Source organism: Akkermansia muciniphila, from assembly GCF_002884975.1.
Lineage (GTDB): Bacteria > Verrucomicrobiota > Verrucomicrobiia > Verrucomicrobiales > Akkermansiaceae > Akkermansia > Akkermansia muciniphila_C.
In genome coordinates this window covers 978,699-1,209,384 of sequence record NZ_PJKB01000001.1, presented here as the reverse complement: position 1 = coordinate 1,209,384, position 230,686 = coordinate 978,699, and the positions used below count along the sequence as shown (strand labels likewise).

The window sequence follows — 230,686 nt, the reverse complement described above, 5'->3', positions numbered from 1 at the left end:
AAGTCGTGATTCCTTGAAAAATGCTTTTCTGAGCACCTTAAGCTTTTTTGCAGTGTTTCGAGACATTCCGGAAGGTGATGGTCATAGCCGTTTGCTACCCATGAGAAAAGTAAATCATCATATTTTTCTGTTTCTCCCTTCGGCATCTTCATCAAGATCTGTTCAACTGGGAAGGAGACATATTCGTCTTGATAAGGATGGCTTAAAATATTTTTTAGAAGGGGAAACGTTTCATTAATGTTGGCGATATCATGTTTTTCAAGAGAAGAAATAATATTTTCTTTCAGACTTTCCTGATTAGGCCAGGGGAATTCCAGTACGCTTAACCAAAAATCAGTAATCTCCTTTGGATGAAACTCATAAAATTCACCGGCTTGATGGACCATCCATCCGAGCCAGCTTTCATCATGTGACTGGCAAATCGCATCAAACCAGTTTCTTCTCAAAAACAGGAACCATTCGTATTGCTTGATGTTTCTGAAGAACAGCAAAAACAACTCATTTTTTGACTGGAACAGGTAACGAACCAGTGCTTGATCATTGGGTTCCGGAATGACCTCTGCAAGAGAAGAAACCATCAGCCTTTTCAGATGAAAGGCGATTTGGCTGGAGTCCAGAAGCCCCCTTAATTCTTGTCGGAATCGTTCGGAATTGTGGCTTCTGAGGTAAAAGAAGTACGTTCTGACAATGGGGCGTACAAAGGGAACAGGAGGCAGTTCTCCTGCGTATGCAGACAAGGTTTTTCCTTGTCGGATGGCGTTCCGTACCAAAATGAGATCCAGATAGGTTTGATGGCCGAATCTGAGATTGGAATGCCCTGATTTCTCAAGAATATGGAGGCTTTGCAGAATACGAATATCTTCCTCCTGCAATTCCGTTTCCTCTTCCATGATTTCCATTCTGTGCCGGGCCAGCATTCTCAGCGCAATCTCATGAAGAGATTTTTCGATTCGTTTGCGGGAAGGTTCTCCCATTTTTTCATTCAGGGAAAACTTCAAATATCCGGATAGAAGGTCGATGTCATTCGATTGAGTAGGGACCATTCCCTGCTGACGAAGTTCATGATAGATCCAAAGCATGTAGGGCGATGAGAGAAGACATTTCTGTCTGTCACCCACTTGAGAGGCATTCCAGCCCCATTTCTCAAAAAGCGGAACAATCTCCTCCTTCCAGTCCCAGGGTTTTACGGAGATACGTTTTTCCCAGGGAATAGCCCGTAACCGAGAGTCATAAGCAGCATCAAAGGTTCTACAGGAAGCGACGATGAAGATATTGGGAATATTTCTGAGTTGATCAATCAGGGCGAAAAAATATCTGAAAGCAGCGCCGCCTGTTGAGATGGCGATGACGTCAAGAGAATCCATGGCAACGATGACGGGATGACATTCTGCAAACCGGGCTATTTTGCGGGGAAAGTCGTAACCCAGTTCCTGAGATATCCTGTCTGTGCCGTTCCCAAGGTCGTCAAATTCCTTGGTTTGAAGGTAGATGACGTTGTATGGAGCGTCTGGATCTTGTTCCAGCTGATCGACAAGATTGAGGAGAACGCAACTTTTTCCGGCGCCCGGTCCTCCTTCAAGCAACATGGTTTTGCTTCCGTCATCAAGATGCTGAAGAATTTCTTTTACTTCCGGCCGTGGAATTCTTTCCCCTCCTATTTCCCTGAGAAAACTACTTCGGCCAATGGCAGAAATTCTCTGGATTTCTTCTCTCAGAATTTCTATGGGATACCAGGGAGCCAGGCATATACCGTTCTGTGAGAATTTTTTCAGAACATCCTGGCGGGTGATGAAGGAAGAGTCGGTACGTCTTGATTCCAATCCAGTTTTTTTCTCCCGGGCGTTGGCTTTTGCAACCAGCTCCAGCACTGCGTCCAGAGCTGCATTCGCGTTGGTCGCTATGGAAGAAAGGTGCAGGAGGGTACATTCCCTGATAGTTTCCTGTTCAATAGTTCTGAAGGAAAGCGTTTTTAAGAATTCCCAAAGCTCGGTGTCTTCGCCCTGAATATCCAGGACTTCTTTCAGTTTTTGATAAATGGAGTTTATTGTTGCATTGTTATTGATAGCGGTGTGGATGAATGATTGTACATCGGGATAGGAACGGGATTCTTCCGCCAGTTTTCCCAAGTCTCCGAATCCATTTTGACAATAAAAGTCAATGGACTCGATATCATCAGCGTTTTTGAAGAGGTTCCATGCCTTATTCAGCTCTTCTCCCAATCCGTGAATAGTCCAATCCCTGCGGGCTGTCTGGTTTTTTTTGCACTGACAGTAGGTTTTCCTGCCCGATTCATGATGAATAATAAAGTCTTCTACTTCTATCGGGTCGCCATCCAGGACGCGTGTTGATTCAATTTCCATCCGGACGATTTTTTGTCCGCTCTTTTCATCCATCATCTCGGCAATGTATTGGGCGGCCAGCAAATTCTGATATCTGTCACCCTTATGAGATTCAACTGCGCTTCTACTCATTGTTCTCCAATATTTTCTATACGCAATCTTCCTGATCAACAAAAAGGAATCAATATAATTCTGTTTTTGCCAAAAAAAAGCCGTGGCTTGTTCGCCACGGCTTGAAGAGCGGATTAGTTATTCCGCATTATAGCGGTTCAATTTTTTCAAGGGCTTACTGTTGTCTTTCTTCCGTGTGTTGTTGACGTGTCCGGTTTCACTTCTGGAATTATGACAATGATTGCAGGAATGTTGGGCGTCTCCACCGGGCACTGGCATGATAGGAGCATCCGCATATTGACAAGTGCAGTATTCCGCCAACGTGTTGTGTGAACTGTAATTTTGTGCGAGACGTTTACTGACCAAACAATGACAGCAACAGATACTTTCACATTTGTTATATCAGTATTTGATGATAGGCATTAAGGCCATATTGACGGGACGGTTTTCGTCTGCTGTTGGAACTATCTTGGAAGCATCAAATTTAATTCCATTCATTCTACCTCCGTTATAACTGCTCAGCCCTCCCCAGGTGGTTTGGTAAGATGTTGTTTGACTGAAAGCTCCGCTACCGGGGTTGGGCGTTTTATCCGCGGGGGGAGATGTAGCAAGGCCCCCTGTAATATTGCGGATGGCATCTCCCTGCACGCTTCCTACCGTTCTTTCCAGGGAGGTGGAGCGAATGAAGAGGCCGTTGTCGATGGCCAGGTTGGGAAGGGCAAAGGTGGTGACTCCGTCGCCGCCATAGGTAGTGCCGATCGCCGCGTATAATTCCGGATATTGGCTGATTTGCAGGGTTGCCCCATTGCATTCCAGCCAGCCGCTTGGAGCTGCGCTGCCGCAGAACCACATGAAACAGCCCGGCGCTACGCTGGAACCGCGCGGACCTTCGGGACCTGCATCCCCTTTATCTCCCTTGTCCCCTTTGGGTCCTTGTGGACCGGCAGGGCCCTGGATGCCGGGATCTCCTTTGGGGCCCTGGGGGCCTTGAGGGCCCGGATCTCCCTTGTCTCCTTTAGAGCCTTGACCGCCGGAATTCCATTTTTCCTTTTCCTGTGCGGTGACGTGCATGTTTGCGTTTCCCGCATGGGCAGAAAATTCATTCTGCGTGGCCATGAGGATTCCATTAATTGTGATCATCTCATTCATGATTGTTATTTACTGGTTCGGGATAATCCCGGCTGGTGACGTGCTGTTTTTACTCAGGGACGTATCTATTGATGACTTGGAACCTGTTTCAGGACGGGCACCTTGCGGAAGGAGTTTGCATGTATTTCAAAGAGAGGTCATCCCGCGCGCAACGTCAGGCGGGAGAGGTGCAGGGACAGGATACGAGGATTCCGTGTGCTTTTCTCCTTTTCCGGAACTCTTCTGCATTTACACAGGCGCATGAATATAAAGAGCCGTATCACCGTGATGTGGAAAGAGTCATGAACGGGTGGGCGGTTATATTCAATATGCCGGAAACAAAAACCGCTGTAAGCTTTTCAACTTACAGCGGTTAAAAGTGGTCGGGTTGACAGGATTCGAACCTGCGACCCCCTGCACCCCATGCAGGTGCGCTACCAGACTGCGCTACAACCCGATAAAATCGGACCGACCGGGGCCGTGTCTTGCGACGGCGAGGTGTATATAGGAAAACTTTAGTGTTGGCAAGAGTCTTTTTTCATAGCATACCTTTTTTGTCATGAAGCAAGTTCAAGTAGCAGTCGTCGGAGCCAGTGGCTACACCGGGCAGGAGTTGTTGCGCATCCTGTTGAATCACCGCGGGGTGAAGCTGGTGTGCGCTACCTCCCGCCAGTATGCCGGGCAGCCGCTGTGGGAGGTGTTTCCCCGTTTCCGGCAGGTTCCGGGTTCCGACTTGAAGTTTACGGATTCCGATGTGGACGCGATTGCCGCCACGGGCGCGGAGGTGGCTTTTCTGGCGCTGCCTCACGGCGTGGCCGCTTCCTATGCCCGCGGCCTGGTGGACCGGGGCGTGCGCGTGATTGACCTGAGCGCGGATTTCCGTTTGAACAGCCCGGAGGTTTACGAGGAGTATTATGGAAACGCCCATCCGGATACGGCCCTGATGCAGGAAGCCGTGTACGGCCTGCCAGAGTGGCGCCGGGCGGAGATTGCCGGAGCGCGCATCGTAGCTTCTCCCGGCTGTTATCCCACCAGCATTCTTCTTCCCCTGATCCCTCTGTTCAAGGCCGGCCTGCTGGAGCCGGAGGACGTGGTTGTCTGTTCCGGCAGCGGCGTGAGCGGCGCGGGGCGCAAGGCTTCCATTCCCCTCTTGTTTTGTGAGTGCAATGAAAGCTTCCATGCCTACGGTGTGCCGAAGCACCGCCATTTGAGCGAGATTGAGCAGGAGCTTTCCCATGCCGCCGGGGAGACGGTGGTGATGTCCTTCACTCCGCACCTGATTCCGGTGAATACGGGCATCTGCTCCACCATCACGGCCAGGGTGAAGAAGGGGGCGGACGCTGAGTCCGTCGGCCAGATTTTGGAAGAGGCTTATGCGGATGCCCCGTTCGTGCGCCTGCTGGGGCGCAACCAGCCTGCGGATACCAAGAATGTGACCCGCACGAATTGCGTGGACATCGGCTGGGCGTATGATCCCCGGACGAACCGCGTGATCCTGATGAGTGCGGAAGATAACGTGGTGAAGGGCGCCGGCGGCCAGGCCGTCCAGTCCTTCAATATCATGTGCGGGTTTGATGAAACGGAAGGCTTGTGGGTACTGTAGTTTTTTGATACGCTGAAAGGCACTTCAAAACGATGAATGATTCATCCTATATTCCGGTTGACGGGGGCGTCTGCACGCCCCAGGGCTTTTTGGGCAGCGCCGTGAGCTGCGGCATCAAGAAGCCTACGGCCACGCGCCTGGACCTGGCCCTGATTTATTCCACGGAACCCTGCGTTTCCGCAGGCACGTTCACAACCAACCGCGTGCAGGCCGCCTGCGTGAAGGTGAGCCGTGAGCACCTCCGGAAGGGGGATATCCGCGCCATTGTGGCGAATAGCGGGAATGCGAATGCCTGTACCGGAGCCCAGGGGGTGGAAGACGCCAGGGGCGAATGCAGGAGCGTAGCGGAGCTTCTGGGGCTGAAGCCTGCGGAAGTAGCCGTGTGTTCCACCGGAGTGATCGGCCTGCCGATGCCCATGATGCGCATTTATCCCAAGTTCCCGGAACTGGCGGAGGGCCTTTCACGTGACAAGGGCCATGAAGTAGCCCAGGCTGTGATGACCAGTGATACGAAGGAAAAGATCATCGCCATTGAGTTCATGGTGCAGGGCAGGCCCGTGCGCATTGGCGCGTGCTGCAAGGGCGCGGGCATGATCAATCCCTGCATGGCTACCATGCTGTGCTTCATTACGACGGATGCGGGCATTTCCCGCGACGTGCTGGAGCTGTGCGTGCAGTCCGGCGTGAAGAGTTCCTTTAATTGCATCACCATTGACGGTGACATGAGCACGAATGACACGGTGCTGGTGATGGCGAACGGCGCGTCCGGCGTGAAGCTGGAATCCCCGGAAGATATTTACGCGTTCCAGCAGGCTCTGGCCCATGTGATGCTGGAGCTTGCCAAGCACATTGTGCAGGACGGCGAGCGCGTGACCAAGTTTGTGACTGTGCGCGTGACCGGAGGCCGCACGGAGGAGGAAGCGAAGAAGGCGGCGGAAGCCGTCGCCAAATCCTCCCTGGTGAAGAGTTCCTGGAACGGCAACGACCCCAACTGGGGCCGTATCATCCATGCCGTGGGCTACTGTGGTGCTAAGGTGGATGAAGAGAAGATCAACATCGACATTGCCGGACTTCCCGCGTGCCGCGGCGGCATGCAGGCGGATACGCCGTCTGACGACCTGCGCCAGGCCGTGCAGGCGCCCGCCTTCCTGGTGGAGATTAATCTGAACCGCGGGGAGTTTTCTCACACGGTGTATACCACGGACCTGTCTCCGGAGTATGTTGATTTCAACCGCTCCGAGTACGCGTACTGGAACCAGGCGAAGGCTGACGGCCTGACGCTTTAGGGAGTCATCTGTCATGGCGTCCGGCAAGTGCCGTCATGGAAAGGCGGAGGGGTGCGCCCCCTCCGCTGAATTGTTAACGGAGGTGCGCCGTTTGCTGGCGGAAGGCTCCGTCCGGGCCTCCGGGGCTGCGCGTTCCTGTACGGGCACGGCGGATTGCTGCCGGTTCCGCCTGACCGGGGAGACCCCCCATGTGACGCTGGGGGAGGCGTGGGTTGCCTGGAAGGCATGGCGTGCCGCCGGACGTACGCGCGTGGAACTGCACCCGGACGGCAGCTGCCCGTTTCTGAACGGGCAGGGAAGGTGCATGATTTATGAAGGCAGGCCTCTGGCTTGCCGCACCCATTTTTGCGTGGCCGCCGGGGGAGCATTGTCCCGGCGGGGGGTGATTGACCTGATTCACGCGCTGGAGGATATAGATGTGGCGCTGGGCGGAGACGGTGCGGCCCGGTTGCCGGAGGCGGTGGAAAGGCTTTCCAGGAAAGGCCCCGCGGGAGGCGGACGGAAGGGAAGGCGGTAAGCTCTGTATTTGATGCAGTGCCGGGAAAGCCCGTTTGGACGGAAAGCGAAGCTTGAGGTGCCAAGAGTGGGTGAATTTGAAGAAGGCACGCACCGTGCCTTCATTCCCGGCCGGGCGTATCCGTTCAACTTGCTGGGGTACGCCCTTTTCTCTGTTTCTTAATGGCCGCGTAGCTGGGAACGAGAGCCTCCCGGTTTTTGTAAGAAACCATCATTCCGTGACAGGAGCATTCCTTGCAGCTTTTCAAGCCTGGGCATCCGGGCTCTTTTCTTTTTCCTGCCTAGAGGCAAGGTGGCGCAGGGCGCTGACGGCTTTTTTATTGCCGTGTTTGACGGCTTTCTGGTACCAGGCGGCCGCCTGTTCTTCATTTTGTTCAATACCGTAGCCGTGGGCGTAGCAGTTGCCCACATTGAACATGGCGGTGGCGTTGCCCTGTTCCGCCGCCTTGAGATACCATTTCAAGGCTTCTTCCCGGTTGACGGGCGTTCCCTTGCCGTTGAGGTGGCACCATCCCAGATTGAGCTGGGCCGTTGTGTGGCCTTGTTCGGCGGCTTTGGTGTACCAGTAGACGGCCTTGGCCATGTCCACTTCCATGCCCCGGCCGTTGCCGTAGCACCAGCCCAGCGTGTATTGGGCCGTGATCTGGCCCTGAAGGGCTGATTTGTGGTACCACACCAGGGCCTTGTCCAGATTGGGCTGCACGCCGAAGCCGTTTTCATAGCACCACCCCAGGTTGTACTGGGCTGTGGCATGGTTTTGTGTGGCCGCCTCTTCATACCAGTAGGCCGCTTTTTGCGGGTTTTTGGGTGTGCCGCTACCGTTGCCGTAGCACCAGGCCAGGTTATACTGGGCGCGGGGGTCTCCCTGTTCCGCGGCCTGCTGGTACCAGTACACGGCCTGTTCCCAGTTTTTCTGGCTGTTGCTGTTGGCGTAAATCCAGCCGAGGTTGAGCTGGGCCACCGCATGGCCCTGTTCCGCCGCTTTTTTGTACCAGCTGATGGCCTGGTGTTCATCTTTTTCCACACCGAGCCCGTTGATATAGCAGAACCCGAGGTCGAATTGCGCGGTGGGGTGTCCCTGTTCCGCGGCTTTCTGGTACCAGTAGAAGGCCTTGTCATTATCCTGCGGAGCGCCTATGCCGTTGGAATAGGCCCAGCCGAGGTTGAGCTGGGCCGTGACGTGGCCGAGCTCCGCGGCCTGCTGGTAGCAGTAGAAGGCTTCCTGCTGGTTTTCCACAACCCCGCGCCCCTGTTCATAACTGATCGCCAGCTGGAACAGCGCCTGGGGATCTCCCTTCAGGGCTGTTTGCTGAAGTGTTTCTATGTCGACGGAGTAAGTCGAGACGGTGTTTTCCAGCTCGCCGCGGTTGTTGGAAGCGTCATTCATTTCACAGGTACCGCACTGGGGGAACATTGGAACAATTCACGCTCTCCTGAACTGTGCGTTTGCCAATTCTGCACATTTTTCCTGCAAGAATCAAGGCTCGTTTTGAATGGGCCGGAGTTTAAGCCCGCTCTGTTCACGGGCGCCGGCGGCGCAGCCACAGCGGAAGGAACAACCCGCAGAGGGCCAGAACCCCGGTGGAGGGTTCCGGAATTCTGAGGTCTCCCAAAGGCGCCGTGAAGCCCTGGATTTCCCCCACCTGGCACCCGGTCAGGCCCAGCTCTTCATAGGAATAGCCGTACACATTCTTCTCTCCGTCCAGGCTGGTCAGATAGACGTACTTTTGATCGTCCACCACCACTTTCTGGCGGAACATGCCTACGGCGTAGTCATCAGAGTCCGTCAGGTAAACAATCAGATTGCCGTTCGCATCCGTATCGTATCCCCACATGGTGATGGCGTGGCCCGTTCCGTTCTGGCCGATGGTGAGCGTGGTTCCCCAGTTGTTATTGATGTTGTTTTTCAGGATTCCATAGACTCCGTTTCTGTCGTCATGGTTGTAGAAGGTGTAGGAATTGAAGAGGGGAGTGTCCGCCACGCCTCCGCCTCCCGGGGTATAGGTGACGTTCATATTCAGTTCCTTCCAGTATCCGCCTGAGGAAGCTGGTGAAAAGACGGGCTGGTCACTGATTTGGGAGTCGGTGGGGAAGAAGACGGAAGGAAGCGTGCTGCCGTTGAACCACCAGTTGTAGGCCTGTTCCACGGAACCTCCGGCGTCCGTCCAGTTGTTCGCGATGGTGTAGTAGATAGCCAGCTGGCCGACTTCCGGCATGGCCGCATAAGTGGCGGATTTTCCGTTGGGCGTGGCCGGGTCCCGGTCGCTCCGCGTATCCTGCCACCATTGCAGCACGTTGGACGCCGAGGCCGCCCAGCAAAGCTGGCTGTCCAGAGGCAGCTTATAGTATTCGGACGGACGGTTTGAAATACTGCCCCAGTCCCATTTGGTCTTTTTGTTGCAGTCATACCAGCCGGAGGTTTCAGAGACATTTTCAAGGAATACCGGAACGGCACGGGCCGTTTCAGAAGAAAGGCACACGGCAAGAAGCGCCACGGAGAGGGAACGGAGGTTCATAAACGGACAAAAAAGGGATTCCCCTACCGTTATAGAATAATTGGAACCAGGTCAAGATCATAGTAGATTTTCCCAATTTTAATGGGAAGAAAGCCAGCGGGAAGTGGGCGCTTCCGGCATGGCCGCCACGGCGGCGGGAGTGCCTTCCGCCACAATGTTCCCGCCATGCCTGCCGGCTCCGGGTCCCATGTCCACCAGGTAATCCGCCGCATCCAGCAGATCCTTGTGGTGTTCTACGCAGAGGACGGTATGCCCGGCGGCTCTCAGGCGGAAAAGGGCTGTCAGGAGAAGGGCCACTTCATTAAAGTGGAGGCCGCTGGTAGGTTCGTCCAGAATGAACAGGGCGCGCTTGCCGTCCTCCGCCAGCTTCCAGGCCGGAGCTTTTGCAAGTTCCGCCGCTATTTTGATGCGCTGGGATTCCCCGCCGGAGAGCGTGTCCGCCCGGCGGTTGAGGTTGAGGTACCCCAGCCCCACGTCCTGCATGCTTTTGAGAATGGCGGTGGCTTTGGGGAGGGAGGAGAAGAAGTCCGCCGCTTCATCCACGGTCAGCGCCAGCGCCTGGGCGATGGATTTTCCCTTCCAGGTGACTTCCAGGGTTTCCCGGTTGTAGCATTGGCCCTGGCAGGCGTCGCAGGGCATGGTGACGTTGCCCAGAAAGTTCATGTCCACTTCAATCATGCCTGTTCCCAGGCACCGCTCACAGCGCCCACCGCGGATGTTGGGGGAAAAGCGCGCCGCCGTGTACCCCCTCTGCTTGGAAAGGGGGAGCTGGGCGTAAAGGGGACGCAGCACCTGGAGCAGTCCCGTGGCCGTGGCCGGCGTGGAGCGCGGCGTTTTGCCGATGGGGGACTGGTCAATGACGACGAGGCGGTTGACGTGTTCCGATCCCTGCACGATGCGTGGGACACCCCTTTTCCCGGCCAGGTCCTGTCTGACCGCAGGAATGAGGCAGTCCCGGACAAGGGTGGATTTTCCAGACCCGGAGGGGCCGGAGATGCAGGTCAGCGCGCCCACCGGAATGTTCAGGGTGACATTGTTGAGGTTGTGTTTGGCCGCTCCCGTCAGAATCAGGCGGCTGGAAGGGAGCGCACGGTGCGCGGAGGCGGGCATGCTCCGTTTGCCGGAGAGCCATGCTCCGGTGGGGCTCTCCGCGTTTTCCAGAATTTCCGGGAGGGTTCCCTGGGCCAGGATGCGTCCTCCGTTGGCCCCGGAGCCGGGTCCCATGTCCACCAGGTGGTCTGCCGCGTTCAGGATTTGTTCATCGTGCTCCACCACCAGGACGGTATTGCCCTGGTCCCGGAGAGACCGGAGCGCATGCAGAAGGCGGTCCGTATCGGAAGGGTGCAGTCCCGCGGTAGGTTCGTCCAGGATGTAGAGGACCCCTGAAAGGGCTCCACCCAGCTGGGAGGCCAGGCGCGCCCGCTGCAGTTCCCCGCCGGAGAGGGTGTTCGCCTGACGGTCCAGGGAGAGGTAGGAAAGGCCCAGTTCATTCAGGAAGCGCACGCGCTTGTTGATCTCCTCCATGAGCGGGTTTAGGGCCGTTGCCAGGGAGGCCGGCGTTTCCAGCTTCTCCACTTCCCCGGCCATGTCTTCCAGCGGCAGGGCCGTCAGTTCCGCCAGATTGTAGGCCCGGCCCGGGGTATGCATGGTCACGGCCAGCGCCAGCGGGGAGAGCCGCAGGCCTCCGCAGGCCGGGCATGGGGCGTCCTCCCGGTCATTAAGTCCGGACCCCTGGCAGGCCGGACAGGCGCCCAGGGGGGAGTTAAAGGAAAAATGGCGCGGCGTAAGCTGGGGGAGCAGGAAGCCCGTTTCCGGGTTGCGGTACCGGGTGTGGAAGGCCTGGACGGCGGCTTCTTCCCCCGGGCGGGTAATGATGGCCCGCACCTCGTCCGGGTTGATACGGAGAGCCGTTTGCAGGGAGTCCGCCACGCGGGAGGCCGTACCTTCACCTCTGATGATGATGCGGTCAATGACCAGGGCGGCGTCCGGCGGGGGCGGGGAGGGGGGGCCTATTTCCTCAATGTCCCGCACTTCCCCGTTCCAGTAAACCCGCAGAAAACCCTGGCGCTGAAAGTCACCCAGCGTGGCCGCCGGGTCCTGGGCCAGCAGGGTTTCCGCCGGAGCCGCCAGCACTAGGCGCGTTTGTTCCGGCAGGGAGACGAGCTCCTCCGTAATCCGGTCCGGGCTCTTGCGCACCAGTTCCTGGCCCGTTTCCGGGTCATGAGGCGTGCCCGCAGCGGCGTACAGGATGCGGAGGTAATCCAGAATTTCCGTGATGCTCCCCAGCAGGGTGCGGGAACTCTGCTGCCGGACGGATTGTTCCAGGCACAGGGCCGGGGGCAGTCCGGTGATGCTGTCCACCTCCGGTTTTTCCGGCTGTTCCATGCCCTGCCGGGCGCGGGCTGAAAGACAGTCCAGGAAACGCCTGCGGGATTCGGAAAAGAGCGTGTCGAACGCCAGGGAGGATTTTCCGGAACCGGAAGGGCCGCTGAACACGATCAGCTTGTTGGACGGAAGGTCCAGATCCAGGTTCCGGAGGTTGTGCTGGCGTGCGCCGCGGATGGAGATGGGGAGGTTCATGTCACGTAAGCCGGGTAAAAGAGCCCTGGTGGGCGCCTCCTTCCTCAATGATGAGGCGGCGCGCCGTAATGTCCCCCAGGAATTTGGCATGCCGGTGGATGGTAACGGTTTCATCCGCCGTGAGCGTTCCTTCCAGGGCGCCCTGTATCCAGATGTTTTCCACGTGAATGGCTCCTGTGACCAGCACCGTCGTCTTCCTCTCCACTACCAGCCTGCGGGCGGAGATGGAGCCGGAGATGTGCTGGTCCGTTTTGATCTTGCAGACGCCCCGGCACAGAAAGTCGCCGGACGCCCTTCCGTATAAGACCAGGTCACGGCATTCCACGTTCAGTCCCTTCAGGTCTGCATTGGCCTGTACGGTGACGCTTCCGCAGGTCTGCACCCTGGTCCTGTGCGTTCTGCTGTGCAGAATAACGTCATCCAGCTTGATGTAGGCGGAGCAGTGCCCGCATCTGGCGGAAACGGCGGTGACGGGAACGGATGTGCTCCGGCGGCAGGAGAAGCATTCCACTTCCCGCGTGGGAGCGGGAGGGTTTTCCGCCACTGCCGGGAGAGTCCACGGAGGCGCCGGAGCGGGGCGCGTGATTTTTCCGGAGGGCGCGTTGCTGGTTCGCGGAATGGGCTGGAAGGGAGGGTTCATGGAACAAAGAGGGGCGGCAAAAGAACGGTCCGTTCCCTTGGCGCCCCTGAAGATGGCTGGTTAAAAGCTTTTTATTCCGCGTCAATGTCCAGCGTGCTCTGGCTGGCCGGAACGGCAGTTTCCGGTTCCGGGGCGAAGGCATGGACGGGAGCGGGCTTCTTGGCGGCGGAGGCTCCGGCGGTGCCCACCGTGGGGGCTCCTACCGTGGAGTGGCCGATGAAGATGGCGCCGCCTTCAATAGCGAGGGAGGCCGCCTGGATGTCACCCACCAGTTCCGCGGTGCTCTTCAGTTCCACACGGTCCGTAACTGTAACGTTGCCGATGACCTTGCCGTGGATGATGACGGACTTGGTGTTGATTTCCGCACGGATGACGGCATTCTGGCCTACGGAGAGCACGCCCTCTGAGGAGATGTCGCCTTCCACGGTGCCGTCAATCAGCAGGTCGTCGGAAAAACGCAGGGAGCCTACTACTTCCACATCGGAATTCAGCACGTTGCGGGTAAGCTGCTGAACGCGGGTGGTGGGGGCGTAGGAGGCGGGGGAGGGAACGGGTTCCGCAACGGGTTCGGGAGTGTCCTGGCTTTTGGCTACGTCCATCCAGCTGGGGGTGGATTCAGGATTCTTGTTGCCCTTGGGGGCCGGAACGGTGGTAAATGATCCAAACATGGCGTTAAAAAAGAGGGGGGGTGAAAGGTAAGGCGGGAGCTCTTGAAACTCGTCCGGTTTAATGTACATCACCCGCTTGTGGATGTGAAACAATTTTCTCCGGAACGGATAAAAAAATGTGTCTGTTTTTTATCGTTGCGTTGCCCTTGGCGTTCCGGTAGTGTTTGACCATCCTTCCGCAGTTGTTTTCTGTGGATACTTCCGTTTTAAAATGAGTGATTTATCTGAAAATAGGCCACCCCTTTCCCCTTCCGCGCGCGGGAACGGCGCCAAGGCGGGCGGCGCGCTGGGCCGCATTCTTTCCGTCATTTTCTTCCTGATGGCGCTGGGCCTGTTTTTCGGCGGTCTTTTCTTCTGGCTTCAGAAGCGCCAGGCGGCCCGTGATTCAGGCGCCGCCGCGCGGATATGCGCCACGCCGGAGATGTTGTCCGGAGGATTGCAGGCCGCTCTGAAGGACAAGGTGGACTACAGTTTCTGGACGCCGCATTACATTCCTCCCATGGAGCGCCAGGAGCTGTTGAAGAATTGCCTGGTGGAGGCGCAGAAGTATTTGAGCGCCAGTGATGTAGTTCAGAAATCCTCCTTCGTGTGGAATTCCCTGAAATCCCTCCCCCTGATGGTCAGGCATTACGCCGTCTCCCCCCCGGAAGTAATTGCCAGCAAGCCCACGGGGCCTAAGAGCTTTGCCGTGCTTGAGGTGGAAGGCATTCCCTGCGCCCAGCTCCTGATCGGGTTTGAGAGAACCCCGGACATGGAATTCTGCTTCTTCAAGGATGAACAGGATGGCTCTTGGAAGCTGGACTGGCAGCAGTTCGCCCGCTACCAGCCGGTGAACTGGGAGGATTTTGCGCGTGGGAAGGGTGAGGATATTGCGGAGTTCCGCGTGTGGATGATCCGTGACCGTGTTTCCGAAAACAAGAATGACTATGCGTTCAAGCTGATTGCTCCCGGAATGAACGGTTCGGAAGAGCGCAGCATTGCGCGCCCCATGGTGCATGTTCCCCGGAAATCGGAGATGGGCAAGCGCCTGTTCATGCTGTTCAGGATTAATGAGGAAATGGAGCATTCCCCCTACCGGGTGCTGAACGCCAATGACGGGCTGGACATGCTCCGCATGCGCGTCCTGCTTTCCCGCAGCAAGGAGCCCAACCGCAAGGGGGAGTATTCCTTCACGCTGGTGAAGCTGATCGGGGAAGGGTGGTACGGGCTTTCCTTCCCGGAGTAACGTAACTCCGCTTCCTTCCCGCAGATGGGGAGGCGGGCCGCCTCATGACTGCTCCGCCTTGGTTTCCGCGTCCGTCCGTTGTTTTACCGGCGGCGGTGGAAGTGGGGCGGGCGCCCGCCGTACGGGGGCCGTGGGCGGCAGGGCCGGTAGTGCGGCCGTGGTGGCGGGCATGGCGTTCCGCAATGGGGGTGCGCCGCATGGTGCCCCCGGCAGATTCCGGCGGGCCAGATGGGGCCGCGGTAGTGCGGCCTGGGATTCCACGTGGGAACGTAGCATCCCCGGTAAATGCCGTTGATGGCATAAATGGGCGCGCCTCCGGGGGAATAGGCGTAAACGGGGCGTCCGCACGGGGCATAGCCCCAGATGGGGAATCCGGCGGAATCATACAGGAAAGCGGCTTGTCCGCCCGCCGGGAGGCGGATTTCTCCGTGGATGTGGATTCCGGCCTCCGCCACGGAGGCGGAAAAGGCCAGGAGGGTAAACAGGGCGCTCCCGGCGCAGTAGGAAAGAATGTGGTTTTTTACAGGATTGTTTTTCATGGTCTTTTGGAACGGTGTTCAGGGGAGGTTACCCGGTAGAGCGGACGCCCGGGCCGGTTTTGTGTAAATTCCGCGCCCGTTTCTGCCGGAGCAAGGGAGGGGAATCCCTTCTTGACGCGGGAGGGCCGTCCGGGCAAAGTGACCGGGTGACGAGATTCAGACCATGCATTGATTTACATGACGGGCGGGTGAAGCAGATTGTGGGCGGCTCCCTGACGCAGGATGCGGCCTCCCTGCGCACCAATTTCGTTTCCGACCGCGGCGCTGCATGGTATGCGGAGCTGTACCGCCGGGACGGCCTGGGCGGCGGCCATGTGATCAAGCTGGGGCCAGGCAATGACTTGGCGGCGCGGGAGGCCTTGGCGGCCTGGCCTGGCGGCCTTCAGGTGGGCGGCGGCATTGTGCCGGAAAATGCGGAGGAATGGATTTCCGCCGGAGCCAGCCACGTGATTGTCACCTCCTGCCTGTTTGACGCGGAGGGAACGTTTTTGCAGGATAAGCTGAAGGACCTTGTCTCCGCCGTGGGTGCGGAGCATCTGGTGCTGGATTTGAGCTGCCGGAGGGTTCCGGGCGGCTGGGCCGTAGCCATGAACCGGTGGCAGACCCTGACGGAGCTCCGGGTGACGGAGCAGACGCTGGATATGCTGGCGGAGCACTGCGCGGAGTTCCTCATTCATGCGGCGGACGTGGAGGGCCTCTGCACCGGGATTGACCGGGAACTGGTGAAGCTGCTGGGCAGCTGGCGCCGCCGGCCCATGACCTATGCCGGAGGAATCAGCCATATCCGGGATTTTGACGAGATAGACGCCCTGAGCGGAGGCGCCATGGACGCCACGGTGGGGAGCGCCCTGGACCTGTTCGGCGGGGGGCTGGTCAGGTACGCGGACCTGGTAGCCAGGCAACGCACGGAATCCGGACCGGAAACGGCATGAAACTGGCCCTGAAAGTCATCCCCAACGCAAAAAAGAGCGGGGCCGCGGGCTGGGAGGACGATCCCCGCGCCGGGTGCGTGCTTAAACTCCGCATCGCCGCCCCACCCGTGGAGGGAAAGGCAAACAGGGCCGTCATCCTTTTCCTGTCCGCATGGCTGGACATTCCCCGGTCCTCCGTCTCCCTGCTGCGCGGGGAGTCCGCACGGCTGAAGGTGGTGGAGCTGCCGGACGGGTGCGCGGAAAAGCTTGCCCGGCTGCTGCCTGCGGCGGACGCTCCGGAAGACTGAAACGGCTGCCGGAAAGGCTGTCATTCCCTTTTCTGCATAGAGGAGTTGTATCAGGTTCCAGTCATCACGCGTCAAACGTCATCCATGTCTTACGGGGCCGTTGACGCATTCGGTAAAAGTATTTACATTGGCCGCATGAGCAAGGAAGAGCAAGAAAAGAAGAACGCGGATGCGGAAGAGAAGGAAGTCCGGGAACAGGTTCAGGACGCTCCCGCAGAACAGAAAGATGCAGAACCTTCCCTGGAAGATGAATTGATGAAGTGGCGGGATACCGCCATGCGCACCGCTGCGGAGTATGATAATTACCGCAAGCGCATGGTGAAGGAGAAGGAGGAATGCGCCAAGTTCGCCAACCAGCGCCTGCTGGAGGAGCTGCTTCCCGTGATTGACAATTTTGAAATGGGCATGGCCGCCGCCAGTGCGGACACCGGCTCCATGATTTACATCGGCATGAACATGGTGAAGAAGCAGCTGGACGAATTTCTCGCCAGCAACGGCGTGACTTCCGTGGAGCCCGTTGTAGGCAGCATGTTTGACCATGCCACGGAGGAGGCCCTCCAGCGCGAACCTTCCGACCAGCCTGAGGGCACCGTCCTGCGCGTCATCCGCAAGGGGTACAAGCTGAAAGACAGGCTCCTGCGCCCGGCGAACGTCGTGGTAGCGCAGACTCCGGAACCTGAACCGCAAGTTTGACCGTTTTTTAACATTCACGCCACATGGCTACTAAGAAAGATTATTACGAGATCCTGGGCGTTTCCAAGGACGCCACCGATGATGAGATCAAGAAGGCCTACCGCAAGCTGGCCTTGAAGTACCACCCGGACCGCAATCCGGACGATCCTTCCGCGGAAGAGAAGTTCAAGGAGCTGGGAGAGGCCTACGAGGTGCTTTCCGATGCGGACAAGAAGGCCGCGTATGACCGCTTCGGCCACGCTGCCTTTGAACAGGGCGGTCCCGCTGCGGGCGGCGGAGGTTATTCCGGAGGAGGGTTCCAGGACCCGATGGATATTTTCGCCCAGATGTTTTCCGGCATGGGCGGGTTTGCGGACATGTTCGGAGGTGCCGGCGGCCACGGGGGCCAGAAGAGGTCTTCCAAGAGGCCCGGCTCCGATCTGCGTTACGATCTGGACATTACTCTGGAAGAAGCGGCGAAGGGCTGCACCAAGAAACTGGAAATTGAACGCCTGGTGACCTGCAAGGCATGCCATGGCTCCGGGGCCCGGGACGGGAAGGAATCCTTCAAGACGTGCCCAACCTGCCAGGGGCGCGGCATCATCACCCAGCAGAGCGGCTTTTTCGTCCAGCAGTCCACATGTCCCACGTGCCACGGCACCGGGGAAATCATCTCGGACCCGTGCCCCGTCTGCCGCGGGGAAGGCCGCGTGAGGGAGGACTCCCACATCACCATCCGCATTCCCGCGGGCGTCGCTACGGGCAGCCAGCTCCGCATTGCCGGGGAAGGGGATGCCGGCGTGCACGGGGGACCCACCGGGGACCTGCATGTGTTTATTGACGTGAAACCGCATGATATTTTCCAGCGGGAGGGCAATGACCTGAGCTGTACGGTTCCGGTGCCGCTCTCCCTGGCCGTGTCCGGCGGCAAGCTGAAAGTTCCCACGCTGGAAGGCGCCGCCACCATCAAGCTGCCGGAAGGCACGCAGAACGGCATGATCTTCCGCCTGCGCGGCAAGGGGATGAAAGCCCTGCGCGGCTCGGACGTAGGGGACATGCTGGTGGAAGTGGAGGTGGAAGTTCCCACCAAGCTTACCAAGGACCAGATGGACAAGCTGAACGCCTTCTCCTCCACTCTGGATGAAAAGCGCAACCAGCCGGCCTGCGAGGCGTTTGCCGACAAGGCGGCGCGCTACCTGAAGAGCAAGTAAGGCCCGTTTTTCCGTTTCAGACATGGCCCGCTTCTATCTCCCCGCTTCTGAATGGACAGCTCCCTCCTGGGAGCTGCGGGGGGATGAGGCGCACCATGCCGCCAAGGTGCTGCGCCTGAAACAGGGAGATTCCTGCATCGTTTTTGACGGCTGCGGCCGCGCCGCCCATGCCGTGGTGGCGGAGACTCCGCGCAGCTCCGGCGTGTTGCTGGTTCCCGGGGAGGAATGCCCCCCCCCTCCGGCGGTGGCCCATCTGACCCTGTGCCAGGCTGTGCCGAAGGGGGCCAACATGGACCTTATCATCCAGAAGGCCGTGGAACTGGGCGTTTCCGCCATCGTTCCTCTTCTGACGGACCGCACGATCGTGCGCCTGAACGCCCGTGAAGCCGGGGCCAAAAGGCAGAAGTGGCAGCGCATCGCCCTGGAGGCCTGCAAGCAGTGCGGCCAGAATACGCTGCCTGAGGTGGCGGCACCCGTTCCCTTCGCGGAATGGCTGCGGCGCGGAGCTCCGGAAGGCCTGAACGTAATCGCTTCCCTGGTGCCCGGCGTGCGCCCGGTCAGGGACGTGCTGGAAGAAGCCCGTGCCCGGTCCGTGCGGCGCGCCTCCCTGCTGGTGGGGCCGGAGGGTGATTTTACGGACCAGGAAACGGCCCTGGCCCTGGAGGCCGGATTCGCCCCTGTCACGCTGGGGCCCATTGTCCTGCGGGTGGAGACGGCCGCCTTTTTTGGTCTCGCCGCCATGCGGTACGCTCTGGACTGATTTCCCCCAATACGCATTCCCATGTTCAAGAATTTGATTTTCGACTGGTCCGGCACCCTCGTGGATGACCTGGCCCTGACGCTGGACGCTTCCAACTACGTTTTTTCCCAGTACGGAAAACCCTGCATGAACAGGGATGAGTTCCGTGCGGAATTCCAGCTCCCCTACCCGGACTATTACGCCCGCGTTTTGCCCCAGGCGGACCTGGATGAACTGGAGGACCATTTCCGGTATGCCTTCCGCGTATCCAATGCTCCGGTGGAAGTGCTCCCCCATGCGCGGGAATTCCTGGAATTCTGCCGTGCGCGCGGCGTGCGCTGCTTCATCCTCACCAGCGTGGACGCCAAGGAATTTGACATCCAGTGCCGTGACCTGGGCATGATGGAATATTTTGAAGCCATTCATGCGGGCATCCGCCACAAGGACACCCATATCCATACCCTGCTGGCGCAGCATGGCCTGCATGCCCATGAAACGGCGTTTATCGGGGACATGCAGCATGACGTGGAGACTGCCCACCATGCGGGCATCACATCCATCGCCGTGCTGACGGGCTACAATGACGCGGCCCAGCTCTCCAAGGTCAGGCCGGACATCATCGTTCCGGACCTGCTTGTCCTGCGCACGCTGATGCGCCGTTATGCGCTGCCGTCCGACACGCAGGATTCCATCAACATCAACGGCCTGGAGCTGGACACCTTCATCGGCGTGCCGGAGGAGGAGCGGGCTTCCATGCAGACCCTGAAGGCGGACATCACCTTTTATCCGGATGAAGCCCTCTCCGGCTTGAATGACGATTTTTCAAAAACCGTCTGTTATGATTCCATCGCCCGTGCCCTGAGGGCGGAGGCCCTGGCGTATCCCCGCAAGCTGGTGGAAACGCTGGCGGAGGACATGGGGAAGGTTTGCCTGCATGAGTTTGGCGCACGCCACGTGATCGTCACCCTGCACAAATTCATCCTCCCGCGTACGGACAGCGTCTCCGTGACTGTGCATGTTTCCAGGCACCGTTGAAGGCGCCTGTGCCGGGAGAATTTTCTGATCCTTCCCGGCAGGAATGGCCTTTTTCTTCCCTCTTGCCGTCTCCGGCGCGGAGTCTGTTTAAATGGGGCGCATCGGCAAATTCGGCTTCTTGTAGCGGCAGGGAGGGAAAAGAGGCGTTCCGGCTCATGGCAGATTCATTGTACGGAGAAGTTCTTATTGTCATTTTCCATGGGAAAATGCTTCCGGCTCCCCGTGCCTTCTCCCCGGAATTCTGCGAGAATAATGCCGTTATGGACAAACAGTCAAGTAGTTGATTTTTTCAACGGATTAGGAATCCGAAGTCAACCCACAAATTTGATAAAAAGTCATTTAATGCAAATTTACTCAGTTATATCCTGAATCCGGGTACCTGGGAATAGGAGGCTTCCGGCTTTTTCTATGGAACACTTCCTGATAAGGGCTGGGCATATTTATTTCCGGCGGCGCGGCCATCAAAAGATGCAGTGAAGGGGCCGTATACCGTGGTTTGGCGGGAAATGGCTGGCAGGGAGGGGAGGACTCCCCTCCCTTGTATCCGGAATCTTTTCTGAAGCGAAGCGGAGGGGTATTTCCCTTCTTCCGTCCATGTAACGGATTCCTAATCCGGCAGTATGCAGTTATCCACTTATTCAGCAGGATATGAAGAAGCTACTATACATGATTTGCGCGGGGGCTGCCGCCCTGGCGGCCATGGCCGCCGCCGCAACCATTGAGCTGGTTCCTGAAATCGACACGATTACGGGCCAGGGCTACAATTCCGCAGGCCGGCTGGCCGGTGACGGAATCACGGGAAACGACGTCAAGAGCTGGCTCGGTTCCCGCAACGACGGCTGGTATACCACGACCGGGAACGGGGACATGCGCTGGGGCAGCGCTTCCGCCAATCCGGAAGACCAGACCATCAGCCTTCCCAGCATGCCCGGTACGGCGGGGGTGTGCTTCGGCTTGAAAATGACCATTGAAAACATCCAGGATTATTCCGGCCTGTCTTTCAGCATGAACCTTTCTCCTTCCGGAACGGGGGGTACGTATACGTACTCCGTCTGGTATGAGACCAATGACGGGGAAATGGTGGAATTATGCCGGGGTACGAAAAACAATGACGGCAATCCGTGGAATGTCCATTACGACCTTACGCCGGAACAGTTGGAGGACATGAAAAAGAACGGAAACGGAAAGCTTTATGCCGTGGTGGGCGCCGGGGGAGGGAACAATAATAATAATGCCAGGGTGGGCGTTTCCGTGGATGGGGAACTGATGGTTCCCGAACCGGCGGCGGCATCGCTGAGCCTGCTGGGCCTGGCCGGGCTCCTGTTGAGGCGCCGAAGGGCGGCATGATGAAGAGCGCTTCCCGCTGGGAGAAATGGGGCTGTTTCCTTGGGGGACAGCCCTTTTTCATTGCCTTTTTCCCGGGAACCGGAACACGGGGGATAAATGAACCGCGCGGGTTTTCCCGCTCCTTCTTCCTTTACGTCTGTTTTCTTCCCGCCGGGGAGGGCAGGGAATTTCTATTTCTCGTCCTTCCTGATAGGCCGGGAGAGGAAGCCCACGAGCTTGTCATAGTACGCCTTGGACTTGTCGTAATAGGACTGGGGGTCAATGTCCAGCTTGATGCGGAACAGAAGCCAGAGCTTGTGGAAGGTATTGACGTGGTAGCGGATGTCAAAAATGCGGAAGCCGCCCGCCTTCATCTTGTCCAGGATGGTGTGGTAGATCAGCGCCATGGCCTGGGCGGGAACGAGCGCCGCCCTATCCTCGGGGCTGAGGCGGTTGTATTCCTCCTCCGCTTCCGTGAAAAACTTTTCCGCCAGGTCCGCTTCATATTGCAGCAGTTCCCGGAGCTGGGGGGAGTACACCCGGGCGCGCAGATCTTCCAGGGAATAGCCGAAGCGGTCCATGTCCTCCCTGGGCAGGTAAATGCGGTTGGATTTGTTGCAGTCTTCCGCCACGTCCCGGATGATGTTCACCATCTGGAGGGCATGTCCCAGGGCGATGGCGTACGGATAGGAGGCTTCCCCCGCGCCCATGATGCGGGCTGAGGTGAGGCCCACGCAGCAGGCCACGCAATAGGTGTAGTCCAGCAATTCGTCACGGGTCAGGGGCTGCTGCTGGCAGATGTCGGAACGGCAGCCTTCAATCAGGTGCAGCATGGGGGTGGTATCCAGCTCCAGGTCCTGGATCAGGGCCACGATGTCCTCCTCCAGCTCCGTCAGCTCCAGGCCGTCTCCTCCGTTGATGACCTCTATCCAGCGGTTCAGGGCGTCATGGCGTTCACGGGGCGTCATGCCCGGTTCGTCCACGATGTCGTCCACCGTGCGGCAGAAGGCGTAAAATTCCGCCATGTGGCGGCGTTCTTCTTCGGGAAGGTCAATGAGAGCGAAGGCCAAGTTGGACTTGGCCTTGCTGGTGATAGTCTGGGCTTGAGTCATGTCGTGACGGGGAAAGGGAGCCTGCGGAAGGGCGGGAATCAGGGGATAAGCCCCCAATGGGAGGTAAAGGGCCACAGGCAGAAGCTGGCGGGGCCTACGATGTTGTATTGGTGAACGGGCCCCCAGTACCGGGAGTCAAAGGAATTTTCACGGGTGGAATTGTCGCCCAGGGCCACATATTCGCGCAGGTAGGGGCGTTTTTTGTCATTGGAAAGGTGCACGGTGCCACCTTCCGTGATGTAGGCCCTGCCATCCAGCAGGCTCAGCGGGGCGGGAAGGGCCACATAGCCGCAGGGCTGGTAGGGGGGCTTGCCGGAAGCCACCCTCTGGATGGTCCATTCCGTGGCCGGCTTTCCGTTCACGATCAATTGGGAATCCTGGATGGACAGGGAATCCCCCGGTACGCCGGCGAGGCGTTTGACGTAATGGGTGCCTCCCTCCTGTCCGGTGCTGCCGCCCTTGTTGGCAATGCCTTCAATGCCGCGCGTGTCAAAGACGAAGACTTCCCCGCGTTCCGGCTTGCGGAAGTGGTAGGCCATCTTGTTCACCACGATCAGGTCACCGGCGTCAAAGCGGGCGTTGACGATCGTATCCCCCGGCAGGTAGCTTCTGAACGGAGTGTTCCGCTCGGACTCGAAACGCGGTTCCTGGTTGAGGAAATAGCGGCGTGTTTCCGCCTCCGCCGCCGGAATTTCCAGCCTAGAGCCGTCGTCAAACACCACGTTGGTGACGGTCAGAAGAAGGTATTTGGTGGCGGGTTCAAAGCGGACGATTTTCTTTTCCTTGGAGGCCGTTTCATGCACGTAGGAGCCGCCGTACATCACCATGTCCCCGATTTTCTGCATCAGGGTGGGGTCTCCCTCCTGGGGAACGGCCCGGATGCCGTTCAGGGAGGGCTGCATGGAGCCGGTGGGGATGCGGAAGGGCTGCACCACGTAACAGCGCAGGCCCAGGAAAATGGCCAGGATCACGAACAGCACCTCCACGTTTTCCGCCAGGCCTGAGGGCAGGGCCCCGGGAATGGATTCCAGCGTGGATTCTAGTTTTGAGGTAATGGTTTCCACCTGCTGCCTGTCCCCCCTGCGGAGGGCCGTTTTCAGCAGGTTGCGGCTTTCTTCAAACTCCGCCAGGCGTTCGGGAGGCAGAAGGTCGCGGTTGTAATTGATATAACGGCGCACCGCTTTCAGGGCCATGCGGCCTTTCCTGCGCCATTTGGGCGTAAACCAGGCCAGGGGATGGTCCAGAATAAACACCAGGACGGCATCTGCGACCGGGAAATGGTCGTAAAGGGCAGCTAGGATGGACTTGTGCGGGCTGTTCATGAAGTGCGGTTGCCATGATGCCCCGTCCGGGGGCATCATGGAAGTCTATTTTACGTTACGGGAGTCCCATTTTGCCCGGATTCAGCAAATTCCGGGGGTCCAGGGCGGATTTGACCAGTTCGTGCAGGTGGAAGGCTCCTTCTCCCACGGCTTCCCGGAACCATTTGGCCTTCGCCAGGCCGATGCCGTGTTCCCCGGTGATAGTGCCCCCGTGTTCCAGCACCCAGCGGAACAGCCTGTCCACGCAGGCGTCCGCCAGGGCTTTCTTCTCCGGGTCCGTGTAATCGTCCACCATGATGTTGGTATGGATGTTGCCGTCCCCGGAATGGCCGAAGCAGGCGATGTCCAGCCCGGTTTCCCGGTTCATGGCTTCGCAGAACTCCACCAGATCCACCAGGCGGGACCGGGGAATGACGATGTCTTCATTAAGCTTGGTCATGCCGGTGGCTTTCAGGCTGTAGGAAAATTCACGCCGCAGCTGCCAGACAGCTTCCGCCTCCTCTTCCGTGTCCGCGCGCAGGATGTCCGTGGCCCCGCATTCCTCCAGCAGGGCGCAGAGGGAATCCAGTTCCTCACGCACGGCGGCCTGCCTGCCGTCCACTTCCACAATCAGGTGGCCGCGGCTGCCGGAAGGCAGGGCGCTGTCCCCCAGGTAGGCGCGTGCGGCGCGGAGGGTGAAGCTGTCCGTAATTTCCAGCGCGGAGGGAAGGTGCCCGCTGTTCAGGATACGCTGTACGGCCGCGGCCGCCATGGGAAACTGCGGGAAGCTGGCGCTGAGCGCGCCGAACGCTTCCGGATGGGGGATGATGCGCAGAATGGCGCGGGTGATGACGCCCAGCATCCCTTCCGAGCCGATGAAGAGGTCCCCCAGGTCGAACCCCGTTTTGTTCTTGTGGGTGCGCCCTCCGCATTCCACCACTTCCCCGCTGGCCAGCACCACGGTGAGGCCCAGCACATAGGCCTTGGTGACTCCGTATTTCAGGCACCGGGGGCCTCCGGCGTTCGTGGCGATGTTCCCGCCCAGGCTGCATTCCTTTTTGGAAGCCGGGTCCGGGGGGTAGAACCACCCCAGGGCGCGTACTTCACGCTGGAGGTCCGCCGTGATGACGCCGGGTTCCACCACGGCCACGCCGTCTTCCGGGGAGATTTCCAGAATGCGGTTCATCCGTTCCAGGGAAAGGCTGATGCCTCCGCGCACGGGAACGCAGCCCCCTACGTATCCCACGCCGCCGCCGCGGGCCGTGACTGGAATGTTCATGGAGGAGGCGTAGCGCAGAAGCAGGGAGACGTCCTCCGTGCTCTCCGGGAAAACGACCGCCTCCGGGAGCACGGAGGCGTACCACTTGTCCCCGGCGTGCGCGGCCAGTACCTCCGGATCTCCGGAAACCTTTTCAGGCCCCAGGATGCGGGAAATGTCTTCTTCCAAAGACATGGATTACTTGAGAATGGGGGTGCAGAAGCAGTCCGGGCGGTGGAAGTCCGGGTTGCCGGAAAGGTCGTCCGCCGTGGTCAGGAAAATCTGGTCCGGAGTCTCCAGGATAAATGTAGCGGCCAGCTTGCAGTCACGGATGTCCACGCCGCGCAATTCGTTCAGCGGAATGCGGGCCATGGCGCACCAGCCTTCATCCGTCAGGATGCACTCGGTATCCACGGCCAGCGGTGCCGGAATATCCTCATTGGCGCGGCGCGTGTCGGAAAAGGCGCAGGCCCACCAGGCGCCGTTGGGGGCAAGGTTGAACTCCCAGTAATTGGTGCCGTCCCCAGCGGCCATGAACCATTCAGCCAGGTCATACCGCCATAATTCCGGCTGGAACTGGCCGGGCCGCGCGTCCGGGTGCACGGTAGCCTCCTTGTTCCGGGAAGCCAGGAACCAGAGGTACTGGCCGTCCGTGGCAAAGGCGAACTCCGCGCTTGGCTCCACGTCATATCCAAACCAGTCGTTGACGAGTTCCTGGCGGGGCAGGGAGGCAAGCTGTTCAAAGCTTCCGTTGAAGGCCCATTGGTGAATGATTACTTGCATACCATCACATTTGGACAGTTTTCCGGTTTTATCAAGCCAGAACGTCCTATGGGCTTGGATATTGACGTGATTTCTCCATCATGGCGCCAGCCATGTATTTTCAAAGGACGTTAAACCTGCTTCCGCGCGGAAGCGTCCCCGGTTATCTGGCCGTATTTATCGGCGGTTTCGGGGACGTGGCGGCGGGGTGCCTGAGCCGTGTGGAACAGAGGTTTTCCGGCTTTCTGCCGGGGGTGGACCATGCCACGGCCTATTACCACTGGGACGGTGGAGGCTGGGGCGTGTTCCAGGACAGGTGCGGGAACATTGCGGAGGAGCTGGAAAAGCTGCGCCGGGAGCATCCCGGGCTGCCCGTGGTGCTGGTAGGGCACAGTTACGGCGGTTCCTGCGCGGTGGAGGTGGCCCGCAGGCAGGACGTGCAGGCCGCTCCCCTCTGCCTCCTGACGATAGACGCCGTAGCGCGGCGGCAGAAAAGCATGCGTCCGGCGTGTGTGGAATGGTGGGGAAACGCCTATCTGCGGGACGGCGGCGGCTTCATGGACGTGGTGCCCAGGATTGGCGGGCGCTGGGGCCATTGCGCCGGAGCGGACGTGAACCTTGCCTTTTCCGGATACCGGAGGGACCTGTCCGGGCATCCTTACTCCCACCGGCGCCCCGCCCCCATGCTGTATGAAGCCCCCGCGGAAGAAATGCCCAGCCTCTTTCAGGCGGCTTCCGCATGGCTGGAAGGAAAGCTTGCGGACTGACCGCCGCAGGCCGGGCATGCGCTACATGCCCAGTTCATTCCACTTGACCAGCTGGGAAAGAAGCTGGCTGATGAGGCGTTCCGTCTGTTTCCGGGCTTCCTCCTCCGGCACCTTGATCTTATCCCCGTATGCGGTGGATATCTGGAAGTAGCACCAGCGCTGGTCCTCGCCGTACAGGACCCTGTCCTTCATATCCATCAGGGTGCGGGCAAGGTGGTCTTCCGTCATGTGGCGGTGGCCGATGAAGACGTAATAATGCATGCTGTCCAGAATGACGGGCTGCGGCTCGTCCGGAGTGATATTCTGCTGGGATTTCAGCTTGGTCATCCTGATGGTTCCGTGGCCTTCCACGGGCACCTCCACCGTGGTGCCCGTCAGGTTGAAATGGCCCTGGGCCGGGAGGCAGCGTTCCGGACGGTGGATGGAGTTGTTCAGGTCATGGCCGGATTTAACGATGGAGACCCGGCACATCACGGGCGCGGTTTCCGGGGCGTCCAGGCTGATGGGGATTTCCTGCACGTAGTCCGCCTTGGAAAATTCCGTGTCCGGGGCCAGAATGTCCCGCTCCTGTTCAGACTCCTGCCGGCGCATGCCGTGCCAGCCGTCCGGACTCATGCCGGTGGGAAGGTTCATGCTGATGGATGAATCCTGCACCTCCCCCTTGCGCGGCATCAGGTAGATGCCGCCGAGCATGACGGCCAGGAGAAAGGGGGGGATAAGAATCTTGAGCGTTTTAATGTTCATGGCGGCGGAAACGCTTAGTGGGACTTGTTCATTTTAACAACCAGCTTTTTGCGCCGGGACGGCTTCCAGATCAGCTCCCCGGCCAGCAGGGAGTGGACGGCCGCCAGACCTGCCAGGCAGATGGGGAAGAAAAACAGCAGGCCGGACCAGTCGTGCCAGGTTTTAGCCGCAAACCCGGGGTCTCCGTATTCCGCCAGCACCACAATGCTGGTGATGCGGACGCCGTTGCCGATGACGGCCAGGGGAATGGCGCTGAGGAAAAGCACGCATTTCTTCCAGAACTTCAGGTCGGACAGGTAGGCCCACGCGGCGGACAGCATGAGCAGGGCCATCAGGGAGCGCATGCCGCTGCATCCCCCTGAAATATTAAAGGCGTCCCAGTGGCCTCCGGTGGAGCGGATGTTGGTGCCTTGCAGGTACGTATCCACTCCGAAGAGGGTCGCCCCCAGGTGCCCCAGCTCCGTGGCGACGATTTGCAGCTCCACCGTGGCCTGCTGGAAGGAGGGCAGGGGAATGCACAGCCAGAAAAAGAGCAGGGGGAAGGCGAGCAGCCTGGCTACCTGCGGCCCGGCAAGATACCAGGCGCCTCCCAGCAGGATCAGGGGCAGCGCGCCCGCGGCCACGCGGGGCTGCCCCACACGGTAGGAGAGGGCCAGCAGCAGGCACGCCGGGATGAAAAGAACCAGTCCGCGCCAGTCGATGCGCCTGGCAGCTTCCGCTACCTTATTCCTGGCGTGGTACAGCATGAAGGCGATGATGGGAACCACCAGCCAGCCGTGTTCATAATCCGTCTGCTTGTTCCAGGAGGAAATGAGCCACTGGATGCTGTTGGCATTCCCGGAGGAGCCGAATTCCGGAAACGCCAGGTAGGACCACGCCAGCAGAATGGCGCAGGCGGCCAGGACGGCGGCCATGGGAACGGTTAGAAATCTCTCTTTTGCATCTGGAGCGGATGAACCCATCATGGAGAAAAATCAAATTGTGAGAATTAAGTATTGCGATTATGTGGACCTGTGTTCAGAATGCGTCCGCTTTTCAGTTTCCGGTATGAAGATTATCAGCGGTACAGCACACAGAGAACTTGCGGAACGCATTTCGCAAAGCGTAGGCATTCAGTTGACGGACGTCACGGTGAACACTTTCCCCGATGGGGAAAGTTTTGTAAAGATAAATGAAAACATCCGCGGCAAGGATGTCTTTCTCATCCAGCCCACCTGCCCCCCCACCAACCATAATATTATGGAATTGTGCGTGATGGTGGACGCCGCCCGCCGCGCCAGCGCCGGACGCATCACCGCGGTGGTGCCCTTCTTCGGGTACGCCCGGCAGGACCGCAAGGACCAGCCCCGCGTTCCCATTACCGCCAAGCTGGTGGCCAACCTCCTCACCGCCGCCGGCGTGGACCGCGTGCTCACCATGGACCTGCACGCAGCCCAGATCCAGGGTTTCTTTGATATTCCGGTGGACCACCTTTACGCCGCTCCCGTCTTGATCCGCCACCTGCGCGAGAACTATGTCAAGGACCTCCAGAAGCTCGTTGTCGTCTCTCCGGACGTAGGCGGCGTGAAAATGGCCCGCGCCTATTCGGACGCCCTGGGCGCGGAACTGGCCATTGTAGCCAAGCACCGTGTCAACGCCACCCATGTGGAAGCCATGAACGTCATCGGTGACGTGGAAGGCCGTGACGCCGTCCTCATTGACGACATGACGGAAACCGCCGGCACCCTGTGCGCCGCGGCCAACATCCTGAAGGAACGCGGCGCACAGCGCGTGTTTGCCTGCGTTTCCCACGGCGTGCTGGGAGACATGGCTCGCGAGCGCATTGCCGGCTCCTGCATTGAACGCGTTCTCACGTCAGACACTGTTCCCATGGCCCATGGCCCCAAGGTGGACTGCATCAGCGTGGGAGACCTGCTGGGCCATGCCGTGCGGCGCATTCATGACGGAGAATCCGTATCATCATTGTTTGACATTTAGACAATTTTAGTGCAGAGTCCTGCGCCCTGACCTGAGTATCGGTTTACGCGGGTTCAGAAATCCCGGCGGGGCCTCTGCCTGAACCCGATTAGGAAACATTATCAATCAACACTCAATATTGCCTCTATAAGACATGGCTACATCCCATTCCCTCAAGGCCGAAACGAGAGCCTGCGGCTCCGGTAATCTGAAGCAACTCCGCAGCCAGGGCCTGGTCCCCGGCGTGGTTTACGGTCCCGGTTTTGACAACGTCAATGTACAGGTTGACGCCCGCGAATTCTCCCGCATGCTGGCTTCCGCCGTTTCCGAACACATTCTGGTGGCTCTGGACATCGACGGCAAGATCGTGAAGGCTCTTCTCAAGGAAGTGCAGCACAACCCCATCACCAACTCCTGCGTGCATGTGGACTTCCAGGCCGTTACCGATACCACGGTCATCCACTCCATCGTTCCCGTCATTCTGGAAGGTGAAGCTGCCGGCGTGGCCCTGGGCGGCGTGCTGGACCAGACCATTCATGAACTGGCCATCATCTGCCAGGTGAAAAACCTGCCTGAAGCCATCACGGCTGACATCTCCGGCCTGAAGCTGGGTGAAACCCTCCGCATTGCCGATCTCAAGCTGCCCTCCGGCGTGAACACGGAACTGGCCGGCGACGTGATCGTGGCCATCGTGGAAGCCCCCCGCGTTTCCACGGAGGAAGCCGCTCCGGCTGCTGAAGAAGCTCCCGCTGCCAAGTAAGCCTGACGGCCTGATTTTATCTCTCAGGGCCCGGAACCGTTTTTACGGCTCCGGGCTTTTTTTTGTCGCCAAGATGGCGTCTTCTGGTAAAGTGCAGGATAAGTACTCGTCAGATCAATTTGGAAAAAGCCTTAGATTTATGAACAAGTCCCTCATGTTGGCGCTGGCCGCACTCGTTCCGCTCGCTGCGGCGGATGAAGTAAAACTCAAGGATGGAACCATTTACAAGGATTGCTCCGTGGAGGTGGAAACCCCGGAAAGCGTGAGCCTCCTGGTTCCCGTAGCCGGAGGGATCAAGGATTCCCTGACCATCAAGAGGGAACTGATTGAATCCATCAGGAAGGCGACTCCGGATGAACTGGAGTCCGCCAAGATCACCAAGACGTACGCCAAGCCGGAAGCCATGAATGCCAAGGAGCTGGAAAACGCCGTGGCTGATCTGGACAAGGTCATTAAGAAGAACCCCCAGGGGCTTGCCCATGACGCCGCCGTGAAGGCCCGGGCCAGGGTGGTGGTTCTGCTGGAGGAAAAGAAGCTGGTGGAAGGCGCCCAGGCCGCGCAGGAAGCCAAGGAGGAGGCGGAAGTCACCGTACGCACCAAGTACGACCATGAGGCCAACAAACTGCTGAAGCGCTTCAAGGCGCTTGCCGTCCGCAATCCCTACCAGGCCATGGCCGTGTATGACCGCATGCGTGACGGCTACCCCGGCTCCGCCGCCCTGGCGGACGCCTATCCGGACGCTTCCAGAATCGCCAGCCAGCTCAACCGCAAGCTGGAGGTCATGATCGCCGCCAAGGAAAAGTCTCTGGAAAAGGAACGTGAAATCTTGAGAAAAGAAGAGGAAAAGCGCCGCGGGGACCCCAAGCTGACGAAGGAACAGCGCCAGCTCCTGATGGATGCTTTCCAAAAAAGGCAAACCGCCATCCGCGAGCGCGAAAACCAGCTCACGGAAGTGTACCGGGCCTACCGCAAGAAGGTCAAGGAACGCGGGGACCGCTGGTATGAACCTACTGCGGGTTCCCTGGAAGCCATGAGGGATGTCAAGCTGGTGGCCGCTACGGATGCGGAACGCCTGAAAAACCAGGAACCGGAAAAAGGAGCCGGTTCCGCCGCTCTGGAAAAGGCCTGGACCCTGTGTGACGAGAAAAAATTTGACGAGGCCATGGAGGCCCTGGCGGATGTCCGCACCGCGCAGGTTCCCCGGGAATACTATGAGGAACTGACGGAAACGGTGCGCGTGGGCCTGCAGGAGCAACGTGCCCGTGAACGCGCGGAACGCGCGGAAGCCGCGCGCAAAGCCCGTGAAGACCGGGACAAGAAGCGCCAGGAGGAGCGTGCCGCCGCTGCCAAGGCCAAGAAAAAATAACCCGGCTTTTTCCGCAGAAAAGGCCCTCCGGGAATCCTGGAGAAATAATCTTCACGGACAGGATGGAACAAGTAAAGACTGAATCCGTTCTGTCCGTCAGGCTGTACCAGTCCATTCACCCCGCGTTGGTTGATATAAAAGGCTCCCGGGATTTTTTCTGGCGGCGGGGTTCCGGCTGCATGGTCTTTTTACCGCGCCACGCAGTTTTTTGAAGGAAAAGGGGGCAAATCTTTCCCCATGGGGTATTTCCTGCTTTCTTCCGTAGCGGCTTCGGTATAGAAGAGTCGCATGAGGAACGCTTCTTGCAAACGGGTCACCGGTGAAACGGACATCAGCATGGAACTGAACCTGGACGGCACGGGATGTGCCGCTGTCGCCACGGGCCATGCGTTTTTTGACCACATGCTGGATTTGCTGGCCCGCCATTCCCTGGCGGACCTCACTCTCCAAGCCAGGGGAGACCTGGAGGTGGACGCCCACCACACGGTGGAGGACGTGGGAATTGTTCTGGGGGAATGCATCAAAAACGCGTTGGGGGACAAGAAGGGAATCGCCCGCTACGGCTGCTCCTACCTGCCCATGGATGAAACCCTGACGCGCGTGGTGATGGACCTGAGCAACCGTCCGTACGTGGTCTTCCGCATTCCGGAGGGCGGCCTGCCGGACGCACCCAACTTTCCGCTGACCCTCTGCGAGGAATTCTGCCGTGCCCTGGCCAACAACCTGCGCTGCAACCTGCACGTGGAAGTGCTTTACGGCAGGGACGGCCACCATATTTCGGAATCCATCTTCAAGGGTATTGCCCACGCGCTGCGCCAGGCTGCCGCCATTGACCCCAGGGCTGCCGGAACCCTTCCTTCAACCAAGGGAATGCTGTAAGCCCATGAAACTCGGCGTGATTGATTACGGCGCGGGCAACCTCCGCAGCGTTCTGAACACCTTTGAGGCCGCCGGCGTGAACGGGCATCTGGTCCGCACGCCGGAGGACGCCGCAGGCGTCACCCATCTGGTGCTGCCGGGCGTAGGAGCCTTTGGAGACTGCGCGGAAAAGCTGCGCCGCCAGGAGCTGGTGCCCCTGATCCGGACCTGGATAGAACGGGACAGGCCGTTCCTGGGCATCTGCGTGGGTTACCAGGTCCTCTTTGAAAACGGGGAGGAAGACGGGCAGGTGCCCGGCCTGGGCATCTTCAAGGGGAGCGTTGTCCGTTTCCCGGAATCGGAACTCAAGGTGCCCCACATGGGGTGGAACCGTCTCACCCTCTCCAATCCTGCGGATCCCGTCTGGAAGGGCATGGGGGAAGACCCATACTTCTACTTTGTGCACTCCTATTATCCCCGGCCGGAGGATGACTCCCTGGCGGCCGCCTTCTGCACGTACGGCGTGCGTTTTGCCGCCGCCATCAGGCGCGGCAATCTGGTGGCCACCCAGTTTCATCCGGAAAAAAGCCAGAAGCTGGGAGTAAAGCTGCTGGAAAACTTCGTATCCTTGTAATCCTTCCATTGCGGGAACCTGGCCTGGAGGAACTCTTCCCGGGGGCCAGGCAGGGAGGATTTTTCTGCGGCATTTTGGGAATGCTGATGACAAGTTAATGAACCATATTCAGGAAATAGGGTCTTATAAAACAGACGCCATGAATAATTCGTTCAGGTTAACAGGGGGAATGCTGGCATGCGTGTGCATGCTGGGCGGCCTCCCCGCACTTGCAAACAAAACCCCCACTAAAATGTCCACTCAAGATTCAGCAGCCATTCATCTTCCGTCCGAAGGGCGGGGAGATTCCAGGGTAGAATACCTCGGCCAATCCATGGATCAGTTGATTTATGATTTCATGCAGGAGGAAAAAATTCCCGGCATGACGCTTGCGATTGTCCAGGCTCCCTACATTCCCCGCGTAGTCGGGTACGGCGTGTCCAATGCGGAAACCGGCCTTCTGGCTTCCACCAATACCCTGTGGCCAGCGGCGGAAATCTCCCAGGGATATGCCGCCATAGCCGCCTTCCAGCTGGTGGAGAGAGGGAAAATGGACATCCATGACAAGGTTTCCCGTTACGTGGCGGGGCTGCCGGAAGCCTGGCAGAACGTCTCCGTGCTCCAGTTGCTGCAGCACTCTTCCGGCATTCCGGACTACAGGAAATCCCCCCAGTTTGATATGGGGAGGGATTATGATCCGGGTGAACTCCTTTCCCTGGTCAGGCTGAATGACCTGGAATTCCCCTCTGGAACGGACGTGCGGCAGAGCGCCACGAACTTCCTTCTCCTGTCCATGGTCATTGATGCGGTGGCGGGCATGCCTTATGAGGAATTTGTCCGGGAAAACCAGTTCCAGCCCCTGGGCCTTCAGCACACCATGTTCGGCAAGGACCTGGGTGCCGTACAGCAGGATAACGTGCGTGAGCATGACAACGAGCATACCCTCTTCAAATCCCGTGTGGGATATGTGAACCCGGCGGAAACGGCGGCGGGATATGCCGTCAAGGACGGTGTCGTGAAATCCGTTCCTCCGCCTGCGCGCTCCTCCCTGCGCGGTTTTTCAGACATCTGGTCCACTCCGCAGGAAATCAGCTTTTGGGACATTTGCCTTGCCGGCTCCATCCTGGTGAAGGATGAAAAGCACCGGGACATGATTTACAAGCCCATCCGCCTGGACAATGGGAAAATCGTCCCGGCCATGGCGGGCTGGCAGTTCCCGCACCACAAGGGCCTGATGGACATCAAGGGCGGCGTTCCCGGCTTTTCCTCCTACATCTGCCGATTCACGGCCCCTTCTGAACTGGTGTGCGTGACGCTGACGGCAAACAAGGAAGGCGTGGACCTCACCAACCTGGCGCGCCGCATTGCCGGGGCGCTGGACCCCAAGCTCGGCTCCGGCCAGCTGGATGACAATTCCCTGTATCTTTATGAAAGCGTGTTTGGCGTGGATGAAACCATGGAACGCATTGAAAAGATTCTGGCGGAAAAATCCATTCCCGTCTTTGCCCGGATTGACCACGGGAAAAACGCCCGTGAAGCGGGGCTGGAAATGCCCCCCTCCAAGGTGGTCATCTTTGGCTCCCCCAAGGTGGGCACCAACCTGATGCTCGGAAATCCGGGCATCGCCACGGAACTGCCCCTGCGCATTGCCGTCTGGGAGGATAAGGAAGGCAGCACGTGGATCAGCTTTCCCCACATGGAAAAAATTGCCAGGGAATACGGCGTGGAAAATCTGCCTCCTGTTGCCCCCATCCGCCAGTTGCTGCGGAACATCGCCTCAAAAGCGGCCAATGTCTATTAAAGAGTCGCAAGTGTGCGTCTTTGAAGGGGTAAATTACCCGTAAAAGAAAAGGACCGCCTCCGTAAAGAGGCGGTCCTTTTAATAAAAAAGCAAGGAGCGGATGCTTCGTCCGCATGTGCCGGATTTAGGCGATCACCTTGTAGTACTGAAGGTGAATCTGGGGATTCAGGCGAAGGCGTTCGCGGATGGTCCTGATGGCGGAAGGTTCCGCGGAGAACGTGTAGGTCACGTACTGGCCGGCGGAAAGGTGGTTGGATTCATAGGCGAATTCACGGCGTCCGGCGTTTTCGGTCTTGGTGATGTCGGCGCCTTCTTCCTTCATCGTAGCGGCTACGGTATTGATCAACTCCTCAACGGGGGTTTCCGTACCCTTCATGTTGAATACGATAAGAGCTTCGTAATTTCTCATGGTCTTGTGATAATTAGAAATGTGTCGTGCGAACGGTGCGCACCTTGCGGGCAAGTAAGGTGCAATGATTGCCGCCAGAAAGCAAGCCTATTTTTTACCTTGTTTTGGGGAACGGCCCGTTTCCTGCATTTTATTCCCGCCGGAGGAGGGGATAAGAGGGAGAACCCGCGGAAGAGGTTGACTTTCCGTGCATGGTTGACAATGATCCGTTCATGATGAAATTGTTCTGCATGGCGCTTCTGGCCGGGTGCCTTTGCTGCGGCAGCGCCCGTTCCGGCGTCCGGATGGTGGATGTGGTGGGAGACGATACGTTTACCAAAGCTGTGGAGATGGTCGGCAGCCAGGTGAATGATTCACCCTCCTGTAAAAAAGTGGTGGAGGAATTGAGCCGGGAGGCGGCCCGGGTGGAAAAGGCGTGGAGGGAGGCGTTCATGTCCGGTGAGCCTTCAACGCGGGAATGGTGCCGGATGGCTGATGCGGAGGTCTGGTTGTTCAAGAAGATGGCGGAGAGCAGGAAACAGGAAAAAAAGGAGGAGATCGTTTCTTTATCGGAACTGGAGGATGACGGCGTCATTACCCATGAGGAGGCGGAAGAAGGATTTTCCGCGTTGCGCAGGCTGATGTGGGCGTCCAAGACGGCGATAGACTCCCTGGATGATTTCATAGCTCAGGCGGAACTTCCCCTGCCGTCGTCTCCCAATGGGGATTCCTATGAAAAACTGCTGGCCTGGAAAATGAATCCTGAATCTTCCCTGTCTTATGGGATAGACCACGACCCGCTGGTCAACGGCAGTCTGGAAGAAACGCTGCAAGCATGCTGGAATGACGAGGTTCTTGGGCTTCTGGAGGGTACGGTTTCCCGGATTTCCCGTGAGAGGCTGTTTTTACTGATCCGCCGTTATGCGGACCGGAAGGTGGAGGAGACGGAGAGGTTTTCCAGGCTTCCTCCACTGACGCCGGAACAATGGTGCTGGCTGCAGAAGCAGGAACATGACAGGGATGCCTTGGAGCGTTCCGCCATAGACATATTGACCATTTCCCTGCTCCTGTGGGAGGATGAGAGCCCGCTTGCGGAGGAAACGTTCCAATACTGGGTGTCTGCTCCGGAACGGGCCGCCCGGGTGTGGCAGGAAAAGCTCCGGAAGGAAGAGGCCCGTTAACGCCCTTGTGTCATCCGAACGGCCAGCTGGAAGGCGTGAATGGTGCTGGAAGGGTTGGCCTTTCCGGTGCCCGCCAGGCTGAAAGCCGTTCCGTGGTCCGGACTCAGCCGGGGGCGCGGAAGGCCCAGAGTGACGTTGACGGCGGTGTGGAAGTCCACCAGCTTCAGGGGAATCAGCCCTTGGTCATGGTAGGGGGCCAGCACGGCGTCATAGCAGCCTTCCACGGCGTCACGGTACACGCAGTCCGGGACGGCAGGGCCGTCAAACACGGCGTCCGGGCATGAAATGGCCAGTTGCTCCACGGCCGGGGCGATGATGGCTTCGTCCTCGTCCCCGAAGGCTCCGTGTTCTCCCGCATGGGGGTTCAGGGCCGCCAGGGCGATGCGCGGGCGGTGAATGCCCTTGCGGAGGCAGAAATCCTTCAGCAGGGTTCCGATGCGGACCAGTTCCGCGGTATTCAGCAGGGACGGCACGCTTTGAAGGGACGTGTGGATGGTTGCCAGACCCACCGTCAGCCGTTTTCCGGTCAGGCACATGGCGTAATTATCCGTTTCCAGGCGTTCCGCAAAGAATTCCGTCTGCCCCGGCCAGCGGAACCCTGCTTCATGCAGGGTTTCCTTGCAGACGGGGGCGGTGACCACGGCGTCAATGGTCCCTTCCCGGAGGGCGCGTGCCGCCTGCTCCAGATGTTCAAAGGCGTATTTGGCTGATTCCGCATTCGGCCTGCCGAGGGGAACCTCCACCCTCTTGCCGATGAGGCGGTATTCCGCTTCCTCCGGGAGTTCTCCGGAGGCAAGCGCGGCGGAAATGACTTCCGGGCCTATGCCCGACTGGTCGCCCAGCGTGTATCCGATGACCGGCTTCATGGGATGGAACATGGAGGGGTTAGGATTCCGCGGCTTCTTCCGGACCGGGTGCGGGCGCTGGAATCTCTTCCGCGAAGGGGATGGATTCTTCCGCGGCCGGGGCGGGTTGCAGGGAGGCGGCGCGCTTTTCCATGTTGATGACCTGGGTGGTTTTTTCCGGTTCGTCAGGATTGCGGAGTTCGAATTCCAGATGGGAGTTGGTGGACCAGTGGTAATAAATGGTGGCGCCAAGGGCGGCCAGCACCAGGATCAGGAGAATGGAACCGAAGAAGGAGCGCATGCCGTTACTGTGTCCTGCTGAAGGGGGGAATTCAAGAAATTATCAAGCCTGCCCGCGTGCATGGAAAAAGAGTGCGCCCGCCGCTTGAAAAGCCGCCATGGGAAGCGGGGGAAGGGGCGTGGCCGTGCGCGGCGCTTTTTCTGCACGGGGAATGAGTCAGGAGAGGATTTTTGCCGCCGTAAACAGGATGATGAGCAGGATCACAAAGCCGATGATCCTGCCCGCCATGCCGGAGCTTTCCCCGTTCTTACCGCACCCGGAGCAGCCCTCCCCACAATTCATGCCGCCGCACCCCGTGCCGCACGCGCCGCAGGATTCTTCCTGCATCCGCTCGCGGTCTTCAAAGAGGAGTTCAAGCTCGCGCACGGAAGGCTCCACGCCGGAAACGGCGATTTCCCCGTCGATAGCGAGGGCTGGCAGCGTACAGCCGGCTTGTTCCGGAGCGGCTTCCGTCTCCTGTATTTCCACATCCATGCCCAGATGCTCCAGCGCCTGCCGGGCATTGGAGAGCAGGACGTTCCCCGGGAAATCCCGGCTGTAGAAGAATTGAATGCTGGTCATGGCGCTGGGCAGGTACGTAATGCTCCCGTTGGAGGGGGCGGCTTCCTCCAACAAATAGGATAGGAGACGAAAGGTCAATGCGTTTTTCCGTGTCATGACATATAAGTGGTGCATGGAAAGCATTTTAGACTTTTCAAACGCGGGGGGAACGGGCACTATCCCGCCGGTCCCGCCATGAAAAAGCTATCTCTATTCCTCCTGACCCTGGCCTGTGTATTCCAGTTCTCCGCCCGGGCGCAGGAAAAGCCCAGTTACATTGCCATTGAGGCCAATTCCGGCAAGCTCCTTTTCAGCTTCAATGCGGAAGCCAAAAGGCCCGTAGCCAGCCTTTCCCAGGTAGCCACCGCCATGGTGGCGCTGGACTGGGTGGCCCGCACGCGCCTGCCGCTGGATACCTTCATCGCCGTTCCCCAGGAGGCGTTCGGACTCCGCGCAGGCAATCCCATGGACCTGCAGCCGGGTGACCGCCTGACGCTCCGGGACGCGCTGTATTCCACCCTGCTGGGTTCGGACAACGTGTCCGCCCTGACGGTCGCCTCCTTTGTGGGCCGTGACCTGGTCTCCCGCCGTGGCGGCGGTTCCCCCATTGGCGCCTTCGTGACGGAAATGAACAATCTGGCCCGTTCCCTGAGGATGTCCAAGACGCGCTTCACCGCTCCCCACGGGCTGGACGCGGGCAACTCCGTCACTGAATCCTGCGCGCTGGACATGGCCCTGCTGGGCGCGTACAGCATGCAGAACCCGGCCTTCTGCTACATCGTCTCCCAGGCGAGCCGCCGCATAGGCGTGCAGTCCCAGACCAAGGGCATGACGATGTACGACATCTCCAACAACAACAAGCTCATGAGCTCTCCCGGCGTGGACGGCATCAAGGCGGGCACCTCCCGCGCCGCCGGCCCGTGCCTGCTGCTCAGCGTCACGCGCAACGCCATTTCCCGCCGCAGCCCCCAGACGGGCACGGAGGTGATTTACCCCCAGCGCATGATCATTGTGGTGCTGGGCTCCGCGCAACGTTATCCCCTTGCCAAGCAGATGATGACCAGCGGCTGGCGGGTGTGGGAAAACTGGCAGGCTTCCGGCATGGACATGAAGGACCCCAAGGAGTTCGTCCAGCTTCCCATGAAATCTGGCGCAGAGAAGCGATAGGAAGTAGACGGCCCCGGAATTTTCTGCTATAAGGGACACCGAATATGAACATCGGTGTTTTGAATAGCGGGGGTGACTCTCCCGGGTTGAATGCAGTCATTGAGGGTGTTGTGGGCGCGGCTTCCCGCCGCGGCTGGAACGTTGTAGGTTTTTACGATGGGTTTGAGGGACTTTTGTCTACGGAGGATGATGAACGGTTTGAATGGCTGACTCCAGCCGGCTGCCGCGGATTGCGCGCCAGGGGAGGCACTATTCTGGGAACCGTGAACAAGGGGAACTTTGCCATCAAGGTGGGTGTGGACCAGAAGGGGGCGATTGAACCCGCGGTGCTGGAAAAGACAAAAGCCACCATCCGGCGGCTGGGCCTGGACGCCCTGATCGTCGTGGGCGGGGACGGCTCCCAGTCCACGGCCCTTTTACTTTCTGAAATAGGCCTTCCCGTGGTGGGAGTGCCCAAGACCATTGATAATGACCTGGGCGCGACTGACGTGACCTTTGGCTTCTACAGTGCCGTTTCCATCGTTTCCGAGTCCCTGGACCGTCTGGAAACCACGGCGAACGCGCACCAGCGCATGATGGTGGTGGAAGTAATGGGGCGGCACGCGGGATGGATTGCCCTGGAAGGCGGCATCGCCGGAAGCGCGGATGTGATTCTGCTGCCGGAAATTCCGTTCTCCATTGAAAACGTGGTGGAGTGCATCAAGGCGCGCAAGGCGGCCGGGCAGCGGGAAATCCTGGTGGTGGTGTCCGAAGGGGCCCGCCTGGCGGATGAACTGGTTTTGCTGGATGAAAAGACCCAGGGGGAAGTGCGCCTGGGAGGCATCGGCAAGGTGATCTCCAAAAAACTTGAGGAAGCTACGGGAATTGAAACCCGCTCCTGCGTGCTGGGCCACATCCAGCGCGGCGGCTCTCCCTGCGCCTATGACCGCATTCTGGGCGTCCGGTTCGGCAGTTACGCTGTGGAGCTGGTGGAAAAGGGCAAGTTCAGCTGCATGGTGGCCCTGCGGGGGACTAAAATGACCGCCGTTCCCATTGAGGAGGCCGTGAAAACCCTGAAGCTGGTGGACCCTGACTGCCAGCTGGTGCGCACGGCGCGTGACCTGGGCGTGTGTTTCGGGGATTGACGCTCTACGCCTTCAGGCAAAAGCCGCTTTTGATTGGTTCCCGGCCGTATCCTGTTTTCAGGATACGGTTATTTTTTGCGGCAGCACGCCGTAATCATTGGCGGCGGAAGAGCTTTTAAGCAGCATCATGGACAGGAAGAGGATGGAAAACAGGTCCATCAGGTTGGAGGCCATGGCCAGATAGGTCACGTAGGGAGCCATGTCCCCCGGAATCAGGCGCAGCAGGAAAACCAGAACGAAGGTGACGATGAAAATGAGTATGGGAATAAGGATGAATTTTCCGCTCAGGTTGCTGTCATGCAGGCGGCGTACGGCCACCGGTATGTTAAACAGGATGTTGAGCCCTGCCACGGTGGCCAGAAGCTCCAGGGAAAGCATGCTGAGCTCTCCGGACTGGTAAAAAAAGTAAAAGGTGGGGTTGAAACAGGCGTGGGCCAGCAGGATGAGGGCGTCCTGCGGATGGGTGGTGTACACCAGGATCTGCTCGGACGGGGAAACGTAAAATCCCAGCGGATTGCTGTCTACGTCTATCATGCTGTAGCCCAGCGGCAGGAACAGAAGCACGGAAAGGAGGAAGAAGGACCAGAACTCCGCACGGGAGGCCCGTCCGGCCAGCGTGGTCAGCTTTCTGAGGCTGATGAGCCAGTAAAGGTAAAACGGCGTGAAGGGCTTTTCAGGCTTGTCCCCGGCGGTGGAGGGAGCGTCGGCAGGCACGGGCCCGGGACGGCGGCAGTACTTGTTGCCGTCCGTTTTGCTTTCACCCAGCGTCAGGTAGAAAAAGATCAGGTGCCCCAGGCCGAAGGGAAGGAGCAGGGAGAGAATCCAGAGGCCGCTCCTGCCCGTGTCATGCAGGCGTCTGAATGCCGCCGCGGCGCAGGGAACGATCATGGCCGCCCACAGGAGGATGGTCAGGGCGTCTCCGTAAATGCTCAATCTTGTATCCTGAATCCGGAGCCAGTCCGTCAGGATATACCCTGTCAGGGCCGGAATCAGGGCCAGAAGGGGAAGAGCCATGAACCACCAGAATTCCGCGCGGGAAGAGCAACCCCGGAAATCCGCATAATGCCGGAATCCTTTTTTCCAGCAGGCAAGGGGGGAAGGAGGTGTGGAGGAGGAAGTAGGGACAGAGGAAGTGGCAGGGGTAGCAGGGGTAGCAGGGGTAGCAGGGGTAGCAGGGGTAGCAGGGGTAGCAGGGGAGTCCGGCATGGAGGAGAAAGGGGGTTTCCGGTTAGACCCCCTGATGCCGGGAAATGCTCAATGCGGCGCGTTTTCAGGACACGGAAAATTTCCCCCGTCCGTAGCCGTTTCAGATCAGGACTACGGCCATCAGCAGCATGCCGGCAATGATGCCCATGATGGAGATGTGATGGTGGCCCCAGCGTTCCGCCATAGGCAGCAATTCATCAAAGGAAATGAACACCATGATGCCCGCCACGGAGGCAAAAAGGATAGCCAGCAGGGTGGGCGTGAGGAAGTGGAACAGGAAGAACATGGCGATGGCCGCTCCCACCGGTTCCGCCAGCCCGGACAGGAAGGAGTAGAAGAGGGCCTTTTTACGGTTGCCCGTGCCGTAGTAAAGGGGAACCGCCACGGCAATTCCTTCCGGAATGTTGTGAACGGCCACGGCCAGGGCTATGGACGTGCCCAGCGTCAGGGAATCCAGCCCGGCGGCAAAGGTGGCGATCCCTTCCGGAAAGTTGTGGATGCCAATGGCCAGGGCAAAGAGGATACCGGACCTTTTAATCTTGGCGGAGGAAAACTCCCCGCTGGCCTGGCCGTGGATATCCTCCGGGCCGCGCGCTTCGTGCGGGTTTTCGTCTTCCGGCACCAGGTAGTCGATCAGGGCCGCCACCGCTATTCCTCCGAAGAAGGAGGCAATGGCGATCCAGGCTCCTGCCGTGTGGCCTTCAAATTCCATCAGTCGGTGCTGGGCCTGCCCCAGCAGCTCCACCAGGGAAATATATACCATCACTCCCCCGGAAAATCCCAGGGCGAAGGTAAGCGTCTTCGTGTCCGTCCTCTTCATGAAGAAGGCGATGAAGCCTCCTATCCCGGTAGCAAGGCCTGCCAGCGTGGTGAGCAGGAAGACGGTGAGGATGTGGTTGGTGGAAAGATCCATGTGCGGACCCGCCGGGCAGGGAGAACCCGGTACCCGGCAGGAAAGGATGGGTTATTTCTTTGCGGGAGCCGGGGGAATGATCATTTTAGTAGCCCGTATGGCTCCGGGGGGAAGCGGGGGCTCTTCCCCCGGTTTCAGCCGGCCCCGTTCCTTCTTGATCTCAGGCAGCTTTTCCAGAAGCCTGCCGCACATCTTTCCTTCAAAGCTTTCCGGAAGAAGAGCGACGGCCTCTTTAAGGGGCTGTTCCAGCTCATTCACCCTGTTTTGCTGCATGAGCAGATTCACCTTTTGCATAAGAACGGCCTGTTTGACTTCCGGAAGGAGCCCGTCCTTCTTCAGGTAACCGTCCATGATGGAAAGGGCTTCTCCAGGATTTTGCTCCGCCAGGATGTGGATGTTTTTCTGCCGGAACGTATCGGCCAGTTCCTCTCTCTGGGTATTGAGCAATTCTTTCCTGTTCAGTGCGGCGCGGATGCCGGAAGCGTCCTTGGGGTCCAGTTTTGCCAGTTCTTCCAGGGACGGCTTGTAGAAGGTGGGGATGCTGGACTGGGGAACCGTTTTCAGCAATTGAACCAGGGCGTCCCGGCGCTGCTCGTCCGTGAGGCGGCCCGCCAGCTTCTCCGTCAGGGCCTGCTGGGTTTTTAGGGCTTCCGCCGCCGTAGCCGCGTCTTTCATAACCTGGTCCGGGTTGGCATAGCCTACGACGGTGTGGACGGGGCGTCCCTGGGCGTCTGTATAGACCAGGGTGGGGAATCCGGTGATGCCGTAGGATTTCTTGTAGGTTTCCAGCATGGCCTTTGTCTGTTCGTCCTGCTGCTTTTTACGCGGGAAATCCAGTTCCACGGGAATAAAGGCGGCGGTGATGCCTTCCTGCACCTTGGGGAGGGAAAGGGCCTGCTTCTTCTGCATGATGCAGGCGCCGCACCAGTCGGAACCGGTGAATTCCAGCATAACGCCCTTTTTCTGGGCCACGGCCTGCTGCATGGCTTCCGCAGGATTGGTGCTCCACGCTTCGGAAGCTCCGGCAATTCCGGCAACGAGCGCGGCCACGACGGGGATGATGATTGTTTTCATGATTTGGAGATAAATCAGTTACATGGGGGGTAGCGGAGAATGGGCCGGAGGCACCCACATGCCGCCGGAAGAGGATGAGTCCGAATCTCCCGTATGGGTGGGTGTTTCAATCTGAGGCTTGCCGGAGGGCGGATCCAGGTCTTCCACCACCACTTTCTTCTTGCCGGGCTGGGGAGCCGGTGCGGGAGCGGGAGCCGGAGCCGGGGAGGGACTCCGTCGGATGACGGGGGCCTGGAGGGAGGCGTCCGCCTGGTTCATGGCCGTGATGTTCAGCGGATCGCCGTAGGCCAGCATTTCCCGGATGTCGTCCGGGAGGTCTCCGGCGGGAATGGAGGTGCTGCCCTGTTCGTGCATGATGCGCACGAACTCGTTCTCCACGCGGGTGATTTCCACGTTCAGGTAGGTCTTTCCGGAATGGGTCGTTCTCAGGATGTCAAACTTGCGGCCGCGGGCCTTTGCGCGGGCCCCCTGGCGGTAGCGTTCAAAGTAGGAGCGGATTTCCCCCCGGATGCCGGCGACGCGCATCTTTTCCTTCTCAATGGACTTTTGCGTTTCATCCAGGTCGGACGCCGTGTTTTCAAAAATGTCCAGCAGGCTGAGAAGCTGTTCCTTGGGGGCGGTCTTGTTCCGTATCTCCCTGAGTTGTTCCTGTTTTTTCAGGAGCCCTGCATGGTTGGCTTCCAGCGCTTCCCGCGCGTCCCTCACCGGATCGGGAAGCTGGGAGAATTTTTCATAAACAATGTACCCGGCCCCGATGACGATGATGCCGAACAGTCCCAGGCACAGGTTCCAGAACAGGGCGTCCCCCCTGGCTTTCTTTTCCGCCTCCTCCTGCTGGGCTGATTCTTCTTCCGCAACGTGTTCGGAGACGACATCCATGGACGTTTTCAGGCGTTTTTTAGGAGCGGCGGCGTCTTTGTTTTCTCCGTCGCCGTTCCGGTCCTCTTTGGGGGCGAAGCGGGTTTCATCTTCGGAAGGAGGGAGCGTTTCGCCGGACGGCTGTTGCGGGGAAGGTGAATCAGTCATGGGATGCGTCAGGGGTTGGGATTAGTCTACCGGGTGGGACTGCTTGAATTCCGCCAGTTTGGCGGCGTACGCGTTGTACTGGTATTGCAGGGCGTGAAACTCCTGCTTGCGCTGCGCCAGCGTCTTACGCATGTCTTCAATGTCAAAGCACAGGTGCTCAAAGTCGCGCCGCTTGGACGGCAGGACGTCAATGTCCTTCACCGTGAAGGGGGTGGTGATTTTGCCCGGATTGGAAAGGCGCTTTTGAAGATTGTAATTCACGCGGGCGTCATGGGATTCCGCCTGGCTGATCTCCTGGTCAAGCTGGGCCAGGGCATCCTTCGTCTGCTGGAGCTGGGCCTGAAGCTGCTGGTGTTCCGAGGAGGAATTACCCGTAATGAAGGAGGTCAGGGCTTCATTCGTACCGCTGTCGCACGAGGTAAGGGCCAGCGCAAGGGCCAGCGCCGGACAGGTACGCCTGGTAAATCGCACGATGTTGAACATGCCGGGGATTATGAACATTAACGGGGGGGAAAGTCAAACTGTTCATGCGCCCTGCCAAACAATGATTTTTCTCGCATAAAACGCGCATGTGGTTACAATGCCCGCGGCATGATGCAATTATCGGAGATCGGAGGCCACCTGACGGCCAGAACGGGTATTGATGATTTGATGGAGGATTTATTCAAGGCCCTCCATTCGGGGGATGCCGGCCTGTGCCAGTTGAACGGCGGAAGCCCCGCCGTCATTCCGGAAGTAACGGAACTCTGGCGCCGCAGCATGGCGGAGCTGGTGCGGAATGGAAAATTTGACGTGCTCGTAGGGAATTACGCCCATCCGGGCGGGGATCCCGGTTTCATCCGCGCCCTGGTCAGCTTTCTTAATGAACGCTGCGGCTGGGACCTGAAGCCGGAAAACGTGGCGATCACCCAGGGCGGCCAGATGGCATGCTTCACGCTCTTCAACATGCTCGCGGGTCCCTGCAAGGACGGCTGCGTGCGTGAAATCCTCTTCCCCCTGTGTCCGGACTATGTGGGTTACCAGTCCCAGTCCCTGTGCGGCGGCGTGATGTTCCGGGGCATCCGGCCCGGCATCCGCATGCTGGACGGCCATACGTTCAAGTACGTGATTGACTTTGACTGCCTGGACATCCGCCCGGAAACGGCCGCCATCTGCATGTCCCGCCCCACCAACCCCACCGGCAACGTGGTGACGGATGAAGAGCTGGACCGCCTGCGGGAAATGGCCGCTCGCGCCGGGGTGCCCCTCATGATTGACAACGCGTACGGACCGCCGCTGCCCAACATCTGCTTTGTGCCCGTAAAACCTGCGTGGGACGAAAACATGATCCTGACCATGAGCCTCTCCAAGATCGGGCTGCCCGGCACGCGCACCGGAATTGTGATCGCGCGTCCGGACATCATCCAGGCGGTGGTCAGCATGGTCACCACCTCCTCCCTGTGCCCGAACAACCTGGGCCAGGCGCTGGTGACCCCCTATCTGGAAGACGGCACGCTGGAACGCGTGTGCCGTGAAACCCTCACGCCGTTCTACCGCCGCCAGGCGGAATTCGCCCTCTCCCTGCTGCCGGAACTCTTTGGAGAATCCATCCCGTGGCGCGTCCACAAGAGTGAGGGAGCCATGTTCCTGTGGCTCTGGTTTGAGGGGCTGCCCATCACGTGCCAGGAGCTCTATGAACGGTGCAAGGCGCGCGGCTGCTTTGTAAACCCGGGCCATCACTTCTTCTTCGCCCTCCCGGAGGAGGGGGAACCCTGGCCGCACCGGCATGAATGCATCCGCATCAGCTTCACCCAGGCGGAGGACCTTCTGCGCAAGGGCCTTTCCATCGTGGCTGACGAGGTGAAGAAAGCCTACTCCCATTCTTAATCCCAATCTGAACCGTATCCATGAACAGCATGACCGGCTTCGGCAGAGCCGTTGCCCAGACAGACCGTTACAACATTCTTGTTGAAATTTCCGGAGTAAACCGCAAGCAGACGGAAATTGCCGTCAACGTGCCCCGCAGCTATGCGGAATGGGACGCCTCCGTGCGCTCCATCGTCCAGGGGGCCGTATCCCGCGGCCGCGTGGGCGTTTCCGTCTCTGTGGAACGGCTGGAGGAGGCGGACGGCACCCTTCAGCTTGATGAAAAAAAGCTGGCCTCCCTGGCGGGGCTGCTGAAACGCGCGGCTGACCTGGCCGGGCAGCCCATGCCCCTCCAGGCGTCCGACCTGCTGAGGCTGGAAATCATCACCTCCGCTGCGGAAACCGCCCTTTCTCCGGAAGAAGCGTGGCCGGTGGTGGAAGAGGCTCTCAAGGGAGCCCTGAAAGATTTTATCGCCATGCGCGCGGCGGAAGGCGCCAACCTGAAAACGGACGTGCTGGGCAAGCTGGACACGCTGGAACAATTCCGTCTTAAAATTGCGGAACATGCCCCGTCCGTTCCCGCAAGACTGCGTGAAGCCATGCTCAAGCGCCTGGCGGATGCGGACCTGTCCGTCTCTGCGGACGATGAACGCATCATCCGGGAAGTGGCCCTGTTTGCGGACAAGTGTGACATTTCCGAGGAAATCACGCGCCTTTCCTCCCACTTTGACCAGTTCCGCACCCTGTGCGCTTCCTCCGCTCCCGCGGGCAGGCCCCTGGATTTCCTCTGCCAGGAAATTTTCCGGGAATTCAACACCATCGGTTCCAAGGCGAACGACTCCACGCTGGCCCATCTGGTGGTTTCCGCCAAGACGGAGCTGGAAAAAATCAGGGAACAGGTTCAGAACATCGAATGACAGCCATGAAACAGCCATTGGGATCTTTGCTGGTAGTGTCCGGACCTTCCGGTTCCGGGAAAACAACCCTGTGTCGCCGGGCGACGGAAGACGGGCTGTGCGTGTACAGCATCTCCTGCACCACGCGCCAGCCCCGGCAGGGTGAGGCGGACGGGGTGGACTACCACTTCCTGACCCATGAAGAATTTACGGACAGGGTGCAGAAAGGACACTTTCTGGAACATGCGGAGGTGCACGGCAACCATTACGGAACGTTGAAGGCGGACATCCTGAACCTCCTGGAACAGGGGAAAAGCGTGGTGATGGACATTGACGTGCAGGGGGCGGAGCAGATCCGCGCCTGCGTGGACGGCATTCTTCCCAAATGCTATACGGACGTCTACATCTACGTGCCTCAGGAAGAGCTGAGAAACCGCCTTTGCGGCCGCCAGACGGATGAAGACGAGGTGATCTCCCTGCGCCTGCGCAATGCCGCGCAGGAGGACGCCTGCCTGCCCCGGTACCAGTATTGCCTGGTTTCCTCAGACCGGGAAACGGACTACGCCGCCTTTGCCGCCCTGCTCAAGTGCCAGTCCATGCGCGTGGCGCTGATGAGGGAGTAAGGTCCAGAGCATGCGAGACGGAGAGCCCCAAGCCCTCTTTTTCCGCCATTTGGTTGCCTTGGAAAGATTGGCAGGGACGCTTTTCTTTGCCCATAATAATTGACGGGCTGGCATTGTGCATCCCTGGTGCCCTGTTCCGGAAAACAGGCGCCTCTATTTAAGGGGGTACAGCCAGCCGACGGTGCAGGTGAAGATGACCCACAGGAGGATGTTGAGGGGGAGGCCCACTTTGACGAAGTCCTTGAATTTGTAGCCGCCGGCGTTGTAGACGTAGGTATTGGTCTGGTAGCCGATGGGGGTGGAGAAGCTGGCGCTGGCGCCGAACATGACGGCCAGGATGAAGGGAATGGGGTTGGCGTCAAATTGCAGGGCCATTTCATAGGCCAGCGGCCCCATGACGGCGGCCACGGCGTTGTTGGAGATCATTTCCGTCATGATGGAGCAGATCAGGTACAGGCCGGAGATGGCCACCAGGCACCCCATGGGGCCTATGTTGTCCACCACGCCGAAGGCGATGGCCTTGGCGAGCCCGGTCTTGCTCATGGCGTCCCCCACGCAGAGCATGCCCAGAATCAGGAAGATGATGCCCCAGTCCACGGCCTGGTATGCTTCCTTGGGCTTGATGCAGCCGGAGATGACGACGATCAGGGCGCCGATGAACGCCAGGTAGAAGGGGTTGAAGCGGGCGAAGAATTTGAAGAATTCCCCGTACTGCTCAAAGGAGCCCAGCAGGCCGATGAGGATGAACAGCCCCATGGCGAAGATGGCCCAGCCCTGCTTGTTGCGGTTGTGCGCGTCCGCGGGGCGCTGGCTCAGGGGGATGATGCGCTGCTTGGTCAGGATGCGGTTCATGCCTTCCTGCGGTCCTTCCAGCAGCAGGGTGTCCCCGGCGGCCAGCTTGGTGTCCGGCCCCATGTCCGTGATGTTTTTCCCCTGCCTGTGGATGGCGAGCACGAAGATGTTGAACCGCTGGCGCAGTTTGAGCTCGGACAGGGAGAGTCCGGCGAATTCCGAGTTGTTGGCGATCATGCCTTCCACAATTTGCACGTCGCGCTGTTCCAGGGTCTCCAGGCCGCGGCTGTCGTCCCAGCCCAGGTCCACGCCCTTGGCCTCACGGACCTGGTTCACTTTCCTGGCATTGCACAGGAAGAGGATGCGGTCGCCTTCCTCCAGGTTGATGTGCTGGAGTTCCTCCTGCATGGAGAAGCCCTTGCGGCGCACTTCCACGATTTTGGTGCCCAGCAGTTCGGATTGCATGAGGCTGACGGGAGTGGCGCCGATGTGGGGGGAGCCCGCGGGGATTCTGACCTGGAGCAGGAAGTCCCGCTGGATGCCTCCCGGAAGCATGGTGGACAGGGTGGGGCGGGAGGGCAGCCATTTGCGGCCCACCGTCCAGAGGTAGAGCAGCCCGGCCGCCGCATAAATCAGCCCCATGGGCGTGACCGTGAACATCTGGATGCCTTCATAGCCCAGTTTCTGAACCTGGCCCAGCACCACGACGTTGGTGGAGGTGCCCACCACGGAGCAGGTGCCTCCCAGGATGGTGGCGTAGGAGAGGGGAATGAGCAGCTTGGAGGCCGCAATGTTGTGGTCCCGGCAGAAGGCCAGGACAATGGGCATCAGGATGACGACCACGGGCGTGTTATTGACGAAGGGGGAGACCATGAACGCTCCCAGCGTGATGACCAGCAGGGCGGTCAGCTCCCTGCCTTTGGCTACCTTGTTGAAAAGTTTGGAAAGGTCTCCGATCAGCCCCGTTCTTTCCAGGGAGGCGCTCAGGATGAACATGCACACCACGGTCAGCGGGCCGCTGTTGGCAAAGCTGGACAGAACGTCGCTGGTGCTCAGGATGCCCGTGAGCATGAGTACGGCGGTTCCGGCCAGGGCGGTGATTTCCACGGGCATCCATTCCTTGATGAAGCAGATGAAGAGGAGCAGCAGCAGAATACCCACAATCCATTGCTGGGTGGCTGCCGTCTCCATCCAGCCCATGACGGCGGCGGAGTTGAAGTTGAAGAGGGAAGGCATGTAGTGAAAGTGAATTTATCGGGAGAGGGCCCAACTCTCCTACTTTCCCGGCCCCTTTCTGTCAAGCCGCAATAATTTTCCGGAAAGGGTTTGAAAAGGCGCCCGCGCTTTTTTATGGTGGAGCGCGCCGCATGGAATCCCCCATAGTAACAAGGTTTGCCCCCAGCCCTACGGGGCGTCTTCATCTGGGGCATGCCCTGGCCGCGTGGGAGGCCCGTTCCCTGGCGGACCGTTTTTCCGGAAGGTGCGTGCTGAGGATGGAGGATATTGACCAGACGCGGTGCCGTCCCGGGTTTGTGGAGGGCATTCTGGAAGACCTGGATTGGCTGGGCATCCGTTTTGACGGGCCCATGATGGTCCAGTCCTCCCGCTTCAGCGCTTATGAGAACGCCCTCCAGGTGTTGAAGGACCGCGGGGTGCTTTACCCCTGTTTCTGCACACGCCGGGAGATTGCGGAGGAGGTGGCCGCCATGGGCGGCGCGCCGCAGGGCGGGCAGGTGGATATTTATCCGGGAACCTGCCGTCGGTTTGATAAGGGGCGCAGGAAGGAGCTTCTCAAGTCAGGCAGGCCCTTTTCATGGCGGCTGGACTGCCGCGCCGCCGCGCGCATTACAGGGCCGCTGTTGTGGAGGGACATGCGGTTTGGCGACCGGATATGCCGCCCGGAGGAACTGGGGGATGTGATTCTGGGGCGCAAGGATTGCCCGGCCAGCTACCATATTGCCGTGGTGGTGGATGATGCGGCGCAGGGGGTCACCCATGTGAGCCGGGGGGAGGATTTGCTCCCCGTTACCGGCATTCACCGTACGCTCCAGGCCCTGCTGGGGCTGCCCGTGCCGCAGTGGTACCATCACCGGCTGGTGAAGGATGCCGCCGGAAAGAGGCTTGCCAAGAGGGACCGGAGCCTGAGCCTTCAGGAGATGCGCGCCGCGGGCATGAAGCCGGAGGATGTTTTCCGCCTGATGCGGGAGAGCTGAGGATGCCGCAGCAGTGTTTCCTTTGCCGGGACGCCGTGTTCCGGAGGGGAGGTCAGGCGCGGGATTCCGGCCGTGTTTTCCCCGCAACAGGGCATATTCCGCCTTTTCCCGTGCAGAGAAGGCACGCGCAGGCCGTAGCCAGGGTCAGCAGGAGAAGCGCGCAGAGGGAGACCAGCAGGTTCAGGTGCCCCAGCGGGATGATCCAGGCGGGCGGCATCAGTCCCGTTCCGGCCAGGACCTCCGGCAGCCAGGTAAAGGCGCTCTGGGAAAGCAGGATGACAGCCGTGAAGGCCAGCCCCGCGACCAGCGTGAGACGCAATGCCGGAAGAATCGGGCGCAGCGTTTCACGGACGTTTTTTTTCATGGCCCATATGGTTCCGGCAAGCAGGGCTGTGAAAAACAGCGGGGCCAGCAGGGCTGCGGAGGGAATGCTGTTCCAGTATTTCCACGCGCAGAGCGGGGTGGCGGCCACCAGGATGCCGGCGCTTTTAACCAGAAGGAGGCCCCGTTGCGGCGGGGCGGATGCCGCGGCGTGGTTCATTTCCGTTTAATCAGGCCAGACGTTGCCGGGCGTGCTGCCCTGCGTGATGACTACTTCCTGGCCTATTTTCAGGGTGAAGGTGGGCGTTACTTCCTGCTGGACTTCCACCAGCTCGTTCGTGTCCTTGAGCTTGACGCGCACGCGGATCATTTTGGTGGCTTCCACCCTGCCGTCCACGATGGAGCCGGTGGCGGAAGCCAGCTTGGAGGTTCCCATGCCGATGATGCCGGGCGTCATGGCTTCCGCAGCCGTGCCCGCCATGTTGGCGAAGGTGCCGTCATCCGCGGAGGTCAGCACGTTGATTTCCTTGATGCGTACCACGTTGCCCAGCTTGATTGTCGTCACCTTGCCGGTGGCGATTTCCAGGGTGCTTTTTTGAGTGCAGGAGAAGAAGACGGGCAGAATGAGAAAAACGGGAATGAATTTTAGCAGATTCATGAATACGCAGGTTACTACGTTGGAAAAAGGGGGGCTTTTTCAGTGTGTGGGCAGAATTGTGTATGTAGCCAGGTACAGGAGCAGGTGCACGGAGGAGAGGGCCAGCACCTTGTTCATGCGTTTGTCCGCGGGCGTTTTACGGATCAGGAGCATCAGATAGCCGCCGAAGAGGATGGAGGGAATCCACATCCACCACGTGTGGGACAGGTTCAGGTGAAGGGCACGGCTGGACGTGGGCAGCGTGATGTACGCCGCCAGAATGAAGGCCTGGGCCATGGCGCGCGCCTTTCCTTCCCCCAGCCGCACGGCCAGCGTGCGCTTGCCCGTGGTGAGGTCCTCCTTTCTGTCGCGTATGTTGTTGACGGCGATCATGACGGCGCACAGGAGGCCGCATTGAATGCCTACCACGATGCCGGCGTTGTACACCGCCAGGGTGTCCACCAGCGTGCCGGGGACGACCGGGCCCGTGCCTGCTTGCACCAGGATGGTGCCCAGAACGGCCACCAGGCCGAAGAAGAGGATGACGAATATTTCCCCCAGCCCCTTGTATGCCAGCGGCCACGGGCCGCCCGTATACCCGTAGGTGAAGTAGATGGAGGGAATGCCGATGGCGATGATGGGCCACCCGCGCAGTTCAATGAGGGGGAGGGCCAGCAGGCAGGCCGCCAGCAGGAAGGCGCCGCCTGTGAGCATGACCGTTCCGTGGGAGAGCGCCCCGCTGGCCGTCATGCGCACGGGACCGGTGCGCTTGTCCGTGTCCGCGTGCTTGGCGTTGTCAATGGCGTCATTGAAAAAGTTGCAGGCAATCTGGAGGCACAGGCAGGCGGCAAAAGTCAGGAGGGCTAGGCGCAGGTCCCAGTTACCGGTCAGTTTCTGCACCACCATGCAGCCTGCCCACACCGGAATCAGGGAGGCGGTGAGCGTCTTGGGACGTGCCGCCAGGAAGGCGGAAGTAATGATGTTCATGAGAGAGCGGAAAAAGAGGAGCAGGGATCAGCGGAGAATGGGGCCAAGGTGGCGGAGGGTTTCCTTGATGAGGGAGACGTGCCACTGGCCCGGAGCCGTTTCCCGGTCCCCCAGGTAGCCGTATACCAGGCGGCTGCCAAGCTGGGAGTAGAGCAGGCGGGAGACGGGCCCCATGGGTCCCATGCCCATCACGGCAATCGGCCCCTTCGGCTTGGTGAACAGCTGCACGCCCGTCTGGATGTCCGAGGCAAGGCACGGGGTGAACGCAAATTTGACGATGTCCGCCTTATGCGCGCGCGCCCTTTTTTCCAGCTCGCGCAGGTAGTCCACGCCGGGCGTGATCTGGAAGTCATGGGTGGAGCCGATGACGAGCACTTCCCGTTCCCCTGCTTCCATAATCAGTTCCCTGGCGTGGCGCATGGCCTTGATTTCAATGTCAATGGCGGTGGCGTACGGCAGGTACGCACGGAGCAGGGAGAAGCGTTCTTCTTCCGGAATGCGGCGCAGCCCCCCTTCCTCATGGCAGCGTACGGTGACCAGCAGCGGCATCTGGGGCCTGAACTTCATGACCTCCTCAGGCGTGAGTTCCGGAGGGAGGCCGTCCACACGCAGTTCCACACAATCGCACTGGTCCGTTAAATCCTTTCCTTTCAGCGTTTTCCATAACTCCCAGGAAGTGACGGACGCAACGATTTTCGGCGGATAGGTCTGATGTTCACGTAGAATCTGCTGCATACATCCTACTATCCCAGCTAAGGAAGGAAGGTCAATCTTCTATTAATGACATTACCCCATTTTGGCGCCCGGAAAATGTCAGCTTTTCCGGGGAGCCGCCGCGTTCTGCGTCCGGCGCGGAAACATGGGCGGGTTCTGCGTTCAAATGCGTGCCCCGTTCAGGGGGAAGCCTGCTGGCGGAGGAGACGGGGGAGCGGGCGCAGGGACGGTTTTTCCCGGTCCGGAAAGTCTCCGGGAACGGCATAGTGGACCGGTTTTCCCGCCAGCCAGTCCAGGGCACGGAACAGCAGTGTCTGGAAGGCGGCGCATTGAATCCCCTTCAGGCTGGGGTCTCCTGGCCAGACGTGGCCCAGCGTGGAGGTGTATACGCGCCCTTTTCCGTACTGGACTGTCCATTCCACCGGGAAATTGAGGCCCGTCAGCGGGTCCCGGGCATAGGAAAGCACCTGGACGTGTTCCGCCGGACCGCGTACATAACGGTATACTTCAATGTCCGCCGTTCTCCAGCGGCGCGGCAGTTCGGCATGAATGGGGTGATCTCCCAGGCGCGTGACCAGTGCATCCAGCCGTTCTCCGTGGGACGTGCGGCCCCCCTCGCCGGGAGGGAGGCGCAGGATGGTTTCATCATCCGTAATGACCAGGGAGGTGCCGTAATCCTGGGGCCTCCACCCCAGCCCGATCATGCGGTTGTATTCCGGCCACCGGGGAAAGGCATTGTTGGCGGAGTGGAAGGCCAGCATGCCGCCCCCCTCCTTGAGGTATTGTTCCAGGGCCTTTTTCGCCCCGGTCCCCCATTCGGGACCGTTCGTTCCGCCATTGGTATTCTGGATGACCACGTCGTAGCCTTTGAAATCCGGATTCCACGCCTTCCGTTCCGCCTCCGGGGCGTGCGCCGGGAAAGTGCTTACGTCCACGGAATAGCTGCCCTCGTTCTCCAGCAGTATCCGGAGGCAGGCGGTGGTGCGCTGCCAGTCATGGTTGGAAAAGCCGTCCACAATCAGAACGCGTGTTTTCTCCCCGCGTGCCGTGGCGCATGCCGCCAGCAGGAGCATGCAGAGTACCAGGTGAAAGCGCTTCCAGTTCATCAGGGTAATGTATCCGGTATGCCGGGAAAGTCAAATTCCCGTTTTGGAGCGTGCAGGCGTACCGTAGGAAAAACAAAAGCCCCGGACCGCAGGCCGGTCCGGGGCGCCTCCCTTCATGGAAGAGGGGAGGGGTTCAGAGTTAAACGGGTGTCCGGGGATTAATTGGCCCCCTCGTCACACAGGATTTTGACAAAGCCTTCCTCCTGAAGGCGGGTGGCTCCGCAGGCGAATTTGGCGCGGATCTGGAGGGCTTCCTCCATGTCGTCACGCACGGAAAGCTTCACCTTGAAATCATTCCAGATGCCGAACTGCGCCTTGCTCTTCACCCAGGCCAGGCAGGAACGGGTGCCGTTGTCCGCCTTGGGAAGCCGCTGGGTGCGGATGAACTTGAAGCCCATGAAGGTGTCTATCTTCCCTTCCACCAGGGCTTTCACGTTATTGAAGTCATAACTGCTGACCTCCGTTTCCCGCAGCAGGCTCATGATCTGGGAACTGGTGACCGCAATGACGAGCTGGTCGCCGAACTGCGGGGCGTCCTGGTTCCAGGCTTCATTTTCCTCAAAAAGCTGGAGAGCCGCGCGCAGCTTGGCTACGGTGAGGTTGCTGGCTCCCTTGGTGCCGCTGTCCACGTGGTCCACGGGGATCTGCTGGCTTTCCTTGAACGGAACGGCGGTCATGCCGTCCTCGCCCACGTAATTCGTATCCAGGAAGCCGGAAATCATCACGTCGTCCATGCGGCGCCCGGCGGCGGCCTGGAGGCCTTCAATCGTCTTGCTGACGGGAAGGTCCATGTCTCCCAGGCGGGTTGCGTCAAATTCATCGTAGCCGATGGCCTTGGTGAAGGTGCGCGGACGCATGGAACGGCGCGTGGTGGGCGCCTCGTTCAGAACGGTCTGGCCCACGCGGGTTGTTTTTTCCGTGAAATCCAGAACGCCGAATTGGTCCAGAAAGACCACCTTGCCGCTCAAGTCGCGCATGACGCTGACGTACTTGTCCAGCCGGGAGGCGTGCTGCTGGAGCAGGGTGCCCCATTTTCTGGTGTATTTTACCTGATAGTTGTCGCTGATTGTTACTGCCATGATTGCAAATGTAATGATGTTTGAATGCGGGAACGGCAACTCGGATTGTCGGGTCCGGCGTAACCGGAACGGTCCTGCCGCGGCGGGATGCGGCCTTGTCCTCTGCGGGATTGCGCGGCCGGGCCCTCCAGCGCCAACGGGTATGGGGCACACGGAAAAAAAACGCACCACGGCGGAACCGTGATGCGCTGGATAAGAGGGGGAGGGGAAGGCCGGGCCTTCCCGCGGTTAAAGAATGATCGGGTGCGGACGCGTGGCGTGGTCCGGACCAAAGAGGGCCAGCATGCGGCCCGTCTGGCCCTTTTCCACGCGGTAGGAATAAAAGCGCTTGGTATCGGACGCCGTGTCCAGGCCTGAGTCATGAATCTGGTCTTCCGGCACCCCTTCCTCCAGAAGCTGGGCCTTGATGGCCGTGGGGATGTCTTCCTCATAATGGGGGGGACGGATGCAGGGGGAAATGACGGCGATCAGGTTGGCCGGGTCCACCCCCAGGCATTTCTTCATGGACTTGATGGTGTTGGCCACGATGTTGCCGGCGGTCCCCGCCTTGCCTGAATGGATCAGGGAGCGGTGGCAGTGTTCCTTGTCGTACAGCCAGACGGCGGCGCAGTCCGCCACGTAAATCGCAAGCACGCAGTCGGAAACCCCGGAGCAGATCAGGCTGTCCGCGCCCTCCACGGGGTAATTGGAGCCGATGTCCCCTACCAGGGCCGCCTTGGTGCCGTGCACCTGTTCGGCGCGGCGCAGGTCCTTCCACCGCCAGCCCAGGGCTTCCACTTCCGCCCGGTGGTACGGTTCCAGCCGTTCCAGCACGGTTTCCCGGTCTCCGGTTACGTCCACTCCCGGAATTCTTTCAATGAACTGGACGATTTCTCCAGGGTAGGACTGGATGGGCTTCAAGAATGCAGGCGTTTCCATAATTGATGGATCAATAGATGTCGTTGGGCACATCTTGTCGTTTTGTATAACCTAGTCGAGCAAAATCGGCGCAAAATGTCATGGACGCCGTCCGGTGACTGAGAAAAGGTTTTTTTCCGCGTTTCCGGAGTGATATGAGCAGTTCATGCTGAGCAGACATTCTTTATTTTCCGCTTTCCTCGTGGGGATGGCCGCCGTGGTCCTTTCCCTGGCTCCTTCATTCTCCCAGGAGGCTGCTCCGGACGCCGGGCAGCTGCTGAAAAGGGTGCGCCAGGGGGCGACCCTTCAGGAAAACAAGGACGTGAAGGGGCAGATACGCAGGCGCAGCGTGAAGGTTCCCTTTTCCATGAGCCTGCGCGGCAACCTGATTGCCTTCCAGTACCAGCTGGACAATGTCTGGAACAGGTTTGACCTGAAGTTCAAGGACCGCGGCCAGGAAATCCTTTCCTGGAAGGACGGGAAATCCGGCGTTCTGCCGGTCTCCCAGTACGCGGTTCCCATTGCCGGGACGGACGTGACGTATGAAGACCTCTCCATGCGCTACCTGTACTGGCCCAAGGCCAAGATTGTCCGGGACGACGCGGCAAGCACGGTGAAGGGCCGGGACTGCTGGATCGTCCAGATTCCCAACCCGAATCCCAAGGTGGGGCAGTATGCCTGGGTGCGCGTCTGGATTGACAAGGAAAACGGCGCCATGTGGCAGGTGGACGGCATTGACGGCCGCGGGGAACTGGCCAAGCGGTTCATGATTGATTCCGTGATGAAGCTGAAGGACGGCTCCTGGTTCTTCAAACGGATGAAGGTGGAAGTGAGGGACCCCTCCAACCCACGCAGGACGGTATCCGTCAGCTACATTGACATGGACAGCCCGGAGTAGGCCTTCCCCCCCATTCCGGAGGTGTTCCCGTGCGCATGGCGTCTCTCAAGCCGGGGGACGCCTTTTTTCATGCCGCACAGATGGATGATTTAGGACGTGACAAGCAGGCGGGATGGGCGTAAATCCTCCAAAAACCTGTTATGAAGAAACGTTTATTCCTTGCATGCGCCTTGGCGCTTGGGCTGTCCGCCTGTTCCCACCAGGACCGGACTGAGCAGCCGGTCCAGTCCGGCGCTCCGGTGAAGACCTCCTTTTCCCCGGTGACGGCCCCCGGAAAAAAGCCGGACCGCCCCGCCGTGAAACTGCCTGACAAGTCCGTGCCGGTGCCGTCCGTGAGCCCGTCCTACAATGACACCCCCCTTTCCCCCCGCATTCCCGGCGTTACGGTGAGCCGCGTGGCCGTGCCGGACAAGGTAGTGGCCCTCACCTTTGATGACGGCCCCCACGGGACGCTGACCCCCAGGGTGCTGGACATCCTCCGCGCCAACAACGTGAAAGGGACCTTCTTCATGCAGGGCTGCAACGTCAAGGCCCATCCGCAGGTAGTGCAGCGCATGGTCAATGAAGGCCATGAAGTGGGCAACCATACGTGGAACCACGTTTACCTGAGCAAGGTTTCCCGTGAAAAGGCGGAATCCCAGCTCCAGAGCACCAATGAAGCCATCCGCAACGCCTGCGGCGTGGTTCCCGTGGTCATGCGCCCCCCCGGCGGTTACACGAACGCCGGCGTGGCCTCCTGGGCGCGCCAGCGCTTCGGCTTCACCACCATCATGTGGGATGTGGATACGAATGACTGGCGCAAGCCCGGTTCCTCCGTGGTGGCCGCCCGCGCCGTGAACGGCGCCAAGCCCGGCTCCATCATCCTGGTGCATGACATTCACGCCTCCACGGTGGCGGCGGTTGACGCCATAGTAAAAGGGCTGAAAAACCGCGGGTATGAACTGGTGACCGTCTCCGAGCTCATGCGCCGTGGCCGTGCGGCCTCCGGTCACGCGCCTTCCATGTCTCCTTCCCCGGCTGTTCCGGATTCCGCCCCTCTTTCCGCGCCCGTGATCGTCACTCCCGTGACGCCCGCTCCGGTTCCCGTGGAAACGGTGGCCGGCATGTAATTTCAGCGTTTCCGGTTTTCCCTTTAACCCGGTTTCCCTGTGGAAACCGGGTTTTTCATATCCATGGAGCGGCGCCTTTTCCGGCGTTCCGCGGGGGCGTCCTTCCTCTTAACGGGTACACGCACAGAAGGCTTGACCTGCTGGTGAAATTCTCCACAATCCCTTGCCGTATTACTCACACCCAATCCGGATTGAAATGTCTATGAATCTCCTGGCATCTGCCGATACTCTACCCGCGGCCGGCGGAACGTCCGCTCCTCTCGCGTTTATTTACGATCTCTTCAGCAACCCTCTTTTCATTTTCATTGGCGGTCTGGTATTGCTGGGCGTGTTTTTCTGGTACCTGGGTTCCGACCAGGACAGGGTCAAGCGCAACGCCGGGACGATTTTCATCATCGGCATCGCGTCCTTCTCCCTCTTCTCCCTCTTCCAGCAGGGCCTGAAGTACGGCATTGACATTGCCGGGGGCGTCTCCTTCACGCTGAGCGTGGAACCGAACATCGGGGATGACGGCAAACCCATTCCGCTGACGGACCAGGCCATGGAGCAGGCGTGCGTGATCCTGACGGAACGCCTTAACAGCACCGGGGCCAATGACGTCATCATCCGCCCGAAGAAGAAGGACAACCTGAACCTCATTGAAGTGCAGATTCCCGCCGCGGACCCCGCCAAGCGCGAGGAAACCAAGGCCATTCTGACGAAGGTGGCCAAGCTGCAAATTCTCCCCGTCCATCCGCGCAACAATGAACTGGTGGCGGAGGGCCGCATCCGCGTTCCCGGCTACCGCCTGTATGAATACACCTTCAAGAACGGCAAGGGTGAGGACGTTAAGGAAAAAATCTTCCTGGAAAAACGTGAATCCCTGACGGGCAAGGACATTGTCCGCGCCGGGGTGGACCTGGCCCGTCCCGGCCATGTCAACGTCACCCTCAGCAACGAGGGGGCGGACAAGATGTACAACCTCACTTCCCGCATGCAGCTGGGCCATGACCGCATGGCCATTGTGCTGGATGACGTGGTCAAGAGCGCTCCGACGGTCCAGGCCATTCTATCCAAGAGCTTTGAAATCAGCGGGCTGGATGCCCCCGGTGAAGCGGAAGCGCTGACGAAGGTGCTTTCCAACCCCCTGACCAACAAGCTCAACTTTGAATCCGCCAGTGAAATCTCCGCCTCCCTGGGCCGTACGGCCCTGCTTCAGGGGGAATACGCGGGCATCACGGGCCTGATCCTGTGCTTCATCATGATGATCATCTACTACCGCTTTGCCGGGCTGGTGGCCATCATGGGCTTGACGATCAATGCCCTGCTTCTGCTGGGGGCCATGTCCATCTTCGGCTTTGAGCTCACGCTGCCGGGTATTGCGGGTATCGTGCTGACCCTGGGCGTGGCGGTGGACGCGAACGTGCTGATCTATGAACGCCTGCGGGAAGAAAAGGAAGCGGGGCGCCCCTTCCGCGTGGCTATCCGCAACTCCTTTGACAAGGCCTTCTCCGCCATTTTTGACTCCAACATCACCTCCCTGATCACCGCCGTCATCCTGTACTGGATGGCTACCGGCACCATCAAGGGCTTTGCCGTCACGCTGACGGTGGGTGTCATTACTTCCATGATCGGGGCCATCCTGGTCACCCGCGTCCTGTTCTACTGGGCGGATACGGTAGGCCTGATGAAGGACGTCAAATTCCTGAACCTCTTCAAGAAAAAGAGCAACATCAACTTCATGGGCCAGAAAATATGGTCCTGCTCCCTGTCCGCCATCCTGCTGTTAATCTGCCTGGTGGTGGGCGCCATGAAGGGCAAGGACTGCCTGGGCATGGACTTCACCGGCGGTTCCTCCATCTCCTATCTGGTGAACAAGGATGAAGTTCCCTTCCGGGAAGCTGAAAATGTGGTCAACAAGCTGGCCCTGACCCAGAAGGCCACGGTGCAGGAAGTGGCTGAATCCACGGACAGCAGCAAGGTGAACATCCTGGTCAACTTTTCCGACAACGCCCAGGACAAGACGGCCATCACCAACGCGCTGAACAAAGCCTTCCCCGTGCTGAAGGATGCTCCGTTCAGTGAAGAAACCATCGGCCAGTCCATGGGCTACGACACGCTCATCACTTCCGCATGGGCCCTCTTCTTCGGCATTCTGGGCATCATGATTTACCTGACGGTCCGGTTTGAATGGACCTTCGCCATTGGTGCGGTCATTGCCCTGACGCATGACGTGCTGCTGGTGCTGGGGCTGGTGATCATCAGCGGGACGGAACTGAACGTCATCCACATCGGCGCGCTGCTGACGGTGGCGGGCTACTCCATCAATGACAAAATCATCGTGTTTGACCGCATCCGTGAATTCCTCCGGTTCTCGGACCCGAATGAAAGTGCGGAAAACATCATGAATGAGGCCATCAACCAGACTCTCTCCCGTACCCTCCTGACCTCCCTCTCCACGTTGTCCGTGCTGGTGTGCCTGTACTTCTTCGGCGGTCCTTCCATGGAAGACTTCGCCTGGACGATTTCCGCGGGTATCCTGATCGGTACGTACTCCTCCATCTTCATTGCCTCCCCGGCGGCCCTCCTGTTCTCCAGGAAGCATGGGCTGCACGCGGAAGTCAAGGAAGCCATGAAGGCCGGCGCCTGACCCCTGGAGGGAAATTGATTTGTTGACCGGGGGAGGCGTCATGCCTCCCCCGGTCCGTTTCTTGGAAGAAGACGGCAGGAGGCACAGGGGAGAAATGCCCCTGTGAATACGGAGAAGGGCACGCCTTCTCCCGTGTTTCGTGCTGCCAGCCGTATCACGGCATCCGCAGGCTTGCCGTGAAAACCCTGTCTTTCCTTGTTCCGGAATAAGGAAAAACCCCGCCTGCCGTAAGGCAGACGGGGCCGTCTCTCTGTTTCTGCTATGCGTTGCTGCGGGTGAACTTATTCATCATCCCCGTCTTCCTGCACCGGGGCGGGAGGGGGAGGCATGTCGTTATTGCCGCGGGCTGCCTTCCTGGCTTCCCTGCGGGCGGCGCGGCGCGCTTCCAGAGCCTTGGAGGCGTCCGCATTAAGCTGTGCCATTTCTGCTTCATTCAGCTTGCCGTCCTTGTCGGCGTCATACTTCTCTTCAATCAGGATCCAGCCGGCGGCCATGATCGGGGCGCGGTTGGGGTCCAGCTGGGGACGGGGACCGTCCGGACGGTTGCCGCGGGGGCCGCGGTCTCCGTCTCCACGGCGTCCTTCACCACCTCTGCGGCCTTCCGGTCCTCTGGGGGCGCGGGGGCCTTCAGCCCTGGGGCCTCCGGGACGGCGCGGACCGTCCATACCGGGCGCTCCCGGTCCCTTGGGGCCACGGGGGGCCGCATGGTGCGGACCGGGTTGTCCGTGATGGGGCGGAATGGCCTGAAGCTCTTCCGGGGAAAGCTTGCCGTCGCCATCCTTGTCAAACTCCTTGACCATTCTGGCGGCGTGGGCTTCCTGGCGGGCCTTCATCTCCTCCATGCGCTTGGCGGCTTCCGGATGGTCCTTGGCCCAGTCGTCACGCATGGCTTTCTTTTCCTCGTCGGAAAGCTTGCCGTCTCCGTCCTTGTCATATTTCTTCAGCATTTCTGCCTTGCGGGCTTCCTGGCGGGCCTTCATTTCCTCCATGCGCTTGGCGGCTTCCGGATGGTCCTTGAGCCATTCGTCCTGCATGGCCTTCCGTTCCTCCTTGGAAAGTTTGCCGTCTCCGTCCTTGTCAAACTTCTTCAGGATGGCGGCTTTCTTCGCTTCCTGGGCTTTCTTGACGTCCTCCTGCAGAACGGCTATTTCCTCGTCGGAAAGCTTGCCGTCCTTGTCGGTATCGTACTTGGCCATCACCAGTTCTTCACCGATGATCATGATGCCGGGATCAATCCTCTTCAGCCGGAGCTCGGCCTGTTGCGGACGGGGGCCCTGGCGGTTCGGGCCTCCTGCCCGGTTGCGGGGGCCTCCCCTTCTTTCAGGGGGCGGCTGCATTTCCGGAGCGTCGGAAGGAGCATCCGGGGCCGGGGGGGGCGGTGCGTCCTGGGCGAACGCGGAGCATGCGGCAAAAGCCGCGGCGATAATCATTTGCTTGGTCATATCTTTGAGTGGTGAGGTTAATGCGTTTCGGAAAGGAGCGCTGCCCTGCGGCGGTTTGAACGGCGGAGGCGCCTCCCTTTGCTAGGATGAACACCCGGTTTCCGTCCTGGTTGCAAAATAAAAACGTGTGCGCCCCCGGCAGGGACGCCGGAACAGGCTGCGGCGTTGCCGCCATTCCGGCTTGGGCGCCGGCTGGGAAAAACGGCTGAAAGTGAAGGGGATTGATAAAAAAATACCGCAACCCCGGAAGGTTGCGGTTCCAGCCGTGTCATGCGGGAAAAATTATTCTCCGGAAATGAAGCGGATATAGGCCAGCCACCACCGGTCACCCCCAAGCAGCCAGATGAAGGCGGCGCTGAGCAGGGCGGGGCCGAAGGGGAGGTTCCGGCCAAAGCCCATGCGTGAAATGACCGCCTGCACAATCCCCAGCAGGGAGCCGATGAAAAGGCAGAATACGGCGCCCTGCCAGCCGCCTACGCATCCGGCCATCATCAGGATCCACGCGTCTCCGGACCCCATGGCTTCCCGTTGCGCATGGATATCCGTCAGGCTTCCCTCCACGCTTTCCAGGTCTTCCAACTGGAAAACGTCACCGTTCTCCAGCTCTATCCTGTCCTGGCGCAGGGTGACGGCGCCGGGCGGAAGAGCTTTCCCGTCAATGGTGACGGAGCCTCCGGAAATGACGGCCTTATCCGAGGCGCGGTGGAAAAGCATGGACCAGTCATGAGGCTGTCCGTCAATGATGAGCTGCAATTCCTCCTGCTCTGATTCCGGCTCCTTCAGGCTCCACGGGGCCGGAGCGTCAAAATGCTGCTTCCAGGTTCCGAACAGGAGCTTGCCCAGTTCAATCACCAGCCTGATGGCGGCATACCCGGCGGCGCCGCCCAGCACCGCCGCCGTGAAGGCGTCCGTCCAGGTCATGACATCATTATCCGGCAGGAGAAAAGGGTAAAGGGAGCAGGCCCCCACCCCGGCCGCGGCGCCGATGAGGGTCTGGGTACGGAAGACGATCAGGTGTTCCGCGTCAATGAAGATGATGACGATGGCCATGGCGCTCCATACGCAGAGCAGGACGGCGGCCCCCGCGGAGGCGTCCGCGTACTTCCACCCCATGGCGGCGAAGAGCAGGGCCGTGAGCAGCTCCACCAGGCAGTAGCGGAAGCTGATGGAGGTTCCGCAGCAGGCGGATTTTCCCCTGAGAACCAGCCAGCTCAACACCGGGATGTTCAGGTACCAGGGGATGGGCTCCCCGCATTCCGGGCAGAAGGAACGCGCCGGATCATTCACGGAGATGCCCAGGGGCGTCCGGTAAATGACCACGTTCAGGAAGGAGCCTATGCACGCCCCCATCAGGCCGAAGACCAAGGGAAGCAGCCACGCGGGAAGGGCGTCAGACATGGGACGGGTGGGAATAAGTCCTGCTGGGCGTCTGGTTGATACGGTCGATCAGCAGCCTCAGCCTGCCGTAATTGCCGCGCTTGATGGGGAAGACAAGGCGGGGCAGGCGGTTCAGATGGGGCTCGTCCGCTTCGTCGGGCAGCGCTCCGGTCTGCACCATCTTTCCTCCGGGCAGGATCAGGTCTGAGAAATCTCGTTCCAGATGCTCCACCCACTGGGCGGGCAGGTGCGTGTTCAGGCGGATGACGATGGTATCCTTGATAAAACGGTAGGAGTGGAAAATGCGGTAAAACCGGTCAATGTGCTCCATGGCCTCCGCCGGATTCTTGGTGACGTGGATCAGGTGCAGGTCATCCTCGGAAATCAGGCCGGAGTCCACCAGCTCCACGCGGATGAAGGCCAGCCAGTTCAGCCAGAAGGTCTTGCCGGGGGAGTCCAGCAGCACCACGGGGTAAATGGTGGCCTTCCCCGTCTGGATCAGGGTCAGGGTTTCAAACACCTCGTCCATGGTGCCGAAGCCGCCGGGGAGCGCCACCATGGCGTCGCTTTCCGCCACGAAATTCAGCTTTCTGACAAAGAAATAGTAAAAATTAATCAGCTTGTCGCTGTTGGCTACCACGTGGTTGGAGGTTTGCTCATACGGCAGGGTGATGTTCAGGCCGAAGGAGCGGTCCTCCCCGGCGCCTTCATTGGCCGCCTGCATGATGCCGGGGCCGCCCCCCGTAATGACCAGGTAGCCCTGGTCGCTGGCCTCCCTGGCAAAATCCCGCGCCGTCTCATAGGCGGGTTCGTCTTCTTTGATGCGCGCGGAGCCGAAAACGGAAATCTTGCGGATGTGGCGGTACGGCGCAAAAACGCAGTTGGCGCGGTACATCTCCCGTCCGGAGCGTATCAGGACGGTGAAATCATGATCGGAAGCGGCGGACTGCGCCATGTTGATGCCCGTCTTGATATACTCCTGGAGGTAGCGGGGATCGTGCCGGGTGGAGGCTATCTCGGAGAGCTTTTTGACGATTCCTTCCAGAGCCTGGTAGCTGGTGTCCATGGACATGGTGGACGGGCGCCGCTGGTCTTCCCCCGTGAAATCCCTATTGTCCAAAAAATCAGGATGCTTCATGCAATTGTTATATAGGTTTGCGCCCACTATGCCAGATGACGCACGTTAAGTCACAGAAAATTTGCGAGAGGACATGAAAAGAGTTGATTGTTGAAAACAGATCGTTAAATTGCTCCCCGCACGGGCGTTTCCAAAACATGCCGTAGGTCCTTCAGGCGGGTTGTCCGCCGTGCCCGTGCTGGGGGGAAACCCGGTACATTACATACGATTATGTCGGAAAACGAAACCACTACTGCAGAAGAAACGGCCGTGACCACGCTGGCCCGCTTTGAAGTCCCCAGCCGTCTGGAAAAAATTGAAGACCCGAATGATGCGAATCATCTGACCTTCGTCGCGGAACCGTTTGAAAACGGTTACGGCCACACGCTGGGCAACTCCCTGCGCCGCGTTCTTCTGGGCTCTCTTGAAGGCGCCGCCATCACCTCCGTCCGCATCGCCGGCGCACAGCATGAATTCTCCTCCCTGCCCGGTGTGGTGGAAGACGTGACGGAAATCGTGCTGAACCTGAAAAAAGTCAAGTTCAAGCACAACGGCAAGGAACCGCGCCTGCTCTCCCTGCGCGTGCACAAGCAGGGCGTCGTAACCGCCGCCGACATTGCCGACGACACCACCTACCAGGTGGTCAACCCCGATCAGATCATCTGCACCCTGGACCAGGACACCCTGTTTGAATGCGAATTCCAGGTGCGCGTCGGCCGCGGCTTCTCCACCGGCGACGAGAACAAGGTGCCGGACATGCCCATCGGCGTGATCCCGATCGACTCCATTTTCTCCCCGGTCACCCGTGTGAAGTATTCCGTGCAGAATACCCGTGTGGGCCAGATGACGGACTATGACAAGCTGACGCTTGAAGTCTGGACGGACGGCCGCATTGCCCCGGCAGACGCCATGCTCCAGGCCTCCGCCATTCTGCGCCACCACCTGGACGTGTTCGTCAACTATGACGACAAGCAGGTCAACTTTGAAGAAGCGCCTTCCGCCGTCCAGGACGAGGAAACGGCCCGCCTGCGCAAGCTGCTCAACATGAGCGTCAACGAAATCGAGCTTTCCGTGCGCGCCGCCAACTGCCTCAACAACGCCAACATCACCACCGTTGGCCAGCTTGCCATGAAGAGCGAGAGCGAAATGCTCAAGTACCGCAACTTCGGCAAAAAATCCCTCAACGAAATCAAGGACAAGCTGCTGGAACTGGGTCTTTCCCTGGGCGTCCAGGTGGATCCCTCCCTGCTTACCGGCCCCGTGCCGCAGGCCAAGCCGCGCCTGGGTCTGGAAGAGGAAAGCCCCGTGGGCCTGGCAGACCTGATTGCCGCCAACATCGAAGACGACGACGACTAAATCTCACAAAACCAACACACATAGAAAAATATCATCATGAGACACGGTGTAAAAACCTCCAAGCTTCAGCGTAACGCTTCTCACCGCAGGGCTCTGCTCGCCAACCAGGCATGCAGCCTTATCCTCAACGGACGCATCACCACCACCCTGGCGAAGGCCAAGGCTCTCCGTCCCTACGTGGAAAAGCTGATCACGCTTGCCAAGCGCGGTGACGTGCATTCCCGCCGCCTGGCTACCGCCACCATTCATAACACGACCGCCGTCAAGCGCCTGTTTGATGAAATCGCTCCCCTCTGTGCGGAACGCAAGGGCGGTTATACCCGCATCATCAAGCTGGGCCAGCGCCTTACGGACTCCGCTCTCGTGGCCATGATCGAAATCATTGATCTGCCCCGTGAAACGGCTGAAAAGGAAGAAGCTCCCGCTACCACGGAAGCTACGGCCTAAGGCCGTTCTCCTGACCCATCCGGTTTAACCCTCCGCCCCGGCCTCCTGCTGAGACCGGGGCGGATTTTTTTCGTATTGGTCGTAAGGCATTTAAGCCGGAATTAAGGTATCAAGATCGCTCTTGCTTCTTTCTCCCTGGAACGGTATAATTGAGTCCTTAACTATGGACGCAGTACTATTGTTTTCCGGACAAGGTGCCCAGAAAGTGGGCATGGGTAAAGATTTGTATGACCAGTATCCTGCCGCCAGGGCCCTGATTGAGCAGGCGGACAAGGCGCTGGGGGAATCCCTCTCCTCCATCATGTTTGAAGGCCCCGGTGAAGAACTGACGCGCACCTGCAATTGCCAGCCCGCTCTCTACGTGCATGGCCTGGCCTGCCTGGCCGTCCTGAAGGAACTGGTGCCTTCCCTGAACCCCGTGGCCGCCGCCGGTCTTTCCCTGGGTGAATTCACGGCCCACGCCGCCGCCGGAACCTATTCCTTTGAAGAGGGGCTGCGCCTGGTCCAGAAGCGCGGCGCTTTCATGGAGGAGGCCTGCAACGCCACGAAGGGCACCATGGCCGCCATGATCGGCGGGACGGATGAAAACGTCATCAAGCTTGCCCAGGAATGCGACGTGGACGTAGCCAACTTCAACTGCCCGGGCCAGACGGTCGTTTCTGGCACGGAGGAAGGCGTGGACAAGGCCATTGCCGGAGCCAAGGCCGCCGGGTGCAAGATCGCCAAGAAGCTCAACGTGGCGGGCGCCTACCACTCCCGCCTGATGCACAGCGCCATGGTGAAACTGGCGGAGGAGCTCAAAAATGTCTCCTTCGGCACGCCCGCCATGCCTGTTTACTGCAACTATGAAGCCCGCGTGGTGGAAGGTCCGGACGACATCCGCAACGTGCTGGAACACCAGGTGTGCGGTTCCGTGCGCTGGACGGCCTCCATGCAGAAGCTGGTGGACCAGGGGCACCGCCTGTTCATTGAACTGGGGCCGGGCAAAACGCTGGCCGGCATGATGGGCCGCATCTGCAAGGACGCTACCGTCATCTCCATTGAAGACGTGCCCAGCCTGGAAGCGGCCGTTGCGGAATTGAACAAATAATTCTCCAGGACAGTAATTTTCAAACCGCCGGGGCCGTTGGGGTTCCGGCGGTTTTTTATTACAAGTCATACAGTTATCCGTCGGCAACTGTAGGAAGCGGCGCCTCGGCTCCGGTGCAACGCGGTGACGGATGTTTCGGACGGCTCTTATTCCCTGTCGGGAGCAGCGGTGATGCTGCACTTTTCCACAAGCGTGTGGGCGTAGCATAAAAGCTTGCCCATGAAAACGAGGATGCAGGGAATCAGGATGATTACTTCCAGCTCAGCATGGTTCGTCAGGAAAAAGATCACGATGCCAAAGCAGAAAAAGAAGGCTGCCGCTACATAAAACAGGATGCGGATGGAAGGCTGCTTCTTCTTTGAAGGTTGGAGCGCCTTGAATTTGATCCGCCGCTGCAGAATGGCGGAAAGGGGAACCCAGTTCTGGGAACCTTCTTTTCTGACCATGGTGGTGGAAAACGGAAGCTTGCCGGCTGCCGCCAGCGTGTCGATCACTTCCTTGCTGACGGGGCCGACGGTTTCTTCATTGGTGCGGTAATGGTAGAGCGTTGCTCTGGCGGGTATCGGGTCCATAAGTTAGAGGGGAGAGAGTAGGGAAACGTTTGCGTCCGGTCAGTGTTCCGGCTCCTCCGCCGGCATCTTTCTCATGCCCCCGGTAAGAAGGTGCAGGTACATCAGAACTTTCCCCATAAAAAACGCCATGGCGGGGACGAACAGCACTTCCATGTAAAGAATGGAGTGGAGCATGATGGAATGCGCTACGCCGCACGCCAGAAGGAGAAAGGCAATAATGTAAAACAGAAGGCAGCATTTGGGAGGGCGGCAGGAAAGCATGAACGCAGATGCCCTGAGGCGCGCCAGGCGCTCATGCCGGCGCAGTTCCGCCGTGAGCGGCATCCAGCCCTGGGAATGCTCCTCCCGGATCATGGTATCAGGGAGAATCTTCTTGGAAGTAAGCAGGGCATGGAGGTCTGCCAGGGAGACGGGGCCCACAATCTTGTCTTTGACCCGGTAGTGATATAATGGGATGCGTTGGGAAGTCATCCTCCTTACATAAGGCATGGAGGGAATTCCGTCAAGAATCAAGAGTTGCGGAATGAAAGAACGGATTTTTAAAGGAGCTCTTCCAGTGAACGGATTTTGCTGGTTGCCAGGGAAAAATCCGCTTGCTCCGTCACCCGGTTCGGGATGGAGATGACGGGAATGCCTGCACGGGACGCAGCCGTGGTGCCGTTCTGGGAGTCTTCCAGCACCAGGCATTGCGCGGGCGGAACGCCCAGATTTTCCGCCGCTTTCAGGAACAGGGCCGGGTCCGGTTTGACGGGAAGGCCGTCGTCACGGCAGACGACGGTTTGGAAGCAGGGCATGATGCCCAGCTTGTTCAGCCAGCCGTCCACCCAGCGGTGGGATGAACTGGACGCCACCCCCATGGGCGTTCCGGCTGCCGCCAGGCGGCGGATGAGTTCACACGCGCCGGGCAGAAGGCCGGCATGCTCCAGGTCGCGGACGATTTCCTCCTGCCGGCGGCCGTTGATGCTGTCCCAGTCGTAGGTACGCCCCGTCAGTTGTTCCAGATGGTCTCCGGGGTTCCAGTGGGTGTAGCCGCTGCCCAGGCACTGGTTGAACAGGTCCAGGGGCAGGGAATGGCCGCAGGATGAGAACACGCGTTCCCAGGAGGAATAAATGGCGTATTCCGTATCCACCAGCAGCCCGTCGAAGTCAAAAATCACGGCTTGCGCCTGCCGGAGCAGTTCGCGGGCTTTCCGGACGGCGGCAGGATGGTCATTGGTGGTCATGGACGGGTGTCTTTTTCAAGCCTTTCAGCATCTCCATGAAGCTTCTGTGGGCCAGCTTGGTCTGGAACAGGCGGATGGCGATGATGGTGTAAATGATGTTGGGCATCCACGCTCCCAGCCAGGTGGGGAGGTAGCCTGCGGAGGCCAGGGTGGGGAAGAACTCATACAGGAACAGCATGGCCGCCGCCAGGAACAGGGCGATGCCGATGCCGGACATAGTGGACCGCCTCTGGAACGTGATGGCGGAGGGGATGGCGATGAACGTCAGGATGATGCAGGAGAACATGCGTGCTATCCTGACGTGCCATTCCGTCTGCAGGCTTCTGAGGTATTTGGCGTTCATGGTGCCGGCCTTGAGGATTTCCTGGAGAGCCGGAGTTCCCTGGGTGTCCACGCGGACGTTGGGGGAAATCAGCTGCCATGGGGTTTCAGGATATTGCTCTTTCAGCGTCCGGTACTCCAGGCCGTCAAAAACGGGCACGTCGTTCAGTTGCCGGGGCTCTTCCTGGGAATAATTTCTCTTGATGGCATGGCGGAACGTCCATGTCCTGGAAGCCGGGTCCCAGGAGGCCTCATCTGCAAACAGCTCGTATTCCATCTTGCCGGGCGCGCTGAACTGCTCCACGCGCACCTGCCTGAACGGTTCTCCGGGGGAATCGATGCCGGGAGGATTGCCCACGTACCAGATGCGGGACTCAGCATCATTCTTGTAAATGGAGCTGCGGGAGGAGTCGTTATTTTTATTCTGGCTCAGCGAGGAGAACATGAGTTTCCTGTACAGCGTGGAATTGGGCGCCCAGTGGAACCCGAAGATGCCGAAGTAGATGGCCGCGAATACGGCGCCGGTGATGACCGGGGCGTTGATCCGGAGCAGGGACCTTCCGGATTGCAGCATGCCCGTGATTTCCGAGGAGGAGGAGAGCTTGGTGAGCGCCCAGAGCGTTCCCAGGAGAAGGGTATAGGGAAGGATCAGGTTCAGGATCATGGGCAGCTGGCTCAGGTAAAAGCGGAAGGTGCCCGCGAGGGGGGAATCCAGGTTCATCAGGTCCCCCACGTTGTCCGCAAAATCCCCGATGATGTAAATCAGCGTCAGGATGGCCGTGCACATGATGAAGGCCGTGAACCAGGTGCGCGCCACATACCTGTCCATGATGCCCGCCCGATTGTACAGGAACATGCCCAGCGCGGGAAGGAAGCACCCCGCCAGGATGAGCCAGGGGCGCAGGAGCTGGGCCAGCGGATATTCGGACGGCGTGCCGGGAATTTCCCACTGCATCTGGGACCACTCCCGGGGCATCAGGAACCAGGCCGCCGTTCCTCCCAGCGCAAGCAGGAGGAGGAACGCGGACCATTGGCGGAAATGTCGGGCCTGGATTGCCATGAAAAAAGGAAGGTGGGGCAAGGATGCCAGATCGGGGGAGGGAAATAAAGCGTTATTTGGCCGCCGGGAGGGCGGTGTAGGACGGCGGAGGATATTAGCCTGATAGAAGTTGAGGGTTGTCAACGTAAGCAGGATGGGATAGAACCTTTCCGATAACTGCCTTGCAGGCACCGTCTTTCCATGTTCAAACGTCTTGTTCAACTGTTTCTTCTGCTCATTCTTGCGGCGGTGGGCGTCCTGGTGTGGTTTGCCTGGTATGTGTCCACCCCGCTGCTCGTTCCCGTGGGCGGGGATGAAGGCGCTGATTCCCCTGTGGCGGATTCCCTGGCGATGGAGCCTGTGGAGGCCGTCTCCGCGGACGGCACGGCCATTGAAGGCTACCTGGTGCGCCCGGGCCGTCCGGAGGCCCTGTCCCCGCGCCAGAGCCGCGTGCGTGATGCCTTGAAAATGCGCGGCAATATGCCGCATCTGGAGGCAAAGCCGGAGCTGGTCGTGATAGCCACTGCCTGGGATCAGGGGGTGAAAAGCTCCCTGCCGCTGGCGGAAGGCCTGACCGGAGCCGGGTACACGTGTCTGGTATGGAATCCGCGCGGGAAGGACAACGCCCGGAAATTCTGCACGTACGGATTGAAGGAATATGCGGACGTGACGGCGTTGCTGGACGCCGTTTCCCGGAAAGAGGGGGGGCTGCCGCCCGTGGCCGCCGTGGGGCAGGGCTTCGGCGCTGCCGTGCTGCTGAAAGCCGCGTCTGAAGACCCGCGCATCCGCTGCATGATCAGCATGGACTGCTTCCCGTCCCTTAAAACCGTGGCTGTCCGGGAGATGGAGCAGGACTGGGGCAAACCCCTCTGCTACGCCGCCTACTGGCTTCTGGACGCCGGCGTGGACTGGAGGGCCAATTTCAGCACGTTTGACGTGGCTCCGGTGGATGACGCCCTGAAACTGGACTATCCGGTCATGGTGGTCTGTACCAACCAGTATTTCTTCTCCACGCTGGAGGACTGCCTGAGCATTTACGATTCCCTGAAGAACGAGAAAAAGCAGCTTTATGAATCCATCCGGGAAGGGGAGCCCTACGGCACCCGGGAACGGACCTTCCTTCACTCCATTGAAGGAAAGAAGGGGGAAAAATTTGAGAAAACCTACAAGGTCAATGTCTACGCGGGGGATGACGAGCTCCAGGCTGGCATTGCGGAATGGATTCACGAGAATACGCGCATGCCCATGCCCAGGGTGTTGTCCCATGAATCCTACAGTGCACCCGCTACGGGCACGGCGCCTTCCGGTTCATGAACCGGGCCTCTCCCTTTGTTGACTATCCCGTGAGTGCGAATCAGGACAACAGCCGTGAATTCCGCGAGAACCGCCGCAGGCGCAGCCGTTTCATCCTGCCTGCGCCGCGCCATCTGGCCGCGGTGGCGGTGGGCGCCCTTCTTGCTGCCGTGCTGGTGCATTACCTGGGCTTCATCGTCCTGAGCTGGTTTGACCTGGGCATCCATGTGCATAAGGCGCCCGCACTTCCGGAGGACCGGATGCCGCTGCCTGAAAAAATTGTGCTGAGGGCGGATGACCGCCCGGCTCCGGATGTGGCGGAGGCCGTTGAACCGCCGGACATTGAGCAGCTGGAAGACACTCCCCCGGAATTGCCGGACCTGGAGGACATGGTGCCGGAAGAGGTGGTGATCGCTCCCGGGGAAACCAGCTTCTCCGCTGATCCGGTGGCCCCGTCCCCGCCGGAATCCCTCTCCCCCAAAATGCCGCAGGTGGATATGAAGGCCGTTGCGCAGGGACTGCCGGAACCTTCTCCCCCCGAAGCATTGAAAACCTCTCCCAGCCCGGCGACGATCAAGACGGCGGAGCCGGACATGGTCAATCCGGACGAATGGTATAACAACAAGCTCAAGGGTGCGGGCGGCCAGGATGATTCCCACCTGCCGGACGGCAGCAAGTCCCTCTCCCAGTTGATGGCCCAGTCTTCTTTGGGGAAAGACAGCGGTTACAGCAGGCTGGGCGCGGACCTGCTGTTTGAATACAACAAGGTGGTGATGAAGAACTCCGCCCGTCTCAGCATGCTCCAGCTCGCGGGGCTGATGATGAAAAACCCGGATACGATCTTCATTGTGGAAGGCCATACGGACAGCTTCGGTTCTGAAGAATACAACGCCGTGCTCTCCCTGATGCGGGCGAATGCCGTGCGCCAGTGGCTGAAGGATAACGGCATTGCCCTGACGCGGCCGAACGGGGAATGCAGGCTGTACATCCGCGCATGCGGGGCCTCCCGTCCGGTGGTTTCCACCAGGGGGGACCAGAATGCCCAGGCGGCCAACCGCAGGGTGGAAATCCACATGCGCAAGCCGGGAGAGGAAATCCCTGCCGGAAGCCTGCCCGTCACGTATGCCGTGGACATGAATACTCCCATTGCCCGCCAGGTGCGTGCCGGAGCGGGGGCCCGGGCTAAAGTCCCCGCTTCCTCCGCAGAAAAGAAGGCGCCCCCCGCCGCTCGGCCCCCGTCTCCCGCTCCGGCAGTGCGCCCCGCTCCTGCGCGTCCGGAAAAGCCTCAGCCGCGGCAGGAAAACATTCCCGAGGCGGAACCTGTTCCGGAAACCATTCCGTCCGCGGAGCCCGTGGATGAGCACATCCCTTCGGCGGAGCCGGTGGAGGATGATATTCCCCTGGCGGAACCCGTTGTGCGTGCGGAAAGCCGTGCCGGGGTGAAGGGAGGGCTGGCCTGACATGGAATTGATGCGTTTTCTGCCGGTCCGGGCGCTCCCCTTGCCGGAACGGCCCCGGTACCTTTTTTCCTTTGACTTTGACGATACCCTGTTCACGATGGGCGGTCCCGCAGGGGAAAGGCGCATGTTTTTCAGCATCATGCGCGGACTCCGGGCACGGTACGGAGTGCTGTGGGGCATCAATACGGGGAGGGATACCGTTTATCTGCGGGAAGGGCTGATGGACCTGTTCCATGATGACCCGGAAGCGTTTGCCCCGGACTTTACGGTGACGATGGAGCGCAACGTCCATCTGGCGGATGCGGAAGGAAGGCTGATGCCCGGCCTTCCGTGGAATGATGCCTGCGCGGTGGCGCATGATGACCTGTTCAGCCGTTACGGCGGCATGCTGGAAGAACTGATGGCGCATCTGGAATGCCGTTTTTCCGGCCTGGAGCTGCGGAGGCAGGCCAATGACGCCTTTTCCCTGGTGGTGAATGACGCCTGCGGGCTGGACGACGTCTCCTGCGTCATTCAGGACAGGGTGGGCCCGTATGAGGAAATCGTGACGCAGCGGGCCGGCCCCTACCTGCGTTTCAGCCACCGTGATTATAACAAGGGAACCGCGCTGGCCTTTGTGGCGTCCCGGTTCCGCGTGCCGCCCGTCCATGCCGCCATCTTCGGCGACGGGCACAATGACCTGGACGCCATGCGGCATTTGCCGGAAGCGTTCCGGTGCTGTCCCTCCAACGCGGCGGCGGAGGTGAAAGCAATGGTTGCCTGCGGCCACGGATACGTCAGCACGGAGCCGCGCACCCGCGGCGTGCTGGACGGCCTGGTGCATGGGGCGCTCCCCCATTTCCGCATGAACACGGATATTCCGAAGGCGGATTTCTGAGGATCGGGCGTGGGAGGCTGATCCTTGACAGTCCGCTTTGGCGCGTTCTTCCATGAAAATGCCTGTGGAAAAGGAAGAATCGGATTGACAAGGAATGTTTGGAATGAGGAAATGATGACGATTCATTCCAAATTCTGATCACATGAACAATCCTTTTTTCTCCCGTAATGTACTCAGGGGTTCCGCCGTGGGGTGGTTTTTAGTGTTGCTGCTGGTTTGCGGGGCCGGAGCCGGGTATTATCTGTACCGGGATAACGTGCAGAAAAGGGAAGCTGCCCGGGAACTGGCGGCGGAACGCAAAGTGAAGGAAAAGACGGTCCGGGAAGCTGCTGAAAAACAGAGGATAAAGAGGGAGCGGGAAATCCGGGAAAAGAAGGAAAAGGAGCGGCTGGCAGCGCAGAAGGCCAGGGATGCAGCACAGGAGAAAAAAGCCCGGGAGGCCGCGGAAGCGGCCCGGAAGCTCCGGGAGCAGGCGGCACAGGACGAAAGGGAAAAACAGAGGAGGGAGGAGCTGGAACGGCGTGAGCGTGAGGAAGAAGCCCGCAGGCAGGAGGAACCCGTTCCGGCGGAGGAAGAGGAGCCGGAACCGGAAGGCCGCTTCCCCCAGCCCGTGAAAAACGTGATGCCGGAGCTTTCCGTTTACGCCACCCCCAGCAAGGATGAAATCCCCATGGATGCGGACAAGCCCCTGGAAGCATGGTCGTGGGACAAGGCTGAAAAAATGGAGGGGATGGAGGAATTCCCCACGGGCGCCGCGCCGTGGAAAAGCGGAAATGACGCCCGGCGCATGCGTGAGCTTCTGGAAAAATGCCGTGAGTGGAAGGATGCCAAGCTCTCCGGACTGAAGGCGTGCCCGGCGGCAAAGGATTTTCCCGGTGTTCCGGAGGATGGCGCCCAGCTCGTCCGGCGCACGGTGGAGATAGACTCCAACATAGGCGGCTGGCACAGCACGGGGCTGTATGCGCCCCCCGGAGCGGAAATCTCCTGCTCCCTGTCCGGCGCGCCCAAGGACAGCTCAATCAGCGTCCGCATAGGATGCCATACGGACAGCCTGCATAAGCTGGAAGAGTGGAAGCGGGTTCCGGAAATAACCATGCAGGTTCCGGCGGACCGGGGCCGCGTGAAAATGGTGAATCCGATGGGGGGCCTGGTGTATGTGAATGTGGGCCAGCGCTCAAAGCGCGGGAAGGTCTTCAAGGTGCAGATATCCGGAGCCGTTCCGTCGCCCCTGTTCATCATGGGGAAAACCACTCCGGAACAATGGGCCGCGCAATTGGAGAACGCCAGGGCGCCGTGGGGTGAAATCTGCATGCCCCGCCTCATCGTCACGATGCCCGTGGAACAATTGAAACGGTGCCCGGATGTTCAGAAAACGGTTGAATTCCTGCAAAAAAACATGGGGCTTCAAGACTGGATCATGGGATGGGACACCAAGCCGGACCGCCTGCACCATCCCATGCGCTTTGTGGTGGACAGGCAGATTTCCGCCGGAGCCGGGCACTCCGGCTACCCCGCCATGGGTACGAAGGACTGGACGGACTCCATAGCCAGCGGCTCCATTATCCAGTCCGGAAGCTGGGGGCTGTGGCATGAACTGGGGCATAACCACCAGTCCCCCCCGTTTACGATGGAGGGGCAGACGGAGGTCTCCGTCAACATCTTCTCCATGGTCTGTGAAGTCATGGGAACCGGGAAAAACTTTGAATCCTGCTGGGGCGGCGGCATGGGGCCGTACGGAATGAGCGCGGAGATGAAAAAATACTTCTCCGGCGCCCAGACCTACAATGAAGCGCCCAACAAAGTCCAGCTCTTCTTCTGGGTGGAACTCATGTACTATCTGGGTTTTGACGCCTTTCGGCAGGTGGCCCTCCAGTTCCATGACAAGCCGTACGACAACGGCAAGCTGAGCGATGAAAAGAAATGGGAATGGGTCATGAACGCTTTCTCCAAAGTTACGGGCAAGAACATGGGGCCTTTCTTTAAAATATGGCGCATGCCTGTCTCCGAACGCGCCATGGACAGGATGAAAAACCTCCCCGTGTGGCTGCCCTCCAAGGACTACCCGGCTTGTTACACGGCTGAGGAATAAAATGGGACTGCAGGGGGAGGCTTCCGTTGCCGCACTCGCGTCTGGACGGTTCCGGCGGCGGGGGCTAGGATAAGTGGGCTGATGAAATGGCTGAATGACTGGCTGGGCTTCTTCAAGCCCCTTCAGGTAAGGAACCTGCAAATCTTCTGGTCCGGACAGGCAGCCGCCCTGATCGGGATGTGGCTGCAGGTCACGGCCATGGGCATTCTTGTCTATGAAATTTCCGGCGGCTCCGCTACGGCGGTGGGGTTGCTGGCGGCGCTCAATGCGCTCCCTTTCTTCCTGGGCGGCATGCTGCTGGCCGGGCTGGGAGACCGCTTTGACCGCAGAAAACTGTTGATCGCCGTGCAGTGCGTCCAATGGCTGGTGGCTGTCGGCCTGTTTCTGCTCACTATCCTTGGCATGCTCCAGCTATGGCACCTGTATGCCGCCGGGCTGGTGATGGGCGTCAACCAGACGGTGGGCTTCCCCACGCAGCAGGCTTTTGTGGGAGACCTGATTCCCCGCAGGCAATTGCAGGAGGCCGTGGGCATGTACTCCCTGGTATTCAATACGTGCCGCGCCATAGGCCCTGCGCTGGCCGGGTACATCATTGCGGAATGGGGGGCCGGAACCGCTTTTGGCGGCAACGTGCTGGCAAGCTTGCCGTTGATCGGCTGCCTGGTTTCCCTGAAAGGGCGCATTACGGATGCCTGCACTCCCAGAAAGCAGCGTGGAGCCGGAAGGAAAGCCTCCGGCCTTAAGGCGGTATTCTCTTCGCGCAGCCTGCTCTTCATCATGATCAGCGCGCTGATTCAGAACATCTGCGGGCAGTCCCTTTACCAGATTGTTCCGGCGCTGATGCACGGCAACCCGCGGAATACCGGCCTCATTCTGGGAGCGGTGGGGGCCGGGGCCATGGTCAGCATCCTCTTCGTCCTGCCGTTTGCGCGCAAAAGTGACAGGGTGGGGGCCAAACTCTCCTCAGGCACGCTGTGGATGGGAAGCGCGCTGTGCGTGGCGGGCATCATCCCCGTGGTGGAAATACAGGCCGTATGCTTCTTCTTTGCCGGTCTGGCGACGTCCTCCCTCTTCGTGACCTCCTCCTCCGCCGTGCAGCTTCTGGCTCCCCCGGAACGCAAATCCGCCATTCTGGGGCTGTTCAGCATCGTCACCATCGGAGTGCAGCCCCTGGCTGCCATGGGCTGGGGCGCGGTAGTGGATGCCTGGGGCGTCTCCACGACGATCATCATGGCGGGAGGGCTAGAAACCCTGTTCTCCGTCTGGATGCTGGGCATTCCGTTCTGGCGCAACTTCAGGTTTTCTCCGGAAGAAAGTCCCGGGACAACATGACCTCTCCCTGCCATTGGCGGGGATGGAAGAATGCCCGCGGGCTCCTTGCTGCGTGTGCGCGTCAGTGCCCGGGTTTTTTCTCGTGCTCGGAATAGCTGATGCCCAGCATGCAGATATCGTCCGCCTGATTGGTGCAGCCGGTGAATTTGGCCACGCAGGTAAGGGCCTGGTGCACGAAATCCTTGGTGCTCCTGGGAGAGGAACTGTTGAAATAATCAATCAGCCTGTCCACGCCCAACTCTTCCCCTTCCGGGTTGGCGGCTTCCGTCAGGCCGTCCGTGTACATCAGAACGCGGGAATCTGCCAGGAGCGGGAACTGGGCGTTCTGGTAAGTAGCGTCATCCAGCAGGCCCATGGCGATGCCTCTGGGCAGAGGCATCTTGCGGGCAACGCCGTCCGGCCCCAGGATGATGGGATGCGGATGCCCTGCCGTGGACGCGGTCATGACGCCTGTTTCCAGATCCAGGTAAACATAAACGGCGGAGGCGAACATGGTGGTGTTCGCCCGTTGCAGAATCTTGGCCAGTTGGTGGTTCAGGGACGTAAGGAACGCCGCCGGATTGTCCGCCAGATGGGACAACTGCTCCATCAGGCCGCGGAGCATGGAAGCAATGAGGGCGGCGCGGATGCCGTGGCCCATCACGTCGCAGACGATGGCGCCTACGCCGGAATTGCCCACGGGAAAGGCATCAAACCAGTCGCCCGCCACCCCCTCTGAAGGAGTGAAAATGTGGTGGAAATCCACATGGCGCGTCAGGCCGTGCTCCGTATGGGAGCGGGAAGGAATTTCATACGGGAGCAGGGCGAACTGGATTTCCCGCGCCAAGTCTATTTCCTTTTCCAGGGACTTGTTGCGTTCCTCCAGAATGCGGGCCGTTTCCGTGGCCTTGATCTCCGTCTTCACCAGCTTGGTGACGTCGCTGGAAATGCCCACGATGCCCTTGAGGTCTCCGTTGCGGCCGTACCACGGGAACTTGCTGATCTGGCTCCAGGAATCATCCTTGTGGAGCCATGTCTCATGATGCAGGCGCGCGCGGATAGGCCGTCCGGTCGCCATGATGTCCAGCTCCTCCTTGCGAGAAATATCGGACATCGTCTGATCGAAAAAGTAATCGTCCGTCCGTCCCGTCAGGTCCGCCGGAGTGGGGACGCCCAATTTATTGGCCGTGGCCGTGTTTGCCAGGACGAAGCGCGATTCCCGGTTCTTGAAATAAATGCTGTCCGGAATATGCTCAATCAGGGTGTGGAACAGGTCCCTGTCCTCCGCTGCGCGCAGCTCCGCCGTTTTCCGCCGGGTGATGTTCACCCATACGCCCACCAGCATGACGGGGCGGCGCTGCTTGTCCCTGCGTGCCAGGCCGTTGATGCGGACCCAGCTCCAGCTCTTGGAATTGAGCTTCTTCATCCGGATCTCAATGCGCATGGGCATGTGGGAATGGCCGTCCAGATAGCGGCGCACCTCCTGGGAAAAGAACGCCTGGTCCTCCTCATGGATGGTCAGCTCCGGCTGGGTAAAAATATTGGGAGCCTTCTCCTTGCGGCTGGCTCCCATCATCGTCAGGCAACGGTCCGTGTAATGAATGACGCCCGTCTTGATATTCCAGATATAAAAGCCCTCTTCCGCCGCCGCCAGGGCCATCTTGATCTTGTCCCAGGTAAAAACCTTCTGGGCGGAATGTCTGTTGCGTGAGGGCGGCATTGCAGTTGCCGTTATCTAACGACAAAACGCCTGCCTTGGCAAGAGGCAAAATAAAGGAATCATTCCTGAAAAGGCGGCCGACAGGGGAAAAGCGGGGAATGCTCCAATCCCGGCGGAGGCGCCCACGGCTATTTCTCCTTCTCTTCTTCCTGGGAGTGAAGGAATTGCAGCTCTTTCTTCAGCGCGCTCCCTACGCGGTGCTTCGCCAGATACACCTGGGCTATGGTGACGCCAAGCTGTCTGCGGACTTTGGCAGCATCCCACTCCCGCAGCACGTAATAGTCAAAAATCTGGAACTGCTTGGGGGACACCTTCGCCTTGACGCGCTCCAGAGCCGCCTGCAACAGGTTATTCTGCCACTCCCGTTCCCATACCTGGTCAAAATTATTCTTCCCTTCGTCCGGAATCTTGTCAATGGGGTGCTCCTGGGTCTCCGTGGCGTCCGGGCTCATCAGCATGGCCGTATCCTTCTTCCGTTTGCGGAACTGGTCATTGATGCGCCAGCGGGTCATATTCCAGAGCCAGAGCTTGAAGGAGCCCTGTTCCGGCTTGTAAATATTCTTCTTGCTCTGCTTGGCGATGGAAAGGATGGTCTCCTGCACCACGTCCCAGGCTTCGTCCTCCCTCAATCCGGCCTTCAGGGCCACGGAATAAATCAGCCGCCAGTAGGTGCGGTAAAATTCATCCCACGTGCGCTGGTCCTCCCAATTCTCCAGGCGCGCAATCAGGCTTTTCCTGGTATGTTCCGCATATTGGGAAAGCGCCTGTTCGTCAGGCTGGGACTCGTTCTGGGGTTGCAATGGAGGCACATTCATGGTTTATCATGAATTACGGATGAAAGTGAAGTGAAAGCCGAGTAATAAGCTGAAAATTTTACGAGGCCGGACCTGTGTACTCACTACGTCCTTCATGGAGAAAATCTTTCAAGGCAACGGGCATGATCAGGAAAACGTCAAAACGCAGGGGATCCTCCGTCATCGCCGCCCTGATTGTGCTGTGTGCGGTGCTGGGGTACGGGCTGACGGAATGGAAGCCGCTTCTGGACATGCCGGAGGCCGTCCCTGCCCAGCCGGGGGAGGCGCGGCAGTCATCTGTTCCGGAAAAAGTGGAAATCCCGGACAAGGGGGACCCTGTCCGGATGCTGGCCATGAACGCGGGCAACTACTTTGTCCCGGAGGACCCGCGGAGGAGCAACTTCCAGGTGAAATATAAGCCGATAGAAGCTCGCGAAGCCCTGGCGGAACTGATCCGGGAATCCGGGGCGGACATGGTGGGACTGTGTGAAATGGGAGGAGAGGCCGCCGTGCGTGACTTGCAGATGCGGCTGAAAAGGAAAGGCGTTCAACTGCCGCACAAGGTGCTGGTCATGCGGAACGGGGAAGACCGTGGGCTGGCCCTCCTCTCCAAATATCCCGTCGTGGGCAACCGCTCCGTCACGGACATGCCTGTATCGGGAGAATCCAAACGGAAGAAAACGATGCTACGCGGCATCCTGGACGCCACGGTGAAAACGCCGGATGGCCGTCTCTTTCGCCTGATGGGCATTCATTTGAAATCGCGCCTCAGCCGTGACGGGTCCGCGGAAGACACGCGGCGGAGGGAAGCCTACGCCCTGCGGGACTACCTGAACAAAGCCATCGCCTCCCAGGATGGAATGCCCCTGCTCCTGTACGGTGACTTCAATGACGGCCCGGCGGACAGCGCCGTGCAGGTTATCCAGGGCCCGGCGAAAACGGAATACCGTTTAAACCGCCTGAAACCCAGGGATTCCCGCGGGGAAACCTGGACCATCTACTACGAAGACGGAGACACCTACCACTCCTTTGACCATCTCTTCATCAACAATACCCTGAAAAAGCGCCTTGGCCGCAAGCCCCCCATGGGCATCCTTGACTCTCCCCCCTCCCGCCAGGCCAGCGACCACCGCGGCGTCTGGATGGAGTTGAGGTAGATGAAAAATAATTTATTATAAATACGATATATAAAAAATATTTGTTAGATGTTTAATTAAATGCGATAGGAATCTTTGGAATATAAAAATATCTTTGCAAAAATCGGGGAAAGTAATATTTTAACAAGAGTAAAATTTGTGGTATTGCTTTTTAGCATTACCATCTCGAATAACTGATAACTATTTATTATCATATTTCCCAAATAAAAAATAAAATGAAACGTAAAATTACTAATAATTCTCCTGAGGTGGAATTAGAATTAGATTGTAAAAAAATAGCTGAAGAATGGGCTAAAGAAAATATTCATGGTGGATATGATATATTTTATAAAAAATACAGACCTATCGACATAGTAATTAGGGAGAAGATTGAGAAAAAGAAAATTCTAGGAAATCTCATAACAAGTAGCAGAAGAAATGAATATGAGCATTTTTTTGAATGCAAGTTGCACAAAAGGAATTTAGGGTTAGAGGTATTGGGAAAGGCGTATCTTATAACTTTAAGATATAAGCCGAAAACACTAGTTATTGCCACAAAAGGTTCCTTAACAAAACAAGCTATAGATTTTGCTCATTGGCTTAAGGAAGAAATTAATGATTTTTCATGTTCTACATGGAGTCCTGACAAAATAAAAAATACGCCAGAATCCGAGCAGTGTATTGATGAATCATACATAGAAAAATATGCTGATAAATCAGAGATTATAGAGTGGAGATTAATAGAAAAAAGCACATTCTATAGAGCTACCATTTCTGATGAGAGAAGTGAAAATAAAAAAAGATATGTCATAGATTCAAATAAAATTTACCATTTCGAGAGTACTATTAAAATCTCAAATAAAAAATATGATTATCTTGAGTTGAAATTAGAAATATATTCAAACAAAGGTGAAAAAATTGATATCCCATTAAGACCCGTAATCGGCGTTAATAATTGTATTTTAATTTCAGAAATAATAAATTTATCTAATGACAATGAAGGAAAAATATTAACCAAAGCGTTTCTGCGAATTGAAAGTAATCTAGGCGAAGATATCCATAGTATTGAAAACTTTCCTGATTTGATGATACCCTATCATACTTTATATATAAAAGATTTTAGAGGGAACAAAGCTGAGAATATGTTTAAGAATATTTTAAATAGTTCGAATTCATCGATTTATATGATCAGCGGAGAAGGAGGAATTGGTAAGAGTTATTTATGTGAAAGAATATGCAATATAGCAAAAAAAGAGGGATTTCATGTTGCTCATACAACACTTAGTATAAATAGTGAGCCGACGTTTATTCGAGAATTAATGTTAGCATTGCTTCCGGAGAAGCTACAATATATATTTCAAACGGATGATTTTAATGAATTCACAGGAAATTTCATAGAGACATTTTTTGAATATTTTCAAAACAGAAGCAATAAAAATGAATGTATCATTTTAAGAAATTTTTTAACCTGCAATAAATGGGATGAATCAGATCCGGAACTATTACTAACAATAATAATCAGAATACTTGTCTATTCCAATAAACATATATTATTATTTTTAGATAACTGCCATAGATTGTCTAATGTATGTTCTCGAGTTTTACAAGCATTTTTTTATGTACTAGAAAATACTGATTGGGCCTCAGGTAAGATTAAAATTATTCTTGAGTATAGAAATTCAGAAGAGGATATTACACAACAATGGAGAAATATGCAGGAATGGTTATATCATAATTTTTCTCATAGAATTCAGCATGAAAAATTAACTGCATTAACAAATGAAGAATTATTTAATGCAATAAATCCTGTCATCATTTCATCAGATAATAAAATTGTCGCAGATTTAATATTTACAAAGACTTCTGGAAATCCATTGTATATAACAATGTTGTTTCAAGGATTGATTGAAAATAAAATATTAATTCCCACGTCATCTAATCATGTATACGCATTAACTCAATTATCTGAATTGAGGGATTTTGTTGTAACATTATCTGAAAGCATAGAGTCAATATTAATTGAAAGAATCCGTTATTGGGATAAAAAATTATTAGAAGACAATTATAAGTTAGGAGGATATATATTGGGCCTGATGGCATTGATCAACGTAAATATAAAATTAGAATTACTTTCTGAAATTTCTGATTCGACTTTGGAAGATACTGAATTATCATTATTAAAATTACAAAGTGCGGGTCTGGTGAATCGAATTAATGAAGAAGTTTTTTCGTTCTCACATGAATATATTGTTCCTGCTACTACTAAATGGCTGGAATTGCAGAATGAAGATAAAAAATTATCATGTGTATTTAATGCAATAAATAAATGTAAGACAAATAGTTTTGAAAGTTCTTTCTCAAAAGGGCGTTTGCAAGCATACATTAGGAGGAAACAAGGCGCTATCGATTCATATAACTCCGCTTTACAATATTCTGCAGGTAGCTTTAGTAAAAAATTAAGATGTCATAAAGAAATATTTGATTTATTTAATGAAAGAAGCGTTGACAAAAAATATATAAATTTATATCTAACTAATCTCGAAAAAATAGTTCATGTAGGAGAATATTTTTTATCAAATAAAGAACTGATATCTTACAATGAAAGAGGTATACGAGTATTAGAAAATATTGATATCGACGTTACTATGAAGAGATCTTTCTCTAGACAATATTATCATAATATTGCACATGCCTCATTGAAGAGTATTGATTTAGAAAATTATCTGAAATACACGAAATTATCATTGAAGTATTGTGAAACAAATATTGAATATGCTCAATTATTGAATCGACTTGTAAAATGTTCGGCCCTGCTGGGATATAGCAAAGTAGGATATGAGGCTGCAGTTTTAGCATTGCGGTTACAGCAAATAATTGATACTAGTGAAGATCCGAATTTGGAATCTGTCATTCTTGGAGATATTTATATGCTTTATAGTATTAATAGTTTTAGAATAACAAAAAATATTGTACATAAAATTTCAAAATGTCATGTAAGTAATAGACAATTGTGTCATAATATTTACATACAGATATGCTTTGAAATTTTGAATGGGAATATATCTCAAGCGAATAAACTGACGAATATTTTGAGAGAAACTATTCAAAAGGGAAATTTTTCTGCAATGAATATACATTTGTTTTATGTTGAAGGTTTGCTATATATAAAAAATAATAACAACTTTGAATATGCATTGGAAAAATTTAAAAAATCATACATTGAATGTTCTTGGTTGAATAGAATTAGAGAAGAAATTACGATTGGTAATAATTTATTAATAACTTATATTCACAATGAATATTATGATAAATCAATTTCTTTATGTAGAAGATTGATTTTTTTATGTTGTGGGATAAAACAAAGCTATCAAGATGAATGTGAAAAATTCTTGAAAGATATTAAATCTAAATTAGATTTATTAAATATTCATGATTTGTCTACTGATTATAAAAATATTTTATCGGTAAAAGTTTTATCCAATAAATTCAGCATTTGTGATACTCTCTTGAGAAATATAGTTGTTTTAAAAAGATGCCTACCAGAATATTTTTGTGATTTAGAAATCTCTATTTCTGATCTTAACGAACCGGCTCAAAATACTATTGAAATCCATATGGAAAAAATTAATCAAAAGATGTATTTAATTGTATAGATTATTCAGATATCTTTCTGTTTCGTTGATTACAACTTCTAATGAAGAATTTTTTAAATCATTTTCCATAATGGCTATGTTCTTATTAAATGGATAGGACCATCTTAACAATACAGATGGAACATGTAAAATAGAGTATTCTTTTTCTTTTTCAAATTTTTGTCTCATATCAAAGAGTGTTACAACTGGTTTTCTGAAACCCGTTGCAATATGCATGGGAGCACTATCGAACCCTATAAAAAAATCGGAAGCCCAGATTAACGCCATCATTTCTCTTATTTTTTTTCCCGGATTTAACAACCCAAGATCTGTATCTCCAAATTTGTAATTTCCAACTTGAAATACTCCTGCTATTTTTTTTATTCTTGAAATTATTTTTAACCAATTATCCTTGTACCATGGTGAGTATTGACTGCTCTTGCTGTTTCCTCCAGGATGAAGGCAAACTAAGGGCCTGGGTAATTTTTTTAATTCTTCTAATGCCCATTTCATTTCATCAGTTGATAGAAACAGAGAACTTCTTAATTCTCTAGCTTTTAAGCCATAAGACCAACATATATTTTCAATGATATGATTTAATTGAATTAATGTAGATCTCTCGTCATTTACGATGTATAATGATTCTTTATCTATTTGTTTTCCATTTTTTATTTCTTTAATGAACGGATTATGGCGCCAAATTGCAAATGGATCTTCGTCTATAGCTGTTCCTGTGGACGGTGTTAGCGGGCCAGTGAAAATTGAAATAGGTCTCCCCATTTTTAGAGAAAACTCTTCGACTAGCCTTGTATAAACAATGACATTCCCTAACCCACTCCCTTCGCAATTGGGTATGGCAAGATCAACAGAATGTTTTAATGCAATTTCTTTAGTTTTTTTTAGGATAGAATTTCTAGACTCCATAATAAATAGTTATCAGTGTTTAGAAAAAGGGACCATTATACTTTTCCTTGGATGGAAGTCCTTGAGAATGACTTTTTGTTTGGCGGCGCTGACGTGGGTGTAGATTTGGGTGGTGGCCAGGGAGCTGTGGCCCAGGATGGTTTGGATGTATTTGATGTCTACGCCTTCTTCCAGGAGGAGGGTGGCGAAGGTGTGGCGAAATGTGTGTGGGGTGACGGGTTTGAGGATGCCGGATCTCAAGGCCAGTTTTTTGATCATGATTCTCACGGATTGGGAAGAGAGGTTGTTTCCCTGCCGGTTGATGAAGAAGAATGTGTTTTGCCGGGAAGAGGGGAGGCAGAGGCGCTGGTATTCGTGAAGGGCGTCCAGAATGGCGTCCTGGCATATTTGGATGACGCGTTCCTTGCCCCCCTTGCCATAAACTTTGATGAAACCGTTATGGAGGTTTACGGCTGCAAGATGCAGGGAGCATAGTTCGGATACCCGGATGCCTGTTCCAAACAGGAGTTCCACTACGGCGATGTTGCGGACTATTTCCTGATAACGGTATCCTGTCGTTCCGGAACAGGCGTTTTTCTCCCGGTACAGGGTGGTCAGGATGGAGGTCACTTCCATGGAATCCATCACGGGAGGGAGCAGAAATGGAACCTTGATGCTGATTCTGAGCTTCCGCATGGGGTTGATGAAGTCGTCATCTTCCATTTCAATGAAGTTCAGCATGGCCTTGAGCGTAGCCATTTTCCTTTTCATGGTTTTAGGCTGGAACCGCGACAGAGATTTGACGTATTGCTTCAGGTCTTCTGCGAAAATGGCGGGCAGCGAGCAGATGTACCGTTGATTCTTCATGAAGTCCGCGAATTGTTCCAGGTCGGTCGCGTAGGCTTTCAGGGTCTTTTCACTGAGGTTTTTTTCATATTGGGAATGAAACAGGAACCGTTCGATGGTTTTTTCCAATAGGGATGAGTGTGATGTGTCAGGCATGGTGGAACGGAATAATGAGAGTGCCGTCTGGGTGCAAGGTCCTTTTTAAGCCTCAATCAAATTGAAACGTCCTGGTGCATGGAATACCTGCGGTACGGAGTGCCGTTAAAATGGATGCCGGGACCATTGTCCGGCACGGAGGAATGGCGTTCATGGATAAGTGGCGTGGGGTCTTTGTTCCGGTTCAAAAGCCCTTTTCCGGAGAAATGGTGAAGATGTTAATTCCATTCCATGTGCTTCCGGGGTTGTTCCCTTGTGCATCACCGGGAATTTCATTCTCGATCAAATGGAGAGGTAAGGACGCTTTTCTGGCCCGGAGAGAGGCTGAATAATTCCAACTGCTGTCGGCATCATGACGCCCGTCGTCTGCCATCCGGTTGCGGGGAAAGTGGAACGGGAACCCTGGAAAATGGTTCCTTCAGAGGCGTTTCAAGGGATTTTTTCTCCCTATGCTTCTTGGAATGTGTGGATAGAATCAGCCGAAAGTTCCGTTCTTCCGGATAGTGCATAGTCACGGGGATGACCGGGCGATGAAACCCCGCCGGATTTTTATTTGGACGGGAGCATATCTGGCCTTCCCGTTTCTCAAAAAATGATTGCCGTGCCCGTGTGAAACGGGTAGCATGCCAAAAATCGTTGTTCAATCCTACATAACCTGTATGAGAAATTTTTCCAAGCATTCCGGAGCGGCGTCACGCTGTTCTTCGTCGGGGAGCAAGGGGTTTACCCTGGTGGAACTGATTGTCGTCATTACCATTATGGTAGCCATGATGGCATTGGCCGCCAGCATGTTGAGAGGCGGGGGCAGGGGGCAGGGCCTTCAGTCCGCCGTGGAGATGGTTGACGGCATGGTGCAGGAAGCCCGGCTGGACGCCATGGGCAAGGGAACATGGAGCCGCCTGATTATTGTGAGCACTCCTGATGACGAGGCCCGCAATATGCGCACCCTGGGCGTGATGTCCAAGAATACGCGCACCGGAAAGTGGCATCTGGTCAACCGCTTGCAGACGCTCCCCGCCGGGTTTTACATCAGCCCCACGTACAGCACCCTTCTGGAAGGCTCCAAGAGGACCAAGGGCGGCAAGTCCGTGGCCCGCAGTTTTGCCAGCCGCGACGGGCAGGATACCGTCAATCTTCCCGGCAACAGGATGACCGATATTTATTTCATTGAGTTTGATGAAGAAGGCCGCATGTCCCAGCCGAATGCCCCCACCCGCCTGGTGGTGGTTTCCGGTTCCGCCGGTAACGGCAAGGAGGAGAAGCCGACCCCGATGGTGGACGGCAAGCCGGGCCTGGCAGGCGGCATCGTCATTTATCCCAAGGGGAATATCAGCCGGCTGAGAACGACGGAGCAGGTGATTCCCAATTAATTAGTATTCTAACGGATTTCCCATTTTATGTTGACCCATTCTATGAAACAGTCTCGTGCCAAGGGGTTCACCCTGACGGAAGTGGTGCTGGCGATCGGCGTGGTTGCCGTGCTGATCGTGGTGTTCATGGCCATGTTCATTCCTGCCAGAAGGACGGTGCAGGCCGCCCTGACCATCCGCGAGGCGGACCGCATTGTTCACGCCCTGACGGCGGAACTTGGTGAGCTCCGCAATTCGGAGCGCGCCGCGCCCAATGCCAGAAAGTCTTCCTCCACCAGGTACATTTCCGCTTTTGACAAGGCATTTTACTGGATGGAGTTTACGTCCAAGCCCGCTACGACCATCCTTGTCTACAATTACAGGGCAGACCTGACCAAAGGCGCCCGCAAGGACGGAACGCCCCAGCCTTGGCTGGAGGAAGGCGGCAGCATTCCCGGCAGGAATACGGCGGTAGTGACAGGCGTTTGCCTGGCGAACAACAAGGACCGCTGGGAGGATTTCAAGGCGCTTGTGGGGCCCGTCTTCGCCGTGCGCATGACCCAGCTTGTGGTGGAGCGCATGGATTCCAACGCTTACGGGTACAAGCTGGCTCCCAAGTACGGAACGATTTACAATCCCTACAACCGCGGCAAAGTGATTACGGAGCCTTCCCTGTACGTTTATACGCCGGAAAAAGGCGGCGGCCTGAATTTGCCCTGGGGGGCGGAAGTCCTGTACCAGGCAGAGTTTTTCCAGCTTCTGAATACGGACCCCGAGCGTTTGCAGAACGTGACCTGGGAGAATTTGAAGACTCCCGTTTTTACGCGCAATCTCGCCTTCCGCCGCTAACGGGCATTATCCGAAGACATTTGAAAAATCATGAAGACATTTGCCAAAATCAAATCCGGCGCGTTTACCCTGATTGAGCTTCTGGCGGCCATGACCATCACCACCGTACTGGTGCTGGTGATTGTGGCCCTGACCTCCCGAGGGGTGGATATCTGGAGATGGGTGCTCCAGGATGTGCGGACTACCACGCTTGCCCGCACGGCCATGGATACCATGACCAAGGATTTTGAGAGCATGCAGTTCCGTCCCGGCAACCCCTTTGAATGGATGCTGGTGCAGCGGGACAGTGATCTGGTTTCCCGTGCCGGAAAGACCACCACATCCAAGAAAAAAGGCCGTTCCTCCGGGTTGGATGAAGCCCGCGTGAACCTGATGACCATGGGGCCGGAAGGCGCCAAGATCACGAATGCCTCCCAGTTGATTTTCTTTACCACCCCCACGGACCGCAACCCTGCCAAGTCCAGCATGGACATGAGGAGTGACCGCATCATCGGGGACATCAACTGCGTGGGCTACAAGCTGCTGTACCGTGACCAGATTCTGGACCAGGACGCCACGGCGGAGTCTGACGGCTTTCCCGTTTATTCCCTGTACCGCAACTTGATCAACGCGGAGGATACCGTCCAGAATCTTCTGGGCCAGCAGGACCTTTGGTCCGCTTATACCCGTTATCAGCAGGATGAAACCATCCCTGCCAATTTCCTGGTGGAAAACGTGGTGGAAATGACGCTGATTTTTGAGGTGGATTACCAGAAGAAAATAGGCAATTCCGGCAGCAACAAGTCGGACAAGGATGCCACGCAGCGCGCGTCCGTACTGGTTCCCGTCATGACGACCGGGGCCAACCGGCTGGGCTCCTGCACCCAGATGGATGTGTACGGCAACCGGCTGAATATCATCGGAAGCAGCGTGAATATTGACGATTTGAAATCAGGCCGCGTCACCGCTGTGACCATTTCCATGACGGTGGTTACGGATGAGGGCATGGCCCTGGTGGACCAGATCCGGCAGAAGAAGCGTCCCGCTCCCTCTCCGGAGGAGTTCTTTGAACGTTACACCCGGTCGTTCACCCAGCGCGTCGCGCTGCCCGTGAGCCATTAGGTCCGTCCTTGAGGGCCGGAGGGCGCGGAGTTTACCGACTCCGCTCCAGCCCGGACCACTCCTGTCATTATTCACTTGTTCATTACAACATGTCGGGCTTCGCAAATGTCGTCGGTAATTTGTCTCCCCTCCCGGAGCTGGTGCTGTGGCGTGATCCGGTAGCCAGGTGCGGGGAGGAGGCCATGGCCGTAGATGAGGCCCTCCTGGAGTGGGGGGAGAAGCCCGTGTTGCGGGTGTACCGCTGGGCGGAGCCGACCGTGACCTATGGCTATTTTGACGCGGAAGCCACGGCGCGCGGCATTTTTCCGGCGCAGGAACTCCATTTTGTCCGCCGATGGACAGGCGGGGGCATTGTAGACCACCGGAACGACATTCCCTTCACTCTGGCCATGCACCGCAGCGACGGAACGGAACGGCCTTCCAGCGCCACGCTTTACCGCTGGATTCATGGGGCGCTGGCTCGTGTCCTGAAGGATTGCGGCGTGAAATGCGTGATGCTGGACGGAGACGCCCCTGACGGAGGCCGCGCCTGTTTTTCCAGCCCCGTGACGAGCGATCTTGTACTTCCCGGCGGCGAGAAGCTGGCCGGAGGCGGCCAGCGGAGAGTCCGCGGCGGCGTTCTCCACCAGGGCAGCATCCAGAATTGCGTCCTTCCCTCCGGTTGGGACGAGCTGCTGGCTTCCCGCCTGGCGGAGGAACATTCCCTGTCCGGGGAAGCGGAGCTTTTTCCCGGCATGAACGCCCGTGTGGCGGAACTGCTGGCATCCAAATACCGCACGGAGGCATGGCGTTCCGGCATACGGCATGAACGCCCGTCCCATGCGCGCCAATCTTCCACTCCTTCCTGATGATGAGTTATCTTCCCGATCCCGGCCGTTACAGCCATCTGGACTACCGCCGCTGCGGTCACAGCGGGCTGCTGCTTCCCCCCGTTTCCCTGGGGCTTTGGCACAATTTCGGCTCTGCCGATGACTTCGAGAATGCGCGGCGGCTTATCCATGGCGCCTTTGATGCCGGAATCACGTATTTTGACCTGGCTAATAATTACGGGCCGCCCCCCGGTTCCGCGGAAGAGTGCTTCGGTCGCATTTTCATGCAGGATTTGTCCCGTTTCCGTGATGAGCTTGTCATTGCCACCAAGGCGGGGCATCTGATGTGGCAGGGGCCGTACGGGGACTGGGGTTCCCGCAAGCACATGCTTGCCAGCCTGAACCAGTCCCTTTCCCGCATGAAGCTGGATTACGTGGATATTTTTTATGCGCACCGGCATGATCCGGAGACACCGCTGGAGGAAACGGCGGGTGCCCTTGTCACGGCGGTGCAGTCCGGCAAGGCCCTGTATGCCGGCATTTCCAAATTCCCGGCGGAACAGACCAGGCGGATTTGCGCCATGCTCCGGGAGGCCCGTGTGCCGTGCCTGGTGCACCAGCTCCGTTACAACATGTTCAACCGTGAGCCGGAGGAGTCCGTTTTCCAGGCTATCAGGGAGACGGGCACGGGTTGCGTGGCTTTTTCCCCGCTGGCCCAGGGCATGCTGACGGACCGTTATCTGGAGGGTATTCCCACGGATTCCCGCGCGGCAGGTTCTTCCGTTTTTTTAACGGAGGAACGCGTACGGCAGCATGAGGGTAAAATCCGCCGTCTGGCCGGACTGGCCCGGACCCGCGGGCAGAGCCTCGCGCAGATGGCGCTGGCCTGGGTGCTGAGAGACCCCGTGGTGACCACGGCCCTGATAGGCGCCAGCCGTCCTGCCCAAATTAGGGATTGCCTGAAAGCGCTGGAACATACCCGGTTCACGCCGGAGGAGCTTTCCATTATTGATGGAATGGCGGACAGATAACCGCAGTTCCTGCTGATGGAAGGCTTTTTCCTTCCATGCTTCCTTTTGCTGTTCCGTTTTCCGGCGGGGGCACGCTTCCTGTCTGTTGCCATCCGCAGTGCAGGCGTGTGTGTAGGAAGGTGGGGCTTCCGGACGTATTCACATCCGGGAAGGGGGAGTGGGAAAGAGCCGTAGAAAGCTTTTCCCGCCTGTCCGGAGCAGGCCGCACGGGGTTTCGGACAGGGAATTGGATTAATCGGGGCGTCCCTTGTTTCTTCCGGAAATACCCCCTGGTTTTCCCGTTGGTCTGGTCTTTCCGCAGGAAGGTGAATTTTCCATCCTGAACGGAGGTTTTTTCTTGGAGTAAAGTGGAGCAAGTGATATGATTCTTGCACTTTAATTTAAAGTGTACTGACAATGATAACCATCCAGGATTTATTTTGGCTCATTCCGTTGGCTTCGGTGCTGGCTCTCGTTTTTGCGGGCGTCTTTTTTTACCGCATGAAAGCCCAGGATGAGGGGAACGAGGTCATGAAAATGATCGCCAAACACGTTCGCAGCGGCGCCATGGCGTACCTGCGGCAGCAATACAAGATCGTCGCCATTTTCTTTGTGCTGATTACCGTTGTATTCGCTTTTCTGGCGTACTGCCTCCACATCCAGAATCCCTGGGTTCCGTTCGCTTTCATTTCCGGCGGCTTTTTCTCCGGCCTGGCCGGTTACATCGGCATGAAAACGGCCACGTACGCCTCCGGCCGCGTGGCGAACGCATGCCGCCATTCCCTGGATGCGGGCCTTCAGATTGCCTTCCGTTCCGGCGCCGTGCTCGGCCTGACCGTTGTGGGCCTTGCCATGCTTGACATCGGCGCGTGGTACTGGGTGCTGGACTGGTTTTACGGAGACATGGAGCTTTCCATGCGCCTGGTCGTCATCACCACCACCATGCTGACCTTCGGCATGGGGGCTTCCCTCCAGGCCCTGTTCGCCCGCGTGGGCGGCGGCATCTTCACGAAGGCCGCGGACGTAGGGGCTGACCTGGTCGGGAAGGTGGAAGCCGGCATTCCGGAGGATGACCCCCGCAATCCCGCCACCATCGCGGATAACGTGGGCGACAACGTGGGGGACGTGGCCGGCATGGGCGCGGACCTTTACGAGTCCTATTGTGGTTCCATCCTGGCTTCCGCCGCCCTTGGCGCGGCGGCTTACATGGCCGTGCCGGAAATGGCCATCAAGGCCGTTCTCACGCCCATGCTGATCGCGGCCCTGGGCACCATTCTTTCCCTGCTGGGCGTATATGCGGTGCGGGTGAAGCGCGGCGCCTCCCAGACGGAGCTGATGGCCGCCCTGAACCGCGGCATCAACCTGAGTTCCTTCCTGATCGCCATTGCTTCCGCCTTCCTGCTCCAGCTCATCGGCCTGGATAACTGGGCGGGCATCTGGGGCGCCATTGTCACCGGCCTGGCAGTGGGCATCGTCATCGGGAAGAGCACGGAGCATTACACCTCCCATGATTCCTATCCCTGCCGCAAGATTGCCCACAGTGCGAAGACCGGGCCTGCCACGGTCATTATTTCCGGCATCGGCATCGGCATGATTTCCACCTGCATCCCCGTCATCACCATCGTGGTGGGCACCGTTCTGGCTTACGGCATGGCCTCCGGGGACTGGCACTTCACCGGCGCTGAAATGAGCAAGGGCCTGTACGGCATAGGCATTGCCGCCGTCGGCATGCTTTCCACGCTGGGCCTGACCCTGGCTACGGACGCCTACGGCCCCATTTCCGACAACGCCGGGGGCAATGCGGAGATGAGCAAGCTGGACCCGGAAGTGCGCCGCCGCACGGACGCCTTGGACGCCCTGGGCAACACGACCGCCGCCACAGGCAAGGGCTTTGCCATCGGTTCCGCCGCGCTGACCGCGCTGGCGCTGCTGGCCTCCTACATTGAAGAATTGAAGATTTCCATCCTCCACTGGAGCGAAGCGACGGGCAATACCGTTTACAAGATTAATGACGCCGTGAGTGTGGAGGTCTCTAAAATCACCACCGCTTCCCTGGCGGATTTCATGGGCTATTTCCAGGTGACCCTGATGAACCCGAAGGTGCTCATGGGCCTCTTCGTGGGCGCCATGATGTCCTTCCTGTTCTGCGGCCTGACCATGAATGCCGTGGGCCGCGCCGCGGAGAAGATGGTGAAGGAAGTGCGCCGCCAGTTCAAGGAAATCAAGGGCATCCTGACCGGAGAAGCGGAACCGGATTATGTGCGCTGCGTGGAAATCTCCACGGCGGGCGCCCAGCATGAAATGATCTGGCCGTCCGTGCTGGCCGTCATTACCCCCATCTGCATGGGCCTGGTGTTCGGCGTTCCCGGCGTGTTCGGCCTGCTGGCCGGCGGCCTGGCCTCCGGCTTCGTGCTGGCCGTGTTCATGGCCAACTCCGGCGGCGCGTGGGATAATGCCAAGAAGTACATTGAGCAGGGCCACGTGGGCGGCAAGGGTTCGGAAAGCCACAAGGCCGCCGTCATCGGCGACACCGTGGGCGACCCCTTCAAGGATACGTCCGGCCCGTCCCTGAACATCCTGATCAAGCTCATGAGCATGGTGGCCATCGTCACCGCCGGCGTCAACATCGCCGTGACGCTGTTCTAAGGCCTGGCAGTTTTCATGTGCAAGGCCCGTGGATTCAGTGGAATCCGCGGGCCTTTTTTCCCGGAGGCGGGAAGTGCACCGTGGATTTTTTTCGCCATTGACGGAAAGTTTTTTTGACAAGCCCCGGCTGGAGGAGTAATAAACGCGCAGATGCAATTCAGCACTGGACAGCCCTTTTTTAGCACGACCCGTTATTATGGCAACGGCTATTGGTGGCGTGTACCCATGTCCGGACGGGGGAATCCCGATGTGCAGTAGTAGCATCCAGCTATGACCGTTTTTCAAGAACTGCTTTGATTCCTCCGAGAGTCAAAGCAGTTTTTTTATTTTCAACTTACATAATGAACCATTCATGCAACCACCATCCATCATCACCCTCCAACAGCGCAGCCGCCGCCTGAGCGCGGACCTGGAGACGCCCATCAGCCTGTTCCTGAGCCTCACCCAGGAACAAACCCCCGGCCTTCTGCTGGAAAGCGCGGAAGTGGACGGCAGGTGGGGCCGTTACAGCGTCATCGCCTGCGATTACCTGATGACCGTTTCCTGCGTGGACGCCAAACTTTCCCTTTCCATCAGCGACGACCGCCTGGCCTCCCTGAAGGAGCTGGAAGGCATGCCTTACCTGGACGGCCTGCGCTCCCTGATGCAGCGCCTGGAACTGGTGGGGGACGACATGAGGCAGGCTCCCATCACGCGGGCCCTGTACGGTTACTTCGGGTATGAAACCGCCGCCCTGTTCCAGCCCAGGCTGGCGCAGGCCATCAGCCCTTCTTCAGCGGAGTCCTGCCTGGTATTGGCCGGAACCGTGATCGTGTTTGACCATTTGTACAACCGCCTCACCCAGATCAGCCTGGGGGAACACAGGGACTTGTCCCATGCCGCCCTGCATGAGACGGAGGAGCCTTCCATCGGTGAGGTTTCCCGCACGCCGGACCAGGCGGGCTACATGAAGGGCGTGGAGCATATCAAGGAATTGCTGCATGACGGGGAGGCCATCCAGGTGGTGCTTTCCTCCCAGGCCTCCGCGGAGTTCCACGGGGACGCCTTCACGCTGTACCGCCGCATGCGCAGCATCAATCCCTCCCCGTACATGTTTTTCATGCGGCTGCCGGAGGTCACGCTGTTCGGTTCCTCTCCGGAATTGATGGTGCGCTGTACGGACGGCAAGCTCCAGCTTTCCCCCATCGCCGGGACGCGCAAGCGGGGCAGGGATGATGAGGAAGACGCCGCCCTGGCCGCCGACCTTTTAAAGGATCCCAAGGAGTGCTCGGAACACGTGATGCTGGTGGATCTGGGCCGCAATGACCTGGGCCGCGTCGCCAAGCCCGGTTCCGTGAAGCTGGAACGCCTGATGGAGATTGAACGTTTTTCCCATGTAATGCACATGACTTCCCGCGTGACCGCCCAGGTGAATGACGGGCTGGACGCCCTGGACATCCTCGGCGCGGCCTTCCCCGCCGGAACGGTCAGCGGCGCGCCCAAGGTGCGAGCCATGGAAATCCTGGCGGAGGAGGAACCCCTGCCGCGCGGCCCGTACGCCGGGTGCATCGGCTGGCTGGGCCTGGACAAGGGCGGCGTCCACATGGATTCCGGCATCACCATCCGCAGCATGTGGGTGAAGGACGGCCGCATCCACTGGCAGGCCGGCGCCGGCATCGTGTATGATTCGGACCCCGCCGCGGAATGGCAGGAGTGCATGAACAAGGGAAGGATTATTGACGTGATATTGAAAGGAGAAGACCATGTTTCTGTTCATTGATAATTACGATTCCTTCTCGTGGAATCTGGTGCAGGCGTTTTACGCCCTGGGACGCAAGCCCGTGGTGTACACGAATGATGATCCCCGCATTCTGGACCTGGCGGCCAGCCCGGACCTGGAGGCCGTGTGCATTTCCCCCGGTCCCAGCCATCCGCGCAACGCCGGGCTTTGCCTGGAATTCCTGGATCGCCTCCCTGCGAACATCCCCGTGCTGGGCGTTTGCCTGGGGCACCAGCTTCTGGGCTGCTTTGCCGGGGCGGAGGTTTCCCGCGCTCCCTATGTGATGCACGGGAAAAGCTCTGACATCATCCATGACGGCAAGGGGCTGTTTACCGGGCTCCCCAACCCCATGACCGTGGGCCGCTACCATTCCCTGGTAGTCCAGTCCAAGGAGGATGAACCCAATCCCCGCTTCACCGTCACCTCCCGCGGACCGGAAGGGGAAGTCATGGCCCTGCGCTACAATGACCGCCCGTGGGTGGGCATCCAGTTCCACCCGGAATCCATCCTGACGCCGGAGGGCCTCCAGCTCCTGGGGAATTTCCCGGACAACGTCGTTCCATCCGGACAGAAGGAAAAGAGGATCAACCTCATTCTGGATGCGCTGGCCGCCGGGCAGGACCTGACGGCTGACATGGCCGCTGCCGGATTTGCGGATATTATGGACGGCCGCATGTCTCCGGCCCAGGCCGGGTGTTTCCTGATGGGCCTCCGCATGAAGGGGGAAACCCCGCTGGAAATGGCCCACGCCGTAGGCATCGCCCTGGGCCGCGCCAACCGCGTGGAAGGGCTGGAAGGGGACTGCATAGACGTGGTGGGCACGGGCGGCGACGGCCGCAGCTCCTTTAACTGCTCCACCGCCACATCCCTGACATTGGCAGGAATGGGGTACAAGGTGGTGAAGCACGGCAACCGCGCCGTGTCCTCCTCCTGCGGTTCCGCGGACGCCCTGGAAGGCCTGGGCTTCCCGCTGGACGTGGCTCCGGAGGACGTCCAGCACCTGCTGGACGAGCGGAACTTCGCCTTCCTGTTCGCTCCCAATTTCCATCCGGCATTCCGCAATGTGGGCCCCATCCGCCGGGAGCTGGGCATCCGCACGCTGTTCAACCTGCTGGGGCCCCTGATCAACCCGGCGCGCCCCACGCACATTCTGCTGGGCGTGGCCCGTCCGGAACTGGTGGAATTGCTGGCGGAAACGCTCCGGCAGTCCCATGTCCGGAAGGCGGCCGTGGTGTACGGGGCCGGCGGGTATGACGAGGTGACGCCCCTGGGGCCCACCAAGATGATGATTGTCCATAACGGGAAACTCACCCCCATGGCGCTGGACCCCGCGGATTACGGCATCTCCCCCTGTGATCCGGAGGAACTGGCCGTCCATTCCAAGCCGGAAGCCGTAGCCGTGCTGAAGGACATCCTGTACGGCAAGGGCCCCCGGGCCATGATGGACATGGTGGTTCTGAACGTGGGTGTGGCCATGTTCCTGCTGGAGGACCACATGGACCTCTCCGTCTGCATGGCGAAGGCCCGTGAGGCCGTTTGCGCCGGAGTAGGAAGGAGAACGCTCCATGTTGCTTGACCGGTTCAGGGAAGCCAAGGCGGAGGAAATAGCCCTGCTCACGGACATGGCCTCCCGCCGGGAGCTGCCGCGCCCGTGGAAGGGGCGCAGGCCGGATTTCCTGAAAGCCATTGCGGAGCCTCCCGCCGGGCAGCCCGTGGCCGTGATTGCGGAGTTCAAGCAGTCCTCCCCGTCCCGCGGCCTCATCGCCACCGGGCTGAAGCCGGAGGAAGTGGCGGAACAATACGCCGCCGCGGGCGCATCCTGTATCTCCGTGCTGACGGAGGAACAATTTTTTGGCGGCCGCATCGGGTATCTGGAGCGCATGAGCCGCGCCGGGCTCCCGCTGCTCCGCAAGGACTTCATCTTCCACCAGCTCCAGGTGATGGAGACGGCTTCCACGCCCGCTTCCGCCCTGCTGCTCATCGTGCGGTTGACGCCGGATGCCCGGACTCTCCGCATCCTGCGGGAACAGGCGGAGGCCTACGGCATGCACGCCGTGGTGGAGATTTTTGACGAGGCGGACCTGGCCCTGGCCCGTGAATCCGGGGCGCGCATCATCCAGGTGAATGCCCGTGACCTGGATACCTTGAAGACGGACAGGCAGGCTTGTCTGGAGATGGGCAGACTCCGCCGGGAAGGGGAAGTGTGGATCGCCGCCAGCGCCATGAGCACGGGGGCGCATCTCAGGGAAGCCGCGGAAGCCGGCTTCCAGGCCGTACTGATGGGCACCGCCCTGATGGAAGGCGGAAAGCCGGGTGAAACCCTGGCTGCAATTTTAGAAGAAACAAGATGAAGAAACATTCATTCGCAATCAAGGTGTGCGGGATTACCCGCCAGAGTGACTTGTCAACCGCCATGGGGATGGGGGCCCACTTCTGCGGGTTCGTATTCCATCCCGGCAGTCCGCGCTACATTGCGCCGGAACGCGCCGCCGCGCTGGATTCCGCGCTGGTGCGCCGCGTGGGCGTCTTCGTGAACCAGGATGCGGAAGAAATCATGGAAACCATGAAAACGGCCCGTCTGGAATTCGCCCAGCTCCATGGTGCCCAGTCCCTGGACTGCGCCCGCCGCATAGGCCCGGAAAAGGTCATCCGCGTGCTGTGGCCGGACCGGTATGAATCCCTGGACGCTCTTCAGAAGGAAATGGAACTCTGGGCGGACAGCTGCGCCTGGTTCCTGCTGGATGCGGGCAGCCACGGCGGCGGCCATGGCGTCTCCCTGGACTGGAATGCCCTGGCGGCCCTCAAATCCCCCCGGCCCTGGTTCCTGGCGGGCGGCCTTTCCTCCGCCTCCCTGAACAAGGCGCTGGAACAGTGCACCCCGAACGGCATTGACCTGAACTCCGGCGTGGAAGCCATTCCCGGCCAGAAAAGCCCGCAGAAGCTGCTGGCAGCCCTTAAACCCCTCATCTCCTACACCCCTTACCACATCGCATGAACAAAGAAGGATATTTCGGCAACTTCGGCGGCCGCTTCGTACCGGAAGCGCTGCGCCCCCCGCTCATGGAACTGGAGGAAGCCATGGCCACCATCATGCCGTCCCGCGAGTACCGGGACGCGCTCCAGGACCTGCTGGTCAACTACGCGGGCCGTGAAACTCCCCTCACGTTCTGCCTCCACCTTTCGGAAAAGCTGGGCTTCCGCCTGTGGCTGAAGCGGGAGGACCTGCTGCACACTGGAGCCCACAAGATCAACAACGCCCTCGGGCAGGCCCTTCTTGCCAAAATGATGGGGAAAACGCACCTCATTGCGGAAACCGGGGCGGGGCAGCACGGCGTGGCTACGGCCACGGCGGCGGCCCGGCTCAAGATGGACTGCACCATCTTCATGGGGGCGGAGGACGTGGAGCGCCAGTCCATGAACGTGATGCGCATGAAGCTGCTGGGGGCGACTGTTTTCCCGATTGAGAGCGGTTCCCGCACCCTGAAGGATGCCATTAACGAGGCTTTGCGCTACTGGATTTCCCATCAGGAGGACACCCTGTATTGTTTTGGCACGGCAGCGGGGCCGCACCCGTTCCCCACGCTGGTCAGGCAGCTCCAGTCCGTCATCGGCACGGAAGCCCGCGCCCAGATGCTGGAGCGCGCCGGAAAGCTGCCGGACGTGGTGGTGGCGTGCGTGGGCGGCGGTTCCAACGCCATCGGCATGCTCCACCCCTTTGTGGAAGATGAAGGCGTGCGCCTGGTGGGCGTGGAGGCCGGAGGCACCGGGGAGCCCGGATGCTACAACTCCGCACCCATCAACCTGGGCAGCCCAGGCGTGCTGCACGGCCACGTGACCATGCTTTTACAGGATAAAGACGGGCAGATACAGCCGTCCCACTCCATCTCCGCCGGGCTGGACTACCCCGGCGTGGGGCCGGAGCACTCCCACCTGGCGGAAATCGGCCGGGTTCATTACGGCGTCATCTGTGACGCCTCCGCGCTGAACGCCTTCCAGACCCTGACGCAGGAGGAAGGCATCATCCCCGCCCTGGAATCCTCCCATGCCGTGGCATGGGTACTGGACCATGCGGACGAGCTGCCCGCGGGGGGTGACGTGCTGGTGAACCTCTCCGGCCGCGGAGACAAGGACCTGGGCATCGTTAAAAAATATCTGAACCTTTAAGCAGCATCTTTCCATGAACAACATGCAGAAATCACCGTTGCAGGAAGCCGTGGAGCGCGCCCATGCCCTCGGCAGGCGCGCCGTCATCCCCTTCATCACCGCCGGATTTCCGGACAGGGAATCCTTCTGGACCCATCTGGAACGGATTGACGGAGCCGGTGCGGACATCATTGAAATAGGCGTTCCCTTCTCGGACCCCGTGGCGGATGGCCCGTTTATTGAACAGGCCTCACGGGACGCCCTGGCCCGCGGCGTCAGCCTGAAATGGATTCTGGACGGGCTGAAAGCCCGCAAGGGCCGCTTTTCCGCCAAACTGGCGCTGATGGGGTACGTGAACCCCTTTTACCAGTACGGGCTGGAACGTCTTGCCCTGGATGCGGCGGAAGCCGGAGTCAGCGGCTTCATCATTCCGGACATGCCGCTGGAGGAATCCGGCATCTTCAGGGATGCCTTTGACCCCCACGGCCTGACGCTCGTCACGCTGGTGGCTCCCAACACCTCCGTGGAACGCATGCGGGAATACAAGCCCCACACCTCCGGCTTCGTTTACGTGGTTTCCGTGCTGGGGACCACGGGAGGAAAGGTGGACCTGACGCAAAGCGTCACGGAAACCATGCGCCGCGCCCGGTCCGTATTTGACGTGCCGCTGGCGCTGGGCTTCGGCCTCCAGACGCCGGACCAGCTGGACGCCCTGCCGGAAGACGCCCGTCCGGATGCCGCCGTTCTCGGCAGCGCCCTGCTCAGGCACATTGCGGAAGGGAAGGATGCGGCGGAATTCCTGGGCAAATGGACCGGAAAATAAAATAACATTTCTGTTAACGTTAAAAAGAGGCTGTGCAGAATAACTGCACAGCCTCTTTGCTGCTGGCCTTCGTCAAACAGTATAGTAATTTTGACGGTTTTCCGGCGCCTGCAATCAGGTTCTGTCAATAGGCATAACTGACCCCGGCGTTAAACCGGTGCGCCGTGGCCTTGCTCCTTCCCTCAAACTCGTACCCCGCGTATGTCCTCCAGCGCGCGTTCAGTTGAAGGGAGCTGTTCACATTCACCCTTACCGCATTACGGTCAGGCGCCGTTCCCTTTGCTTCCCAGCGGTACCCGTTGAGCAGTCTTTCCGCCTGCGCGGCCGGGTTTTCGCGGTACACGTCCGGCACATAGCTCACGGAAACTCCGGCAATCCATTCCCTGCCTTTCAGTTCGCTGCGGTGGGTGAAGCCAACTCCCACCGGTACGGACAGGTTTTTTAAATGCCCTTTCTCAAAGCGCCTCGCGTCCCAGCCCGTTTCCGTAAACGCTTCCTGCGTGACGTCCGTGTATTCCAGCCCCAGCATGAAGTCCACGGCGAGGGTTCCGTTCACGCGGCGGCTCCACTTCCCGTTGAATGTTCCGAACAGGGTTTCATTGGTCCACTTGCCGTGGGACCAGTTCCCCGTGTGGGAGGAATTCATCTTGTTGTCCGTCCAGCCGTAACCCGCGGTTCCCGTCACCAGTAACGCATTGTTTTTGTCAAGATTCTTGTACCAGCCGCCATAGAGCATGCCGATACGGGTCTGCTGGTCAATGTCCCCCGCAAAGCTGCGCCCGCGCATCCTGCCGTACAGGTCTCCGAAGCCCAGGCCCAGGATGGCGTGGGAGGTGATTCTCCTGTCCGCTCCCACGGAATAGCCGCCGCCGTGGTAGCCAAAGCCGTCCCGGGCTCCCTCGGAGGCGTGGTTGAGGAAATCCCCCATGCCCTTGACCCAGTAATTATTTTCCGGTCCGGTGATAAAGCGCGGGGCGTCCAGATTACCCAGGGCGGCTGTGGACATGCCCTGGGCATTGGAGGCGGAGGACCACAGGGAATTCATCGCCAGGGCTCCTGCCAGTTCCGGCAGAATGTCCCGGATGGCGGCGTCTTCATCAGGCGACCAGACAAGCTGCAGCTGTTCCGGAAATCCGTCACCATCCGCATCCACCCACTGGTGGCTCCAGGAGCCCGTGTAGGCATAGGGGCTGTCCACCTGGCCGGAGCCGGTAGCCAGTGAATGGGCGCCGGAAAAGTCATCCGTGTGAGTCTGCTCCGAGTCCGTCAGCACAATGAAGGTACGCTGCTGCGCCCAGGAATTGTCTGCATAGAAGTAGTCCGCGGTAGTGCCCGTGTCCATGACGCCTATGGCGCCGCCCAGAAGGAAGGAGCCGGAGGCGGAAATGGATAGTCCGTGCCCGGCGTCTGCCCGGGTGGCGGTTTCCTGCGCCTGCTTCTGCATGTCAAAGACGAAGCCGTGGGAGAGATCGACGTCTTTGGCATTGATGAAGGCGCTGGTTCCGGGCCGCAGGACGACGTCCCCATTCGTGATGGAGAAGGAGGCGGCATTGATGACGCTGCCCCCGGTGATTTCCAGAGTGCCGTGTTCCAGAGTCATGGAGGTATCGTTCCGCAGGCCGGCACTGCCGAAGACGACATTATGTTCCAGGATGAGGGCGCCGCCGTAGAGGGTGGTTTGTCCCTTGAAGTTGCTGTAGCGGCTGGCCACGAGGTGGGCGTCGTCTCCCTGGTAGAGTTCCCCGCTGAAGATGACGGAGCCGTCCGTAGCGTGGGAGTTGCCTTCGTCGTCCGTGTATTGGTTGAGGGAGAGGGTGACGGTGCTGTAGGCTGAACTGGTGATGGGGTCATTAAAGCGAACCTCCCTTCCTTGGGCGGCTGCCAGTTGAAGATGGTTGGTTCCGGATACATGAATGGAGTTGGCAATGCCGTTTTCCACGGAGAAGGAGCCGTCATCGTGTTGAGTGAACGTTCCCCCGGTCATGTTGCCGCTGAAGAGAACGTCATGGGTGAAGGCCAGGAACCGGCTGAACGTGTCGGTATTATTCCCATCCAGGAAAATAGCTCCGCCATTAACGAAAGCATAATTATTGGTGAATGAGGCTCCGTTCCTGATGGTTAGGGATATGTTGTTTCCTTTCATATAAATCGCTCCGCCGGCGCCATCGGAGGAGCCGTAGGCGTAATTGTCTGAAAAGGAAGCATGGTCTCCAAAAGTCATTATTGTTGAATTGTTTCCACTCATATAAATCGCTCCGCCGTAGCTGGTGTCGTAGTTGAAGCCGTAGCTGTAGGCATGATTGCCGTGGAAGATTGCGTGGTCTCCCAGGGCCATTATTGAATGGACTCCACTCATATAAATCGCCCCTCCAGCATTGAGGCCGGTGCCAGATAAAACGCTATTATTGAGGAATTGAACATGACCGGTGATTTCCAGGGATATATCGCCGCCTTGCGCCTGAATCACCCTTCTGTTGCCATTGGCCCAGATGACGGAGTCCATATCCAGCGTATACTCGCCCTCTGCAAGATTGTACATGGGGTTGTTCCGCAGTCCGGATAAGTCCACCGTGCACGGCATGTCCGGATCATCCGAACGGAAGTTGACAGGAACGGTCAAGCTGGTCGTCAAGGAAGCGTCGTCATTATTCAGAACCACCGTATCCCCGGCAGCCAGGGAGCCGGAGGAGGCCAGATCATTCAGAGTGGTGTAAATGTTATGGGCCGGGTCGGAAGTCTGGGCGGCGTCTACCATGAAATCCGCAGCGGAGGCGGAGAAGGACAAGGAAACGGGAATCAGCACGGAGGTCATCAGGATGCGGCGCAGCGGCAAAGGTATGGTCATTCTCATAATAATAATCAGTAGTGAATTTGTTGTAACAGAGACACGAACTCAGTAGCGGATTTGGAATCCGTATTTTTTCTTCAGTCGTAAAGAGAGACTGAAACAGGTATCAACCGGAGAAATAGGGGTAGTATGATTGATGCTTGGAAAATATTAATTTCTCTGTAAGTAATTATTTTTAAGTTCTTAAAAAGTTTGTCGCGGCAAAAAAGAAAAGATACGGCATAGGGCTCTGAAAGGGGAGAGGAGTGTCGTTCAGTGTTTTATTTTAAAAGAGGAATTTACCTTAAAATAATCCCTATCATAATAGTAGGATTGACATCGGATTCCAAATCCGTCCCATGGGGCAGCAGACGGAGAAAATGGTCCTTGGCCCCGGAGGGGGTGAACATATAAGTTACTTATGTTGAGATTTTTAAGAGATTCATTGATGGAGGCCGGAAAACGTGTTCATCCGGTTGAACGAAAGCGGATCTTGAAGCCCGCAGGGTGAGTGAATCTGAAAGTGGCACGAATCAAGCCTCCGTTCCTTGCTGGCTGTATTCCATTCAAGCCGTGGCATATTGACCCCGCCGCACCCTTTGACGGGTACGCTGCCGGGCACAAGGTCTCCCGGCCCTTGTAAGAATTCGTTCGGCTTCATCATCATTCACTTTTCGTGCGTTTCAGACGGATGCCGGTTCAGTGGTCCCTTCGTGCGGAGCCGTGCCCCGGAGTCCTGCGCAGACGCTTTACAAAGCTGCGGGAGTGGGAAATTTTGGAAAATGGACCAGAGGCATATCCAGCCATTCTTCCTCAATCCCCAAGCAGTGTCCTTCATAACCTGTTGCAGGGCATTTTTTTATTTTATCCTGCCATTAAAAGGGCAAATGCGAATTCGCAATCCGCCGGCTCTTTATTCACATATTATTCAAAATTCAATTATTAAATTTGATTAATAATCAATGTGTTATATATTTAAAAAATAATCCCTCCAGAGAAAACCGGGAAAATCTGGTTAACGGGGATAGTTCCTTTCTGTTAGAAAACCGTTGCAGGTGATTCTTTTCCTTTGACAGCGGATTGCGAATTCCTTATTAATATCCACAATCATATTTCCCTTGCCGTGTTGTGGGAAAGGTTCTTTTATGATTCAATAACCCATTAATTGTCAAACGTTACATGAAATTGCACCTCCCCTTGAATCTGCTGGCCGCCCTGATAACCTCCTTCTCCGGGGTAACGCTTGGAACTGCCACCTTTGCAGGAGTTTCTGGTCTTTTAATAACAGTATCACAGGCTTATGCCGCGGATGTCGCTTTTAACGGGACACAGGTGAATGTGGCGGCGGGAGGCACATCCACTTATGACGTGGGCACCGTTACGGCTTCTACCACCTTGAATTTTGCCGGGGCGGGCAACGCCACGATCACGAACCTGAACGGGGACGCCCCGGAAGCCGTGCTGACAGTGAGCCGTGCCGCCAATGGAGGAACGGCCCTCTCCACCCTCACCCTGAATGGGGCGGGTACCTTCAACGGCATTATTTCCGTTTATTCCAACACAACAGGGGGAACGCAGAACAATATTCTGAACCTTAACCACGCACTGGCGGCCCAGAACGCCACGATCAAGCTGGGGGGCTATGGGTATGCGACCGGGGCCTCCGTTCTGAAAGCGGGCGTGAACACCTCCATCAGCAAGCTGGAGCACAACAACACCGCGGCCCTGATTACCGGGGAGGGAACCACGCTGACCATCACCGGGGACTCTTCTTCCTACGGCGGCAGCTTCGGCGGCACTGTGACGGTTGATTATACGGGGGGCGGCACGTTCACCCTGGGCAATTCCGACAAGACCGTGGCCCTGACCCCCGCCGCCGCCGCGGATGCCACTCTTAAAATCAGCAGCGGAACGCTTTCTCTGTTTTCCGGCAATGTCAACTGGTCCCAGAAGCTGGTCATGGGGGACGGCACAACGCTCACCGTGCAGGACGGCCCCGCCGTTTCCGGATATTATAATTATGACGCCACTTCCATCAATGGGGACGGCTTTACCTTCTCCGGGGCAACCACGTTCGGCACCGGAGTGAACCTCACCACCCAGTACGGCAAGAACATTAAATTCACGGGCGTGCTTACGGCCGCCTCCGGTTTTTCCATCAGCGGGGCCGATAGCGAATACACTTATTACACCCTGACCGGCACGGAAAACCAGATCGGCGGGACCATCGCCATCACCCGTAATTCCACTTCCCTGGGCATCAACGCTTCCGGTTCCCTTGGCACTGCCGCCGTAACCACTTCCTCCGGCAGCCAGTACCTCACTTATTACGGTACGGCGGGAGAAGCGGCGGACGTCATTGACAACTCCATCACCGGGGCAGGCAACTTTGTCGCCCAGTCTGGCTGGGTGCATCTGTCCGAGAACGTAGCGCTTACGGGGACCTATACCGTCAATTCCGGCGCCGTACTCTCCAAGACCGGCGCCATCACCGCCGCGCTTGCCGGAGGCAGGCTGGATGCGGGCAATGGAACCATGAATGTGACGGGACTGACGGGGAATGGAACCATCTCCGCCTCCGCGGGGACCATGAATTTCCAGGACGCCTTCACGGTGGGGGAAACGATGGGCATCCTCGCCAACGGTTCCGGAACCATTACGGGCAATGTAACGGTGGACGGCGGCCGCCTGTACTACACCTCCATGGACAACGTGGGCAGCGTGCTTCAGAACGTGACGCTGACTTCCGGCCTGATTGATTTTTCCGGTTTCCAGGAATTCCAGGACCTGTTCGGTTCCGAAGCCCTGGTGAATACCTCCTACAACCTGGGCGTTGACCTGGGGACGGGGTTCACGCTGGCGGATATTGACGAGTCCCTGTACACCATCACCACCGTTGACGGGAAAACGGTTATTACCTTCACGGGGTCCGGCGCGTATGATACCGCTTGGGATTCCGCCTGGGGGCTGGGAAGCGCCCCCACCTCCGGCGCCGGAACGCTGGCGGACCAGCAGGCGCTGGCCCTGTACAACATCCGCGCCGCATCCATGCAGGAGGGCTTCGGCTCCGTGAACGTCGTGACCGGAACGGGTGACCTGACGGGAGTGACCCTGGCAGGCGGCTATTACGACACTGCGGCCAACGCAACGGCCACGGAGATTACTACCGGCATCTGGACGGATGTGCTGGGGGGCAATTACGGCCTGATCATCGGCGGCAGTTATGCCAACAACTGGAACGGCACCGGCAAATGGAACATCACGGGTGACGTCCATACCCAGATTCAGGGGGATACCTCCGTCAACTGGGTGGTAGGCGGCAACTACAAGGACGGCCAGGCGGCCGGCATCACGGGGAACATTTACGTGTCCGTGGACGGAAACGCCGTGGTCAAGGGGAGCGTGATAGGCGGCGGCACCGCGGCCCACAACTCTACCAACAACATTGACGGCAGCACCTTCGTCGTGGTGCGCAGCATGCAGAGCGTAACGGATGAAACCGTCTCACTCAATTCCGTAGCCAGGGGCTTCATCATCGGGGGGAGCGCCTATGAGGCCAACTCCACTTCCAGCGCCGCCATCACCGGAAGCACCAATGTGACGATTGACCTGGGCGCTGCCTCCGGCACCTTCGTCAAGAGCATCGTGGGCGGTTCCTACTCGGGCAGCTCCGGAACGTATACGATCAACGGCGACTCCAACGTCAGCATCACGGCCGCCAGTGACGCCATCTTTACCGGGGCCATTTACGGCGGCGGCTACGGCACTGCCGGAACCTCCACGGTCAAGGGCAATTCCAGCCTGACGCTGGACGGCGGCGCTTACACGGGAGCCCTTTATGCGGGCGGCGGCGGCGCAAGGTCCGCCGTGAACGGAAACGCCACCCTCACCGTTAAAAAAGCCGCGTTCCGCACGGGCAGCACGCTGAATGTGTCGGGAGGCACCGTGGGGGGCACCTCCTCCCTGCTTCTGGGCGGTTACGGCAATACGGTGGACCAGGCCATCTCCTTCTCCAATACGGTCATTACCGGATTCGACATCGTGACCATGTTCCAGAATTCCTTCTTTACGGGGAACCTGAACGTGGACGGCTCCAGCACGCTGGCCCTGGCGGGGGGCGCCGGAACGGGAATCAATGTGAATGGCACGTTCGCCCTTTCCGCGGAAGGGGAATTGAATCTGGACCTTACCGGGTTTGGCGCCTTGACGGACGGCATGTCCGTGCTTTCCACCACCGGACTGACCAACATCTCTTCCATCAAGGCCGTCTTTGCGGACGGCGTGGCGGGAACCATCACCCTTTCCGGCAATGGCAGGGACCTGGTTTACACGGCGGAAACCCTCCTGCTGTGGGCGGGCGGTGAAAACGGGGTCTGGAGCGCGGAAAACATCTGGACGGACGGCGGCACTCCCGCCACGTATGCGGATGGCCTGGCGGTTTCCTTTGCGGACCAGGCCGGAGTCGCCACTTCCGCGGTGCAGCTTGATTCCGAGGTTTCCCCCGGTTCCATGCTGGTCCGCAACACCACCACCCGCTATGAACTGGCGGGAACCGGCGGAATAGCCAATACCGCCGTTACCAAGGAAGGCACGGGAACCCTGGTGCTGGGCTCCGCTTCCATCCTCGGTACGGGAACCACCGTAGCCGTGAACCAGGGTGTTCTGGCGTTCGGGTATGATACGGACCTGCCTGCCACGGGCATCACCTGGGGCGCGGGTTCCTTCCTGGGAGCGGCCAACGGCGCGACGGTCACGGTGAATCTGGGAACCGTGACCAACCCGGCGTTCTCCCTTGCCGCGGATACCAACTCATTCATCAATCTGGTAACGCCTTCCGACCTTACCTTCGGCAATAACATCACGGGAGCCGGGTCCGTCCGGAAAACCGGTACGGGGCTGCTGAAATTGACAGGGGCCAACTCCGGCCACCTGATCGTGCAGGAAGGCAACGTCCAGATAGGAGGCGGCTCCACTGCCATCAATTGGGGCAGCGCCGGCTCTTCCGTCACCCTGCAGAACGGCACGTCCCTGATCATTGCGGGCAACAGCGCCCACCACACCATCGGTTCCGACCTGATTCTGGGCACAGCCGCATCTGATGCGGTCTCCCTGAAATGGGTGGACGCCTCCCAGGCAAACGCCACCAATTACCAGCATAACTTTACGGGGACCGTTACCGTCAACGGGGCGGCCACCCTGGTGGGCCGGGACAACTGGGCCAAGGAAATGGGCTTCACCGGAACGCTTACAGGCGCAGGCTCCCTGACATACAGCCGTGGAGGGGGCGACGGCAGGTACAACTCCAACGGCAAGCTCATCATCGGCGGTGACGCCTCCGGATTTACCGGCATGATCACCATGAACGCTTCCAACGGGTACAGTACGGGGCTTGACATGCGCACCTCCATGGCGCAGGGCGGGGTCACCCTCACGTCCGGCACGGATACCACGGGATTCGCCTTCATGCGCGTGCTGGGGGATATTGAAATCGCCTCCCTGGACGGCACGGTCAACTCCCAGGTGGGGGCCGTGGGGGGAGCGCGTACGCTTACGGTAGGTTCCGGCACGTACAACGGCACGATCACGGACAAGGGCGTTGCCGTTGCCTACGGAGCCACCACCATCTCCTATGACACTACCGGAGTCCTGTCCCTGACCAAGGTCAGCGATGAAACGCTGACGCTGGGGGGCACGGTCAGTTATACCGGGCTGACGGACATCCGCGGAGGAACGCTGGCCCTGAGTTCCACCGGAGCCACCGCGCTGGGGAATATCACGATGGCCTCCAACACCCGCATGACCACCGCCGGCGCGCTGAACCTGGCGAACAACTCCACCCTGACGATGGACATCAGTTCCTCCATGGGTGTGGGCGGAGCCTTTGGCGCCGGGACCTTCACCCTCACCCTGAACGGCATTGAAGGGATTACGGAAGCCGGGGAATACACTCTCATCTCCGCGGCAAGCGGGCTTGACGCGGCAAGCGCCATCTTCAACTGGGCCGGATACACCGGAGACGAAACGCTGATTTATGAACTGGTCCAGACGGGCACCACCCTCAAGCTGGTGGTGACCTCCGCCGGGGACGTGTGGATCTGGCAGGGAACGGCAGGCATGACCTGGAGCGACACGAACACGGGCGCCCAGTGGGGCATTGACGGCTCTGCGGATACGGCCGCCGGGCAGAACCTGGTCTTCAACAGCTCCGGAGCGGGCACCGTCACCCTGTCCGGAGCAGTGAATCCGGCCTCCATCACGGTGAATAACGCCGCGGGCAGCGACTATGTCTTCGCCTCGGACGGTACCGGAAAAATTGCGCAGGGCACGCTGACCAAGCGCGGCGAAGGCAAGCTTACGCTGAACCTGGACAATACGGGCTGGGCGGGTGCCATCTCCCTCCAGCAGGGCGAGCTGGTGGCCCAGGTGGCCAACTCCCTCGGTTCCGGAGCCATCACCATTACGGGCGGCACGCTCACGCTGGCTACGGCGGATGTCCAGCCGGGCATGGGCATGATCAACCTGCAGGGCGGGAGCCTTAATCTGGCGTCCGGCGCCTTCGCCACGGCGTTCACCGCAGACAACATGACGTGGACGGACGGTTCCCTGATCCTGGGTGAAAATGTGACGGCTACCGCCGCCAAGGCCCTGGCCAACGGAAAAACCGTGGAGCTGGCGGACGGCTCCGTGCTGACGGTCAGCGGCGCCAATGACAACACGGCGCTGAACCTGAACGCCTCCGGGACCGGCACCATTTCCGTGGGCCTGGGAACCAACTACGGAGCCAATGTCCTGAACATGAGCACGGAATTCCAGGGAACCCTGTCCGTGACAGCCGGGTATTTCCAATTAAACAACGTGACCATGGGAACGGACGGCACCGTGAATCTGGCGGACTCCAATGTCCGTACGGAATGGAACGGCACGGCCGGGGGCACCTTTGCCAATGACATTGTCTTTACAGGCAACCAGGTCTTCGCTACCAAGGACTTCACCCTCAGCGGCGATCTGAGCGGCACGGCGTTTTCCACCCAGGGCGCGGGCAACATCACCCTGACGGGCGGCGTCAACCTGGACGGACAACTCAAGGTGCACCGCGGCACGGTCACGGTGAACTCCGCCAATGTGACCAAGCTGGGGGACAGCATTGACATCCAGAACAACTCCACGCTGGCCTTTGCCCGCGACTTCTCCTATGGCGGCGTCATCAGCGGCACGGCCGGCGGCTCGGTATCCGTGAACGCCGGAACGCTGGAACTCACCGGAGCAAACACCTTCCTGGGCACCCTCTCCATTGCTGGCGGCGCTACGGCGCGGCTGGGTGACGGAAGCGCCTGGGCCGGAGCCCTCTCCGGAGCCGGTTCCCTGGTCATTGACACCACGGGAGACATCACGCTGGCGGGCGGGAACACCGCTTTTACCGGCGCTACCACGCTCTCCGGCACTGGAACCGTAACCCTGACGGATGCCAGCTCCCTGGGAACGGGCAAGGTAACCGTGAACAACGGAACATTGGACCTGGCCTCCCAGGACGCGGCGAATGTCATCCTGATCACGAAGGGCAGCCTGGCAAACGCGGGCGCCAAAACCACCGGAAACGTGGAAGTGGCAGCCTCCGCCGGAGCGCAGGGCGCCCTGAACACCATCAATCTGGGCGGTTTGTCCGGCAGTCTCGTCAGCTCCATCGTCATGGAGGACTTCTCCCGACTTACCGGAGTTTCCGGCCCTCTGGACATGACGGGCAAAACGGTGACGCTCAAACTGGACAGCGGCAGCCTTACCGCGGGCGGAACAACCGGGCAGGGCGTCATTGACGCGGACAGCCTGACGCTCTCCGCCGCCACCACGACTATCAACCTCAGCAACCAGGGCGTCCTGGACCTGCTCGCCGCCAACCGGGATTCCGCTGACGGCGTGGGACTGGTGCTGACGACGGGAACGCTGACGGTGGACAACTACAAGCAGATCGGCTTCTCCCCGCTGCTGGCCTCCCTGGGCTATGCGGTGACGGAAGTCCTGGGTGCGGACGGAACGCTGATGGTCAGCGGCAATACGGACCTTGTCTACCTGGTGGACACCTCCCCCAATTCCGACAATCCCAACATCACCGACTACGCCGCCCTGGACCCCTACAAGGCCGTGGGCATTAACGGAACCACGCTTAATATAAGCCTGAACGGAGCCCCGGACGCCTCCCGGAACGGGGACGGCCTGAAAGTCAGCAACCTGATCGGCAGCAACGGCGCCCTGGTGGTGACGAATACGGCGGCGGATGCGGCAGCCAACCATGCCGTGGTGGACCTGATCCAGAACGTGGACGCCGGCGGCAACAGCTACGGCGGCACCATCAGCGGGGACCATGTGGACTTCGTCAAGAAAGGCGCGGAAACCCTCACCGTGGAAGGCAACTTCACGGGGAATGACTCCAAGCTGAGCTCCACGGAAGGGAACATCGTCCTGAACGGCACAGGCAACAGCCTCACTACGCTGGAACTCGCCGGCGGAGACATCACGCTGGATGGCCGGAATGACGGCGCCTCCCGTGTGACGACGGTGGAAAACCTGGCTTCCGGCACGGGCGGCGGAACCCTGGACCTGGGTAAAGGCGCCCAGCTCGTGGTCACTGGCCAGCAGGCCGGCAGCCATGTGACGGACGTGACCATCTCCGGGGACGGCACGCTGACCCTGGGCGGGGAGGGAACGGACTCCTCCCTGACGCTGGGCAACGGCTCCTCCCTGGACGGCGTTCTGCTGGATATCCGCGAAGGTTCCGCGCTTTCCACCGCGGCTGGTTCCGTGAACACGGTCTCCGGCCTGGCGGGCGGTGGCGCCCTGAAGCTGAGCGGCGCGGAAATGACGGTGGACTCCTCCGCCTCCCATACCTTCACCGGTACGCTGGACGGGGCTTCCGGAACGCTCAACTTCAAATCCGGCAACAGCAGCGTGCAAACCCTCAAGGGCGCGGGCAACGCCGGCTACAACCTGAACGTGACCGACGGCGGCGCGCTGACCCTGGCCGGAGCGCCGGCGGAAGGCGGCAATCCGGCGCAGGCCGCCTACAAGGGCATCACGGTAAACGGCGGAACGCTTAACATCGGCAGCGCGGCTGATCCCAAAACCCAGCTCACGCTGGGAACGGACGGCCTGAGCGTAACGGGGAACAGCACAGTGACCATCACGACCTCTTCCACAACAATGGAGGGGCTGGGGAATCCGTTCGTCACGTCCAGCGGAAACATTACGCTGGGTGACGGAACGGGAGAAGTCACGCTGGTCATGAACAACCTGGATACCCTGGTCACCGGAAATACGGAAACGCTGAACATGGAACTGTTCAAGACGACGGACGGCGCTCTGGTCTCCCTGGGGGACAACGTCACCCTTCAGGACATGATCCTCAGCTCCCTGTATGAAAACCTGCACCTGGCCACCAATGACAGCATGACGGCCATCATCCTCACCGGGACGGCGCGCACGGAAAACATCTTCCGTGACTCCTCCCTCACGCGGAACGCATCCACCGGGGCGGACCTGCTCTGGAACTCCCGCTACCACATGGAGGAAGGCACTACCCTGCGTGACCTTTACACCTCCGTGCTGCTCTCACAGAACAGCGGGGATTACTCCGGAGCGGCCCGCAAGCTGGCCGCCGCTGCGGGCAGTACGGTCACCAGCCTGGGCATCGCCCAGCGGGACTCCCTGCGTGACCAGATGGGCTGGATCCGCAACCGCGTGGCGCAAATGGGCGTAAACCCCGCATACATCAATGAAGACATGCCTTACTTCCACATGTGGATGCAGGGCACCGGGTCCTACGCCAAGCTGGACGCCAAGGGAGACGAGAGCGGCTACAAACTCTCCACCTGGGGCGGAACGGTGGGAATGGACGTGGATATCAACGACCACCTCACCGCGGGCGCGGCGTTCACGGCCAACTACGGAAGCCTGACCGCGAATGCGGCGGATACGGCGGACGGAGACCTGGACAGCTACTACGTCAACCTGTTCGCCCGCTACCAGACCCGCAAGTGGTCCCACCTGCTGGTTCTGACGGGCGGCTGGAATGATGCCAAGCTCACGCGCACGGTGGACTACGGCACGGGCTCCTACCAGGCCCACGGCAGTACGACCGGTTCCGGCTTCGGCGCCATGTATGAACTGGCATATGACATCGCCCTCAATGAAGACAAGAGTGTGATTCTCCAGCCCCTGTTCAACGCCTCCATCGTGACGACGCGCATGGACGGGTACAGTGAAAGCGGTTCCGCCGGAAACGCCGGACTGAGGGTGGAAGAGCAGAAGCTGACCACGGCGGCCGTTGCCGTGGGCGCCAGGCTCTCCGGCCTCCTGGGCTCCAACCTCTTCGGGCGTGAAGCGCTGGGGGAAGTACGGGCGAACGTCTCCCAGGACATGGGCGACCGCCGCGGGCAGGCCAATGTGGGCTTCCTGGCTGACCCCTCCTACACGCGTCCGGTATACGGCGCCAAGGTGGGGGCTACGGCCTTCCAGGTTGGCGTGGGCCTGAGCATCCCGGTAGGCACGCAGAGCATCATCTTTGCGGACGGGAATGCGGACATCCGCAGCGGCTCCAGCTCCATCAACGGAAGCATCGGCTACCGCTACAACTTCTAAAGGAAGGAAACCCCGGCTAAAAAGAAGGCCGTTCCGGAACTCTCCGGGACGGCCTTCTTCGTCATTTTTAGGAAGGATGCTGAATATTAACTGTCAGAACTTCCCGTTACTTCCATTCCCATTCGATGGGCGTTTCCAGGTCCGGGCGGAGCGCCTGGTGCACCGGGCAGCTCAGGGCCGTCTTTTCCAGCATGGCGCGGAGGGGATGGGTGCCTTCCAGGGGCATGATGGCCTTCAGTTCAATCTTTTCAATCCCCTTGGAGGATTCCACCGGACGCGCGAGAATGCGCATGCCTTTCAGGTCCACTCCCTTTCTGGCCGCAACTACGGAAACCAGGCTGATCATGCAGGAGGCAAGCGTGGAACCGAGCATCACACCGGGGGAGGGGAACTCTGCGCGGCCTTCAAAGGAAGCGGGCAGGTCGGTGGCAAAGGTGATATTGGAGGGAATATAGGTGCTTTCACAGCGGAACTGTCCGACATTCTCCGTTTCGGAGGTGTAATGAGTATCAGTCATAGGAGTGGGACAGCCCAACCCCGGTTTGGGTTCACCGGAATTTGGCTATTTTTTTATTTAGGACCCTGTGGGAAAATATCCAGCATACCGGAGGGCAGGTGTGACGCGATCGTTCCGGCAAACAGGGGATTCCTTAAAAATCTTTCCATGCCCAGCTCCGTGCAGATTTGACTGGTCAGCGTGGCCCTGTCCGCCGCGGGCCGGCTGTTTATTACGGCATCCACTCCCCTCTGGATATCTTCAATGAGGTCCAGCGCCCGAGCGATGGCTTCCGTGCCTTCAAGGCCCGTGTAAGCCTTGTCCCATGCGGGGCAGTAAAACCGTACCGGGGAAAGATTCGCCAGGCGGTGCAGGGTGTGGATGCTCCAGTCCTTGTTGATGTAAATGGGAACGTCATTCTCCGCGGGAATGGCGTCTCCGGTAAACAGGGCCTCCCGGTCCCGCAGCCAATAGGAGACCCCGTCACAGGAATGTCCCCGGGACCCCACAACCTTGATTTCCATCCCCGGTTCCGGCGTGATGACGTCTCCGTCCCGGACTACGGTGTCCACTTGGGTGGATGCCCCTGCCAGCGCGTGGAAGTTGGGAATGGGGCGTTCCTTGAATTGCAGGTCAATATTCTCAATCCACCGTCGCTCCCCCTGGCTTGCATAAACGGTGCAGCCCGTGAGTTCCCTGATGACGGATGCACTGCCGATGTGGTCCGGGTGCGCGTGTGTCAGGAAAATCCCTTTAATCTCCTCCGGTTTCCGTCCTATTCCCTGCATGTAGGAAAAAATGGCCTTCTCGCTTCCGCCTACGCCGGAATCAACCAGGTAGCAGGCGGCCCCCTCAATAAGGTAGATATACACAAACCGCTTGATTTCAGGCGTCACCTGGAAATCCACCCGGATCTGGTGCAGCCCTTTACAGATCTTCATCACCATCCGTTCCCTTCACGATGATGGCATGGCTTTTCACGGAATCCTCACGCAGGGATTTGATCTGCCGGTACTCTTCTGAGGAAAAGCAGCGTTCCAGCTTTTCCCTGGAGGGAAACCGGATGATAATCACACGGTCCGGGTTCCAGCCGTCAGTCAACGGAATAACCTCGTTGGTCCTGGCCAGGTATTCGCCGCCGTGCTTTTCAACAATGGGCTTCACTTCCCTGACATAGGAATCATACGGGGAGTGGGCATCTCCGGTTAAAGAAACCGTGACAATAAAATAGTAACTCATATTCTTTTTTCCTGGTAAGCGGCGGACTTGGCAGGTCCTGCTGGTTCCCATGACGCCCGGAAGCATCTATGGCCGTAAGGGACAGGCTAAAGCCGGGAATGGCGCCTGTCAATCCGTCTTCCAGGCTTGTTTGGATGGGCACGGCGCTACAGAAAAGTATGGAGTTTCACTTTTTTTGAAGCTTTCACAAGGGCCGTTCAACCGCAAACGGATCGCCTGCTTTTGCGCCTGATCTGCAGCCCGGAACGTTGCGGAGGCTATTTTGAACCACCCGGCAAGGATGCGTTTTCTGGATGGAAACTCTTTCCTCACCCCAGAACCCTGCGGATAGGTTCAGCATAAAGCTCCGGTTCCAGCAGGAAGGAATCGTGCCCCTTGGTGGAAACAATGGCGTGGAACTCCACGGGAATGTCCGCGGCCTTGAACTGTTCCACAAAATCCTTCTGTTCCGCCGGGCGGAAACAGCAGTCCGTATCAATGGAAAAGACGAGCGCGGGAATTCCTGCGTGGCGGAAGCCTGCCAGAGCAGTTTTAAACATTCCGTCCGGAGCGTGGTCGCGGATGTCGAACTCCGCCCACATGTCCGCAATGCGGATGTAGGCGTTGGCGTCAAATCGCTCCGCAAATTTGGTCCCCTGGTGAAGCATGTAGCTCTGCGTGCTGCGGGTGGGCGTCATCCACGTAAGCAGGCCGGACTGGCCGCCCACTTCCTTTCTGGCGCGCTGTTCCAGCCCTTCCTGGTATACGAACGCCTTGTGGCCGATGATGCGCGCGAACGCCAGCCCCTTTTTGGGGGCCGGACCCTGGTAATAATCCCCGCCGCGGAAATCCGGATCAAGTTCAATGGCCAGGATTTGTTCAAACAGGGACAGGCGGTGTTCAATGGAAGCCCGGTATCCGGAACCGATGGAAATGAAGCTCCGGACCCGTTCCGGGAATTGGCACGCAAAGCTGAGGGCGATCAGTCCGCCCACGGAGGGCCCTACCAGATGAGCGCGGTCTATTCCCAGGCTGTCCAGCAGGAGTGCCTGAAGGCGGGCCTGGTCCGCCGCCTCCACGTGCGGAAAGCGGGAGCCGTAGGGCAGTCCGTCCGCAGGGCAGGGGCTGGCGGGGCCGGTGGTGCCGTAGCAGCCGCCCAGGTAATTGGCGCAGATGATGCAGAAGCGGTCCGTATCCAGCGGCCGGCCGGGGCCGATGATGCTGTTCCACCACCCTTCATGATTTTCCGGTTTCCAGAGGGAGCCGGTGCCCGGCACCTCCGGATTATAGCCATAGGCGTGCTGGCTGCCGGAAAGGGCGTGAAACAGGAGGATCACGTTATCCTTTTCCGGCGTCAGGGTTCCGTACTGCTCGTAGGCCACGCGCACCTTGTCCAGAACGGTTCCGTTCCGCAGGGAAAAGGAGCCGGGGAGGTCCAGAAATCTGGTTTGGACGGAGGGAAGCTGCATGGACGTGTGGGAAGGTGTTCTGTCAGCAAAAAAAGACCGGCACCCGGCGGGCGGCGGTCTTCTTGAAATCTGTGTTGGGCCAGGGGTTACTTGACGCCCTTTTTGGAAAGACGCGTACCTGCCGTGGCGCCCTGGCGGGCTTTGAACTTGGGATTGCTCTTGCAAATCACATACAACGTGCCCTTGCGCTTCACGATCTGGCAGTCTGCGTGGCGGCGCTTCATAGAGGCTAAGGAAGAAAGAACTTTCATGGTGTGTAACTCCGGTTTGGTGTTCGGTTCGGGAGACGGAATATACCGTTTAGTTAAGAATTGTAAAGTCATTTCTTTTCCGGAAGTGAAATTGCTGCGTTTTCCGGAGGGAGCCAAACGCAGGATGGCAGGCGGAAGGGGAGAAGGGCCGGACGGGGAAGGGTGGCTCAACAAAGACCGTACCCCGGATGACGGATGTTCAGATTTTTCTGGATGGAACGCAACTCGCGGGTATGCCCCAGTTATCCTCCGGCCTTAACGGCAATCAAAATGGCACGGTGACAGTAGGCGGAAACACCAGTGAGGGAAATTCTTTCCAGATAGCGGATTTCAAGGCGTACGGCTCCGTATTGACGGAAGACTTGGTCCGGGAAGCGTGGGGACTGGCTTCCGTTCCTGAACCCGCGGCGGCTTCGCTGGGCCTGGCGGTGATGATGATGCGCCGCCGGGTTTGAACACTCCCCGGATTAGGTTCCTTGCGGCTGGAAATAAAAATAAAGACCGCCCGCACGGCGCACAAAGGGTTTGTGGACCGGAAGGGATTCGTATAAAATCCGTTCCGGTTTTCTTATGACTAGTTCCCCTTCATCCGATTCCTCTCCGGCTCCCCGGAATACGTTTGCCCATCATCTGGGGATGAGAGGGTTTCTGCTGATGGAGGGGCTGCTGAAGCTCATCGGCATGAAAACGCTTTACCGTCTGGGGCGCGTGGCGGGTGGAGTGGCATGGCACCTGCTGCCGCAGAGGCGGAAAATCGTGGAGAGGAACCTGCGCATTGTGCTGGGGCCGTCCTTGCGCGGGAAGGAATTGCAGCAGTTGAGCCGGGAAAATTTCAAAAGGACGATCGCCAATTTCCTGTGCTCTGCGAAGACGTCCACCCTGACGGATGAGCAGTTGAAAAAATGCGTTACCCTTGTGGGTCATGAGGAATTTGCCGCTCCCGTGCTGGAAGGGAGGGGGCAGGTATGCGCCATCGCCCACTCCGGCAATTGGGAGGCGCTGGCGAGGATACGCGTGTTTTTCCCGGAAGTGGAGCGTTATGGGTCCATGTACCGCCAGTTTGACAACCCGCTGATGGAGGAATACGTGTACAGGCGCCGTACGGAGAGGGGAACGCAGATGTTTTCCAAGGAGGGGGGCATCAAGGCGCCCATGAAGCTGCTTAAGGAGGGCGCGGCCCTTGGCGTGCTGAGCGACCAGTTTGTCTGGGAGGGGGTGCACGTCCCGTTTTTCGGGAAGGTGACCGGCACCACTCCGTTGCCGGCCCTGCTGAAAAAAAGGACCGGAGCGGGCATGGTCGCGATAGCGGTACGCACGGATTCTCCGGGGCACTGGATATCCGACATGGGGAATGTGGTGGATTTTTCCCGTTCCGACGGTTCTCTGGCGGGAGACACCATGGAAGTGAACCGGGCCCTGGAAACTTTGATCGGCAAATCCGTGCTGGACGTGTTCTGGATGCACCACCGCTGGAAATCCATTGACCGCTTTCCTCCCCGGGATGAAAAAACGTCCCGGCTTCTGGAAAACATGAAGCTGCAGCCGTACCGCATCCTGGTGGCCATGCCGAAGGCTCTGGATGAAGCCCTGGTGACCGCTCCCCTGGTCCGGGTTTTGAAGGCCGCCCGGTGCGACGTGCAGGTGAACGTCATCTGCCCGTCCGCCCAGGCAGGGGTCTGGAAGGCCATGCCGGAAGTCAGCCATGTGCTGCCGCACGACTCCCTGGACCAGCTTCGGGAGGCGCTGGAAGCGGATGAATTTTACAATGATGGCCCGCTGGACATGGGCATCATGCTGGACCAGGACATGGAGACCCTGAAGGCTCTGGAGCCGTATGGGCCCATGATGTTCTCCGGGCTGGATACGCACCCCGGCGCCCGGAAATACAAATTCCGGGTAACGGCCCCCGTGCTGCGTGCCGCCCCCCCCATGCACCGGGTGCAGTCCTATCTGGAACTGGGAAGCCTGCATGGGCTGGATGCGTGGCAGCCTGCCGTGTTCCCGGTGAAGAAGGAACAGGTCCCGGACGAAGCTCCCATTCTGATTGCCCCGTTCTCCAGCCTGGGACCGGCCAATGAGTGGAGTGAAGAGCAGTGGGCGGAACTCGTCCCCCTCCTGCCGCGCAGGGCCGTACTGGCAGCCCTGGAGGAAGACCGTGAACGCGCCGCCGCCCTGGCGGAGCGCCTGAATGTGGAACTGGCGGCGGGAACGCCGGAAGCGCTGTTCCCCGTGATGGACGGCGCGGCTGCGGCCGTGGCGGTAGATGGAGACATTCCGGCTCTCTGCTCCTTCCGCGGCCTTCCGGTGGTGACCCTGTTTTCCACCCGCCTTCCGGACGTTTACCGGCCCATGGGCCTCTTCAACCGCTCCCTGTACAGCCACCAGTGCTGTACTCCGTGTTTCCTGAAGGAGTGCGACCGTGACGTTCCCTGCAACCGTAATATCTCCATACAGCAGGTGTTGGAGGCGGTAAGGGAAATTTCCGGGGAAAATTGACCTGTGGAATAAGGCGGGGTATTTGGAGTGGAAGAAACGTGGATGGGCTTGGTAATGGCCTGGGCTGATACACGTATCCGGGTTAATGCACGCAGGCCGGGAACCCTTCCCGGCGGAAAACATGGCGGACCTGCTCCGTCAGTTCCACGGACGGTTCCGGAACGTCCTTCAAGGTATACTCCAGATTCAATTCATCCCACTTGAAGCGTCCCATCTGGTGGAAGGGAAGCACGTCCACGCGCTCCACGTTGCCCAGGCGCGCCGCATAGCGGGAGAGCTCCGCGATGTCTTCCATGTTGTCCGTAAGGCCGGGAACCAGCACGTACCGGAGCCAGACGGGTTTGTGGAGGGCGGCCAGGCGTTCCGCGAATTGCAGGGTAGGGCGCAGTTCCCCGCCTGTCAGGGCCTGGTACTGTTCCGGGTTCCATGCCTTGATGTCCAGCAGGACCAGGTCCGTGTCCGCCAGCATGTCTTCATCCGCGTTCCGTCCCAGATGGCCGGAGGTGTCCAGGCAGGTGTGCAGCCCCAGGCCTTTGCATCCCTTCAGCACGGCTCTGGAAAAGTCCGGCTGAAAGAGGGGATCGCCTCCGGATAGGGTGACGCCTCCGCCCGCCGCCAGCAGGAAATCCCGGTAACGGGCTATTTCTTCCAGAACGTCCGCCGCGCTTCTGTTCCGGCCCCGGCGCACGCAGGAGGTGTCCGGATTGTGGCAATAGCGGCAGCGCAGGCTGCACCCGGACAGGAAGAGGACGAAGCGGATGCCGGGGCCGTCCACCGTGCCGCAGGATTCCACGGAATGGACCAGCCCTGTGACGGCGGATTCATCCCCCGGGACAGGGTTCTGGGGAAAAGCCTGCGGCATCCGCTTCCTGGCTTGGGTTAACGGGTATGGAAGGTTCGGTTGAGGACCTCCTGCTGCTGTTCGCGGGTGAGCTTGATGAAGTTCACGGCATAGCCGGAAACGCGGATGGTCAGCTGCGGGTATTTTTCCGGGTGGTCCATGGCGTCCAGCAGGGTTTCCCGTTCCAGCACGTTCACGTTGATGTGGTGCCCGGTAGCGGCAAAGTAGGCTTCCAGCAGGGAGACGAGTTTGGCGCGGCGTTCCCCTTCTTCCTTGCCCAGGGCCTGCGGCACGATGGAGAAGGTGTAGGAAATGCCGTCCAGGGAGTCGTCATAGGACAGTTTGGCTACGGAAAGCATGGAGGCCACGGCTCCGTTTTTATCCCTGCCGTGCATCGGGTTGGCCCCGGGCGCGAAGGGTTCCCCGGCGCGGCGTCCGTCCGGCGTATTGCCCGTCTTCTTGCCGTAAACCACGTTGGAGGTAATGGTCAGGATGGACTGGGTGGGGAGGGAGCCGCGGTAAGTGTGGAGCTTGCGCAGCTTTTCCATGAACCCGGTGACCAGGCCGCATGCGATCTCGTCCACGCGCGGATCATTATTCCCGTAGCACGGGAATTCTCCTTCCGTCCTGAAATCCACAATGAGGCCTTCTTCATTGCGGACGGCCTTCACCGTGGCGTACTTGATGGCGGACAGGGAGTCCGCAGCCACGGAGAGCCCGGCGATGCCCGTAGCCATGGTGCGCAGGATTTCCGGATCATGCAGCGCCATTTCAATGCGTTCATAGCAGTACTTGTCGTGCATGTAGTGGATGATGTTCAGGGCGTCAATGTAGGTCTTGGCAAGCCAGTCCTGCATCTTGCCGTACAGGGCCATCACTTCATCGTACTTCAGAATTTCCTCCGTATAGCGCGGGGAGGGCGGGGCCACCTGCTTGCCCTTGAGTTCATCCATGCCGCCGTTCAGGGCATAGAGCAGGCACTTGGCGAGGTTGGCGCGCGCGCCGAAGAACTGCATCTGCTTGCCGATGCGCATGGCGGACACGCAGCACGCGATGCCGTAGTCGTCACCCCAGTGCGTGCGCATCAGGTCGTCGTTCTCATACTGGACGGAGGACGTCTCAATGGAGACCCTGGCGCAGAAGCTCTTAAAGGCTTCCGGCAGGTTCCCGGCCCACAGTACGGTCAGGTTCGGCTCCGGAGCCGGACCCAGGTTGTACAGCGTCTGGAGCATGCGGAAGGAGCTGCGGGTGACCAGGGTGCGGCCGTCTTCCCCCATGCCGCCGATGGATTCCGTCACCCAGGTGGGGTCTCCGGAAAAAAGGTTGTTGTAGTCCGGTGTGCGGATGAAGCGGACGATGCGCAGCTTCATCACGAACTGGTCCATGATTTCCTGCGCTTCCTCCTCCGTAAGGAGGCCCTGCTCCATATCCCGGGTGAAGTAGATGTCAAAGAAGGTGGAGACGCGGCCCAGGGACATGGCCGCTCCGTTCTGTTCCTTCACGGCGGCCAGGTAGCCCAGGTAAGTCCACTGGACGGCTTCACGGGCATTCGCGGCGGGACGGGTAAGATCGCAGCCGTAGGAGGCGCCCATCCGGGCGAGTTCCTCCAGGGCGCGGATTTGTTCGCTCATTTCCTCGCGCAGGCGGATGACCTCGTCCGTGAGGGGGATATTCTCATGCCGTTTGAGGTCCTTGCGGCGTTCGGCAGCCAGTTTGTCCGTGCCGTACAGGGCCACGCGGCGGTAGTCCCCGATGATGCGCCCGCGGCCGTAGGCGTCCGGAAGCCCGGTGATGATACCGGCGGAACGGGCGGCGCGAATGTCTGACGTGTAAGCGTCAAAGACGCCCTCGTTATGCGTCTTGCGTATCTTGTTGAAAATATCCGCGGTCTTTTCGCACATCTTGAACCCGTAGGCTTCCAGGGCCTGCTGGGCCATGCGCAGGCCGCCGAAGGGCATCAGGGCGCGCTTCAGGGGGGCATCCGTCTGGAGGCCCACGACCACCTCCAGCTCCTTGTCAATGTAGCCGGGCTTGTGGGAGACGATGGAGGAAACCACTTCCTCGTCCGCGTCCAGGACGCCGCCGTTGTCCGTTTCCTGTTTCAGCAGGACTTTCAGTTCCTCCCAGAGCTGAAGCGTGCGCCGGGATGGGCCGGAAAGAAAATCTTCATTACCGGAATAAGGCGTGTAATTGTTCTGGATGAAATCCCGTACGTCGATGGACTCCGTCCATGCTCCGGGCTTGAATCCCTGCCATTCCTGCGGGAGGGCGGGGGATGCCTTCAAGTCTTTTGCCATGCTGATCATAAATAGGATATGGTGTGGAAAAACGGAGAGGACGGCCCCAGCCTCCGAAAGGCCGGAAACGGCGAAACTCCGCGCCGCTTAATTATACCCGGAATTTGCAGGGGCAACAAGGCCAATTCTTCCGGGCCCGGTCTGTTTCAGGCATCCGGCTGTTCCGGAATAGGAATGAGGAAAAAATCCGGCGGCGCGGAAGCGGGGGAAAATAGTTTTTTTACTTTCCGGGGCGCGGTCACAATATTTTCACAATGCCGGGCTCTCATTTATTAAGATGTTTATTGCTGGCGGGCGTTTCCTGGATTGCCTTGTTTTCCGGAGTCTGTGCGGGTGAGCTGTCTTCTACGCTGAAGCCTCAAGTGAACGAGCGCGCCGTTTACGGCTGGAATGCACGCCATCAGGCCGTGATGGAGCGGAATCGGACGGTTAAGCCGGAATATGTCATCTTTGGTGACAGCATTACCCACCGCTGGGGAGGGGAGCCTTCCGGTGATAAAAGGGCCCTGGGGACGGGAAAGGCGGCATGGGAGAATCTTTTTTCTCCGCATACGGTGACCAATATGGGTTTTGGCTCCGATTATGTGGACAATGCCTACTACCGTGTGCAGCTTGGTGAACTGGACGGAATCTCCCCGCGCGTGAGCATCGTGCTTTTGGGGATCAACAATCTTTGCGGCAGGACCCGCCGTCAACGCAGTGGTCTTTTTCATCCGGGAAAGGCCGCCGCCGCATGTGGCCTTGATGCGTGGAAGGATTTCCTTACACTGGTTCCAATTCCCCCGTTCCGTCATGAATTTCCTGTTGTATACGTACGCCGTGCTGCTGGGCGCCGTTCTGGCGTTCCCTGCATCTTCCGCGCCGGAGCGCGCTCTGCCTTCCTCCCTGAAGCCGGAACCCCACCAGCGGGATCCGTATGACTGGAATGCCCGTCATGAGGCCGTCAGGAAGCGGAACCAGTCCGTCAAGCCGGAGTACGTGATGATAGGGGACAGCATCACCCATCATTGGGGAGGGGAACCCTCCGGAGACAGCAGGAAGGCGGGGGAGGCATCCTGGGATCAACTGTTCGGACCACATGCGGTGACTAACATGGGCTTTGGTTTTGATTATGTGGATAATGCCTATTACCGCGTGCAGAACGGGGAACTGGACGGCATCTCCCCACGGGTCATCATCGTGCTGCTGGGAACCAACAATCTGGGCCACCGGAAGGATACGCCGCAGGCATGCGCGGATAACATCAAGGCGTTCGTGCGCCTGGTGCGCCAGAAGTGCCCCTCCTCCAAAATCCTGCTGCTGGGCGTTCTGCCCAGGAAAGAGAAAAACCTGGCCGGTCCGGTGAAGGAAACGAACAAACTGCTGGCAAAGCTCCAGAATGGGAAAAACATCTTCTTTGCCGATCCGGGGAAGGCGCTCCTTTCCGCAGACGGCTCTTCTCCAAAGAATGAATTCATGAAAGATGTGGTGCACCCCAATGCCAGGGGATACGAGGTGCTGGAAAAAGAATTGGCCGTACTGCTGAAAAAAATGGATGCGAAGTACCGCGGCGGAAAACCCGCGGGCAAGCACCCCTGACGGTGGTCTTTTTGTGGAAGGAGGGAATTGTGCTTGAAGGGGAAGTCCCGTTTGGGGAAAATGTACCGCCTTTAGTATTTGATTTATGAAAAGCCTGTTGTTTGCGTTGTTTGCCGGTTCCGTCTGCTGCTGTTATGCCCAGGAAAACGCCGCTCCCGCTCCGGAGCCTGAAATTGTCGCTACGCCGCCGTCTGATGCCGGGCGCGGCCTCATCCGCGTAAATTCCCGTGAAATCCGCCATTACTCCGGCACCCGCAAGGAACCGGACTACCTGGTCAGCAAGGATAACGGAAAGACATGGGAAATGAAGGCGGCTCCGAGCGGCTACCCGCCCAACTACGGAGGCATTCCCAAGGAATCCCCGGCGATTGCGCGCAACCCCGTGACCAAGGAATTCATCCGCGTGCAGCCCATCGGAGGGTTCATCTTCCTCTCCAAGGGAGGCCTGGACGGCAAGTGGTTTGCGGTCACGAACGACGGCAAGCTGGAGGAAGACTGGAAAAATCCGGAGAAGCAGAAGAATCTGAAAAAACTGGGCGGCATCATGCGCACGCCCACCTTTGTCAACAAGGGCAAGAGGGTGATCGTGCCGTTCCATAACATGGGCGGCGGCACCAAGTTTCACATTTCCGACGACGGCGGCCTGACTTGGCGCGTGTCCAAGAATGGAGTTACCTCCCCCAGGCATGAAGCCAAGCCGCCCCACCAGGGTGTCAGGTGGTTCAACAATGCCGTGGAAGCCACGGTGCTGGAAATGAAGGACGGCACCCTGTGGGCGCTGGCCCGCACTTCCCAGGACCAGGCGTGGCAGGCTTTCTCCAGGGATTTCGGTGAAACATGGAGCAAGCCGGAGCCGTCCCATTTCTTCGGCACCCTGACCATGAATACGCTGGGCCGCCTGGATGACGGAACCATCGTCTCCCTGTGGACCAACACGATGGCCCTGCCTGAAAATGCCACGGCAGGCAACGGCACGTGGGAGGACGTGTTCACCAACCGTGATTCCCACCACATTGCCCTTTCCAATGACGAGGGCAAGACCTGGTACGGATTCCGGGAAATCATTCTGGACGAGCACCGCAACCATCCCGGCTATGCCACCCTGGACGGCCCGGAGGACCGCGGCAAGCACCAGAGTGAAATGGTGCAGCTTGACAAGAACCGCATCCTGATTTCCCTGGGGCAGCACAAAAACCACCGCCGCCTGGTCATCGTGGACCGCCGCTGGGTAGCCGCCAAAACGCGCGCCACGCAGACAGGCAGGGATTTGGACGCCCAGTGGACCATCCATACCTATATTCCGCAGAAAAAAGGCCATTGCAGCTACAACCGGAAGCCCTCCGCGGAACTGGTTCCGGACCCCTCCGGCGGGGAAAAGAAAGTGCTGCAAATCAGGCGCCTGAATGATCCAGAACTGGTTAATGAGAAATCCAATGTGGATTACCAGAACGGGGGCGCCACCTGGAACTTCCCGAACGGGACCACGGGGCTGGTCAAATTCCGCTTCCGGGTAGCGGACGGAGACCAGGCGGACGATTCCGGCCTCCAGGTTTCCCTGACGGACCGCCTGTTCAATGCCTGTGACACCACCACAAAGGATTACGCCCTGTTTACCTTCCCCATCAAACTGAAACCGGCTCCCCATTTGTTGCTTGGCATGAAAAAAGTGCCTTTTGCTCCCGGAGCTTGGCATGAGGTCTCCATCCTCTGGCAGGGCTCCCAGGCTGTGGTTTCCCTGGACGGGAAAAAGGCGGGTACGCTGAAAATGGTGAACCAGTCTCCCAACGGGGCCAGCTACATCCATTTCATCAGCACCGGTTCCAAGCCGGACGCGGGTATCCTTCTGGATACGGTAAACGCCCGGGTGAAATGAAAGGCGCCCGCGCAGGAGGCTGGGCCTAGCGGCTTCCGTTCTGAGGGAGCGGGGAAGTGCTCAACTCCGGCAGGTGTTTCAGGACCTGGTGCAGGTGGTCGTTTGACCGGTTGCCGATCTGCTGGAGCGCCGTGCGGCCGTACTTGTCCCGCAGGGCAGGGTCTGCCTGGTGGTCCAGCAGAAGCCGTGCAATGCCCAGTTTCAGCCGGTCCAGGGTATCATCCCCCAGCAGCATGTCCCGGCAGCACAGCATCAGGGGCGTTTCCCCGGCTGCGTTTTGATGGTTGACGTCCGCCCCTTCACTGATAAAGAGATTGACCAGTTCCCTGATTTGAGGGAGGTGGGATACGTCAATGAAAGCCAGTTGGCGGCACAGGTTCAGCAGGGCCGTGTCTCCCCCGGAATCCGGCGGCGCTGTGGCTATGGGCATGGCGGCATTGACGTCCGCCCCGTATTCCAGCAGGGTATGGGCGATTTGCAGCGCAGTTTTCGGCGTGTTCAGGTTCAGGGAAAGAAGGGGAGGGGTCATCTCCCCGCGGAAATTGGGATCATACCCGGCCTCGCAAAGCTTGCGGACCAGAAGGGGGTATCCGGCGGCGGCGGCCCAGGTCAGCAGACTGGTTTTTTTACCCCTCAATTCCGGCTGGAGGGAAATATCCGCCCCGCATTTGAGAAGAAAAAGAGCCGCCTCCTCATACGGGGCCCCTCCTATGCCGGCCACGCAGGTCATGACCAGCGGAGGCCAGCCCATCGGGCCCGGTTTGTCCACATCCGCGCCGTACTGAATCAGCAGATTGAGGCAGGAAAGCCTGTTGTGCACCGGGAGGGGCCGGGAGTCATCCATTCCGGGGTGGCACGCGTAGGTGAGGGGAGTGTCCCCCTGCTCGGACCCCGGCATGGATGGAATGGCCTGGTGCGGCAGGATGATCTGGAGGTTCGGGTCCGCATTGCGCTGCAGGAGGCGGTTCAGCAGCTGTACCTGTCCCAGCCCGGCAGCCAGGTGCAGGAGGGTTTCATGGGAGGATGTGCGGCAGCGGCCGTCTGCTCCCTCCGCCGTATTCCGGATCATCTGGAGCCTTTCCTTGATCTCCTCCTGCATGTACTGGCGCATGGAAACCTCGGAAAACATATGCCAGTCAATATGGCGGGAATTGGGAGAAAGCCCGCGGAGGATAAAACGTTCCGGACTGCGGTGCTCCGTGAAGTCCGCTGCGGTAAGAATCTGTTCCTTTTCCGCTTTTGTCCACAAGGGGTTGAACTTCCACTCTGCGGGAGAGGGGTCATTCCTGAGGAACCAGAAAATAGTGGATCCCGCGACAAGGGCGGCAAAAACGCTCAAAGCTCCAAAAAACCAGAGAGTCTTTTTTCTTAATGTCATGTGTATCATAAGCAGGGTAACTGCGAAAAGCTATGATGCAGGAATCCGTAACTTCGGGCAATGAAAAAATGGTACGCGCAAGTAAGGCCCGGAGCGGGCCGTGCAGGAATTTGAATGGCGGATTGTGAATCCGGCGGAAGATTTTTTTCCACCCGGTAGGGAAAAGAAGCCCATGGATAAAGCCAACTACAGGGACGGGAGGAAATATGGTGTCATGTCTTAACCACCCTGGCCTGCATGGGTTATTATTATATGATTTATTTAAATCCAATTGGTTGAATTATGTCCGGATTCACAATCCGGTATGACGCGTTAGACATTGCGGGTGTGCGGCTGACTTTAAATTGCCCTCATTTGCCTGTTGCCGGCTCCGTCATGGAAAAATGCAGGAACCGCCAGTTTTCCATGGATGTATGGAAGAGGGAAATTTGCCGCCGCGCAGGTGTTTTCCCCCCCGGTTCTGCGCTGTCTGAAGCTGGTCTTGCCTTGGAAGAACCGGGGAACGATGATCCGTTCAACGTTATGGATTCCGTCAAACTCATTGCGTCCGATATGGACGGCACGCTGCTCAATGGAAAGGGGGAACTGGCCCCTGCATTTTTCAGCTTGTTTGAAAAGCTTGAACGCCGCGGCATCCGCTTTGCCGCGGCCAGCGGCCGCCAATATGACGGACTGCGCCGGATCTTCGCCCCCGTGGCGGACCGGATGCTGTTCATCGCTGAGAACGGCGCCTATGCGGCATCCGGGGAAGAGGAATGGCTGGTGCTGGACATGGACCCGGAAACGGTAGCGCGGGTGATAGGCATGGTCAGGAACATTGAGGGTGCGTGCATCGTCCTCGCAGGCCGGGATTCCGCATATATTGAAGACAAACAGCCGGAATTTGTCCGGGAAGCCCGCAGGTACTACACCCGGTGCAGGGAGGTGGAGGACCTGCTGGATGTGCGGGGAGACAGGCTGCTGAAAATTGCCGTGTATGATTTCCGGGGAGCAAAGAAAAACAGCTATCCGCGCCTGAAGCATCTGGAACATGGCTTCCAGGTGGCCGTCTCCGGAGAAAAATGGATGGACATCAGCCGGAAGGGGGCGGACAAGGGAAGCGCGCTGGAACTGATCCAGCGGAAACTGGGCGTTTCCCCGGAGGAGACCATGGTCTTTGGCGACCAGATGAATGATGCGGAAATGATGCGCCAGGCCCGGTTCAGTTATGCCGTGGCGAACGCCGTGCCGGAAATCCGTGCCATGGCCGCGTTTAAAGCTCCGTCCAATGAGGAAAACGGAGTCATGCAGGTGCTTGGAAAGGTATTGGACTCCCACGCTCCGCACGGCGGCTGAACCCTGGCTGGATAAAGGACCGCAGGGGCGTGGGGATGATCCACCGTCATACCGTTTCCGGTTCCGGGAAGAAACGGGAGCGCCTGCCAGCGGGAAGCGCCGCTGCCCTTTTTAGTTTTGCTTTTCCGGGGTTGATGTGGTATACCCGTGCCAGACGTCATGAATCAGGAATTCTTTTCAGTGCTTGTGCAGGTGGTGGCAGCCCTGGGGCTGGCCGGCATTATCTTGTTGCTCAGTATCTTGATGGGTAAGCGCTCTTCCGTGCGCAAACCCGCGGACATTCCTTATGAATGCGGGATGATTCCCATGGGGGAAGGCGCTCCGATGTTCTCCGTGAAGTTCTACATGGTGGCCATGCTCTTCGTCATCTTTGACCTGGAAGTGGTATTCCTCTATCCCTGGGCCGTCAACTTCCGGGACTATGTGATGATGAATCCGGAATCCTTCACGGCCATGTGCATCTTCATCGGCATTCTGCTGGTGGCCTACCTGTACGCGCTGGGCAAGGGAGCCCTGAACTGGCACCACGATCCCCGCTGATCCTGCCTTATTCCATTTTATTAAACGCCGTGCTCCGTAGGGAACGCGGCGTTTTTTTATGTGGAAGAAGGGGGACGACCCCGGGAAATTCCATGGCGATGGGGAAATCTCCTTGAGTCTTATTCCTTGCCTGTGTTCCCCTTTTGCGGATGAATTCTTATTGTATGAAAGATGATTTCTCTTGCCAGGGGAAGGGAATGGGGATAGCGTTTGCGTGACCAGGAAATCCAGCATGAATCTGCCTCTTCCCAAAACGACGCAGGGCGTCTACCGCCTGTCGGTCAGCACCTTTTATTTTCTCCAGGGCCTGGTATTCGCCAGTTGGGCGTGCCGCATTCCGGACATCAAGAATGCACTGGGATTGAATGACGCCGACCTAGGCTCCGTGCTCTTTGCCGTTCCGGTGGGGCAAATGTCCGCCATGGCGCTGTCCGGTTATCTGGTGGGCCGCTGCGGCAGCCGGAGGATACTGATGGCGGCTTCCGTCTTTTATCCCGCCGTGCTTGTGTATCTGGGCATGGCAGCCTCCTTCTGGGAACTGGCGGCGGGACTGTTCTTCTTCGGGGTGGCCGCGAACCTGACGAATATCTCCGTCAACACGCAGGGCGTGGGGGTGGAGCGGCTGTACCAGTGCAGCATCATGGCCCGGTTCCATGGCTTGTGGAGCCTGGCGGGGTTCTTCGGCGCTCTGCTGGGGGCGGTGATGGTGGATTGGCAGGTTTCCACGGAAACGCACTTCATCGCCATTTTCCTGATATGCATGGTCATTCTGGCCGTCTTTTCCCCCTCCCTCCTGCCGCGGGATGCACGCCGTTCCTCCACCCAGGGCGGCGGCATGTTCCGGAGCATGGATACCTATGTCCTGGTGATCGGACTGATCGCCTTCGGGAGCATGGTGAGCGAAGGAACCATGTTTGACTGGAGCGGCGTGTACTTTGAAAGCGTGGTGCAGCCCGGCCCCGGACTGGTGCAGGTGGGCTACGTGGCGTTCATGAGCACCATGGCTCTGGGGCGCTTTACGGCGGACCGCATGGTGATGCGCTTCGGCCCCGTGCGCGTGCTCCGCGCCAGTGGCATTCTCATTGCCTCCGGACTGCTGGTCTCCGTCCTGTTCCCCATGCTGTGGTCCGCCACGCTGGGCTTCCTGCTGGTGGGCTTCGGTACCTCCTCCATCGTTCCCCTCTGCTACAGCATGGCGGGAAAATCCAAAAAAATGATACCCAGCGTGGCCCTGGCCTCTGTCTCCACCATCGGCTTTCTGGGCTTCCTGCTGGGCCCTCCGGTCATCGGCCACATAGCCCATGCTTCCTCCCTCCGGTGGTCCTTCTCCCTGATTGCCCTGGTTGGACTGGGCACGGCCTTCATTGCACCCTTCCTGAAAAAGTTCAGGTAGCCTCCCGGAAAAGGGAATGAAAAATTCAGGGTTGCCTGTTTGCCAGGGAGAAGGAAATGAACATGCGGGTGCGTCAATCAACGCAGCCGATATAGCCATTATTATCTATTCCGAAGCTACCTGTAGGCAATTCTTCGATTTCCACGATGTTGTCCAAGAGAATGCCGCATTCCAGCAATTTTTTGATTTCATCTCCGTACAAAACGTTGCTGGTGGGGTGTGCATAGACTACATAGATTTTACTGGGGTCGGGTGGATAGGTTGAATTATCCGGGTAAAGGGACTGGATTGCTTGATAAATATCAGTTGGTTCCAGGGTGCCGCAATTGGCGTGATGAACATGGGCGCATGCTTGAGCGTGTATGTCTGTCGATGTGTAAATGACCGAAGCGCACGACAACAGGTTGGTGGAATACAGCATTGCCGGATTGGCGTCAAATGTTAACAGGCCTTTTTGATGTGTAGTCAAAATATTGCGTTTTTCTCCCTGTCTTTCCGGAATATATGGAGTCGGGCCCTGATAGCGGCGGGGGGACAGATGCTGACCGTATTGTTGGGTGCGTGGTATGAAATTTCCGATATTAACGGGTTCGATTTTCCCTTGGGTACATGTATAAATGGTATGCATGATTATTTTTTATGTTGATAATAAGGATTTTAAATTAATTTTTAAGGAGGATTTTAAAATATTCTCTTTGCCGGGAGTACGAATTGACTTCCAAATGTACGGACAGGGCAGGCGAGTGCGAAGGGCGGCCGCCGGCTTTTCTGTTGGGAGTCGTCAGCCGGGTACTTCTTGTCATTACTGCGGAGTAATTCATCCAATCGCCTTATCTGATGGTAACAAGCGTAAATAATGATGAATAAGGCACTGGATTGTTGTTTTACATGGCGGCCAAATATCCGTGCATGATGTAGTTTGCATGGCGCAAATACCTTGTCAAATAGGGGCGAAAGCGGCGTGAAAGGGTCCAATTTTTCACCATAAACAAAAACCCCTCTTCAAGTTGTTTACTTAAGGGGGGTATAAATGGTGCGCCTGGCAGGACTCGAACCTGTACGCCTTTCGGCACCAGATCCTAAGTCTGATTCTGTATGATAATTATCAATAAGTTATATGACTGTACACACTTTTGGTTTGTCAATATAAATGATCATGGGATACTTTCAACCGTGAGAAGATCCCGAAAAAATCAATATGGTTCACATGCCTCTCTTTCCCCGAGAAAGCACCGGGGAAAGAGAAAATAGCTGGTGCGCGATATGTCCGGTGACCGGGAAACTCACCGACTCTTTGATTCCTATGAAGAGGCGCTGAAAGCCTATCAACGACTTCAGCATCAATCATTGAACGATATGTTGCCGGAACACTTGCGAAAGCAGGAATGGAGGGAACATGTAGATGAACAGGACTACAATGCTATTCTTTTATGGAGAGAATTCAGGAGCATCTATGATGAAGTAACCCAACAATCTTCTCTCCCTTTGTATCTGGTAGTACGTGAAGCCTTGAAGAACCTGAAGAGAGAAATAGCCAGTGGCGCGATTTATGGTCGGAAAGACGCTAATGGCAACTGGATGGTAACGCGTACGGACGAGGAAAATTTGAACAGGCTGGAAGAACTGACCAATTTGTTTTCTCTGACCAGATTCCTTGCGAACAAGAAAGAACAGGTCAAAGTTGACTTCAAAAGAAAGTTCGGCACCCTCGCAGAGCAATATCAGGAAGTGATCGATAAGAAGCTCGAATCTAACCTCATCAAAAAAGCCCATCATGACAGCATGATCATGGAACTGCAAAAATGGCTACTGGGATGGGAAGACCTTCCGCTCAATCAGATAATGCCAGACATGATTGAAGAAAAGCTGGCCTCATTCCGATATCGGAAACAACCACTCAGTAATGCTACCAAACGGCGTTACCGTACAACCCTGCATGGATTCTTTGTCTGGGCGCAGAGCAGGGACCTCATTGCGTATAACCCGGTTGAAAGAACGCTTGCTCTGAGAGCGGAATCTGTCCAGATTGGTATCATCTCTCCGTCTGAACTGAAGAAACTCCTGCAAGCTGCCCTTGAGCACGACAGAGGAATGTTGTTCCGATTGGTCCTGGTCGCCTTTTGCGGGCTGCGCCGTTCCGAATGCGTTAGAATAACACGGGATGCCATCCTTGATGAAAAGGATGAAGTATTTGTCTCGGCCTCCATAGCCAAAACCGGGAAACAACGTTTTGTTCCACTCCCTGCCGCTGCCAAGGCCTGGCTCGTCTTGGCGGAATATGAACCGGCTCCTGACGAAATTGACAGATTATACGAGAATCGCCATGGACGCTGCCTCAAAAAAATGGCAGAAATTGCAGGCATCACGCTACCGCATAATGCCCTACGCCATTCGTTTGCCTCATATGCCGCAGCCAAAACACACGATATACCCCGGGTATCCATGTGGCTTGGACACTCGGGAACCAACATGACGGAAAAGCATTACCGGGAAGGCGTTCGTGCTGCCGAAGGCGAAGCATGGTTCCATGTATTTCCGGAGGAAACTGGTCATTAACCTGCTGTTTTTGTTGACCTCCATCTTCAGATGTAGTAACTGGTTTTCGTTGTCCGTCGTCACCATTGAGCGCAGGACATCTTGACGCTCTCAAGCGTTTCATTGGGTTTTCTATAAACCCGGAACGTACAAGGAATGGTGGTCTAGCTCCTCATACCTGTTCCTTGAGTTCCACCCCCAGCGAGTTCGCCGGAGTTTCACGACAGGGGCATTTCTCATATTACTTAATAAGGTTAATTGTCCTGCGTTCTTGATGAAGGCAGGCACTCCGGCATAGCCGGGAAGGAGACTCGCTGAGTCTCATAAAACTTGAACGGGAGATCCAAACGAGATCCCTCATTATTTTACCCCCTTCAGTATCAAGAGCGCCTGAAGGAACTATTTTCATTAGCAAAGTACGCTCTTGCTTCATGCTAATCATGAGTACCCGCAAAAAACAAAGGAAGCGTTCCGACGCATCAATCGAAGCACAATATACCGAAATAAGAGGAAACTACACGTCTTTCCCTCGGATTATGCTTTTACTCTTCGAAGATCACAACCAGGCAGTTGTCTGGTTCTATCTTTACGCACGCGATTGTTTTACCGTGCATACCATCAGCTCAATCAGTAAAGGGACAGGCATTTCCGTAAGAACCCTGCCTTCTGTGCTAAATGCCCTTGCGAAAAATCATTGGTGCTGTAAACAGCGTATACCCAAAAAGGAAGGAACTCCTCTGTATTATCATGACCTGCAAAACTGGAGGGCAAGGACCGCCTTCCCTGATAATTGGATCGAAGTAGCGAAAGGAGGTGTTCCTAGAGGTCTGAACCTTTGTGATCGTCAAAGGCATCAAGACATCTGTCTAAATATCAGAGAAGTTGACAAAAAAGGCATCAAACGCATAGAAATCCCCGTACCCAACGGGCCAATGCTGGACACTCGACTTACTGCCAAGGACCGGGCATTCTGGCTCTGGTTATACATCCATTGCCAGACGACACCTCCGAAAAATCATACACTCAAGGCCATTCATCAGAAACTGCCTCATTTTTTGAATAGGAAGATCAGTTTGCCTGCGCTGAAGTCACGCCTTAACAAGTTACGCAAAGCCGGGTATCTGGAAGAATCACCTCTCCGGAGCAAGAGGGATGTTCGAGGTACCCTTTGTCTATACAAAGCTGTTTCGAATCCTCCCCTGAAGATACCTGATGGACGCCGGGTACGAATTGAAGCCATGCAAAACCAAGATGAAAATTTGCGGATGACCGAGATGAAGAATTGCGTCGTAAATGACAAAAATCTTATAACGACAGGTCTCGGCACAGCCTCTGACCTGTCGTTACCGACGACTTCGACAGGAATGAATAGCTCGCCTGCGGCGGCAGGGCTGCGCCCTGACCGCCCCAGTCTCGACTCTTCCCCCGGGATACAGGGTGATGAGCCGCTGATCCCGGAATGGGTTCCTTATCGAAAGGAAGGAGAGGAAGTTTCCTTGCGGGAGCTGAACAGGCTGGTTCAACAGTGGCAGAGACATGCCATGGCCGATGTAAGAAAAGCTATTGCACTGTACAAAAATGAAGAGAACTTGCCTCCCGGTGCTATCATTTTGTGGCTGCTTGAACATACCCATTGGGCACGGCTTCTTTTTGATTCCACCATGACGGACTACAAAGACTATCTGGATGATCTCGGAGCGTTTGCTTTCAAGTGCTCGATTCCATTTGTTGACTGGATTGTCCAGAGATTCAGCACCCGCAAGCAACCGTTCAGTGTGATTCATGGAATTCATGATTCTCCCGAATTTTACCACCCTCAAGCGATAATCAGTTGGCAGTCAAAAATAACAGAACGTATATGCTGTATCGTATCTCTGTGCCCGGAGATGCTGTCGGAATTCAAGGAATGGCCAAAGCCGATTGACGGGTACCAGATCCCCTCCTGGACAGAAAACGGACTGCGGTCGTATTTGAAATATCAACGTGAAATCTGGCTCGATTCCAGTATTCGAGCGTGGAACAACGGCCCCTTTGACGAGACAGGAATTCCGCGCTATTACGGCTTTGATTCGGGTGGTATCGAAGCATATGTACTGGGGCACTACCTGGGCAGAATCAAAATTCCGAATAAACAGGTGCAGGAATTTCATCAGTCACAAAACTGGAAAGAACTTTTCGAACATCCTGATCTTTTCAGATATCTGGAGGAGAAAGCGACAGACACCGATTATCAAATTTTGTTCGGAATGAAAAAACGGCAGCTCAATGCGTTAAAAACCGAGTTTGTCAGGAACCTTGTGGACGAACTCATGCAGTTGCGAACCTATGGACTTGACCTCATGAAATATCAGGGTGATTCAAAACAATAAACTGTTTGCAACAAGGAATTCATACAGGAAGTCCGCTGCGTGGCAGAATGTCCTCGATATTGGGGTATAAATGGCTTCAGAACGCCCCGTAAGGGAGCTGGCCTCATATCTCGCTCCGGAGAATAAACGGCCTGCCTGGGGCATTCTGGGGCTAAAACAATTACATCCCCCGGAGAACCGTCTCCGGGGGATGCGGGAGAATGCTGCAAGATGGTCGCAATTATTCCGCAGAAGGGGATTTATTTCTTTTCGTTATCAGCAACGCCCTTCTTCTTTAGAAGAAGGGCGTGCAGAAAGTTTGCCTGTGCGGTTTTATTCCGGGAGGAATGATTCGCACGCGAGTTATCTCAAAAGTGGTGGCGCAGCGGCCTTACACCCCACAACTCAAACCCAGGCAACCTACTCCTAATCAATCATTCGCACCGAATATCCCTCATTAGACTGTTGCCATTCTGTGCCCTCAGTGTCACATTTACCCCTGTTTCAGTGCAGGATTTTGCAAAAAAATGAGACACGCAGTGTCACACTGGGCTCAACTACGATATTCTCGGAGGCTCATACAGCCCGGCTTCCCGGAACTGCTTGATCATCTCCTTATCCTGATACTCGTTGATCCATTTCGGAATAGCAGCTTTAACCGACTCTGGGGTATACAGTTTGTACTCGTACCTGTGCTTATCCAGACTGGGAGAGAACAAGTACTTGCAGACGTAGGCCCAGACATATCCGGGCTCTACATTACCCTCAATACGTATTCATAATCTGAGGCCAGAATCGGAACCTCCCTGCAACAGCTAAAAAACAGCTCGACTTCATGATGAAGAAGAGCTGCTGAATGGCGGCCTTATCCGTCCCTGGCTTCCAGCGTCCTGACGATCGCCTCGGCTCCACGCTTGTACACGGTCACGGCCAACAGCTCTCCATCGCGGAAAACGGCCCAGAAGCGGGTGCCCTTGTACTTTTCAATCGTCAGCATCAGGCAACACCTCCTTTCCGGGATGATGGCGGGACTTGAGCAGATGTCTCAGTACGGCCCCGATATTGGCTTCATACATGTCACGTGTGTGCCTGTTGCAGGCGACAGCATACAGGCACCGGGCATCAAGAATGTCGATGGCTTCACCGCAGAGCCGGATGCAGCTTTCAAGGGTAGCCAGCTCCGCCTCCGGAATCGGCGAATCCAGCAGGATGCTTTCGTCGTCGTCCAGAGACTTCTGCTGTTCTTCCGTCAGTTTCGGGAGATTCACCAGAGCCGTCATGGACGGGCCGTGAATCGTCAGCTTGCTCAGCCCCAGTGAGAGATCGTTCTGATGACTGCTGTAAAGCGACACCGCCTTCTCAATCCGGGCCAATAGCTCCATGTCCAATTCCAAATACACATACGGAGCGTCCGTATCGTATCCGCTCGTGGAACGCAGTTGCGCGATGATGGGTATCGTCTTCATGTCTCGTTCTCTTCCTTTCCTGTCGGAGTTACTTGCGGAAGAAGGCGATGGTGCCCAGGATCAACAGCACGGCTAGCAGGTACGGAGCTACGGTTACCAGAGCCGACAGGATACCGACGACGACAGGCCCCAACAGACACAGCAGTACGAGCACTACCAGGGCGATCATGATGCCTTTCATGTTCATGGCCGTGCCTCATGCGTTAACCCTTGTCCGTGATGATCGACGAACCGGAGCGGCAGCGGACACCCATTGCCTGAGCGCCTGCCGTCCGGCATAGGTAATCAGCCAGCAGTCGGGACGAAGCAGGAATTCCTCTTCCTTCGTGCGGATGATGAATTCACTGCCAGCCAAACCACGGATGGCATGCCTGACGCTTTCCTGTTCGATGTCACGGCATTCTGCCATGATTTCCTCATCGCTTCGTTCGAAGTTGCCGTGAAGGTACAGGAGGATAGACAGCTCCAGACCGGTCAGGGACGGAGTCCGTCCCAAACCTTTCACCTTCGGATGATGTTTTCTTCTCATGGTCGTCTCAGGTCAGTTGTTCAGGGCGTAGCTGTCGGCCAGATCCCAGAGCTCCCGGTTCAGGCGCGTATTGCCGTCAATACCGTTGAGCGCCCGCAGGGAGCGGCGACGATAAGCACCTTCCTTCTGAGGTTTCAAAGGGACTCCTCCCCTGATCAGGTTTTCCTGAACCCGGTTGAAGCACTGCCAGACGGTAGCCTGACCTCCCGCCGTAAAGCCGATGTCGTTCCAGCGCCGGGGCGACAGAAGTGCTTCGGGACGTATCCTGTCTTCATAGTCGTCTCCCATGCGCAACTGTGCCGCTTCATGAACGAAGTCCACCTGCCGCTTGTAGGGGAGTTCGACTCCCTGCATGCGATGGATGTCGTCCATGATCCGGGGCGTTTCTCCGGCCAGCCGGAGACTTGCGGCAATCACATCCTCCCCGGTATGGCCCATGTGGCGGATGTTGATGGCGGCAATGCGTGCCCCGACAATCAGACCGTTGGTGCAGACCAGCCGGAAGATCCCGGCCATGAGCTGATAGGAACAGCTACCGTTATGGCTGTTGATCATGACCACTTCGATGCGCTGATCACGGTTGTGTTCCAGCACATCCCGGTGAGCAAAACGAATCAGGTGCTTGCGGGTAGGTGTTCCGTCCGGTTTCCGGGTACGTTGTTCCTGAGCTCCGACAACGAGGAAGCCGGCTTCTTCCATCTGGTCGAGCAGGGAATCCGAGGAGACAAATCGGTATTTTTCCGAACGGCTGTCGTCCTCGCGGTCGGCGAAGACGGAGGGGGCGACACGCCGGATCTGGTTTCTGTCCAGCGGGCTATTGTCGCGGTTGCGATAGAGTTCGCGTGTAGATGTATGAGTATTCATGTTCATTGATGATTGGTTTGTTGCAACAAAAAGCACGCCTCCCGGAACAAGGCCGGGAGGCGGGCACTGGCAAGAAGCAGAGAATCTACTTCCTCAAGGATATATGACGCGGGGAGAGGGGGATTTTCAGATGAATGGCTCTATCGGAAAGGCAGACTTATTAAATATTATACGAAATCAATGAAGGGAAATGGCTCCCCCTCCTTATATAGAAGAAAATGAGCTATTCCGTCATTTCTTCCCAGACCTCTTCGCCTACTGGAGCTTGGTTCAAGACATTCTTCAAATGTTCCCTTTCGAGGTATCAAAATAGGCTCGCCACTATATGATAAACATCGACATCCTCCTAAACAATAACACTTAAAAGCTCCTCAGGATAAGTATTTGTGGTCTTTTAAGTTTTTTATTATCAACAAATCCTTGAATGATATGGAGAAGATCCCTTCAGGAAACTCCCACTTTAATTCCTCATTCCACAAGATTTTACTACCGTTGCTTCTGCAGGGCTTCCCATTCTCATCCGGGAAATCAAAAACTATGTAAGCCTGTAGTTATATATCAACTGCGCTCGCTCCTCAAATATCTTGATGAACTCCATGTTGTCCTCTATCTTAGCATCCATTGATAATAGTACGCGGCTAGCCCCTGTCCATTTTTTCAGGAAAGTTTTTGTATTTGCATGGGATTATGTGAACATGATAGTGTGAATGGTAGTATGAAACATCATGGCAAAATGAAAGGATGGGAAAAGTTTTGGTGGATTGTGGCAGTGATTACTATTGTTGGCGGCTCGATAGGATACGGATTTTATTTCAATGTATGGGCGTCGTTCTCAGATGACCCCTTAAATACTAGTGATAAATTCATGCCGTTAAGTTGTATTTTCGCTGGATTTGCCGCTTGGGCGGTTTTGCTGACGTTGAGATGTCAGATGATCGCGACAAAAGCCGAACGCGATATTAATAACAGGCAGATGTTCGAGACAGTTTTAACCCCGAAGATTCAAGTATTTCTTTCTCAAAAGAAATTTTGCCCTGTAGAGGCAAAGACAGCCTATTATGAGATTCTTGCATTTCTCAAAAAATTTCATGACTGTTATTGCAAAAACCCTAACCCACAAAAATGCTGTGATTATCATGCCTCTGTCGAAGAGGCATTCAAGAAACGGTTTTCTGGTGTCTATATGAATGATGAAAAAGAAGAAAATGGTAATGTAATGGGGGCAATTATTGAAGAAATCGCTTCAAGGGAGGTCTTGCTTGATCAGTATGAGAAAGCATGTCAAAATTGGGATAGTGAATACGGACAGAAATTGCTTAAGGAAGTATTAGGTTATGTACAAGGATTGCTGGCGAATATTTGCAATCCTTTTGCACCTCAAATGATATCCTATCTCTATCTGTTTCAGTTTATTAAGAAGTCATGTCTTGATGAGGACAAGGATGAATATCGCCGCTACATTGCTGAAATTATCAATTATCGGGAACGATTCATTTTCTGGTTTTATATGCAGATTGGACTGGAAGATGATTTTGACTACAAGCTTTATGAGGATGCCAAGCCGTATGTCTTTGCCAAGAGTAAAGATTATTTTTGCACACGATTGTTGTATGGCTTTAAGGATTTTGACTTTGATTTACCGCTATGGAAGAGGTTTCTTGGTACTCTCCGTGATTTTGCATGGAAGGACAAGTAACCGCTGTGCTTTGCGGTGATGCGGTTGACTTTGCCATGCAGTTGAGGTCGGCTGATATGTGGTGAAGCATGTCGAGGATCTTGAAACTGGAAAAGCCGCCATGCCTGGGATGGGAACATGGCGGCTTTGTGATAATGACAGGCAGGTAAGAACCTGTGTCTGGTATATATGACGGTGAGGGAGGTGTTATTTCAAAAGAGAAGAATTTTCACATCCCTCTGCCATGGGAACGTAGACATGAACTTGTCATACCCGGAACCGTGTATTGTAGAGGCAGACTTGGTAAGTTGTTGCCAGTAAGAAAATCTCATGTCGATATTTTACGAGCCAGGTAAAAGAAAATCAACCCTTTGCCGTTCCTGACACGAAACGGCAAAGGGTTGAGAATTACACTGTCCTAACTCAATAGATAGGAAGGCTATTTTGCAGGTCTATGATCTCCTGGCCTAATATGTGCTGTACTATATAAGTAAGCACAAGAGAGCCCAGCAGCAAGACACTCAGTACCCACACAGTGATCTTTGCACTGCGAGGCCACGGTTGTTTGATTGATTTGTCTTTCATAATAAGAATCTCCTTTCTTACATGATAATAGAGTAGAAATTATTCCAACGCTACTCTTTGGCCCCGGCTTCCCGTAGCAATTTCTCGCATTTCGTACAGTTATATCTGGTAGCCAGCATGAGAGCCGTGTTCCCTTCCTTATCTTTCATATTCACATTTGCCCCGGCCGCTAACAACTCTTTCATGCATTCTCCACGGTCATGGCCAGAATAAGGACCAATCGCATACATGAGAGCCGTACGCCCGTCATTATCCTTAACATTCACGTTTGCTCCCGCTCCCAGCAATGCTTTCACACTGTCTGTAAGCTCATTATAAGTAGCCCTCATTAAAGCCGTTTTCCCATCTTTATCCTTCACGTTTACGTCTGCACCAGCTCCCAGTAATGTTTTCACACAGTCCGGATACTTATCATCAGTAGCCCACATGAGAGCTGTTCTCCCATCCTTATCCTGGGCATTCACGTTTGCTCCTGCTTCCAGCAATGCTTTCACACTGTCTGTACGTCCATTATAAGCAGCTTCCGTGAGAGGCATTTCTCCTTTTTTTATTCTTTCCGTTTACATCTGCCCCGGCTTTCAGCAATACTTTTACACAATCTGTATATCCTCTATTAGCAGCCAATATGAGAGCCGTATCCCCATTCTTAGCCTCCATGTTGAGGTCTGCCCCAGCGTCTATCAATGCTTTCACGCATTCCGTATGCCTACTATCAACAGCCCATATTAGAGCTGTATCCCCATCTTCTCCCTTCGCATCTACACGCGCTCCGTCCTTGATCAATTCCGTCACCCAATCGATGTTCCCCTCTTTGACAGCTTTCATGAGAACCGTATTTCCTTTCGAATCTCTTTTATTGGCTTCGGGATTATCGGTTTTTCCACATGAGGAAAGGAGTACTGCGGAAATCAAAGAAAGTACTACAAATAGGATAATTCGATACATTTTTGTATTCATATTGTTCTACAAAGGGTTATAGTAACATAAACGATATGTTCAATGTGATCATTTAGTTTTATTATATTTGAAAATCAACTTATTGATGTAATAAATCATAAATATAGCGCAAGCAGTAGAACAGATGGAAATAATGTTACCAACGATCAACCAACGCTCAACAGCTCCTCGGCTGGATGCCCCTCCTGAAGCAACAAGAACAATAAACCCTAATATATTAAGAATACAATATGTTAAAAATGGCCATAATTGAATGCTTCCGGGGCGTTTTAACAGCTTATTTCCTAATGAGCTTATTTTGCAAAAGGCAACAAATCCCCAATAAAAATTAAAAAGTGGAATGAAAAGAAATCCTATAGCCTGGCCGGGAGAAGGAATCCGAATACGAGCGGAAATATTCTGTAATACCTCCCATGCCTTGAAAAGCCGGATCAATAGCAAGATAGATGCTGTCAACAAAGTCAATCGGCACATCAATCGGCAGATCATGAAAGCATCATAACTACGCTCACTGAATGCTATGGTTAACGCTATACTCAGGATTGATGATGCGCAGAAAAAACTACAGGCAACCCAGCTTTGGGGTTCCATGTAGTAAGTGACAGGGCGAGTATCCAGAATATCCTCTAAAGACACCCAATCTGTCATGCCCTGTTTCCACCCCAACTCGGAACCATACAGCTTTCCTGTTTTTACAGAGTTCTTTAGTTCATCTAAAGAATATGGCCCTTGCTTATTGCCATCATAATCCGCTACATAATACTCTTTCTTGAAATTATCGGGAATCGAAGGAGTTGGCGGTGTCGGAGGAATAGCAGCGGGGAGAGGAGGTGTATTCGGTTTACAATCGGCAGATTCCTTCTCATCAGTTGTTATTTTCTCTGCATTCGATATCATTGTTTCAATGAGTATCCAGCTATCCATTCCCTCCTGCCATACAAGCGTACCTTCCGGATATTTGCCCGCTTGAAACCGGGTAATGAGATCTTTTTCATCATACGGGCCTTCCTGAGCTTTGTCTGGCAAGGTGACGTAATACTGCTTGTTATCCATGAATTTCAATGATTTGTATGAGATAGGTAAGCAAGAAGAAAGATGTCGTTTCGAATTAGAAACAATATCCTTCTCACTAATGCCTCTTAAAGAGGCATGCCATTTGACTTAAGGATGCCTCGTCCCTGGCAACGCTGGCATTTCTGCCCTCCGATATTACCCTTGCCCTGGCACCCCGGACAAACGATGACCCCCTGATTCTGTTGATGGCAAATGGCGTCCTCTACAGATTGTTGATGAGAGGAGGCCTGTGACTGACCGGTCATCATGCAGATGGCCGCCAACGTAATAAGTGCAGCAATGCCGCCTGTAATGTATTTCTTCATAAGTGGTGAGTAGATGGTATCCACCGTTACTCTGTCCTCACTTCATTCTCAGGTCAAGACTAAATGTAACGTTTTCATTACATTTAGTCTTGTGTCCTTCCGTGAAAATCGTGCCATCCGGGGGTGATATATAGAAGGATGAGAAAGTTTCTTATCCGACAAACAATTCATTTATCACCACTATGTTACAACATTTCATATTCACTTGTCCTCAGTGCGGATCTCATGATCTGTGCCGAGTTGAACGAACGCTGGCCTACAGGAACGAACGCCACATTGTCCGAAAAGGACATGAGTACCTTCCCGGAGATTCGGAACTTATGGATCTGGAATATGCCAACTAGACATTCCGATGTCGTCGAGTGATCCATCCTTCATCCATTACTCTTCAAGAACAATGGATTTTTTAGCTGTCACTTTTGCTATGACGAGCTGACATCAAGGCTTCATCCACATTGTCGCCCAACAAGTCGGAGGGAGAACAACCCAAGGCTCGGGCCAGAAGAAGGACTTCAGAGTCGACGACTCGCCGCGTCCCCAGTTCTATCTTGATGAGGGTTTCTCGAATAAGCTGCCACCCCAACCGCTGACAAGCCCCGGCAAGATCATGCTGAGTCCATTTTTTAGCTCTGCGGTATTTTCGGACGGCATCGCCGATGATATTGAGTTGCCCCTTCATGTAATGAAGGTGTTACAATATCAGGATCGCTTTCAGCAGAGGGAACGATACTATTACATTAAATAAATCTTTTACATAACCAGCTTTCCCGTCTCATTTCAGATGATTAGGAACCCTGGAATTTAAGTAAACGGGTTAAACAACCTCTTTATACCGTGAATAGAAGTACTCGAAAATATGTTGGCGGTAGGTGTCAATACTCGTATCCGTGTATACTTCGGGAAGGTTTTTCCACAATGTATCCCGAATGAGGTTGGATATCTCCGCCGTGGTATTGGGCTTATCCGTCCAGTGGTCAAGAGCTGTTATCTTTTCCTTGACACTTACCAATAGATCTTTCGAAACCGTCTTGATGATTTTGATGTCTTTGACAGAGAGATTGTCGGAAAAGAGCATATCGAAAAGCGCCAATTCCTCTTCGTTGTCAAGGCCCTCTCTTACGTATCGCTGTTGTTCCGTGTTGAGGTCTGAAGCCAGTTTCATCAGCTCTTCGAAGGTACGTTCAATGTTGGCTTTATCCTGATCCTGATTGTATTCGTCAATGATTGCCTGGTACCTCTCGTAATAATTCACACGACCGGGATTGTTCACTATCATCTGTTCAAGATAGTATTCTACCAATTCTTCCAGATCCTTCATCGCCAAGTTCCGTTTCTTTGCTTTTGCAAATTCCCGAGAGAGGCGTTCAAAGTCGATTTGGCTGATATCGATTGTCTTGTCCGGTTTCGTATCATCAGGCCTGGATTGATGTACGATGATGTATTCGTTAACAATCTTGTTGATTTCCACCATCAACCCTGTAGTGTCCGCGTGTTTTCGCTTTTTCTGAAGCTCATCATAGATAGCCTTGATGGCATTCTTGTTGGCACGGGTTTCATCGTCTACGTCGTCTCTGTTGACATACTTCATCAGACGAAACAGTTCGTTGGCATACGTTTGAAAAGTCTTCTTGATTTCCAGTGTTCCGCACATAGCGTTAGCCGCCTGTTGAATGAGCTCCAATCGATCAAAACTGTCAGGGATGGATTTTACCAGAGTTTCGAGAATGAATCCATGCTCCTTCAGGAAATCACAGATCTTTTCAACAAGCTCTGCAATTCTCGACAACAGCTTCTCCTTATCCACTGTTGGATCATCTCCGCCACCTCCCCGGGTACCGGTATAGTCGGCAAGTGCCTTTTTCAGGGCGCTGACGATGCCGATATAGTCGATCACGAGGCCATTGCTTTTCCCCTCGTTCACACGATTGGCACGTGCAATGGCCTGCATCAGTGAGTGAGCTTTCAACGGCTTGTCCAGGTACAGGCAGGAAAGGCTCTTGACGTCAAAGCCGGTCAGCCACATAGCGCAGACAAACACTATGCGAAAAGGACTTTCGGTCTTCTTGAATTCCTTGTCCATTTCGCGTTTCTCCATCTTGGTACGGTGGGGGATGATATCTAGCCCCCACTTGTTGAAGGTCAGAATTTCGTTCTGTTCCTGGCTGATGACGACAGCCATTTCTGTTTCTTCCATCCAGCGAATCTTGCGTTCCATCTCGAGAGATTCCTGCTGACTGGCGTGCTTTTGCTGTTCCTTCAAGGAGACTATTTCCTGAGTCCAGTACTCCTGTACAAAGTTGAACATCCGCACACACGTTACCTTGTTGAGGCAAACGAACATGGCCTTGCCGCTTGTCCACAAGTCGGAATAATGGCGAACAAAGTCTTGCGCAATGGCTCGCAGCCGCGGCTCTGCCGTCAGTACGTGGATTTCTTTGGCAAACTCACGTTCCAGTTTTTCCTGCTGGTTGGGATCAAGATCTGCGGCTTCGATCGCTTCAATCATGCGTTCGTTCAGTGCCGGGGTGCCTGCAAGGCCAATTTTATCCCCTCTGTTCTCATAGTAGAGTGGAACAGTAGCCCCATCTTCCACGGCCCGTTGGAAGTCATACACGGAAACGTAGCCGCCGAAGGTTCGTTCGGTGATATTGTCACTGGTGAGAAGGGGTGTGCCTGTAAAACCTATTCGCGACGCCGTCGGCAACAATTGGCACATGTTGTCCGCAAAGATACCATATTGGCTGCGGTGCGCCTCGTCTGACATGATGAGCAAATCATGCTTCGGGGTGATGGGATGGACGACAGGTTGGTTGAATTTTTGAATGAGCGTGAAAATAAAGCTCTGGTTCCCTTGGAGTTTATTGACGAGGTCGGTTCCGCTGGTGGCAATAAAACGGGAGGCTTTTGCTTTGCCGAGCATGCCGCAATTTTCGAACGTGTCGCTAATCTGGGTGTTCAACTCTTCCCGGTCGGTCAGGATGACGATGGTCGGAGAACCGAAGCACTTTCGGCGTATCTTCTGCGCCAGAAAGAGCATGGAATAACTCTTGCCGCTGCCTTGAGTGTGCCAGAATACACCCAATTTGCCATTGTTTAGCTGGCGGGTCTCGTAAGCTTTGACGGCCTCATTCACACCCAGGTACTGGTGGTTGCGGGCCAGGATCTTGACGGTACGCCCTTCGCTGTGGTCATAGAGGATGAAGTTCTCCACGAGGTCGAGAAAATTGTTCTTTTTGCAGATCCCCCTCAACTGCGTAGCCAAGGCCACGCTGCCTTCGTCCGTTTCATGCAGACGTTTCCATTCATGAAAAAACTCATACTTGCTGCCGAGCGTTCCCACCTTGGCCTCTCCGCCGTTGCTCAGCATCACAATGGCATTGTAGTGGAACAGGTGGGGAATGGTATCCAGGTAATCCGTGTAGTTATCTGTATAGGCGTTTTGCACATCGACCGTATTCTTTTTCAGCTCAATAAAGAGCAAAGGTATACCATTGACGAACCCCACAACATCCGTTCTGCGCCTGTAGAGCTCACCCCAAACCTTGAGTTCCTTGATTGCCAGAAAGTGGTTGTTCTCCGGGTTCTGGAAGTCAATGACGGCAACACGCTTTTCTTCACTCTCCCCGTCCGGTTTCCGGAGCGTGACGGGAATGCCGTCACGGATCAGATTGTACTTCTCCTCGTTGATCTGGAGAAGCGATGAGGTGGAAAGGTGCGTATCCAGCGTTCGGATGGCCTCGTCCGCCAAGTCATCGGTGATCCATGGATTGAGCTTGCGGATAGCGGCCCGCAGGTAACGGGTCAGGAGTATCTCCCGGTAGCTTTTTCTGCCGAACGTGCCATTTTCTCCGAGTTTTTCGGTGTTATAGGCTGTCGCCACCTCCCAGCCCAGCTCCTCTCGAAGTAGCCGCCCTGCGCTTTCCTGCACCAGAATGTTTTCCGAATAGTCGTAGCTCATGGGTGATGTTCTTTTCTGTTTGATGCATATTACACTGCAATCTCTCCGTTCATCAATTTCGGGAGGAGACGGTCACGAGCCTGACTCAATTCTGTACATTGTTTACTGCGAATAAAGATTTGATCAAATATAGGTTGAACAAATCTACCAAATGATAAAATGATTTCTGTTTCTGGCAATAAATAAGAGAGCTTCTTTAGTTTATCCGATTTAACACGTTGACGCCCATCACTGCCACTCATGCTGTTTATCGCTGCTTGCCGGAAGTCATCAGTTCGAGCCAACAAATAAACCATGTATGGATTAAGTTTTTTGCTGCGCATGACAATGTATTCTGTTGATCCAACTGCTCCTTCATCACTTGCTATACCCCATACATAAGCCGTTTTCCCATTTTCCAAGCATGGCGTAATTCTTGCCAATAAAGTATCTCCATTTTGAAATTTACTTCCTGCGTTAGACTGAGCCAAGCCAAATTCTGCTTCATTGAGAACCATAGATGATGTGCTTAATGCAGACATGGGAACACTCTGCTTAATCCTATCTTTATCGAGTTTTATTTTGGGATCAAATTCGATAACATTATCCAGCTGACAGAGCTTCCAGCCCTCCGGCACTCCATCAACAATTTTTGTCTTCTCGTAACCAGGAAAACGCAAATCGACGAACCACTCTTTGTACAGGCGTTGAACTGCCTCTTCCAACAGCTTGATCTGCTTCCTGTTATTCTCGATCAGGTCGTCGTAGGCGGAGAGGATATCAGCGATTCGTTTTTGAATAGATAAAGAAGGAAGAGGTATCTTAAGTGATAATAAATTTTCATTCTTTAAACTCGCTCGAGTAGTCATTGAAGAAAATGCCAAAAATTGACATCTAAATTCTGCGCTTCTTAAATAATATCCGATAAATTTTGGGGAAATTCTAGTTAACTCTTTTGGGCGTAGCCTTTTTGTGAATCCATTGTACGTAGCGAAAGGATAATCTTTTAGAGCAACGGAACTCATTCCTAATTCGTCCATCGTTTCACTTGTTCGTGTAATAAATATATCTCCTCGTCTAATAGAATATGAATTTTGTTCAGATTCTGTCGATCGCACTAAATCAGAAAGAACTTCTGGCAAAAACCATTGATTAAATACTGTAGAAAAACTCAAAAATGGGTATCCAGATCCAAAAAAAGAACCCTGTTTTGATAGTCCATTATGAACGGAATATAATTCACCCAGTTGAACGTACTTCCACTTCATTCCACTATCTCCTCCCAATTTTTTGCAATGGTATCCATTAGTTGGTTGGATTCCTCCTGTAGTTTCAACAATTCCTGATGAATCTCCACCATGCGTGCCTTGAAATCCACCCCATCATCTTCAACAGGAGCAACGCCGACATAGGCACCGGGTGTTAGAGACCAGCCTTTTTCCTTAATGTCTTCGAGACTTGCCAGCTTGCATAGGCCGAGCACATCTCGGTATTCGCCTTCGCCGAATTTACTGAAGAGCCAGTCCGCCTCTTTTGCTACCGTGAGCATGGCGTTCACTTCGGATTGCTTGCCGTCCCAGTCAGACTGTATTTTCTTCTTCTCCTTGCGAAGCGCCGTTTCCACAGCGCTAACAGCGGCTGCGCGCATTTGCTTGAGCATATCTTCGAGGGCTTGCCGTGCCGGGGCGAAATCGGAGTTGCTTGTCAGGGCTTCCGTCAAGGCGGTGTTGTCCGTTTTCTCGGCGTATGTGCGCAAGGTTACTCGGTATTCCTCCATGAGGGCTTGGTATTTATCGACTTCCCCCCGGTAGAGCCAGACAATGGCGTTCAAGTTCTTGAGCTGCCATTCCGTCCATTCATTCAGCGTACGATCCACGACCGTGTAGTAGTTGCGGGCATCAATGAAAAGCACCTTGTCGAGCCTGTCGGCAGACTTTCCCTTGTCGAAGAACCACAGGGAGCAGGGAAGGCTCTTTGTATAGAAGAAATTGTTGCTGACACTGATCATGCAGTCTACATGGCCTGTGCGAACCAGTTGTTCGCGTATGTCCTTGTCCCGGCCCGAACTGTCGGTGGAGGAAGAGGCCATGACGAAGCCTGCCCGGCCATGGTCATTGAGATACGAGTAGAAATACGAGATCCATAGATAATTGCCGTTGCCGATTTCCTTGTTCTTGTTGACTGCCGGCAGGCCGAAGGGAAGGCGCCCCGCGCTTTCGGCTCCCTCCGCCTTGACCTTGTCTACATTGAAGGGAGGGTTGGCCATGACATAGTCGCATTTGCCGTTGAGGTTGTGGGCATCATGGTAGAAGGTGTTGGCTTCGTCCCCGGATTTGATGATGCCGGTCAGACCATGTACCGCCATATTCATGAGGCAGAGATTGGCGTTGTACTCCACTTTCTCCTGCCCGTAAAAGGTCATCGAATTGTTTGCTGTCATGCCCGAGGCATGGACGAAATCTCCCGTCTGAATGAACATGCCTCCGCTTCCGGCGGCTGGGTCGAGAAGCATTCCCCGGGAGGGCTCCAGAATGTTCACAATCATTTTGACCAGAGACTTGGGCGTAAAGAAGACGCCGTCGTCCTGAGCAATATTTTTTGCAAACTTGTTCAGGAAATACTCGTAGATGCGACCGATGACGTCGCCGCCAACTTTGTCCAGCGCATCGTTGTTGAAAATGCGGATGAGTTCTCCGAGTAACTCATCGGGAAAGTCAGTATAGCTCCTAGGTAAAACACCTTGCAGCTGGAGACTCTGTGATTCCACAAGAGCCATGGCATTGTTGACAACTTCTCCCAGACTTTTCATGGCATGTCCGTCCATACTGACCAGATTGGCAGACGCGATATCGGAAGGAAGGTTGACAAGCCAGGCATACTGGGCTTCCCGGGGAAGAAAAATGGCGCTTTTGGCGCTAAAATCGCTGGCCTCTACAGGGCGGACTCGTCCACCTCGAGAAGGAAGATTTCTGATGATTTCGTCTTCCACAAGCTTGTACCGGCTGAATGCATATCGCAGGAAGAGCAGCCCCAGAACAGGCATACAATATTGATTCGATGTCAATTTTGATCCTGCGCGGAGAAGATCTGCGGATTCCCAGAGGTCATTCTCCAGTTTTTTGATGTTCACAGCTGTTGCCATTATCGCTTTGTTGGGTACTGGTTGGATGCATGGCTTCCCAGGTAATTTGGAAACCGGAGCACAGGCGTAGGATTCCTATGCCATAAAACCGACAAAAACTCAAGCTAGAACACCTGTTATCTTCCAGATACCATTGCTTCCCTGAACATTTAAGAAGAAGGGATAGGTTTACTATATGAGAACGATTTCTCGCAATACTACCGTACTGTAGCTAAAAGAAAGCCCTCCATGAAGAAGACTTTCTGATGATTCCTGTCCTACACCTGCCACACATCCTCCGGGGGAGGAGTCAGAAATACCCCGTCACCCGGCACGGACATACTGACCATGCGGACGCTCCGGCTCAGCCATGCGAACAGTTCCGGGAACTTCTGATCGTTGACCTGCATAGGCGGCCGTCCCGGACTGATGCTGCAAAGCTCCGACAGATCAGCGCGGCCGATACCGAAGACGAACACGCTGAGCTTGCGGGCAGCCGTCAGTTCCTTCAATCGTCCCTCCAGTTCCCGGTGCCGGGCGCTGGTCGGAACCCCGTCCGTCATCACGACGAGCCAGGGCTGGTAGAATTCCACCCCGTGTGCCCGGTAGGTACGCTTGCGACTGTCGAGTTCAGTCAAGGCCAGCTCGACGGCTTCGCCAAGAAGCGTTTCATCCTCCTGTGACGTGGAAATCTTCAGCCCTGTGTCAGATTCCCGGATCGGACCGAACTCCTTTACTGTTGCTACCGTCCGGGCGAATGTCATCACCGCTACATCGGCGGCCAGCTTCACCAGAGGATCGGCGAGAATGTCGCTGACGAACCGCTGAAGCCCGACGTTGAGCTCATCCATCCGGGTGACGATATTGTCTCCCGTGACGATATTCCAGTTGATCCCGTCAGAATACTCCTGACGGAGGATGTGTTGGTTGTCGCCCCGGACAATACCGTTCATACTGCTGCTGGCATCCAGCAGGAAGAGAACGGGAAGCCGGGCGTTGGTGTTGTTGCCGAACTCGCGCATGGCGGCGAGCTGTTCCTGTCTGGTTGGGTGTGTTGATGATGATATAGACATGGTTTATTTGAGTTAATGGTTGATGGTTGAATTCCGGGTTGCCTGATCCAACGCGCTACGACGCCGTATGCAGAGCCTGCACAGGGGGCGGGTATGAGATTGCCGTAAACGCCGTGCGACATCGTCAGGAGCCTCCCGGAAGAGAATCCCGCAGTCCGTACAGATGTTGGGTGTCATCTGTACCAGCAGACTGTGGGGCGGACAGGGGCGGTCATGCAGAAGATCCCGGTACATGGGATGATCCCTTCCGCCTCCCGGCTCCATATCCCTGAGGTATTGCTGCAAACAACGCGCCAGATATCCCGGCATGACGCGTGGACGCAAATCGCGATGCTGGACACAGGTAAGATTGTGACCGAGTGCGTCGCGGAGCTTGCGGGGGAGATACGACCAGACATAGCGCCCGGGGGTATCGGGCGGGTAGATTCCCGCCGGCGGTCTGTACGAAGCAAACGCATAAGGTAGCGTTCCCTTCCTGACAGCTTCCCGCATGTCTCCTTCTCCCCCTTGACGGGCAAAGGGAGACAGGCCGAGCGTCAGCGTCATGAAGAGCAGGACGGACAGGGCGTAGGTATCGTGACTGCAGGTACGGAGAAAGTCTCCGAAGTTGCCGTGGAGCTCCGGAGCCCGGAACCGTTCCGTGCCTACAGAACAGGGATAGTCTTCGATCTGGAAACTGTCGGCATCAACCCAGCAGACGGAGCCATCAGAAGAAACCATCACATTACCGGGATGCAGATCCCCAAGGACGACGCCGTTGCGGTGCAAAGCATGGACAGCTTCCGATAAGTTCAGGCATAGTCTGGTCAGATCGTAACGGGTCCATGAGGGGAACTGTTTCTTCAGCAGTTCCGCATGAAACGCAAAAGCCCCGAGCGGAACACCGTCCGCCCGGGGCATCAGTACGCCGACAAAGCGTTTCAGCTCATCGTACAGGATCTCACGCGGCCATGCCACGCACGGGGTGCGTATAGGTCGGGAACACATCAGCCGAAGCTTCTGCTCACGCCAACGCATCCGTTGCGTTGGATGATAGAGCTTTGCTACGAGTGGCGATCCTAATGCCGAATGGGCAACAAAGACCGATCCTTCACCGCCTTCCGCAATGGTATCTCCCAGAACGATTCGTTTCCCCTCACCTGAAAACAGAACATCTCCGGTCGGATACTTCCCGCCATTGCCGCAGAGCGTTTCATCCAGCCGCCTCACCTGATGGTGGAGTGTGTAGATAGACATAAATTAACACAATGTATTGGTATTGTATCAATTATATATAACTCACGATATTTCCGTTTTACAAAGTGGACAAATGGGCCGTCCATTGTGTGATCCGTATGACATAAATGCCTTATGAAATAAGGCTAAAGACGTCCTGAAAGTGTACACACTTTGTACACAGATTGGGGCCGTTTTATGAAATTTACACCTATTCCGGCACAAAAAAGAAACTATCCTTAAGCTGTTTACTTAAAGAGGGTTATTGATGGTGCGCCTGGCAGGACTCGAACCTGTACGCCTTTCGGCACCAGATCCTAAGTCTGGCGCGTCTACCAATTTCGCCACAGGCGCGACGAATCGTGGGCGCACTCTGCCATACCGTGACCTGGCGTTCAAGATTAAACAGGAGGGGCTTTGTCTTTGACATGCCCCAGGGCTGCCCGTATGGTGACGGCCTATGAAACTGTTAATTACCCTGTTGAGTGTCTGTCTTCTGGCCGCGTCTCCCCATTCACGGGCGGATGTCAGGCTGCCCAAAAGCGCTTTCACCACGGACCGGATGGAAGAGGCGCTGAAAACGGCGCAGGAGCAAAAGAAGCCCGTGGCCTATCTTTATACAAACACGGCCACCACCTGCCCGCTGGCTGCCGGAGTGACGGAGGGGTTTCTTGAAGCCGTGGGAAAACGGTGCGTGCTGGTTTATCTTCCGGTGAAGGGAGGCAAGTCCCCGGTGGCGGCCCCCGTGAAGGAGGCCCTGAAGAAGGGCAAGTTTTATCCCAAGCTGGTGCTGACCGCCAGCGACGGTTCCGGGGCGCAGTGCTTTACGTATGAGGCCTACCAGGCGGATTCCAAAAAAGCGGCGCGCGAGATCAAGAGGCAGATTATTGCCTTGGCTAAAAAACAGTCCTGAACCGGAGGACGGAACATTCCGGGCGTTCCGCAGGGCAGTTCAGCCCATGATTTGCGCCGGAAAGGGGAATATTTTCACAAATAGGAAATCCAGCATTCCCACGCACAGGGCGATGCAGATGGCTTTTTTGGGCGACAGGCGGGGAGCCGTCTTCAACCAGATGACGATTCCCGCGTGGACCGCCAGGGAGATGCCCACGGACCACCAGAAGAACGGAATGCCCGTCATGGCAAAGAGCGCCGCCAGCGGGTAGGTGAACGCCAGGAAGATTTTCATGATGGCTTCCCATTCATGCCCGCGCACCATCATCAGTTGCTTGGACAGGAGGGAGACGTACAGGCAGGAGGGAACCACGACGCACAGGATGAGGGAGATGAACCCTTTTTTTGCATACCGTTCTTCCTGCGTGGGAATGTACATGCCGCATATACTGGGTCAGCAGGGGGGAATTGTCAAACATTGTCCTAGCCCGGCGGGGTGGGGGGATTATACTGGCGGTACAGCGTATGTCGTCTTTTGAATTAAATTCCTCCTTCAAGCCCTCCGGGGACCAGGAGCAGGCCATCGGCAAGCTGCTCAAGTCTTTGGAGGCGGGCAACAAGCACCAGGGACTGCTGGGGGTGACTGGGAGCGGCAAGACGTTCACGATGGCGAATCTGATCGCCCGGTTGAACAGGCCCACGCTGGTGATTTCCCACAACAAGACGCTCGCCGCGCAGCTTCATTCGGAGCTGAAGAGCTTTTTCCCGAATAACGCGGTGGATTACTACGTTTCCTATTTCGACTATTACCAGCCGGAGGCGTACATCGCCAGTTCCGACACTTACATCGAGAAGGATTCCGCTATTAATGACGAGCTGGACCGCCTGAGCCTGAACGCCATGAATTCCCTGATGACGCGCCGGGACGTGATTGTGGTGGCGTCCGTCTCCTGCATTTACGGCCTGTCCACGCCGGAGGATTACCGCAACCTGACGCTTCGCATCCGCGAAGGGGACATCATGGACCGGGACGTGTTCCTGCGGCAGCTGGTGGAGCGCTTGTTTGAACGGCAGGATTTTGATTTTACCCGCGGCACGTTCCGCGTGCGCGGGGAGGTGGTGGAGGTGTTCCCCGCCTATTCGGAAGGGGAGGCGATCCGCGTGGAGTTTTTCGGGGACGAGGTGGAGCGTGTTTCCCTGATTGATTCCAATTCCGGGCGTGTCCGGGAACGGCTGGGGAGCTATACCTTTTTCCCGGCCAAGCAGTATGTGGCCGCTCCGGAAAAGCGTGCCGCGGCGCTGAAAGCCATCCGGGAGGAGCTGGAAGACCGCGTGGGCTGGTTTGAAAGGCATGGAAATCTTATTGAGGCGCAGCGCCTGAAACTGCGTACGGATTATGATCTGGAGCTGATTGAGGAGCTGGGCTTCTGCAAGGGGATTGAGAATTATTCCCGCCATCTTTCCGGCCGCCTGCCGGGCAGCTCCCCGTCCACCCTGCTGGATTTCTTCCCCAAGGATTCCCTGACCCTGATTGATGAAAGCCATGTGGCCGTGCCCCAGCTGGGCGGCATGTACGAAGGGGACCGCAGCCGCAAGAATATCCTGGTGGAGCATGGCTTCCGCCTGCCCAGCGCCCTGGACAACAGGCCGCTGAAATTCCATGAGTTCATGGAGAGGCAGAACCAGATCGTGTACGCCTCCGCTACGCCGGGGCCGTTTGAGCTGGTGAACTGCCGTGCGGACAACAAGACTTACATCCCCGTGCGCCGCGCCGCCAGGTCCGGGGAAAAGGCGCCGGAAGGCTTCAAGGGGATTCTGTTCACTTCCCCCAAGGACATCCGCGTCACCCCCAGCCCGTCCACGGAACCGGTGGAGAAGTTTGACCCCACCAAGCGTTCCACGCCCCTGATTGTGGAGCAGATTATCCGTCCCACCGGCCTGCTGGAGCCAAAAATCACCATCCGCCCGCTGAAAGGGCAGATTGACGAGACGATCGCCCTGTGCAATGAGCGCGTTGCCAAAAATGAACGCGTGCTGGTTACGACGCTGACCAAGAAGACGGCGGAGGACCTGACGGAGTACCTGAAGGGGGTGGGGCTGAAGGTCTCCTACATTCATGCGGATGTGGACGCGATTGAGCGCGTGGAGATTCTGCGCGCCCTGCGTGCCCGGAGAATAGACGTCCTGGTGGGCATCAACCTGCTCAGGGAGGGGCTGGATTTGCCGGAAGTTTCCCTGGTGTGCATTCTGGATGCGGACAAGGAAGGGTTCCTGCGCAATGAAACGTCCCTGGTGCAGACGGCGGGCCGCGCCGCGCGCCATTTGAACGGGGAGTGCGTCCTGTTTGCGGATGTAATGACGGATTCCATCAAGCGGCTGATTGAGCTGACGGACTACCGCCGGAGCATTCAGGAGAAATACAACATGGAGCACGGCATTGTTCCGCAGACCGTGAGCCGGTCCGAACAGGGGCAGTTAAAGTTGTATGCGGAAGAAGATGAAGAGTCCTTCCGCGTAGCGGAGGATGAGGCCGGATACGGGCTGGAGGAACGCATAGCCAGGCTGGAGGCGGAAATGAAGGAGGCGGCCTCCCATCTGGAATTTGAACGCGCCGCCCTGATCCGGGATGAAATCAGGCAAATGCGTGAAGGCGGTAAAAAAGAGCAGGGCATTCCTTGAAGAATGCCTTGTCTTCCTTGCGGAAACGTAAATATCCCGGTGTTCCGGACCGGGAGGGGATGGGAGGTATCCTTTTCCTGAACGTCAGTGTGTCCTGACAGGACGCAACGGCTTGCGGGCTCCGAGTGGCGCCGCGCCATTATTATTCCCTCGGCTGTGCGAGAAGGCCGGATAAACGCAGGGAAGGAAAAGCGTGGTTCTTCCGGAACCGGGGTGTTCCGCGCGGAGCCGGAGTGAAATCTGCGCGCCGGAAAAAGAGAAGAAGGCCATGAATGAATTGCCGCCCGGCGGGCGTATATCTTCCATGCGGTTGATGATGATTTCCACGAATTGCTGTAACCTGTGTGCAGCCCTGGTGGCCGGGGCGGTCATGCTGGGTTCTTTTTCCATAGCGGCTCCTCATGCGGATACGGTCGCCACGGAATGGAGGGCGGAAATTCCACTGCCTGTTTATCCCAATGCCGAATTGGTGGACTTGTACGAGAAAACGTGGGAGATTGCCGCAGGCAGGGTAAGGAAAGGGCCGGAGGGGCTGCCCGCCTCCCCCTATCTGGATGAAAACTGTTATGAAACGGATATCTGGATTTGGGATACCTGCTTCATGGCCCTGTTTTCCAAATATGCTCCCAAGTCCTTTCCCGGCAAGGAGAGCCTGGACAATTTCTATTACCCCATGTACCGGGGGCAGCCTACGCCGCTGCGCATCCATCTGAGGGATAATCCGCCCCTTTTCGCGTGGCTGGAATGGGAAAACTACCAGTTTTCCGGAGACACGGACAGGGTGAACGCCATTCTTCTGCGGGAGCGGTTCCTCCAGAGCCACTTCCACTGGTTCAACACGGTTCCCAAAGGGGAGCGGGTACCCTACAGCAGCAACGCCATTCACCGGGGCGTGGTAGGACGGGAGGGCTTCACGTGGACAGGGGGAGCCAGCGGAATGGACAATACGCCGCGCGGGCGTGATTCCGGCGGCTATGATAAAATCCTGTGGGTGGATGCCATTTCCCAGCAGGCTCTGTCCGCCCGTTGCATAGGGAAACTGTATTCTTCCCTGGGGAAAAGGGAAGAGGCCCTGGCGTGGGAAAGGGAGTACCGGTCCCTGATCGGAAAGATCAATGAACTTTACTGGGATGAGGAAGACGGTTTTTATTATGATGTGGATATTGCCTCCAAAAAGCCATGCCGCGTGAAAACAATCGCCTCCTTCTGGCCGCTGCTGGCCGGGGCGGCCACCCCGGAGCAGGCCGCCCGCATGGTGGAGCATGTAAGAAAGGCCGGCGAATTCGGCGGGGATTTCCCCTGGCCGTCGCTGGCAAGGAGCGACAGGGATTTTGACGCGGAGACCGGCAATTACTGGCGTGGGGCCGTCTGGCTGCCTACCGCCTATATGGCGACCAAGGCGCTGGAACGCTATGGCTATACGGACCTGGCGGATGAATTGGCGGAAAAGGTCCTCATGCAACAGTTGAGAACTTATCATGAAGTCGTGCCGCATACCATCTGGGAGTGCTACAGCCCTTCCGCCAACCGTCCTTCCATTGAGCACGGGCGCCGCGTCAGGCCGGATTTCTGCGGGTGGTCCGCGTTGGGCCCCGTTTCCCTGTTTATTGAAAACGTGCTGGGCTTTCATGAAGTCAGCGCCGCGCGGCGGGAAGTCCGGTGGAGACTGCGCCCCGAGAAAGGAAGGCATGGAATCCGCCGCCTGGCGTTTGGCCCCGTCACCACGGATATTGTCTTTGACGGGAAAAGGAGCATCGCCGTGCGGAGCACGGTTCCCTATACCCTGTATGTCAACGGAAACGCCCATGCGGTCCCGGCAGGGGAAAGCGTCATCCCCCTTCCTTCTTCCCCGGAGCCGGGCAGGCAGGGAACAGGCGGTTTTTATCCGGAAAAATGATTCAGGCCCATTTTCCACTTGCCAAGAGCGGATTGGCGCCTATACTCCTTCCACCATGACCCGCAAAGGTGGTATCAATAAAACCCGCAAGGCAGTCGCCAAGCGTTTCAAGGTTACCGGCACGGGCAAGGTACTGCGCCGTAAACAGGGTAAGCGCCACATCCTCCAGAAGAAATCCAGCAAGCGCAAGCGTCAGCTTGGCAAGGTGGCTCTGGTGGACGAGACGCAAGTCTGGGCAGTCAAGCAGAACCTGCCTTTCGCCTAAACCGCGGAAACGCTCGACCAACGCCGAGCTTTCCCCCCGCTGAACGGGGGGCCTTCATGCAGCCTTCTTCCGATGAGAAGATAAGAACAGGCGAGACTGCAGGGAGGTGAGGAAGAACAGTCTGTTCAAGATAGAAATAGAAATAAGCTATGCCACGTGCCACTAATGGACCGGCCTCTCGCAAGCGCCGTAAGCGCATCCTCTTGCGTGCCAAGGGTTTCCGCGGTTTCCGCAGCAAACTCTTCCGCTACGCCAAGGATGCCGTTTACAAGGCTTGGCAGTATGAATACCGTGACCGCAAGCGCCGGAAGGGACAATTCCGCCGTCTTTGGATCGCCCGTATCTCCGCTGCCGTCCGCGACCGCGGTCTGACCTATTCCCGCTTTATGGAAGGCCTGAAAGCCGCCAACGTCGATCTGGACCGCAAGGTTCTTGCCGACCTGGCCGTCTCTGACGAAAAGGCTTTTGACGCCATCTTCGCGCAAGCGAAGAAAGCCATTGAAGCCAAGGATGGCGCCGCTCTCCGCGCCTAAAACGCGACAGAGTCCATCTGTTCAGTAAACATTAACAAACAGCCCCGGAAGGTTAACCTTCCGGGGCTGTTTACGTTTTCATGTCCGGAGGCGGGAAAAAGCCGTGGAAATTCCGGCGGGAAGGCTTCGTTATTCAGGTTCGGCTGCCGTCTGCTTTTCCTTCTCCGCGCTGGCCAGTTCTTCCACCTTCCGTACCAGTCCATCCATGCTGCCGGAAGCGATTTTGTTCCCGTTGGCGTCCACCAGCACCAGGGAGGGGATGGGGCCGGGATAGTTTTTGCGGATCAGGGGGCTTTCCTTGGAGAGGTTGTCCAGGTAGCCGAACAGGAAGACCGGCCACGGCATCTTGTTGGAAACGGCCCATTTCTGGGCTCCTTCCAGCGCGTGGTCCATGCTGCACAGGACTACTTCCAAATCGTTGCGGGATGCGATTTTATCCCGGTACACCTCCAGGTTGCGCGGGAGGGAGGCCCTGCACGGCCCGCACCAGCTCGCGGAATAATACAGGATAAAATACCTGGCGTTCCATTTGCCGTCCATTTTAATGAACCTGCCGTCTTTTTCCCGGTAGGTCAGCCCTTTCAGCTGTTTGCCCAGAATGCCTTTCGGGATGACCATTTTAGCCAGCTCCGCGTCCGTCTTGCCGACCAGCTCCTTGTGGAAGTCAATCCATTCCAGGTCCTCCTTGGAAAGCTTTTTCAGGGGGAAGGGGATTTTCTTTTTTGTAAAGATATTCTGCATGATCGCGTTGACGCTGTTCAGCCCGGCCAGCCTGGCCTGGAAGGTGGCGCCCGTCTCCTTGTTCGTCCAGGTCCGGGTCATGGAAGGGATATCCGGCTCTTCCTGATGCGCCGCGTGAAGAAAGGGGGTGAAGGCCAGGAACATGGCCGTCAGAACGCCCGGCATGAAAAATCTGGAGACAATCATATTCTGTTGTTATGGTGTTTTCTGCCGTTTGTCCAGAATTAACCCCGTCCTTTGTCATTAGGACATCCTTGAAGCTTGTTCGCCGGGAAGCGTCATGATACACTCACCAACAAAGCACTACCATGGATAACGTACTTTCCGTTCTTACCACCATCGGCATTATTTTTGGCGTGGTGATGTTGTTTAACTTCATGATTTTCATTCATGAACTGGGGCATTTTTTCGCCGCCCGCTGGCGCGGCCTGTATGTGGACAGGTTCCAAATCTGGTTCGGGCGTCCCATCTGGAAAAAAACCATTAACGGCGTTCAGTGGGGACTGGGCTGGATCCCCGCCGGGGGCTTTGTCTCCCTGCCGCAGATGGCGCCCATGGAAGCCATTGAAGGGAGTGTGGAGCTCCCCAAGGATTTGAAGCCCGTCACTCCTCTGGACAAGATCATTGTGGCCGCCGCCGGCCCCATCGCCTCTTTCCTGCTGGCCGTGTTTTTTGCCGTGGCCGTCTGGATGGTGGGCAAGCCGGATGTGGAGATGGGGGTGACGACGGTAGGCTTCGTTGCTCCGGACAGTCCTGCGGCGCAGTCCGGCATTCTGCCCGGTGACAAGATTGTGAAGGTGGACGGCCGCCCGGTGGACAAATGGGCGGGCAATATGGAAGGCGTGCGTGAACTGATCATGCTGGGCGAGCATGACCAGGTAGTCTTTACGGTGCAGAGGCCGGGCCATGAGGGGGAGATGGATATTTCCTGCGGGTTCCGGATTCCGGAAACGTCCTGGTGGCAGCGCTCCGGCATGCGCCAGGTGGGGCTGATGCAGGCCATGCCCTGCGTTGTGGGGGAAGTGCTTCCCAACTCTCCCGCGGCCCAGGCTGGATTGAAGCCGGGCGATACGGTGACGGCGGCCAACGGGGTGCGCATCTGGAGCCCCGCGGCGCTGGATGTCCTGCTGAAAAAGAATGAACCGCTCCTGCTGGACGTGACGGGCAAGGACGGCGCTGCAAGGCAGGTGAACATCCAGGGAAGGCTTCCGGAAAACTGGCACAACGGCGCGGACGGTTCCGTGCTCAAGGGCGCCCAGCCCATTCTGGGCGTGACCTGGGACCTGAGCTCCGTAGGGCGTGACGTAACCGTGCATCCCACTCCGTGGGCTCAGATCAAGCAGAGTTTGAAATGGATGGGGGATACCCTGGCTAAGGTGGTTGCCCCCGGCAGCAGCGTGGGCGTGGAGCACCTCTCCGGCCCCGTGGGAATTGCCAACCAGTTTTACAAGATGTTCTCCCTGGAGGAAGGCTGGAAGCTGGCCCTGTGGTTTGCCGTGGTGCTGAATGTAAACCTGGCTATCCTGAACATTCTGCCCCTTCCGGTGGTGGATGGCGGCCACGTGGTGATGAACACCATTGAGCTGGTCTTCAGGCGTCCCTTGAATGTGAAGGTGCTGGAGTTCGTCCAGTTCGGCTTTGTCTTCGTGCTGATGGGCTTCTTCCTGTTTGTGACATTCAAGGACGTGGGGGATTTCTTCGGCAAAAAGCCGGATAAGCTGCCCACCCCGGTGTTCAAGGCCGTGACGGATTAAATGCGCCCATCTCCGGCTTGATTCCATGAAGCAGTCACTGGCGGTGCGTTTCCTGTTCCGGGCGGTGGTGCTGGCGCTCCTTGCGTACGCCATGCTGCTTACCTGGTGGACTCCCTTCACCGGAGACAGCTTCATGCATGCCGTCTTCGGGGCGGACCACCGTCTGGTCCTCCAGCCCGTGCTGGAGCGGTGCTGGTGGTCGTACATGAACTGGAATCCCCGGCTGGGGGAATTCCTGGCTATCTTTACGGCCACGGCGGGAAAGTGGCTTTTCCTGGCCGTTAATCCCTTCGTGGTTCTTTCCCTGGCGCTGATGATGTTTTATCTGGCGCGGGGAAGGAGGGTGAATCCCGGGGACTGGCGGGATGTGCTGCTGTTTTCCGTGGGGGCCCTTCTTCTGCTCACCTCTTCCTCCAGGCCCGGCATTACGATGTTCTGGCTGTCCGGCGGAACTAATTATGGCTGGTCCGCCGCTGTCTGGCTGGGGTTCCTGTGCCTGTACCGCGGCCTGTTGGCCGGAACGTCCCGGATACCGGACAGGCCTCTTTCCTGGCTCTGGATAAGCCTTGTGGCTTTTGCCGCCGGAATGACTAATGAGAACCAGGTGCCCGCGTCCCTGGGCCTGCTGTTCCTGTACTGGGTGCATGCGCACTGGAAGAGGGTGGCGCTTCCCCGCTGGTTCTTCTTTGGCTGGGGTTTTCATGCCTTGGGCGGCGCCTGTCTTCTGCTGGCTCCCGGCAACGCGGCGCGTCTTCATTCGGAAACGGCGGGCGGCGCCGCCGTCCTTCATTCCTGGCCGGAACGTTTCAGCGCCATCCCGGAGCTGATGAACGCGTTTTATGAGTTCATGCTGCTGCCCAAATTTCTGCTGGCTGTGGCGGTGGCCGCCCTGGTTCTGCTGACGTGGAGGAGAGGGTGGAGCTGGTGGAATGGCGTTTCCGGACGGCGCATGTGCGTCTCCCTGCTGTTTATTCTGGTGGCGCATGCCATGGCGGTCAGCTTTTTTGTGCGCGTCATTCCCGCCTGGCATGCCATGTTCTCCGCCACGGTGCTGATGATGACGGGTATTCTGGGGCTGTACGGAGTGTGGCTGGATGCCGTGCGGTGGCGCTGGGTTCCGGCCTGCCTTCTGGCTGCGGCGGGGAGTCTGGCCCTGTGGGTATGCTCCGGGTATCTGGACGCCTTCCCGCGCATCCACCGCCAGTGCGAGGAACGGAAAATGTTCATCCGCCATGAATTGGAGAAAGGGAAGAAAAATATTGCGGTTCCCCCTTATGAGCCCGTGCCGCTGGCTCCCTATGTTTCCGTCATGTGGCGCATGGGCAGCAGTGACCCTGATGAATTCATCAACCGTTCCGTTGCCCGTTATCTGGGGATTGAATGCATCCGTGTAGCTGTGCCGGAGCATTGACCGTCCTTTTGAAGGATGGCGGTTTTTCTTGAAGCGGTTTTGGTCCGGAGGAGCCGGCGGCGCAGAAAAAATCCCCTGGCTTCCTGGACCGCCTGTCCTATTATTTTTACTTGTTTGAATACCGGTGAATGCGGCGCTCATGCGGATCAATAATCCGGTGTCTGGACTAGTTGTTTAAATAAACATTTATTTTGCTCATATTAAATAAATTATATATATTTATAATATTGATAGTGTTCTTCCATACATGGAAATTAAAAAAGATATATATTTAATTTTTAGCATTTTCCATTGACACCGGATTATTGATCCGGTTTACTTCGTGTTACCATGAAGAAATCCTTGTTTTCTTTGGCTCTGATCTCCAGTTCCCTGCTGGCGGTGCAGGCGGCGACTGTGCAAATTGATTTCGGGCGTGATGACGCCGCGACGGACGGAGCCCTCAATATGAATTACGACCATTCCTCCGCAGCCCTGGGCACGATGCCGGGCGACGTCACTCTGGGATGGAGCACTGCCGCATGGCCTGTAGGGGATGACGGCCATACCACGACCAAGACGCCCGGCGAAGAAAACGGGTGGAAGAACGCTTTTGGCGGTAGCATGCCTTTCTCCCTGGGGGACAGCTTCCGGGACGGCCTGTTAACGCAGACGTCAACCGGTTCCGGTTCCTTTACCGTGACTTTCAGCGGTCTTGCCGCCGGGGAATACACCTTGTCCCTTTTTGGCGGGTTCACGGGTAAAGACGTTTTTGCGGGGCAGACGTGGACGATCGGAGGCGCCGACGCTTCCAGCGCGACCTGGACAAATTTCGGAACAAACGCCGGCGGTGACTGGAACGAACTTTCTACGGTGACGGGAGACAGTTCCGGCACCCTGGCTCCCGGGAATGCCGCAGACGGCTCCAACGCCTCCGCCAACAAGGGCCTTTATTCCACAGTGGAACACATTGTGGTAGGGGAAGACGGCACGCTTACCCTCACCCTTCAGGGAGACGGTTCCAGTGATTTTGGCCGCACGGCGCTCAATTACCTTTCCCTGACCCAGGTTCCGGAACCCGCTACGGCTACGCTGAGCCTGCTGGGTCTGGCCGCTCTGTGCCTGCGCCGCCGCCGGGCCTGATCCGGAGGATTCTCAATTGTTTTCATTCACAGCTGCCCTGCATTCGTGCCGGGCGGCTTTTTTATTTAATGGGTTCACCCTTTCAGCTTCTCCGGGCCCGGTGTCCTTTTCCTCCCGGTTTTCCGGGCAGCGGCAGGGAGGTTCCGTATGGAAATGCACCGGGATTAACGCCAGAGGCGTGAGGGAACAGAAGGGGAAGACGGAAAAATGCGTCGGGCCCGGCCCTGCGGAAGCGGGGTTTTAAACGCGGATGGTTTCCTTCAAGTGTGTGGAAACGATGATGCACGTGATACGCTCCAGCGGTATTCCCGTAATTCTGGATACGATGCGGGCATAGGCGTTCAATTGCCCGGAGTGGCGTTCCTTCAGTTGTTCCGCGGAATCCGCGTGGTCCGTTTTGAAGTCCACGATGCGGGCGCTTCCTTCATGGAGGATCAGCCTGTCAATCACGCCGGAAATCCAGCTGTTCCCGTCAATGGCCTCAATGCGCTGTTCCTTCATGATGCACGCCGTTTCCGGGGGGGTGAAGAGCTCCCTGATGGAGGGCACCTCCATGCAGGCGGCTACGGCGCGTTCCGCTTCCGTAGCGGGATGAAGGGCCCATTCCGGCTTGCCCTCCTCATTCCAGCGGGTGATCCGTTCAAAGACGGCGTGGACGGCTGAACCGAATGCGGCGGATTCCACCTCCGCGGCATGCTTCCCTCCATGGACCGCATTTTCCGGCGCAGCCGGACCGGAGGGGGATATCCGTTCCCTGATGACCGGTTGCTGCATGGGCCATTCAGGCATTTCTTCTACTATTCTCTCCCGCACTGTTTCCGTGAACTCCCCGTACCATTCGGGATGCCCGCAGGAATACAGGCATTCCGCTCCGGATTCCGGAAGGGTTTCCTCCGCGTCTTTTCCACTGGCGCGGGCCGCGGAACGGACAATCTTCCACATGGAGTCCGCAACCGTTTCTCCCTTGTCTTCCTTGTAAGGAAGAATGACGTAAGTAGCCCGTTTGGCGCGGGTGAGAGCCACGTACAGCTTGCAGAATCCGTCAAACTGCTGCCGGGCGCGCCATTCCCGGTAAAGCGTCTCAAGCTGCGGAACATTAGTGTAAACGTGCCTGGAAGGGGCCAGCACAATGCCCTCTATTTCTCCTTCCCGGTTCTTTTTGACAAAGTGGGTCAGGTGCCTTCCGTCCGCAAAAGGAGCGTCCCTGCCGATCTGCGGCAGGATGACGATGTCAAACCCCAGGCCCTTGGATTTGTGAATGGTCATGATGCGGACGATGCCGCCGGCGGGGTCTTCCCGGCGGGTCAGGTCTTCCATGTGCCTGATCCATTCATCCAGGGAAATGCCCTTTTCATCCACCTGTTCCGCCTCGGTCTTCCAGACGGCAAGGCGGTCCCGGTGGAATTCCGTCAGGACCGTGCCTCCCAGGGCCAGCCTGCGTTCCACCTCTTCCATGACGGCGGCATAGCCGTCCCGTTCCAGCAGAAGGCGCCAGCCCTGCCAGTCCATGCCTTCCGGGCGTTCCGGCGCGGCCAGGGGCCGGAGGGGGGAATGAGTGAGCAGCCCTGTGGTAAAAGGGTCTCCCGGCATGAGCAGCCAGCGGAAAAAGTACAGCAGGTTTTTCCCCAGGGGGGAGTCCACGCCCACGGGAACGTCATCACATACCTCCGCCGGAATGCCGTGGTCCGCCAGCCAGGTTTTAATGGCCAGAGCCTGGTTTTTCGTGCTGACCAGAATAGCGGTCTCCAGGCCGCGGCGCAGGGCTCCCGTGCGGTCCAGAATGTCTGCCGCCGCCTGGCACACCAGGTCGTTGGCCGTGGAAGCTTCCGCCTTGGGCGTCTGCCAGATTTGGGCGGCGCCCGGCTTTCCCTCCAGGTGCGGGGCGCTCCGGTGCTCCGGATATTCCCCCCATTGTTCCAGGGCGGCGGGTTCGCAGTCCGGCGCCGTCCGGGCGTAGTCGCAAATGTCGTTTACCAGGTCCAGCACGGGCTGGACGGAGCGGTAGGAGGTGGACATGCCGCGTTCTTCCAGTTCAAGCTGGGTGGAGACGGAGCGGAAAAGCTCCGGGTCCCCGCCGCGCCACTGGTACACGCTCTGCTTGACGTCCCCCACCACGAAGATGCTGCCTTCATTCCCGGCCTTGGATTCCGTCAGGTCTTCCAGAAAGGGCTTGATGACGCGCCACTGGGACTGGGACGTATCCTGGAATTCATCCAGCATCCAATGGTCATACCGGCAGTACATGCGGTATTGCAGGTCTCGCTTCAGCTCCGGCGTAATGGCTCCGTCCCCCAGCATGCGCGTGACGTCGTGGAACAGGAATCTTCCCTTGCTGCGGACCAGTGAGGAATAGTTGCCTTCAAAAAGACGCAGCAGCCCGTGCGTGGCGCGGGTGCGGCGCAACGCCTGCAGCACCTCCATGCGCAGCCAGCTCTGGATGAGCTCTTCCAGTGGGGGAGACCAGAAATCCCGGAATTTCTCACGCGCCTCTTCCATGGTGATGTTCCAGGCGGATCCTCCGTCCGTGCGGAAGCGCACGCGGCCCAGCCTGGCGTACCGGGAGAAACCGTTCAGGAAGCGCAGGAACATCTCCTTGCTTTTGGCTCCGTTTTTTCCTTCTGGCGCGGGGGCTTCCTGCGCCCTGCAAGCCAGAGTATGCAGAAGGGTATCAAACTGTTCCAGAGGAACGGGAGGAACCAGTTCTTCCGGCGTAAAGCCCAGCGTGGCGGGGTTTCCCCAGGTTCCGGCGTCCGGTTCATCCAGAAAAAGTTCGTGGTAGGTGTTGAGACGCCGCATCATGGAATCCTCCGCATCCGCGGCTTCCGCATCGGAATCCGCTCCGGAGAGGAAGGCGTCTTCAAAGTTCTGCCTCCGTTCCCGGTCCGCAGAGCATTCGCGGTACAGGGAAAGCAGGGCTTCCCGGCGCGCCAGTTTTTCCGCCGTGGGGTCAATCATGCTGAACCCGCTGACGCCCAGTTCAAAGGTGCTGGCGGAGGCGATCTGGGCGAACAGGCTGTCAATGGTGCAGAGGTTGAGGCGCGCCAGGTTCTGCACCAGAATGTGCAGCAGATGGCGGAAGCGTTCTCGGTGCAGGTTTTCCGCCTTCCATGCCTCCGGCGCTCCGGGCCAGATGCCGGGTTCCCCGGGCGTTCCCTTGATGACCGTCCAGAGTTGGTCTTTCAGGCGTTCCGCTCCCGCCTCGTCCGTGGCGCCCGCCGCCAGGTCCGTCAGGATGCGGTCCTTGAATTCCCCCGCCGCCTTCCGGGTGAACGTGATGGCGATGAGCCGTTCCGGATGGTTCCCGTGGTTCAGGGCCAGCAGACCCAGGAAGCGCAGGGAAAGCTGGTAGGTTTTTCCCGTTCCGGCGGATGCGGAGATCAGCATGTTGGTCAGGGGGGGCATTTCAGAAGGGAAGGTGCGGGGTGAAATTAAGGCCCAGCAGGTCCTGAAGGTTTTCCCGCCGGGAGGCCATCAGGTCCTTGAACACGTCATAGGTGGGCGGGGTCCAGCCCAGTTCCTCCGCCGTGATAAGCCCGCGGCCTTCATGAAGAAGCTTCATCAGCTCCGCCGTCCAGGAGCGGGCGCTGTCCAGCGCGCATTCCTCATAGCCGGGCATGGGATCGTGAAGCGTGTCCCAGGCGGAAAGGCCTATGTCCAGAGGGTTGGCGGGAAGGGCGTAATACGCCGCGGAGGGCTGGCCGCCGTAAGTCTCCATGGCCCACAGGACGTAGACAGGCAGTTGAAGGTCCTTCCAGCGCGCGTGCACCATCCTGCCGTTTTTCTGACGCCTGGTATAAGGGCGCAGGGCGGGGGAAAGCAGGGACAGGGCGTCCGGGCGTCCGATGGTTTCCAGATGCTTCTTCTCACAGGAGGAGGCTGCTCCCGTCTTGTAGTCAATGACGCGTACGCGGCCGTCCGCATGGCGGTCAATGCGGTCAATGCGGAACTTCATGGGGAAGCCGCCCAGGGACCAGTTTTCCACCTGGTGCTCAAAGGCGGTGCAGGACCAGCCGTCCTGAAGGTCCTGCAGGTGCTGGACCGCGTAAACGGAAAGCCTCTGCTCCATGGAGCGCTTTTGCAGCAGCAGGGGCATGAGGGGATTGGAGCCGTATTGCTTCCGGAAGGTTTCTTCCAGCACCTCCGTGACGGCGTCCTGAAGGGCGGCGGCGCTCATGCCGTCTTTCAGGGAGGCATGCTCCCGGCAGAAGCATTCCAGCACGTCGTGAAGCATGGTGCCAAGTTCGTTGACGGCCATGTCCTCCTTGTCCGGCAGGAACTCTTCCTCATTCATGTGCAGGGCTTCCCTCATCCAGAAGCGCATGGGACAGGCCAGGAACCTTTTAAGGACGGAGGGGGAGAAGGGCAGGCCTTTCTCCTTCCAGGGATTTTTGTAGCCGGGCGCCATCGTGCCGATGTCCGTGGCGGCTTTCCATCCTTCCACGGGCTGAAGGTGCCAGTTGCCGCGCCGGTAGGGGAGCGGGGCGGGAGAGTCGCTTATTTCCCGGAAAAGCAGTTCCACGCGGCGCGGCAGTTCCGCCTCCGGGCAGCGCATGAGCAGGGAGGAGGGCGTCAGCGGATCGTTTTTGCTGCTGGTGCGGGAGAGGATGACGGTGAGGCTTCCCTCCCGTTTACGGGAATGGAGCAGGGCGGTCAGCAGGAAGCTGTCCCTGGCCTTTTTGCGGTTGAAGGAGTCAATGCCCAGGGCTTCCCGCAGTTCCTCCGGCATGAATTGGTCGGAAACGCCGCCTTCCGGAACGGTTCCCTCATTCAAGCCCGTCAGGATTAGGTGTTTTTCCGGGCGGAAGTGAACTTCCATCCACCCCAGGGAGTCCAGCACGGCGTGCGCCTTCCTCCTGTTTTTGACGCGCAGGGGCTGAAGGCACTTCATCAGCAGCTGGAGGGCCGTTTCCGGCCTGGAAAAGGCAGTGGAACGCTGCTGTAGCCGTACGAGGCCGGAAAGGCAGGAATGGAGCATTTCCATGGCTTCCGTTTCCGGACCGTAGGCGTTCGCCAGGTCCGGGAACCATTCCATCAGCCTTTCCCCCAGCGTGCCCGGTTCCGCCATCCGGTCCCGCCATGCCAGAATAGCCCGGATGGAGGGGAAGGCGGCGGGGTAAAATTCCTTCAGCCTGGAAAGCAGGTATTCTTCCGATTCAGGAAGAAACTTCTGCTGGATTTTATCCAGCGCGGCGCAGCAGTACTGCTGGTTGCTGATGCCCAGGGAGGCGCACAGCAGGGAGGAACGCGCCAGGCTGAAGACGGGGCGTGCCGCTCCCTTTTCTTCCAAGGCCTGCCGGAGATGGCGGAGCAGGTCCATGGCGCCGGTTCCGGCAAAGGGCTTTCCTTCCGGATTGTGGAGTCCCCACCCGTATTCCCGCAGGCTGGCGTCCAGCGCTACGTTCATGTCCGGATCACACACGCCCAGGGCCACCTCCGGCGTTCCTCCCGCCGCCGCGCTGGCGATGAGCCGGCACGTTTCCCCGGCCAGCCGGGAGGGATTGGCCGTGATCCTGATCTGGGCGTCAAGGATGGGAATGGGGCAGTGGGACCAGAATTCCGGAAGGGGGGAGCCCCATGAATCAAAGGAGGAGGCTTCCTCTTCCGGCGCGTGTACCCATATCTCTACGGGCACGCCGTTTTGTTCCGCGTGCTGAAGGGCCTGGCGCAGGGGGCGCGGAACGTCCGCCACGCATGCCAGGATGATGCGGCCCCCCGCTTCCCGCAGGGTGGCCAGCAGATGGGCCGGAGCTTGCGCTGCCACGGCGGTTCTGTCCGCAAGCTGCCAGTCTTTCAACTGTTCCGCGCAGAGTTCGGACAGGCGGTCCATGTCCGTCCAGCGTTCGTCGCGGCCCGCGCAGGATTCCTGCGCCATGCCGCAGGAAATGCCCTGGCTGGCCATGGCGTGTTTCAGGCATTGCAGGCTGCCGGCCATTTCCAGCATGCTGGAAAAATCCTCCGGCATGTGCCGGGGGAACAGGCGGGGATAAAGGCGGTGGGGAGAGTTTCCGAGCGCCTGAAGGCACGCCGCCAGTTCTTCCAGGCCGGAGGCCGCTTCTTCCTTTTCCTCCATCCGGGGAAACTGGTCCGCCGGAATCACCTGGGGGGAGAAAACAGCCTGGGCGGCGGAAATGGAGGCAAGGTATTCCCTCAACTGCCTGCCGGATTCCCGCGTAGGGACCAGCACCAGATGCCGGTGGAGATGTTCTCCCAGGGAAAGCAGGCGCTCCGCTACGCTCCGGCAGGCCGGTCTGTCCCAGGATAAGAAAAGTCGGTTCATGGTATAAAAGCTGGACTCCCCGGAGACCGGGGAAAGAGCGGAGAATACGGGGATATGCTACATCACCGGGACCGGTTTTCCCATACATTTTTTCATGACTGCCGGGGATGGGGCATGACGGTATCCGGATTCAGTACAGTGGAAGTGGCAACAGGCAGGGAATAACTCCTTCTCCCTGCCTGTAACTTATTCCCCGGAAAGAGCGGAATCCAGTAATCCGGACATCCAGTCCCTGACGTGGGAGAACCGGAATCCGGATTTTTCCGCCCGGTCCAGGCAGAGGCTGTACGCTCCTATCCCATTGTAGGGCGCCGCGTCTCCTTTTTCATGAAGAACGGGGGCCTTCCCCGTCCGCGTCTCCATATAAGCCAGCATTTCCCTCAGGGAAACGGTTCCTTCACTGGCGGCATTGAGGGTTCCCTTCACCCGGTTTTCCGCCGCAAAGGCCAGCAGGCGCGCCGCTTCCTCCACATGAATGAAGCTCATTTGGCTGTCCGGGTTGTCAATCGTCATGGGACGTTCCGCCAGCAGGTGCTCCGCATAAAATGGCAGTCTGCGGGTGTTGTCTTCCGGTCCCATGATGACCGGGAAGCGGACGGCGAGGGTTTTCCGGGAGGCATATTCCCGCGCCAGGACGCTTTCTGCGGCGCGTTTTCCCTCCGCGTAAGAGGTGTTTTTACGCCCGGGCCGGGAGGGTGAATACATTTCAGCACGGAAGTCCTCTTCCCGGAGACCGGGGCGGAGCGTATAAACGGCGGCGGAAGAAGCCATCACGTAAAGGCCGCAGGAGACAGCATCCAGAACCGTGGAAACGTCCCCGGCTCCATAGGCCAGGTTGTCGTAAACCACATCATAGCTTGTTCCCCGGAGTGCCGCAGCCATGGAACGCTGGTCCGTCCGGTCAGTCCGTATTCGGCGCACGCGGTTTCCAAAGGCGTCACGGGTGGTCCCCCGTGCGGCGATGGAAACCCAGTGCCCGTTTTCCAGCAGGGCATTCACCAAACGGGTTCCCAGGAATCCCGTGCCTCCCAAAACAAGGATGTTCATTTCTGCGTGGCTGATGGACGGTTGAGGAAGACTGTTTTCGTGCCTTCTCGGTCTTTACGGTTCCTGAACGGCGGCTTTTTTCCCGGTTCTGGTGACCAGAAGCACGCCCGTGAACACGAGCAGGACGGAGAGGGTCTTCATCCACCCGAAGTGGTCCATGCCCCACAGCACCGCCACGGAGGAGGCAATCACCGGCTGGCAGTAGTTGTACATGCTGACGGCGGTGGGCTTCAGACGCTGCTGGGCGAAGGAAAGGCAGATGTAACTGACGAAGGTAGCCAGCGCCACCACATAAGCGATGCCCAGCCACGTTTGCACGGGCAGGGCGGAATAATGGATGGACGCCACCTCCCGGAAGGTGAAGGGCAGGCAGACGGCCACGGCATACGTGAACATCCATTTCATCAGGGTGACGGGAGAGTATTTGCCAATCAGGTTTTTAAAGAAGACAAAGTACACGGCCACACTGCACTGGGAAGCCAGGCAAAGGATGTCCCCCAGCAGGTTGTTGTCTCCCGGCAGGGCCGCCGCCCGCGCTCCGCTGCCGGAAATCAGCAGAATGGCCCCGATGGCGCTGGCGCACACGCCGATGATTTTTTTTCCGGTGATCATTTCCCGGAGGACGAAGGCCGCCAGAATCATGGTCAGCACCGGGGTGATGGTGGTGATGATGGCCGCGTCCGCCGGGGAGGTGAAGCCCACGCCCACCGTGAAGGCCATCTGGTTGAAGATGATGCCGAACAGGGAGGCGTAAAACAAGGTGAGCCGGTCCTTCCGTTCAATGGTTTCCGCGGGCACGAAGGCGGAGGCCAGCCAGAACAGGATGGCCGCGCCCAACAGGCGGAATGTAGCCAGTGAGGCGGAGCTTACTTCCCCCGGCTGCATCACCAGTTTGCTGACGGGAGACATGAGGCGCCAGATGACGGCCGCCGTCCCCATGGCAATATGTCCCTTCAAGGTTCCGGATTCCATGGCATGGCCCGCTGCGCGGCGGGCAACGCATTCTCCGCTTCCGCAAACGGATTGCAAGCGTTTTTCATGTGCGGACGGAGGGGTGGATACGAGGAATCAGGGAATATTTTTCAGGAAGGCGCTCCTTGGAATGCCGTAGTCAGGAGTAATTAAAAAGCGCCCGGAACTTTTCGTTCCGGGCGCTGGGGTAAAAGGCGGGATGGCCGGGATTGCTATTCGGCAGGCATGGAGATGCCTATCTTGTGTTCCCGGCTGTTGCCGCGGAGTTCCGGAGCGTACATGGCTTCAATCACCGCGGGCAGCGCGCTGAAACGTCCCGGGCGTTCCGCGCGGAGGCGGTGGCTGATCTGGTAGCTGCCCATCGGCAGGGAGGAGAGGAAAATGCGTATTTCCTCATCCCCTATTTCCTTGTAGCCGGAGACGGTTCCCATCCAGGCGTATCCGCTGGCGGTTTCCTGTGATTCGCATCCCGCGGGCTTGGGGTCCAGGAGCATGAGGTATTCCACGTCGTTCTTCGTTTTCACGGTCATCACCACTTCAATGATATCGCCGCTGGCGATGACGTCTCCATTGTTCAGCAGGGTACGGCGGGTCACGTCCTTCCCCTGGGAGACGAGTTCTCCGCTGTCCGTCTGGGTATCCCTGACCGCGTCATCCTTCACGGTTTCCTTTTGGATGCGGTAGTAGGAGCGTTCCACGGTGACGGCATTCCCGGCGGCGGGTATGGGGTCTTCCAGGGAAAAGTAGCTGAGCGTGGAGTTGGCGTAAATGTTTCCCTTGCCCTTCTTCCTCCGGATGGTGATGACGTGCCTGCCGTCCGCCAGGTCTTTTCCGCTCATCCGGAAGGCATTGTCAAAGGTGAACAGGGTTTCCTTCGTGCTGGAGATCGTTTTGACCGGAACGCCGTCATAAAGGATTTCCGCTTCCATGTCCTCCATGCCTTCCCTGGTCTGGAAAAGATAGGCTGACAGGGCCTCCAGACAGTCCGCCGTGTCCTTGGTGGAGTTCCAGTAGGAGCCGTTGGCGCGGTTGTTGAGCAGCCATTTGGCCAGGCGAGCCGTGACAGGGTTGCCGGGGTCGCTCTTGGCCATCAGCTTCAGGTAGGCCGCCTGGGTGGCTACGTCGCTTCCGTACCAGCGCCACCAGTAACCTTCGTTCGGAAGGCGCAGCCAGGCGGTTTGCAGGGAATCGTCTTGTTGCAGGAACTGGGAGATGATGGGCATCACCTTCTTGAAATCGTCCATGCGGTGGGCGTCCAGCAGGATTTCCGCCAGCTGGATCTGGCTGATGACGGGGAGCTCCAGCCTGTCACGGAAAAGGTAGCGTTCCATGGGAAGGTTGATGACGCCCCCTTCCACCAGTACGGAATAGACCAGGGCGTCTGTTGCGGAAGCCGTCAGGCGGTAATCTCCCAGTTTGCGGATGGCTTCCTTCTTCCCGGGGCCGTCCGGCAGTTTTTCCAGCTTCCGGTACTCGTCTCCCTTCGCCAGAAGGCTTACCTGGCCTGACTGGTAGTTTTCCAGCCAGCGGACGGCGCCGGAAAGCATGCCCTCCGGAACCTTGACCGTGTTTGACGCCAGCTTGAGGCCATGGGCCACATGGGCCGTCATGACGGGATCCCCCTCATCCGCTCCTCCAAACCATCCCCAGGAACCGTTGGAGAGCTGTTTTTCCCGGAGGGAGGCAATGCCCTTGGCCGCCAGCTCCTTCAGCGTGGCTTCATCATACACGGGGTTGCGTTCCAGCCTCTTCATGACGCCGTCATAAAAAGCCTTGTCCCGGATAGTCTGGGGATTCAGGTTGCGGTGGTTTTCCAGCGCCGCGCCGGGATTCAGCCCCAGCTGCTTGAGCGTGTTCGTCACCACGAGGGCGGGAAGGAAGCGGTTGAGCGTCTGTTCCACGCAGCCATAGGGGTATTCCGCCAGGTAGGGCAGGGCCTCCACCATGCTCAGGGCGATGCTGGGGGAGACCTTGACGACCAGCTCGCTTTCCTCCCTGCGCCGCTGTTGCGGCAGGGTGATGGAGAGCTGCTGTTCCTGTTCTCCGGGAAGCACCACGGCGCTGCCCGCGTGGAGCTGCTTCATGCCGTGCACCAGCACGGGGAAGTTCATCTGCATGGCGTCTCCGGCGGAACCCGCTGCCGCTTCCATGGCGACGGTGGCGGTTCCCTCCCGGATGGCGGCAGTCCACCAGTTGACGACTGCCTGGCCCTGTGCGGGAACATCCACTTCCCGCACCGCGGAGTTGTCCGTTTCCGCGGCGAGTCCCTTCACCGCCGGAGCGCCAGCCGGGAGAAGTTCCAGGCAGCCGTCTTTCAGGGAAATGGAAACGCGGGCGCGGACGGCTTTGTCCGTCCGGTTGCGGACCAGGGCGCTGAGCATGACCACGTCTTTTTCCACAAAGAAGCGCGGGGCCTGCATGCTGACCATGAAATCCTTCGTCGTCAGGAATTCCGCGGAGGCCTGTCCTACCTGCAGGCTGGACGTGATGACCCAGGCGGCGGCTTTCCAGGTGGTCAGGTTGTCCGGCATTTCCACGGGTACGGTGACGTTGCCCTCCTCATCTGTCTTGAGCGTGCCGCACCACTTGATGCAGTCCGCAAAGTTGGTGCGCAGTTGAATGGCGGGAGAAGCGTTTTCCGGCGCATCCCCTTTTCCCTGTCCGGCTGCAAAGGAATCCTCCGCGCTTTCCTCGGCTGCGCCCATAGCCTGCACTACCGGCGCCGGCGCTGCTGCGGCAAAGTCTGCTCCCTCAGCCAATACGCGGCTCGCCGACTTGCTGAGAACGGCGGAATTTCCGGACCTGAGGCCTGCCGTAGCAAACCCGTTGACAGCCCCGATTTTATCCCGTGTCATATATCCGTATCTGCCGTAAAACAGCAGGGATTGGAAATAAGGCTGGTCCGGCCCCCTGTCCTGGGAGGTTCCCGAGGCCGTCATTTTTTTCAGGTTGAGGAAGGTGGTTCCATTCAATCTGCCCCAAACGGTTTTGGCTATATCCGTGATGTTGGGGCGGGCGATGTATTCCAGAGCCTTGTCATAAACGGCCAGGGTCACGATGCCGTTTTTAACGGGCTTGCCGTCCGGCCCCTTCACCTGGACCGTTACGCTTCCCTGTTCCGCGGGCTGGTATTGAGGCTTGCCCGGCGTGACGGAAGGAGAAAGTATCTGGCTGTCCGGAGGCAGCAGCAGTTCCGCGGAGGCCTGGTGAAGTTCCCCGCTTCTGACGGTGAAGGCGTTCACGCCCATGTTGGGCATGTCTTCGCGGGTGAGCGGGCACTCCACCAGGGCGGTCTGCCTGTCCAGGGAGACCAGGCGGCGGGATTCGTTTTTCCAGGAATTGCGCAGGAAGGTCCAGACGCGGGCGTCCGGATAGTCCGACGTGACGAGCAGTTTGGCCGTGTCGCCCGGAGCGTATTCCTTCTTATCCGGAGTGATGGTAAGAGGATTGATTTTAAAAGGGTTCTGTTTGCCTGTGCCGTAGGAGAGGAACTGGAAGGATTCCTCCACCTTGTTCCCGTGTCCGTCCTCCAGCGTGGTGGAGAGGGCGTACAGCCCTGATTCCCTGGTCTGGAAGGAGAGGGAGGCCTCCCCTTCCTTTCCGGTGGTGATATTCCAGGTTTCCAGGGCCTGGCGGCTGCCGTCCGCCTTGATATGCTGCAATACCGTCGTTCCCGTGGCGGCTCCTATCTTGACACCGTCCGCCGTGGCCGCGGTGATGGTGGCCTGCACCGGGGTTCCGGTGGGGGCGTAGCCGCGGTTCAGGGAGGTGAAGATGTTGAACGGGCGGAACGTGGCGATCACCTGTCCGGAAGCGGAAATTTCCCGCAGGGAAGCGTCCGTCACGCTGGCGGAGACGTGGTAGGTGATGTTCTGGGAGGCGAAATCCCGTGCGTCCTGTGCCGTGGAGAGTTCCACGGATGCTTTTCCATCCTTGTCCAGCGGCACCGTTTTTTCCAGGACGGTGAGGGGAGCGTCAGGGAAAAAGGGGATATAGTACGGGCTGAAGGAGCGGTCATACAGCCAGCTCCATTTCCAATAGGGAGTCCAGACGTCCGCTCCCAGCGTCCGGGTGATGGTGATGGTGGCCTTCCCCTCACTCACGGGACCGCCCGCATAATAATCCGCCTGAATGGAAACGGGGACAGGCTGTCCCAGGCGGATAGGCTTGGAGGGAGCGTCCATCTTGACGGAGAATTCCGGTTTCTTGTACTCTTCCATTCGGAAAAGCGGGGCATACAGCCTGAAATCAGGGTCGGCGGAATCTTGCAGCTGCAGGCTGGCGGAATACTGCCCCAGCTGGGCCCCTGCCGGAATGAGCAGCTCCAGTTCAAAGCAGCCCGTGGAATCCGTCGTGACGGTTTTTGGCGGAAAAACGCTCTCATCCCCGGTTGGGGAAGTAATGGTCAGCGTCAGCTTTTTTCCGGCGCAGTCCTGCGTTCCGGGGTTCGCGATGTCCGGGCGGAAGAGGACGCCCTTAAAGCGGGCCGTCTGTCCGGGGCGGTACACGGGCTGGCTTTCCAGGAAGAAGCAGGAGTAGGGATCGGAAGCTTTGTCGTCCGTGCTCATGAGCCGGTTGCCGGATTCCCAGCCGTAATCCTGGAGCCCTGCCAGCACGTAGCTGTTTCCCCTGGAGGCGATGCCCAGGAACATGGAATAAAAGGGGTTTTTCTTATCCGGGGCCGGAATGGTTTCTATCATGGCACCGTCCTTGTCCGTGGTACCCTTCACCTGATGCTTGTTAAGCGTTTTATCCTCCCGGTAACGCAGGAGGCGCAGGTCTGCCCCTTCCACGGGCGTTCCTGTTCTGGCGTCCGCCAGGAACCAGAGGTTGCCTTCCGGGACGGAACGGCGCACCAGCACCATGTCTGACAGGGTGAGGAAGCGGTGGAAGCGGTAGCCGTTGTCCAGCGTAACGGTAAGCAGGTACCAGCCGGGCTGCTCCGCGGGAACGGGAATCTGGGCAATCCGGTTCAGGTGCCGGTCTCCCGGCTCCAAAGCCACCTCCGGCCCCTTGATTTCTTCTCCCAGGTAACCGGCGTATGACTTGTCATGCAGTAAATTGAAAAGAAGTGTCCCCAGACTGGAATACTTCTTTCTATAGGCCTTGCCCAGCGTACTTGAGGCCTGCACCTTGTTCATCCGTTCCTGCTGCCACCGCCGCATATCCACGGAACGGGCCGTAACCCGGGCATGGGAGGCGTTACGGTAGGAGAAGGCGACCGTAACCGGCTCTCCGGATAACAGGGTTCTCTTGTCCGTGTCAAAGGTCCCGTTGGGTTCCGTGATGGCGGCGATGCGTTCCTTCAGGTGATCCGCGACGCGCAGGAACTCTTCCTTGTCCTGTTGGTCCCAGGACAGAGTGTTCCAGTTTTTCAGGGTGTTCACTAATATTTCCGCTGCTTCCGGCCTCTGGTTGCGGGACAGGAATTCATCGGCTTTCAGATTGCCGGCGGCAACGTAATACTCCGGGCAAGGGGTGGTTTGGACGGTGGAGGCAATCCTGATGAAATCGTAATCCGGGGGAAGGGTGACGAGCATGAATTTTCCCTTGCCTGTCCGGTCCGTTTTGACAACGGTCTGGTTTGTTTTCAATTCCGCCGGGTTGATGCCCGCCACGGCTCCCGCGTTGCCGGGGCCGTACACGAATTCCTGGGAGGGAGCCGTATTGGAGTAGGAAAACAGTTGCTGGCACCAGGACGCTGTATAACAGTTGATCTGGTTGGCCATTTCCGGGGCTGCCTGAATGGCCGCATCCAGCAGCCAGCGCATGCGCTCGCCGTCATTCCTTGCTGTCTCCCAGGAGGAAGAGGCATGGTAGAAAACCACCTCCGGCTTTCCCGTCTCCGGATTAACCGTGACGGGCACCGTTCCGACGTTCCGGAAGGGGGAGGCTTCCTCCCTGGAGACGTAATCCGGCAATTCCTTCAGGCTGGTCAGGTTGCCCAGGGCGGCGTAAGCCTGGAAGGGGGAAAGAGAGTTATAGCGTTCCCCTCCCTGCAGGAACGCCTGTGCCGTCAGGAAGCGCAGCTGCCCCAGAAGCTTCATGTTTTTGTCCTTCTCCGCCAGTTGCATGGCCTTGAAAAGGCACCGGAGGGCTTGTACGCGGTCCCGCGCTTCTCCGGAATATTCCCCGTCCCATGGCTCGCTGCCGCGGATGTAGGCGCCGTCCACCAGCTTGAACGTGTGGCAGGCATCCTGATACAGGCGGGCGGCATCCATCAGGAACCGGGGATTATCCCCATGGCGCTTCATCTGTTCTTGCAGGATGGTATCCAGATTCAGGGAATCATCCAGGGCGTTCAGGCGCGTCAATGCCCGGTAGTAAAGAAGAAGGTCCGCGCCGCTGTACTGGTCGTCGTACTCGTTGAGCTGTTTTAAGGACTGTTCGGCCGCCTGCTTGAACAGCCTCTTTTCCAAAAGCTTTTCAATGGCCTCCATGGACTGCTTCCTCTGCTGCCCGGAAAGGGATGGAGCCTTGTCCTCAACCTTGGCGGCTTGTCCCTCCTGTTCCTGCGGGGTGGAGCCGGAGGATGCGGCGGAAGCCATTCCGGAAGCCAGCATGCCCGCCGCCAGAAAAAGCGCGGAAAAGATTCTGTTCATTCAGCCAGAATACTTCCCCGGAAAATATTTGGCAAGTTACAAGTAGGTTACAAAATGCGTGAAATTGTCTTAATGCCGGCAAATGGCCGGGCGCCCGTCAATCAGACAGCGCATCTTTACACGCCAGGCGGTAAATGGCTTCCACATCCCGGGCGTCCAGCTTTTCCAGTCCGCCGATGGGGCCGCGCACGCTGATGGCCTGTTCAGCCATCAGGGGGAAATCCCCGGGACGGATGCCCAGCTCCTCCATGGTCGCCGGAAGCCCCATCTCCCGGTAAAAACGTTCCAGGCGGGAGATGCCTTCCCGGATGAGGGCTTCCGGCTCCCGGAAGGAGCCTTCCGCGCCCATCACATTCACGGCGAACTGCACGAACATCTCCTGGTGCTTGGGTGAGACGTACTTCATCCATGCCGGGGTGACCACGGCCAGGCCCGCGCCGTGGTCCACATGGTACAGGGCGCTCAGTTCGTGCTCCATGGCATGGCACCCCCAGTCCTGCTCACGGCCTACACCCAGCAGGTTGTTATGGGCGATATTGCCGGAAAAGGCGATCTCCGCCCAGGCGTCGTAATCATGCAGGTTCCCGTTCAGGATGCGGGCGTTTCTCATGATGGTGCGCAGGGTGGCTTCACACAGGCCGTCTGAAAGGTCCGTATGCAGGGTTCTGGTGAAATAGCGCTCAAAAATGTGGCTCATCATGTCGCTGACGCCGTTGGCCATCTGGTGGTGCGGGAGCGTGAAGAACAATTCCGGATTAATGATGCTGAACACGGGGCGCAGTTGGGGGGAACCGTACCCTAGTTTGCGCCTGGTCTCTTCATTGGTGATCACCGTATTCGGGCTGCTCTCGCTGCCCGCGGCGGGAATGGTCAGCACGGTGGCGACGGGAAGCGGGTCCGCCTGCGGCTGTTTTTTGGAAAGATAAAGGTCCCATATGTCCCCTTCATGGGGAACGCCCAGCGCGATCGCCTTGGCGGAATCAATGACGCTCCCTCCTCCCACGGCCAGTATCATGCCCAGGCCGTGTTCCCGGCAGAGGCGGATGCCCTCATATACCAGGGGCAGCGTGGGGTTCGGCTGGACGCCGCCCAGTTCCTCATACTCCACCCCGGCGGCTTTCAGGGAGGCCGTAACGGCGTCGTAAAGGCCGGAACGCCTGATGCTGCCGCTGCCGTAGTGGAGCAGGACTTTTTTTCCGAACGGCTTTAAAAGATTGCCCGCTTCATGCTGGGTGCCTTTTCCGAAAATAATGGTGGTCTTGTTGTCGTAAACGAAGTTAAGCATGGCCGGAAGGCGGGGGATGGCGCCTTTAACGCTACGGCTCTTCCTTTCCCGGCTCAAGGCTTTTGTGCGCCCCGTTCCGCTGCCGCATGGGCGGATTTACTGTTCCGGAGGATGTTTTTCCATATACCGTTCCAATTTTTCCCTGTTTTTCCGGAGCTGATTCAATTGGTCGGAGCCTTCCTGAAGATAGTTGACGTCTCCCGAAGTCCAGAACGAATAAACGTCGTCCAGCACAGATGATTGAACGGGAGGACAGGAATCCTCATCTTCCATGAATTCTTCTTTCAGAGCTTGCAGAATCCGGTCCTTGTGGCCCAGGTCAGTGCTGAATAGCATGCCGGAGAAGGCTTCCTGATGATTCGTGCCGCCCCGGAAGCGGGAAAGCAAATGGAGATATGCCTTCAATTCCCGTTCCGCGGCAGGTTCCAGTTTCAGAAAGGAGCGCCGGACTCTCATCTCTTCCCCGTCCCACCACAAATCATAGGGCGTCATGGCGGGCGGATGGTCCATCCGGCTGAAATCGTACAGGAGGCGGGAATGCCGCCCCAGATACGTGGTGGCCGTGTGGAGGAATCCCTGGTGGATATAGGCGCCCCCGCACTGGCCGTCCGAATAAATGTTCATCCAGGCCGTGGCGTGTTCCGGAGCATTGGGGAACAAATCCTTCCAGACCGGATTTTTTGAAAGGGGCAGCGTCATGCACTCTTTCAGAAGGCAGGCTTCAACAGACTTGCCCTGGCGCAAAGAGGGCTTTTTCTCTTCCCAAAATTTATTTGCCGAGTCGGGACAGGAAGAATAAAATTTTGTGCCCAACTCTCGCCAGTAAAAACCGCGCGGGGGAACTTTCTTCATTTCTCCGGCGATTTTGCGGGTGTCGGCGCATAACTCCATCAGCATTTGCTGGGTTCCGGGCGTAAAATCGTCCATGCTCGCCGCGTCAACAAGAAGATGGAAAATGTGGAACATCCGGCGTTTCAAGGGTAAAGGACCGCGGTAATAATGCAATTCCGTGGCAATTAAGCCGGGAGTCGCGGAGTAGAAGGAATATCCTTGGTCACAGCACGCAAATATCTCCGTAGGAATGTCCAGTACGGCGGTTTCCAGGCACTTCTTCCAGGTGGTTTTGAGTTCCTGCGCCAGTTCATGCGGCAGGATGGCAACGCCGCGGCGAACGTAATTCCTGCTGTACTCCTGCCAATGCAGATGGCGAATTTTTTGATCCTTCCATGCATTCAGCAGAGCGGCAGAGGGGTGCAGCCATGCAGGGAATGTTTCTTCCGGAAAATAATCCGGAAGATACTTTTCAAGAAAGGAGGCCCACCAGCTCTTCCACAGGGGAGCGCTGCTGATAAAATAATCCGTTTTGTTGCCTTCTGCCGCTACCGCCCAGTGGAGTTCGTTTCCTATGAGGGCGACTGCGCGTTCCGGCTCCCATGAGGGACAATCCACAGCGGCCATTTCATAATTCTGGGCAGCCTCCGGCAAAAGCAGGGACAGGACCCGGGGAGTATACCGTTCCCATTCCCAATAAAGGCGGAGTGGGTAATATTTCACTTTCTCCGGACCTAATTCTATTTGATCCGGGGTAGGAGCGGGCCGGTACATGGAGCGTATGGCCGGCCTTGCGTCCGGCAGGCTGTCATGACAATGGCCGTATCCGGTCAGGGAAATGCAGAGAACAGAGAGAAAACAAGCAGTTGGGAAAAAACTCACGAAAACGGTTCTAGGAAAAAAATACTTCAAAATCAAGGTTTATGGAGTAATTGCCCTGCTTTTTGCTTGAGCGGGGAAACCTTCCCGTTTATTGTCCTGCACGGACAATGTCCGGTCCCCGTAGTTCAATGGATAGAACGGGTCTCTCCTAAAGACTAGATGTAGGTTCGATTCCTACCGGGGACGCCACCTAAACCTTTCCAAGGCCTTGCATAAGTGTTGAAATGCAAGGCTTTTCTATTTCTTGCTGCCCGCGTGGCGTTATCTTGCGCTACTATGCCAAGGTACATCGGTAGGCACATTTTCCGCTTCTGCAAGGTAACATCTTGAGATCTTCATGATGATGGCCGGACAACAACGGTTCCATTCAGCCCTGACGCTTCACACAGGATGATATTCCCCAGGAACTAGCGGAAACTGTCAATGAAGTGGCATCACGCCTTGCCGTTTTATCCGGCAAATGGAAAGCGCTTCAAGCCTGGGCCCGGCCAGGTCGGAACATTAGTTCACCTTTGGTGGAAGGGAAAGCATCCCCGGAATCCAGAAATGCGGTCGTTTGACCGTGGAAGCGGTCAATGCCGGGAGGATGCAGGCTTTTCGCCCGTCAGGATTATTGAAGTTCCCCACTGTAGCCGGGGCGGCAACGGCGTTGTTCACCCACTTCACAACAAATAACAAAATAATCATGAATAAAATTACTTCTATCAATGGAACGTTCATGGCCTCCCTGAATGAATTGAATGAGCATACGGAAAATGAAAGTATACATGTTACGGAGGACGAGCGCACTGCCTGGAACGCTAAAGCCGATGTTTCCGCTCTTTCTACAAAAACCGACGCGTCTGTCTTTGACGCGCACAAGAATGATGCCGTAGCCCACATAACAGGGAAAGAACGTGAAATATGGAACGGAAAACAGGACAAGCTGACGGATGAAACCGGCAGCATGACGCTGGACGGAGGGCTATCAGTGGCTGGAACTATCACCGCTCCCGGCGGCGTGCGCGTGCCGCTGCCATCCACATATCAGGAGGCTATGTCTTATGAGGCATTGCTGGAGCAGCAGGCCGTGAAGGATTGGGGGTGCATGACCTATTATTTGGAGACCATGGTGCCGTCCTGGGTAACCGCCATGATCCGCCATCAGCAGCTGATGGCAAGTGGCAATCCGGCAACCCCTAACACATCCATCAAGGAGGGTGTCCTTAACAATGAGCTTTGTGACCACGTAGTCACCATCACTCCGGCATCTGGCATATCTCTGACAGGCAGGTCTACAGCGCCCTGGGTATTTGCCAATTACATGGGATGTTACCGCAACACGGGGTACGCGACTACAACTGCGTGGCGTTTTGCTGGCTCTGATCAAGTATCTATCATGTTGGGCAGCACATCCCATGGGTACGGGTCAACCACCGACCCGTCGGCATCTTGTTATACCCACCCGATCCATTGGGCGGATTACAATGTGTCCGGAGCTGATTACAGGTATCCGCTGGGTAATGCCGTCAATAATCCTGGTATCCGGGAGCAGGGGCCTGCATGGCAGGTGACGACTTACCCCAAGGGCTACCTGGGCAGCAGCACGTCATGCCTGATACGGGGCACCAATTACGGAATGGAGGTGGGTGCGTCTGACTACGTTTGGGCCCTGGTTCCAAGCATCCTCTATCTATCCGTGGCCATGACGCCGCGGCATGCGGATGATAACAATTATGTGGTTAATGGATGGCGTCTGTATGTTGATGGATCATACGTTATGCGCATGACCTCTGCGTGGCTTGGGACGGGCGTTACGGCGTCCGTAACGACCAAGGTCAAGGCACACGATGTGCGCAGCACCCGCCAGGTGGGTCTGAGGATGGGAGGAATGAGGATTGACGTCAACCCATCCATGGGCATTAACGACGCCGCACCAATCATGGAGCGCGTGGTGATGCGTGACGCTGTGGTCAAACCCGTGCCGGAGGTGACGGCCTCCACGCTGGAGGTGGCGGCGGCAGGCGGGGAGGTGGTGCTGACTGTATCGTCAACATTGGCGGAGGCTGTGTACATCGTCAACGACACCATGTGCGGCCACGACCCCGCCGCCGTGTGGTGCAGCCAATCCTCCGAGCAGATACCGTCCGAAGGAGGCCAGATAACCCTCACGCTGGCTCCGAACACGACCGGAGAACCCCGCCAGGTGTGGGCATTTGCTGGCCACCACTACGCCCAGGCGGCCGTCATCAAGATCAACCAGTTAGCTTAACGGTATGTACGAGATTGCGTCTATTAATTCCGCACCATCTACGGGCAGAGGAGGTATGGGCGCGTCTCGCCAAGTACCGGGATGGCAAAAAGGAGATCATGGTGCTGGAGATTGGGCATTGCTCAAGGCGGAATTTCCTACGAAAAACAGCAAGCTGTTCACGCCCAAACTGGCGCTTGAGGTTATCCCTCCCACCTTGAATTCCCCGGCGCCTGCCGGGGCATAACACGCGGACCGCCCCTCTGATTCTTTGCATGGGAGGGGCGGTCCGTACCCTTTACCGTTTTCGAGATGTGGAAGCGGCTGTTTATCTCTTTTCGTTCCGGTTCAGTACCTTGGCAATGCCGGTCATCAGCCTGTTTCCCTGTCTGCGCAGCTTCGGCGGGCTTTCCATGTCCCTTTCTATTTTCACTGTTCGGGAGTGTGCAACACACATGCACGCATGGAGAAACTTTTGCGAATGGCTTGATGAATGGAAGATGGCGGGGAAAGCCCATGGTTCGGCAGAGGGGGAAAATTCCTGATTTAGCGGAAATTGATGCCCTTTTGTCATTGTTTGGGTAAGTTATTATGTTAACATGTTTTTTCATGAGATTGTTACTTCTGTTTCTGCTGGGTATGGGTGCCGTGTATGCGGGAACCCTCCGGGGAGTTGTCATCAATGTCGTTGACGGTGACACGGTCATTCTTTTGGAGAAGGCTCCGGAAGGAAAGCGCACGCACCGGGTGCAGCTTAAAGGGATTGACGCTCCGGAATACGGGCAGGCCGGATGTAAAGAGGCAAAGGCTTATCTGGAAAAGCTTGTTTGGGGAGAAACGGTTACGGTCCAATATACCGGGGATGACCAGTATGGCCGCATCCTGGGGCTGGTCCTGTGCGGAGTATCGCGCGTGAATGATGAGATGGTGAAGGAAGGGTGGGCATGGCGTTACAAAAAATCAACCAGCAGAGAGCTGGCCGCTTATGAATCAGAGGCCAGAGCCGGAAAAAAAGGATTATGGGCTGAACCTAATCCCATTTCACCATGGGAGTGGAGAGGCGGGAAGAGACCCGGGGAAAAGGGTGGGGGTTTTTGAAAATGCCGTGAAGGGCACGGGCAGGCTGCAATATATTTTGAAATAATATGGATTTTTAAGCACATGTGATTGTAATAGAATAATTCATTGAAGAGATTCCATTGTATCCATGATTATTTTTCTTGCATGGACGGAATTGTTTGTTAGATTCCCTCCGTAACTAACTCCATGAATTGTTTTTCCGCCTGTTTCCTGCTTGCGTGCGCAGCCGTCCCGCCTGTTGCTGCGTCAACGGATGTTCCGCTGCTCCGGGAGGCGGTATTGAATTTGTCTTTCCTGAGAGTCCTGATTGAGGATTCTGTGGAGAGAGTTATTCCCCAGTTGCTGGTGGGGCTTTCGTGCTCGTATGAGGATCAGTTGGGAGGTCCCGTTTTTTATGAAGAGGTTCCGAAGGAGCTTTTCTGTACGGATTCAACGGGGAAGGTTCTGAACATATACAGGGTTTCTGCTGATGCAGACAGGGCATTTGGCGTTGGGCATGGCGATCCCGTCTGGATCACCATGGCCATCCAGCGTCCCGATCCCGGTGCGGAGTGGGTCCGCATCCGGGGATTTCTGCTGTGTGCTTTTGCGGATGACCTCGTGGAGCTTTCTCCCGTGGTTCTTCCTTTGAAGGAGAAAGAGACTACGGTGGAACTGCCTCTTGAAAAGCCGCGGAAGGACAAGGTGGCCCTTACCCTGAAAAAGTCTTATGAACTCTGGAAATTGCAGGTAGAGGGGAAGAGTGATTTTTATTTTAACTCATTCCATGTCAGGGATGAAAACGGCCAGGCCCTGAAGGGCCAGGGCACGTTGAGCAGCCGGGGCAGGAAGATGCGGTTGTGGGGAAGCAGCTACCGCGTATCCCCCCGCAGCCGTTCCGTGCGCGTGGTGGTCTCCTACTGGAATAAGCGCATGTTCCGCAAAGTGCCTGTGGATATGAAAATCGGCCTGGGAGGTTTTGCCTTTCCCGGCTGCTAATCCGGAATAAGTAGATGAAAAGGTTTATTATAACCGCCTGCTGTTGTGCAGGAGTGCTGATGGGTGCGGATATTCCCGTGAAGAACGTCCCTTATGCCGGAACCGGTTTGAAGGAGCCGTTCATCGGGCTGTCTTCCATGTCCCTGGTGATGGGGGAGCCTTTTAATTTTCTCAAGACGCATATTGACCTGTACTGCGTGTTTCCCGGCCCGGAGATGCTGGTTCCGGAGCAGCCTGAACAGGAGCTCACAGTGACTGATTCCAATGGCGTCCGCCTGAGAGTCCGTTCCGTCCGGCTGGAGGAGAAGCGGATCAGGGACAAACGCTTGAGGAAGGCGGCCATCCACATTAATTTAAAGGATGTTCCGTCCCGCGGCGCGCGCTGGATCCAGGTGAGCGGCACTCTTTTTCTCCCTTTGTGCCGTGGATTGGAGTCCCTGGATTTTGGAAAAGTGGAGTTGAAGAAGAGCGGCGTGTCCATTCCTGCGCCGGACCCCATTGCCGTACGGAGGGCTCTGGAAAATAACCGGGTGGAGATAGCGGACATGGCCCAGATGGAGACGGTGACGCTGAAAGTGACCAGGCTGGAAGGGAGCAAGCGCCATGCCCCGGCGAACGAACCGGGGGAGGAGTGGAAGTTCATGATTTATTCCGAGGTGTATGCGGAGAATATGTTCCGCGCGCAGGATTTTGTGTTTCACGATACGAAGGGCAACAGGCTGAAACCCCTTCTTACCTGCGACTATTCCCACAATGAAGACAGGGGCAAGTCTTTCCTGTTCAAGGGAGCGCCCAGGTTCATGGAGGTGGCTGTGCTGTACCAGGGGCCTTCCCGCATCAGGCCGGTTCCCGTGGATATTAAAATAGGGGTGGGCGGCGTGATGCCCGCGGCCCTTCCGGCTCCGCAGAGGGAACCCCGGCAGGATTCCCGTTCCCGCTGATTTGCCTCCGGCTGCGGCGGGGCCGCATTACCATTTCAGCAGGGTATTGCCTCCCTGGGCAAAACTTGAGAGCAGGGTGCCTGCCGCCGCGGTTTTCTGGGCTCTTGCGTTGGCCCGGCCCAGGTATTGTTCCATGTTTGCGCGGTTATGCAGGGACTGCGCGTTTCTCATGGCTTGCGCGGCTTCATCCTGAATCCGGGTTTGCAAGCGCGTGGCCAGGGCCTGTTCCGTGACAGGTACGGAACCTTCCCTCAGCAGGGAGGACTGGGCGGCGTCCAGACGGGCTTCACCCATCTGCCGGGCGGCATCCTGCTGCATGCGTTTGGCGTTTTCCATGCCCGTCTGTTTCTGGAGCTCCGCCTCGTTCCTGAGGGTGGCGGCATTGGCCTCCGCTGCTTTTCCGGTAGCGTCCGCGCTTTTTTTCTGGGCGGACGCGGAGGCCGCACCCGCTGCCGCCGACGTGGCGGCCAGCGCTATCATTCCCAAAGATGCTGGATCAAATCCCATGCGCGCATCCTGGTATGAAAAACGGTTCAGGCGCAAAACGCCTGAACCGTTTGACATGAATCAGGGTTTGGCACAGAAGAGGTATTATTCCACCACGATGCTTTCAATGTTCAGCACCGGATTTTCCGGGGTGGAATGGGGGTCAATGGTCCCGGTAATGATGACGGCGTCACGTTCCTTCAGCCCGTTCACGCCTTTGGCGGAGTGTTTGATGGGCTGGCCCTGGTCATCCACAAACTGGACGGTCATCGTATTGTTTTTCCGTATTTCCACCGGTACCGTACCGGTGGACCACACTCCCCGTTCCTTCATGTTGGTCAGAAGCTGGGCCGGGTCTCCAATGGTGAAGGAGGCAATGTTTTTTGAGAAGACCGGCTCGTCCCCAATCACCGCCCCCTTGACGGTGACCTTGTCCCCCGGGGCCGCTTTTCTGGCGTCTGAAACGACGAGAGCCCGCGGTAGCCCGACCATGTTTTCCGCGAATCTCACAGCCATTTGCTGGGTGACGTTTTGATCCGAGGTGAGGGCGTTGACGGTTTCCTTGGGGTTGCAGCCCATCACGGAAATTGCTGCTATGGTCAGGGTAATCAAATGTGCGGTGTGCATGGGAACTCCTTTTTGCTGAAAGGTTGGATTCCTTTCCACCTTCTGCCGTTCATCATTCCCGGTAAGGAAAAGAATATTTTTCACAGGAACAGCCCGGCAGCCAGCATGGCGAGGTCCCTGAGCGCATCCCAAAGCCTTTCCGCGTTCTGGACGCAGTCCGCCAGAAAGCGGTGAAGGCTTACGGCGTTGAACAGGCGCAGCAGCACCAGGAACAGAAGCAGGTTGGCAAAATAAACCAGGATAAGGGAGAAGAAAGTGCCGTTGTCCGCCAGGTCCGGCTGGTCCTTGGGGATGATCCATGCCGTCCAGAACAGGTGGAAGCACCACCAGAAGCCCAGGCCGGAGTAAAGCAGAGCCTGGCAGGTAACCGTGGGCCAGAAGATGTACGTCACCCCCCATACCAGCCCCCACAGCATGGCCCAGAGAGGCAGGAAATACGGGGAAAGGGAGATGAACAGGTTGTTTTTATCCGTCTGGATGTAGCCCCCGTCCAGGTCCGCCTTGAAGCGATGGACGGAGCCGCGGCTGCAAAGGACCGCCAGCACGTGCGTCAGTTCATGGCCCAGCACGTACAGGTACAGCAGGGAGGAGGTGAACAGCCTGCTGCTGCCCAGCACCACCCATACGGACGCTCCCAGCAGGGCATACCAAACGGGGATGGAGAAGAGGATGTTGAGGCTGCCGGAGGCATGGGCCAGCTGGTCGCACAGGGACATGGCCGTAATCAGGGCCAGAGGGAGGAGAAGGAAGGTGGCCACCGCATGCCTGATGAACCGGGTTTTGCGCGGAAGGTCCATGAAGGTGAATTCCTGGCATTCATCCTCCCAGCATTCGGAGGAGACCTGGGCGCGGTAGGTCTTGTCCCAGGCGTCACGGTTGCATTGCCTCATCATGTCGCCGAGGCTTGCCGTGGAGCGCGGCTTCCGGGCGGTTTCTGCATACCGGCGCCAATCCTGGCGGGGCGGTGTGTGTTTGGGTGCCTTGGGCATGCGGTGAGGAGGTGCGGAACCAGCATAAGGGGGCTTTTGGAGAAATGCGAACCAAATTTGCTCCTTCCGGGAACCGGAGGAAAAAATGTTTTATGCGCGACGGAACTTTCTGTATAATCCGCCGCATGCAAGATGCCCTGCTGGTTCTGGAAACTTCCTGTGCGCTGTCTTCCGCCGCGGTATGGAACGGAAAGGAACTGCTGTGTCGCGTGGACTGGAGAGCTGAGCGCAACCATTCCTCCGCCATTTTTGAGGCGGTCCGGCAGGCGCTGGATTCCCTGGAAGGCCAGCTTCTGAAGGAAATAGCGGTGGGTTCCGGTCCGGGCGCCTACGGCGGAATCCGCGTAGCGCTTGCCGTGGCGGACGGTCTTTCCCTGGTGCATGGTTCCCGCGTGGCGGCGTTCAGCTCCTGGAATGGTTTGGGCATTCATGATGATGAGGCTTTCGTGATGTCGGACGCCCGGCGCGGCGGGTGGACCTGGGGCAGGCTGGAGCATGGTTTTCTGATGGCTCCTCCGGAGGTGTTCCCCGCGGAACAGGCGCGTGCCCGTGTGGCGGAATGCCTGAAAAACGGCATCCCCGTTTATTCCACGGAAACGGCGGAAACCCTGAACGCCAGGGAGATGGCGGGCATCGTTCCGGCAGTTCCTGATGCGGAGGCGCTGGGGACCGCATGGCTGGCCCTGGCCCCGGACCGCCGGGAGGAATTTCTGAAGGGGCCGGCGGAACCTCTGTATGTAAGGGCTCCCCACATCACTTGCGCCAAACGCCCCGCCTGGGCTGTGAAGGCGTAATTAAGGTTTGACTTTCTGGAAGATTGTTAGACTTTTAATCGGTAATCCTCATCACTAGTAGCATTTTTAACCATGACCAATGACACTTCTCCGCAACAGCCCACATATCCCAAAGGTTTAAAAGGAATCATCGCCAATGAATCCGCCTTGAGTGATGTGCGCGGTGAGGAAGGACGGTTGCTGTATCTGGGCTACGATATTGATGATCTGGTGGAGATGTGCTGTTTTGAGGAAGTGGTTTACCTGCTTCTCAACAAGCGCCTGCCCAACCGGCAGGAGCTGGAAGCCATCAAGAAGCGTTTGCGTTCCGACCGTGACCTTCCCCAGCCCATTCTGGATTTCTTTAAAACGGCGACCAAATCCGCCCGGCCCATGTCCGCCCTCCGTACGGCGGTTTCCATGCTCGGCATGTATGATGACCGGACGAAGGACTCCGGCCAGTTGAAGGAAATAGGCCTCAGCCTGATTGCCAAGGTTCCTGTGATGGTGGCGTACTACTACCGTTTGTGCCAGGGGCTGGACCTTCCGCCCGTGCGGGAGGATTTGAGCGAGTCGGAACATTTCCTGTGGCTGCTGAAAGGGGAGGAGCCTAACCAGGATGAAGCCCATATTCTGGACGTGGCCTACATCCTGCATGCGGACCACGGCATGAACGCCTCCACCTTTGCGGCGCGTGTCTGCATCGCCACTCTTTCAGACATGTATTCCGCCATCACGGCGGCCATCGGCACGCTGAAGGGGCCGCTCCACGGGGGCGCCAATGAAGGCGTGATTGAAATGCTCAAGGAAATAGGCACGGAGGACAAGGTGGACTCCTACATCGAGGACAAGCTGGCGCGGAAGGAAAAGATCATGGGCATGGGGCACCGCGTTTACCGCGTGCTGGACCCCCGCGCCCCGCACCTGCGCCGCATGGCCATCCGCCTTTCTTCCAGAATAGGGGAACCCAAGTGGATCCGCATGTCGGAACGCATCGCCAAGCTGGTCCGCGAGCGCAAGGGTCTTAATGCGAACGTGGATTTTTATTCCGCCACGGTTTATTACAGCATCGGCATTCCCACCAGGCTGTTCACGGCCATTTTCTCCATTGCCCGCTGCTGCGGCTGGGTGGCCCAGGTGCTGGAACAGATGGAGGACAATACGCTGTACAGGCCGCTGACTCTCTACACGGGCCCCAAGGACCGCATTCCTGTTCCTACTATTGATATGCGGTAACAAGGTTTTTTAACGGAAAAGGCGCTGGATGTTTATCTCCGGCGCCTTTTTTGCATCATCCTCTCTCCCTTTCTCTCCCATGAAAAACTATCCGTTCTACCTGCTGTCCGTATTCTCCCTGTTGTTCATTGTTCTGGGTATTTCCCCCAGCTCCCGTTCCGTCTGGGTGGCGGAGGTGATTCCCGTGGTACTGGTGGTGGTTTTCCTGGCGGCGGGATTCCGGAAATTCCGTTTCAGCAACTGGTCCTATACGCTGATGTTTTTCTGGCTGGCGTGCCACACGGTGGGCGCGCATTACACTTTTGCGGAAGTGCCCTTTGAATGGTTCCGGGAACTTGTCGGAGCGCACCGGAACCCCTTTGACCGCGTGGCTCATTTTACAGTGGGGTTTTATGCCTTCCCCGTGGCGGAATACCTGGTGCGCAGGCAATATGCGGGGAAGGTGCTTGCTGGGATTTTCGGGCTCTTCTTCGTGATGGCTGTAGCTGCTTCCTATGAGATCATTGAATGGCAGTACGCGGTCATCGTGGGCGGGAATGACGCCAATGACTTTCTCGGCTCCCAGGGAGACATCTGGGACGCCCAGAAGGACATGTTCTGCGATACCTGCGGAGCCGTGGCCGCCTTGGTGCTCTTTTACCTGGTGCGCCCCTGGCGCCGGAAGGGCGCGGATTCCATTTCCTCCTGATCCGGGTATTCATGTCCCGTGACCGCCAGGGGGGCGCGGCAGTAGGAAGGCCCTTCCGTTTTACGTATTAAATGCCGGCCTGGCGCAGCCCTTCATAAAGGACGATGGCTACGGCGGTAGAAAGGTTCAGGCTGCGGGAGCCTTCCCCGGGCATGGGAATGGTCAGGGCCGTATCTGCATGTTCTTTCAGCAGGCTTTCCGGCAGGCCGCGGGATTCCGGGCCGAAGACAAGGTAATCCCCCTCCCGGAGTTCCGCATCCCAGTGGGAGCGGCGCGCCTTCGTGGTCAGGTACCAGAATCGCGCGCCGGGGTCCGCTGCCTGCTGGAGCTCCTCCAGGCTTTCCCATACGCGGAGGTCCACTTTGGCCCAGTAATCAAGGCCTGTGCGGCGCACGTGCTTTTCATCCAGGCTGAACCCCAGCGGCCTGACCAGGTGCAGCCTGGACCCCGTAGCCAGCGCCAGACGCCCGGCCGCCCCCGTGTTATGCGGAATTTCCGGATGGAACATGACGATGTGGAAACGGGGCTGCATGCGCCTATTCTCACCACAAACGCGCCTTCCGTTCAAGTGAGACTTGTCCAAAAGTGGCAAATCATGTACGTTTTCTTCCGATGAGAGACATCGTGTATTTTGACTTGGAAACCCGTCATTCCGCGGCGGAGGTGGGCGGCTGGCACAATACGGCGGACATGCGCGTTTCCGTGGGCGTGACTTACTCCACGGCCTCCGGCAAGTACACGATTTATTCCGAGGAGATGATTGATGACCTGATCCTTCAGCTCCGCCAGGCCGACCTGGTGGTTGGGTACAATCACGAGCATTTCGACTACGGCGTGCTTCAGCGCTATACGATGTGGAACATGGTGGACATCACCAACAATCTGGACCTTTGCAAGGACATCGAACAGCGGGGAGGCGTGCGCGTCAAGCTGGATTCCGTGGCGGCCGCTTCCATCGGTTCTTCAAAAACGGCCGTAGGGACCCAGGCCCTCAAGTGGTGGGCGGAGTACGTGCAGACGGGCAATACGGATATACTGATGGAGATTGCCCGCTACTGCTGCTTTGACGTGAAGGTGACGCGGGACGTGCACTGGTACGGGGCAGAGCACGGTTTCATCCGTTATGATGACAAGAAAGGCGGTACGGTGGAACTGCCTGTAGACTGGAAGCTGTAAGGAACGCCACCGGAAAGAGGGGGACCGTTCAGACGCCGTTTGAATTAGCGGCGGTTGATGCGCGCCACTTCCCGCTGGGCTTCCCGCATTTCCACGCGGGCTTTCAGGTCATAGCGCTGGTCGCGGTGGGTCTTGCCCTTGCCCAGGCCCAGAGCCAGCTTTACCTTGCCGTTTTTCCAGTACAGCTTCAGGGCTACCAGGGAGCACCCTTTCTGGGAGGTCTGTTGTTCCAGTTTGAAAATTTCCCGTTTGTGGAGCAGCAGGCGGCGCGGGCGGCGGGACTGGTGCTGGAAGAATTCTCCGGCGGTTTCCCACGGCTGGATGTCACAGCCGTACAGGAGCATCTGGCCGTTTTCCACCCTGGCGAAGGAATCCGCTATGTTCACCTTCCCGGAGCGGATGGATTTTACCTCCGTTCCCTTGAGCTCCATGCCGCATTCGTAGGTGTCCAGGATTTCATAATCCCGGCGGGCTTTTTTGTTGGTGGAGATGTCGGAACTCATGGTTGAGGGGGGGAGGGATGAAAAGGCCCCGGACTGGAAGAGCCGGGGCCTGGTTGAAATGGGATGTTCCGTGCGGAAATCCGGGCCGGAACGGCAATAGGGAGAGGAGGTTTTTTACTGGTTGCCTTCTTCGAGACTGTCTGACTCTGCATGGTAGACGAGCTTGCCTTCAACGATCTCCGTCAGGGCAATGTTCGCGTTACCCATGTGGGGGGTGGTGGGAACCAAGGGAGCGCGGCCATTATTGAGCTGGGCGACGCGGCGGGAAACCACGTTGATCAGCATCTGGGGCTCGGAAATGATTTTGGAGGCTTGTTCGACGAGTTCGGCTTTCATGTAAAAATGTTTGGATAGGATCTCCTGATGCGGAAAGACATATAAAGGCTCCCCCTGCCCATAAGCAAGCCTATATTACGGCATGAGCTCCCTTCGTTCACGGGGAGTCAGCTCCTTCCATGAGCCTGGTTCCAGTCCGTCCAGCGGGAACCCGCTTATCCCGGCGCGCAGAAGCCGGAGCGTGGGAAAGCCGATGGCGGCGGTCATGCGCCGCACCTGGCGGTTTTTACCCTCCACCAGAGTCAGTTCCAGCCAGGAGGTGGGAATGGCGGCGCGGTAGCGCACGGGGGGATTCCGGGGCGGCACGTCCGGCTCCCGGTTCATGAGGCTCACCCGGCAGGGGAGCGTGCGGTAGCCCCGGATGGAGAGCCCGCCGCGTTCCAGAGGGAGCAGGTTCGCGGCGGATGGGATGCCTTCCACCTGGCTCCAGTAGGTTCTGGGATGACGGTTGGCGGGGTTCAGGAGGCGGTCCACCAGGGCTTTCTCATCAGACAAAAGGAGCAGGCCTTCAGAATCCGCGTCCAGCCTGCCGACGGGATACACGCCGGAGGGAAAGCCGAATTCCGCCAGTGTCCGGTGGTGGGGCGCTTCCCGCGTGAATTGGGAGAGGACCCCGTAAGGTTTGTTGAATGCCAGAATCATGCCGTGCGGGGCAAATATAACATGTGCCTCCGTCCCTGGCACGAGAAATTGAAGCGGCTTGACTTGTCCCCGCCGGGAAAGGAAAGTACCTCCATGCATATAAAAATGGCAGGTTGTCTTCTGATGCTGGCGTGCTGCGTGCCCGGCTGGGTTCAGGCAGCTCCGGATGCGGGGGAGGTGAAGGCGAAAATCGCGCGTAAAATCTGGCAGAACGAATGCGCCGGAACCGTCAGGGGGCTGGTTTCCTGGAACAGGGGTGAGGCATTCCCCTCCCTGGGCATCGGGCATTTCATCTGGTTCCCCGCCGGGGTCACGGAAAGGTTTGAGGAAAGCTTCCCTTCCTTTGTCCAGTTTTGCCGGAAAAGGGGCGCCCGCGTGCCGGAATGGTTTTCCGGCGCGGCCCCATGGCGCACCAGGAGGGAGTTTGAAGCGGCGGACGTCCGCGGCGGCCTGCCGGAACGGATGCGGCAGTGGCTGGCCAGCCCTGCGGCCCTTCAGATGCAGGCGGATTTTATCATCAGCAGGTCCGTGGCCGCCCTGGGCCGCATCAGGAGCCAGTCCCGGCGTCCGGCGGAGATGGCGGCACGGTATAATGCCGTGGCGATGGCGCCCAACGGCATGTACGCGCTGATTGACTACGTGAATTTCAAGGGGGAGGGGACCAATCCCGCAGAAAGGTACCGCGGCCAGGGCTGGGGGCTCATGCAGGTGCTGGAGGAAATGCGCCCCGCCGCTCCGGGGCAGCCTGCGGCGGCGGAGTTTGCGGAGGCGGCCAAAAGGGTGCTTCAGCGGCGCGTGGACAACAGTCCGGCGGGGCGCGGGGAGGCGCGCTGGCTTGCCGGATGGAAGAACCGGTGTGATTCCTACAAGAGAAACCTGTGACGAATTCCTTGCCCGGCGGAAAAGACCAGCTGCGCAATTATCCTTGACCTGCCGGAGATTAGGGTGTAATTCCCTCACTTCATCCTGAAACTTCGCTAATTTTATGCCAAACACTCAAGAAGAAACAACGCTGGTTCTGCTCAAACCCGATTGCGTGCGGAAAAACCTTTCCGGCACCATTTTAAAACGTTTTTTGTCCGAAGGGTTTCGCCTGCGCGGCATTAAGATGATCCAGCTTGACGAGCCCGTGCTCCGGGAGCATTACTCCCATATTCTGGACCTTGTGGTCAACGGGGAACTGCTGTTCCCGAAACTGCTTGATTTCATGACCAGCTCCCCGGTTATCGCCATCGCCCTGAAGGGGCCGGGCGTGATCGTGCGCGTGCGTGAACTGCTGGGGCCCACCAACTCCCAGAAGGCGCAGAAAGGCACCATCCGCGGTGATTATGGAACGGACAGCATGATGAACATCTGCCATGCTTCCGACAGCCGCGAATCAGCCGCCGTGGAACTGGTACGGTTCTTCCGTGAAGAAGAGCTGTTTGACAGCCTTAACTGAGGCTTTGCCTTTTTTACCTCCGGTTTGCAAGAGCCGCGGCTTGATAAGGCTGCGGCTCTTGCCGTGCCGGGGGATAAACCCCGCAGAAGGATGGGGGCCATGGGGCAGGCATGTCCTGCGGCCGCAGGGAAGGGAGGGGGAGACCGGAAAAAGGCAAATTACTTTTCCCAGGGAGTGGCCAGGTACAGGAAGGCTTTTTTCATCCGGTAGGCCTCCCGCATCAGGCCGTCCAGGATATTGTTGCAGCTATGCCTGGAAAAGGAATAACCGTAAACGCGCTTGATGGCTGCGTCCTCGCTGTGCTGCTTCTGGCGCTTTAACTCGGCGTCCATGTCCCGGAGTTCCACATTGGGGGCGCTCAGGTTGCCGCCGTGCCAGCGGAAATCCGCCAGCAGCCTGTTATAATGGACAAACTTCTTTCCGGCGCGGCCCAGGCGGGCGTAATACTCCCCGTCCATGTCGTAGTGGAACCGTTCGTCCAGCAGGAATCCTTCTTCAATCGTGGTGCTCCTGCGCAGGAACAGTGCGGTGGAGGCCAGGTACGTGCCGTACCAGATATGCATGTTAAGGCTGTAGGGAAGGGCTTTCATGGGCCGCTGGACGGTCCCGTCCGCATCAATGAAGTTCCAGGCCCCGTGCACGATGTCCGCCTCCGGGCGGGAATCCGCGAAGGCCTTGACAGCCGCCAGGGCGCCAGGCAGCAGCCTGTCGTCCGTATTCAGCCACATGACCCACTTGCCGCGCGCCCTCCGGAAGCCGCGGTTAATGCCCTCCGACATGCCGGAATCCTTCTCCACATGCAATTTCAGGTGCGGGTAGGAGTTCAGGATGTCCAGCGTTCCGTCTGTGGAGCCGGCGTCCTGGATGATGTGCTCAAACGTGGCGCCTTCCTGGTTCCTGACGCTTTCAATGCACTCCCGCACATAATCGGCGTAATTGTAGCTGGGCGTGACGATGCTGAAATCCGGCTCGGTATCCATGGAAAATTTTATTTGGAGGGACTGATGGAGCGTTCCCTGGCGATGTAGATGGGGCGTTTTTTGACCTCCGTATAGGTCTTGGCCAGGTACTGGCCCAGGATGCCCAGGCACAGCAGGACAATGCCGCCCATCAGGCAGAAAACGCAGACCATGGAAGTCCAGCCGTAGGCGGAGTGGGGCCAGATCAGTTCCCGGACCGTCAGCGCGATGATGGCAAGGAAGGAGATGAAGGAAAGCATGACCCCCATGATGGAGGCCAGGGCCAGGGGGGCTGTGGAGAAGGCCACAATGCCTTCAATGGAGTACAGGAACAGTTTGAAGAAAGACCATTTGGTCTCTCCCGCCACCCGTTCCACATTCTCATACTCAAACCATTTGGTGCGGAAACCCACCCATTCGTACAAGCCTTTGGAAAAGCGGTTGTACTCCTTCAGGGAAAGCAGGGCTTCCAGCACGGGGCGCGTCATCAGCTTGTAATCCCGGGCGCCGTCCACGATGTGGGTGTCCGATATCCGGTGAATCGTCTTGTAAAAGGCGCGTGCAAAGAAAGAGCGCAGCGGCGGTTCCCCCTTCCGGGTGACGCGGCGCGTTCCGGCGCAGTCGTACCCTTCCTCGGCAATGGCTTTCACCATCTCCGGAAGCAGGGACGGGGGGTCCTGAAGGTCCACGTCCATGACGGCTGCATAATCCCCCGTGGCCGCTTCCAGCCCCGCGTAAATAGCCGCTTCCTTCCCGAAATTGCGGGAAAAGGAAATAAACTTCACCTCCGGAGAATGTTCCGCCAGCTCCTTGATGATCTCCAGGGTACGGTCTGTGGAGCCGTCATCCACAAAGATAAGTTCCGGGGCATATCCCTCCAGGTGCTCCTTGAAAACCCGGTCCACCTCTTGTTTGAACGCCGGAATGGCCTGTTCCTCATTCAGGCAGGGAACGATCAGGGAAATTCGTTTCATGGCAGTGCCCGCATCATACGCCAGAGGCTTTCCGGATGCCAGAAAATAGTGCCCTGTACGCAGAGCAGCCTTTCCTCCGCAAGGGCGGGAGGGAAGGCTGCTGAAAAAGGCGTGGCGCGCGGAAAAACGGAAGGATCAGAACTTCGGCAGGTTGCCTATGTCATCCTCGTTTTCAGGGGCGTGCGGGTCTTTCAGGTCACTGTCACTGTCCTTTCCGAAGGACCAGAAATCGTAATCCGGATTCATGCCGTTCCCCATTTTCAGGTTCTTTGCGCTGGCGGATTTGGAGGGAATGGCTTGCTCGCTGCCCAGGCGGTAGCGGTAGGGTGACCCCCACGGGTCCGCCAGGATGTAAAGCGTGACGGGCCTGCCGTCCTTGCCCTTCACATGGACCTCCCGGACGGTCGGGTTGCTCTTGGGCTGGGTGGCGGGATTCAGCTCATCATTATAAATGGTGGTATCCCTGGAAGGCATGCCTTCATTCTTGTGGTCGCCGAAGAGGGCCATGTACACGACATTGGAGCTGTACTCCTCGCCGTTCGCCACAGCTACTCCGTGGTTGTTGAAGGGGGCTTCCGTACCGTAGGGGTAGCGGTCATGGTCGCTGTGGTAGCTTTCCAGCCCCATTTCAATCTTGCGGACAATGGACTCCGTGGCCTGCTCGTTCTTCCTGGTTTCAAGCCAGGTGTAGATGGAGATGGTCAGCGTGGCAAGCACCACGATGATGACCATCACCACCAGGATTTCCATGAGGGTGAAGCCCTGTGCCGCCCGGAGGCGGCTGTATGCGGAGCGAATCTTCATCTGGTCTGCTTTGGAGGAGGGTTAACCCATTTTCTCAATGACCTGCAGAAGAGGCAGGAACATGGCGAACACGATGCCGCCCACAACTACGGCCAGGAACACGATCATGATGGGTTCCAGCATGGAGGTCATGGCCCCCACGGCGTTATCCACTTCATCATCGTAAACGTCCGCAATCTTGAGGAGCATGTCCGGAAGCTGGCCGGTTTCTTCACCCACGTCCACCATGGAAATCACCATGGGCGGGAAAAGCTTGGAGGAGGACATGGGCGTGACGACGGATTCCCCTTCCTTCACGGAATCATGGATAAGGCCGATGGCGTCCCCCACGATCATGTTTCCGGCAGTGTCCTTGGTGATGGTGAGGGCCTGGAGAATGGGGACGCCGGAAGTGACCAGCGTGCCGAAGGTACGGGCGAAGCGGGCGATGGCGCTTTTGCTCTGCACGTTGCCGATGACGGGCATGGTCAACAGGGCCGTGTCAATCTTGCGGCGTCCGTTGGGCGTCTTGCTCATGGCCGTGAAGACGGCGTACAGGATGGCGATGACGGCGGCCAGAATAACGGCATTCGGCACGAAGAACGGAGCGGCCATGAACCAGTCACTGAGGCCGAACACGAACTCGGAAATGGCGGGAAGCTCACTGCCCTGTTCCGCGAACATGGCTTTGAACTTGGGAACGATGACCAGCATCAGGAAGATCACGATGCCTACCGCAATGAACAGGACGATGGAGGGGTACACCATGGCGGTGATCACCTTGCTCTTCAGTTTCTGCGCCTTTTCCTGGTATTCCGCCAGGCGGTTCAGCACTACTTCCAGCACACCGCCCAGTTCACCGGCCTTTACCATGTTCACGAACAGGCGGTCAAAGATCCTGGGGTGCTGGGCCAGGGCTTCCGAGAAGGTGGAGCCCCCCTGAACGGAATCGCCCAGGGCTTCAATGGTCACGCGCAGGTTGGGGTTGGCTTCCTGCTTGGCCAGCACGTTCAAGCTTTGGAGCAGGGGGAGCCCTGCGTCAATCAGGGTGGCCAGCTGGCGGGTGAAAATCATCAGGGCCTTCGCCTTGATCCTGCCGCCCAGCTTGCCTTTTTGTCCTTTGGCTCCCTTGGCCTTCTTCTTGGCGGCGGGAGTTTGCTGGATCTTGCCCTTGCCCGCTTCTACGATCTGGGTGGGGTACAGGCCATGCGCCCGGATGGATTCCATGGCCTCCGCTTCGGAATTGGCCTCCAGGGTACCCGTTTTCTGGTCGCCTTTATGGTCAAGTGCTGTATATTGATATTTAGGCATATATGTGGTGTTTTAAGTGTTTTCTGCTTGGTGGTTGAAATGGGGGGTGCGGTGCAGGTCTGTCCATTAAGTGTACTTCAGCACTTCTTCAATGGTGGTATTGCCGCTGTAAATGTTTCTCAGACCGTCTTCACGCAGGGTGGACATGCCCATTTCAATGGCTTTCTGCTTCAGCACCACGGAGGGGGCGCGGTCCGTGATCATATCCCGCAGGGTATCGTTGATATCCAGCAGTTCGTAAATCCCCTGCCGGCCCTTGTAACCGGAGTTGGAGCACTTGTCACAACCCCGGCCCGTGTAGAAGTGCTTGTCCCCCAGTTCATAGGGAGAAACGCCCAGCTGGGAGAGGATAGTGGAGGAAGGTTCATACGGCGTACGGCAGTCCGGGCAGATGGTGCGCACCAGGCGCTGGGCCAGCACCCCTTCCAAGGAGGCGGCCACCAGGAAAGGTTCGCAACCCATGTCCACCAGGCGGGTCACGGCTCCGGCGGAGTCGTTCGTGTGCAGGGTGGAGACCACCAGGTGACCCGTCAGGGACGCCTGAATGGCGATCTGGGCAGTAGCCATGTCACGCATTTCCCCCACCATGATGCGGTCCGGGTCCTGTCGCAGGAAGGCGCGGAGAACCATCGGGAAATCCAGGCCGATGGCTTCATTGATCGGAATCTGGATAATGCCGTCAATGTCGTATTCCACGGGGTCTTCCGCCGTCAGAACCTTGGAATCAATGGTGTTGATTTCCCGCAGGGCGGCGTACAGCGTGGTGGTCTTGCCGGCGCCGGTGGGACCGGTGACGATGAAAATGCCGTTTGGCTTGTGGACCGTATCCAGGATATATTCATGAATATGCTTGGGCAGGCCCAGGTTGTCCAGGTTCAGGTTGACGGAGGAGCGGTCCAGCACGCGGAGCACCACGGATTCACCGTACTGGGTGGGGAGGGAGGAAACACGCATGTCCACCGAACGGTTGCCCACCTGCTTGACGATTCGCCCGTCCTGCGGAACGCGGCGTTCCGCGATGTTCATGTTCGCCATGACCTTGACGCGGGAAATGACCGGCACGGACAGGTGCACGGGCGGGGGCTGCATTTCATACAGGGAGCCGTCCACGCGGTAGCGGATCTTGAATTCCTTTTCAAAGGGCTCAAAGTGAATGTCGGAAGCCTTTTCCTTAATAGCCTGCGTAATGACCAGGTCCACAAAGCGGATGACGGGAGCCGCGGCGGAGTCTTCCGTCTCATTGTTGACCTGCATGCTGTTGAGTTCCTGCATCAGGTCCGTCATGGCGGCGGATTCCCCGCCGTACAGCTCATTGATGCGTTCGGATATCTGGTAGTCCGGAGCGATCAGGACGTGGATATCCTGGCCCAGGGCGAAGCGCAGGTCTTCCACCGTCTGCGGATTCAGGGGATCCACCAGGCAGACGTACAGGCCTTCCGGACCGTGCCGCACGGGCAGGGCTCCGTGCAGGCGCACGAGCGTGGCCGGCATCATGTTCTGCACGTTCGGGTCCGGTTTGAAATTGTCCAGCGTAATGAATTCCGTGCCCAGGTCGCTGGCGATCATCTGCCAGATGTCGTCCTTGCTGCCGATGATGCCGAAATCCGCGAGCACTTCCGGCAGTTCCTTGCCGGAGACGGTCATTTCCTCCTTGATATCCTTCGCCAGGGATTTGTCGATCATTCCCCGGCCGATGAAAAGTTCCAGTGTAAGATTGGTGTCCATAATAATCAGAATGAATTGCGGGGAAAAATCAGTTGGCGTCTCCCATGGTGACATTGAGAACTTCTTCCGGAGAAGTGAGCCCGGCCAGCACCTTGCGCACGCCGTCTTCTCTCAGGGTTCTCATGCCGAGTTCCCGGGCGCGCTTGCGCAGCTGGGGGGAGGTCAGGTTCTCGTTGATCATGCGGCGCACTTCGTCGTCGATCTCGAAAATTTCAAAAAGGCCCATTCGTCCCTTGAACCCGCCGCCTCGGCAGAAGTCACAGCCGTGGGGAGCCTTGATCTGCCCCGGAGTAAGGCGGGACATGTCAATGTTCAGCGTATGCGCCTGCTTCTCCGTCAGCACGCCGTCCACCTTGCAGCGGTCGCACAGCTTGCGGACAAGGCGCTGGGCCATGATGGCGCGCACGGCGGAAGCGATCAGGAAGCGCTTGATGCCGATGTCCGCCAGACGGGCCACGGCGCTGGGAGCGTCATTAGTGTGAAGGGTGGAGAACACCAGGTGCCCCGTCAGGGAGGCGTTGATGGCGATGCTGGCCGTTTCCATGTCTCGAATTTCCCCGATCATGATGATGTTGGGGGCCTGGCGGAGCATGGCGCGCAGGGCTGCGGCGAAGGTCATGCCGATGTCCGCTTTCACCATCACCTGGTTGATGCCGGAGAGCTCGTATTCCACGGGGTCTTCCACCGTGATGATCTTTTTATCCGGGCGGTTGATGTGGTTCAAGCACGCGTAAAGGGTAGTAGTCTTACCGGACCCGGTGGGGCCCGTTACCAGGATGATGCCGTCCGGCAGGGTGATGAGGCGGTCAAACACGGCTTCATCATCAGAGAAGAACCCGAGCTGGGGAAGGCCCAGCACCAGGGCTGATTTGTCAAGAATACGCATGACGATGCTTTCCCCGTGGTTGCTGGGGACGGAAGACACACGGAGGTCAACCTGCTTGCCGCCAATGTTCATCTGGATTCGTCCGTCCTGGGGCATGCGCTTTTCCGCAATGCTCATGGTAGTGCTCATCACCTTCAGGCGGGCGATGATGGGGCTGAGCAGCTTCTTGGGGTGGGTGGCTACTTCCACCAGCTTGCCATCCACGCGGTAGCGGATGCGGAGCCGGTTTTCCATGGGCTCAATGTGAATGTCGGACGCCCGCATTTTGAAGGCGTCCGTCAGCATCTGCTGCACCAGGCGGATGATGGGGGCGTCACCGTCTTCCCCCTCAATGCCGGCGGCGTCTGCCGGAACGGTCAGGTCACGGTAAAATTCCTTCAGGCGGCTTTCCACCGCGCTGTGGGTGGCTACGCTGAAAATAATGTCGCGCCCCATCAGCTGGGGCAGGCTGTCCATGGTCTCCAGGTTCAGCGGGTCGTCAATGGCGATATTAACGGAAAAACCATCGTCGGAAATGGGAATAGCCCGGAACCGCCGCGCCAGCTCCGGCGTGATCAGTTCACGCACTTCCTGGGGAATATGCATGGGCCCCAGGTCCACGACGGGCAGCAGGGAATTGGACGCCGTCACCTGGGCAATGACGTCTTCCGTAAGATAATTGGCCTGGATAAGAAAATCAACCAGGTCCTGGGTGGGAGATTTTTGACTGCGCGCGTATTGAAGAATCTCTTCATTCAGATAGCCGGCCTGCGTAAGAAGTTCGATGAGATATGATTCGTTGGAGTACACGTCGATCTCTGGAGTCTATGGTTGGAAGTCTGCCGAAACGGAGCGGCAGGATACTCCCCTATTTCTGACAGGTTCGGGCCGTAAAGTCAACTTAGCTTCCCTCAAAAGGGCATTTTTTTTCAGGAGGAAGCGGAGGAAGGGAAGAGGAAATTCCAATGCACGCCGCTTTACAGGCTGTAGAATATCCTGGCGGGCAGGAGTTCCCTTTCCCTCAGGACCGCTGGCGCGGCATGGCGGAGAGCAGGTCCTCCAGTTCCGCCATGCTGGAGACGCGCACCAGGCGCGCGCGCATTTCCTTGGCGCCGGGAAAGCCCTTGGTATAAGCCAGGATGCGTGACCTCATGTGGCGCATGGTATGCAGTTCATCCCCGTAATGGCCGGAATCCAGGGCCATGCGGGTATGGCGCAGGATCAGGGCCGTTTTCTCCTGCGGGTCCCTGGCCGGGGGCATGGCTCCGTGCAGCAGGTAATACCTGGAGTCTCCGAAAATCCATGGGTTCTCCATGGCCGCCCGGCCGATCATCACGCCGCTCACGGCTGTGTTTTCCTTCACATAGGCCACCCCCTGCGGGGTGGAAATATCTCCGTTCCCGATAACGGGAACGGAGATGGCCCGCGCGCATTCGTCAATAATGTCCCAGTTGGCTGTACCGGAATATTGCTGGGAGCGGGTGCGCCCATGGATGGTCACCATGGAAATGCCCTCCTCCTCCAGCAGGTGGCATGCGTCCATGGCGCACAAATTCTGGAAATCCCAGCCAATGCGTATTTTGGCTGTGACGGGAATGCGGTCTCCTACCGCTTTTACCACCCCCGCAGCCACAGAGGCCAGCAGGGGCAGGTCTTTCAGCAGGGAGGAACCTCCATTCTTGCCCACTACCTTGGGAACCGGGCAGCCGAAATTGATGTCAATGAAATCCGGCTTCTCATGGTCCAGAATGATCCGGGCGGCTTCTCCCATGTGCTCTCCGTCCGCGCCGAAAAGCTGAATGCCTATGGGGCGGTGGGCGTCCTCTATCTTCGTGTACCGGCGGTTTCTTTCCCATGCCTGGAGAATGCCTTCCGCAGAGACAAACTCCGTGACCATCACATCAGCCCCCAGTTCCTTGCAAATAGTGCGGAAAATAGGGTCCGTCACCCCGGCCATCGGGGCCAGGAACAAGGGGAAATCCGTCTTAAAAAACGGAAGGGAAGTTGTGCGGCTGGAAAAAGTCATGATTCCTTAGAATGAGGCTACCACGCCCCCATATCCCGTTCAAGCGTCTTGCCCGTCCTGACAGAGAAAGAAGGATGTTCTGAGGCAGCTCCGGAAATAGAAAAACGGCTTCACTCCCGGAGTGAAGCCGTTTGGCGGCAAATTGAAAGATCGTCGTTTTAGTGGTGGCCGCAACCGCAGCCGCCGTCCTTGTGATCGTGGTCATGATCGCAATTGCCGTCGCAGTCGCAGCTATCCTTGTCGCAGCTGCCGCCGCAGGAGCAGGAAGATTCGGAGCTCATCGCGCGCTGGCGGGCTTCTTCAATTTCTTCCGGAGTGGGGGCGTGGCCGAGATCAATGGACATGCCCAGGTACTGGTTGATGGTATTCAGGAGTTCGTCGATGGTCTGGCGCGCTTCCAGGAAGCCGCGTGCTGCGTCGTTCTTGATCACATTTTCACGCAGGGAATCAAACTTGGCAATTTCTTCTTCCGTGGGCGGCATGCCGGCCAGGTGCTTGTTGCGCAGTTCTTCACCGTAGGCGTTCACTTCTTCAAAAAGCTTGGTTGCCTCCGGGTTCTGGAAAAAGAGGCCGATTTTTGCCTTGGCGGCCACAACCTGGTCTTCCTTGGCAAGCATGTTGCAAAGGGCTTCCGTGGCAGTGCGCAGGTTGTCATTGAGAACGGGGGTATTCATATGAAATCCATTCAATCATGGCTTTCAAGGCAGGGCAACCCGGTTGCGAGGCATGGCGTGCATTTTCGTGTCAGGGCGTCCGCGGATTAGGAATCCGAAGTCAATATTACTTTTTCATAACAAATACATTTCTCCAATCCTTTCCACTATTTTCCCGTATATTGCCGCTGAGTGAAATATTTGTTAGAAAATACGCATAAATTCTTGATTATAATATATTTTTGTTTACTTTATCCCTTGTTGGTCATCACATCCGGATTCCTAATCCGCACAATCCCGTTGTTGTTCAGCCTATGACAGGAAAAAATGATCCCGCAGCTACCTTGGGGTGGAACATTCCGTTAGCGCTTCTTATTTGGTCCGTTATAGTGGTGGGAGCGTGTTCGGATACGTCCCCCTTGTACTCCTTTTATCCTTCTCCGGACCCTTCCATTTTCTTCATGTTCGGACGCGGGCTTCTCCACGGTCTTCTCCCCTATGTGGAAATGGCGGACAGCAAGGGCCCTCTGCTGGTTTGGATCTATTATGCCGCCGCCTGGATTGACGGACACTCTTTTGCCGGAATATTCCTCATCCAGTGCGTGACCCTTTTTACTACGCTTTTACTGGCTTGCAGGACGGCGCGTTTTTATCTGTCACGGCGCGGCAGCCTGCTGGCTTCCATGCTGTTGTGCCTGTTTCTGTTTGATTCATTCCCCTTCCAGCGCGGGGGCGGGGTGGAGGAATTGTGCTGGCCGGGGATGGCCGCCGTGGTTTACGGGCTGGTGCGGTATTTCCGGATGCGGGACAGGCGCAGCCTGCTGTTTCTGTTCGGTGTGGCCGGGGTATTTGCCGGGGCCGCCTTCATGATGAAATTTTCCATAGCCTTTCCCGTGTGCGCCTTAACCGGGGTCTTGTGCCTGTGGCTGTGGTGGAACGGGCGGAGAAAAGAGGCCGCGGCGGCTCTGGGGATGACGGCAGCGGGGTTCCTGGCCGTGGTGGTTCCCTGTTCGGCTTGGCTGGTATCGCACGGCGTTTGGAAAGAAGCGATGAATGAGTACCTGCTGTGCTCCGTGCGTTATGGAACGGTGGCCCAGGAGACCACGTGGTGGGCCAAACTACTAAGGCCGGCTCCGGTCCGCTGCCTGTCCGACGTACTGATGTGGGCAGCCATCATCTGGGCTCTGGCGATAGCGGGCTGGCGTCAATTAAAAACGCAAAAGGCGTTCCTGTTCACGGCCCTGCTGTATATCTTCTTTAAGGTGGAGATGTTCAGCGTGTACAATTACTATTATAATTCCATCCTTTCACCCATGATGATCTGGGTGGCTATCTTCTTTGTAGCTCAGGCGGAACGGCGCTTTTCCCTGCGCATGCCGCGGATGGCGGCCGCAACGCTGGCAATCGTCTGCCTCACGGGGGCCGGAGTGGCTGCCGGGCTGACGGGCGCCGTCCGGAAAGGAGACTTTGTCTGGAACGGCAGGGAACTGCATTCCCCCGCCGTCCGGGAACGGCTGGCCTCTTTTTCCGGAGCCTCCGTCCTGTATCTGGGCTGGCTGGACAGGGGCTTCGGCATTACCTGGGACTGGAAGCCGTGCGGAAGATACTGGTTCCTTCAAAACTTCCCGTCAGAAGAAATGGTCAGGGAGCAGTATGATTACATTGAGCAGGGCATACCGGATATCATCCACACCAGTTCACGGGATGATGAATCTTTTCTGCGGCAGCACGGTTATAAGCCTTTGATGCCGGAACTAGACGGGGGATTCTGGTGCCGGGTGTCGCACGCGGAAAACGAGTCTTCCCCTGAGGAATAAAAAAGAGTGTCCCATGAACAGGAGGGACCTTGAAAAATGGGAAATGACAGTTTCCGGTTCTTGATGCGCTTTGAACAGTTTTTTAGCGATTGATGGTCTATTTCAGAGAGGTGCTTCGTTCCAATGGGAAACGGCCGCCATGAGGTGTTGAAACCGGTATTGTGGAACCCGTAACCCTCCGTAGTCCGGTTGAAGCCATATCGTGATGGGATACCGTATTATGGTTTTTTTCCGGCCTGTAGCCGCCTTTTAGAAGTCCAGATGCCTATTTGCCAAGGTTGCAGAGGAAAAAAGGGGAAGAATAGCTCAGGATCGGCTGTGGCAGAGAATGGCCTCTGCCGTGAACAATAAAAAAATTAAGATGCTATTGACATACAACACCGGAGACAATGACTATACGTCATTTTCCAATGTACCTCTATATCAGGTTTATCAACCTGCCGGAGCCAATACCTGCGGTTTCAGTGCATTGATTTATGTATTGAAAACACTTGGTCTGCTTCCAAATTCCTGGGACGCTCCATCCGAGGATGATGTGCTGATGAACGTGGTGAAGGACGCCCTTTCGTGTTCTGTAACGCATATGGGAGAGGTTTTTTGTCCGGAAACATTCCTTCAATTTATTAAATCAAATGTTCCTGCTCTCGAACACAAATGCTCCATCCAGAATTGGGCCTCATCATATACGAAGGGTGGAGAAGATTGGGAACAAACCATAGCGAGGAGTATGATGCACATTATTAATAAGGAGGGAATGGTCATGGTACCTTTCAATGTCGATCGGGACGGACAGCCAAGTCCAGTTCCATTGGAGGGAAAAGCGCATTGGTGCGTGGTCGTGGGGTATGGAGTGGGAACTCCGAGCGGTATTAGCTTTCTTGTCAAACAAGCCGGTGGAGAATACAGAGTGGATGCATTTGATTTGATTCACAGCAATGCCTATATGGGCCACTATCCCTTGAACAGTGATGGGACCCGCATGAAGGAGAATTTTAAGACTTCATTACCAAACGGTTTCCATGTGGAGTACTGTTTCACCAAAAATGAGGCGGAGGAGGTGATGCTGTTAAACAAGAAAATGATTTATTTCTTGCCGTAAGAGGTAAAGTATTCCCTGCAATGGTTTTCTCTTTTTAGAAAACATTTCCCGGAAGGAATCCTGAAAAACAAAAGGGCGTTCCGCTTTAAGCGGAACGCCCTTTTGAACGTGATGGATAATTTTTTTAGTGCGCCTTACAGAATTCTTCGAAGCAGTCCAGCGCTTCCTTCAGCACGTCCGGCTTCTTTCCGTATCTTGTCTGCGTTCTGGTAGAACGGGATAATTTGTCCTTCAATCCATCAGTTTTTTGAGCCGGGGAAGTTCCGGTTCTGCAAAGAACGGTCTGGCTGAATATGCTGAATGGGAAATGACTTTTCTTCCCCTGCTTCAAAAGAAGTTCACATTGAGCCGACGGATTCCAATGTTGCGAGACCCTCGGAGCTGCATAACCAGTTTGGTGAGTTCTTCGTTGATTTTACGCTTGGGACTATGGTGTGGCCACCGGGTTTGCTCTGTAAGTCCTTCTTTCCCTTTTGCTTTCATTGTTTCTTTCTGCTTAAGTGTTGAAAATGATGTCTATGAATCTCACAACCAATTATTTATATGAAAATCGGATTTCCAATCCGGAGACAGGGTCCATGCGTCAACAGTCTGAAAGGAGGCTCCATCCCCGGAACGGGAAATAATATCAATGCAACTAACCCACAACATTTTGATGACAAGCTTTTTTGTTCCTTGAAAAATCCTGATGGCAACAGGAGGGATAGAAAAATTCCCATCTGTTCCTTTCCCGGATTGCATGTCTTCCGTTCATTCAAATTTTCTGTCTATGGGCCAAGGAATTTTGTATTAAATGCTTTTTTTCAAATTTATAGCTTGTCTCCGGATTGGAAATCCGCTAATTTGCATTCATTCCCTACTGGAAAACATGCATTTATATCCATGAATCACTCAGCGTCACGATTTTATCTCCTGTTAAACTTATCCTGTTTTACTGCGTTTGCAGCTCCCCTTCCTGAAGAACATACCTCCTCCATGACTACTTTCTCCCGCGTGCAGCTGCCGATTTCCCGGCCGCAGCCGAATATAGCCTTTCAAGCGTATAACTTCTGAAAATTGCTCCAAATCGACTAATCCGTTTCCAAATCCATTCAATACCATGAGACTACATCTTCCTTCCTCTTTGCTCCGCTACGTGCTTGCCGGCCTGCTCATCTGCACCTTCCCGGCCGCATCTGGTGCGGACTACACTGTGAACAACACCCAGTCCACCATGCCGGGCAGCAACCTGTACGGCACATTGGAAGAATTGCGGGCATCCGGTTTGCTGCGTGCCAAAGACACGGTTGTCCTGCATAACGACGACTCCACGCTGACCGGAGGCCTGAATCTTCTCATTAACGTTCAGTCCGACAACACGGCGGCAGCGCGCACGCTGGATCTGGCTGGACTGGGAGCAACTCCCATGTTTTTCCTGAAGAAAGGAGACCATGGCGCTGACATGAATTCCATTATCTGGGAGAATGCGGGCAACCGGGTTCTGCGTGTGGAGGGATTCGGCAGCAATGCCACTCTGAATCTTACCGGAGCGGTCACGTTCCGCAACAATACGGGAATTTACGATGATTCCACCGCTCCGGGCGGCGGCGCGATTGCCATTCAGGGTCAAGGTCTCGCTTCAGTCTCGCTGGATGACAATGCCGTTTTCATCGGAAATTACGCATCTTCCGCAAGCGGAGAGGTTAGAGGAGGCGCAGTTCTGGCGTTCTCCAACGACGCCCGGATCACTCTGGGCAACGGCGCTGTTTTCCATGCCAACTATGTTTTGGCGTCAGACAAAGCAGGCGGCGCGGGCGGCGCAATGTTTACCAAGGGCGGTTCCTCCTCCATTGAAATAGGCGATGACGCCACGTTCACCGACAACTATGTCCAGGCCGGCAAGTCCAGCTACGGAGGAGCGATAGGAGCCGATAGAAACGCCACCTCCATTACCCTGGGAGACCGCGCGACTTTCAGCGGTAACCATATTTCCACCTCGGCAGACGGAGCAGCCAGTGAAGGCGGAGCGATCAGTACCTACATCACGATCGGAGACGCCTCCGTCACGCTGGGAGACAGAGCCGCCTTTACCGGGAATTACATCTTGGCCGCCGGAACGGGAAAAGGAGCCGGCGGGGCGGTTGCGGTGCGGGCAAATGCAGGCCCTGCATCCCTCACCGTTGGGGCGGGTGCAAGCTTCACGGGCAATTATATCTCCGCGTCATCCGGTGACGGAGGTGCAATCTGGATGTCTTCAGGGGGGGGCTGCACGCTGGGAGCCAACGTTTCCTTCACCGGAAATTACATTCAGGCGTCTTCCGGCAGCGGCGGAGCGATTTACCTGAAGAATCAGCAGCTGACCATTCAGGACGGGGCGAATTTTACGAACAATTACGCGCCCACGGCAGGGGGAGCCATCCTGATCAACAATTTCGGCACCAACGCCACCCAGCAATTCCTGGCGCAGACCCACGACGTTCTTTTCAGCGGCAATATGACAGGGGGAACCTTCACGCGCAACGATAACGGAACGTTTACCGTAGACGGGGGAATAGCCAACGCCATCCATGTTGAAAGGTTAGGCTCTTTGCAATTGGCGGCCGGAGAAGGACGGAACATCCGGTTTGACGACCCGATCACCTCAGGGACGGACTACGCAATAACGCTCGCGATCAACCGGTATACGGATGACGACGGGACTGATCACGACACCTCCGGCACGGTCGTCTTCAGCGGAACACGCTATCAGGGTACGGACGCCCATCTGGTTGCCAGCCGTTACAACAACTTCCGGGGAAAGACCACTGTATACGGAGGCACGCTGGAACTCAGGGACGGAGTCGTTTTCGGCCGCACGGGGAGCATGACGGACACGGGAACCTCCTTTACGCTTAATGCCGGAGCCACTCTTCGAAGCAAAGGCGCCGTCAATGAGATCAACGCCGCCTCGATCGTTCTCAACGGCACGGTAGACACCGAAGGCACGCTCCTGCTGAACGGAAACGCCACAGCCTCCGACGCAATGCTCAAAACCGGACAGGGAGCCCTTGACCTGAGGAATACCGGAACCAATCTGTTCACGAACGGAGTTGCGCTCAACGAAGGCAGCATCCTGATTAACGACATGGAACAGATTCGGACCGGCCCAGGCGCGCACATCACAGGTTCCGGCACACTGGACATCCGGTCCGCAGGTTCCGTAACCCTCTCGGATTCGCTGGCCGGATTTGCCGGAACCATCGCCTTGACAGATACCCGGCTCCGTCCGGACGCCACAGGACAAACCGTGCTCGGCACCGCAACCCTGCGGCTCGGAAGCGGCTCCGAACTTTCCGTTACGGAAAATTTTTCCATCAGCAAGCTGCATCTGGCCGGAGGAACGCTCACCGTCCAGGTGGACGGTGACGCTTCCCGGCTGGAACACCAGCTCTCCGTCTCCGGCAGTCTTGACATCACGTCGGCATCAACGCTGGCCGTCTCCGGTCTGAAAGACAGTCTGGACAACATAACTCCCCAGCCGGGCTTCCTGGACCGCGATCTTCAGGAATTGGCTCTGGATGGCACCATCAACGCGGACGCCCTGCTGGTGGTACAAGCCGGAAACGTCGCGAATACAACTATTCTGGACTTGGTGGACGCCGATACGGGCGAGGCCATCACAGGTGGCGAGGAACGCGAAGTTACCTACCAGGATACCGTTACCGCGACCTACAGCTATATTGCCGTAGCCGGCACCAATGAGCACAGCGGCCAGACAGGTATCCACCTCACCTACGGACTCAAGGAATTGAACATCCACGATGGGAAAACCTGGGTTCTGGACGCTCCGGCCGATCCGGACAGCGACCGGACGCTCATCGCCCGGATTACAGGCGGCGGCGCGCTGCAGCTGAATAGCGACGCGGCCGGCATCACCATCACCTCCGCTGCGAGCCACACGGGGGGAACCCTCATCAACTCCGGCCTGGTCACTGCCGGAGCGGACAACCTCTTCAGCGCCGGAATCCTGGAGGTCAAGGAAGGTGCAACATTCGACACGGCCGCCACCGCACAAACCAACAGCAAAGGATTTATTCTGCAAGGCTTGCTCAAGGGCGACCAGGCATTCTCCAACACGGACGCCATGTATGTCTTCACCAGCGCACAGGTGGAATCGGCGCTTGCCAACACCGGAACGCTCCTATTGGCCAATACAACGGGTACAGGGCAGGACTTCCAGCTTTCGGGAGGCCTGGAGGGCGAGGGAGGGCATGTAGCCTTTGAAGGAAGCGGCCGTGACACATTGAATCTCGGCTCCCTCTCCGGATCGCAGGCCTTTACAATGAACATCAACCTGGCCGCCGGAACGAGCGACCGCATCGCCATCGCCGGGGAGGCTTCCGGCACGCACACGGTTCATTTCATCCTGCAAGGCGGCATTCCCTCCTCTCCGTCCTTCATACACGACATGATTACATGGGACAGTCTGGCGGAAGACAGTAATGCGGCCACGCTCTTTACTGGAACGCTGGATGCGGGTTTTTACTCCTACGGCCTTAAACTCAACGCCGCAGGCAATGGATACGACCTGTCGCCGGAGGGCTACAACAACCTGGGCGGCGTACTGCTCAATGTGCTTGGCTGCATGAGTACGGGATGGTTTGAACAGCTTGACACCCTCTCCAAACGCATGGGAGAGATGCGCATGGGAGCGGACTTTTACAGGCAGCAGGACCAACAGGCCAGGAACGCCGGAGAGGCGCCCAGGGGGCACTACTGGGCGCGCACGGCTTCCGGACGCACGGACACGGACCTGGGCATCGCCGGAGTATGCGGCTTTACGGAATACCAGTATGGGGCGGACAGCGGCGCGGACTGGATTGTTGCATCCGGGAGAAACAGCATGCTGGCTGCCGGCCTCTTCGGAGGATATCGCCGGAGTGACCGCCGCTTCCATGACGGCTGGGGAAGCAAGGGCAGCACGGACAGCGGTTACGGAGGCCTTTACGCCTCATGGCTGCACAGCAGGGGGTGGTTTGCGGACGCGGTTCTCAAGGGAATGAGCTACAATGCCGCATGGACCGCGGTCCAGCCCGGGGGCACGGAACGGGGCAGCTATGACAACTGGGGATTGGGAATGAGCATGGAAGCCGGGCGGCAGTGGAGCAGTGCCGGAGGATGGTTCCTGGAACCCTCCGTGCAAATCGCATGGCTCCATTCCGGCTCCACGCATATCGTCACGAACCAGGGCCTGGAAGTGACGGGAAGCGCAGCCGACATCTGGCAATTTGCCGGACGCCTGCGAGCCGGACGCACATGGAGCGTCAACGGAGGCAGGCAGCTGGTGCAGGGTTACGTGAAAACCGGTGTTACGCAGCAGGCAAGCAATGGCGGTGAAGTAAAGGCCGCCGGCAACCAGTGGCGTCCGAATACGGATGGAACCCGCGGCATGGTTGGCTGCGGCGCGGCATGGCAGCTCAGCGCCCGCGATCAGGTGCACCTGGACTACGAATATGTCTACGGAGACAAATACGATCGTCCCTGGACGATCAATTTGGGATATACGCGGAGCTTTTAGGCACGAAGGAATTCATGTCTCTTCCTCCACCCGGCAAGTTCACTCTTGCCGGGTGTTTTGTTTCTGTCAGTCCTGCCGGAAACTCTTCTCATGAGGAATAAAAAAGACCGCTTCATGAATGAAGCGGTCCTGAAGATTGGAAAAATCAGTATTTGCCGCTTAGTGCGCCTTGCAGAATTCTTCAAAGCGGTCCAGCGCTTCCTTCAGAACGTCCAGCGTGGTGCAGTAGCTGATGCGGATGGCCTTGTCATTGCCGAAGGCGATGCCGGGGACGGCCGCCACCTTGTAGCGTTCCAGAAGCTTGTCGCACAGGTTCAGGGAGGTGAGCCCTAGCTTGCTGGTGTCCACAAAGAAGTAGAAGGCTCCCTGCGGTTCCACGACGCTGACGTTCGGGATGGCGTTGAGGCGGGACAGGACATACTGGCGGCGCATGTCGTATTCGTCGCGCATGTCGCTGATGAAGCTCTGGTCCCCCGTGAGGGCCTCAATGCCGCCGTACTGCGCGAAGGTGCAGACGTTGGAGGTGGTGTGGTCCTGAATCATCTGGATGGCCTTGGCAATGGGGGCCGGAGCGGCGGAGTAGCCCATGCGCCAGCCGGTCATGGCATAGCCCTTGGAGAAGCCGTTGATGGTGATGGTCAGGTCGTACAGTTCCGGGCTCAGGGAGGCGATGCTGACGTGCCTGGTGTCTCCGTACACGAGGTGTTCGTAGATTTCGTCAGCCAGGATGAGGATGTCTTCGCTCAGGGCCACTTCTCCCAGGGCGCGCAGTTCTTCTTCTGAATAAACGGCTCCGGTCGGGTTGTTCGGCGTGGTGAGGATCACCATCTTGGTGCGGGGGGTCATGGCTTCCTCAAACTGTTCCGCAGTGAGCTTCCAGCCGTTTCCCGGCGTGGTTTCCACAATGACGGGAATGCCGCCGCACATGCGGACCATTTCCGGATAGCTGACCCAGTACGGGGAGGGGATGATGACTTCGTCCCCTTCGGAGACGGTCGCCATGATGGCGTTGAAGCAGGCGTGCTTGGCGCCGGCTCCCACGGTGATCTGGCTGGGATCGTATTCCAGGTTGTTTTCCCTCTTGAGCTTGTCGGCAATGGCCTGGCGGAGTGCGGGCAGGCCGGCGGAGGGAGTGTACTTGGTAGCTCCGTTATTCAGGGCCGTGATGGCTGCCTGCTTGATGTTTTCAGGGGTGTCCATTTCCGGTTCACCGCCTGCCAAACCGTAAACTTCTTCACCGGCGGCCTTCATAGCCTTGGCCCGGTTGGTCACCTTGAGGGTCAGGGAAGGGGTCAATGCAGCAATGCTGGGGGAAATCATGTCCATTGTTGTGGTGCGATCGTAGAATTTTGAATGCCCTGGCGGAAAACAGGCTATTCCCCGCACAGGCGGAAAAACTTTACTAAGTGAGCGCACCCCTGGCAAGGAGAATGCTTGTGGAGGCCATTCTTTTTCTTTCAGCGTGCGTGTCTCCCCTTATCAAGGGGAAATTCCGCCGTCAGCGTCTCATGAATTTGACCCGTATGGCGTCCAGTTCCGGCGTTTTCAGCAGGAAAGCCGCGGCCAGGTAAACAATTCCGGCGCAGCCGCAGACCAGGGAAATGCCCAGTATCCTGGCCGGGAAGGACCAGTCCAGAAAGCCCTGGAGGAACCACGTTTTACCCGCCCAGCACACGGCTCCCAGCAGGACTCCCGCCGCCAGAATGCGGCCCAGGCCGGAAACCAGCGTCCGCCCGTCCACGCCGCCCAGCTGGCGGCGCAGGTAAAGGAAGTAGAAGAGGAAATTGAAGGTGGTGACCACGGAGGTGGTCAGCGCCAGCCACGCCGCGTTTTTATGCAGGCCGTAGACAAAGTAGTAGTTGAGGCCTATGCTGATAGCCAGCGCCACGGCGGCGGCGATCAGGGGGACCCAGCGTTTTTCCAGGGCCAGGAAGACGGGCTGGACCACCTTGGTCCCGGCGTAGCCCAGCAGGCCCAGGGAGTAGGCGCCCAGCACCTCCCCGGTGTAGCGCACGGCGTCCTGGTTGAAGCGGCCCCACTGGTACACGGAGGAGACGAATTCCGTTCCCAGGATGAAAAGGATCAGGAACGCGGGCACCGCAAAAAACGCCACCAGCCGAAGCCCCTTGGCAATGTGGACGGCTACTTCCTTTCTGCCGTCCCCCACCATCATGCGGGAAACGGCGGGGAGGACCACCATGCCCGTAGCCACGCCGAAGAGTCCCACGGGAAGCTGCCAGAGGCGGAACGCCGTGGTCAGGGCGGTGACGGAGCCTTTCTGGAGGTCCAGGGCGAAGCCCGTATTGATGAAGATGGTGAACTGCGTGACGCCGGAAGCGAGCACGGAGGGAAGCATGAGCCCCCAGATTTTACGCACGCGGGGATCGTCCCAATGGAAATTGGGCTTCCACCGGAAGCCGGTTTTGCGCAGCTTGGGGAGCTGCACGGCAATCTGGGCCGCCCCCCCGATCGTGACGCCGCAGGCAAAACCGTACAGGGCCTTCGGGCCGAAGGAGGGGTCAATGAAGTACCCGATCAGCAGGCCGAACAGGATGGAGGTGACGTTAAAGGCGGCGGAGGCCAGCATGGGCAATCCGAAAACCCCCACCATGTTCAGCGCCCCCATGACGAGGGCGGACAGGGAGGCGAAGCCGATGAAGGGCCACATGATGCGGCTCAGGTCCGTGGCGAACAGCTGGTCCGTCAGGGAATGGTCCCCGCTGTAAAGGGCCTCCATGACAGGGCCGGCAAACAGGATGCCCACCGTCACGATGGCGACCATCAGCGTGGAAAGCTGCGTGGCTACCTTGTTGGTCAGCTCCCAGGCGGCTGCGTCGCCCTCCGCCTCCCGTGTTTTGGAGGCCACGCTGGTGTAGGACTGGGAAAGGGCCCCTTCCGCAAACAGGTCCCGCAACAGGTTGGGGATACGGAATGCCGTGTAAAAGGCGTCCAGCACCCCCGTGGCCCCGAACAGGGAAGTATATACGATCTCCCGGACCATGCCTGTCAGACGGCAGGCGAAAATGGCGCCGGAGGCCACCAGGCTGTTCCGCATCAGGGACATGAGAGAAAAAGCTTACTTGAACAGTTGGCGGCAGTACGGCTCCACGCGCTTCATGGCCGGGTTGTCCTTCACGGCCTGGTCGCGGTCGTCCCGGCAGGGGAAAAGGTACAGGGCGTAGCCTCCGTAGCCTCCGCCCAGGTATTTTTTGGCAAGGGCGTTCGGGATGTCCGGCAGGGGCTGCATTCCTTCGTCAAGCTGAACGCTGTAGTAAAGGGCCACGCCTGCGGCCAGGGTATTGATGTTGCGTTCCAGCACTCCGGTGCGGGCAATGAGGGAGGATTGGGAGATGCGCACGTAATCGCGCTGTTCGTCCGCCATTCCGGGGGTGTCATGTTCCTCCCCCGTGTACAGGATGGCCATTCTTCCTTCCAGAAAGTCGCCCGTGCCCTTGACGTCCAGCACGGGGGAACTGCCGGAGCGCCACACGCACAGTCCCGTTTCCGCAATGACGGCGGGGTCCTGCCAGCCGACGCCCAGAGCGAGTTCGGAAGCGACCGGGTCGCGCCCTTCCAGCATGGCCCACGCGCCGCTGCCGCCCAGTCCGGAACGTTTTTCATACGGCCATTCGCAGAGGGAGACCATGGGGGTGATGGCGCAGTTGACCACATAGGAGCCTTTTCTGGCGTAGCGGGGAACATCCAGCCATCCTCCGGCAAAGTCCACGCGTAACGGCACGGAGGACGGGGCCTTGATCCGGTTCACCAGCATGGTGGTGGAAACGGGGGCGAATTTGGGGGGCGTCTTGGGAAGCACCACATAATTCGCGCCGACGCGGGCGCACAGCTCCTTCTTGATGCCGCTGTAAAGGTCGTCCTCCGTCACGGCCAGGACGTCCGGTTTTTCCTGAAGGAATTCCTCTTCAAAATCCAGGCCCTTCTTCATGCCGGTGCCCAGAATGACCTTGTCCACCATGCGCAGGCTTTCCAGCAGTACTTTCTTGTGTTCGTCCGGAATGGACGGTTTGCGCTGCTTGTGGTGCCACAGCACGGGTTCCGAGGCAAAGGAGACGATCAGATAGTCGCCCAGGGAGCGGGCTTCTTCAAAAAACTGGATGTGACCGGCGTGGACGATGTCATAGCAGCCTGAAACGAAAACTTTTTTCATGCGCGTGGTGGTAGATAATTAGTCCACGGCAGTATGCCTTATTGCCCTGCCGGATGCAAGAGCGGGGTGGGAGGAGATGAAAAACGCGTTGAGTGCCTGCCGATGGGGGCTGGCGTATGCATGGAGGGAAGGAGTTCCCGGAGCTGTCAAATGACAGGCTCCGGCATCAAGAAATGGAAACGGCGCGGACCGTGAAAAGTCCGCGCCGTTTGTAGGAAAATCAATCCTTCCGGAACCGGTCAGGAAGCCATAGCGTCCTGATAGCGCTGTTCCACGTCGTCCCAGTTGATGAGGCGGCAGAAGTCTTCAATGTAATCCGCCCTGAGGTTCTGGTGCTTCAGGTAATAGGCGTGTTCCCATACGTCGCAGACGAGGATGGGGACGAGACCGGGGATTTCCAGGTTCTGGTGCTTTTCCGCGCCGCAGATTACCAGCGTCTTGCTCATGGGGTCCACTCCCAGAATGCCCCAGCCGGAACCTTCCACGCCCTGGGAGGCGGCCTTGAATTCCTTCATCATGGCTTCCAGTGAACCGAATTTGGCCTTGATGGCGTCCACCAGGGGGCCCTGCGGTTCCTTCTTGGGATCGGGCGTCATGTTGGTCCAGTAAATGGTGTGGAGGACGTGGCCGGAAACATTGAAGGACAGGTTGCGCACCCAGTTGGTGGTGGCGGAGGCGTCCAGCTTGCCGTCCGCGATTTCACGGAGTTTTTCAGCCGCGGCGTTGGCGCCGGCTACATAGGCGGCATGGTGCTTGTCGTGGTGGATGCGCACGGTTTTTTCATCCAGCATGGGTTCAAGCGCGTCGTAGGCGTACGGAAGGGGCGGTAACACGTACTTGCCGTCGGCATAGCCGACCGTGGAGGGATCTTGCTTTTTAGTCATCTTGTGCTGTGGTTGTATAGACGGCCCTGTTGCCCGGGCCTGGCTGATTGTTCCCATGGCCGCCAGTGAAGAAAGTGCAATAAAACGCCTTCTGCTCATGTCCGCACCATGGGAATTCATGGAAGTTTGGACATGGATGGATTTTGTATTGTTCAAAAAACTTAGAGCATCGGGCATTTTTTACTCTTTTTCACCGGAAGGGCCGGAAAAGGAAGTTTTTTATCTCCTCGCGGCCGCTGCGGGGCCCTGGGCTCCGTAGGCGCTGATGCCCCTGACGGCGACGGACTCCGCATCCCCCAGGAAGGATTTGGGCAGCGTCACGCGGGTCTGGCTGCCCGGCAGCAGGATGCGCGTGGCCCACTGGCTGCCGTAGCGCGCCTGGACGGCCCATTTCCGGGAAGGACTGCCGGACGGCTGCCAGGAAAGGGTAACCGTGGAGCCGTTGTCCGCCACGTAAAAGTTCCGCGGCTGTCCCGGGGCGCCGGTCCCGCACCAGGGCATGGCCGGGGGAACGGCCATGGAGGGATACAGCCTGTTCAGGTATTTCTGGATGCCTCCGGCATTCCGCATGATGGATTTGACGCTCCAGAAGCACTGCCCGGGGGCGCTTCTGGCCAGGGAGCGGGAATAGTTGACTTGCGCGGCTATTTCAGAGGCGGGGCGCCCCGGGTCCTCGCTGCTCATGATGCGCGCGGTGGCGATTCCGGGCCACACCGGGCGGCTCGTGTTCTGGGCGGCCCACCACTGCATCAGGGCCGGAAAACTCTGCTTGGGCGGGCTGCACCGCCAGTAAAGCTGCGGGGCAAGATAATCCACCCAGCCTTTGGAAAGCCACTTGCGGGCATCGCAGGCAAGGTGTTCGTAGGCGTCCACCCCGGCCTCAATGCCGCCGGGAACGCCGGGGCGCCAGATGCCGAACGGGCTGATGCCCACGCGCACCCAGGGCTTGGAGGACTTGACGGACTTGTACATGTCCTCCACGAAGTCATCAATATAGGCCCGCCGCTGGGAGGGCGTCTTCCCGTCGCTGAAACTGCGGGGGGACCAGGGATGGCCGGGGGAGGGGTAGGGGTAGAAATAGTCGTCCAGGTGCACGCCGTCAATATCGTAGCGGCGCACGACGTCCAGAATGACCTTCAACGCATGGTCCCGTGAGGCGGAGGCGCTGGGGTTCATCAGCAGCACGGAGCCGTTGCGCTTCATCAGGTCCGGGCGCGTGAGGGAAATGTGGTTGCGCCCCACGGCGTGCTTTACATTCGCCTTTGCCCGGAAGGGGTTGAACCAGGCGTGCAGTTCAATGCCGCGGCGGTGGGCCTCCTGGATGGCGAAAGCCAGCGGGTCATATCCCGGATTGACGCCGGGACCGGAGAGCCACTGGCTCCACGGTTCCAGGGAGGATTGGTACAGGGCGTCCGCGTTCGGTCGCACCTGGAGGAGCACGGCATTCAGTTTCAATTGAGCGCAGGTGTTCAGGATGGTCAGCAGTTCCGTACGCTGGGCCGCGCCGGAAAGTCCGGAACGGGAGGGCCAGTCAATATTGTGGACGGTGGAAATCCACGCGGCGCGGAATTCCTGGGGAGCGGCGGGAACGGCCTCTCCGGAGGGCTGCCACCCCAGCGCCTGGGAGGCCAGGGCCAGCAGGGAGCAGGAAAGGGCGTGGAAAAGGGGAAATCTGGTCATGATGGGATGGTGAGGGATGCTTCCGAGCCATTTAACCCCCATTGGGGGATTCTGTCCATGGCGGATGCCGGAGGTTCCGTCATGGAGAGGCGGCTATGTGCGGCATTCAATGGGAGGAGGAAGCGAGGCTGTTCACCAGGTGGGCGTTGAACCCGGCGCCGAAGCCGTTATCTATGTTGACCACGGACACGCCGTTGGCGCAGGAATTCATCATGGCGAGCAGGGTGGTGACTCCGCGGAAATTGGCACCATACCCCACGCTGGTGGGCACGGCGATCACGGGGGACTTCACCAGGCCCGCCAGCACACTGGGCAGCGCCCCCTCCATGCCCGCCACGGCCACCAGAACGGTGGCCCGGCGGATGGAATCCAGGTGGGAGACCAGGCGGTGCAGCCCCGCCACGCCGCAATCCCGGTACCGGAGCACGCGGCTGCCCAGGAACTCCGCCGTCAGCGCGGCTTCCTCCGCCACGGACTGGTCCGAGGTGCCCGCGCTGACGATGCCGATGAAGCCTTCCGTCTGCGGTGCGGGCCGCAGGATGATACGCATGAGGCGCGCTTCCGGGCGCATGTCCGCCTCCGGAAAGGCGCGGCGCAGGTGGTCCTGGGCTTCTCCGCTCAGGCGCGTGGCCAGCACGTTCTGCCCGGCGGCAAGCAGGCCGCGGGCTATCTCCTCAATCTGGCCCGGAGTCTTTCCGGCGCCGTAAATCACTTCCGGGCATCCGGTGCGCGCCAGCCGGTCGTAATCAATATCCGTATGGGCGGCGGCGGGGGCTGTGGCGGTACGGATTCTTTCCGCCGCTTCCTCCAGGGAAAGCCGCCCTTCCTTAAGCTGATGCAGGATGTAGGTAATCTCATTCATGACGGTTCATTCATGCTGCCTCTGGAATACCCTTCCAGATCCAGGGTAATGTGGCGGAAGCCCAGTTCACGCAGGCGGTGCGCTACGGGCCCGGCAAGCTCCGCGTCCCGGAACAGGCGGCGTTCCGTCTCCGGAAGTTCAATGCGCGCCAGGTCATCCCCGTGGACACGGACGCGGCAGCCTTTCAGCCCCAGGGAGCGGAGGAACGTTTCCGCCATGTCCACGCGTCTCAGCATGGCTTCAGTCACGTGGCGGTTGTGCTCCAGGCGGGTCAGCAGGCAGGCATAGGCCGGTTTTCCGCTGACGGACTCCGGCAGGCCCAGCTCCCGTGCCAGTTGGCGGATGTCCGCCTTGCCCATGGCGGCTTCCAGAAAGGGGGTCAGGATGCCCAGCTCCTGCAGGGCCTTGCGTCCGGGGCGGTAATCGCCCAGGTCATCCGTGTTGGAGCCGTCCGCCAGAAGGGGGAAACCCGTTTCCCCGGCTCTGGCTTTCAGGGCGGAAAACAGGGCGTGCTTGCACAGGTAGCAGCGCAGGGGCGGGTTGTCCGTGATGGAGGCGGGGATGGGAAGGGGGAGTTTTTCCTGCCTGACCTTCAGGCTGAGGCACAGCTCCGTACTGTCCCGCATTTCTTCCTCCATCACGTAAGGCGTTTGTGCGGTCAGGGCCAGGCAGCGGTCCGGACCCAGCACCTTTGCGGCGGCGGCCAGCAGTACGCTGCTGTCCAGTCCGCCGGACAGGGCGACGGCGATGCGCTTCCTGGGAAGCAGGACGGAGCGCAGCTGTTCAAACGGAGTCTGTGGAGGAGGAGTCATGGGAGGAAGGGGGAAAGAGCCCCATTAACTGGCACTGTTCCAGCGGCAGTCCGGTGTTTTCCGCCAGGGTTCTGCAATCTTCAAATTCCGCCTTCCTGTGATGGGGGCGTCCGTTCATGAACGAGGTCTTTACGTGGACCGTGCCGTGCGGCGTGCCCACGGGGGCGCTCTCCCTCCGCAGAATGTGGCGGCTTGCCGCGTGCTGGCGTATCCCCGGCGTGCTGCTGTGCAGGAAGAATGCCTCCCGCACGCGGTCCGCCTGTTCCGGCAGGCACAGGGCGCAGACCTTCACCGCCAGGCGCCCCTTCTTCATGCAGATGGACTCCTGCCAGGCGTCCAGCGCACCGGCTTCCATCAGCTTTTCCGCCAGGTAGGCGGTCTGTTCCGGCGTCATGTCGTCTATATTGGCGCACAGCTCCGTCAGCAATTCCGGGGAACTCTCCTGTTCCTCCGTTTCCACCAGCATCACCCGGAGGATATTAGGCAGGGGGAGCCCCTGGCGGTGGCCTATGCCGTAACCAGTTCCGGTGATGCGGCCCGCCAGCGGGGCAGGGACGGGCTGTGCCATGGCGGCAATGAAAGCGGCTCCGGTGGGGGTGGTGGCCTCATGGGCGGTCCCGTTCAGGGTGGCCTGGAAATGACGTGCCAGCAGGGCCGTGGCGGGGGCCGGAACGGGCATCATCCCGTGCTGGCACCTCACGGTGCCGGAACCCAGCTCCACCGGGCCTGTGAAAATGGAGTCCACCCGGAGCAGCTCCAGGCAGATGGCGGCGCCCGTGATGTCAATGATGGAATCCACCGCACCCACTTCATGAAAATGGACTTCCTCCGGCGTGGTGCCGTGCACCTGCGCTTCCGCCTCTGCCAGCAGGGTGAAAATGGAAAGGGCCGTCCGCTTCACGGCGTCTGAAAGGCCGCTTGCCTCAATAAGTTTGCGGATATCCGCCATGGTCCGGTGATGGTGTGCGTGCCCGTGGCCGGAATGGCCTTCCTCCTCCGTCACCACGTCAACCCGCGTTCCCTGGATGCCGGACTGTGCGGCCCGGCGGCACTCCAGTTTCCATTCGCCGTGCACGTGCAGTTTGGACAGCTCCCGTTCCAGGCTTTCCCGGTCCACGCCCAGATCAATCAGGGCGGCCAGGTTCATGTCTCCGCTGATGCCTGCGCTGCAATCATAGACCAAGGCTTTCATGATTGGGCCAGTGTAGGGGGAAAACCTCCCGGCTCAAGGTCAAAGTGAGCCTTATCGCCGGAGAGTTCCCGGCATCCGGCGGCACTGCTTTAATGGCCTGGCGCGCAGCCATGCAGAGATGGCCTGTGAAATACATTGCTAGAGAACTCCAAATATGCCACACTCCCTGCGGCGCTGACCAGCGCCGGCCCTCGTTCCATATCATGTCCATCCCGTTTTTTTCCAAATTACGATCCCAGAAGCACTATCTTCAACTGGTCAAACCGGAATTGAAGCAGGTTTCTGAGTTTGTGGAAGCCCAGGCATCCTGTTTTGACCCGGAAGTCACCGACTACATGGAAACAGTATGCCAGTCCAAGGGGAAAATGCTCCGTCCGGCCCTGGTTCTGCTGGTAGCCGGCGCCACGGGCGGCATCAAGGAAGCCCACATCCGGCTGGGAGCCCTGCTGGAAATGGTGCATCTGGCCTCACTCGTGCACGATGACGTGATTGACGAGGCTGACAAGCGCCGTGACGAGGCCACCGCCAATGCCCTGTGGGGCAACAGCCTGGCCGTACTGCTGGGAGATGTTCTCTTTTCCCATGCCATGGTGCTGGGCACGGAATTCGGTAGCACGGAATTCTGCCGCAGGCTGGCGAACACCGTCAGGGACGTATGCCAGGGGGAAGTGGCCCAGTCCAGCCGCCTGTATGACCTGAGCATGACCCGCGAGGAATACTTTGAAATCATCCGGAAAAAAACCGCCTCCCTGTTCTCCGCCGCTACGGGCGGCGCGGCGTGGATCTCCGGAGTGGCCCCGGAAGTGGAAAAATCCCTGTACCAGCTGGGAGACCTGCTGGGGGTGGCCTACCAGATTTACGACGACTGCCTGGACATGGTGGGCGATGAAGACGATGCCGGCAAGACGCTCCACACGGACGCCACCAAGGGCAAGCTGACCCTCCCCATCTTCAACCTGCTGGAATGCGGGGACAGGAACGTGGAAGCCACGCTCAGGGACGCCATTGAAAACCGTGAAGTGGTGGATTACTCCGCCTTTCAGGACAACCCCGTTTTTGCGGAGGCTCTGGACAAGTCGATCCAGGTGGCTCTGGAGAAAAACGAGGCTGCCCGTGAAATCCTGTGGCTCCTTCCCCAGACGGAATACCGTGAGGCCCTGGCGGAAATGACCTTCTACATGGACGAACTGCTCAACGACTGCCGTATCTCCTGACCTTCGTCCATATCCTTTCCTTCCATGGAAGGGGGGGCAGTGTCCGGAAATGAACTTCGGCAACCTGTCTGGAAGCCAGAACGCTGTTCATGAGGGCAAGCCCCGCGGGATTTTAAAACCGGGACCGTTTCCCAAGGCTCCTTCCTTATGAAGCGGTCCCTCTATCCGGGCCTGCATGCCCCCTGCTTCACTGGACGGAAAATCCGTTTCCATGGGCTGGCTTTTTAGAGCGGGAGACCGATGAAGATGCCTTGCAGGTCAGCAGGCGCAGCCTCTCCGGCGGCCTGGCGAAGCTTGTGCGGGCAGGATGGCGATGATTTGGTTCTGCAGCAACTGCACTTTGGAGGCGCGCTGTGCTGTGATGTTATTGGTTTGCTGGAGGGGATAACACCCTTGATTGCTGTTACCGAGTTCATCTATATCAAATAACCGGTTTTCTCCCCAGTGCTTGGCGAGCAGTTTGGAGTTATCCGTTGTTGCATATCCGGCAATAACGCACCAATGTGCATGCGGAAGGTCCGTCCACTGGATGCCAGTCCGGGGGAAACCGTGTTTTTCGTTTTGCTTATCATTGATAACTTGAAAAGGAACGAGGGCATACCCTCCCTGATCAATGGTGTCCCGGATGGTTTGTTCATGAAATAACTGGCAGGCGGCGGAGCAGCTTCCGTTGGCTCTCGCATGGATGAAACGGGCAAAATCGTGGGGATGGAAAACTTCCCCCACCTCGCTTAAACAGCCCTCTGCACGATTGGTGAGGGGATATTGAACGGCCAATTTTAAAAGTTCCGTATTCCTCCATGCGGCATCAGGATTGAAGCAATTGAGGACATAGGAGGCTGCGTAAAAGCCGCAGGAGGGGGGGGACGTTTGCCGGTCCATCTCCTCCCGATAGGTATTGGGAACGGTACACATGACGTAGCCTGCGTAATGGGCTGAGGAGAAGGCGAGTATATTTTGGTCCCGTGTCATCTTGATTACCGGGGTTCATGGAGCCGGTGAATGAAGATATACGGCTGGAGGAAAATGCCGGAAAGGCTGGCTTGGCGGGAGGAGGCGTCCGGTTTTTAAAAGGCGCCTAAACCATGTTGGAAAAGGGCCGCCGTATTCAGGATTCGGGGTGTAGCAGTGGCTCGTTTGGAACTATACGGATGGGAACAGGTAGATAGCAAATGGAGAGGGGCAGCGCGTGTTTTGGCGGCGGCAGGGAGCATCCGGAATGGTTTTACGTTTTTCCGCAGGCGTTAGCCGGGCCTGCGAGCATGCGTGGAGGCGGGACGGCTTGCAGGCAGTCGGCTTTCATGCTAAAAAGCGGGAAAGGGAGGTGAAATGATGCGGCGGTCATGGAAGGGAATTTTTTCTGCCTTTTACTTCCCGGAAAACGGTGATTCCAGACCATTGAAACAAGCACGGCACGGCAACTTCCATCAACATGATATGACTGAAAACGAGACCTTTGAAAAAGTGGATTTCCATGAAATGGAGCTGGATGATGAATACTATGATTGCGTATTCGTCGCGTGTGATTTTTCAAAGCTGGTCATCCGGAATACCGATTTTGAGAAGTGCGAGTTCAGGGCGTGCAATTTCACGCTGGCCAGCTTCAAGGGAGCCCTCCGGGATGTTGCCTTTGCCGACTGCAAGATGACTGGCGCAGACTTTACGGACATAGACAGGTTTTCGGACGGCCTGGTCTTTGAAAACTCGCGTCTTGATTATGCCAGCTTTGTAGAAGCCAGGTTGCGGAAAACCGTTTTCCGCGGCTGCAAGATGTATGAGGGGTACTTTAATGACGCGGACATGGCGGAATCCGTTTTTGACCGCTGTGACCTGGAACGGGTTTCTTTCGTCGGAACCAATTTGGAAAAGGCCGATTTTTCAACCTCCTTCAACTTTTCGATCAATCCTGCCATGTGCAAACTGAAAAAGGCGGTCTTTTCCCGGCACGGGCTGGAGGGGCTGCTGGCCCATCTGGACATTGACGTCAGGGGATAGGCCCGCGGCCGCGGTTTAACTGGAATACGGAATAGGCCGTTATAGCGGGTAAAACAAGAGTGCGGGCATTCCCGTTTCAGGAATGCCCGCACCGTTTCAACGCAAGTTAGAATTTGGAATTCCGCTTCTTCACTTCCTCTACAAGCTTGGAAAGGGATTTCCTCTTGTTGCGCTTTTCATGTTCCGAAGCGGAAAAGTATTCCGCTTCCCGCCGGAGCTTCAGGTAGCTTTCATAAACTTCACGGTCCAGCAGGCCGGTGTTCACCGCTTCCAAAACGGCGCAGCCCGGTTCATGGATATGCCCGCAATCCTTGAAACGGCACGCGGCCGCGAAGTCGGAAATATCCAGCGCTTCTGCAAGGGAACCGGGCTGGCCGATCGCCAGGCCGAATTCCCGGACGCCCGGAGTGTCTATTAAAACGCCTGAACCTTCCATCAATACCATTTCCCGGCGGGTGGACGTGTGCCGTCCTTTACCCGTGGAGGAGCTTATATGGGAGGTAGACAGGAGCGGTTTTCCGCACAGCGCATTCACCAGGGAACTTTTCCCGACGCCTGAAGAACCGACAAACACCACTGTTTCCCCTTCCGGGATGGATTCCCGGAGCCGGAGAATCGTCCGGGGGTCATGAATGCTTGTAAAAAATACAGGCATCCGGCGCTCCAGGTGTTTGACCTGTTCTTCAATGCCCTGCCTGTCAAACCCTAGATCGGCCTTGTTCAGCACCAGTACGGGTTTGATCCCTTCTTCCAATATCTGGACCATGAAACGCTCGGCCCTGCGGATATTGAAATTATCATCCAGGCTTTGCACAATGAATGCCTTGTCCACGTAAGAGGCGATCGCCTGCCTGTCGGAAACCGTTCCGCTTTTCTTGCGGTACAGGGTCCGTTCATGGGGCAGCACATCGACGATAATTCCTTTCGTTTCATCAAAGGGCTGGAAAATCACCCAGTCGCCCGTGCAGGGCAGTTCAAAGGCTGATTGTTCATACATCATGTTTCCCCTTAATTCGCACTGGAACACTCCGTTCTCGGAAATGACCTCATAACACGTCCTGTGCACGATGGCGATGCGGCCATGAGGCAGGGCGCTGTATGCTGATTCCCGTTTGAGCCGGCCTAACTTGTCATTCCAGCCGTAAGCATTTAAATGAATCATTGTTCCGTCTTTTTTGCGATGTAAAACACGTAGCCGTAGAATTCCTTGTACCTGCGGTATAATTCCGCTTCATGGCGCAGGGATGCGACTAATTCCGCGGCGGCTTCATTTCCCGGATATTGATGGAGGAAGGCCTCCTGAACGGGAAGCTGCGGGGCGTAATAATGCTCCGTCCAGCAGCTTTCCGGCAGAATGAAGGAAGCGACAGGTACGTACCCGGCCCCCTGTATCTGGGCCATCTTGTTGGGTATGGTGTCTATCTCCGGATACATGTCCATCCAGAAGCGGTGAATCTCTTCCGGACGTTCCGCGGTAAACCACGAGCTTTCGGAAACGGCCAGGTAGCCTCCCGGTTTCAGGAACTTGCGCCATTCGTTCAGCCCCCGTTCAAAGCCGATGTTGTAAATGGCCCCTTCCGACCAGACCAGGTCCAGTTCTTCTTCTGCAAAGGGCAGGTTGTCCATGGACCCGACGATGCCTTTTACCCTGTCCTGCAAGCTTGACTGCATTGCCTGGCGGTTGAAGATGCGAATGAAATCCGGGAACAGGTCAAGCCCCGTAACGCTTCCCTGGACATGTGCGGCCAGCGTCATGGTCTGTCCGCCCGTGCCGCAGCCGAGGTCGGCGATGCGGGATTGTCCGGTCAGATTGTCAATGAAGCCGAGGGCCTTGAGGGTGGCCTCCGGGTTGCCGGGGCCCTGCCGTTCCAGGCGGGAAAAATAATCGCAGATGAAGTTGAAATCGAATTCGTGAATTGTTTTATTTTTGTTGCTCATTAATTTAGTAAATGTTGTATGCCACATGGGCACAGGGGCGCCGTCATCGTGGCAGGTAGATTAACGTTGAAATTCCTATAATACGGAACTTCCTCCCGGAAGGGATCATCCGGGAGCAAACAAAAGGGGACAACCAGTACGGAAAGTACCGGTTGTTTACAAAACCGAGGCCGATTTAAATGAAGGATTAAACATGAAGCAAAGATATTTCATCTTGTGCCGGACAGAATGTGCGGGCCGTGTCCAGATTTCGCACGGTCCGGCTGTCTTTTTCAAGACATTATTGCGTCCGCTGTCCCCCGGAGCTGGAAAAGCTCCGTCATTTCCCGCGTGGCGGGATGCTTCCCCCTATTCCGTTTTCCCGTACCTGCGCGCCCGGAAGGAGTAAGCCACCGCCACCACGGCGGCGAGTATGGCGTACAGGATGAAGCGGTCCGTGGAGATGGCGTTGGCGGATTCTCCGTTGGACAGGAAAAAGGTGATGGCGGCCACCAGCATGTTGCCTGCAAAGATGGTGAGGTTCCAGAAGCTGGTGATGACGCTTTTCAAATGCAGCGGGGCCTGCGTGTAGGCGAATTCAAGGCCGGTGGTGCTGAGCAGTATCTCGGAAATGGTGAGCACGCAGTAGGGAATCAATTGCCACGCGATGGACATGGAGGCGCCTCCCTCCAGCCTGTATTGCAGGAAAGCGACAATCAGAAATGTCACGGAGCTCAGG

General features: G+C 57.4%; 192 protein-coding genes and 3 tRNA genes (2 of these 195 only partly in view). 89 read left to right on the top strand and 106 right to left on the bottom strand.

What is annotated here, in order from left to right; translation table 11 throughout:
- The 3 genes from CXU21_RS04900 to CXU21_RS04890 all read right to left on the bottom strand — a co-directional run.
- On the bottom strand, window positions 1-2,471 hold the 5' portion of the coding sequence (locus CXU21_RS04900) for an ATP-binding protein (protein ID WP_102725251.1). 2,125 nt of this gene lie to the left of the window's left edge; only the first 2,471 of its 4,596 coding nucleotides appear in the window; it begins with the start codon at window positions 2,469-2,471; the stop codon falls past the left edge of the window.
- A 381-nt stretch (window positions 2,472-2,852) separates the two neighbouring features.
- Window positions 2,853-3,599: a phage tail protein gene (locus tag CXU21_RS12575; protein ID WP_102725250.1), complete on the bottom strand. Its 747-nt coding sequence runs from the start codon at window positions 3,597-3,599 to the stop codon at window positions 2,853-2,855.
- 359 nt (window positions 3,600-3,958) lie between these two features.
- Window positions 3,959-4,035: transfer RNA gene (locus tag CXU21_RS04890), tRNA-Pro, on the bottom strand.
- A 102-nt stretch (window positions 4,036-4,137) separates the two neighbouring features.
- Between CXU21_RS04890 and argC the strand changes: the two genes are divergently transcribed.
- The 3 genes from argC to CXU21_RS04875 are packed head-to-tail and all read left to right on the top strand — an operon-like array spanning window position 4,138 to window position 6,984.
- Window positions 4,138-5,181, top strand: coding sequence for an N-acetyl-gamma-glutamyl-phosphate reductase (gene argC, locus CXU21_RS04885; protein WP_102725249.1), 1,044 nt, complete (start codon window positions 4,138-4,140; stop codon window positions 5,179-5,181).
- A 32-nt stretch (window positions 5,182-5,213) separates the two neighbouring features.
- A complete protein-coding gene (gene argJ, locus CXU21_RS04880) occupies window positions 5,214-6,467 on the top strand; it encodes a bifunctional glutamate N-acetyltransferase/amino-acid acetyltransferase ArgJ (protein ID WP_102725248.1) in 1,254 nt (417 codons plus the stop codon).
- Between the two features lie 13 nt (window positions 6,468-6,480).
- On the top strand, window positions 6,481-6,984 hold the full coding sequence (locus tag CXU21_RS04875) for a YkgJ family cysteine cluster protein (protein ID WP_102725247.1): 504 nt from the start codon (window positions 6,481-6,483) through the stop codon (window positions 6,982-6,984).
- A gap of 243 nt (window positions 6,985-7,227) precedes the next feature.
- On the opposite strand, the gene CXU21_RS04870 is transcribed toward CXU21_RS04875, so the two are convergent.
- From CXU21_RS04870 to CXU21_RS04850, 5 genes are all read right to left on the bottom strand, one after another.
- Window positions 7,228-8,370, bottom strand: a complete 1,143-nt coding sequence (locus CXU21_RS04870) for a tetratricopeptide repeat protein (RefSeq protein ID WP_180972650.1) — start codon at window positions 8,368-8,370, stop codon at window positions 7,228-7,230.
- 133 nt (window positions 8,371-8,503) lie between these two features.
- Window positions 8,504-9,499 (bottom strand): IdeS/Mac family cysteine endopeptidase, encoded by a 996-nt coding sequence (locus tag CXU21_RS04865; RefSeq protein ID WP_102725245.1) that lies wholly within the window; start codon window positions 9,497-9,499, stop codon window positions 8,504-8,506.
- 78 nt (window positions 9,500-9,577) lie between these two features.
- The gene (locus CXU21_RS04860; protein ID WP_102725244.1) at window positions 9,578-12,079 is read right to left on the bottom strand and encodes an excinuclease ABC subunit UvrA; all 2,502 of its coding nucleotides are present in this window, start codon (window positions 12,077-12,079) and stop codon (window positions 9,578-9,580) included.
- 1 nt (window position 12,080) lies between these two features.
- Window positions 12,081-12,719: a polymer-forming cytoskeletal protein gene (locus tag CXU21_RS04855; protein WP_102725243.1), complete on the bottom strand. Its 639-nt coding sequence runs from the start codon at window positions 12,717-12,719 to the stop codon at window positions 12,081-12,083.
- 71 nt (window positions 12,720-12,790) lie between these two features.
- The gene (locus tag CXU21_RS04850) at window positions 12,791-13,387 is read right to left on the bottom strand and encodes a bactofilin family protein (RefSeq protein ID WP_257997357.1); all 597 of its coding nucleotides are present in this window, start codon (window positions 13,385-13,387) and stop codon (window positions 12,791-12,793) included.
- A 211-nt stretch (window positions 13,388-13,598) separates the two neighbouring features.
- Here CXU21_RS04850 and CXU21_RS04845 point away from each other — a divergent pair, with 211 nt between their 5' ends.
- Entirely contained in the window at window positions 13,599-14,612 is a 1,014-nt protein-coding gene (locus CXU21_RS04845; RefSeq protein ID WP_102714555.1) for a hypothetical protein, read from the top strand.
- Window positions 14,613-14,695: 83 nt separating this feature from the next.
- On the opposite strand, the gene CXU21_RS04840 is transcribed toward CXU21_RS04845, so the two are convergent.
- Window positions 14,696-15,151, bottom strand: a complete 456-nt coding sequence (locus CXU21_RS04840) for a hypothetical protein (RefSeq protein ID WP_102725242.1) — start codon at window positions 15,149-15,151, stop codon at window positions 14,696-14,698.
- 146 nt (window positions 15,152-15,297) lie between these two features.
- Here CXU21_RS04840 and hisA point away from each other — a divergent pair, with 146 nt between their 5' ends.
- The 7 genes from hisA (at window position 15,298) to CXU21_RS04805 (ending at window position 21,374) form a co-directional block, all read left to right on the top strand.
- Window positions 15,298-16,083, top strand: coding sequence for a phosphoribosylformimino-5-aminoimidazole carboxamide ribotide isomerase (hisA, locus tag CXU21_RS04835; protein WP_102725440.1), 786 nt, complete (start codon window positions 15,298-15,300; stop codon window positions 16,081-16,083).
- Window positions 16,080-16,370: a DUF167 domain-containing protein gene (locus CXU21_RS04830; RefSeq protein ID WP_102725241.1), complete on the top strand. Its 291-nt coding sequence runs from the start codon at window positions 16,080-16,082 to the stop codon at window positions 16,368-16,370. The genes hisA and CXU21_RS04830 overlap by 4 nt, the downstream gene beginning before the upstream one ends.
- 135 nt (window positions 16,371-16,505) lie before the next feature.
- On the top strand, window positions 16,506-17,063 hold the full coding sequence (locus CXU21_RS04825; RefSeq protein WP_180972444.1) for a nucleotide exchange factor GrpE: 558 nt from the start codon (window positions 16,506-16,508) through the stop codon (window positions 17,061-17,063).
- 23 nt (window positions 17,064-17,086) lie between these two features.
- Window positions 17,087-18,253: a molecular chaperone DnaJ gene (dnaJ, locus tag CXU21_RS04820; protein ID WP_102714545.1), complete on the top strand. Its 1,167-nt coding sequence runs from the start codon at window positions 17,087-17,089 to the stop codon at window positions 18,251-18,253.
- Window positions 18,254-18,275: 22 nt separating this feature from the next.
- Window positions 18,276-19,013, top strand: coding sequence for a 16S rRNA (uracil(1498)-N(3))-methyltransferase (locus tag CXU21_RS04815; RefSeq protein WP_102725240.1), 738 nt, complete (start codon window positions 18,276-18,278; stop codon window positions 19,011-19,013).
- A 21-nt stretch (window positions 19,014-19,034) separates the two neighbouring features.
- On the top strand, window positions 19,035-20,027 hold the full coding sequence (locus CXU21_RS04810; protein ID WP_102725239.1) for an HAD hydrolase-like protein: 993 nt from the start codon (window positions 19,035-19,037) through the stop codon (window positions 20,025-20,027).
- A 648-nt stretch (window positions 20,028-20,675) separates the two neighbouring features.
- A complete protein-coding gene (locus CXU21_RS04805) occupies window positions 20,676-21,374 on the top strand; it encodes a PEP-CTERM sorting domain-containing protein (protein WP_146016729.1) in 699 nt (232 codons plus the stop codon).
- A gap of 170 nt (window positions 21,375-21,544) precedes the next feature.
- On the opposite strand, the gene CXU21_RS04800 is transcribed toward CXU21_RS04805, so the two are convergent.
- From CXU21_RS04800 to CXU21_RS04785, 4 genes are read right to left on the bottom strand one after another with little or no spacing between them, the layout of a single operon-like run.
- Window positions 21,545-22,465: a phytoene/squalene synthase family protein gene (locus CXU21_RS04800; RefSeq protein WP_146016958.1), complete on the bottom strand. Its 921-nt coding sequence runs from the start codon at window positions 22,463-22,465 to the stop codon at window positions 21,545-21,547.
- A 38-nt stretch (window positions 22,466-22,503) separates the two neighbouring features.
- Complete coding sequence (gene lepB, locus CXU21_RS04795) at window positions 22,504-23,787, bottom strand: signal peptidase I (RefSeq protein ID WP_180972443.1); 1,284 nt, start codon at window positions 23,785-23,787, stop codon at window positions 22,504-22,506.
- Window positions 23,788-23,842: 55 nt separating this feature from the next.
- Window positions 23,843-25,219: an FAD-binding oxidoreductase gene (locus CXU21_RS04790; protein WP_102725236.1), complete on the bottom strand. Its 1,377-nt coding sequence runs from the start codon at window positions 25,217-25,219 to the stop codon at window positions 23,843-23,845.
- Window positions 25,220-25,222: 3 nt separating this feature from the next.
- Complete coding sequence (locus tag CXU21_RS04785) at window positions 25,223-25,807, bottom strand: DOMON-like domain-containing protein (RefSeq protein ID WP_102714531.1); 585 nt, start codon at window positions 25,805-25,807, stop codon at window positions 25,223-25,225.
- 92 nt (window positions 25,808-25,899) lie between these two features.
- On the opposite strand from CXU21_RS04785, the gene CXU21_RS12350 reads away from it, so the two are divergent.
- The gene (locus tag CXU21_RS12350; RefSeq protein WP_180972649.1) at window positions 25,900-26,553 is read left to right on the top strand and encodes an alpha/beta hydrolase; all 654 of its coding nucleotides are present in this window, start codon (window positions 25,900-25,902) and stop codon (window positions 26,551-26,553) included.
- Window positions 26,554-26,574: 21 nt separating this feature from the next.
- Here CXU21_RS12350 and CXU21_RS04775 read toward each other — a convergent pair whose 3' ends face one another.
- The gene (locus tag CXU21_RS04775) at window positions 26,575-27,297 is read right to left on the bottom strand and encodes an EpsI family protein (protein WP_102725235.1); all 723 of its coding nucleotides are present in this window, start codon (window positions 27,295-27,297) and stop codon (window positions 26,575-26,577) included.
- Between the two features lie 14 nt (window positions 27,298-27,311).
- On the bottom strand, window positions 27,312-28,262 hold the full coding sequence (locus tag CXU21_RS04770) for an exosortase/archaeosortase family protein (RefSeq protein ID WP_102725234.1): 951 nt from the start codon (window positions 28,260-28,262) through the stop codon (window positions 27,312-27,314).
- 82 nt (window positions 28,263-28,344) lie between these two features.
- Between CXU21_RS04770 and CXU21_RS04765 the strand changes: the two genes are divergently transcribed.
- From CXU21_RS04765 to CXU21_RS04740, 6 genes are all read left to right on the top strand, one after another.
- The gene (locus CXU21_RS04765; protein ID WP_102714780.1) at window positions 28,345-29,274 is read left to right on the top strand and encodes a ribose-phosphate diphosphokinase; all 930 of its coding nucleotides are present in this window, start codon (window positions 28,345-28,347) and stop codon (window positions 29,272-29,274) included.
- A 133-nt stretch (window positions 29,275-29,407) separates the two neighbouring features.
- Window positions 29,408-30,013: a 50S ribosomal protein L25 gene (locus CXU21_RS04760; RefSeq protein WP_102714525.1), complete on the top strand. Its 606-nt coding sequence runs from the start codon at window positions 29,408-29,410 to the stop codon at window positions 30,011-30,013.
- 139 nt (window positions 30,014-30,152) lie between these two features.
- On the top strand, window positions 30,153-31,379 hold the full coding sequence (locus CXU21_RS04755) for a hypothetical protein (RefSeq protein WP_102725233.1): 1,227 nt from the start codon (window positions 30,153-30,155) through the stop codon (window positions 31,377-31,379).
- A 288-nt stretch (window positions 31,380-31,667) separates the two neighbouring features.
- Window positions 31,668-32,258 (top strand): imidazoleglycerol-phosphate dehydratase HisB, encoded by a 591-nt coding sequence (hisB, locus tag CXU21_RS04750; protein ID WP_102725232.1) that lies wholly within the window; start codon window positions 31,668-31,670, stop codon window positions 32,256-32,258.
- 4 nt (window positions 32,259-32,262) lie between these two features.
- On the top strand, window positions 32,263-32,871 hold the full coding sequence (gene hisH, locus CXU21_RS04745; protein WP_102725231.1) for an imidazole glycerol phosphate synthase subunit HisH: 609 nt from the start codon (window positions 32,263-32,265) through the stop codon (window positions 32,869-32,871).
- A 139-nt stretch (window positions 32,872-33,010) separates the two neighbouring features.
- Window positions 33,011-34,651, top strand: coding sequence for a serine hydrolase (locus CXU21_RS04740; RefSeq protein ID WP_428992365.1), 1,641 nt, complete (start codon window positions 33,011-33,013; stop codon window positions 34,649-34,651).
- 124 nt (window positions 34,652-34,775) lie between these two features.
- Here CXU21_RS04740 and rpsF read toward each other — a convergent pair whose 3' ends face one another.
- A complete protein-coding gene (rpsF, locus tag CXU21_RS04735; protein ID WP_102714517.1) occupies window positions 34,776-35,060 on the bottom strand; it encodes a 30S ribosomal protein S6 in 285 nt (94 codons plus the stop codon).
- Window positions 35,061-35,272: 212 nt separating this feature from the next.
- On the opposite strand from rpsF, the gene CXU21_RS04730 reads away from it, so the two are divergent.
- A complete protein-coding gene (locus tag CXU21_RS04730) occupies window positions 35,273-36,220 on the top strand; it encodes a hypothetical protein (RefSeq protein ID WP_180972648.1) in 948 nt (315 codons plus the stop codon).
- On the opposite strand, the gene pdxA is transcribed toward CXU21_RS04730, so the two are convergent.
- The 3 genes from pdxA to CXU21_RS04715 form a co-directional block, all read right to left on the bottom strand.
- Complete coding sequence (gene pdxA, locus CXU21_RS04725; protein ID WP_102725438.1) at window positions 36,217-37,086, bottom strand: 4-hydroxythreonine-4-phosphate dehydrogenase PdxA; 870 nt, start codon at window positions 37,084-37,086, stop codon at window positions 36,217-36,219. The two genes, CXU21_RS04730 and pdxA, sit on opposite strands and share 4 nt — an antisense overlap.
- 19 nt (window positions 37,087-37,105) lie before the next feature.
- Complete coding sequence (locus CXU21_RS04720) at window positions 37,106-37,366, bottom strand: hypothetical protein (protein ID WP_102725229.1); 261 nt, start codon at window positions 37,364-37,366, stop codon at window positions 37,106-37,108.
- 156 nt (window positions 37,367-37,522) lie between these two features.
- Window positions 37,523-38,023 (bottom strand): hypothetical protein, encoded by a 501-nt coding sequence (locus CXU21_RS04715; RefSeq protein ID WP_180972647.1) that lies wholly within the window; start codon window positions 38,021-38,023, stop codon window positions 37,523-37,525.
- Window positions 38,024-38,101: 78 nt separating this feature from the next.
- Here CXU21_RS04715 and CXU21_RS04710 point away from each other — a divergent pair, with 78 nt between their 5' ends.
- A complete protein-coding gene (locus CXU21_RS04710) occupies window positions 38,102-39,073 on the top strand; it encodes a D-alanyl-D-alanine carboxypeptidase family protein (RefSeq protein WP_102714509.1) in 972 nt (323 codons plus the stop codon).
- A 44-nt stretch (window positions 39,074-39,117) separates the two neighbouring features.
- A complete protein-coding gene (locus tag CXU21_RS04705) occupies window positions 39,118-40,197 on the top strand; it encodes a 6-phosphofructokinase (RefSeq protein ID WP_102714507.1) in 1,080 nt (359 codons plus the stop codon).
- Window positions 40,198-40,254: 57 nt separating this feature from the next.
- On the opposite strand, the gene CXU21_RS04700 is transcribed toward CXU21_RS04705, so the two are convergent.
- The 5 genes from CXU21_RS04700 to CXU21_RS04680 form a co-directional block, all read right to left on the bottom strand.
- Window positions 40,255-41,403, bottom strand: coding sequence for a DUF805 domain-containing protein (locus CXU21_RS04700; RefSeq protein ID WP_102725227.1), 1,149 nt, complete (start codon window positions 41,401-41,403; stop codon window positions 40,255-40,257).
- 100 nt (window positions 41,404-41,503) lie between these two features.
- A complete protein-coding gene (gene zupT, locus CXU21_RS04695) occupies window positions 41,504-42,316 on the bottom strand; it encodes a zinc transporter ZupT (RefSeq protein ID WP_102714503.1) in 813 nt (270 codons plus the stop codon).
- 51 nt (window positions 42,317-42,367) lie between these two features.
- Window positions 42,368-43,390 (bottom strand): thioredoxin family protein, encoded by a 1,023-nt coding sequence (locus CXU21_RS04690; protein ID WP_102725226.1) that lies wholly within the window; start codon window positions 43,388-43,390, stop codon window positions 42,368-42,370.
- An 18-nt stretch (window positions 43,391-43,408) separates the two neighbouring features.
- A complete protein-coding gene (locus tag CXU21_RS04685; protein ID WP_102725225.1) occupies window positions 43,409-44,416 on the bottom strand; it encodes a hypothetical protein in 1,008 nt (335 codons plus the stop codon).
- A gap of 21 nt (window positions 44,417-44,437) precedes the next feature.
- Entirely contained in the window at window positions 44,438-44,917 is a 480-nt protein-coding gene (locus tag CXU21_RS04680) for a hypothetical protein (RefSeq protein ID WP_102714497.1), read from the bottom strand.
- 90 nt (window positions 44,918-45,007) lie between these two features.
- Between CXU21_RS04680 and CXU21_RS04675 the strand changes: the two genes are divergently transcribed.
- Genes CXU21_RS04675 through gmk form a run of 3 tightly spaced genes read left to right on the top strand, consistent with a single transcriptional unit; the run spans window position 45,008 to window position 47,780 of the window.
- The gene (locus CXU21_RS04675; protein ID WP_102725224.1) at window positions 45,008-46,282 is read left to right on the top strand and encodes a valine--pyruvate transaminase; all 1,275 of its coding nucleotides are present in this window, start codon (window positions 45,008-45,010) and stop codon (window positions 46,280-46,282) included.
- A gap of 20 nt (window positions 46,283-46,302) precedes the next feature.
- The gene (locus CXU21_RS04670) at window positions 46,303-47,178 is read left to right on the top strand and encodes a YicC/YloC family endoribonuclease (RefSeq protein ID WP_102725223.1); all 876 of its coding nucleotides are present in this window, start codon (window positions 46,303-46,305) and stop codon (window positions 47,176-47,178) included.
- Window positions 47,179-47,183: 5 nt separating this feature from the next.
- Window positions 47,184-47,780 (top strand): guanylate kinase, encoded by a 597-nt coding sequence (gene gmk, locus CXU21_RS04665; RefSeq protein ID WP_257997356.1) that lies wholly within the window; start codon window positions 47,184-47,186, stop codon window positions 47,778-47,780.
- Window positions 47,781-47,933: 153 nt separating this feature from the next.
- On the opposite strand, the gene CXU21_RS04660 is transcribed toward gmk, so the two are convergent.
- Window positions 47,934-49,808, bottom strand: a complete 1,875-nt coding sequence (locus CXU21_RS04660) for an SLC13 family permease (protein WP_102725221.1) — start codon at window positions 49,806-49,808, stop codon at window positions 47,934-47,936.
- A 131-nt stretch (window positions 49,809-49,939) separates the two neighbouring features.
- Here CXU21_RS04660 and gluQRS point away from each other — a divergent pair, with 131 nt between their 5' ends.
- On the top strand, window positions 49,940-50,785 hold the full coding sequence (gluQRS, locus tag CXU21_RS04655; protein ID WP_102714487.1) for a tRNA glutamyl-Q(34) synthetase GluQRS: 846 nt from the start codon (window positions 49,940-49,942) through the stop codon (window positions 50,783-50,785).
- A gap of 52 nt (window positions 50,786-50,837) precedes the next feature.
- Here gluQRS and CXU21_RS04650 read toward each other — a convergent pair whose 3' ends face one another.
- From CXU21_RS04650 to CXU21_RS04620, 7 genes are all read right to left on the bottom strand, one after another.
- A complete protein-coding gene (locus CXU21_RS04650) occupies window positions 50,838-51,326 on the bottom strand; it encodes a hypothetical protein (protein WP_102725220.1) in 489 nt (162 codons plus the stop codon).
- A gap of 6 nt (window positions 51,327-51,332) precedes the next feature.
- A complete protein-coding gene (locus tag CXU21_RS04645) occupies window positions 51,333-51,764 on the bottom strand; it encodes a hypothetical protein (protein ID WP_102714483.1) in 432 nt (143 codons plus the stop codon).
- A gap of 39 nt (window positions 51,765-51,803) precedes the next feature.
- Window positions 51,804-52,730 (bottom strand): 1,4-dihydroxy-2-naphthoate octaprenyltransferase, encoded by a 927-nt coding sequence (gene menA, locus CXU21_RS04640; RefSeq protein ID WP_102725219.1) that lies wholly within the window; start codon window positions 52,728-52,730, stop codon window positions 51,804-51,806.
- 27 nt (window positions 52,731-52,757) lie between these two features.
- Complete coding sequence (locus tag CXU21_RS04635) at window positions 52,758-53,465, bottom strand: type I 3-dehydroquinate dehydratase (RefSeq protein WP_102725218.1); 708 nt, start codon at window positions 53,463-53,465, stop codon at window positions 52,758-52,760.
- Between the two features lie 158 nt (window positions 53,466-53,623).
- A complete protein-coding gene (locus CXU21_RS04630; RefSeq protein ID WP_102725217.1) occupies window positions 53,624-54,550 on the bottom strand; it encodes a ThuA domain-containing protein in 927 nt (308 codons plus the stop codon).
- A gap of 158 nt (window positions 54,551-54,708) precedes the next feature.
- Window positions 54,709-55,629 carry a phage capsid protein gene (locus tag CXU21_RS04625; RefSeq protein ID WP_102725216.1) on the bottom strand — a complete coding sequence of 307 codons (921 nt, stop codon included), beginning with the start codon at window positions 55,627-55,629 and terminating at the stop codon, window positions 54,709-54,711.
- Window positions 55,630-55,857: 228 nt separating this feature from the next.
- Window positions 55,858-56,547, bottom strand: a complete 690-nt coding sequence (locus CXU21_RS04620; protein ID WP_180972441.1) for a polyphenol oxidase family protein — start codon at window positions 56,545-56,547, stop codon at window positions 55,858-55,860.
- Between the two features lie 145 nt (window positions 56,548-56,692).
- Here CXU21_RS04620 and CXU21_RS04615 point away from each other — a divergent pair, with 145 nt between their 5' ends.
- The 3 genes from CXU21_RS04615 (at window position 56,693) to secD (ending at window position 61,162) form a co-directional block, all read left to right on the top strand.
- Window positions 56,693-57,424 carry an outer membrane lipoprotein-sorting protein gene (locus CXU21_RS04615; protein WP_102725215.1) on the top strand — a complete coding sequence of 244 codons (732 nt, stop codon included), beginning with the start codon at window positions 56,693-56,695 and terminating at the stop codon, window positions 57,422-57,424.
- Window positions 57,425-57,564: 140 nt separating this feature from the next.
- Window positions 57,565-58,533 carry a polysaccharide deacetylase family protein gene (locus tag CXU21_RS04610; protein ID WP_102725214.1) on the top strand — a complete coding sequence of 323 codons (969 nt, stop codon included), beginning with the start codon at window positions 57,565-57,567 and terminating at the stop codon, window positions 58,531-58,533.
- 196 nt (window positions 58,534-58,729) lie between these two features.
- A complete protein-coding gene (gene secD / locus CXU21_RS04605) occupies window positions 58,730-61,162 on the top strand; it encodes a protein translocase subunit SecD (RefSeq protein WP_102725213.1) in 2,433 nt (810 codons plus the stop codon).
- 281 nt (window positions 61,163-61,443) lie between these two features.
- On the opposite strand, the gene CXU21_RS04600 is transcribed toward secD, so the two are convergent.
- The 3 genes from CXU21_RS04600 to CXU21_RS04590 all read right to left on the bottom strand — a co-directional run bounded on the left by CXU21_RS04600 (window position 61,444) and on the right by CXU21_RS04590 (window position 65,119).
- On the bottom strand, window positions 61,444-62,604 hold the full coding sequence (locus tag CXU21_RS04600; RefSeq protein ID WP_102725212.1) for an EF-hand domain-containing protein: 1,161 nt from the start codon (window positions 62,602-62,604) through the stop codon (window positions 61,444-61,446).
- Window positions 62,605-62,886: 282 nt separating this feature from the next.
- Window positions 62,887-64,002 (bottom strand): prepilin peptidase, encoded by a 1,116-nt coding sequence (locus CXU21_RS04595; protein WP_102725211.1) that lies wholly within the window; start codon window positions 64,000-64,002, stop codon window positions 62,887-62,889.
- On the bottom strand, window positions 63,995-65,119 hold the full coding sequence (locus CXU21_RS04590; protein WP_102725210.1) for a TIGR00730 family Rossman fold protein: 1,125 nt from the start codon (window positions 65,117-65,119) through the stop codon (window positions 63,995-63,997). Before CXU21_RS04590 ends, CXU21_RS04595 begins: the two co-directional genes overlap by 8 nt.
- Before the next feature lie 210 nt (window positions 65,120-65,329).
- Between CXU21_RS04590 and CXU21_RS04585 the strand changes: the two genes are divergently transcribed.
- From CXU21_RS04585 to fabD, 3 genes are all read left to right on the top strand, one after another.
- On the top strand, window positions 65,330-66,454 hold the full coding sequence (locus CXU21_RS04585; protein ID WP_102714459.1) for a DNA-directed RNA polymerase subunit alpha: 1,125 nt from the start codon (window positions 65,330-65,332) through the stop codon (window positions 66,452-66,454).
- A 36-nt stretch (window positions 66,455-66,490) separates the two neighbouring features.
- Entirely contained in the window at window positions 66,491-66,901 is a 411-nt protein-coding gene (gene rplQ / locus CXU21_RS04580) for a 50S ribosomal protein L17 (RefSeq protein ID WP_102714457.1), read from the top strand.
- A 163-nt stretch (window positions 66,902-67,064) separates the two neighbouring features.
- A complete protein-coding gene (gene fabD / locus CXU21_RS04575) occupies window positions 67,065-67,991 on the top strand; it encodes an ACP S-malonyltransferase (protein WP_102714455.1) in 927 nt (308 codons plus the stop codon).
- 146 nt (window positions 67,992-68,137) lie between these two features.
- On the opposite strand, the gene CXU21_RS04570 is transcribed toward fabD, so the two are convergent.
- From CXU21_RS04570 to CXU21_RS12345, 4 genes are all read right to left on the bottom strand, one after another.
- A complete protein-coding gene (locus CXU21_RS04570) occupies window positions 68,138-68,563 on the bottom strand; it encodes a DUF4339 domain-containing protein (protein WP_102725209.1) in 426 nt (141 codons plus the stop codon).
- Between the two features lie 39 nt (window positions 68,564-68,602).
- Window positions 68,603-69,034: a DUF4339 domain-containing protein gene (locus CXU21_RS04565; RefSeq protein ID WP_180972646.1), complete on the bottom strand. Its 432-nt coding sequence runs from the start codon at window positions 69,032-69,034 to the stop codon at window positions 68,603-68,605.
- A 68-nt stretch (window positions 69,035-69,102) separates the two neighbouring features.
- The gene (locus CXU21_RS04560; protein WP_102714449.1) at window positions 69,103-69,786 is read right to left on the bottom strand and encodes an HAD family hydrolase; all 684 of its coding nucleotides are present in this window, start codon (window positions 69,784-69,786) and stop codon (window positions 69,103-69,105) included.
- The gene (locus CXU21_RS12345; RefSeq protein WP_180972645.1) at window positions 69,773-71,167 is read right to left on the bottom strand and encodes an LptF/LptG family permease; all 1,395 of its coding nucleotides are present in this window, start codon (window positions 71,165-71,167) and stop codon (window positions 69,773-69,775) included. Before CXU21_RS12345 ends, CXU21_RS04560 begins: the two co-directional genes overlap by 14 nt.
- A gap of 180 nt (window positions 71,168-71,347) precedes the next feature.
- Between CXU21_RS12345 and CXU21_RS12340 the strand changes: the two genes are divergently transcribed.
- The 5 genes from CXU21_RS12340 to CXU21_RS04535 all read left to right on the top strand — a co-directional run bounded on the left by CXU21_RS12340 (window position 71,348) and on the right by CXU21_RS04535 (window position 78,197).
- Window positions 71,348-72,460 (top strand): alpha/beta hydrolase family protein, encoded by a 1,113-nt coding sequence (locus CXU21_RS12340; RefSeq protein ID WP_180972644.1) that lies wholly within the window; start codon window positions 71,348-71,350, stop codon window positions 72,458-72,460.
- Window positions 72,461-72,489: 29 nt separating this feature from the next.
- Window positions 72,490-73,899 (top strand): OmpA family protein, encoded by a 1,410-nt coding sequence (locus CXU21_RS04550; RefSeq protein ID WP_180972439.1) that lies wholly within the window; start codon window positions 72,490-72,492, stop codon window positions 73,897-73,899.
- Between the two features lies 1 nt (window position 73,900).
- Window positions 73,901-74,776, top strand: coding sequence for an HAD hydrolase family protein (locus tag CXU21_RS04545; protein WP_102725206.1), 876 nt, complete (start codon window positions 73,901-73,903; stop codon window positions 74,774-74,776).
- A gap of 142 nt (window positions 74,777-74,918) precedes the next feature.
- Window positions 74,919-76,865 (top strand): M60 family metallopeptidase, encoded by a 1,947-nt coding sequence (locus CXU21_RS04540; protein WP_102725205.1) that lies wholly within the window; start codon window positions 74,919-74,921, stop codon window positions 76,863-76,865.
- Window positions 76,866-76,946: 81 nt separating this feature from the next.
- Entirely contained in the window at window positions 76,947-78,197 is a 1,251-nt protein-coding gene (locus tag CXU21_RS04535; protein WP_102725204.1) for an MFS transporter, read from the top strand.
- 61 nt (window positions 78,198-78,258) lie between these two features.
- On the opposite strand, the gene CXU21_RS04530 is transcribed toward CXU21_RS04535, so the two are convergent.
- Both CXU21_RS04530 and CXU21_RS04525 read right to left on the bottom strand, forming a co-directional pair.
- Window positions 78,259-79,896 carry a SpoIIE family protein phosphatase gene (locus CXU21_RS04530; RefSeq protein ID WP_102725203.1) on the bottom strand — a complete coding sequence of 546 codons (1,638 nt, stop codon included), beginning with the start codon at window positions 79,894-79,896 and terminating at the stop codon, window positions 78,259-78,261.
- A gap of 128 nt (window positions 79,897-80,024) precedes the next feature.
- The gene (locus CXU21_RS04525; protein WP_102725202.1) at window positions 80,025-80,711 is read right to left on the bottom strand and encodes an RNA polymerase sigma factor; all 687 of its coding nucleotides are present in this window, start codon (window positions 80,709-80,711) and stop codon (window positions 80,025-80,027) included.
- Between the two features lie 122 nt (window positions 80,712-80,833).
- Between CXU21_RS04525 and CXU21_RS04520 the strand changes: the two genes are divergently transcribed.
- Together CXU21_RS04520 and CXU21_RS12125 are read left to right on the top strand one after the other, a co-directional pair.
- Window positions 80,834-81,847: an endonuclease/exonuclease/phosphatase family protein gene (locus tag CXU21_RS04520; RefSeq protein WP_102725201.1), complete on the top strand. Its 1,014-nt coding sequence runs from the start codon at window positions 80,834-80,836 to the stop codon at window positions 81,845-81,847.
- 215 nt (window positions 81,848-82,062) lie between these two features.
- On the top strand, window positions 82,063-85,479 hold the full coding sequence (locus CXU21_RS12125) for a hypothetical protein (protein ID WP_146016956.1): 3,417 nt from the start codon (window positions 82,063-82,065) through the stop codon (window positions 85,477-85,479).
- On the opposite strand, the gene CXU21_RS04515 is transcribed toward CXU21_RS12125, so the two are convergent.
- Entirely contained in the window at window positions 85,468-86,382 is a 915-nt protein-coding gene (locus CXU21_RS04515; RefSeq protein WP_102725200.1) for a glycosyltransferase family 9 protein, read from the bottom strand. The two genes, CXU21_RS12125 and CXU21_RS04515, sit on opposite strands and share 12 nt — an antisense overlap.
- 12 nt (window positions 86,383-86,394) lie before the next feature.
- Window positions 86,395-87,363 (bottom strand): tyrosine-type recombinase/integrase, encoded by a 969-nt coding sequence (locus tag CXU21_RS04510; protein WP_102725199.1) that lies wholly within the window; start codon window positions 87,361-87,363, stop codon window positions 86,395-86,397.
- Between the two features lie 659 nt (window positions 87,364-88,022).
- On the opposite strand from CXU21_RS04510, the gene CXU21_RS04505 reads away from it, so the two are divergent.
- From CXU21_RS04505 to trpA, 12 genes are all read left to right on the top strand, one after another.
- Window positions 88,023-88,733 carry a prepilin-type N-terminal cleavage/methylation domain-containing protein gene (locus tag CXU21_RS04505; RefSeq protein WP_180972643.1) on the top strand — a complete coding sequence of 237 codons (711 nt, stop codon included), beginning with the start codon at window positions 88,023-88,025 and terminating at the stop codon, window positions 88,731-88,733.
- A gap of 42 nt (window positions 88,734-88,775) precedes the next feature.
- Window positions 88,776-89,561 (top strand): type IV pilus modification PilV family protein, encoded by a 786-nt coding sequence (locus CXU21_RS04500; RefSeq protein WP_102714423.1) that lies wholly within the window; start codon window positions 88,776-88,778, stop codon window positions 89,559-89,561.
- Between the two features lie 30 nt (window positions 89,562-89,591).
- Window positions 89,592-90,662, top strand: a complete 1,071-nt coding sequence (locus CXU21_RS04495) for a PulJ/GspJ family protein (protein ID WP_102725197.1) — start codon at window positions 89,592-89,594, stop codon at window positions 90,660-90,662.
- 89 nt (window positions 90,663-90,751) lie between these two features.
- Window positions 90,752-91,510, top strand: coding sequence for a lipoyl protein ligase domain-containing protein (locus CXU21_RS04490; protein WP_102725196.1), 759 nt, complete (start codon window positions 90,752-90,754; stop codon window positions 91,508-91,510).
- A 2-nt stretch (window positions 91,511-91,512) separates the two neighbouring features.
- Window positions 91,513-92,502: an aldo/keto reductase gene (locus CXU21_RS04485; protein ID WP_102725437.1), complete on the top strand. Its 990-nt coding sequence runs from the start codon at window positions 91,513-91,515 to the stop codon at window positions 92,500-92,502.
- Between the two features lie 396 nt (window positions 92,503-92,898).
- Window positions 92,899-95,127: a sodium-translocating pyrophosphatase gene (locus tag CXU21_RS04480; RefSeq protein WP_180972436.1), complete on the top strand. Its 2,229-nt coding sequence runs from the start codon at window positions 92,899-92,901 to the stop codon at window positions 95,125-95,127.
- A gap of 352 nt (window positions 95,128-95,479) precedes the next feature.
- Window positions 95,480-96,886: an anthranilate synthase component I family protein gene (locus CXU21_RS04475; protein WP_180972642.1), complete on the top strand. Its 1,407-nt coding sequence runs from the start codon at window positions 95,480-95,482 to the stop codon at window positions 96,884-96,886.
- Window positions 96,870-98,462 (top strand): anthranilate phosphoribosyltransferase, encoded by a 1,593-nt coding sequence (gene trpD, locus CXU21_RS04470; RefSeq protein WP_102725195.1) that lies wholly within the window; start codon window positions 96,870-96,872, stop codon window positions 98,460-98,462. The genes CXU21_RS04475 and trpD overlap by 17 nt, the downstream gene beginning before the upstream one ends.
- Window positions 98,452-99,237 carry an indole-3-glycerol phosphate synthase TrpC gene (locus CXU21_RS04465; protein ID WP_102725194.1) on the top strand — a complete coding sequence of 262 codons (786 nt, stop codon included), beginning with the start codon at window positions 98,452-98,454 and terminating at the stop codon, window positions 99,235-99,237. Before trpD ends, CXU21_RS04465 begins: the two co-directional genes overlap by 11 nt.
- Window positions 99,234-99,881: a phosphoribosylanthranilate isomerase gene (locus CXU21_RS04460; RefSeq protein WP_102714413.1), complete on the top strand. Its 648-nt coding sequence runs from the start codon at window positions 99,234-99,236 to the stop codon at window positions 99,879-99,881. The genes CXU21_RS04465 and CXU21_RS04460 overlap by 4 nt, the downstream gene beginning before the upstream one ends.
- Entirely contained in the window at window positions 99,878-101,050 is a 1,173-nt protein-coding gene (gene trpB, locus CXU21_RS04455; protein WP_102725193.1) for a tryptophan synthase subunit beta, read from the top strand. Before CXU21_RS04460 ends, trpB begins: the two co-directional genes overlap by 4 nt.
- A 22-nt stretch (window positions 101,051-101,072) precedes the next feature.
- On the top strand, window positions 101,073-101,852 hold the full coding sequence (trpA, locus tag CXU21_RS04450; protein WP_180972641.1) for a tryptophan synthase subunit alpha: 780 nt from the start codon (window positions 101,073-101,075) through the stop codon (window positions 101,850-101,852).
- A gap of 124 nt (window positions 101,853-101,976) precedes the next feature.
- Here trpA and CXU21_RS04445 read toward each other — a convergent pair whose 3' ends face one another.
- The gene (locus CXU21_RS04445; RefSeq protein WP_180972640.1) at window positions 101,977-104,697 is read right to left on the bottom strand and encodes an autotransporter outer membrane beta-barrel domain-containing protein; all 2,721 of its coding nucleotides are present in this window, start codon (window positions 104,695-104,697) and stop codon (window positions 101,977-101,979) included.
- A gap of 1,161 nt (window positions 104,698-105,858) precedes the next feature.
- Here CXU21_RS04445 and CXU21_RS04440 point away from each other — a divergent pair.
- On the top strand, window positions 105,859-115,308 hold the full coding sequence (locus CXU21_RS04440) for a hypothetical protein (RefSeq protein ID WP_146016955.1): 9,450 nt from the start codon (window positions 105,859-105,861) through the stop codon (window positions 115,306-115,308).
- Between the two features lie 106 nt (window positions 115,309-115,414).
- On the opposite strand, the gene CXU21_RS04435 is transcribed toward CXU21_RS04440, so the two are convergent.
- The 5 genes from CXU21_RS04435 to ykgO form a co-directional block, all read right to left on the bottom strand.
- Window positions 115,415-115,825 (bottom strand): OsmC family protein, encoded by a 411-nt coding sequence (locus CXU21_RS04435; protein WP_102714403.1) that lies wholly within the window; start codon window positions 115,823-115,825, stop codon window positions 115,415-115,417.
- 53 nt (window positions 115,826-115,878) lie between these two features.
- Window positions 115,879-116,745: an MBL fold metallo-hydrolase gene (locus tag CXU21_RS04430; protein ID WP_180972639.1), complete on the bottom strand. Its 867-nt coding sequence runs from the start codon at window positions 116,743-116,745 to the stop codon at window positions 115,879-115,881.
- Window positions 116,732-117,043 carry a DUF1330 domain-containing protein gene (locus CXU21_RS04425; protein ID WP_102714399.1) on the bottom strand — a complete coding sequence of 104 codons (312 nt, stop codon included), beginning with the start codon at window positions 117,041-117,043 and terminating at the stop codon, window positions 116,732-116,734. Before CXU21_RS04425 ends, CXU21_RS04430 begins: the two co-directional genes overlap by 14 nt.
- Window positions 117,044-117,351: 308 nt before the next feature.
- Window positions 117,352-118,491, bottom strand: a complete 1,140-nt coding sequence (locus CXU21_RS04420) for a homoserine O-acetyltransferase family protein (RefSeq protein ID WP_102725188.1) — start codon at window positions 118,489-118,491, stop codon at window positions 117,352-117,354.
- A gap of 86 nt (window positions 118,492-118,577) precedes the next feature.
- Window positions 118,578-118,742: a type B 50S ribosomal protein L36 gene (gene ykgO / locus CXU21_RS04415; RefSeq protein WP_065529996.1), complete on the bottom strand. Its 165-nt coding sequence runs from the start codon at window positions 118,740-118,742 to the stop codon at window positions 118,578-118,580.
- Between the two features lie 233 nt (window positions 118,743-118,975).
- Here ykgO and CXU21_RS04410 point away from each other — a divergent pair, with 233 nt between their 5' ends.
- Window positions 118,976-119,197: a hypothetical protein gene (locus tag CXU21_RS04410; protein ID WP_146016954.1), complete on the top strand. Its 222-nt coding sequence runs from the start codon at window positions 118,976-118,978 to the stop codon at window positions 119,195-119,197.
- 115 nt (window positions 119,198-119,312) lie between these two features.
- Window positions 119,313-121,238, top strand: a complete 1,926-nt coding sequence (locus tag CXU21_RS04405; RefSeq protein ID WP_102725186.1) for a glycosyltransferase family 9 protein — start codon at window positions 119,313-119,315, stop codon at window positions 121,236-121,238.
- Between the two features lie 82 nt (window positions 121,239-121,320).
- Here CXU21_RS04405 and pflA read toward each other — a convergent pair whose 3' ends face one another.
- A complete protein-coding gene (gene pflA / locus CXU21_RS04400) occupies window positions 121,321-122,100 on the bottom strand; it encodes a pyruvate formate-lyase-activating protein (RefSeq protein WP_102725185.1) in 780 nt (259 codons plus the stop codon).
- A gap of 17 nt (window positions 122,101-122,117) precedes the next feature.
- Window positions 122,118-124,385 carry a formate C-acetyltransferase gene (gene pflB / locus CXU21_RS04395; protein ID WP_102725184.1) on the bottom strand — a complete coding sequence of 756 codons (2,268 nt, stop codon included), beginning with the start codon at window positions 124,383-124,385 and terminating at the stop codon, window positions 122,118-122,120.
- A 245-nt stretch (window positions 124,386-124,630) separates the two neighbouring features.
- Between pflB and CXU21_RS12570 the strand changes: the two genes are divergently transcribed.
- The 3 genes from CXU21_RS12570 to CXU21_RS04380 all read left to right on the top strand — a co-directional run bounded on the left by CXU21_RS12570 (window position 124,631) and on the right by CXU21_RS04380 (window position 127,827).
- The gene (locus CXU21_RS12570) at window positions 124,631-125,296 is read left to right on the top strand and encodes a hypothetical protein (protein ID WP_257997354.1); all 666 of its coding nucleotides are present in this window, start codon (window positions 124,631-124,633) and stop codon (window positions 125,294-125,296) included.
- Window positions 125,178-125,954: a GDSL-type esterase/lipase family protein gene (locus CXU21_RS04385; protein ID WP_257996574.1), complete on the top strand. Its 777-nt coding sequence runs from the start codon at window positions 125,178-125,180 to the stop codon at window positions 125,952-125,954. Before CXU21_RS12570 ends, CXU21_RS04385 begins: the two co-directional genes overlap by 119 nt.
- 85 nt (window positions 125,955-126,039) lie before the next feature.
- Window positions 126,040-127,827 carry a sialidase family protein gene (locus CXU21_RS04380; RefSeq protein ID WP_102725183.1) on the top strand — a complete coding sequence of 596 codons (1,788 nt, stop codon included), beginning with the start codon at window positions 126,040-126,042 and terminating at the stop codon, window positions 127,825-127,827.
- A 25-nt stretch (window positions 127,828-127,852) separates the two neighbouring features.
- Here CXU21_RS04380 and CXU21_RS04375 read toward each other — a convergent pair whose 3' ends face one another.
- Window positions 127,853-129,205 (bottom strand): ankyrin repeat domain-containing protein, encoded by a 1,353-nt coding sequence (locus CXU21_RS04375; protein WP_180972638.1) that lies wholly within the window; start codon window positions 129,203-129,205, stop codon window positions 127,853-127,855.
- Between the two features lie 522 nt (window positions 129,206-129,727).
- On the opposite strand from CXU21_RS04375, the gene CXU21_RS04370 reads away from it, so the two are divergent.
- From CXU21_RS04370 to CXU21_RS04360, 3 genes are all read left to right on the top strand, one after another.
- Window positions 129,728-130,540, top strand: a complete 813-nt coding sequence (locus CXU21_RS04370) for a Cof-type HAD-IIB family hydrolase (protein WP_180972637.1) — start codon at window positions 129,728-129,730, stop codon at window positions 130,538-130,540.
- Window positions 130,541-130,699: 159 nt separating this feature from the next.
- Window positions 130,700-131,080: an NADH-quinone oxidoreductase subunit A gene (locus CXU21_RS04365; RefSeq protein ID WP_022397226.1), complete on the top strand. Its 381-nt coding sequence runs from the start codon at window positions 130,700-130,702 to the stop codon at window positions 131,078-131,080.
- Between the two features lie 232 nt (window positions 131,081-131,312).
- Window positions 131,313-132,473, top strand: coding sequence for an MFS transporter (locus CXU21_RS04360; protein WP_102725180.1), 1,161 nt, complete (start codon window positions 131,313-131,315; stop codon window positions 132,471-132,473).
- Between the two features lie 73 nt (window positions 132,474-132,546).
- On the opposite strand, the gene CXU21_RS12120 is transcribed toward CXU21_RS04360, so the two are convergent.
- Window positions 132,547-133,101: a hypothetical protein gene (locus CXU21_RS12120; RefSeq protein WP_146016953.1), complete on the bottom strand. Its 555-nt coding sequence runs from the start codon at window positions 133,099-133,101 to the stop codon at window positions 132,547-132,549.
- On the opposite strand from CXU21_RS12120, the gene CXU21_RS12115 reads away from it, so the two are divergent.
- From CXU21_RS12115 to CXU21_RS04345, 3 genes are all read left to right on the top strand, one after another.
- Window positions 133,100-133,330 carry a hypothetical protein gene (locus tag CXU21_RS12115; RefSeq protein ID WP_146016952.1) on the top strand — a complete coding sequence of 77 codons (231 nt, stop codon included), beginning with the start codon at window positions 133,100-133,102 and terminating at the stop codon, window positions 133,328-133,330. The genes CXU21_RS12120 and CXU21_RS12115 overlap by 2 nt on opposite strands.
- A gap of 406 nt (window positions 133,331-133,736) precedes the next feature.
- On the top strand, window positions 133,737-135,029 hold the full coding sequence (locus CXU21_RS04350) for a tyrosine-type recombinase/integrase (RefSeq protein WP_102725178.1): 1,293 nt from the start codon (window positions 133,737-133,739) through the stop codon (window positions 135,027-135,029).
- A gap of 419 nt (window positions 135,030-135,448) precedes the next feature.
- Complete coding sequence (locus CXU21_RS04345; protein WP_146016951.1) at window positions 135,449-137,377, top strand: hypothetical protein; 1,929 nt, start codon at window positions 135,449-135,451, stop codon at window positions 137,375-137,377.
- An 844-nt stretch (window positions 137,378-138,221) separates the two neighbouring features.
- Here CXU21_RS04345 and CXU21_RS12565 read toward each other — a convergent pair.
- The 5 genes from CXU21_RS12565 to CXU21_RS04330 are packed head-to-tail and all read right to left on the bottom strand — an operon-like array spanning window position 138,222 to window position 140,215.
- Window positions 138,222-138,353, bottom strand: a complete 132-nt coding sequence (locus CXU21_RS12565; protein ID WP_256151000.1) for a hypothetical protein — start codon at window positions 138,351-138,353, stop codon at window positions 138,222-138,224.
- Window positions 138,340-138,822 carry a hypothetical protein gene (locus CXU21_RS04340; RefSeq protein ID WP_102725176.1) on the bottom strand — a complete coding sequence of 161 codons (483 nt, stop codon included), beginning with the start codon at window positions 138,820-138,822 and terminating at the stop codon, window positions 138,340-138,342. Before CXU21_RS04340 ends, CXU21_RS12565 begins: the two co-directional genes overlap by 14 nt.
- Window positions 138,823-138,850: 28 nt before the next feature.
- Window positions 138,851-138,991, bottom strand: a complete 141-nt coding sequence (locus tag CXU21_RS12335; RefSeq protein ID WP_180972636.1) for a hypothetical protein — start codon at window positions 138,989-138,991, stop codon at window positions 138,851-138,853.
- Window positions 138,992-139,018: 27 nt separating this feature from the next.
- Window positions 139,019-139,351, bottom strand: a complete 333-nt coding sequence (locus CXU21_RS04335; RefSeq protein ID WP_102725175.1) for a hypothetical protein — start codon at window positions 139,349-139,351, stop codon at window positions 139,019-139,021.
- Between the two features lie 12 nt (window positions 139,352-139,363).
- The gene (locus CXU21_RS04330; RefSeq protein ID WP_180972635.1) at window positions 139,364-140,215 is read right to left on the bottom strand and encodes a DUF932 domain-containing protein; all 852 of its coding nucleotides are present in this window, start codon (window positions 140,213-140,215) and stop codon (window positions 139,364-139,366) included.
- 715 nt (window positions 140,216-140,930) lie between these two features.
- Here CXU21_RS04330 and CXU21_RS04325 point away from each other — a divergent pair.
- Complete coding sequence (locus CXU21_RS04325) at window positions 140,931-141,911, top strand: hypothetical protein (RefSeq protein ID WP_102725173.1); 981 nt, start codon at window positions 140,931-140,933, stop codon at window positions 141,909-141,911.
- A 614-nt stretch (window positions 141,912-142,525) separates the two neighbouring features.
- Here CXU21_RS04325 and CXU21_RS04320 read toward each other — a convergent pair.
- The 11 genes from CXU21_RS04320 to CXU21_RS04265 form a co-directional block, all read right to left on the bottom strand.
- The gene (locus CXU21_RS04320) at window positions 142,526-143,011 is read right to left on the bottom strand and encodes an ankyrin repeat domain-containing protein (protein WP_102725172.1); all 486 of its coding nucleotides are present in this window, start codon (window positions 143,009-143,011) and stop codon (window positions 142,526-142,528) included.
- On the bottom strand, window positions 142,986-143,432 hold the full coding sequence (locus tag CXU21_RS04315) for an ankyrin repeat domain-containing protein (protein WP_102725171.1): 447 nt from the start codon (window positions 143,430-143,432) through the stop codon (window positions 142,986-142,988). The genes CXU21_RS04320 and CXU21_RS04315 overlap by 26 nt, the downstream gene beginning before the upstream one ends.
- A gap of 48 nt (window positions 143,433-143,480) precedes the next feature.
- On the bottom strand, window positions 143,481-144,485 hold the full coding sequence (locus tag CXU21_RS04310; RefSeq protein ID WP_102725170.1) for a DUF4339 domain-containing protein: 1,005 nt from the start codon (window positions 144,483-144,485) through the stop codon (window positions 143,481-143,483).
- Window positions 144,486-144,571: 86 nt separating this feature from the next.
- A complete protein-coding gene (locus CXU21_RS04305; protein WP_102725169.1) occupies window positions 144,572-144,811 on the bottom strand; it encodes a hypothetical protein in 240 nt (79 codons plus the stop codon).
- A gap of 406 nt (window positions 144,812-145,217) precedes the next feature.
- Entirely contained in the window at window positions 145,218-145,490 is a 273-nt protein-coding gene (locus CXU21_RS04295) for a helix-turn-helix domain-containing protein (RefSeq protein WP_022198137.1), read from the bottom strand.
- Window positions 145,491-145,625: 135 nt separating this feature from the next.
- Entirely contained in the window at window positions 145,626-148,769 is a 3,144-nt protein-coding gene (locus CXU21_RS04290) for a type I restriction endonuclease subunit R (protein ID WP_102725167.1), read from the bottom strand.
- 29 nt (window positions 148,770-148,798) lie between these two features.
- A complete protein-coding gene (locus CXU21_RS04285) occupies window positions 148,799-150,016 on the bottom strand; it encodes a restriction endonuclease subunit S (protein WP_102725166.1) in 1,218 nt (405 codons plus the stop codon).
- The gene (locus CXU21_RS04280) at window positions 150,013-151,890 is read right to left on the bottom strand and encodes an N-6 DNA methylase (RefSeq protein ID WP_102725165.1); all 1,878 of its coding nucleotides are present in this window, start codon (window positions 151,888-151,890) and stop codon (window positions 150,013-150,015) included. Before CXU21_RS04280 ends, CXU21_RS04285 begins: the two co-directional genes overlap by 4 nt.
- A gap of 257 nt (window positions 151,891-152,147) precedes the next feature.
- The gene (locus CXU21_RS04275) at window positions 152,148-152,942 is read right to left on the bottom strand and encodes a vWA domain-containing protein (protein WP_102725164.1); all 795 of its coding nucleotides are present in this window, start codon (window positions 152,940-152,942) and stop codon (window positions 152,148-152,150) included.
- A 12-nt stretch (window positions 152,943-152,954) separates the two neighbouring features.
- On the bottom strand, window positions 152,955-154,178 hold the full coding sequence (locus CXU21_RS04270) for a protein kinase domain-containing protein (protein ID WP_102725163.1): 1,224 nt from the start codon (window positions 154,176-154,178) through the stop codon (window positions 152,955-152,957).
- Window positions 154,179-154,426: 248 nt separating this feature from the next.
- Window positions 154,427-154,511 (bottom strand) — tRNA-Leu (locus CXU21_RS04265).
- Window positions 154,512-154,617: 106 nt separating this feature from the next.
- Here CXU21_RS04265 and CXU21_RS04260 point away from each other — a divergent pair.
- Window positions 154,618-155,070, top strand: coding sequence for a hypothetical protein (locus CXU21_RS04260; RefSeq protein ID WP_146016949.1), 453 nt, complete (start codon window positions 154,618-154,620; stop codon window positions 155,068-155,070).
- 39 nt (window positions 155,071-155,109) lie between these two features.
- Here CXU21_RS04260 and CXU21_RS04255 read toward each other — a convergent pair whose 3' ends face one another.
- Window positions 155,110-155,490 carry a hypothetical protein gene (locus tag CXU21_RS04255; RefSeq protein ID WP_102714332.1) on the bottom strand — a complete coding sequence of 127 codons (381 nt, stop codon included), beginning with the start codon at window positions 155,488-155,490 and terminating at the stop codon, window positions 155,110-155,112.
- Between the two features lie 86 nt (window positions 155,491-155,576).
- Here CXU21_RS04255 and CXU21_RS04250 point away from each other — a divergent pair, with 86 nt between their 5' ends.
- The 4 genes from CXU21_RS04250 (at window position 155,577) to rplT (ending at window position 160,425) form a co-directional block, all read left to right on the top strand.
- Window positions 155,577-157,730 (top strand): excinuclease ABC subunit UvrB, encoded by a 2,154-nt coding sequence (locus CXU21_RS04250; protein WP_102725161.1) that lies wholly within the window; start codon window positions 155,577-155,579, stop codon window positions 157,728-157,730.
- A gap of 313 nt (window positions 157,731-158,043) precedes the next feature.
- A complete protein-coding gene (locus CXU21_RS04245) occupies window positions 158,044-159,627 on the top strand; it encodes an MGH1-like glycoside hydrolase domain-containing protein (protein WP_180972633.1) in 1,584 nt (527 codons plus the stop codon).
- A gap of 55 nt (window positions 159,628-159,682) precedes the next feature.
- Window positions 159,683-159,892, top strand: coding sequence for a 50S ribosomal protein L35 (gene rpmI / locus CXU21_RS04240; RefSeq protein WP_012420592.1), 210 nt, complete (start codon window positions 159,683-159,685; stop codon window positions 159,890-159,892).
- A gap of 149 nt (window positions 159,893-160,041) precedes the next feature.
- Complete coding sequence (gene rplT, locus CXU21_RS04235; RefSeq protein WP_022396602.1) at window positions 160,042-160,425, top strand: 50S ribosomal protein L20; 384 nt, start codon at window positions 160,042-160,044, stop codon at window positions 160,423-160,425.
- Between the two features lie 129 nt (window positions 160,426-160,554).
- Here rplT and CXU21_RS04230 read toward each other — a convergent pair whose 3' ends face one another.
- Window positions 160,555-161,352, bottom strand: a complete 798-nt coding sequence (locus tag CXU21_RS04230) for a TlpA family protein disulfide reductase (RefSeq protein ID WP_102725159.1) — start codon at window positions 161,350-161,352, stop codon at window positions 160,555-160,557.
- Between the two features lie 122 nt (window positions 161,353-161,474).
- Between CXU21_RS04230 and rseP the strand changes: the two genes are divergently transcribed.
- From rseP to CXU21_RS04215, 3 genes are all read left to right on the top strand, one after another.
- Entirely contained in the window at window positions 161,475-162,920 is a 1,446-nt protein-coding gene (gene rseP, locus CXU21_RS04225) for an RIP metalloprotease RseP (protein WP_102725158.1), read from the top strand.
- A gap of 25 nt (window positions 162,921-162,945) precedes the next feature.
- Window positions 162,946-164,331, top strand: a complete 1,386-nt coding sequence (locus CXU21_RS04220) for a DUF6056 family protein (protein ID WP_102725157.1) — start codon at window positions 162,946-162,948, stop codon at window positions 164,329-164,331.
- A 330-nt stretch (window positions 164,332-164,661) separates the two neighbouring features.
- Window positions 164,662-165,453 (top strand): PEP-CTERM sorting domain-containing protein, encoded by a 792-nt coding sequence (locus CXU21_RS04215; RefSeq protein WP_102725156.1) that lies wholly within the window; start codon window positions 164,662-164,664, stop codon window positions 165,451-165,453.
- Window positions 165,454-165,693: 240 nt separating this feature from the next.
- On the opposite strand, the gene CXU21_RS04210 is transcribed toward CXU21_RS04215, so the two are convergent.
- The 7 genes from CXU21_RS04210 to CXU21_RS04180 form a co-directional block, all read right to left on the bottom strand.
- On the bottom strand, window positions 165,694-168,837 hold the full coding sequence (locus CXU21_RS04210) for a UvrD-helicase domain-containing protein (RefSeq protein WP_180972632.1): 3,144 nt from the start codon (window positions 168,835-168,837) through the stop codon (window positions 165,694-165,696).
- 19 nt (window positions 168,838-168,856) lie between these two features.
- Entirely contained in the window at window positions 168,857-171,730 is a 2,874-nt protein-coding gene (locus CXU21_RS04205; protein WP_102725154.1) for a PD-(D/E)XK nuclease family protein, read from the bottom strand.
- Between the two features lie 186 nt (window positions 171,731-171,916).
- Window positions 171,917-172,777: an NAD-dependent epimerase/dehydratase family protein gene (locus CXU21_RS04200; protein WP_102725153.1), complete on the bottom strand. Its 861-nt coding sequence runs from the start codon at window positions 172,775-172,777 to the stop codon at window positions 171,917-171,919.
- Between the two features lie 54 nt (window positions 172,778-172,831).
- On the bottom strand, window positions 172,832-173,734 hold the full coding sequence (locus CXU21_RS04195; protein ID WP_257997353.1) for a DMT family transporter: 903 nt from the start codon (window positions 173,732-173,734) through the stop codon (window positions 172,832-172,834).
- A gap of 227 nt (window positions 173,735-173,961) precedes the next feature.
- Entirely contained in the window at window positions 173,962-180,351 is a 6,390-nt protein-coding gene (locus tag CXU21_RS04190) for an alpha-2-macroglobulin family protein (protein WP_102725152.1), read from the bottom strand.
- Between the two features lie 97 nt (window positions 180,352-180,448).
- The gene (locus CXU21_RS04185; RefSeq protein ID WP_102725434.1) at window positions 180,449-181,636 is read right to left on the bottom strand and encodes an iron-containing alcohol dehydrogenase; all 1,188 of its coding nucleotides are present in this window, start codon (window positions 181,634-181,636) and stop codon (window positions 180,449-180,451) included.
- A gap of 96 nt (window positions 181,637-181,732) precedes the next feature.
- Window positions 181,733-183,190: a hypothetical protein gene (locus CXU21_RS04180; RefSeq protein WP_102725151.1), complete on the bottom strand. Its 1,458-nt coding sequence runs from the start codon at window positions 183,188-183,190 to the stop codon at window positions 181,733-181,735.
- 273 nt (window positions 183,191-183,463) lie between these two features.
- Between CXU21_RS04180 and CXU21_RS04175 the strand changes: the two genes are divergently transcribed.
- A tRNA-Arg gene (locus tag CXU21_RS04175) sits at window positions 183,464-183,538 on the top strand.
- 312 nt (window positions 183,539-183,850) lie between these two features.
- Here the strand turns inward: CXU21_RS04175 and CXU21_RS12110 are convergent.
- Entirely contained in the window at window positions 183,851-184,036 is a 186-nt protein-coding gene (locus tag CXU21_RS12110) for a hypothetical protein (RefSeq protein WP_180972631.1), read from the bottom strand.
- A 691-nt stretch (window positions 184,037-184,727) separates the two neighbouring features.
- Between CXU21_RS12110 and CXU21_RS12105 the strand changes: the two genes are divergently transcribed.
- The 5 genes from CXU21_RS12105 (at window position 184,728) to CXU21_RS04155 (ending at window position 188,578) form a co-directional block, all read left to right on the top strand.
- Window positions 184,728-185,600: a BACON domain-containing protein gene (locus tag CXU21_RS12105; RefSeq protein ID WP_180972630.1), complete on the top strand. Its 873-nt coding sequence runs from the start codon at window positions 184,728-184,730 to the stop codon at window positions 185,598-185,600.
- A gap of 293 nt (window positions 185,601-185,893) precedes the next feature.
- Window positions 185,894-186,124: a hypothetical protein gene (locus CXU21_RS12330; protein ID WP_180972629.1), complete on the top strand. Its 231-nt coding sequence runs from the start codon at window positions 185,894-185,896 to the stop codon at window positions 186,122-186,124.
- Window positions 186,125-186,188: 64 nt separating this feature from the next.
- Window positions 186,189-186,677, top strand: a complete 489-nt coding sequence (locus CXU21_RS04165) for a thermonuclease family protein (protein WP_180972628.1) — start codon at window positions 186,189-186,191, stop codon at window positions 186,675-186,677.
- A 501-nt stretch (window positions 186,678-187,178) separates the two neighbouring features.
- Complete coding sequence (locus CXU21_RS04160) at window positions 187,179-187,637, top strand: hypothetical protein (RefSeq protein ID WP_146016945.1); 459 nt, start codon at window positions 187,179-187,181, stop codon at window positions 187,635-187,637.
- 14 nt (window positions 187,638-187,651) lie between these two features.
- Window positions 187,652-188,578: a hypothetical protein gene (locus CXU21_RS04155; protein WP_146016944.1), complete on the top strand. Its 927-nt coding sequence runs from the start codon at window positions 187,652-187,654 to the stop codon at window positions 188,576-188,578.
- A 27-nt stretch (window positions 188,579-188,605) separates the two neighbouring features.
- On the opposite strand, the gene CXU21_RS04150 is transcribed toward CXU21_RS04155, so the two are convergent.
- The 3 genes from CXU21_RS04150 to CXU21_RS04140 all read right to left on the bottom strand — a co-directional run bounded on the left by CXU21_RS04150 (window position 188,606) and on the right by CXU21_RS04140 (window position 190,680).
- On the bottom strand, window positions 188,606-189,085 hold the full coding sequence (locus CXU21_RS04150; RefSeq protein WP_146016706.1) for a hypothetical protein: 480 nt from the start codon (window positions 189,083-189,085) through the stop codon (window positions 188,606-188,608).
- Window positions 189,086-189,169: 84 nt separating this feature from the next.
- Entirely contained in the window at window positions 189,170-189,691 is a 522-nt protein-coding gene (locus tag CXU21_RS04145; RefSeq protein ID WP_146016705.1) for a hypothetical protein, read from the bottom strand.
- A gap of 80 nt (window positions 189,692-189,771) precedes the next feature.
- Complete coding sequence (locus CXU21_RS04140; RefSeq protein ID WP_180972627.1) at window positions 189,772-190,680, bottom strand: hypothetical protein; 909 nt, start codon at window positions 190,678-190,680, stop codon at window positions 189,772-189,774.
- A gap of 125 nt (window positions 190,681-190,805) precedes the next feature.
- On the opposite strand from CXU21_RS04140, the gene tsaB reads away from it, so the two are divergent.
- The 3 genes from tsaB to CXU21_RS04125 all read left to right on the top strand — a co-directional run bounded on the left by tsaB (window position 190,806) and on the right by CXU21_RS04125 (window position 193,377).
- On the top strand, window positions 190,806-191,474 hold the full coding sequence (gene tsaB / locus CXU21_RS04135; protein ID WP_180972626.1) for a tRNA (adenosine(37)-N6)-threonylcarbamoyltransferase complex dimerization subunit type 1 TsaB: 669 nt from the start codon (window positions 190,806-190,808) through the stop codon (window positions 191,472-191,474).
- 72 nt (window positions 191,475-191,546) lie between these two features.
- Window positions 191,547-192,689 (top strand): citrate/2-methylcitrate synthase, encoded by a 1,143-nt coding sequence (locus tag CXU21_RS04130; protein WP_102714292.1) that lies wholly within the window; start codon window positions 191,547-191,549, stop codon window positions 192,687-192,689.
- 79 nt (window positions 192,690-192,768) lie between these two features.
- On the top strand, window positions 192,769-193,377 hold the full coding sequence (locus CXU21_RS04125) for a DUF2238 domain-containing protein (RefSeq protein ID WP_102714760.1): 609 nt from the start codon (window positions 192,769-192,771) through the stop codon (window positions 193,375-193,377).
- A 67-nt stretch (window positions 193,378-193,444) separates the two neighbouring features.
- Here CXU21_RS04125 and CXU21_RS04120 read toward each other — a convergent pair whose 3' ends face one another.
- A complete protein-coding gene (locus CXU21_RS04120) occupies window positions 193,445-193,909 on the bottom strand; it encodes a tRNA (cytidine(34)-2'-O)-methyltransferase (protein ID WP_102725145.1) in 465 nt (154 codons plus the stop codon).
- 80 nt (window positions 193,910-193,989) lie between these two features.
- Here CXU21_RS04120 and CXU21_RS04115 point away from each other — a divergent pair, with 80 nt between their 5' ends.
- On the top strand, window positions 193,990-194,553 hold the full coding sequence (locus CXU21_RS04115) for a ribonuclease H-like domain-containing protein (RefSeq protein ID WP_102714288.1): 564 nt from the start codon (window positions 193,990-193,992) through the stop codon (window positions 194,551-194,553).
- A 44-nt stretch (window positions 194,554-194,597) separates the two neighbouring features.
- Here the strand turns inward: CXU21_RS04115 and smpB are convergent, their stop codons facing one another.
- From smpB to CXU21_RS04100, 3 genes are all read right to left on the bottom strand, one after another.
- Window positions 194,598-195,056, bottom strand: a complete 459-nt coding sequence (gene smpB, locus CXU21_RS04110; RefSeq protein WP_102714758.1) for an SsrA-binding protein SmpB — start codon at window positions 195,054-195,056, stop codon at window positions 194,598-194,600.
- Between the two features lie 114 nt (window positions 195,057-195,170).
- Window positions 195,171-195,392, bottom strand: a complete 222-nt coding sequence (locus tag CXU21_RS04105; RefSeq protein WP_102714286.1) for a DNA-directed RNA polymerase subunit omega — start codon at window positions 195,390-195,392, stop codon at window positions 195,171-195,173.
- A gap of 75 nt (window positions 195,393-195,467) precedes the next feature.
- Window positions 195,468-196,034: a pseudouridine synthase gene (locus CXU21_RS04100; protein WP_102725144.1), complete on the bottom strand. Its 567-nt coding sequence runs from the start codon at window positions 196,032-196,034 to the stop codon at window positions 195,468-195,470.
- A 105-nt stretch (window positions 196,035-196,139) separates the two neighbouring features.
- Here CXU21_RS04100 and CXU21_RS04095 point away from each other — a divergent pair, with 105 nt between their 5' ends.
- Window positions 196,140-196,916: a hypothetical protein gene (locus CXU21_RS04095; RefSeq protein ID WP_146016704.1), complete on the top strand. Its 777-nt coding sequence runs from the start codon at window positions 196,140-196,142 to the stop codon at window positions 196,914-196,916.
- A gap of 103 nt (window positions 196,917-197,019) precedes the next feature.
- Window positions 197,020-197,475, top strand: a complete 456-nt coding sequence (locus CXU21_RS04090) for a nucleoside-diphosphate kinase (protein ID WP_102714280.1) — start codon at window positions 197,020-197,022, stop codon at window positions 197,473-197,475.
- Between the two features lie 158 nt (window positions 197,476-197,633).
- On the opposite strand, the gene CXU21_RS04085 is transcribed toward CXU21_RS04090, so the two are convergent.
- The 8 genes from CXU21_RS04085 to CXU21_RS04050 all read right to left on the bottom strand — a co-directional run bounded on the left by CXU21_RS04085 (window position 197,634) and on the right by CXU21_RS04050 (window position 206,792).
- Complete coding sequence (locus tag CXU21_RS04085) at window positions 197,634-198,455, bottom strand: glycosyltransferase family 2 protein (RefSeq protein ID WP_102725142.1); 822 nt, start codon at window positions 198,453-198,455, stop codon at window positions 197,634-197,636.
- An 8-nt stretch (window positions 198,456-198,463) separates the two neighbouring features.
- Window positions 198,464-199,408 carry a glycosyltransferase family 2 protein gene (locus tag CXU21_RS04080; protein ID WP_102725141.1) on the bottom strand — a complete coding sequence of 315 codons (945 nt, stop codon included), beginning with the start codon at window positions 199,406-199,408 and terminating at the stop codon, window positions 198,464-198,466.
- A 135-nt stretch (window positions 199,409-199,543) separates the two neighbouring features.
- Window positions 199,544-200,212, bottom strand: a complete 669-nt coding sequence (locus CXU21_RS04075; RefSeq protein ID WP_102714274.1) for a prepilin-type N-terminal cleavage/methylation domain-containing protein — start codon at window positions 200,210-200,212, stop codon at window positions 199,544-199,546.
- Between the two features lie 21 nt (window positions 200,213-200,233).
- Window positions 200,234-201,502, bottom strand: a complete 1,269-nt coding sequence (locus CXU21_RS04070; RefSeq protein WP_102714272.1) for a type II secretion system F family protein — start codon at window positions 201,500-201,502, stop codon at window positions 200,234-200,236.
- Window positions 201,503-201,568: 66 nt separating this feature from the next.
- Window positions 201,569-203,227 carry a GspE/PulE family protein gene (locus CXU21_RS04065; RefSeq protein WP_102714270.1) on the bottom strand — a complete coding sequence of 553 codons (1,659 nt, stop codon included), beginning with the start codon at window positions 203,225-203,227 and terminating at the stop codon, window positions 201,569-201,571.
- Between the two features lie 28 nt (window positions 203,228-203,255).
- Window positions 203,256-204,902: a GspE/PulE family protein gene (locus CXU21_RS04060; RefSeq protein WP_102714268.1), complete on the bottom strand. Its 1,647-nt coding sequence runs from the start codon at window positions 204,900-204,902 to the stop codon at window positions 203,256-203,258.
- Between the two features lie 211 nt (window positions 204,903-205,113).
- A complete protein-coding gene (gene dusB, locus CXU21_RS04055) occupies window positions 205,114-206,118 on the bottom strand; it encodes a tRNA dihydrouridine synthase DusB (RefSeq protein WP_102725140.1) in 1,005 nt (334 codons plus the stop codon).
- A gap of 158 nt (window positions 206,119-206,276) precedes the next feature.
- Window positions 206,277-206,792 carry a YlbF family regulator gene (locus CXU21_RS04050; protein WP_102714264.1) on the bottom strand — a complete coding sequence of 172 codons (516 nt, stop codon included), beginning with the start codon at window positions 206,790-206,792 and terminating at the stop codon, window positions 206,277-206,279.
- A gap of 440 nt (window positions 206,793-207,232) precedes the next feature.
- Here CXU21_RS04050 and CXU21_RS04045 point away from each other — a divergent pair, with 440 nt between their 5' ends.
- The 4 genes from CXU21_RS04045 (at window position 207,233) to CXU21_RS04035 (ending at window position 215,223) form a co-directional block, all read left to right on the top strand.
- Window positions 207,233-208,588 (top strand): glycosyltransferase family 39 protein, encoded by a 1,356-nt coding sequence (locus tag CXU21_RS04045; RefSeq protein ID WP_180972625.1) that lies wholly within the window; start codon window positions 207,233-207,235, stop codon window positions 208,586-208,588.
- Window positions 208,589-208,916: 328 nt separating this feature from the next.
- The gene (locus CXU21_RS04040; protein ID WP_102725138.1) at window positions 208,917-209,687 is read left to right on the top strand and encodes a hypothetical protein; all 771 of its coding nucleotides are present in this window, start codon (window positions 208,917-208,919) and stop codon (window positions 209,685-209,687) included.
- Between the two features lie 543 nt (window positions 209,688-210,230).
- Complete coding sequence (locus CXU21_RS12325; RefSeq protein WP_180972624.1) at window positions 210,231-210,740, top strand: hypothetical protein; 510 nt, start codon at window positions 210,231-210,233, stop codon at window positions 210,738-210,740.
- Between the two features lie 46 nt (window positions 210,741-210,786).
- Entirely contained in the window at window positions 210,787-215,223 is a 4,437-nt protein-coding gene (locus tag CXU21_RS04035) for an autotransporter outer membrane beta-barrel domain-containing protein (protein ID WP_102725137.1), read from the top strand.
- 159 nt (window positions 215,224-215,382) lie between these two features.
- Here the strand turns inward: CXU21_RS04035 and CXU21_RS04030 are convergent, their stop codons facing one another.
- The 8 genes from CXU21_RS04030 to larC form a co-directional block, all read right to left on the bottom strand.
- Complete coding sequence (locus CXU21_RS04030; protein WP_102725136.1) at window positions 215,383-216,549, bottom strand: pyridoxal phosphate-dependent aminotransferase; 1,167 nt, start codon at window positions 216,547-216,549, stop codon at window positions 215,383-215,385.
- 172 nt (window positions 216,550-216,721) lie between these two features.
- Entirely contained in the window at window positions 216,722-218,287 is a 1,566-nt protein-coding gene (murJ, locus tag CXU21_RS04025; RefSeq protein ID WP_102714254.1) for a murein biosynthesis integral membrane protein MurJ, read from the bottom strand.
- A 12-nt stretch (window positions 218,288-218,299) separates the two neighbouring features.
- The gene (locus CXU21_RS04020; RefSeq protein WP_102714252.1) at window positions 218,300-219,391 is read right to left on the bottom strand and encodes an adenylyltransferase/cytidyltransferase family protein; all 1,092 of its coding nucleotides are present in this window, start codon (window positions 219,389-219,391) and stop codon (window positions 218,300-218,302) included.
- A gap of 239 nt (window positions 219,392-219,630) precedes the next feature.
- The gene (locus CXU21_RS04015; protein ID WP_102714250.1) at window positions 219,631-220,275 is read right to left on the bottom strand and encodes a superoxide dismutase; all 645 of its coding nucleotides are present in this window, start codon (window positions 220,273-220,275) and stop codon (window positions 219,631-219,633) included.
- Between the two features lie 219 nt (window positions 220,276-220,494).
- Window positions 220,495-221,955, bottom strand: coding sequence for a glycoside hydrolase family 10 protein (locus tag CXU21_RS04010; RefSeq protein WP_102725433.1), 1,461 nt, complete (start codon window positions 221,953-221,955; stop codon window positions 220,495-220,497).
- A gap of 106 nt (window positions 221,956-222,061) precedes the next feature.
- The gene (larB, locus tag CXU21_RS04005) at window positions 222,062-222,817 is read right to left on the bottom strand and encodes a nickel pincer cofactor biosynthesis protein LarB (RefSeq protein ID WP_102725135.1); all 756 of its coding nucleotides are present in this window, start codon (window positions 222,815-222,817) and stop codon (window positions 222,062-222,064) included.
- A complete protein-coding gene (gene larE, locus CXU21_RS04000) occupies window positions 222,814-223,629 on the bottom strand; it encodes an ATP-dependent sacrificial sulfur transferase LarE (protein ID WP_102725134.1) in 816 nt (271 codons plus the stop codon). Before larE ends, larB begins: the two co-directional genes overlap by 4 nt.
- Window positions 223,601-224,821 carry a nickel pincer cofactor biosynthesis protein LarC gene (larC, locus tag CXU21_RS03995; RefSeq protein ID WP_102714244.1) on the bottom strand — a complete coding sequence of 407 codons (1,221 nt, stop codon included), beginning with the start codon at window positions 224,819-224,821 and terminating at the stop codon, window positions 223,601-223,603. Before larC ends, larE begins: the two co-directional genes overlap by 29 nt.
- Window positions 224,822-225,024: 203 nt before the next feature.
- On the opposite strand from larC, the gene CXU21_RS03990 reads away from it, so the two are divergent.
- Window positions 225,025-226,035, top strand: a complete 1,011-nt coding sequence (locus tag CXU21_RS03990) for a polyprenyl synthetase family protein (RefSeq protein ID WP_180972419.1) — start codon at window positions 225,025-225,027, stop codon at window positions 226,033-226,035.
- 258 nt (window positions 226,036-226,293) lie between these two features.
- On the opposite strand, the gene CXU21_RS03985 is transcribed toward CXU21_RS03990, so the two are convergent.
- Window positions 226,294-226,950, bottom strand: a complete 657-nt coding sequence (locus CXU21_RS03985) for a hypothetical protein (RefSeq protein WP_146016943.1) — start codon at window positions 226,948-226,950, stop codon at window positions 226,294-226,296.
- A gap of 522 nt (window positions 226,951-227,472) precedes the next feature.
- On the opposite strand from CXU21_RS03985, the gene CXU21_RS03980 reads away from it, so the two are divergent.
- Window positions 227,473-228,030 (top strand): pentapeptide repeat-containing protein, encoded by a 558-nt coding sequence (locus CXU21_RS03980; protein WP_102725132.1) that lies wholly within the window; start codon window positions 227,473-227,475, stop codon window positions 228,028-228,030.
- Window positions 228,031-228,136: 106 nt separating this feature from the next.
- Here the strand turns inward: CXU21_RS03980 and rsgA are convergent, their stop codons facing one another.
- The 3 genes from rsgA to CXU21_RS03965 all read right to left on the bottom strand — a co-directional run.
- Entirely contained in the window at window positions 228,137-229,192 is a 1,056-nt protein-coding gene (gene rsgA / locus CXU21_RS03975; RefSeq protein ID WP_102725131.1) for a ribosome small subunit-dependent GTPase A, read from the bottom strand.
- Window positions 229,189-229,968 carry a class I SAM-dependent methyltransferase gene (locus tag CXU21_RS03970; RefSeq protein WP_102725130.1) on the bottom strand — a complete coding sequence of 260 codons (780 nt, stop codon included), beginning with the start codon at window positions 229,966-229,968 and terminating at the stop codon, window positions 229,189-229,191. The genes rsgA and CXU21_RS03970 overlap by 4 nt, the downstream gene beginning before the upstream one ends.
- A gap of 348 nt (window positions 229,969-230,316) precedes the next feature.
- Window positions 230,317-230,686, bottom strand: the final stretch of a protein-coding gene (locus CXU21_RS03965; protein ID WP_102714232.1) for an MFS transporter. It continues 989 nt past the right edge of the window; only the last 370 of its 1,359 coding nucleotides appear in the window; its start codon lies off the right edge, out of view — the gene reads right to left on this strand; it ends in the stop codon at window positions 230,317-230,319.

Excerpts from the sequence above, each read along its gene's own strand:
- CXU21_RS12570 (WP_257997354.1), top strand. The coding sequence starts at position 124,631 with ATGCCGGGCTCTCATTTATTAAGATGTTTATTGCTGGCGGGCGTTTCC.
- CXU21_RS12345 (WP_180972645.1), bottom strand. The coding sequence starts at position 71,167 with ATGGCAATCCAGGCCCGACATTTCCGCCAATGGTCCGCGTTCCTCCTC.
- CXU21_RS12565 (WP_256151000.1), bottom strand. The coding sequence starts at position 138,353 with ATGCTGACGATTGAAAAGTACAAGGGCACCCGCTTCTGGGCCGTTTTC.
- CXU21_RS04485 (WP_102725437.1), top strand. The coding sequence starts at position 91,513 with ATGAGTTATCTTCCCGATCCCGGCCGTTACAGCCATCTGGACTACCGC.
- CXU21_RS04375 (WP_180972638.1), bottom strand. The coding sequence starts at position 129,205 with ATGACATTAAGAAAAAAGACTCTCTGGTTTTTTGGAGCTTTGAGCGTT.
- CXU21_RS12115 (WP_146016952.1), top strand. The coding sequence starts at position 133,100 with ATGATTATTTTTTATGTTGATAATAAGGATTTTAAATTAATTTTTAAG.
- pflB (WP_102725184.1), bottom strand. The coding sequence starts at position 124,385 with ATGATCAGCATGGCAAAAGACTTGAAGGCATCCCCCGCCCTCCCGCAG.
- gmk (WP_257997356.1), top strand. The coding sequence starts at position 47,184 with ATGAAACAGCCATTGGGATCTTTGCTGGTAGTGTCCGGACCTTCCGGT.
- CXU21_RS03985 (WP_146016943.1), bottom strand. The coding sequence starts at position 226,950 with ATGTGTACCGTTCCCAATACCTATCGGGAGGAGATGGACCGGCAAACG.
- CXU21_RS04800 (WP_146016958.1), bottom strand. The coding sequence starts at position 22,465 with ATGACTCAAGCCCAGACTATCACCAGCAAGGCCAAGTCCAACTTGGCC.
- CXU21_RS04125 (WP_102714760.1), top strand. The coding sequence starts at position 192,769 with ATGAAAAACTATCCGTTCTACCTGCTGTCCGTATTCTCCCTGTTGTTC.
- CXU21_RS04360 (WP_102725180.1), top strand. The coding sequence starts at position 131,313 with ATGAATCTGCCTCTTCCCAAAACGACGCAGGGCGTCTACCGCCTGTCG.
- CXU21_RS04755 (WP_102725233.1), top strand. The coding sequence starts at position 30,153 with ATGAACAAGTCCCTCATGTTGGCGCTGGCCGCACTCGTTCCGCTCGCT.
- rplQ (WP_102714457.1), top strand. The coding sequence starts at position 66,491 with ATGAGACACGGTGTAAAAACCTCCAAGCTTCAGCGTAACGCTTCTCAC.
- CXU21_RS04120 (WP_102725145.1), bottom strand. The coding sequence starts at position 193,909 with ATGCAGCCCCGTTTCCACATCGTCATGTTCCATCCGGAAATTCCGCAT.
- CXU21_RS04620 (WP_180972441.1), bottom strand. The coding sequence starts at position 56,547 with ATGGAAACGCCTGCATTCTTGAAGCCCATCCAGTCCTACCCTGGAGAA.
- CXU21_RS04430 (WP_180972639.1), bottom strand. The coding sequence starts at position 116,745 with ATGAAGATCTGTAAAGGGCTGCACCAGATCCGGGTGGATTTCCAGGTG.
- CXU21_RS04140 (WP_180972627.1), bottom strand. The coding sequence starts at position 190,680 with ATGCCCAAGGCACCCAAACACACACCGCCCCGCCAGGATTGGCGCCGG.
- CXU21_RS04520 (WP_102725201.1), top strand. The coding sequence starts at position 80,834 with ATGATCAGGAAAACGTCAAAACGCAGGGGATCCTCCGTCATCGCCGCC.
- CXU21_RS12350 (WP_180972649.1), top strand. The coding sequence starts at position 25,900 with ATGTATTTTCAAAGGACGTTAAACCTGCTTCCGCGCGGAAGCGTCCCC.
- CXU21_RS04865 (WP_102725245.1), bottom strand. The coding sequence starts at position 9,499 with ATGAACCTCCGTTCCCTCTCCGTGGCGCTTCTTGCCGTGTGCCTTTCT.
- CXU21_RS04305 (WP_102725169.1), bottom strand. The coding sequence starts at position 144,811 with ATGAAGAAATACATTACAGGCGGCATTGCTGCACTTATTACGTTGGCG.
- CXU21_RS04730 (WP_180972648.1), top strand. The coding sequence starts at position 35,273 with ATGATGAAATTGTTCTGCATGGCGCTTCTGGCCGGGTGCCTTTGCTGC.
- secD (WP_102725213.1), top strand. The coding sequence starts at position 58,730 with ATGTCTATGAATCTCCTGGCATCTGCCGATACTCTACCCGCGGCCGGC.
- CXU21_RS04475 (WP_180972642.1), top strand. The coding sequence starts at position 95,480 with ATGCAACCACCATCCATCATCACCCTCCAACAGCGCAGCCGCCGCCTG.
- argC (WP_102725249.1), top strand. The coding sequence starts at position 4,138 with ATGAAGCAAGTTCAAGTAGCAGTCGTCGGAGCCAGTGGCTACACCGGG.
- CXU21_RS04340 (WP_102725176.1), bottom strand. The coding sequence starts at position 138,822 with ATGAAGACGATACCCATCATCGCGCAACTGCGTTCCACGAGCGGATAC.
- CXU21_RS04860 (WP_102725244.1), bottom strand. The coding sequence starts at position 12,079 with ATGAACCTCCCCATCTCCATCCGCGGCGCACGCCAGCACAACCTCCGG.
- CXU21_RS04515 (WP_102725200.1), bottom strand. The coding sequence starts at position 86,382 with ATGGAGTCTAGAAATTCTATCCTAAAAAAAACTAAAGAAATTGCATTA.
- CXU21_RS04460 (WP_102714413.1), top strand. The coding sequence starts at position 99,234 with ATGAAGAAACATTCATTCGCAATCAAGGTGTGCGGGATTACCCGCCAG.
- CXU21_RS04740 (WP_428992365.1), top strand. The coding sequence starts at position 33,011 with ATGAATAATTCGTTCAGGTTAACAGGGGGAATGCTGGCATGCGTGTGC.
- CXU21_RS04200 (WP_102725153.1), bottom strand. The coding sequence starts at position 172,777 with ATGAACATCCTTGTTTTGGGAGGCACGGGATTCCTGGGAACCCGTTTG.
- CXU21_RS04570 (WP_102725209.1), bottom strand. The coding sequence starts at position 68,563 with ATGGACCCGATACCCGCCAGAGCAACGCTCTACCATTACCGCACCAAT.
- larE (WP_102725134.1), bottom strand. The coding sequence starts at position 223,629 with ATGACTCCTCCTCCACAGACTCCGTTTGAACAGCTGCGCTCCGTCCTG.
- CXU21_RS04775 (WP_102725235.1), bottom strand. The coding sequence starts at position 27,297 with ATGAACATTAAAACGCTCAAGATTCTTATCCCCCCCTTTCTCCTGGCC.
- CXU21_RS04510 (WP_102725199.1), bottom strand. The coding sequence starts at position 87,363 with ATGCCTGACACATCACACTCATCCCTATTGGAAAAAACCATCGAACGG.
- CXU21_RS04095 (WP_146016704.1), top strand. The coding sequence starts at position 196,140 with ATGGCAGGTTGTCTTCTGATGCTGGCGTGCTGCGTGCCCGGCTGGGTT.
- CXU21_RS04275 (WP_102725164.1), bottom strand. The coding sequence starts at position 152,942 with ATGTCTATATCATCATCAACACACCCAACCAGACAGGAACAGCTCGCC.
- CXU21_RS03980 (WP_102725132.1), top strand. The coding sequence starts at position 227,473 with ATGACTGAAAACGAGACCTTTGAAAAAGTGGATTTCCATGAAATGGAG.
- CXU21_RS04030 (WP_102725136.1), bottom strand. The coding sequence starts at position 216,549 with ATGGACATGATTTCCCCCAGCATTGCTGCATTGACCCCTTCCCTGACC.
- CXU21_RS04045 (WP_180972625.1), top strand. The coding sequence starts at position 207,233 with ATGTTCGGACGCGGGCTTCTCCACGGTCTTCTCCCCTATGTGGAAATG.
- CXU21_RS04100 (WP_102725144.1), bottom strand. The coding sequence starts at position 196,034 with ATGATTCTGGCATTCAACAAACCTTACGGGGTCCTCTCCCAATTCACG.
- larB (WP_102725135.1), bottom strand. The coding sequence starts at position 222,817 with ATGAATGAGATTACCTACATCCTGCATCAGCTTAAGGAAGGGCGGCTT.
- CXU21_RS04675 (WP_102725224.1), top strand. The coding sequence starts at position 45,008 with ATGATGCAATTATCGGAGATCGGAGGCCACCTGACGGCCAGAACGGGT.
- CXU21_RS04085 (WP_102725142.1), bottom strand. The coding sequence starts at position 198,455 with ATGGATACCGAGCCGGATTTCAGCATCGTCACGCCCAGCTACAATTAC.
- CXU21_RS04500 (WP_102714423.1), top strand. The coding sequence starts at position 88,776 with ATGAAACAGTCTCGTGCCAAGGGGTTCACCCTGACGGAAGTGGTGCTG.
- CXU21_RS04650 (WP_102725220.1), bottom strand. The coding sequence starts at position 51,326 with ATGAACCACGCCGCGGCATCCGCCCCGCCGCAACGGGGCCTCCTTCTG.
- CXU21_RS04600 (WP_102725212.1), bottom strand. The coding sequence starts at position 62,604 with ATGACCAAGCAAATGATTATCGCCGCGGCTTTTGCCGCATGCTCCGCG.
- CXU21_RS04350 (WP_102725178.1), top strand. The coding sequence starts at position 133,737 with ATGTCCGGTGACCGGGAAACTCACCGACTCTTTGATTCCTATGAAGAG.
- rpsF (WP_102714517.1), bottom strand. The coding sequence starts at position 35,060 with ATGAGAAATTACGAAGCTCTTATCGTATTCAACATGAAGGGTACGGAA.
- CXU21_RS04480 (WP_180972436.1), top strand. The coding sequence starts at position 92,899 with ATGATAACCATCCAGGATTTATTTTGGCTCATTCCGTTGGCTTCGGTG.
- CXU21_RS04015 (WP_102714250.1), bottom strand. The coding sequence starts at position 220,275 with ATGACTAAAAAGCAAGATCCCTCCACGGTCGGCTATGCCGACGGCAAG.
- CXU21_RS04035 (WP_102725137.1), top strand. The coding sequence starts at position 210,787 with ATGAGACTACATCTTCCTTCCTCTTTGCTCCGCTACGTGCTTGCCGGC.
- CXU21_RS04700 (WP_102725227.1), bottom strand. The coding sequence starts at position 41,403 with ATGCCGGACTCCCCTGCTACCCCTGCTACCCCTGCTACCCCTGCTACC.
- CXU21_RS12575 (WP_102725250.1), bottom strand. The coding sequence starts at position 3,599 with ATGAATGAGATGATCACAATTAATGGAATCCTCATGGCCACGCAGAAT.
- CXU21_RS04530 (WP_102725203.1), bottom strand. The coding sequence starts at position 79,896 with ATGCCGCCCTCACGCAACAGACATTCCGCCCAGAAGGTTTTTACCTGG.
- CXU21_RS04785 (WP_102714531.1), bottom strand. The coding sequence starts at position 25,807 with ATGCAAGTAATCATTCACCAATGGGCCTTCAACGGAAGCTTTGAACAG.
- CXU21_RS04630 (WP_102725217.1), bottom strand. The coding sequence starts at position 54,550 with ATGAACTGGAAGCGCTTTCACCTGGTACTCTGCATGCTCCTGCTGGCG.
- CXU21_RS04790 (WP_102725236.1), bottom strand. The coding sequence starts at position 25,219 with ATGTCTTTGGAAGAAGACATTTCCCGCATCCTGGGGCCTGAAAAGGTT.
- CXU21_RS04435 (WP_102714403.1), bottom strand. The coding sequence starts at position 115,825 with ATGACTGATACTCATTACACCTCCGAAACGGAGAATGTCGGACAGTTC.
- CXU21_RS04705 (WP_102714507.1), top strand. The coding sequence starts at position 39,118 with ATGAACATCGGTGTTTTGAATAGCGGGGGTGACTCTCCCGGGTTGAAT.
- CXU21_RS04760 (WP_102714525.1), top strand. The coding sequence starts at position 29,408 with ATGGCTACATCCCATTCCCTCAAGGCCGAAACGAGAGCCTGCGGCTCC.
- tsaB (WP_180972626.1), top strand. The coding sequence starts at position 190,806 with ATGCAAGATGCCCTGCTGGTTCTGGAAACTTCCTGTGCGCTGTCTTCC.
- CXU21_RS04690 (WP_102725226.1), bottom strand. The coding sequence starts at position 43,390 with ATGAAAACAATCATCATCCCCGTCGTGGCCGCGCTCGTTGCCGGAATT.
- CXU21_RS12340 (WP_180972644.1), top strand. The coding sequence starts at position 71,348 with ATGTTCAAACGTCTTGTTCAACTGTTTCTTCTGCTCATTCTTGCGGCG.
- zupT (WP_102714503.1), bottom strand. The coding sequence starts at position 42,316 with ATGGATCTTTCCACCAACCACATCCTCACCGTCTTCCTGCTCACCACG.
- CXU21_RS04040 (WP_102725138.1), top strand. The coding sequence starts at position 208,917 with ATGGCCTCTGCCGTGAACAATAAAAAAATTAAGATGCTATTGACATAC.
- CXU21_RS04405 (WP_102725186.1), top strand. The coding sequence starts at position 119,313 with ATGACTAGTTCCCCTTCATCCGATTCCTCTCCGGCTCCCCGGAATACG.
- CXU21_RS04490 (WP_102725196.1), top strand. The coding sequence starts at position 90,752 with ATGTCGGGCTTCGCAAATGTCGTCGGTAATTTGTCTCCCCTCCCGGAG.
- CXU21_RS04215 (WP_102725156.1), top strand. The coding sequence starts at position 164,662 with ATGAAGAAATCCTTGTTTTCTTTGGCTCTGATCTCCAGTTCCCTGCTG.
- CXU21_RS04190 (WP_102725152.1), bottom strand. The coding sequence starts at position 180,351 with ATGAACAGAATCTTTTCCGCGCTTTTTCTGGCGGCGGGCATGCTGGCT.
- trpA (WP_180972641.1), top strand. The coding sequence starts at position 101,073 with ATGCAGAAATCACCGTTGCAGGAAGCCGTGGAGCGCGCCCATGCCCTC.
- smpB (WP_102714758.1), bottom strand. The coding sequence starts at position 195,056 with ATGAGTTCCGACATCTCCACCAACAAAAAAGCCCGCCGGGATTATGAA.
- CXU21_RS04840 (WP_102725242.1), bottom strand. The coding sequence starts at position 15,151 with ATGAAAAACAATCCTGTAAAAAACCACATTCTTTCCTACTGCGCCGGG.
- CXU21_RS04680 (WP_102714497.1), bottom strand. The coding sequence starts at position 44,917 with ATGTTCATAATCCCCGGCATGTTCAACATCGTGCGATTTACCAGGCGT.
- CXU21_RS12120 (WP_146016953.1), bottom strand. The coding sequence starts at position 133,101 with ATGCATACCATTTATACATGTACCCAAGGGAAAATCGAACCCGTTAAT.
- CXU21_RS04610 (WP_102725214.1), top strand. The coding sequence starts at position 57,565 with ATGAAGAAACGTTTATTCCTTGCATGCGCCTTGGCGCTTGGGCTGTCC.
- CXU21_RS04445 (WP_180972640.1), bottom strand. The coding sequence starts at position 104,697 with ATGACCATACCTTTGCCGCTGCGCCGCATCCTGATGACCTCCGTGCTG.
- CXU21_RS04505 (WP_180972643.1), top strand. The coding sequence starts at position 88,023 with ATGAGAAATTTTTCCAAGCATTCCGGAGCGGCGTCACGCTGTTCTTCG.
- CXU21_RS04585 (WP_102714459.1), top strand. The coding sequence starts at position 65,330 with ATGTCGGAAAACGAAACCACTACTGCAGAAGAAACGGCCGTGACCACG.
- CXU21_RS04115 (WP_102714288.1), top strand. The coding sequence starts at position 193,990 with ATGAGAGACATCGTGTATTTTGACTTGGAAACCCGTCATTCCGCGGCG.
- larC (WP_102714244.1), bottom strand. The coding sequence starts at position 224,821 with ATGAAAGCCTTGGTCTATGATTGCAGCGCAGGCATCAGCGGAGACATG.
- CXU21_RS04495 (WP_102725197.1), top strand. The coding sequence starts at position 89,592 with ATGAAGACATTTGCCAAAATCAAATCCGGCGCGTTTACCCTGATTGAG.
- CXU21_RS12335 (WP_180972636.1), bottom strand. The coding sequence starts at position 138,991 with ATGATCGCCCTGGTAGTGCTCGTACTGCTGTGTCTGTTGGGGCCTGTC.
- ykgO (WP_065529996.1), bottom strand. The coding sequence starts at position 118,742 with ATGAAAGTTCTTTCTTCCTTAGCCTCTATGAAGCGCCGCCACGCAGAC.
- CXU21_RS04770 (WP_102725234.1), bottom strand. The coding sequence starts at position 28,262 with ATGATGGGTTCATCCGCTCCAGATGCAAAAGAGAGATTTCTAACCGTT.
- CXU21_RS04615 (WP_102725215.1), top strand. The coding sequence starts at position 56,693 with ATGCTGAGCAGACATTCTTTATTTTCCGCTTTCCTCGTGGGGATGGCC.
- CXU21_RS04710 (WP_102714509.1), top strand. The coding sequence starts at position 38,102 with ATGAAAAAGCTATCTCTATTCCTCCTGACCCTGGCCTGTGTATTCCAG.
- gluQRS (WP_102714487.1), top strand. The coding sequence starts at position 49,940 with ATGGAATCCCCCATAGTAACAAGGTTTGCCCCCAGCCCTACGGGGCGT.
- CXU21_RS04185 (WP_102725434.1), bottom strand. The coding sequence starts at position 181,636 with ATGCTTAACTTCGTTTACGACAACAAGACCACCATTATTTTCGGAAAA.
- CXU21_RS04875 (WP_102725247.1), top strand. The coding sequence starts at position 6,481 with ATGGCGTCCGGCAAGTGCCGTCATGGAAAGGCGGAGGGGTGCGCCCCC.
- CXU21_RS04660 (WP_102725221.1), bottom strand. The coding sequence starts at position 49,808 with ATGCCTTCCCTCTTCAACTTCAACTCCGCCGCCGTCATGGGCTGGATG.
- CXU21_RS03970 (WP_102725130.1), bottom strand. The coding sequence starts at position 229,968 with ATGAGCAACAAAAATAAAACAATTCACGAATTCGATTTCAACTTCATC.
- CXU21_RS04595 (WP_102725211.1), bottom strand. The coding sequence starts at position 64,002 with ATGTCTGACGCCCTTCCCGCGTGGCTGCTTCCCTTGGTCTTCGGCCTG.
- CXU21_RS04290 (WP_102725167.1), bottom strand. The coding sequence starts at position 148,769 with ATGAGCTACGACTATTCGGAAAACATTCTGGTGCAGGAAAGCGCAGGG.
- CXU21_RS04345 (WP_146016951.1), top strand. The coding sequence starts at position 135,449 with ATGAGTACCCGCAAAAAACAAAGGAAGCGTTCCGACGCATCAATCGAA.
- CXU21_RS04625 (WP_102725216.1), bottom strand. The coding sequence starts at position 55,629 with ATGGCAGTAACAATCAGCGACAACTATCAGGTAAAATACACCAGAAAA.
- CXU21_RS04165 (WP_180972628.1), top strand. The coding sequence starts at position 186,189 with ATGAGATTGTTACTTCTGTTTCTGCTGGGTATGGGTGCCGTGTATGCG.
- CXU21_RS04830 (WP_102725241.1), top strand. The coding sequence starts at position 16,080 with ATGAAACTGGCCCTGAAAGTCATCCCCAACGCAAAAAAGAGCGGGGCC.
- CXU21_RS04805 (WP_146016729.1), top strand. The coding sequence starts at position 20,676 with ATGAAGAAGCTACTATACATGATTTGCGCGGGGGCTGCCGCCCTGGCG.
- CXU21_RS04855 (WP_102725243.1), bottom strand. The coding sequence starts at position 12,719 with ATGAACCCTCCCTTCCAGCCCATTCCGCGAACCAGCAACGCGCCCTCC.
- CXU21_RS12125 (WP_146016956.1), top strand. The coding sequence starts at position 82,063 with ATGAAACGTAAAATTACTAATAATTCTCCTGAGGTGGAATTAGAATTA.
- hisH (WP_102725231.1), top strand. The coding sequence starts at position 32,263 with ATGAAACTCGGCGTGATTGATTACGGCGCGGGCAACCTCCGCAGCGTT.
- CXU21_RS04425 (WP_102714399.1), bottom strand. The coding sequence starts at position 117,043 with ATGAGTTACTATTTTATTGTCACGGTTTCTTTAACCGGAGATGCCCAC.
- CXU21_RS04440 (WP_146016955.1), top strand. The coding sequence starts at position 105,859 with ATGAAATTGCACCTCCCCTTGAATCTGCTGGCCGCCCTGATAACCTCC.
- CXU21_RS04145 (WP_146016705.1), bottom strand. The coding sequence starts at position 189,691 with ATGCACACCGCACATTTGATTACCCTGACCATAGCAGCAATTTCCGTG.
- CXU21_RS04205 (WP_102725154.1), bottom strand. The coding sequence starts at position 171,730 with ATGAACCGACTTTTCTTATCCTGGGACAGACCGGCCTGCCGGAGCGTA.
- CXU21_RS04845 (WP_102714555.1), top strand. The coding sequence starts at position 13,599 with ATGAGTGATTTATCTGAAAATAGGCCACCCCTTTCCCCTTCCGCGCGC.
- CXU21_RS04370 (WP_180972637.1), top strand. The coding sequence starts at position 129,728 with ATGGATTCCGTCAAACTCATTGCGTCCGATATGGACGGCACGCTGCTC.
- CXU21_RS04535 (WP_102725204.1), top strand. The coding sequence starts at position 76,947 with ATGAAATGGCTGAATGACTGGCTGGGCTTCTTCAAGCCCCTTCAGGTA.
- CXU21_RS04130 (WP_102714292.1), top strand. The coding sequence starts at position 191,547 with ATGACCAATGACACTTCTCCGCAACAGCCCACATATCCCAAAGGTTTA.
- CXU21_RS04590 (WP_102725210.1), bottom strand. The coding sequence starts at position 65,119 with ATGAAGCATCCTGATTTTTTGGACAATAGGGATTTCACGGGGGAAGAC.
- CXU21_RS04645 (WP_102714483.1), bottom strand. The coding sequence starts at position 51,764 with ATGAATCTGCTAAAATTCATTCCCGTTTTTCTCATTCTGCCCGTCTTC.
- CXU21_RS04255 (WP_102714332.1), bottom strand. The coding sequence starts at position 155,490 with ATGTACATTCCCACGCAGGAAGAACGGTATGCAAAAAAAGGGTTCATC.
- CXU21_RS04260 (WP_146016949.1), top strand. The coding sequence starts at position 154,618 with ATGAAACTGTTAATTACCCTGTTGAGTGTCTGTCTTCTGGCCGCGTCT.
- CXU21_RS04155 (WP_146016944.1), top strand. The coding sequence starts at position 187,652 with ATGAAAAGGTTTATTATAACCGCCTGCTGTTGTGCAGGAGTGCTGATG.
- CXU21_RS04230 (WP_102725159.1), bottom strand. The coding sequence starts at position 161,352 with ATGATTGTCTCCAGATTTTTCATGCCGGGCGTTCTGACGGCCATGTTC.
- CXU21_RS04540 (WP_102725205.1), top strand. The coding sequence starts at position 74,919 with ATGAACAATCCTTTTTTCTCCCGTAATGTACTCAGGGGTTCCGCCGTG.
- menA (WP_102725219.1), bottom strand. The coding sequence starts at position 52,730 with ATGAACATCATTACTTCCGCCTTCCTGGCGGCACGTCCCAAGACGCTC.
- CXU21_RS04220 (WP_102725157.1), top strand. The coding sequence starts at position 162,946 with ATGAAGCAGTCACTGGCGGTGCGTTTCCTGTTCCGGGCGGTGGTGCTG.
- hisB (WP_102725232.1), top strand. The coding sequence starts at position 31,668 with ATGAGGAACGCTTCTTGCAAACGGGTCACCGGTGAAACGGACATCAGC.
- CXU21_RS04320 (WP_102725172.1), bottom strand. The coding sequence starts at position 143,011 with ATGCCTCTCACGGAAGCTGCTTATAATGGACGTACAGACAGTGTGAAA.
- murJ (WP_102714254.1), bottom strand. The coding sequence starts at position 218,287 with ATGTCCCTGATGCGGAACAGCCTGGTGGCCTCCGGCGCCATTTTCGCC.
- CXU21_RS04335 (WP_102725175.1), bottom strand. The coding sequence starts at position 139,351 with ATGAGAAGAAAACATCATCCGAAGGTGAAAGGTTTGGGACGGACTCCG.
- CXU21_RS04010 (WP_102725433.1), bottom strand. The coding sequence starts at position 221,955 with ATGACCAGATTTCCCCTTTTCCACGCCCTTTCCTGCTCCCTGCTGGCC.
- CXU21_RS04090 (WP_102714280.1), top strand. The coding sequence starts at position 197,020 with ATGCCAAACACTCAAGAAGAAACAACGCTGGTTCTGCTCAAACCCGAT.
- rsgA (WP_102725131.1), bottom strand. The coding sequence starts at position 229,192 with ATGATTCATTTAAATGCTTACGGCTGGAATGACAAGTTAGGCCGGCTC.
- CXU21_RS04420 (WP_102725188.1), bottom strand. The coding sequence starts at position 118,491 with ATGCAGCTTCCCTCCGTCCAAACCAGATTTCTGGACCTCCCCGGCTCC.
- trpD (WP_102725195.1), top strand. The coding sequence starts at position 96,870 with ATGTTTCTGTTCATTGATAATTACGATTCCTTCTCGTGGAATCTGGTG.
- CXU21_RS04810 (WP_102725239.1), top strand. The coding sequence starts at position 19,035 with ATGTTCAAGAATTTGATTTTCGACTGGTCCGGCACCCTCGTGGATGAC.
- fabD (WP_102714455.1), top strand. The coding sequence starts at position 67,065 with ATGGACGCAGTACTATTGTTTTCCGGACAAGGTGCCCAGAAAGTGGGC.
- dnaJ (WP_102714545.1), top strand. The coding sequence starts at position 17,087 with ATGGCTACTAAGAAAGATTATTACGAGATCCTGGGCGTTTCCAAGGAC.
- CXU21_RS04545 (WP_102725206.1), top strand. The coding sequence starts at position 73,901 with ATGGAATTGATGCGTTTTCTGCCGGTCCGGGCGCTCCCCTTGCCGGAA.
- CXU21_RS04315 (WP_102725171.1), bottom strand. The coding sequence starts at position 143,432 with ATGAATACAAAAATGTATCGAATTATCCTATTTGTAGTACTTTCTTTG.
- CXU21_RS04815 (WP_102725240.1), top strand. The coding sequence starts at position 18,276 with ATGGCCCGCTTCTATCTCCCCGCTTCTGAATGGACAGCTCCCTCCTGG.
- CXU21_RS04310 (WP_102725170.1), bottom strand. The coding sequence starts at position 144,485 with ATGGATAACAAGCAGTATTACGTCACCTTGCCAGACAAAGCTCAGGAA.
- lepB (WP_180972443.1), bottom strand. The coding sequence starts at position 23,787 with ATGAACAGCCCGCACAAGTCCATCCTAGCTGCCCTTTACGACCATTTC.
- CXU21_RS04715 (WP_180972647.1), bottom strand. The coding sequence starts at position 38,023 with ATGACACGGAAAAACGCATTGACCTTTCGTCTCCTATCCTATTTGTTG.
- CXU21_RS04825 (WP_180972444.1), top strand. The coding sequence starts at position 16,506 with ATGAGCAAGGAAGAGCAAGAAAAGAAGAACGCGGATGCGGAAGAGAAG.
- CXU21_RS04065 (WP_102714270.1), bottom strand. The coding sequence starts at position 203,227 with ATGGACACCAATCTTACACTGGAACTTTTCATCGGCCGGGGAATGATC.
- CXU21_RS04720 (WP_102725229.1), bottom strand. The coding sequence starts at position 37,366 with ATGCGCTCCTTCTTCGGTTCCATTCTCCTGATCCTGGTGCTGGCCGCC.
- rpmI (WP_012420592.1), top strand. The coding sequence starts at position 159,683 with ATGACCCGCAAAGGTGGTATCAATAAAACCCGCAAGGCAGTCGCCAAG.
- CXU21_RS04685 (WP_102725225.1), bottom strand. The coding sequence starts at position 44,416 with ATGACTGATTCACCTTCCCCGCAACAGCCGTCCGGCGAAACGCTCCCT.
- CXU21_RS04080 (WP_102725141.1), bottom strand. The coding sequence starts at position 199,408 with ATGAAACGAATTTCCCTGATCGTTCCCTGCCTGAATGAGGAACAGGCC.
- rseP (WP_102725158.1), top strand. The coding sequence starts at position 161,475 with ATGGATAACGTACTTTCCGTTCTTACCACCATCGGCATTATTTTTGGC.
- CXU21_RS04330 (WP_180972635.1), bottom strand. The coding sequence starts at position 140,215 with ATGAATACTCATACATCTACACGCGAACTCTATCGCAACCGCGACAAT.
- CXU21_RS04210 (WP_180972632.1), bottom strand. The coding sequence starts at position 168,837 with ATGCTGATCTCCGCATCCGCCGGAACGGGAAAAACCTACCAGCTTTCC.
- CXU21_RS04105 (WP_102714286.1), bottom strand. The coding sequence starts at position 195,392 with ATGAAAGCCGAACTCGTCGAACAAGCCTCCAAAATCATTTCCGAGCCC.
- CXU21_RS04250 (WP_102725161.1), top strand. The coding sequence starts at position 155,577 with ATGTCGTCTTTTGAATTAAATTCCTCCTTCAAGCCCTCCGGGGACCAG.
- CXU21_RS04365 (WP_022397226.1), top strand. The coding sequence starts at position 130,700 with ATGAATCAGGAATTCTTTTCAGTGCTTGTGCAGGTGGTGGCAGCCCTG.
- CXU21_RS12325 (WP_180972624.1), top strand. The coding sequence starts at position 210,231 with ATGAAAATCGGATTTCCAATCCGGAGACAGGGTCCATGCGTCAACAGT.
- CXU21_RS04295 (WP_022198137.1), bottom strand. The coding sequence starts at position 145,490 with ATGAAGGGGCAACTCAATATCATCGGCGATGCCGTCCGAAAATACCGC.
- CXU21_RS03990 (WP_180972419.1), top strand. The coding sequence starts at position 225,025 with ATGTCCATCCCGTTTTTTTCCAAATTACGATCCCAGAAGCACTATCTT.
- pdxA (WP_102725438.1), bottom strand. The coding sequence starts at position 37,086 with ATGAAGCCGGTCATCGGATACACGCTGGGCGACCAGTCGGGCATAGGC.
- CXU21_RS04280 (WP_102725165.1), bottom strand. The coding sequence starts at position 151,890 with ATGGCAACAGCTGTGAACATCAAAAAACTGGAGAATGACCTCTGGGAA.
- pflA (WP_102725185.1), bottom strand. The coding sequence starts at position 122,100 with ATGCCGCAGGCTTTTCCCCAGAACCCTGTCCCGGGGGATGAATCCGCC.
- dusB (WP_102725140.1), bottom strand. The coding sequence starts at position 206,118 with ATGACTTTTTCCAGCCGCACAACTTCCCTTCCGTTTTTTAAGACGGAT.
- CXU21_RS04380 (WP_102725183.1), top strand. The coding sequence starts at position 126,040 with ATGAAAAGCCTGTTGTTTGCGTTGTTTGCCGGTTCCGTCTGCTGCTGT.
- CXU21_RS04870 (WP_180972650.1), bottom strand. The coding sequence starts at position 8,370 with ATGAATGACGCTTCCAACAACCGCGGCGAGCTGGAAAACACCGTCTCG.
- CXU21_RS04270 (WP_102725163.1), bottom strand. The coding sequence starts at position 154,178 with ATGTCTATCTACACACTCCACCATCAGGTGAGGCGGCTGGATGAAACG.
- CXU21_RS04765 (WP_102714780.1), top strand. The coding sequence starts at position 28,345 with ATGAAGATTATCAGCGGTACAGCACACAGAGAACTTGCGGAACGCATT.
- CXU21_RS04410 (WP_146016954.1), top strand. The coding sequence starts at position 118,976 with ATGCCCCAGTTATCCTCCGGCCTTAACGGCAATCAAAATGGCACGGTG.
- CXU21_RS04075 (WP_102714274.1), bottom strand. The coding sequence starts at position 200,212 with ATGAAGATTCGCTCCGCATACAGCCGCCTCCGGGCGGCACAGGGCTTC.
- CXU21_RS04020 (WP_102714252.1), bottom strand. The coding sequence starts at position 219,391 with ATGAAAAAAGTTTTCGTTTCAGGCTGCTATGACATCGTCCACGCCGGT.
- CXU21_RS04285 (WP_102725166.1), bottom strand. The coding sequence starts at position 150,016 with ATGAAGTGGAAGTACGTTCAACTGGGTGAATTATATTCCGTTCATAAT.
- CXU21_RS04160 (WP_146016945.1), top strand. The coding sequence starts at position 187,179 with ATGGCCATCCAGCGTCCCGATCCCGGTGCGGAGTGGGTCCGCATCCGG.
- CXU21_RS04850 (WP_257997357.1), bottom strand. The coding sequence starts at position 13,387 with ATGTTTGGATCATTTACCACCGTTCCGGCCCCCAAGGGCAACAAGAAT.
- CXU21_RS04325 (WP_102725173.1), top strand. The coding sequence starts at position 140,931 with ATGAAACATCATGGCAAAATGAAAGGATGGGAAAAGTTTTGGTGGATT.
- argJ (WP_102725248.1), top strand. The coding sequence starts at position 5,214 with ATGAATGATTCATCCTATATTCCGGTTGACGGGGGCGTCTGCACGCCC.
- CXU21_RS04465 (WP_102725194.1), top strand. The coding sequence starts at position 98,452 with ATGTTGCTTGACCGGTTCAGGGAAGCCAAGGCGGAGGAAATAGCCCTG.
- CXU21_RS12110 (WP_180972631.1), bottom strand. The coding sequence starts at position 184,036 with ATGATTATTTTGTTATTTGTTGTGAAGTGGGTGAACAACGCCGTTGCC.
- CXU21_RS04245 (WP_180972633.1), top strand. The coding sequence starts at position 158,044 with ATGATGATTTCCACGAATTGCTGTAACCTGTGTGCAGCCCTGGTGGCC.
- CXU21_RS04560 (WP_102714449.1), bottom strand. The coding sequence starts at position 69,786 with ATGACCACCAATGACCATCCTGCCGCCGTCCGGAAAGCCCGCGAACTG.
- rplT (WP_022396602.1), top strand. The coding sequence starts at position 160,042 with ATGCCACGTGCCACTAATGGACCGGCCTCTCGCAAGCGCCGTAAGCGC.
- CXU21_RS04635 (WP_102725218.1), bottom strand. The coding sequence starts at position 53,465 with ATGCAGCAGATTCTACGTGAACATCAGACCTATCCGCCGAAAATCGTT.
- CXU21_RS04050 (WP_102714264.1), bottom strand. The coding sequence starts at position 206,792 with ATGAATACCCCCGTTCTCAATGACAACCTGCGCACTGCCACGGAAGCC.
- CXU21_RS04565 (WP_180972646.1), bottom strand. The coding sequence starts at position 69,034 with ATGACTTCCCAACGCATCCCATTATATCACTACCGGGTCAAAGACAAG.
- CXU21_RS04670 (WP_102725223.1), top strand. The coding sequence starts at position 46,303 with ATGAACAGCATGACCGGCTTCGGCAGAGCCGTTGCCCAGACAGACCGT.
- CXU21_RS04150 (WP_146016706.1), bottom strand. The coding sequence starts at position 189,085 with ATGGGATTTGATCCAGCATCTTTGGGAATGATAGCGCTGGCCGCCACG.
- CXU21_RS04525 (WP_102725202.1), bottom strand. The coding sequence starts at position 80,711 with ATGAATGTGCCTCCATTGCAACCCCAGAACGAGTCCCAGCCTGACGAA.
- trpB (WP_102725193.1), top strand. The coding sequence starts at position 99,878 with ATGAACAAAGAAGGATATTTCGGCAACTTCGGCGGCCGCTTCGTACCG.
- CXU21_RS12105 (WP_180972630.1), top strand. The coding sequence starts at position 184,728 with ATGTTGGGCAGCACATCCCATGGGTACGGGTCAACCACCGACCCGTCG.
- CXU21_RS04070 (WP_102714272.1), bottom strand. The coding sequence starts at position 201,502 with ATGCCTAAATATCAATATACAGCACTTGACCATAAAGGCGACCAGAAA.